This is a genomic window from Vibrio pomeroyi, assembly GCF_024347595.1.
GTDB lineage: Bacteria > Pseudomonadota > Gammaproteobacteria > Enterobacterales > Vibrionaceae > Vibrio > Vibrio pomeroyi.
In genome coordinates this window covers 3,458,633-3,635,862 of record NZ_AP025506.1, presented here as the reverse complement: position 1 = coordinate 3,635,862, position 177,230 = coordinate 3,458,633, and the positions used below count along the sequence as shown (strand labels likewise).

The window sequence follows — 177,230 nt, the reverse complement described above, 5'->3', positions numbered from 1 at the left end:
GGTGCCCCCACTCTATTTAAGTAATATGAAATGACTGCTAATTTTACCTGTTGATAAGTCAGATCACCAGCAATTGATCACAGATCCAGTGAATAAGATCCAAGTTATTCACAATAAATTTGTAATTAATCGGTGGATCCACACATCTTGCCCCTAATTTACTCACATAACGATCCACTTATGCCCGGATCCTTGCTAGTTATCCCCAAATCAGGAATGCGATCTGGTTATGGTTAATAACATCTGGTTATTTATTCTATTGTGCATTTTCCCAGTAACATCCAATCCTATAAATATAAGGAGTTACCAAATGAATAACTGGATTAAGGCTGCAATTGCGGCTATCGCACTCTCTGCTGCTACTGTTCAAGCCGCGACTGAAGTTAAAGTCGGCATGTCTGGTCGCTACTTCCCGTTTACTTTCGTTAAACAAGACCAACTACAAGGTTTTGAAGTGGATTTATGGGATGAGATCGGTAAGCGTAACGACTACAAGGTTGAGTACGTAACGGCAAACTTTTCTGGTCTGTTCGGTCTTCTTGAAACGGGTCGAATCGATACCATTTCAAACCAAATTACTATGACGGATGCACGTAAAGCGAAATACCTATTCGCAGACCCATACGTAGTAGACGGCGCACAGATTACCGTTCGTAAAGGTAATGACAGCATCAAAGGCATCGAAGACCTAGATGGCAAGACAGTTGCGGTAAACCTAGGCTCAAACTTTGAACAGCTGCTTCGCAGCTACGACAAAGACGGCAAGATCAATGTGAAGACCTACGATACAGGTATTGAACATGATGTAGCACTAGGCCGTGCAGATGCATTCGTAATGGATCGCCTATCAGCACTAGAGCTTATCAAGAAGACTGGTCTACCATTACAACTAGCAGGCCAGCCATTCGAAACAATTGAAAACGCTTGGCCTTTCGTTGACAACGACAACGGTAAAAAACTGCAAGCAGAAGTAAATGAAGCATTAGCAGCAATGCGCGCAGATGGTACGCTAGAAAGTATCTCTCAGAAATGGTTTGGTGCGGACATTACTCAGAAGTAATTACTCACTTTCCCCATTGAAGGCCCACTGCTTTACACAGCGGTGGGCTTTTTGCTTTTGTGTCACCGATTAAAAAGCCTGATATAACCGTACTTCGAAAGATAACAACACTTCCAATAAAAATACGAGATAGATTATGGGATTTGACTTTAATTACATGCTAGAGCTGTTGCCGATACTGCTGAAGTATCTGGGCACCACCATGGAGATGGCGATCTGGGGCTTGTTCTTTGCTCTGATCTTGTCTCTGATACTGGCGAACATTCGTGTATTCAAAATCCCAGTACTCGACCAGCTAAGTCAATTGTATATTAGCTTCTTCCGAGGCACGCCACTGCTGGTACAGCTATTCCTCCTTTATTACGGTTTACCACAAGTATTCCCGTGGATGGTGGGCTTAGACGCCTTCAGCGCTGCTGTGATTGGTTTAACCTTGCACTTTGCCGCGTACATGGCTGAAAGTATTCGTGCGGCGATTATTGGTATTGATCGCAGCCAGATGGAAGCCAGCCTTTCAGTAGGTATGACGACCAGCCAAGCAATGCGCCGAGTGATCTTGCCGCAAGCAACTCGCGTGGCACTGCCATCACTGATGAACTACTTCATCGATATGATTAAATCGACTTCGCTTGCATTCACCTTAGGCGTAGCCGAAATCATGGCTAAGGCCCAGATGGAAGCCTCTTCAAGTTTCCGCTTCTTCGAGGCTTTCTTAGCGGTCGCGCTGATTTACTGGGGCGTGGTGGTTATCCTCACTCGTATTCAAATTTGGGCCGAAGTGAAACTGAATAAGGCGTACGTACGATGATCAAATTACAAAATATCCACAAGCAGTTTGGTGACACCGAAGTTTTGAAAGGGATCGACCTAGAAATCAAGCAAGGTGAGATAATTGTCATCATAGGTTCAAGTGGTACTGGTAAATCTACCTTACTGCGTTGTGTGAACTTTCTAGAGCAAGCCGATCAAGGCACCATTTCGATTGATGATATTAATGTCGATGCTCAGAAACACACCAAAGCAGAGGTGCTTGCACTGCGTCGTAAGACCGGTTTTGTGTTCCAGAACTATGCCCTATTCGCTCACCAAACCGCGAGACAGAATATTGCCGAAGGTTTAATTACCGTTCGTGGCTGGAAGAAGCAGCAAGCTCATGAAAAAGCACAACAAATACTCGATGATATTGGTTTAGGTGACAAAGCCGATAGCTACCCAGCAGCACTCTCAGGTGGTCAACAGCAACGCGTTGGAATTGGCCGTGCAATGGCACTACAACCTGAACTTTTGTTGTTTGATGAGCCGACATCAGCGCTTGATCCTGAGTGGGTTGGCGAAGTGCTTAACTTAATGAAAAAGTTAGCAAATCAGCATCAAACCATGCTGGTGGTTACCCATGAAATGCAATTCGCTAGAGAAGTCGCAGACCGAGTGATCTTCATGGCTGACGGTCATATTGTCGAGCAGGGATCTCCACAGGATATTTTTGGTAATCCACAGGATCCTAAATTAAAAAAATTCTTAAATAAGGTTGGGATCGACTAAGGATCCTTGTGATTTTAGTTAATCTACGTATAATCCCCCGACCGGAATTTTAGTTAACCCAATCATTGACACTTTTTGTGACAGTGATTACAATTCCGCCTCTTTGTTGAGAGGCGTCGGTTTTCCTTTCTTATATAAAGAAGAGAAAAAATGCCCACGCCGGGTTTAACAAAAACCTAAAACTACTGATCAGTAAGGTAATTACAAATGAAACGCACTTTTCAACCTACAGTTCTAAAGCGTAAGCGTACTCACGGTTTCCGTGCTCGCATGGCTACTAAGAACGGTCGCGCAACAATCAATGCACGTCGTGCAAAAGGCCGTAAGCGTCTTTCTAAGTAATCTTTGATTATTTTGAATAAGCTAGCCTTCGGTCGGGAGTTACGCTTGTTAACTCCCGAACATTATCAAAATGTCTTCAAGCAAGCTCATCGAGCTGGCTCTCCTCATTTCACCATCATTGCTCGAAATAACTCTCTTTCAAATCCTCGCCTTGGATTAGCCGTTCCGAAAAAGCAGATTAAAACCGCAGTTGGTCGTAACCGATTCAAGCGTCTTACTCGTGAAAGCTTTCGTAACACTCAACACAAACTTCCTAACAAAGATTTTGTTGTAATCGCTAAGAAGAGCGCGCAAGATTTAAGCAATGAAGAAATGTTCAAGCTACTCGACAAATTATGGCTTCGCCTGTCTCGCCCTTCGCGTGGATAGCGCTAATACCCATCTATTTTTATAGATGGTTTATTAGTCCACTCATCGGCCCACGCTGCCGATTTACTCCAACCTGCTCTTTATATGCGATAGAAGCGTTGAAAGCTCACGGTTTTGTAAAAGGGTGTTGGTTATCAGGCAAACGTCTATTAAAATGCCATCCTTTGAACGAAGGGGGCTTTGACCCCGTTCCACCAGTCCAAAAACAAGACAGAGATAAATAACGATGGATTCTCAACGTAATATCCTGTTAATCGCATTGGCATTGGTTTCTTTCCTACTTTTCCAACAATGGAACGTAGCTAAGAACCCAGCACCACAAGCGGTTGAGCAGGCACAATCTGGCAGCACCCTACCAGCGCCATCTTATGCAGATGATCTAGACCCAGCTCCTGGTCAAGTTGCTTCTGCAAAAACTATCACAGTAACAACTGATGTACTGACTCTGTCAATTGATACGGTTGGTGGTGATGTCGTTAAAGCAAACCTAAATGATTACTCTGCTGAGTTCGATTCAGAAGATACTTTTGTTCTTCTTAAAAACGAACCAGGTCACCAATTTATCGCTCAAAGCGGTCTAGTTGGTCCTCAAGGTATCGATTTAAGCAGCACTAACCGCCCTAGCTACACGGTTTCAGCAGACAGCTTCAAGCTAGCTGAAGGTCAAGATGAACTACGCATCCCAATGACTTACCAAGCGAACGGCCTTGATTACACAAAAACATTCGTACTTAAGCGCGGCAGCTACGCGATTGACGTTGAATACGATGTAATCAACAACTCTGGTAACAACGCGACATTCGGCATGTACGCTCACCTACGTCAAAACGTTATGGATGACGGCGGTAGCCTAACAATGCCAACTTACCGTGGTGGTGCTTACTCTACGGAAGATACGCGTTACAAAAAATACAGCTTCGACGACATGCAAGATCGTAACCTGTCTCTTAACCTAGCAAACGGTCAAGGTTGGGCAGCGATGATTCAGCACTACTTTGCAAGTGCTTGGATCCCACGCGACGAAGCGGGCAGCAACCTTTACACTCGTGTAATCGGTAACCTTGGCGACATCGGTGTTCGTATGCCGAACAAAACCATCGCTAACGGTGACGAAGCGAGCTTCAAAGCAACGCTTTGGGTTGGTCCAAAACTTCAAGACCAAATGGCTGAGACTGCACCTAACCTAGATCTAGTAGTTGACTACGGTTGGTTATGGTTCATTGCTAAACCTCTTCATACTCTGCTTTCGTTCATTCAAGGCATCGTTGTGAACTGGGGTCTAGCGATCATCTGTCTAACGTTTATCGTTCGTGGCGCTATGTACCCACTAACGAAAGCTCAGTACACGTCTATGGCGAAAATGCGTATGCTTCAGCCTAAGCTGACTGCAATGCGTGAGCGTATTGGCGATGACCGTCAACGCATGAGCCAAGAAATGATGGAGCTTTACAAGAAAGAGAAAGTAAACCCACTAGGTGGTTGTTTACCTATCCTTCTGCAAATGCCTATCTTCATTTCGCTATACTGGGCACTAATGGAGTCTGTTGAACTGCGTCACTCACCGTTCTTCGGTTGGATTACTGACCTTTCAGCACAAGACCCATACTACATCTTGCCACTTCTGATGGGTGCTTCAATGTTCCTAATCCAGAAGATGAGCCCGACAACTGTAACGGATCCAATGCAGCAGAAGATCATGACCTTTATGCCGGTTATGTTCACATTCTTCTTCCTGTTCTTCCCTTCAGGTCTGGTTCTATACTGGCTAGTATCGAACATCGTAACTCTGATTCAGCAAACGCTTATCTACCGCGCGCTGGAAAAGAAAGGCTTACATTCTAAGTAAGTTCGATAATAGAAAGAGATAAAGAAAGGCGACCAAAAGGTCGCCTTTTTGTTTTTAGCTGATTACAATTCAGCTAATTGATTAATCGTGAACGCCCCTTTTTGGCTTTCACATGCTAGCAGGCACACCTATGACTACAGATACGATTGTTGCTCAAGCGACCGCGCCCGGCCGTGGTGGCGTCGGTATTATCCGCGTTTCCGGCCCATTGGCGACTCAGGTTGCCCTAGAAGTAACAGGAAAAACACTTAAGCCTCGCTACGCTGAGTACCTGCCTTTTAAATCGGCCGATGGCATCGAGCTCGACCAAGGTATCGCGCTTTACTTCCCTAACCCACATTCGTTCACTGGCGAAGACGTGTTAGAGCTGCAAGGCCACGGCGGCCCAGTGGTTATGGACATGCTCATCAAGCGCATCCTAACCATCTCAGGCGTACGTGCTGCGCGTCCAGGCGAGTTCTCAGAGCGTGCCTTCTTGAACGACAAAATGGATTTAACCCAAGCTGAAGCGATTGCTGACTTGATTGATGCAAGTTCAGAAGAAGCGGCAAAATCAGCGCTTCAGTCACTACAAGGTGAGTTCTCTAAGCGCATTAACACGTTGGTCGATTCACTGATTCACCTACGAATCTATGTTGAAGCGGCTATCGACTTCCCAGAAGAAGAAATTGATTTCCTAGCTGACGGTAAAGTAAGTGCTGACTTACAGGCTATCATCGACAACCTGGAAGCCGTGCGCCAAGAAGCCAACCAAGGTGCCATCATGCGCGAAGGTATGAAGGTGGTAATTGCTGGTCGCCCAAATGCGGGGAAATCGAGCCTATTGAATGCACTGTCTGGCAAAGAGTCAGCGATTGTGACCGACATTGCCGGTACTACACGTGATGTACTGCGTGAGCACATCCATATTGACGGTATGCCACTGCACATTATCGATACCGCAGGCCTACGTGATGCGTCTGACGAAGTCGAAAAAATCGGTATTGAACGCGCTTGGGAAGAAATTGCTCAGGCTGACCGAGTTTTATTTATGGTGGATGGCACGACAACAGACGCAACTGACCCGAAAGATATCTGGCCAGATTTCGTTGATCGTTTACCAAATAACATCGGTATGACGGTAATTCGTAATAAAGCGGATCAAACCAGTGAAGAGCTGGGCATTTGCCATGTGAACGATCCAACCCTAATCCGCCTATCTGCGAAAACAGGCCAAGGTGTTGATGCTCTGCGCAGCCACCTTAAGGATTGCATGGGCTTTGCTGGTGGTCATGAAGGTGGATTTATGGCGCGTCGTCGCCACTTAGACGCCCTAGAACGCGCCTCTGAGCACCTGGATATTGGCCAACAACAACTTGAAGGCTATATGGCTGGAGAGATCTTAGCGGAAGAGCTTCGTATCACTCAACAGCACCTTAATGAGATCACGGGTGAGTTCAGCTCAGACGATCTTTTAGGTCGTATCTTCTCTTCTTTCTGTATCGGTAAATAACCTTTAAAGGCCAGCTAATGCTGGCCTTTTTCTTTAGTAAGGACAGTTTAATGATCCACATTATTACAGGCAGCACCCTAGGCGGCGCCGAATACGTTGGCGATCACCTTAATGATCTTCTTGAAGAACAAGGTCATGAGATCACCCTACATAATCAGCCTGAGTACGATAATATTCCACAACAGGGCTTTTGGTTATTGGTGACTTCAACTCATGGTGCGGGTGAGTTTCCAGACAATATTAAGCCTTTTATCGACGCATTAACCCAACAGTCTCCAGACTTAAACCAAGTTCGCTTTGCTGTCGTGGCGCTTGGCGATTCAAGCTACGATACCTTCTGTTTGGCCGGGAAATCCGTCCACAGCCAACTGGAAAACCTCGGTGCAAAACCGATTTCAGCTTGTTTTACCATCGATGTATTAGAAACTCCGGTACCTGAAGATGCTGCAGAAGAATGGTTTAACGATCATAGCGACCAGTTTTAACCTCTCTTTTCTTCCCAGAAGCGGCTTATGCCGCTTTTTTTGGCTCCGAATATCGTGATTGTGAATAACTTTTTTTCAAAAATATCGAATATAAGCGATTTATTTTCGATTTTCGTTGTGGATAAGATCATACATATACGGTGATTAACCTATAGTTATCCAAATAACAAGTTTTAAGCCAATTTCCCCCTGTGAATAAGTAGCCATTTTGATCCCAGCTAATCCTCATCCTGATCAAAGTTAGATCACATCATTTGATCCAAAAAAGATCCATGATCTCGTTGATCATTTTCGACTTATCCACAGACCACCTCGATCCTAATAATAGATCTAATAAAAGATCTCCTTAAAGATCTTATCTATATTAATTAAAAACAGCTTTCTCGAAAAATTCCAAAAACGTTTTCTCAGGCTATGAAAACAGGTAGAATATCGCTCCTTTTTATCAGTCTAGAAAACGTTTGAATACCTGAGGTCGGTTCATGCTTTATCACGAAAAATTTGACGTCATCGTTGTTGGTGGTGGCCATGCAGGAACGGAAGCCGCACTCGCATCTGCACGTACTGGTCAAAGTACGTTATTACTTACTCATAATATCGATACATTAGGACAAATGTCTTGTAACCCAGCCATTGGCGGGATCGGTAAGGGCCACTTGGTAAAAGAGGTCGATGCAATGGGTGGATTAATGGCGCAAGCTATTGATCATGCAGGTATTCAGTTCAGAACATTGAACGCATCAAAAGGCCCTGCGGTTCGTGCAACTCGTGCACAAGCTGACCGCGCGCTTTACAAAGCGTTTGTTCGTAACGTTCTTGAAAACACACCAAACCTGACTTTATTCCAACAGTCGGTTGATGATTTGATCGTTGAACAAGATCAAGTGGTGGGTGTGGTGACACAGATGGGCCTTAAGTTCCGCGCAGATGCTGTGGTATTGACTGTAGGCACATTCCTAGGCGGAAAGATCCATATTGGTATGGAGAGCTCTTCTGGTGGTCGTGCGGGTGATCCACCATCGATCGCACTGGCTGACCGTCTTCGTGATCTTCCATTCCGAGTTGATCGCCTGAAAACAGGTACACCGCCACGTATCGATGCACGTAGCGTTGATTTTTCTGAGCTTGAAGTTCAGCACGGTGATAACCCAACCCCTGTTTTCTCGTTCATGGGTAACCGAGCGCAACAGCCTCGTCAAATCCCGTGTTACATCACGCATACCAACGAGAATACACACGACGTTATTCGTGCCAATCTTGATCGCAGCCCAATGTACGCGGGTGTGATTGAAGGTATTGGCCCTCGTTACTGTCCTTCGATTGAAGACAAAGTGATGCGTTTTGCTGACAAGAACAGCCACCAAATCTTTATTGAGCCTGAAGGTCTAACGACACATGAGCTATACCCGAACGGTATCTCAACCAGTCTGCCGTTTGATGTACAGGTTCAAATCGTTCGCTCTATGAAGGGCTTTGAAAATGCTCATATCGTTCGCCCAGGCTATGCGATTGAGTACGATTTCTTTGACCCTCGCGATCTTAAGCTGACTTACGAAACCAAGTTTATCAAGGGTCTGTTCTTTGCTGGCCAGATCAACGGTACAACGGGTTACGAAGAAGCGGCAGCACAAGGCTTAATGGCCGGTCTGAATGCGAGTTTGTTTACACAAGGCAAAGAAGGCTGGAGCCCACGTCGTGACCAAGCTTACATGGGCGTTCTTATTGATGACCTATCAACGATGGGCACTAAAGAACCTTACCGTATGTTTACGTCTCGTGCGGAATACCGTTTGTTGCTTCGCGAAGATAACGCTGATATCCGATTGACTGAGAAGTCTCGTGAACTTGGCCTTGTTGACGATGCGCGTTGGGCACGTTTCAACGAAAAAATGGACAACATGGAGAAGGAGCGTCAACGTCTGAAAGAAACTTGGATTAATCCAAAGTCTGAAGACATCGGTGCATTAAACCAGATCCTAAAAACACCAATGTCTCGCGAAGCGAGTGGTGAAGATCTTCTTCGTCGTCCTGAAATGACTTATTCACAGCTCACGGCATTGGATCGTTTTGGCCCAGCATTGGAAGATCAACAAGCGTCTGAGCAAGTTGAGATCCAAGTGAAGTACGAAGGCTACATTCAGCGCCAACAAGATGAAATCGAAAAATCACTGCGTCATGAAAACACCAAACTGCCTGCTGATATCGATTACAGCAAGGTGAAGGGGCTTTCTAACGAAGTGGTTCTAAAACTGACAACCACTAAGCCAGACTCTATTGGTATTGCTTCTCGTATTTCAGGTATCACACCTGCAGCAATCTCAATTTTGTTGGTTTACCTGAAAAAGCATGGCCTATTAAAAAAAGGTGAGGAAGCATAATGAGCGCATTACGCGAGAAACTGGATCACCTGATTGGCCAGACTGAATTAGAAGTATCTGAAAAACAACGTGGCCAATTGGTAGGCTACGTTGAGTTGCTCAATAAGTGGAACAAAGCGTACAACCTAACGTCGGTTCGTGATCCACTAGAAATGATGGTGAAACATATCTTAGATAGCATCATTGTTAGCACTCACTTACAAGGTAAGCGCTTTATTGACGTTGGCACTGGCCCTGGTCTTCCTGGGATTCCGCTCTCAATCATGAATCCTGACTGCGAGTTTTACTTGCTAGATAGCCTGGGTAAGCGTATTCGTTTTATCAAACAGGTGATTCATGAGCTGGGTATCGACAACGTTGTGCCGGTTCAAAGTCGTGTTGAAGAGTTTCAACCTGAAGAAAAGTTTGATGCAGTGCTCAGTCGTGCATTTGCATCAATGACAGACATGGTAGAGTGGTGTCACCATTTACCTAAAGAGCAATCCGGTGTATTTTTGGCTCTTAAGGGACAACATCCTAGAGACGAAATCGACCTGTTACCTGAATGGTGTTCAGTGACAGACATTAAAGCTTTGCAAGTACCAGAGCTTGATGGAGAGCGTCATCTAGTAACTTTATCGCGTCAGGGATAATCAGCGAGGCCATAGTGGGTAGAATCGTAGCAATTGCCAACCAGAAGGGCGGCGTAGGAAAAACAACAACTTGCATTAATTTAGCAGCATCAATGGCGGCGACAAAACGCAAGATATTGGTTGTTGACCTCGATCCCCAAGGTAATGCCACTATGGCGAGCGGTGTCGACAAATATCAAGTTGAAGCAACTGCTTACGATTTGTTGGTTGAAGACACCCCATTTGATGAGGTAGTTTGTCGAAGTACGTCTGGCAATTACGACCTCATCGCCGCTAACGGTGATGTTACTGCGGCAGAAATCAAGCTGATGGAAGTCTTTGCTCGCGAAGTTCGCCTTAAGAATGCACTGGCATCCATTCGCGATAATTATGATTTCATCTTTATTGATTGCCCACCTTCTCTAAATCTTCTTACAATTAACGCGATGGCTGCGGCCGACTCCGTGTTAGTTCCAATGCAATGTGAATACTTTGCTCTGGAAGGTTTGACTGCGTTGATGGATACCATCAGTAAGCTCGCTGCGGTTGTTAACGAGAACCTGAAGATCGAAGGTCTTCTGCGTACTATGTATGATCCTCGAAACCGCTTATCGAACGAAGTATCTGATCAACTCAAAAAACACTTCGGTAGCAAAGTCTACCGAACTGTGATCCCTAGAAATGTGCGTCTGGCAGAAGCGCCAAGTCATGGCAAGCCAGCAATGTACTACGACAAATATTCCGCAGGTGCTAAAGCATATCTTGCTCTGGCAGGCGAAATGTTGCGTCGTGAAGAAGTCCCAGTATAGGTCTAACCAAAGGAATTCGCTCAATGTCTAAGCGTGGTTTAGGAAAGGGGCTAGATGCATTGCTTGCAACTAGCTCGTTGGCTCGTGAAAAACAGCAAGTTGCTTCTCATAGTCAGGCGTTGTCTGCTGATGGAGAGCTAACAGAATTGGCTGTTGGTTGCTTGAAGCCAGGTGTTTATCAACCGCGTAAGGATATTGCGCCTGAAGCGCTAGAAGAACTAGCAGCGTCAATCCAGTCTCAAGGCATTATTCAGCCAATCGTAGTACGTCCTTTAGCGCACGACCAGTTTGAGATCATCGCTGGTGAACGTCGTTGGAGAGCAGCTCGTCAAGCAGGCCTAAAACAAGTGCCATGTCTGATCAAGCGAGTGGAAGACAAAGCCGCGATTGCGATGGCATTGATCGAGAATATTCAGCGTGAAGACCTGAATGTTATCGAAGAATCACAAGCACTAGAGCGTCTACAGAACGAATTTGAACTGACGCATCAACAAGTCGCTGATGTGATCGGTAAATCGAGAGCAACGGTCAGTAACTTATTACGTCTAAATCAGCTCGAAAATGAAGTAAAAGGTTTAGTTTCCAATAAACAACTGGAAATGGGGCATGCTCGAGCACTGCTTGCGCTAGAGGGTGATACCCAGGTTGAAGCAGCAAACACAGCGGCAACCAAAAAAATGACCGTGCGTCAAACAGAGCAACTTGTCAAAAAGTGCTTAAAACCAGACGTTGAACCTGAATCGAAGCCTGAAGATACAGAAGCTATCGAACTTTCACGAAGACTCACGGAAAAATTGCAAGCAAACGTTTCAGTTACTCGTTCTGTTAGCGGTAAGTCAAAAGTGACAATTACTCTTGATGAGCCTCACAAATTAGAGCAACTTATTGCTAAACTAGAGTACTAAATGAGATAATTGATTTAGGTCAATTATGTAATAAACAAGTAATTTCGTACAAAAGTTGTAGGTTTGTATACAAAAATGTAAATGATTGCTGCATTGTTATTGCAATCAATTTGGCTGAACGTATAATTTTCGCCAATTTCTCAGCACGCTTTTAAGCGAGTAGTAAAGAAGGCTTAAAAGAGGAACGAATACATGGTAGCGGCGTTAGCAAGACCAGGACGAGTGCTTGCAAAGCAAATGTTATTGATCGAGCTTAGCGCGGTTATATTAGTGGCGATAGGGTTGGGTTTAGCTGTTAATCCTGATTGGGGTTTTGCTGCATTAATCGGTGGCGGTATTTTTGTCATCGCGAATGTAGTTTTTTGTGTGTGTGCTTTCCTATTTTGTGGAGCTCGCGCAACTAAGTTAGTTGCGGCGTCGTTCTATGCAGGCGAAGCGCTAAAAATCCTTATCACAGTTCTACTATTCTCTATTGTCTACATGTATATGCAGGTGGAATTAGTTCCCCTCAAACTGACCTATTTACTGGTTCTAGGTATTAATATCTTTGCGCCAGTGCTTTTCATTAACAATAAAAAATAGGATGAGTTATGGCTGCGCCAACAGCATCCGGATACATTGAGCACCACTTACAAAACCTTTCTTTAGCTAAGTTTGGTCTTGTAGAGGAGACAAGTTTCTGGAACGTACATATAGACAGTCTGTTTTTTTCGGTGTTGACAGGGATGTTATTCCTTTGGGTTTTTCGCTCAGTCGCTAAGAAAGCAACAGTAGGTGTACCTGGTAAGCTTCAGTGTTTTGTTGAAATGGTAGTGGAATTCGTTGGCGACAACGTTAAAGAAACTTTCCATGGCCGCAACCCTCTGATTGCCCCACTAGCACTGACTATATTCTGCTGGATTATCTTAATGAACTTGATGGACTTAGTGCCTATCGATTTCTTACCATATCCCGCAGAGCATTGGCTAGGTATCCCTTACTTGAAAGTGGTTCCTACAGCTGATGTAAATATAACCATGGCAATGGCTTTGGGTGTTTTTGCTCTGATGATCTACTACAGCATCAAAGTAAAAGGCCTAGGCGGATTTGCTAAAGAATTGGCACTGCATCCATTTAATCACCCAATCATGATTCCATTTAACTTGGTACTTGAGGTAATTTCGTTATTAGCGAAGCCACTATCTCTAGGTATGCGTTTATTTGGTAATATGTTTGCGGGTGAGGTGGTGTTTATTCTTATCGCGGCAATGCTACCGTGGTACTTACAATGGGTAGGTGCACTACCTTGGGCTATCTTCCATATCTTGGTTATTTTGATTCAAGCGTTTGTTTTCATGATGTTGACAATCGTTTACTTATCAATGGCTCATGAAGATAGTGATCACTAAAAAAATTTTTAAGCTTTATTCTAACTATTAATGTTAATCGGAGAACGTAAATGGAAACTGTACTAAGTTTTTCAGCAATCGCTGTTGCTATTATTGTTGGTCTTTGTGCCGTAGGTACTGCAATTGGTTTTGCTATTCTTGGTGGTAAATTCCTAGAAGGCGCTGCGCGTCAACCTGAAATGGCTCCAATGCTACAAGTTAAGATGTTCATCATCGCTGGTCTACTGGATGCTGTTCCAATGATCGGTATCGTAATCGCACTACTATTCACGTTTGCTAACCCATTTGTTGGTCAACTAGCAGGCTAATTAACTCTCAATAGTTAATTAAATTTTTGTAGTTGATTCTTAACGAGGGGTAGCTGTTGTGAATATGAACGCAACTCTGTTAGGTCAAGCAATTGCTTTTTCACTTTTTGTTTGGTTCTGCATGAAATATGTATGGCCACCAATTATGCAAGCAATTGAAGAGCGTCAGAAGAAAATTGCTGACGGTCTAGTAGCCGCTGAACGCGCTGCTAAAGACTTGAACCTGGCACAAGCCAACGCTTCTGAGCAAATGAAAGAAGCAAAGCGCACTGCAACTGAGGTTATTGAACAGGCAAACAAACGTAAAGCTCAAATTATTGATGAAGCTCGCGAAGAGGCTCAGGCAGAACGCCAGAAGATCTTAGCGCAAGCTGAAGCAGAAATTGAAGCTGAGCGCACACGTGCCCGTGATGACCTGCGCAAACAAGTCGCAACTCTGGCTATAGCTGGTGCTGAGAAAATCCTTGAACGTACTATCGATAAAGATGTACACGATGATCTTCTTAACAACATTACTGCAAAACTTTAAAGCAAGGGGCTGTATATGTCTGATTTGACTACAATCGCACGCCCCTATGCTAAAGCAGCGTTTGACTTTGCGGTAGATAAAGGTGAGCTCGACCAATGGGGTCAGATGCTTACTTTTGCTGCCGAAGTGGCACAAAATGATGATGTTCATAATTTATTAAGCGGTTCTATGACTGCTGAAAAATTAGCTGAAGTATTCATTGTAATTTGTGGCGAACAATTTGATGAATTCGGTCAGAACTTAATTAAAGTGATGGCAGAGAATGGCCGATTAATGGCTTTTCCTGATGTTTGCAAAGAGTTCTTTATACTCAAAAAAGAGTATGAGAAAGAGATCGACGTTGAAGTGACTTCAGCGGTTGAACTTTCTGAAGAACAACGCGCAGATATCAGCAGCAAATTGGAACAGCGCCTAGCGCGCAAAGTTCAGCTGAATTGCAGTATAGATGAGACTCTACTTAGTGGAGTTATTATTCGAGCCGGAGACCTAGTCATCGATAACTCAGCGCGCAGTCGTTTAGACCGCCTGAGCGATGCATTGCAGTCTTAATGGGGATTGGAGCATGCAACTTAATTCCACTGAAATTAGCGATCTAATTAAACAACGTATTGAATCTTTCGACGTTGTTAGTGAAGCTCGCAATGAAGGTACTATCGTTTCGGTAAGCGATGGCATCCTTAGCATTCACGGCCTAGCGGACGTGATGCAAGGTGAAATGATTGAACTACCGGGTGGCCGTTACGCGCTAGCACTTAACTTGAACCGTGATTCGGTTGGTGCTGTTGTAATGGGCCCATATGCTGACCTACAGGAAGGCATGAAAGTTACAGGTACTGGTCGTATTCTAGAAGTACCAGTAGGTCCAGAAATGCTTGGTCGTGTTGTAAACACGCTAGGTGAGCCAATTGATGGTAAAGGTCCTATCGAAGCGAAACTAACTTCGCCTGTAGAAATTATCGCACCAGGTGTAATCGACCGTAAATCGGTAGATCAACCTGTTCAAACTGGTTACAAGTCAGTTGACTCAATGATCCCTATCGGTCGTGGTCAACGTGAACTAGTAATCGGTGACCGTCAGACTGGTAAAACAGCAATGGCGATCGATGCGATTATTAACCAAAAAGATTCTGGTATTTTCTCTATCTACGTAGCTATCGGCCAAAAAGCGTCGACTATTGCTAACGTAGTTCGCAAACTAGAAGAGCACGGCGCACTAGCAAACACTGTTGTTGTTGTTGCATCGGCTTCTGAATCTGCAGCGCTACAATACCTAGCGCCATACGCAGGTTGTGCGATGGGTGAATACTTCCGTGATCGCGGTGAAGATGCACTGATTGTTTATGATGATCTATCTAAGCAAGCTGTAGCTTACCGTCAAATCTCGCTACTACTTAAGCGTCCACCAGGTCGTGAAGCGTTCCCAGGTGATGTTTTCTACCTTCACTCTCGTCTACTAGAGCGTGCTGCTCGTGTAAGCGAAGTATACGTAGAGAAGTTCACTAACGGCGAAGTGAAAGGCAAGACTGGTTCTTTAACTGCTCTTCCTATCATCGAAACGCAAGCTGGTGACGTATCTGCATTCGTACCAACGAACGTAATCTCGATTACTGATGGTCAGATCTTCCTACAAACTGAGCTATTCAACGCGGGCGTACGTCCAGCTGTTGACCCAGGTATCTCAGTTTCTCGTGTAGGTGGTTCGGCGCAGACTAAAATCATCAAGAAGCTATCTGGCGGTATCCGTACTGCACTAGCTCAATACCGTGAACTTGCAGCATTTGCACAGTTCTCATCGGATCTTGATGAAGCGACTAAGAAGCAGCTAGACCACGGTCAAAAAGTTACAGAACTGATGAAGCAGAAGCAATACGCTCCTATGTCTGTATTTGACCAAGCTCTAGTAATCTTCGCTGCAGAGCGTGGATACCTTCAAGACGTTGAACTTTCTAAAGTTCTAGACTTTGAAGCTGCTTTACTGTCGTTTGCTCGTGGTCAATATGCCGATCTAGCAACACAGATCGACACAACGGGTGCTTTCAATAAAGAAATCGAAGCTGAGCTGAAGAAGCTTGTTGACGATTTCAAGGCAACCCAGACCTGGTAATTGGTGGGTGGTCTTAGGGCCACCTCATACCATTAACGGAGAGTAACGATGGCCGGCGCAAAAGAGATACGTAATAAAATCGGTAGTGTTAAAAGCACACAGAAGATTACGAAAGCAATGGAAATGGTAGCAGCTTCAAAAATGCGTCGTTCTCAAGACGCAATGGAAGCTACTCGTCCATATGCAGAAACAATGCGTAAAGTGATCGGTCATTTGGCTAATGGTAGCCTCGAGTATAAGCATCCTTATCTTGAGGAACGTGAAGCCAAACGTGTTGGTTACATCATCGTTTCTACAGACCGTGGCCTTTGTGGTGGTTTGAACATTAACTTGTTCAAGAAAGCCATGAACGACATGAAAGATTGGTCTGAGAAAGGTGCTGATGTAGAGCTTGCAATTGTAGGTTCTAAAGCAACAGCATTTTTCAACAACAGCGGCGCGAAAGTAGCAGCTCAAGTTTCTGGTCTGGGCGATCGCCCAAGCCTTGAAGATTTGATTGGCTCTGTAAGCGTTATGCTGAAGAAATATGATGAAGGCGAATTAGATCGCCTGTTCGTAGTGTTCAACAAGTTTGAAAACACTATGGTACAAGAACCAACGATCGATCAATTACTTCCTTTGCCTAAATCAGACAGCGAAGACATGAAACGCGATCATGCTTGGGACTACATTTATGAGCCTGAGCCAAAACCACTACTAGATGCACTACTGGTTCGCTACGTCGAATCTCAAGTATATCAAGGTGTGGTCGAGAACCTTGCTTGTGAGCAAGCGGCTCGAATGATTGCTATGAAATCAGCAACAGATAACGCTGGTGACATTATTGATGACTTAGAACTTGTGTACAACAAAGCGCGTCAAGCGGCGATTACACAAGAACTTTCTGAGATCGTTTCAGGCGCAGCTGCGGTTTAAGCTTAGGTAAAACTAAATAGTTAGAGGATTAACGATGGCTACAGGTAAGATCGTACAGATCATCGGTGCGGTAGTCGACGTAGAGTTCCCACAGGGTGAAGTACCTCGTGTATACGACGCTCTGAATGTTAATGAAGTACAAGAACGTCTAGTTCTTGAAGTTCAGCAACAACTTGGCGGTGGCGTAGTTCGCGCAATCGTAATGGGTAGCTCTGATGGTTTACGTCGTGGTTTGACAGTTGAAAATACTGGCGCTCCAATCTCAGTACCAGTAGGTACTAAGACATTGGGTCGTATCATGAACGTCCTAGGTGACGCGATTGATGAGTGTGGTGAAATCGGTGCTGAAGAGCATTACGCAATTCACCGTGAAGCTCCAAGCTACGAAGAGCAGTCTAACGAGACAGCTCTTCTAGAAACTGGTGTTAAAGTAATCGACTTGATTTGTCCATTCGCTAAGGGTGGTAAAATCGGTCTATTCGGTGGTGCTGGTGTAGGTAAGACCGTTAACATGATGGAACTTATCAACAACATCGCACTTCAACACTCAGGCCTATCTGTATTCGCAGGTGTAGGTGAGCGTACTCGTGAAGGTAACGATTTCTACTTTGAGATGCAGGAAGCTGGCGTTGTAAACGTTGAAAAACCTGAAGAATCAAAAGTAGCGATGGTTTACGGTCAGATGAACGAGCCACCAGGTAACCGTCTACGTGTTGCACTGACTGGTCTAACAATGGCAGAGCGTTTCCGTGACGAAGGTCGTGACGTTCTACTGTTCGTTGATAACATCTACCGTTACACACTAGCAGGTACTGAAGTATCAGCACTTCTAGGTCGTATGCCTTCTGCGGTAGGTTACCAACCTACGCTAGCTGAAGAAATGGGTGTTCTACAAGAGCGTATCACGTCAACTAAATCTGGTTCTATCACGTCTGTACAGGCGGTATACGTACCAGCGGATGACTTGACTGACCCGTCTCCAGCAACAACGTTCGCTCACTTGGATGCAACGGTTGTACTTAACCGTAACATCGCATCTATGGGTCTATACCCAGCGATCGACCCGCTAGATTCTACTTCACGTCAACTGGATCCATTGGTAGTTGGACAAGAGCACTACGACATCGCTCGTGGCGTTCAGTCTACTCTTCAGCGCTATAAAGAGCTGAAAGATATCATTGCTATCCTAGGTATGGACGAGCTATCTGAAGAAGATAAGCAAGTTGTATCTCGTGCTCGTAAGATTGAGAAGTTCCTAACTCAGCCTTACCACGTAGCGGAAGTATTTACAGGTGACCCAGGCGTTTACGTACCTCTTAAAGAGACTCTACGTGGCTTCCAAGGTCTTCTATCTGGTGAATACGATGACATTCCAGAGCAAGCGTTCATGTACTGTGGTGCAATTGACGAAGCTATTGAGAATGCTAAGAAGCTATAAGGCTAACTAGGAGGCGATATGGCAGCAATAACCTTTCACCTAGACGTTGTAAGTGCAGAGAAACAACTTTTCTCTGGTCTTGTTGAGACGTTTCAGGTGACCGGTAGTGAGGGTGAACTTGGTATTTTCCATGGTCACACTCCACTGCTGACCGCTATCAAGCCTGGTATGGTGCGTATTGTTAAGCAGCACGGCCACGAAGAAATCATTTATGTTTCTGGTGGTATGGTAGAAGTTCAACCTGGTACAGCGACTGTACTGGCTGATACAGCTATCCGTGGTGAAGAACTAGACGCAGCAAAGGCGGAAGAAGCTAAGCGCAAGGCTGTGGAGAATATCCAAAATCAGCATGGCGACATAGACTTCGCACAAGCGGCCGGTGAACTGGCTAAAGCCATTGCTCAGTTACGAGTTATCGAACTGACAAAACAGCGTCGTTAATCTTTTATAAGATGATCGATTCTGAGATAAAGGCGACCTACGGGTCGCCTTTTTGCATTTTTAATATTCTCAGAAATGTATTTTCCACATATCAATACTAGCTAAGTGGTCATTGAGATTTAATTTTTTTACTAAAAACGGTTACAATATCTACTTAACAAAAATAACGTTGGATAGGTTTACAATGAAGTTTAGCGCGGTAATTCTCGCGGCGGGCAAAGGCACTCGCATGTATTCAAACACACCAAAGGTTCTGCACACGCTAGCGGGCAAACCTATGGTGAAACATGTTATCGATACATGTAATGGTCTTGGCGCTCAAAACATCCACTTGGTTTACGGTCATGGTGGTGATCAGATGAAGGCAACCTTAGCTGAAGAATCTGTAAATTGGGCTCTGCAAGCTGAGCAGCTAGGTACTGGCCACGCGGTTGATCAGGCATCTGCGCACTTCGCTGATGATGAAAAGGTACTGGTACTGTACGGTGATGTGCCTCTTATCTCGCCAGAAACCATTGAAAACCTATTAGACGCTCAACCAAACGGTGGCATTGCGCTGCTAACGGTCGTGTTAGATAACCCAATGGGTTACGGTCGTATCATTCGTCGCAATGGCCCTGTAGTGGCTATCGTTGAGCAAAAAGATGCAACCGATGAGCAGAAGCTTATCAGAGAGATCAACACTGGCGTTATGGTAGCGACAGGTGGCGATCTTAAGCGTTGGTTATCTGGCCTAAGCAATGACAACGCACAAGGTGAATACTACCTGACTGACGTTATTGCGGCCGCTCATGACGAAGGTCGTGCAGTAGAAGCGGTACACCCAGTAAGCCCGATTGAAGTTGAAGGCGTTAACGACCGCTCTCAACTGGCTCGTTTAGAGCGTGCCTACCAAGCAGAGCAAGCAGACAAGCTATTGAAGCAGGGCGTTATGCTACGCGACCCAAGCCGCTTTGACCTACGTGGTGAGCTTCAATGTGGTATGGATGTTGAGATTGATACCAACGTTATCATCGAAGGCAGCGTAAGCATTGGTGATAACGTGGTTATCGGCACAGGCTGTGTATTGAAAGACTGTGAGATTGATGACAACACGATTGTTCGTCCATACAGCGTCATTGAAGGTGCTACAGTGGGTGAAGACTGTACTGTTGGTCCTTTCACTCGTCTACGCCCGGGTGCAGATATGCGTAATAATTCGCATGTGGGTAACTTTGTAGAAGTGAAGAATACTCGCCTTGGTGAGGGTTCTAAAGCTAACCACCTAACATATTTGGGTGATGCTGAAATTGGTCAGCGCGTAAACGTAGGTGCTGGTGCGATTACTTGTAACTACGATGGTGCAAACAAATTTAAGACCATCATTGGCGACGACGTATTTGTTGGTTCAGATAGCCAATTAATCGCTCCTGTTACCATTGGCAACGGTGCAACTGTTGGTGCAGGCTCTACGGTAACACGCGATGTTTCTGAGAATGAACTGGTTATCAGTCGTGCGAAAGAGCGCAAGATTGCAGATTGGCAACGCCCAAAGAAGAAGTAACCTTCTAACATCTAAAGTTTGATTCTTGTGAAAGCCAGCAACTTACGTTGCTGGCTTTTTTGTCATCATTTACTGACAAAAAAATAATCTATTTCCTAATTGTATTTTGTAGGAAGATTGTTACTATTCGGGCAGTGGTTCTGTAAAATGGAAGTGAACATACCGTGAGACTCGTCGATAAAAAATGGCAGACCCTGCCAATCGTTATTTTATCTTTTTCAATGCTGGTGGGCCTGTATGGCTTCTACATCACCTTGGAAAAGTTAGTGGTAGAGAACGAACGCAACCATTTAGTGTCTTTGATGTCTGATGTCGTTTATGAAATACGTGAAGACAGCAGTTTGTTTACGGCCGGAGTGGATGTTGATGATTACATTGGCAACCTGACGCAAGCCAACACACGGTTAAGAATTCAGGTCATTAACCTCGACGGTGTCGTGATTGGTGATACCGATTTGTCTGACCATGCACTAGCGGGTGTTGAAAACCACAGTGATCGCCCCGAGTTTCAGCAAGCCCTGAAAAGTGGGCTTGGCAGTGATGTACGCTTTAGTACCGTTACCTCTGTCGATCGCATCTATTACTCCCACAAAGAAACTATCAACGATAATAGCTTCGTTATTGTTATTTCCTCGCCGATGCACCAACTTAAACAGATGAACTTCCAATTGATGGGCATTCTGATCGGGATGGTCGTATTGAGTTTGAGCTTCCTAATCGGTACTTCTTATGTGAGTAACCGCCAGATCGTTCATAAAGTTGAAGAAGAGCAGAAGAAACAAGACGAACGTATTCGCCAAAGAACCCATGAAATTGAACTGATGCACCGCTTAGCGAACATGCTTGCGGCGTGTAATAACATGGTCGAGGCGCAGCAGATCGTTTCTGATATCTTGCCGCGAATCCTTGGTAACGTGAACGGCAGTGTATCTCTGATGCGCGCATCACGTAACCAGCTGATCACTCAGTTAGATTGGGGTGATACTTGGCCGGGAAGTGCGAGCTTCGCGCCGGAAGAGTGTTGGTCTCTACGCAAGGGGCGTGCCCATCAATCGAATGATGATTTCCACTCTTTAACCTGTGGTCACATGCATGAAATGGAAAACAACCAAACCCTTTGTATCCCATTGACCGCTCACGGTAATACTATAGGCATCATGCACCTGTACTTCGGTGTCGGTGATATCAAGATTGATCCTATTACCGAACAGTTGGCTTTCAGTGTTTCAGAGCATCTAGGCTTGGCATTGGCTAACTTGAGCCTACAAGAGAAGCTTCGCTCACAGGCGTTAAGCGATCCACTAACAGGGCTGTTCAACCGTCGCTTCTTCGAGCAGAAATTGGAAGAGCATTCGATGAATTCGGCCACCAGCGAACAACCATTATCGCTATTGATGCTCGATTTGGATCATTTCAAACGCTTCAATGACAACTTTGGTCATGATGCGGGTGATTTCGTATTGAAAGAGATCAGTGCGCTACTTAAACAGAGCGTGAGTGAAGATGAGATCGCATGTCGATTGGGTGGGGAAGAGCTAGCAGTACTGCTTCCGCATTACACCATGCAGCAAGCGACTGAGTTTGGACAAACCTTGTGTGATGCTGTGCGCTCTATGCACCTTGAACACAAAGGCCTATCGCTAGGTCAGCTTGGAGTTTCAATTGGTGTAGCAACTTATCCTAAGCCAGCTTCTGATACCGAATCTCTGGTTAAGATGGCTGACAACGCACTCTACATGGCCAAAGACATGGGTCGTAGCCGAGTGGTTAACTATGATGAATACAGCCGCCATAAAGCACCTGCGTTAGAAGTGGTCGATGGGGAAGTCGCTTCTAAATAAGTAGAAGTGAAATTTAGATATAAAAAAAGAGCGAGTAATCTCGCTCTTTTTTGTTTCCGTAAATTAGGTACTAGTCTTGTTTCTCGTCGGCTACTACTCGAGAGTTATCTGGTGTTGCGAAATGCTCAGACAGCTCTTTGTTTGAAATAATGTAGCCAACCCACAATGCGCCCAAACAAATCACAACCGCGATGCCTGTTGCGCTTAGTGCTTGGCTCGCCATTGCAGCTACCAATGCACTTGATAAGCCACTGATGCTGATTTGCAGGCTGTTCTGTAGACCAGCAGCTGTTGCTGGGCTTTGCTTCGCACTTGATAGGGCACGGTTTACGACGATTGGGTAAAGCGCGCCATTTGCGACTGCAATCAAGCAGAAAGGTGCAAGTAGAGGCCAGATTGATGTCAGTTCCCACTGTGATGCAATGAAGATAAGCATCGCAGCTACGCTGAACAAACCGATAAGATTTCTTAGTACAACGCTATCGCCATACTTCTTCACTGCTTGCTTACCGAAGTAACCACCAGCCATGAATGCGATCGTTTGTGGGATAAAACTTAAGCCGATGTCTTTTGCTTCATAACCTAGCTGAGCCATGATCTCTGGCATACCCGTTAGGTAAGCGAAGAATGCTGCTGAAGCTGATGCAAACATCAATACATTGCCCATGTAAGGCTTTGATTTAAGAAGTGTCTTGATATCTGTTTTGATAGATGTTTGTTTTACTTCTGGCGCTTCTTTCGGTTGAGCCATCGTTGTTGCTACCAGCAGTGCACCCATCAACGTTAACGTGATGAAGATACTGTGCCAGCCGAAGTTGTCTGCCAGTAGTACACCAAGTTGAGGTGCTAATGCTGGAGATAGCGCTACCAAAGGCATGATGGTTGCAAAAATTTGTTGGCTGCTGCTTTGAGAGTAACGCTTAATCACCATAGCTTGCCAAATTACCGCAGGTGCACATACACCGATCGCTTGAATAAAGCGCAGTGTCAGTAAGTGCCAGACTTCGGTGCTGAATGCCAAGCCGAATGAAGCTGCAGTAAAGATAACAAGACCAACGGCTAGTGTATTTCGGTGACCGTATTTGTCACTCGCCAAACCCCAAAGAAGCTGACCCATAGCCATACCACCAAGGAATACCGTTAGAGATAGGGCTATCTGCTCTGGACCGGTTGCGAAATCGATCTCCATCGCCTTAAATGCAGGAAGGTACATATCGGTCGCAATAAAACCAAGCATTGAAAGTACTGCAAGGTAGACCAATTGAAATTTAGAAATATTCATAAGATGCCATTAAGCTAAAAGTAGTGATGTATTTATCATCAAAAAAATTGTCTGATAGACAGAAGCTAAAGCCCCTGTTTATTTATGCTGACATTCTATTTTTCAGACCTGATAAAATAAAACGCTAAAATATGTGGTTATCAATCAAAAAATTTGAAGGCTTATGTTCTCAAAATCCTCTTTAGAAATGCTCGATACGGTTGCTCGCTTAGGTAGCTTTACTGCGGCTGCAGAGCAATTGCACAAAGTGCCCTCGGCGATCAGCTATGGTGTTAGGCAGGTCGAGCAAGAATTGGATGTTTTACTTTTCAGACGTTTACCGAGAAAGGTAGAGCTAACGCCCGCGGGTGAACTGTTCATTGAAGAGGCGCGTGCGCTGCTCAGGCAGATGGAAGAGGTCAGTGCCCAGACGCGACGGGCTGCTCGTGGCTGGAAGCAAACCTTGCGCCTGACGCTCGATAATGTGGTTAAGCTCGATAAGATGAAGCCGATGATTGAAGAGTTCTACCAAACCTTTGAGTTTGCAGAGCTCCAGATCAACATGGAGGTGTTCAACGGCTCATGGGAAGCGATTGCACAGGGCAGGGCGGACATTGTGATTGGTGCTACTTCTGCGATTCCGGTCGGTGGAGACTTTGAGGTGAAAGACATGGGGCGCTTAGATTGGGCGTTTGTCATGTCGCCAAGTCACCCGTGTGTGCGAGAGCAAAACCTCAATGAAGAGTTCGTGAGTCAGTTCCCGGCCATTTGTTTGGATGATACCTCTAGCGTGTTACCTAAGCGCCACACTGGGCACTATGGCAATCAAAGACGCCTATTGTTGCCTAACTGGTACAGCGCGATAGAGTGCCTCAAGAACGGCGTTGGAGTAGGCTACATGCCAAGGCATATCGCTGCGCCTATTATTGAACAAGGCTTGCTGGTGGAGAAAATCTTGCCAGAACCGAGCCCGCAGAGTCATTGCTGTTTGGTTTGGCGAAAAGATGACAATCATAAGTTGATCGAATGGATGGTGAAGTACCTAGGATCAAGTGAGCAGCTTCACCAAGATTGGTTGGATCATCGCAAGGCGATCTAATGATCCATTTGAAAGGGATCTTTTGGGTGCTTGGTTTGAATGGGCATCAATAAAAAGAGCGAGTAAAAACTCGCTCTTTTGGGTTCGATAGTTTAATTCTTAAGACAAGAAGAACTTGTAAGAAGGGTTATCGGTTTCATCTTTACACTGATAACCAAGCTCTCGTAAATGTGTTGAGAACTGAGCTAAGTCATCATCACCAAGCTCGAAGCCACACAATACTCGACCATAATCGGCACCGTGGTTACGATAGTTGAACAGGCTGATGTTCCAGTGAGTCCCTAAGGTATCAAGGAACTTAATCAAGGCTCCTGGGTATTCAGGAAACTCGAAGCTGTATAGGCGTTCTTTCAATGGTTTTGATGGTTTGCCGCCAATCATATAACGAATGTGCAGTTTTGCCATCTCATCATCAGAAAGATCGACGACTGGATAGCCGCCCTCACGCAGGTCATTGATGATGTGCTCAAGCTCTTCCTGACCACCTTGCAGACGTACACCAACGAAGATATTCGCTAGACTTTCGTCGTTGTGGCGGTAGTTAAACTCCGTCACCGCTCGGCCGCCAATAATATTGCAGAACTCTAGGAATGCACCTTGTCGCTCAGGGATAGTGACCGCAAGCAAACCTTCGCGTTTCTCACCCAACTCACAACGTTCAGACACATAGCGCAGACCGTGGAAGTTGGTGTTAGCACCAGACAGTACCGTCGCCAGTTGCTTGCCTTGCAGTTGGTTCTGCTCAGCAAACTTTTTCAAGCCAGCCAGAGCAAGTGCTCCCGAAGGTTCAGCAATCGCTCGCGTGTCTTCAAAGATGTCTTTCACCGCTGAGCAGATCTCATCGCTAGACACGGCTATGTGACCATCGATGTATTGCTGACATAGGCGGAATGTCTCTTCACCAATACGTTTAACCGCAACGCCATCAGCAAACATACTGACTTGATCAAGAACCACTGGCTCACCAGCATCCAGTGCTGCTTTCAAGCAAGACGAGTCTTCTGGCTCAACCGCGATAACTTTGATTTCTGGCATCAGCTGTTTAACCAGTACAGCAACACCGGCAGCTAAGCCACCACCACCAACAGGCACAAAGATATAATCCATGTGACCATTCTGCTGAAGCATTTCCATACCCATGGTGCCTTGTCCAGCGATCACCAATGGGTGATCGAATGGAGGCACAAAGGTGTAGCCGTGTTCAGCTGAAAGACGTTCTGCTTCAGCTTTAGCTTCATCAAAGTTGCTGCCGTGCAGAACCACGTTACCGCCAAAGCCACGTACCGCATCAACCTTGATGTCTGGTGTGGTTTTTGGCATCACAATTGTGGTTTGAATACCAAGTTTAGAACCGGACAGCGCCATACCTTGAGCATGGTTACCCGCCGATGCAGCAATCACACCGGCAGCTTTCTGTTGCTCTGAAAGGCTTGATACCATGTTGTAGGCACCACGTAGCTTGAACGAGTGGACCGGTTGGCGGTCTTCTCGCTTTAGCTGAACCTGATTACCAATACGAGCACTTAAGCGAGGCATCTCTTGCAGAGGAGTCACGATTGCCGCTTCGTAAACTGGTGCTCTCAGGATCTGGCGCAGGTAATCTGCGCCAGTTTGTTTTACGGGACTGACCGTGTCATCACTCATAGATTAGCCCTCAAGTTTAGACTTATCACGCACGGCGCCTTTGTCGGCACTGGTTGCCATGCTTGCGTAAGCTTTCAGTGCGAACGACACTTCACGCTGACGGTTTTCTGGTTTCCAGCCTAGTGCATCTTGCTTAACACGACGCGCTTCAAGTTCAGCTTCAGGCACATCAAGTGTGATAGAACGGCTAGGGATGTCGATAGTGATGATGTCGCCAGTGTTTACTAGACCAATCACACCGCCACTTGCTGCTTCTGGAGAAGCGTGACCGATAGACAGACCCGAAGTACCACCAGAGAAACGACCATCTGTTAGTAGTGCACAAGACTTGCCTAGACCCATTGATTTTAGGTAAGTGGTTGGGTAAAGCATCTCTTGCATGCCCGGACCACCTTTAGGACCTTCGTAACGAATCACAACCACTTCGCCCGCTTTTACTTGGCCGCCTAAGATGCCATCAACAGCACTATCTTGGCTTTCAAATACGATAGCTGGGCCTTGGAATTTCAGGTTCTCTTCATCAACACCAGCCGTCTTAACGATACAGCCATCAACCGCGATGTTGCCCGAAAGAACTGCTAGACCGCCTTCTTGGCTGAATGCGTTCTCTTTGGTACGGATACAACCTTCTTTGCGGTCGTCATCAAGACGATCCCAACGGCAGTCTTGCGAGAATGCTTTGGTAGTACGGATACCAGCAGGACCAGCACGGAAGAACTTAAGTACTGCTTCGTCTTCTGTCTGCATGATGTCGTATTGAGCTAGCTGCTCTTGCATGCTTAGACCAAGCACTGTGCGAGTCTGGTTGTTCAGTAGGCCAGCACGGTCTAATTCACCTAGGATAGCCATTACACCACCAGCGCGGTGAACATCTTCCATGTGGTATTTCGGCGTTGAAGGAGCAACTTTACATAGGTGTGGAACGCGGCGAGACATCTCGTCGATATCACCCATATCAAAATCAATCTCACCTTCTTGAGCTGAAGCTAATAGGTGAAGAACGGTGTTACTAGAACCACCCATCGCGATATCCAGTGCCATCGCGTTTTCAAATGCTGCGCGGTTTGCGATGTTACGAGGCAGTGCTGATTCGTCATCTTGCTCGTAGTAACGCTTGGTTAGGTCAACGATGCGCTTACCAGCATTGATGAACAGCTCTTCACGGTCAGCGTGCGTTGCTAGCATAGAGCCGTTACCAGGCTGAGACAGACCAAGTGCTTCAGTTAGACAGTTCATTGAGTTCGCTGTGAACATGCCTGAACAAGAACCACATGTTGGACATGCAGAACGTTCTACTTGCTCACTTTGCTCATCTGAAATCGTTGGATCGGCACCTTGAATCATTGCATCAACAAGGTCTAGTTTGATGATCTGATCGGAAAGCTTAGTTTTACCCGCCTCCATTGGGCCGCCAGATACAAAGATCACTGGGATGTTAAGGCGCATTGCTGCCATCATCATTCCTGGAGTGATTTTGTCACAGTTAGAGATACACACCATCGCATCCGCACAGTGCGCATTCACCATGTACTCTACTGAGTCTGCGATAAGCTCACGTGATGGCAGTGAGTACAGCATGCCGCCGTGACCCATTGCGATACCATCATCTACAGCGATGGTGTTGAATTCTTTAGCGATACCGCCCGCTTTCTCGATTTCACCCGCAACCAGTTGACCCATATCTTTAAGGTGAACGTGGCCTGGTACGAATTGAGTGAAAGAGTTTACAACCGCGATGATTGGCTTACCGAAGTCATCATCTTTAACGCCAGTTGCACGCCATAAAGCGCGCGCACCAGCCATGTTGCGTCCGTGGGTAGTTGTTGCTGAACGATAGATTGGCATTGCTTAAATCCTTATAAATACTTGGCTGTTGCTTACTTAGTTGATTGTGTTTGGTTTACTGAAGTGTGGTTTTCTGGATAAACGTAATCTAACCAGCCCCATTTATCTTCAGTGGTGCCATTGAATAAACCAAAGTAAGCCGCTTGAACTTTTTCAGTGATAGGGCCGCGTTTGCCTTCACCTACTGTAATTTTGTCTACGCTGCGAACCGGAACGATTTCCGCTGCTGTGCCTGTCATGAAGACTTCATCAGCAAGGTATAGCGCTTCACGAGCAATGTTCTCTTCACGGATCTCATAACCCATGTCTTTTGCTAGTGTCATGATCGAATCACGAGTGATGCCCGGCAGAATCGCACTGGTCGCTGGTGGTGTCGATAGCACGCCATTGCGCACGACAAAGATGTTTTCACCTGCACCTTCAGAAAGGTAGCCATCAACACTTAGTGCGATACCTTCATCGTAACCATGACGACGCGCTTCACCACCAACTAGCAGTGAAGATAGGTAGTTACCACCCGCTTTAGCAGCGGTTGGGATGGTGTTTGGTGCTGCACGGTTCCAGCTTGAGATCATTGCGTCTACGCCGTTCTCTAGTGCTTCTTCACCTAGGTAAGAGCCCCAAGGGAAAGCAGCGATGATCAGTTCCATCTCTGTGTTTTCTGGCGGACATACGCCCAAACCTACGTTACCAACAAAACCTAGAGGGCGGATGTACGCTGACTCTAGCTTATTTTGACGTAGCGTTTCGCGAGTCGCTTCCATAATTTCTTCCTCTGTGTAAGGAATCGGGAAGCGGTAGATTTTTGCTGAATCTTTTAGGCGCTTAGCGTGCTCAGGGTGACGGAAAATTACCGGACCTTTTGGTGTGTTGTAGCAACGAACACCTTCAAACACAGAAGTACCGTAGTGCATTGCGTGAGTCAGGACGTGAACGTTCGCCTCTGCCCAAGGAACCATTTCACCGTTAAACCAAATATAGTCTGCCGTTTTAGCTGTCATGTTTGCGGTTCCTTATGCGTTTATCTTTTGTTGTAAGTTGTTGTTTGGCAATTCATTACGACTGATAGAGATAACGTCAACGGTACGCACATCCCACAGCTTTTCGATTTGATTGACCAAGAAAGAGATCGGACGATCACTGTCTACAATGATCTCAACACTCGCCACTTTGCTTTCGTGGTTTTGAGTGCCCGCGACTTGCTTAACAATAAAGCCACGGTGGCGGATAACACGAAGAACACGCTCTAGTAGTACAGGCTTATCATCGGCTTTGATGTCTAATAGGTATCTTTTCATGTTATGTGTTCTCCAACATCTCACTGTTTGAAGCACCTGGCGGTACTAGTGGCCATACGTTCTCTTCTTCATCGATAAGAACATGAAGTAGGTAAGCGGTTTTGCTCTCTAGCATCTCTTTCAGTGCTGGCTCTACTTCTTCTTTGCGCGTGATGGTTTTACCCGGGATATCGAAGGCTTTCGCTAGCATCACGAAGTCTGGGTTGTCATCTAGGATAGTTTCACTATGGCGGCCATCGAAGAACAACGATTGCCATTGGCGAACCATACCCAAGCGAGAGTTGTTTAGAAGCACCATCTTCACTGGGATTTGGCGGCGTTTCAGCGTACCAAGTTCTTGCACGTTCATCATGAATGAGCCATCACCAGAGATAAGAATCGATTGGTCATCAGGACGTCCAACCGATGCACCCATAGCGGCTGGTAAGCCAAAGCCCATGGTGCCTAATCCGGCAGAGGTGATGAAGTTTTGTGGGTCGCGAGGCTGAATGTGTTGAGCTGCCCACATTTGGTGTTGGCCAACATCGGTCGAAACAATAGAGCTTGCAGGCATCATGTCTGACAGTTGCTTCAACAGTAGTGGAGCAAAGATTAGATCGCCAGGGTGGTCGTAGCGCCATTTGAATGAACTACGAAGGCCTTCAGAGTGGTGAACCCACGATGAGATGTCTTGGCTAAGTTCCAGCTGAGGCATGATCTTGTTGATGTCACCACGAATTGGCGCATTAGCAAGACGCAGTTTACTGAACTCAGCGGCATCGATATCGATATGGATAACCTTTGCGTGTGGTGCAAAGGTATCAAGCTTGCCAGTTACTCGGTCGTCGAAACGAGCGCCAACAACAATCAGCAGGTCACTCTCTTGAACCACTAGGTTAGCGGCTTTGGTGCCGTGCATACCTAGCATGCCAAGGTAATGTGGGTCGTCACGTTCGATAGTACCCAAGCCTTTCAGTGTACTTACCGCAGGCATAGGGTTAAGACGTAAGAACTCACGAACAGCATCAGTCGCTTTAGCAAGTTGAACACCACCGCCTACGTATAAAACAGGGCGGGTTGCTTGAGACAAAAAGTACTGTGCCTGTTCAATGGCATCGGTTGTCGCAACAGGAATCGCTGGTGGAGTGAATTCTGGGAGAGTTTTAACAGGAGCTTCTGCTAGTTGAACATCTTTAGCAATATCGACGATAACTGGACCTGGGCGGCCTGACTTCGCGACTACAAAGGCTTCAGCTAAGGTTGGAGCCAATTCTTCAATGTCGGTCACTAGGTAACTGTGCTTGGTACATGACAGAGACATACCAATTACATCCATCTCTTGGAATGCGTCGGTTCCAATGTGGGAACTTGCAACCTGACCTGTGATAGCAACCAATGGGATTGAATCCATAAAGGCATCGGCTAGTCCAGTAACTAGGTTAGTTGCACCTGGCCCTGAGGTTGCCATACAAACAGCGACATCTTGTGTTGCACGAGCCATACCGATCGCGGCCATTGCAGCGCCTTGCTCATGACGACATAGGATATGCTCAACCCCGCCATCATAGAGTGCATCGTAGATTGGCATGATGGCACCACCTGGGTAACCAAATACGGTCTCAATTCCTTGTTGCTTGAGTGCGGATACGACTAGTTCTGCGCCTTTCATCGGAATTCTCCCGTATTACCTGTGTTTTGGTAACTATTTCCTTTGTCTCTGCACATCGTGTGCTCCCATTCTTCCTGTAAATCGGCAAAGCCGAAAATGCTCAAAAATATAAAAATCGATTATTCAAATTAGAAAAAACCCCCGGACTTGTCAGTGCGGGGGTTTTTTCTAATTCGTGGTTACTTTTTCCCCACTCGCCCCCGCGCAGTCTCAATAATGACCACGATAATCAGGTTAATCAGTGCGTAAATGCGAGCGTTAAAGTTCATATAATTCGAGTTTTCTCGTTTATTGTGTTCAGTAAATGTCTACATCTCTAGTGTTATCACACAAATCTGTTGCCTGACAAGGAAAATGTCATTCTTTTTTCACATTAAAACACCATTCCACCAAGCTATATAACAACCTTATCGCTTTGGTGAGCAATGAATATCCAGAGCGAATACTTTTAAATCAAAGACAAAGGAAAGTTATGGGACTCGCGATAATTCATAGCCGAGCAAGTGTGGGTGTAGAGGCGCCAGAAGTGACCGTAGAGGTCCATATAAGCAACGGAATGCCCGGTTTTACGCTGGTGGGTTTGCCTGAAACGACGGTCAAGGAATCCAAAGACAGAGTAAGAAGTGCCATCATCAACTCTCGCTTTGAATTTCCCTCGAAAAGAATCACGGTCAACCTTGCACCTGCTGATTTACCCAAAGAGGGCGGCCGTTTTGACCTGCCAATCGCACTAGGGATCTTGGTGGCATCCGATCAGCTACCCACATCTAAAATAGCTCAACATGAATTCATCGGCGAATTGGCATTGTCAGGAGAGTTGCGTTCAGTGAAAGGAGTACTACCCGCAACACTCGCTGCTGATAACGTCGAACGTTGCTTGGTTGTGCCACATCACAATGGCGATCAGGCAGCCTTAGTCGGTAAGGGAGCGCATAAGTCTGCACAAACCCTGTTAGAAGTTTGCGCAGACATGTGTGGTCAGGCTCAGCTTGGTTTGTATCGGACAGAGCAACATCAAGTTGATGTGTCTGAGCATCGTGACCTACAAGATATTATTGGTCAGCAGCAAGGCAAGCGAGCGTTGGAAATAGCCGCGGCTGGCAACCATAACTTATTGTTCCTTGGTCCTCCCGGAACGGGCAAGACCATGCTCGCTTCTCGACTACGTGACTTATTACCTGAAATGAGTGATGACGAGGCGATGGAAACCGCTTCGGTGGCTTCGTTAACACAGCAAGAGATCAATCAATACAACTGGAAGCAGAGGCCATTTCGTTCGCCTCACCATTCGAGTTCAATGGCGGCACTGGTCGGTGGTGGCTCAGTTCCTCGCCCCGGCGAGATCTCTCTGGCGCATAACGGATTACTATTTCTGGATGAAATGCCTGAGTTTGAGCGCAAGGTGCTTGATTCATTGCGAGAGCCGCTAGAGTCGGGCGAGATTATTATTTCACGAGTGGCAGGTAAGACTCGTTTCCCTGCGCGCTTTCAGTTGGTCGGTGCCTTGAATCCAAGTCCGACTGGTTATTACGAAGGCAATCAAGCACGAGCCAATCCGCAGATAATTTTGCGCTATCTCAACCGATTGTCTGGGCCGTTGCTTGATAGGTTTGATATGTCATTAGAGATCCCACTACTTCCCAAAGGGATGTTGGCTGAAGGTGGCGATCGTGGTGAAACCACTCAAGTGGTAAAGCAAAGGGTCAAACAAGCGCGTCAGTTAATGTTGTCTAGGAACCATAAATCGAATGCGTTACTAGGAAGTCGAGAAATTGAAAAATATTGCCCACTTCGACGTGAAGATGCGGAGTTTCTTGAAACCGCGCTGCATCGGTTGGGTTTATCGATTCGTGCTTATCATCGAATCATCAAGGTCGCACGCACTATCGCGGATCTGGATGGTAATGAACAGATTGAGAAGAAGCATTTATCGGAAGCGCTGGGCTATCGAGCTATGGATCGCTTGCTGAAACAGCTCACGGCTCAGGCGGTGTAGTGAGCAAGCGGAAAAAAGCCTGTAATGATGCAGGCTTTCGTTATTCAGGTTGGTTGCATGAGTAAGCAGTGATTAGAACTTGTAGTTCAAGCCAACTGAAGCGATGTATTGTGATTCATCGTAGAAGGTAATGTTTGATTCGCTAGTTCCGTAACCGGCAAGAGCAACAAACGACCAGTTTTCCCATTCCATGAATTGGTCATATTCATACGCGGCGAATAGATTGATGTTGTCGTCGCTGCGCTTCTTTTGAAAAGTCATGCTGCTCGCATCGTAAGAGCGTTGGTTGTAACCCGCAGTTAGTGCGTACTGGTGACGACCCATACCGCCGAACAAGCTGACTTCACCACCGAATTGTTCGAACGATGCAGCATCGCCTTTAGCGTCTGTTGATTGATAGATCAAAGACGGAACCAGCATCATGGTGCGGCTAATCGGTTGGCGGTACTGACCTTTCAGGTAGAAGGTATCCGCATCACGCTTTAGTGCGTCCTCAACCAGATCATTTTCTACATCTCTGGTCGCGAAAGCCATATCAACAGAAAACGCCGAGCCAGCAATGCTATCTAGTTTTAGACGGAATGCATTACCGGTTTCGTCTGTTTCACTTCGAGCAACACCTTCAGCGTAAGGGTTTGCCCAAGTCTCACCAGACATAATGGTTGGCAGAATTGAAGCATCGATCACCATGCCAGATTCAAGTTGGTATTTGTAACCCACTTCAAGTACCACAGTACCCGTTGCAACGTCATCACGTGCTGTACCTGTGTAAACCTGATGGTTCAATTTCTCGCCGAAGGTGTACGCAACGCTACCTAAAGGAGCAATCAGAAATGAGCTTTCCGAAGAAGCCTTCTGATCATTAGATGAAATAGTGCTGTCAGCATCGGTATTAAAGTTTGAGGTTGAAGAAGTAAAACCGGTGTTGATAGAGATTTCACCACTGAAACCTGCTTCATCAGCAAGCTTGGCAAAAGCAGGTGCTGCGGCAACGCTCAGTGCTAATAACGTAAATTTGATTTTCATTCAGAGGCTCCTTGCCCCGGTGAGTGGTAGCAATAAATAGCTGTTAATAAAAAGTTATAGAAAACAACATAATCTAAAGGTTCACTTTATCGCGCACCTTATAAAGGTTTATTAGATAAATGGGAAGTAGAACCGTATTGCGAGCTGAAAATTATGTATTTACTGAAGATGATTAAAAAACGTCAGGCATAAAAAAGGAAGCCGAAGCTTCCTTATTATGGTTTTTTGATTGTTTTTACTTCTTCAGTAGGAAGTTAACCAACTCAAAGTACTCGTCTAGGCTGTTGATGCCTTGTGCTTCTACTAGGTAGCGGTTGTTTACTACTACAGCCGGTACGCCTGAAAGGCCGCTGTCTTTGAATGCTTTGTCGAAACGACGAACCATTGAATCTACCGCGAAGCCATTGTATGCCGCATCAAACTTCTTAGCATCAACACCTTCGTCTAGGAAGATTTGACGTAGTTCTGCTTCATCACGTGGTGGCTTGTTCATGTTGTGAATGCGGTTAAACATCACTGGCACCATCTTGTCTTCAACCTTCAGTGCAATCATGGTCGCGTAAGCCTTGCTCATTGGCAGGCCCATGTTGCCACCCATGAATGAAACGTGGTTCTTCTGTAACTTAGCGTCAGCAGGTAGCTGTTGTTTTAGCTGCTGGATGATAGGTTCAAAGCTATTACAGTGAGGGCAGTAGAAAGAGAAGAACTCTGTCACTACTGGCTTCTTTGATGCTTCTAGATTGAGAACTTTGTAGTGCTCACCTTCGTTAAATTTCGCAGCGTGAGCTGAAAGGCTCAACATGATCAATGAGAAAAATGCGAATAGCTTTTTCATTTATCCAATCTCCATTATGTTTGAATTTTTATCTAGTTGTATGTTGCGATTGCGGTTACCACTGAGGCATTAACGAAAGTGGTGGCTCTTGCAGGGTAGCAATTTGCTCTTTACAAGCAAGTACTTGTTGCTCCCAATATTTCGGATCATTAAACCACGGAAAGGCCAAAGGAAACGCCGGATCGTGCCATCGCTTCGCTAACCATGCCATGTAATGCACCATACGTAGACCGCGTAGTGGTTCGATTAGTTTCAGTTGCGAGGTATTAAAATCGCAAAACTCTTGATAACTCTCTAGCAGAATATCGAGTTGCATCAGTTTATCTTGGCGTTCACCGTTGAGCAGCATCCATAGATCTTGTATCGCAGGGCCATTACGTGCGTCATCAAGATCAACGAACATTGGCCCGTCACGCCATAGAATATTGCCTGGGTGGCAATCACCATGCAGGCGGATATTTTCAATATTACTCGGCCATTGGCTCTCTAACTCTTTAATCAGAAGGTCGACGTCATTGAAGAACGCGTTCTCTAGGTGAGTCGGGATAAACTGAGAGTTTTCTAATATCTTACGTGGTTGATACAGATACTCATCTAGGCTGATGGTTGGGCGATGTTGGAAGGTTCTTCCTGTGCTCGCTTTGTGAATTCGGCCTAGGAAGCGTCCTACACCTTCTAGTTGGTCTAGGTTATCCACTTCATATTGGCGACCGCCAACGCTTTCGAACAACGCAAACAGGTAGCCTTGATATTCATGTAGGGTTTCACCGTTGACGCGCATTGGCGGAGCGACGGGCATTTCCTGCTCGATCAACTCAAGTGCGAAGTCGTGCTCTTCTTGGATCTGCTCTTTGTTCCAACGCTGCGGGCGATAAAACTTAACGACGTAGCGTTTTCGGTCTTCATCGGTGAATTGATAGACCCGGTTTTCGTAACTGTTGAGAGCGAGAAGCCCGGATTCAGCACGAACCCCAATACTCTCCAGTGCGTACCACATGAAGTCAGGGGTTAGGTTATCAAAGTTAAAGGCTTGCATCGTCATATAATAAAAAAGGCTCATTACTGAGCCTTTTTCCATTTATTGGGTGTTGTACCAATCGTGAGTGATTAGTATCAGAGTTTCTTGATAAAGCGGCTTTCTACTTCCATCGTAAACTCTTCATTATCCGAGAGTATAAACTGAATTGTCGAAACAGGTGAGCTCAGTTTTTCAGGGTCAGCACCCAAACTGATAGGTAGGTTCAAAACCTCGCCCGGATCGACAGTGATAGTTTGCTTACCGTACCAGATAGAACCCGGTAGCCCGCTTACATCGAGTTTGTATTCTTGTTCTTGTTGCGTTTTGTTGATCACTTTGAGGGTATAGGTATTTTCAACCAGTCCTTGGTTGTTGACTCTGAACAGCTGGTTTCTGTCGCGCAGTACGCTCAGACCCGCAGGATCAACACTCGCGATTTGCACGAAGAACAGACCTAGCATAAGAACTAAAATCGCCCCATAGCCTAGCAATTTAGGACGCATCACCTTGGTTGAATGTCCTTCAAGCCTGTGTTCAGTTGTGTAGTTGATCAGGCCTTTCTCATACCCCATTCGCTCCATAGTGTTGTCACAAGCATCAATACACGCACCACAGTTGATACATTCATATTGCAGGCCGTCACGGATATCAATCCCCGTCGGACACACTTGAACACACAGGTTGCAGTCAATGCAGTCACCTAGGCCAAGCTCTTTTGGATCGGCTTTACGAGAACGAGGACCGCGGCTCTCACCACGCTCAGTGTCGTAACCGACGATGAAGGTGTCTTTATCAAACATCGCGGATTGGAAGCGAGCGTAAGGACACATGTGCAGACACACAATCGAGCGCATCCAACCTGCATTCGCGTAGGTACAGCCTGCAAAGAACAATACCCAGAACACAGGCCAGAACGATGAGTTAAAGGTAAAGAAGCCAACTACTAACTCTTTGATTGGGATGAAGTAGCCAACAAAAGTTAAGCCGGTCGCAATGGCAATCGCCCACCATGCAATGTGTTTGAGGGTTTTTCTGACCATTAGATTGGTGGTCAGTTTTCCGGAATCTTGTTTTCTTCGCTTGTTAGCCGCGCCTTCAAGTTTCTCTTCAAACCAGATATACATGAAGGTCCACACGGTTTGAGGACAAAGGTAACCACACCAGACACGACCTAAAAAGGTGGTGATAAAAAACAGGCCGAACGCTGCAATCATGAAGAGGATCGCGAGCAGGGTCAGATCTTGTGGGTATAAGGTTGTGCCAAAGAAGTTGAACTGTTGGCTGCCGATATCGAGCAAGATCGCTTGTCGCTCACCAAATGGGATCCACGGAATAAGTGCAAAAAGTAAAAGTAAGAACCAACCACCGTAACGGCGTAATTGTTGGAATTTACCTTTGCTTTCTCGAACGTAGATTCGGTTACTTGGGTTAAATCGATCTCCATTACCTTTATGTGTTTTCGGGTTAAAGGTTTTAGGAGTCACATCTTTGATATCGATTTTATCCTGACTCATGGACTATCCTTTTTGTGGCTGGTTTGCTCGGTTAAATCGAGCAAGACGACATTACTTTAAAGTGTGGTTTAGAGAACCTGTAGAAATTGAGCTTGATGCGTCAGTTGATACCGCACTTACTCTTATTATTTTAGAAGATTCTTATGGGTGGCGATTATAGCGACAATCTTGTTCTCATTTCTTTAACGCTATCAACCTTTAACAACAAAAGTCATAACAGTTGTGACGAAAAAATAGCGAACAGAAACAAAAAAGCGACCGAGTGGTCGCTTTTTAAAATTGAGCATTTTATCTATACGGCAATTACGCTGTTGAGCATTGAGGTAATTATAGGATGCCGCGCGCTTTTAGAATTGCGGTTTTGAAATCATCTTCTTGGTCTTTTTTAAGACCCGGGATCATTTCATCTTTCTCGCTGTTGCGCATTTTTAGGTGATAGATAAGAACATCGTCAGTCAGTTCTTCAAGTTTACCTTCGTAGCCGGCTTCTTTTGATAGCTTGATGATGAACTCTAGCAAGTTAAGCTCTTGATCTTTCTGCCACTCAGGCTCCATCAGTTCCAGCAGTTCTTCTATGCGGTGACACTTCATACTTTATTCTCCACAAATTTTATAATGATTTGTGGCTAAGGTATCAAATCGGGTGGGGAATACCAATGTGTAAACTCATTTCGAGCAGGGAAATAAGCAAGAAAAAAGCGCAGTAAAAACTGCGCTTTTTGTTAAGCGGCTTTAATGACTTTTGTTGTAGTCGGTGCTAATAAAGCAGTCTTCTCAACTAAAGTCATTGTTGGAGCCAATTTCTTTGCCGTTGGAGCAGCAACAAAGCCACTACGACGACGCATCGCACTACGGTTGGTGTGCGAGAACCTGACAGCTGTTGGGCGCATTCATTTACCTAACGGTCAGGCATATCCATTGCCAATCTAATGGCCTGATTTACCATGAGGTCCGCCTCAATTTCTTGAAGAGTCGCTCGTCTGGCTTTCGCCAATCCGAATAATAAATCAGGATAATGATATGCATGCATATCAAGGCTTAGATTATCACTATCTAACTTATCGATCGACGCCTGAGTGATAAATAGACGATATTAGAGCTAAAATAGTGTGAGCAGTATATTTGAGTTTGAACCTCTTTCAGGCTTAAGATGATGCTTTAAAGGAGGTGCATATGTCGTTCTTAAAGAAAACGTTAGCAAGTTTTGGTATTGGGTCTGCCAAGGTGGATTCTGTATTGCAACAGGAAGTGCTTTATCCAGGGCAAAAGGCGAGCATTATTGTGCATGTGTATGGTGGCGCTCAACCACAGGAGATCGACAACATCGATCTCAATCTGTGCTGTCGTTATGTCAAAGAAGTCACCAGGAATTCGCAGAGACAAGAGGGCGGTCAAAAGCGTCGAATGCACCAGACATATTCGTTGGCCAAATGGAGCCTGCCGTATGCTTTTGTTATTCAGCCGGGTGAAACCCGTGATTTCGAGTGTGAGTTTGATGTTCCGTTGAATACCCCGGTGACGATCGGCGATTCAAAAGTATGGCTTGAAACCGGATTAGACATTGCGATGGCGATTGACCCATCGGATAAGGATATTTTAACGGTTCGCCCTGATGCACTTCTTGATGGTATTTTTAATGAACTAGAAGCTCAAGGTCTACGCATTCGCCAAGTTGAGTGTGAAGCGGTAGAGGGCTTTGAACTGCCATTTGTTCAAGAGTTTGAGTTTGTTCCTACCACTGGCCCATATCATGGTCGCTGGCGTGAATTGGAAGTGGTGGCTCATCGTGATGAAACCGAGCTTAAGTTGTGGTTTGAGATAGACCGTAATCGCGATGGTGCAAAAGGCATGTTGGCGAGCTTATTAGGCATTGGCCAGCTGCAGCGTCAATTGAGTGTACCATTGGATACGTCACCACAAGATGCAGGCAAGATGGTGCTTGATTATCTAGACAACGCTTCTTAGTTAGCTCTTTGGTTCTTTAGCTTTAGAGAACTTAGCTTCATCACACTGTTTAGGCGTTATTAATGCCATAAAAGATGTCATAAAAATTTAAGCTTACACGTGTAAGCTTAATGTGCAATACTAGGCAAATCGAACATTTACTCTAGTAGGATAATCATGTCTGCATCATCGGCGAGCGAATACAGTGACATCGAAGAACGCGCCAATGCGATAACCCATGGCTTGGGTGTTGTGCTTGGCGTGGTTGGTTTAATCCTGCTACTGATTCGTGCGTTTGACCATCAAGCCGACATGCTGACTATTGCGAGCATGGCGGTGTATGGCAGCAGTATTATCCTACTTTTCCTTGCTTCCACGCTTTATCACTCGATCACCACAGAAAAGACTAAACGCCTACTGAAAACCCTCGATCACTGTGCGATCTACTTACTGATCGCGGGCAGTTACACGCCATTTTTATTGGTAAGTTTAAGAACACCATTAGCGATGGGCTTGATGGCGGTGATTTGGGGAATCGCGTTGGTGGGCATCATTATGAAGATTGCCTTCGTCTACCGATTTAAGCGGTTGTCACTGGTGACTTACTTGGCGATGGGTTGGTTGTCATTGATTGTGGTGTATCAACTGGCAATGAATATCGAGATGGGTGGTTTAGTGCTACTAGCACTCGGTGGTGTGATTTACTCGCTGGGTGTGATTTTCTATGTGGCAAAACGCATCCCTTACAATCATGCCATCTGGCACTTGTTTGTGTTGGCGGGCTGCGCTTGCCATTTCTTCGCTATCTATCTGTATGTGACTCCGGTTTAACGAGTCAGCACTTCAACGATTTCAGCTTTGATTTGGTACTCAGGGTACTGTTCAACTGCTAGCTTGATAGAAGTACCTTCGGCATCTGTTTTTGGTCGAAGGTAGGTATCTGCCATACGCTTAATTGATTTCCAAACGGCTACGGTTTTCTCTTCTAACAATTCACCGCTCGCTGAATACAGACCGAGTTTTACCGACACTAAGATCACGGCTTGTGTGCTTTGGTTGGTAATCGCGGTTGGGATAATCAGCTCACCATCTTCATAGTGACTCGCGCCTAGCACTACATCAACCCCTGATTGCGATAGCTGTAAGCTTGGCTTTTTGCTATCAACGACAATCGTTGTACCACGCACGTTGGTCGCAACTGGAACTGCCACAACAGGCGCTGCTGCGACAGGTACGGCGATCTCTGATGTTGTCGCTACTTCCTCCGCTTGCTTCTCTGCCACGTACTGCCAAGTAAAGTCATCTTTCAGCAGTATCTGTTTTCCATCTTGAAGAGTTACCATTTGGTCGGCGAAGGCTGAACTGCTTAGCAGTGCGCTTGCGATAAGTAGGTATGATTTCATCTCTGTTTCCTTAAATATTCGTGCAATTAGCGTCGCCAGAAGGCTGGGAAGAATAGAACGATCAGCGTCAGTATCTCAAGCCTTCCCATCAACATACCAAGGCTTAATAACCACTTAGCGGCGTCTGGTAGGGGAGCAAAGTTACCTGTCGGGCCAATCACGCTGCCCATACCCGGGCCAACATTAGCTACCGCGGTAATAGCGCCTGAGATACTGGTGATTGGGTCTAAACCCATCGCACTCAAACCACCAGCGATTAAGATGATCGTAATAAAGAACATCAAACCAAACGCTACCAACGAACGCACGATGTCGTCGCTTACAGGGCGTTGATTATAGCGTTGAACAAATACGCCTGATGGGTGAATCAGCTTCATCATCTGTTTGTGAAGCATAGTCATCGCTATCTGGAAGCGGAAGATTTTGATACCACCAGAAGTTGAACCAGAACAAGCACCAGCCATCATCAGGAAGGCAAACAAAGTGGTTGGTAGAGCGCCCCACGCTGTGAAGTCTTCCAAGCCAAAGCCTGTGGTTGTTACAACCGACACGATGTTGAACATCGAGACACGTAGTGCATCCAATACTGTGTAGCCATCTCTAACCACCAGCCACGTGGAGATCACAGCACTGGTGACTAAGAATAGGTAAGCGAAGCCTCTCACTTGGGCATCTTTGTAGAGGATAGAGAGCTTTCTACCGCGCAGTGCACTGACAAAGAGTAGGAATGGTAGGCCACCTAAGAACATGAACACGGTGCCCACCCAATGAGCGCTGTTCGAGAAGTGGTTCATTGAGCCATCTGAGGTTGAGTAACCGCCTGTAGAAAGCGTAGTGAATGAGTGGTTAATGGCGTCAAACACGCTCATTCCTGCAAACAGGTAGCTCACCAAGCACAAGCCAGTTAATACCAGATAAACCGCTACAATGTTCTTGGCGACGGTTTTTGCTCTTGGGCTGCTTTTATCTGACCAATCGGATGATTCCGTTTGGAAGAGGCGCATACCACCGACGTTGAGCATTGGCAGTACCGCTACCGCCATTACGATGAAGCCGATGCCACCTAACCATTGCAAGATTGAACGCCACAGCAGAATGCTTGGTGCCATGCTGTCTAAGCCGCTTAATACGGTCGAGCCTGTCGTGGTGATACCAGACATGGTTTCAAAGTAGGCGTCCGTGAAGCTGATATGGTTGATGAACACAAATGGCAGTGCGGCGAAGGCACTGGCTATTGTCCACACTAGGGAGGTAATCAGGAACATGTCCCGCACCCCAAGTCGGAACTTAGCTGAACGGCCTAAACTCAAGCAGATGAACGCGACGATGTGCGTGATCACTACCGATTGACCAAACTCGAGGAAGCCACCGGTGCCAGTAAAGAAGGCTACCAATGTGGGGATGTACATGAAAAGGGCGAGTTTTGATAACACTAACCCTATCACTAATAATATCGGACGAAAGTTGACCATAGCTTAATAGACCATCGCTTTGTGTCGGAGCTTCGTTCTCACATTAGAAGGTTGCGAGAAGAAGCTTACGAGAACAAGGCTATAAGAAGAACGGGCTCGGTTGGAATAGAGACTCAACATCAGGTACGTATTTCTTGTCCACTAGGAACATCACTACGTGGTCATCCTGTTCGATTACGGTTCTATCGTGCGCGATAAGTACCTCTTCCCCGCGAACAATCGCACCAATAGTGGTGCCCGGTGGTAGTTTGATGTCGCCAATTGCTCGGCCCACGACCTTCGATGTGGTTTCGTCACCGTGAGCAATGGCTTCGATAGCCTCTGCAGCGCCGCGACGTAGAGATGATACGTTAACAATATCTGCACGACGAACGTGAGTAAGCAGCGCAGAAATGGTCGCTTGCTGTGGAGAGATCGCAATATCAATCACACCACCCTGCACAAGGTCGACGTAAGCACCACGTTGAATTAGTACCATTACCTTCTTGGCGCCCATGCGCTTAGCCAGCATCGCAGACATGATGTTGGTTTCATCTTCATTGGTTAGGGCGATGAACACATCAACTTGATCGATGTTCTCTTCGGTTAGCAGCTCTTGGTCTGCCGCATCACCACAGAATACGATGGTGTTTTCTAATTCTTCCGACAGCTTCTCTGCTCGTGTGTAGCTGCGCTCGATAAGCTTGATGCTGTAGCTCTGCTCAAGGCGTTTCGCCAAGCTTGCACCAATGTTACCACCACCGACAATCATGATGCGGCGGTATGGTTTCTCTAGGCGTTGCAGTTCACTCATTACTGAGCGGATGTGGTTACTTGCCGCTACAAAGAACACTTCATCATCAGCTTCAATGATGGTGGTGCCTTGCGGGCGAATAGGGCGACCTTGACGGAAGATAGCTGCAACACGAGTATCGATGTGTGGCATGTGCTCACGCAAAGCAGACAGTGCATTACCAACCAGTGGACCACCGTAGTAGGCTTTTACTGCCACCAGGCTCACTTTCTGTTCTGCAAAGCTCACTACTTGTAGTGCACCTGGATATTGGATCAAACGTTCGATGTAGCTGGTCACCAGCTCTTCCGGTGCGATCAAGTGATCAACCGGGATAGCACCTGATTTGAACAGTGCTTCTTTCTCTTCTAAATATTGTGGAGAACGAATACGGGCAATTCGGTTTGGCGTGTTGAAAAGAGAGAAGGCAACCTGACATGCGGCCATGTTGGTTTCATCCATGTTGGTTACGGCAACCAACATGTCGGCATCTTGTGCACCCGCTTCACGTAGTGTGTTCGGGTGGCTGGCATAGCCGTTTACAACCCTAAGGTCATATTTGTCTTGAAGTTCACGCAGTCGGTCGGCATTACGGTCGACGATCGTGATGTCATTGTTTTCACCTACTAGGTTTTCAGCAAGGGTACCGCCTACTTGTCCAGCACCTAGGATAATGATCTTCATAGCCTTTCTCTTATTTTTGCCTTTGTAATTCTAGTGATTTCATTTTGCTTCGATAATGCACTAGAAAGAAACAGCGGCTAAGAAATAAATTCTTAGCCGCTGTTAGTTGTTATGCCTGTTTTACTAGAACTGCGTAGTAGAAGCCATCCATATCTTCTTCACCAGGTAGTATTTGACGACCCGGATTTTCGATATCAGACCCAACTAGCGTTGCATTTTTGGTACGTTCTAGGAAAGCTTTCACTTGCAGAACGTTCTCTTGCGGTGTGATAGAACATGTCGCGTAAACCATGGTGCCGCCTTCTTTCAACTGACGCCACATTGCATCCATGATCTCACTTTGTAGCTCAGCGAGTGCATCAATATCAGATGCACGGCGTAGCCACTTGATGTCAGGGTGACGGCGGATTACACCTGTCGCTGAACAAGGCGCATCAAGTAGGATACGGTCGAACTTATCGCCCATCCACCACTCTTCAGGGTAGCGAGCGTCGCCACAAATTACGTCGGCACGCAGTTGTAGGCGTTCAAGGTTATCGTAAACACGGTCTAGGCGTTTAATATCACAGTCAATAGCAACCACTTCAGTGTCATTGGTGTGCTCAAGAATGTGTGCGGTTTTACCGCCTGGCGCTGCACAACAATCTAGGATTAGTTCACCATCTTTTGGTGTTAGGTAATCTACAGAAAGCTGAGCCGCTGCATCTTGTACTGATACCCAACCTCTGTCGAAGCCCGGTAGTAAAGTCACATCGCAAGGTGCCGCTAATTTTATGGCATCCGCCGCTTCTGGGTGCAGTGTGTATTCAATGTTTTCGTTTTTAAGCAGTTCAACATACTCGTCACGCGTGTGGTGTTGGCGGTTTACGCGCAACCACATTGGTGCCTTGCTGTTGTTTGCTTCAACCAGTTGCTCCCATTGATCTGGGTAGCTCTCTTGAAGCATTTTTAGAATCCAGCTTGGGTGGCCATATTTGCCCGCATTGTGGCTAACCGCTTTTTCATCCAGCTCTTCTTGGTCACGTAGATAGCTACGCAATACCGCGTTGATCAAACCACTTAGGCTTGGTCCACGCAGTGTTTTGGTGCCCTCAACGGTTTCCGCAACGGCAGCGTGCGAAGGAATGCGCATGAAGCTCAGTTGGTAAATGCCTACCAAAATAAGGTGGTGGAATACACGCTTTTTACCTTTAAGCGGGTTTTCCATCAGTTCGTTAGCGATTGACTCTAAACGAGGCAGGTAACGAAGTGCGCCGTAGCAAATCTCTTGCAATAGAGCGTGGTCTCGCGGGCGGATCGTTTTTTGAGCCGCAGGGAGAGCGTGTGAAAGAGAGTGGCCTTTATCGACAACTTGGAATAGGACATTTGCAGCAGCAGCGCGAACATTCATGAGGGGTACCGAATATTTATTTGAATACATGAGGGCATCTCTGCCCTCGTAAAGGTTTTCTAAGCTGCGCTTATGGCAGCTTTAAAAGCGGTTAAGAAAGTTGAGTTCCAACTTCAAACCAGCTTGCACGAGAGTTCAAGATATCCTGAACTGACATGGCTTTTTTACCTGGTACTTGCAGCTGTTCAAGAACAAGTACACCTTGTCCTGTCGCTACATAGATACCCGTTTTATCCGCTTGCAGAATGGTACCTGCAGGCTTATTAGTGGTTTGCTCTGCCACACGGCTTTGCCATACTTTGATGCTGTTTTCCGCAGCTTCAAAGTGGCTCATTGGCCATGGGTTGAAAGCACGAACGCAGCGCTCAATATGAGCCGCGTCATCACTCCAGTTGATACGCGCTTCTTCTTTACTTAGCTTCTTCGCGTAGTTAGCAAGTTCGTCGTCTTGCTTTTCAGCCACCGCTTTACCAGAAGCGATGTCAGACAAACACTCAACAAGCGCATCAGGGCCAAGGCCAGCTAGCTTTTCATACATTGAAGCACTGGTATCTGTCGCTTCAATTGGTAGCGTTGCGATGCTTAGCATGTCACCAGTATCAAGGCCTATATCCATCTGCATGATCGTTACGCCTGTCTCTTTATCACCTGCCCAAATAGAGCGTTGGATAGGAGCAGCACCACGCCAGCGCGGCAAGATAGAACCATGCACATTGATACAACCTAAGCGAGGTGTATCTAAAACCACTTGTGGAAGCAATAAGCCGTACGCTACAACAACCATGATGTCAGCATTCAAATCCGCTAGCTCTTGCTTAGCTTCATCTGACTTGAAGTTTTCTGGTTGGTAAACCGGAATGTTGTTTTCAAGTGCGATGTTTTTTACTGGGCTCGCAGTCAGTTTTTTACCGCGGCCTGCTGGACGATCTGGCTGTGTGTAAACAGCAATAACTTCATGCTCCGAAGACAACAACGCCGCCAAGTGACGGGCGGCGAAATCCGGAGTACCTGCGAAGACAATTCTTAAAGACTGACTCAAGGTAGGCTTCCTTCTAATTTAGTAATTGCAGCGGTGATTAACCCTGTTTCTCGTTGAAACGTTTAATTTTCGCTAGCTTATCTTGGATACGTTTACGCTTTAGTGGCGATAGGTAATCAACAAACAACTTGCCTTCTAGGTGGTCAAGTTCGTGCTGAACACAGATAGCCAGAAGGTCATCAGCATCGAATGTGAATTCGTTGCCGTCACGGTCTAATGCTTTAACCGTTACTTCTGCAGCGCGAGGTACTAGAGCTCGAGCGCCTGGTACAGATAGACAGCCTTCTTCGATACCATCTTCGCCGCGCTTTTCGGTGATTTCAGGGTTGATCAGAACCATAGGCTCATCACGCGTCTCTGAAATATCGATAACAACGATGCGTTGGTGGAAATCTACTTGCGTTGCCGCAAGGCCGATACCTTCTTCGTCGTACATGGTTTCAATCATGTCATCAACGAACTTTTGAATCTCTGGGGTAACTTCTTTTACCGGTTTCGCCACGGTACGTAGACGATCATCTGGTAATGTTAATACTTGTAATACAGACATATACACTCGAAATATTGAACTGTGCCGAAACAGCTTAAACCTTGTTGGCTCAATTCTAGACATTTTAGAGGTCAAATGACAGCATCCTGAAGGTAATTCTCCAATCAGATGTCATATATTCAGACCAAGGAACCTAGGTCATGCGTCATTTATTCCCTGCTTTATCTCTTATTTTTGCCTCGATTTCGTTCGCCGCTACGGCTGAAAATAGTGAGCAACCTTTAACCATTAAAAAGGGCGCACCCGAGGCGTATGTCGTGGTTAAGGGCGATACTTTGTGGGATATCTCTGCGATGTATCTCGATAGCCCATGGCTGTGGCCAAGGTTATGGCAGGTGAATCCAGAGATAGAAAACCCTCATCTTATTTATCCCGGAGATAAACTGTCTTTGGTTTGGATTAATGGCGAGCCTGTATTAAGCCTCAAACCCGTTATCAAACTTAGCCCTAAGATTCGTGTCTCTGAGAAAAAAGCAGTACCTACCGTCAACGAGGGGCTGGTTTTACCGTATTTACAGTCTGATCGCTTGGTAGAGCAGCAAGATATCGAATCGGCACAGCGAGTACTAGGAACCAGTGATGGCAAACGTTTCTTATCGGGTGCAGACCGGTTATTCATATCAGGTACCCAACAGCATCAAAAGTGGGGCATCTACCGCGCCGTTGAAACCTACCAACGGCAGCAACCCCAAGCGAATATTACCTCGTTGCGTTTGGTTGCCACTGCGCGCTTAAAAGAGGTGGATGCTGAGTTCAGCAGCTTGCAGATAGAGACTCAGCTGCAAGAAGTACTGCTCAACGACCTTGTGCTACCTGAACTTGGTGTTGATCAGGTGAAGCTCTCTACTACGTTTTATCCTGCACCTAGTGCGGCGGGTCAATTTGCTAATATCTTGGGCTCATTAGATGGCAGCCAATACAGCGCGAAGAATCAGGTGGTAGTGATCAACAAAGGTTCACAGGATAACCTTCGCCAAGGTTCTATGTTTACCCTCAGCGAAAGCGGTGCTGTGGTGTTTGGTAAGCAGGGTGAGTACAGCTATAAAGAGTCGGCGGCAAGCGATAAAGTTCAGTTACCAAGCACCTCGCTGGGTAGCTTGATGGTTATTCGCCCTTATGAGTATTTTAGCCTCGCGTTGATTACTCAGAGCTCTAAGCCTGTTAGCAATGACATTCTGGCGGTATCGCCTTTGGATCTTGATTTGACGGAAGAGGTTAAGGGCACCGAGTGAATGAGCAACAACTGAGTGCTTGGCTAACTCTAAGTTTTGTTCCGCAATTGGGTGGCAAACGTCTCTCTCGCCTGCTGAGTATCGATTCCCCTTCGAACATAGTTGGCTACTCAAGTCAGCAGCTGCAAGCTATCGGTTTGTCAGCCAAGCAAATTTCTTATCTTAGAGAGCAAGCCCCACGAGAAGTGGAGGCTTGCTTAGCATGGCAAGCAAAACAGCCTAACCATCACATCATTACCCCGAATTGCTCACATTATCCCAAACTGCTCAATGAGATAGCTTCTGCGCCCAGTGTTCTTTTCGTTAAAGGACACGTTGAGAAGCTGATTGAACCTCAAATCGCGATGGTCGGCAGTCGCAATGCCAGTCTCGAAGGGCTGCAGACTGCGAAGTCCTTCGCCAAAGAGTTCGTCCAAAATGGCTTGATTGTCACCAGTGGTTTAGCTTTAGGCATCGATGGTTACGCTCATGATGGTGCCCTGGATAGGGGAGGAGAAACTTTTGCAGTGTTAGGTTCTGGTTTGGACTCCATTTATCCTGCGCGGCACAGAAACTTAGCCGATAGGATCTGTGAAAATGGCGCACTTATTTCAGAGTTTCGCCCATGTGCGAAACCACGACCTGAACATTTCCCTCGTCGTAACCGTATTATAAGTGGCTTGTCGTTAGGCACTTTAGTGGTGGAAGCGGCTGAGAAGAGTGGTTCTTTGATTACGGCTCGCTATGCGATGGAGCAAGGGAGAGAGGTGTTTGCGCTGCCCGGTTCAATTCATAGCCCAACCAGTCGCGGAGGTAACAGTCTCATTAAAGTTGGAGCATGTTTAGTGCAAAATGCTCAAGATGTTCTGATTGAAATAAAGAGTCTGTTAAACTGGTCTATAGATCAGCAGCCGAGCTTATTCGAACCTACGCAGAATGAGGGTGAAAATGAACAATTGCCATTTCCACAGCTGTTAGCTAACGTAGGATTAGAGGCGACACCCGTTGATATTTTGGCACAGAGAACCCATATACCTGTGCATGAAGTCATGATGCAGCTTTTAGAGCTTGAGCTCTCAGGGCATGTTGTTGCAGTTTCCGGTGGCTATATTCGAAAGGGGAGAGGCTAAGCTATGATGATGGACATACTGATGTACTTGTTTGAAACCTACATCCATAGCGATTCTGAATTGCAGGTGGATCAAGACGAACTTGAAGATGAGCTTCTTCGAGCAGGGTTTCACCAAGACGATATTTATAAGGCCCTCCATTGGTTAGAAGATCTTGCGGCACTGCAAGATACTGACAACCAAGCGGCGATTACTATGTGTTCCAACACCTCGATGCGTGTCTACACCAGTCGAGAGGTATCTCGTATTAATATGGAGTGTCGAGGTTTCTTACTTTTCCTAGAGCAGATCAACGTGCTCACGACAGAGATTCGTGAAATGGTGATTGATCGTGTGATGGGACTTGAGACAAACGAATTTGAATTGGATGATCTGAAATGGATTATCTTAATGGTGCTATTCAATGTACCGGGTAATGAAAGTGCTTACACGCAAATGGAAGAGCTGTTGTACACCAAAGAGCAAGGTATCTTGCATTAATACAGGCTTGTCATGAGTAGTAAGATTGATAATCAGCTTTTTTCAGCACATGAACATGCGCTAGAGCATGAACCATGTCCACAGTGTGGTGGGGAGCTTCAGCTTCGCCATGGTAAGCACGGCCCATTTTTAGGCTGTAAGCAGTATCCGAGCTGTGATTATATCAAACCTCTCCATCAAAATGATGGTCATGTGGTGAAAGAGCTGGGTGTACCGTGTCCTAAATGCCAAAACGAATTGGTACTAAGACAAGGTCGTTTTGGGATGTTTATTGGTTGTAGCAACTATCCAGAGTGTAATCACATCGAATCTTTGGACCAACCAAAAGAACAACCTGAAGAGCAGCCGCTGATTGCATGCCCTGAGTGTGGTAGAGGCCACTTGGTTGAGCGTAAATCTCGCTATGGCAAGACCTTCTACGCGTGTGATAACTACCCCAAGTGTAAGTTTGCCATTAATCAGCCTCCTGTTATTGGCTGCTGTGAAGAGTGCCAGTTTCCGCTGTTGATGGAGAAGAAAACAGCCAGTGGTACCAAGAAGCAATGTGCAGATCGCAAGTGTCATCACATTCAATCTCAGTAGTCATGCTAATCACAGTAAGTGAGTGACCAGAAATAAAAAACGGCGCTCAATGAGCGCCGTTTCTATATCCAATGAACTTTTTATATCCATAAACCAATGTAGGCTTACTTCATCTGCTCAGCAAACTCATGCACAGCCGGGTAGGCTTGCTTATCAAGAATATCAGCCAATGAGCACAACGCTCTTTGCAGTTCTGCGTTGTAGTCAGCGCTCACGTTAATATGGCCCATCTTACGACCTGCACGCTTCTCTTTGCCATACCAATGAACGTGACAGCCACCTTGAGCCAGAATAGCTTCAGGTAGGGTATCTTCACCAAGAATGTTGATCATTGCGGTTGGGCGAATCAGCTTAGTGCTGCCTAGTGGCATCCCACACACAGCACGCAGGTGGTTCTCAAACTGACAAGTTTCAGCGCCCTGTTGCGTCCAGTGGCCAGAGTTATGAACACGTGGTGCAATCTCGTTAACCAGCAGTGAACCTTGAACATCAAAGAACTCAAGTGCTAGCACGCCAACGTAATCTAAGCGTTCTGCAATTGCGGTGAACATGGTTTTCGCTTGCTCTTGCAGTTCAATGTCATCAATCGCTGTCGATAAGCTCAACACGCCGTCGGTGTGAACATTCTCAGCCAATGGGTACACTTGAATCTCGCCATTGGTACCGCGAGCACCAACCAGTGATACTTCACGGTCAAACGGGACAAACTCTTCAGCCACAATGGCTTGATTGTCTGTCGCTGCAATGCATTCGGCCATTTCAGCCCAAGTCGCGTCAACATTGTCTAGTGTCTTTAAGCGCCACTGGCCTTTGCCATCGTAGCCGCCAAGTGTGCTCTTCAGTACCATTGGTAAGCCAACGTGAGCGATCGCAGCGTCAAAGTCTTTGCGAGAGTTAATCACATAGTACTTAGCGTTTTTTACGTTCGCTTCGTCTAACAGCGCTTTTTCAAGACGACGGTCACCGCCAGCTTTGATTGCTTCAGTAGTCGGTAAGAACTTACCGCTGCGCTCACATACTTCAAGTACATCGTGAGGGATGTGTTCGAACTCAGCTGTAATGACGTCCGCGCGCTCTATCGCATTTTCTAAGCCGTTGCCTAGAATCGCTTGCGTTAATGGGTGAACAATATTTTTGCTGCCAACATCAAAAGCAGAAATTTCAATATTCAGCGGTGCCCCAGCTAGGGACATCATGCGAGCAAGTTGGCCCGCGCCTAACACAAGAACATGCATGGGAATTAGTCCTCTGCAGGGTTTGGATTAGCAAGTACCGTTTCTGTTTGCTCAGAGCGGAACGCTTCTACTTTTGCCATCACGTCTTCATTGTGTGTACCAATGATTTGTGCCGCTAGGATGCCAGCGTTCGCTGCACCCGCTTCACCGATAGCTAGAGTACCTACCGCGATGCCTTTTGGCATTTGCACGATAGAAAGTAGAGAGTCCATGCCTTTCAGTGCTTTAGATTGAACTGGAACACCAAGAACAGGTACGCTTGTGAAAGCAGCCGCCATGCCTGGTAGGTGAGCAGCACCGCCAGCGCCAGCGATAATCACTTTAATACCGCGCTCTTTCGCACTGGTTGCGTAGTCTGCTAGCAACTGAGGTGTGCGGTGAGCAGAAACCACTTTTGTTTCGTACGCCACGCCAAACTGATCCAACATTTCTGCAGCTAGCTTCATTGTTGGCCAATCAGATTTAGAACCCATGATAATACCGACAGTCATCTCAAACTCCTTCAGGTACGATTTAATTAGTGATTAGATATTTTGCGCGCATTATACGGGTAAAATTGCTTAAGGAAAACGTTTGCGTCAGTCTAAGTTGTTAATTGATAAATTTTATAAACAAATAGCTTTAGTCACAGTGAGTGATAATTTGTACACTTAGTGAGTTAGATAACTGAATTAATGAGGCACCCGTGGATAACTTTCAACATACATTGCAGGCATTACAACAAGGTGAAGTCATTGCTTACCCGACCGAAGGCGTTTTTGGGGTCGGTTGTGATCCAGATAATCCACAAGCCATCCAGAAATTACTCGAGTTAAAACAGCGCCCGGTTGAAAAGGGCTTGATCTTAATAGCTGCAAGCTACGAGCAACTGTTACCTTATATAGATGAAAGCCAATTGACGGAAGAGCAGCTGACGACAGTAAAAGCCACATGGCCAGGCCCGGTAACTTGGATTATGCCAACCAGTGCTAAGGTGACAGGCTGGGTGAGTGGTCAGTTTGATTCGATCGCGGTACGCGTGACTGATCACCCTTTGGTTCAAAGAATGTGTAATGAATTCGGTAAGCCGTTAACCTCTACCAGTGCTAACTTAACGGGTGAGCCGCCTTGTATGACGACCGAAGAAGTCCAACAGCAACTGGGTCAGCATTTGGTCGCGATTCTTGAAGGTCAAACGGGTGGTCGCGAGAAGCCTAGCGAAATTAGAGATGCAAAAACGTCGAAAATATTAAGACAGGGTTAAACCCTGCAAAGGAAAGTAAAATGTCAGCAATTGATAAAGAAGCAGTAAAGCAGTTTTTACTGAGCCTACAAGATTCGATTTGCCAACAGCTTGAGCAAGCTGATGGTAACGCGTTGTTTGAAGAAGACGCATGGGAGCGCGAACCTAGCGAACGCCTCGGTGGCGGTGGTCGTACTCGTGTGATGACCAACGGTGCGGTCTTTGAGCAAGGTGGTGTGAACTTTTCTCATGTTGCAGGTAAGGCAATGCCGGCTTCAGCAACCGCTCACCGCCCTGAATTAGCCGGACGTAAGTTTGAAGCTATGGGTGTATCGTTAGTTATCCACCCTAAAAACCCTTATATCCCAACCTCACACGCCAACGTACGATTCTTTATTGCCGAAAAGGAAGGGGAAGACCCTATCTGGTGGTTCGGTGGTGGTTTTGATTTAACGCCATTCTATCCAGTAGATGAAGATTGCCAGTCTTGGCATCAAACCGCTAAAGATCTGTGCGCACCATTTGGTGATAACGTGTATCAAGAACACAAAGAGTGGTGTGATAAATACTTCTACTTGCCTCACCGTGATGAAACGCGCGGTGTTGGTGGTCTGTTCTTTGATGACTTAAATGAGTGGGGTTTCGATAAGAGCTTTGCTTACATGCAGGCGGTCGGTGAAGGTTTTGCTGCGGCGTACTTACCTATTGTCGAGCGTCGCAAAGAGACACCTTATGGCGAACGTGAGCGTGACTTCCAACTATACCGTCGTGGCCGCTATGTTGAATTTAACCTAGTGTATGACCGTGGCACCCTATTTGGTCTACAAAGTGGTGGTCGTACAGAGTCTATCTTGATGTCTATGCCGCCATTGGCTCGTTGGGAATACCGTTACGAACCACAAGCCGGGTCACCAGAAGCTCTGCTTTATAGTGACTACCTAAAACCGCGAGTTTGGTAGTTCTTCCTTCCTTATAGGGATAGTGATAGGGTCATCTATATAGATGACCCTTTTTATTATTTCTGTTAGGTAAGGATATGACACAGCAAGTAGATCGTTATGCCGTTTTCGGTAACCCTATTGGGCAAAGCAAATCGCCATTCATTCACACATTATTTGCTCGCCAAACCAATCAACAACTTATCTATACAGCATTGCAGCCAGAACATGGCCAATTCGTTATCGCGGCTAAAGCTTTTTTTAGCGAAGGTGGTAGAGGGTGTAATGTCACTGCGCCATTTAAAGAAGACGCTTATCAGTTTGCTAATCGCCTAACGGAAAGGGCTCAATTAGCTGGTGCAGTTAATACATTGAAGAAGTTAGATGACGGAGAGATCATCGGTGATAACACTGATGGTGAGGGTCTCGTTCAAGATTTGCTTCAGCATCAAGTGGTATTAGAGGGTGCTCGAGTTCTCCTGCTAGGTGCTGGTGGAGCTGCAAGAGGTGTAATTCAGCCTCTTCTTGATCAAAAACCACAACAATTGGTGGTGGCGAACCGAACCAGTTCAAAGGCCGAACTTCTAGCTGAGATGTTTTCTTCACATGGCAATATCAAAGGAATGGGACTAAATGATGTTAATGAAGGCTTTGATGTCATCATTAACTCCACGTCATCAGGTCTAAGTGGCCAGCTTCCTGAAGTTTCCGATGTCATCTTTAATACAAACAGCGCCGTCTATGACATGGTCTACGGATCTGGAACGACGGTATTTAATCAGTGGGCATTAGATAATGGTGTTCATGCTGCTTATGATGGTTTAGGTATGCTGGTGGGTCAGGCTGCAGAGAGCTTCATGCTATGGCGTGGTCTTCGTCCGGGAACCAAACAGATCTTAAGAGAATTACGAAGAAATCTAGAGATGTAACAAGGTAATTATAAAAATGAATCAATCAATCTTATTTCCTGATATCCAAGATTGGGATGAAGAGAGTCAGTCTATCGTTTTTCCAGCACAGCAGTCTGGTGCACTGATCGAATGTGTTGTGTTTATTGAAGAGTTGTCTCGATTGGCTGGTAAAGATATAGAAGAAGGCAAACAAGCGTTGGCTGTATTTTCAGAGCTTCGTTTTGATATTGAAGAATTAGCAGAAGAGCTAATAGAAGAAGAGGAGTATGACTCCTCTAATCGAATTCAGATCAAAGCGCTTTAAACTGGTAGCACAAAGTCTAGGTAGTCATTTTTATTCTGAACATAGTTGTCAGCCGACTTCTGCAAGAAAGCACGTTCTTTATCATTTAATGGGCGTGCTTGCTTAACTGGGCTTCCTACATATAGGTAACCACTCTCAAGTACCTTATTAGGTGGAACTAAACTTCCCGCACCAATCATCACTTCTTGTTCGATAACCACACCATCTAGCACAATAGCTCCCATACCGACGAGTACGCGATCCTCAATAGTGCATCCATGCAGCATGACTTTATGACCGATAGTGACATCATTACCTATTAATAGAGGATAACCCTCAGGGTTTTCTGCATTCTTGTGGGTAACATGAAGAACACTGCCGTCTTGGATATTGGTTCTATCGCCTATATGTATGTGGTTCACATCCCCTCGAGCTGCAACCAAAGGCCATACACTAGAGTCATCCCCGATTTTGATATCACCAACCAGTACTGAACTTGTATCTATATAGACACCTTGCCCGATTTGAGGTGATATACCTTTATAACTGCGTATTGAACTCATAAATCCTCCTTTATATAGGCACCTTAAGCCCTTAATTAAGAGGAATACTAGTGAAAACGGCGTGTTTTGAACAAAAAACGCTCGAACAATCAAAAAAGTAAGAAAAACTTAAAAAAGGGCTTGCCAGTGTGATCGAAATCTCTATAATGCCACCTCGCTGACACGGGATGGCTTCTTAGGAAACCAAAACGAATCAGCAGGTCAAATTAGCCAAGCTAAGCGCTTGAAAAAAGTTTTGAAAATAGTGGTTGACACTAAAACTTAAATCGCTAAAATGGCCGTCCGATTTGAGCGAAGCTCAAAAAGGAAAAGCTCTTTAACAATTTAAACCTATCAATCTGTGTGGGCACTCGTTGATGAATATCAAAACGTTTTATCGTTAGATAAAACAGATTCTTCGGAATCAAAATGATTTCAATGAACTGAGTGACCAATACGAATAATTACTTTCTTTACTGAGAGGGGTTATTTGGCACAGTCAATTCATTACCATTCTGTTGGAATGGTAATAGCTTTAGAATTACATGTTTACTTCGGTAAATATTAGTTTTGAAGTCAGTATTCGTTGAGTCACAAAATCTTAAATTGAAGAGTTTGATCATGGCTCAGATTGAACGCTGGCGGCAGGCCTAACACATGCAAGTCGAGCGGAAACGACACTAACAATCCTTCGGGTGCGTTAATGGGCGTCGAGCGGCGGACGGGTGAGTAATGCCTAGGAAATTGCCTTGATGTGGGGGATAACCATTGGAAACGATGGCTAATACCGCATAATGCCTACGGGCCAAAGAGGGGGACCTTCGGGCCTCTCGCGTCAAGATATGCCTAGGTGGGATTAGCTAGTTGGTGAGGTAATGGCTCACCAAGGCGACGATCCCTAGCTGGTCTGAGAGGATGATCAGCCACACTGGAACTGAGACACGGTCCAGACTCCTACGGGAGGCAGCAGTGGGGAATATTGCACAATGGGCGAAAGCCTGATGCAGCCATGCCGCGTGTATGAAGAAGGCCTTCGGGTTGTAAAGTACTTTCAGTTGTGAGGAAGGGGGTAGCGTTAATAGCGCTATCTCTTGACGTTAGCAACAGAAGAAGCACCGGCTAACTCCGTGCCAGCAGCCGCGGTAATACGGAGGGTGCGAGCGTTAATCGGAATTACTGGGCGTAAAGCGCATGCAGGTGGTTCATTAAGTCAGATGTGAAAGCCCGGGGCTCAACCTCGGAACTGCATTTGAAACTGGTGAACTAGAGTACTGTAGAGGGGGGTAGAATTTCAGGTGTAGCGGTGAAATGCGTAGAGATCTGAAGGAATACCAGTGGCGAAGGCGGCCCCCTGGACAGATACTGACACTCAGATGCGAAAGCGTGGGGAGCAAACAGGATTAGATACCCTGGTAGTCCACGCCGTAAACGATGTCTACTTGGAGGTTGTGGCCTTGAGCCGTGGCTTTCGGAGCTAACGCGTTAAGTAGACCGCCTGGGGAGTACGGTCGCAAGATTAAAACTCAAATGAATTGACGGGGGCCCGCACAAGCGGTGGAGCATGTGGTTTAATTCGATGCAACGCGAAGAACCTTACCTACTCTTGACATCCAGAGAAGCCAGCGGAGACGCAGGTGTGCCTTCGGGAGCTCTGAGACAGGTGCTGCATGGCTGTCGTCAGCTCGTGTTGTGAAATGTTGGGTTAAGTCCCGCAACGAGCGCAACCCTTATCCTTGTTTGCCAGCGAGTAATGTCGGGAACTCCAGGGAGACTGCCGGTGATAAACCGGAGGAAGGTGGGGACGACGTCAAGTCATCATGGCCCTTACGAGTAGGGCTACACACGTGCTACAATGGCGCATACAGAGGGCAGCAAGCCAGCGATGGTAAGCGAATCCCAAAAAGTGCGTCGTAGTCCGGATTGGAGTCTGCAACTCGACTCCATGAAGTCGGAATCGCTAGTAATCGTAGATCAGAATGCTACGGTGAATACGTTCCCGGGCCTTGTACACACCGCCCGTCACACCATGGGAGTGGGCTGCAAAAGAAGTGGGTAGTTTAACCTTTCGGGGAGGACGCTCACCACTTTGTGGTTCATGACTGGGGTGAAGTCGTAACAAGGTAGCCCTAGGGGAACCTGGGGCTGGATCACCTCCTTATACGAAGATACTCACGATAAGTGTCCACACAGATTGATTAGGTTTAGAAAGTAAAAGAGACGAAGAACTCCCAAGTTCTTCAATCCAGTGTCCCGTTCGTCTAGAGGCCTAGGACACCGCCCTTTCACGGCGGTAACAGGGGTTCGACTCCCCTACGGGATACCATTGGGTCGTTAGCTCAGTTGGTAGAGCAGTTGACTTTTAATCAATTGGTCGCAGGTTCGAATCCTGCACGACCCACCATTTCCTCCCAAGGAAATAAAAATATGGGGCTATAGCTCAGCTGGGAGAGCGCCTGCCTTGCACGCAGGAGGTCTGCGGTTCGATCCCGCATAGCTCCACCATTCCTTCCATAAGGAATTAAAACTTTTATGGGCGATTAGCTCAGTTGGGAGAGCACCTGCCTTACAAGCAGGGGGTCACTGGTTCGAGCCCGGTATCGCCCACCATCTTTAAGCATTCTCCTCGGAGAGTTTTTAAAAATGGGTTAAAAGTTTAATACTTTGAAACTCTTGCTCTTTAACAATTTGGAAAGCTGACTGATTGATTTACTTACGAGTAATTCAATCAAATTTAAAAGTTCTCAATGTTTATCTTTTAGATAAACACAACAAACACATTCAAGTGTCTTGTATTCGATTCAAATTCGTTTGAATCACATTGAGTCCGGCAAACAGTCATTGAGAATTAACCCTTCTTAATGACAACCAAAAACCTTGGTTAGTTGCCATACACTAAGACCCTTTCGGGTTGTATGGTTAAGTGACTAAGCGTACACGGTGGATGCCTTGGCAGTCAGAGGCGATGAAAGGCGTAATAACTTGCGATAAGCCCAGATTAGGTAGTAATAACCTTTGAGTCTGGGATTCCTGAATGGGGAAACCCACTTACATAAGTAAGTATCCTGTTGTGAATACATAGCAACAGGAGGCAAACCGGGGGAACTGAAACATCTAAGTACCCCGAGGAAGAGAAATCAACCGAGATTCCGAAAGTAGCGGCGAGCGAAATTGGATTAGCCCTTAAGCTTTTAATGAGACAGATGAAGGCTCTGGAAAGTGCCGCAATAGAGGGTGATAGCCCCGTAATCGACATCTCATCATCAGTGAAAACGAGTAGGGCGGGACACGTGATATCCTGTCTGAATATGGGGGGACCATCCTCCAAGGCTAAATACTACTGACTGACCGATAGTGAACCAGTACCGTGAGGGAAAGGCGAAAAGAACCCCTGTGAGGGGAGTGAAATAGAACCTGAAACCGTGTACGTACAAGCAGTAGGAGCACCTTCGTGGTGTGACTGCGTACCTTTTGTATAATGGGTCAGCGACTTAATTTTAGTAGCAAGGTTAACCGTTTAGGGGAGCCGTAGGGAAACCGAGTCTTAACTGGGCGTACAGTTGCTAGGATTAGACCCGAAACCAGGTGATCTAGCCATGGGCAGGTTGAAGGTTGAGTAACATCAACTGGAGGACCGAACCGACTAATGTTGAAAAATTAGCGGATGACTTGTGGCTAGGGGTGAAAGGCCAATCAAACCTGGAGATAGCTGGTTCTCCCCGAAAGCTATTTAGGTAGCGCCTCGGACGAATACTACTGGGGGTAGAGCACTGTTAAGGCTAGGGGGTCATCCCGACTTACCAACCCTTTGCAAACTCCGAATACCAGTAAGTACTATCCGGGAGACACACGGCGGGTGCTAACGTCCGTCGTGGAGAGGGAAACAACCCAGACCGCCAGCTAAGGTCCCAAAGTATAGCTAAGTGGGAAACGATGTGGGAAGGCTCAGACAGCCAGGATGTTGGCTTAGAAGCAGCCATCATTTAAAGAAAGCGTAATAGCTCACTGGTCGAGTCGGCCTGCGCGGAAGATGTAACGGGGCTAAGCTATACACCGAAGCTGCGGCTACGTACCTTAGGGTATGTGGGGTAGGGGAGCGTTCTGTAAGCCGTTGAAGGTGGTCTGTAAGGGCTGCTGGAGGTATCAGAAGTGCGAATGCTGACATGAGTAACGATAAAGGGAGTGAAAAACTCCCTCGCCGGAAGACCAAGGGTTCCTGTCCAACGTTAATCGGGGCAGGGTAAGTCGACTCCTAAGGCGAGGCCGAAAGGCGTAGTCGATGGGAAACGGGTTAATATTCCCGTACTTCTTACAATTGCGATGGGGGGACGGAGAAGGCTAGGTGGGCCTGGCGACGGTTGTCCAGGTTCAAGTACGTAGGCGGAAAGTTTAGGTAAATCCGGACTTTCTTAACGCTGAGATACGATGTCGAGCTACTACGGTAGTGAAGTCATTGATGCCATGCTTCCAGGAAAAGCCTCTAAGCTTCAGATTGTAAGGAATCGTACCCCAAACCGACACAGGTGGTCGGGTAGAGAATACCAAGGCGCTTGAGAGAACTCGGGTGAAGGAACTAGGCAAAATGGTACCGTAACTTCGGGAGAAGGTACGCTCTTATCAGTGAAGTCCCTTGCGGATGGAGCAGACGAGAGTCGCAGATACCAGGTGGCTGCAACTGTTTATTAAAAACACAGCACTGTGCAAAATCGTAAGATGACGTATACGGTGTGACGCCTGCCCGGTGCCGGAAGGTTAATTGATGGGGTTAGACTTCGGTCGAAGCTCTTGATCGAAGCCCCGGTAAACGGCGGCCGTAACTATAACGGTCCTAAGGTAGCGAAATTCCTTGTCGGGTAAGTTCCGACCTGCACGAATGGCGTAATGATGGCCACGCTGTCTCCACCCGAGACTCAGTGAAATTGAAATCGCTGTGAAGATGCAGTGTACCCGCGGCTAGACGGAAAGACCCCGTGAACCTTTACTACAGCTTGGCACTGAACATTGAACCTACATGTGTAGGATAGGTGGGAGACTTTGAAACCGCGTCGCTAGATGTGGTGGAGTCGTCCTTGAAATACCACCCTTGTAGTTTTGATGTTCTAACGTTGGTCCCTGAATCGGGATTACGGACAGTGCCTGGTGGGTAGTTTGACTGGGGCGGTCTCCTCCCAAAGAGTAACGGAGGAGCACGAAGGTGGGCTAAACACGGTTGGACATCGTGTGGTTAGTGCAATGGCATAAGCCCGCTTGACTGCGAGAATGACAATTCGAGCAGGTGCGAAAGCAGGTCATAGTGATCCGGTGGTTCTGAATGGAAGGGCCATCGCTCAACGGATAAAAGGTACTCCGGGGATAACAGGCTGATACCGCCCAAGAGTTCATATCGACGGCGGTGTTTGGCACCTCGATGTCGGCTCATCACATCCTGGGGCTGAAGTCGGTCCCAAGGGTATGGCTGTTCGCCATTTAAAGTGGTACGCGAGCTGGGTTTAGAACGTCGTGAGACAGTTCGGTCCCTATCTGCCGTGGGCGTTGGAAAATTGAAGGGGGCTGCTCCTAGTACGAGAGGACCGGAGTGGACGAACCTCTGGTGTTCGGGTTGTCATGCCAATGGCATTGCCCGGTAGCTAAGTTCGGAATCGATAACCGCTGAAAGCATCTAAGCGGGAAGCGAGCCCTGAGATGAGTTTTCCCTGACGCTATAAGCGTCCTTAAGGGTTGTTCAAGACTAGAACGTTGATAGGCAGGGTGTGTAAGTGCTGCGAGGCATTGAGCTAACCTGTACTAATTGCCCGTGAGGCTTAACCATACAACACCCAAGGGGTTTTGTGGACTCAAAGACAGACCTTGAATGAGTTTGAAGAGTTACTTTTAAATACAGTTTTCCGAATTTTAAAATTTGCTTGGCGACCATAGCATTGTGGACCCACCTGATTCCATGCCGAACTCAGAAGTGAAACACAATAGCGCCGATGGTAGTGTGGGGCTTCCCCATGTGAGAGTAGGACATCGCCAGGCTTTAAATTATGAACGACTTGTCAGCGACGACAAGTAGTCCACTGCGGAGTGGTAGTTCAGTTGGTTAGAATACCGGCCTGTCACGCCGGGGGTCGCGGGTTCGAGTCCCGTCCACTCCGCCACTTATTCGATAACCTCGCCTAGTGCGAGGTTTTTTCGAATCTGAAGTAAGATAAAGTTTTAGGGGTGTAGCTCCAATTGGCAGAGCAGCGGATTCCAAATCCGCGTGTTGGGAGTTCGAATCTCTCCACCCCTGCCATATTTAAGGCTCTAGCAGAAATGCTAGAGCCTTTTTGCATTTTGAATCTAATACATTTTCATAGCAGCGGATTCCCCGACTTACCAAAATAGCGCGTGTTGGGAGTTCGAATCTCTCCACCCCTGCCATATTTAAGGCTCTAGCAGAAATGCTAGAGCCTTTTTGCTTTTTGAATCTAATACATTTTCAGATCAGCGGATTCCCCGACTTACCAAAACAGCGCGTGTTGGGAGTCTAAACTTCCATATCTGCCATATTTAAGGTTCTAGCAGAAATGTTAGAGCCTTTTTGCATTTTGAATCTAAAATATTGTCAGAGCAGCGGATTCCCCGACTTACCAAAATAGCGCGTGTCAGGAGTCTAAACTTCCACTCCTACCATATATAAAGCCTCGGCAGAAATACTGGTTTTTTACGTCTGTTGGTTCTACTTTTTAGTCGATAATCCCTATCTTCAACAGAACCTAGCCTTAACAGTGTAAGTACTTACTTATCCCCGCGTCTTTTATAAACAATCGACAGCACAAACTGCACTTCTTTATGAGAATTATTCTCAATATTTTGTTACATTTTGGTCGTCATTACTAAAAGGCAACAAATATGGATATTTCCCGTCGTAAGTTTATTCAATCATCTCTCGCTATATCTGCACTAACCGTCCTACCTGCTTGCTCAATGAAGCGGTCTGTTGATGAGCAAGGAAAGTTCGTTTATGACTTAACTGCTGAGCCTTCAACCGCTGAGTTGGTGAAGGGATTTAGTACTAATGTTTTAGTCTTTAATGGACAGATTCCAGCGCCGATTATTCGCTGTCGACAAGGCGAAAAGGTAACGATTCGATTTACAAACAAGCTATCAGAACCGACCACAATTCATTGGCATGGCCTGAGAATTCCGATCGAAATGGACGGGGTACCTTTCTTAAGTCAGCCTCCTATTATGCCCGGTGAAACGTTTGTCTATGAGTTTACGCCACCAGATGCGGGCACATTCTGGTATCACCCGCACATGAACAGTGTTAAGCAACTTGGTATGGGCTTGGTCGGGCTTATTATTGTCGAAGAGAGTGCGCCAGTTCAGTTCGATGAAGAGCATGCTCTGATGCTGAAACATTGGCATATCGACAAACAAGGTCAGTGGAAAGACTTGATGATCCCTCGCCTCAGCGCTCGTATGGGTACGCCAGGAGAGTGGAGTAGCGTCAATGGAGTACATGAACCTATCTATCAATTGAAGCAGCACGCAACGACTAGGCTGCGTATTGCGAATGTTGATAACACGATTACCTATCCGATAGCTATTGAAGGTGCTGAAGCATGGGTCATTGCCATTGATGGTAACCCTGTAAAGACACCTTATAAGCTGACTCAACACAAAATTGGCCCAGGTATGCGTGTCGATCTCGGGTTGATTGCTCCCAAGGCGGGGGAGCGAGTGAATGTTTTGCAAATGAAGGGACGCTTTCCTTTTTCCTTATGTGAGTTTAAGGTTGTAGATTCCACGCTAATAGAAGGCCAAACACTTCCTTCATTGCCTCTCAATCCTGTGCCTAACTTAGATCTCGTTAACGCAGAAGAAATTGATTTTGTGTTTGAGTGGGAAGGAGCGGTATCACCGGTATCTAAAGATGGGAAGTCGATGCCTAAGTTTTGGCTTACGAATAAACGCGCGTGGGAGGGAATGAGCAAAGACAATATTCCAGATCCGTTGGCGACTTTGGAGTTAGGCAAAACTTATATATTCGATCTAAAGAATGTCACTCAATACCATCATCCAATTCATATTCATGGTCATACATTCACAGTACTGGAACTTGATGGTAAAAAAATAGAAGAACCTTTCCATACCGACACTGTGTTACTTGGGAAAAATGGTCGAGCGAAAGCTGCGTTTGTTGCAGACAACCCAGGGCGTTGGATGTACCACTGTCATGTAATTGAGCACATGAAAACGGGGTTGATGGGATATATTGAAGTTAAGTGACACCTGTAACGTTTAATATTTGCGCATGCATTCTTAGTTTCTACCCTCGCTTTTATCGGTGGTAAAGCTAGAATATAGGGACTGTTATTTGGGAGGATTCATGGGTCAGCTATCTATTTTAGGTTTTATTGCCATTGGTGGTGCATTTGGTGCTTGTTCGCGCTATTTGATTTCAGAGTTATGTGTCGTGATGTTAGGGCGTGGTTTTCCTTACGGTACGCTAACTGTTAACGTGATCGGCTCCTTCATTATGGGTTTGCTCATCGCCGCATTTGAAAATGAGATGGTTGCGACTGAACCATGGAGACAGATCATCGGCCTTGGTTTCCTTGGAGCCCTGACGACGTTTTCTACATTTTCGATGGATAACGTACTTCTTATGCAGCAGGGCGCTTTCTTTAAGATGGGGCTCAATGTGCTGCTCAACGTGGTTCTCAGTATCTCGGCAGCATGGATCGGCTTCCAACTTTTGATAAAGTCTTAAAACTTTCTTACGATTTGTTAACAACTCGGCTTGGTTTATCCAAGCCGTTTTTATATACTCGATCGAACTTGTCGGAGTGCCATATGGCTGAGACCGTTAACTCGGGATCCGTTGAACCTGATCAGGCTAATACCTGCGAAGGGAACAAGAGTAGATATCTAACTAGAATCCTTCTAGAGATCTATCTCCAGATCACAACTGTATTTCTTACCGTGATCCCTCTTGTCGCATCTAATCCGTCAAGCATTTTTATCCCTATAAATAATGGCTAAAAGCCAAGGAAAAATGCTATGTCGAGTCGTAAACAAGCAAGACTGGAAGCGAAGAATTTCATCGATTCTTTATCCGTACAACCTTATCCAAATTCAAAAAAAGCTTACATCCAAGGTTCTCGAGAGGATATTCAAGTTCCTGTACGAGAAATTTCACTCGCAGATAGCCTTGTTGGTGGTACCAAAAAAGAGCCTGTATTCGAACCTAATGAGCCTATTCATGTCTACGACACCTCCGGTGTTTATACCGATCCTACGCATGAAATAGACCTTTATAGCGGCCTTCCTAAGTTGCGAGAGCAATGGATTGAAGAGCGTGGTGATACGGAATTGCTTGATGATGTAAGCTCTGTTTACACCAAAGAACGTTTAGAAGATGAAACCCTAGACGACCTTCGTTACGGAAACCTGCCTCGAATTCGTCGCGCTACTGGCGACCAATGTGTTACTCAGCTGCACTATGCTCGTCAGGGTATTATCACACCTGAAATGGAGTACATTGCCATACGTGAGAACATGGGACGTCAGAAGTTCGCTGATGAGCAGCTTAACCATCAACACCCTGGCCATAACTTTGGTGCAAACCTGCCGAAAGAAATCACTCCTGAGTTCGTGCGTAAAGAGGTTGCTGAAGGTCGAGCTATTATCCCTTCAAACATCAACCACCCAGAATCAGAACCTATGATTATTGGCCGAAACTTCTTAGTGAAAGTGAACGCCAATATCGGTAACTCTTCTGTAAGCTCTTCGATTGAAGAAGAAGTTGAGAAGCTAGTATGGTCGACTCGCTGGGGCGGCGATACCGTAATGGACCTTTCTACTGGCCGTAATATCCACGAGACTCGCGAATGGATTCTGCGCAACAGCCCAGTGCCAATTGGTACAGTTCCTATGTATCAGGCGCTTGAAAAAGTTAATGGCGTAGCCGAAGACCTTAACTGGGAAGTGATGCGCGATACCTTGATTGAACAAGCGGAGCAGGGTGTTGATTACTTCACTATCCATGCAGGTTTACTGCTTCGTTACGTTCCTATGACGGCTAAACGCGTGACTGGTATTGTCTCTCGTGGTGGCTCTATTATCGCGAAATGGTGTCTTGCTCATCACCAAGAAAGCTTTCTATACACACACTTCCGCGAGATCTGTGAGATCTGTGCGAAGTACGATGTAGCTTTGTCACTAGGTGACGGCCTACGTCCTGGCTCTATTGCTGATGCCAACGATGAGGCTCAATTTTCTGAGTTACGTACTCTAGGTGAGCTGACTAAAGTGGCTTGGGAATACGATGTTCAGGTGATCATTGAAGGTCCTGGACATGTACCTATGCATCTTATTAAAGAGAACATGGACGAGCAGTTAGAGCACTGCCATGAAGCACCTTTCTATACATTAGGCCCACTGACTACAGATATCGCACCTGGTTATGACCACATTACCTCTGGTATTGGCGCGGCAATGATTGGTTGGTACGGCTGTGCGATGCTTTGTTATGTAACACCTAAAGAGCATCTGGGCTTACCAAATAAAGAAGATGTGAAGACTGGCTTGATTACTTACAAGCTGGCAGCACATGCAGCAGACTTGGCAAAAGGGCATCCGGGCGCACAAATCCGAGATAATGCATTATCTAAAGCTCGTTTTGAATTCCGTTGGGAAGACCAATTTAATCTAGCTTTAGATCCAGAAACAGCGCGTTCTTTCCACGATGAAACTCTGCCACAAGAGTCGGGCAAGGTTGCTCACTTCTGCTCTATGTGTGGGCCTAAGTTCTGCTCGATGAAGATTTCTCAAGAAGTTCGAGAGTATGCGAAAGACACAGAGCAAGTAGCCGCTGATCAGGCTATCGAGATTAAGATGCTAGATAACCCGTTGGAGGGAATGCGTCAAAAATCACAGGAGTTCCGTGATACTGGCTCTGAACTTTATCACCCTGCTGTAGGCGTAAAAGAAGCTCAATTAGAGGAATAATGACAGTGAAGATTCTCATCCCATCTCAATACATCGAGTTAACGGGGGAGGTTCAAAACTGTCTATTGGTTGCTAAACGACAAGGTTTAGCAACTGATGCAGTTGAGTTGGGTGTAAGCCCAACTCGATACTTCTCTATCGTTGATGCTCAACAGGCACTATCTATTGGCTTTGCTCATGATATTGATTCATTGGCGGAGTGTCAGTTAGCGCAACTGAACCATGTTGTTGATTACAGTAATTCAGTTGCTTTAACCGATGTTTGTGCCGCTTTGACTCAAGCTTCGAACACCGTCTATATCGGAGTCCCCGATGATTCAGCTGTGTTAGATATCTGGTCACACCTAGATGCTAATCGTGTTATCAAGAGTGAAACTACAGCTCATAAAGACTTAGATAGTCGTGGTCACTTTGCTTGGTTACTTACTTTATTGGCGTTGGAATTTCCATTGGAAGACGCGTTGGTTTTAGCTCGCGCTGCATCGAATGTTTCACGTGGAACATGGCCAGCACACTATCAAAATTTTCCTATCCCTGTTCTAGAAGATGAACGACTGGATATCAGTGTTGGTTGGGCCAACCAAGGGACATCACTTTCCTTCCCCGAGTTAAGCAAAAATAGCCTTGGCTTATACCCGGTTGTTGATGATGTTGAGTGGATAGAAAGGTTGCTTAAACTTGGAATCAACACCGTCCAACTGCGTATTAAGAACCCTCAACAAGCCGACTTAGAGCAACAAGTCGCACGGTCGATCGAACTTGGTCGAGAATATAACGCTCAGGTTTTTATTAACGATTACTGGCAGCTTGCACTTAAGCATGGTGCTTTTGGTGTGCATCTGGGGCAAGAGGATATCGAAGAATCAAACCTTTCCCAACTGAGCCAAGCGGGTATTAAGATCGGTCTATCGACTCATGGTTATTATGAGTTGCTACGCATCGTCCAAATCAATCCAAGCTACATTGCACTAGGCCATATATTTCCGACCACAACGAAACAGATGCCATCCAAGCCTCAAGGCTTGGTGCGTTTATCTCTGTACCAACAGCTAATTGATACCATCCCATATACAGAAGAACTTACTGGTTATCCGACGGTGGCTATTGGTGGTATTGACCAATCGACAGCTGCGCAGGTTTGGGATTGTGGTGTATCGAGCTTAGCGGTTGTACGTGCGATTACATTAGCGGAAGACCCACAAAAAGTGATCGAATTCTTCGACAAGCTAATGGCTCCTAGCTCTTCAACGCTTAGTAAAGAGGTTATGCGGGAGCCTAGCTATGTTGAGTGACTTTGAGTTCATCCGTTACCAACGACAAATTGCATTACCTGAGGTGGGTGAGCAAGGGCAACGAAACCTGTTAAACAGCCATGTGTTGGTGATTGGTTGTGGTGGTTTAGGTAATGCGGCTTCTCTCTATCTCGCAGCTTCTGGTGTGGGAAGAATCGTGTTGGTCGATGACGATTGTGTTGATTCGTCGAACCTACATAGACAAGTAGCGTTCAAGGAAAACCAATTAGGTTCACCTAAGGTTGAAGCACTCAAACAACAACTGAATGAACTAAATGACCGCAGCCAAGTAAGAACCATCAATCAACGAATGAGTGAAAGCCAAATTGAATTAGAAGTCATGTTGGCTGATCTCGTGTTGGATTGTACTGACAACTTCGCGTCACGGCAGCAGGTTAACCGAGCTTGTTTTAAAGCGAATACGCCTTTGATATCGGGTTCCGCAATCGGCTGGAAAGGTCAATTTATTGTCTTTGATTATCAGAACCAGAAAGGGTGTTACCACTGCCTTTTCCCGTTTGAGCACCATCCACAAACAACGCGTTGTAGTGATAGCGGCATCATTGGTCCAGTGGTTGGCACTATAGGTAACCTCCAAGCTCTTGCTGCTATTCAGCGTATTAGTAGTGGCGAGTTTAAAGTCGCAACACATCAACTAAAGCTGTTCGATGGCCAGACCATGAACTGGCAAAACCTAATGGTCACGCAAGATAGCGAATGTCCGGTTTGCAACACAACTGCGATCCAACACCTAGAAGAAGAAGCACAATGAGCCACATAACTATTTCTATAAACGAGCAACCAGAGCAGGTCGCGCAATCGTCGTCTCTTTCAGACATCATCCAAGCACTATCGCTACCTGATTTAGGGTGTGTATTTGCTATCAATAATGCGGTTGTACCACGCAGTCAATGGCAAAAAACCATCGTCAACGAAGGCGATTCCATCTCTCTTTTCCAAGCTATTGCAGGGGGCTAACCATGTTAACCATCGCAGATAAAACATTTCAATCACGTCTGTTCACGGGAACTGGCAAGTTCGCAAACAAGCATTTGATGGCGAGTGCTATCGAAGCGTCAGGTTCTCAACTGGCAACCATGGCACTGAAGAGAGTTGATATTCGTTCTGAGCAAGATGATATTTTGCAGCCAATTATTGATGCTGGCGTTAATCTACTTCCGAATACCTCTGGTGCGAAGAACGCGAAGGATGCGATTTTTGCCGCACACTTGGCTCGCGAAGCACTCGGTACTAACTGGCTAAAGCTTGAGATTCATCCGGATCCAAAGTACTTGATGCCAGACCCAATCGAGACACTTAACGCTGCTGAGCAACTAGTGAAAGATGGCTTTGTTGTGTTGCCTTATTGCCACGCCGACCCTGTCTTGTGTAAGCGCTTAGAAGAGGTAGGTTGTGCTGCTGTGATGCCACTAGGTGCGCCGATTGGTTCGAATAAGGGAATCGCGTCAGCCGACTTCTTAGAGATTATTATCGACCAAGCCAACGTTCCTGTGATTGTTGATGCTGGCATTGGTGCTCCATCACATGCTGCACGTGCAATGGAAATGGGTGCAGATGCTGTGTTAGTGAATACTGCGATTGCTGCTTCTCAACAGCCTGTTGAAATGGCGATTGCCTTTAAGTTGGCAGTTGAAGCGGGTCGTATGGCTTACCTTGCTGGGTTAGCAGGTCAAGTGTCTCATGCGGTTGCATCCAGCCCGTTAACCTCATTCCTAGACGAGTAGTATTACCATGACGTTTGTTGATCGATTTAAACAGCTCAACTGGGATGACATTGGTATGTCTATCTTCAGTAAAACGGCGGCGGATGTTGAACGTGCTCTGAGTAAACCCAAACGTGACTTAGAGGATTTTAAGGCTTTGATCTCTCCGGCTGCAGAACCTTACTTAGAGCAGATGGCACAACAATCGTTGGCGTTAACACGTAAGCGATTTGGTAATACGATGTCGCTGTATATTCCTTTGTACTTATCGAACTTGTGTGCGAACGCGTGTACCTACTGTGGCTTCTCAATGGAGAACCGTATCAAGCGTCGCACATTAACCTTGGATGAAATTGATGCCGAGAGCGCGGCCATCAAAAAGATGAAATTCGATAGCGTATTGTTGGTGACCGGTGAGCACGAAACTAAGGTTGGGATGAAGTATTTCCGCCAGGTGCTGCCGAATATCAAAGCGCAATTTAACTACCTTGCGATGGAAGTTCAGCCGCTTGATCAAGACGACTACGCTGAACTCAAAACCCTTGGCTTAGATGCTGTGATGGTTTACCAAGAAACATATAGCCCAAGTACCTACGCTGAGCACCACTTACGTGGCAATAAAATGGATTTTGAATACCGGCTCGAAACGCCTGATCGTCTGGCAAAAGCGGGTATTGATAAGATAGGGATTGGTGCTTTGATTGGCTTGGAAGATTGGCGAACAGACTGTTTCTTCGTGGCCGCTCATTTGGATTACTTAGAGCGAACTTACTGGCAAACGCGTTACTCGATTTCGTTCCCACGTCTTCGTCCATGCGAGGGTGGTTTGCAACCCAAGTCGATTATGAGTGATAAGCAGTTAGTACAACTTATCTGTGCCTATCGATTATTAAACCCTGAGGTTGAGTTGTCTCTTTCGACTCGTGAATCTGCAACGTTCCGCGATAACGTGTTGCCGTTAGGTATCACTAGCATGTCCGCCGCGTCAAAAACTCAACCGGGCGGTTATGCTTCGGGTGAGGAAGAGCTTGAGCAGTTTGAGATAAGTGATGAGCGAAGTGCGACTGATGTTGAGGCTATGATTCGTCAACGCGGCTTCGACCCGGTGTGGCGTGATTGGCACAGTGCTTACTCAGGCTAACTAACATCTTGGTTAATGTTCCACGTGAAACATCAATGATGTGAAATCGACAAACAAAAACGGCTACCTAAGGGTAGCCGTTTTAATATCTAACTGAGGCAACTAGTTTTGGTTCAGTTACCTGCCTAGAAATGTATTAAGCGTGAGCAAGTGGTGTTGTTGACTGACGTAGCCATTCCAACGTATCACCTTCAACTAGTGGACTAACATCATTCCATACTTTCTGGTGGTAATCGTTCAGCCACGCAAGTTCAGGTCGGGTTAGTAGATCGACGTTGATGTTGCGCTTATCGATAGGGCAACGTGTTAGCGATTCAAACGTTAGTACTGAGAAGTCACCTTGAGTTGGCAGCTCAACTACCAATTCTAGGTTCTCGATGCGGATACCAAACTCATCAGCACGGTAGTAACCCGGCTCGTTTGATAACACCATACCTTCAACAAGAGGGACGTCGATCAGCTTCTTAGAGATGCTTTGCGGACCTTCATGAACACTTAGGAAGTGACCAACACCGTGACCAGTACCATGATCGTAATCGAAGCCTTCTGCCCATAAGTGCTGACGGGCTAAGATATCAAGTTGGAAACCACGAGTACCTCGTGGGAAACGCGCACGAGCAATGCCGATGTGACCTTTAAGCGCTAATGTGAACTGCTGAATCATTTCGTCGCTTGGTTGGCCAATCGCGATAGTACGAGTGATGTCGGTCGTACCATCTAAGTACTGACCGCCTGAATCGACTAGGTACAGAGTATTCAGTTCTAGCTGACCTGGTTCAGGTTGGTTCTCATGGTTGTAGTGACACATAGCTGCGTTGCCGCCTGCTGCTGAAATCGTGTCAAAACTTAAGTCCATTAGCGTTGGATCTTGTTCGCGGAACGATTGTACTTTGTCAGCCAATACCGCTTCGTTGTGTAGGTTACCTTGCGAGACTTCAGCATCAATCCAAGACAAGAACTTGGCCATCGCAACACCATCACGAATGTGACACGCTTTCATGCCCGCAATTTCAGTTGCGTTCTTAGCAGCCTTTGGCATTAAGCACGGGTCTGCTGCTTCAATGATATGAGCGCCTGCGTTTTGTAGAACAAGCGTGTACCAAGCGTTGCTTGTGCCTGAATCAACTGACACATTCTTACCTTCTAAAGATTGAAGACGTGCTTCGAGCTCTGATGGGTGAGAAACACGAATATCATTACCAACGTGCGCTTCAAAGCCTGCAGGAATACGCGCTGGATCTAAGAAGAAATCGACACTTTCATCGGCGTGAATGATGGCATTAGATAACACGACTGGTAGGCGAGACACGTCCAAACCACGAACGTTGAGTAACCAACAAATAGAGTCTAGCTCAGTAAGGATAGCGGCATCCGCACCTTTGGCTTTTAGTAGGCCTGCAATTTCAGCGCGTTTGCTTTCACTTGATTGACCAACGGCGTCTGTCGCCATTAGGCGAACATCAGATACAACAGGCTCAGGACGATCAGACCAAAGCTCATCAATCGGGTTTGCTGTTAATGTTGTGAGTTCGACTTTATCAGTCAGTTTCGCTTGTGCGCCTTTCAACCAAGCTGCTGTATGCATGCGTGGGTCGAATGCAACCTTGCTGCCTTGTGCTAGTGAATTGATGATCCAATCTAAAGCTGGCTCTTCAATAAGGTGGCGATACTCAAATAACTCTGCTGGTACCTGCTTGCGAACCTGAACGGTATAGCGACCATCAACAAAAATAGCAGCGTTTTCACGAGTGATAACCGCTGCACCTGCAGAGCCAGTGAAACCAGTTAACCAGTGAAGTCGCTCGTTATGAGCTGGAACGTATTCGCCTAGGTACTCATCTTCGTGTGGGATGATAACGGCATCTAGTTGGTTTGCTTCAAGCCAAGCTCGAACCGCAGTAACGCGTTCCGCAGTGATATTGTGCATCTGTGTTTATCCTTATTGTTAGGGTCCTTGTTAACACTCACAGTAGATATACATGTGAGGGGACTTATTAGGTCAATAAGCTAGCGCTTTTGTTCGTTGGCTGCAAACGCTGTACGCCATTTTTATCTAAGGTGCAGAGTTTTTTCTTTGATGATATCTCGCAACCAAGTTAACGCTGGGTCATTTTCTCTATCACGGTGCCAAAACAGAGTGTATGCCATCGGCGGGAATTCCATCGGCAGAGGGACAACGACTAAGTCGAGCTGCTTGGCAACAAGATAGGTGAAGTGACTTGGTGCCGTAAACACAAAGTCAGTGTAAGTGCACAGGCTAGCCGCACTGTTGAAGTCAGGAACAGAAATGGCGATATCTCGCTGATGACCAAGGTCGGCAAGTTTGTAGTCGAGTAACCAACGATCGTTACCATCACATCTTACTTGTACATGACGCTGTGCGAGGTAGGTTTCCAGATCCCATTTGCCGCTCAGAGCAGGGTGGTTACGTCTTAGCACACACATTTGTGCATCGCGATAGATCTCTTGTTCGCAAATATCATCTGGCGGCAGCATGGTTAAACGCGCGTCGTTGATGTCGATATCCTTACCCGTGAGTCCGATATCGAGTTCACCAAGCTGCAATTTCTTAAAGGTTTGCTCCGTCCAAGCGTGAGTGTTGATATTCACCTTAGGGGCTTGTCGAAATATCGCTGGTAAGAAGTGGGGAAGAATAAGCGGGTAAACACTCTCAACCGCCGCAATGTGAAAACTGTGGTCACTGTTGTTGGGAATGAAGGTCTCTGGTTGGGTGAGCACATCAAGTTGGTTGATCAGCGTTTCTAATCTAGGTTTGAGAAAAACGGCCTTTGGTGTTGGTCGCAGACCATGAGCACTTCGCGTGAAAAGGGGATCATTAAATTGCTCACGAAGTTTGGCCAATGACTTACTCACGGCTGACTGGCTAAGGCACAACCGATGCGCAGTGCGAGTAACACTCAGCTCTTCCATCAGCACCTGCAAGCAAACTAATAGATTGAGGTCGAGGCGTGATAGTTTCTCGATATTCATGTGAGTTTCCTATTTGGAATAATGCTAATGAGTATATGCCATTTTTGTTCATATCTTTAGTTGGTTATTATGCACCTAAATTAACTCATCCGGAGAATCTTGTGCCTTCTAACGCGCTTCCAACCCCTAGTAAACTGCAGGTTGCTTTATTGGCAATGCTGGTTCTATTTAGCCCTTTGGCTATTGATATCTACCTACCAGCTCTGCCACAAATTTCGACAGCGTTTCACGTGGAACATGCACTAGCACAAGATACGATTACTTGGTTTTTATTTGCCATGGGTGTCGGCCAACTGTTTGCTGGCCCTTTGGCTGATAAGTTAGGACGTCGAACCGTTGCATTGGGAGGTGTTAGTATCTATGCATTGAGTGCTTGCTTGGCGTGGGCAGCTCAATCGATTGATATGATGCTAATAGCTCGGCTGCTACAAGGCTTAGGAGCTTGTGCGACTTCTGTAGCTGCCTTTGCAACGGTTCGCGATCTATTTGGCCCAGAGAAAAGTGGCCGTATGATCAGCTACCTCAATGGTGCGATCTGTTTTATCCCTGCATTGGCACCAATTCTTGGCGCTTGGTTAACACATCAATTTGGCTGGCGTTCGAACTTCAGCTTTATGGCTGGCTTCGCGGTGGTCGTTGGCAGCATCTTATTCTTCCAAATGAAAGAATCTAACCCGGCGACAGAGAAGGTTGCTGTGTTCAAACTGGAGCGTTACTGGTCAGTACTGAAAACACCATCGTTCCTTTTCCATGCAACCTTGTGTTTGATGGCGATGGCGGTAATTCTTGCTTATGTTACTTCTGCACCGGTTGTGTTAATGGAGAACCTAGGTTTGACGATGAATGAGTTTACCTTCTGGTTTGGTATTAACGCAGCTATCAACATCACTGCTGCATTCACAGCGCCTAAGTTTATGGACCGTTTTGGTAGTTACAAGGCATTGGTTGTAGGTATCTCCACGCTGGGCTTAGCGGGCGTGATTATGTTGGTGCTTGCTGAGCACGCGACTCCAATCGCGTTCATGCTACCAATCTTCTTATCGTCGGTTGGCTTTGCTTGGATTCTTGGTGCTGCGGCAGGTAAAGCTCTAGAACCTTTCGGTGACCGTGCGGGTACAGCTGCTGCGCTGCTTGGCTTGTTCCAAATGAGCGGTTCAGGGCTTCTTGTGGGTACCATGCAACGTCTTGATTTCACATCGCAAGTGATGATCGCTCTACAAATGTTCCTGATTGTTCCTGCGTTATTAGTGCTTGCGAGTAAAGCGGGTAAGTCTTGGCACACGACGTTTGCTAAGGCATAAGTTACAAGGGTGACAAAATATACAAATGGCGGTTTTCGAAACGTTAAAACATGGTATATTTGTCACTCATTGAAACGTTAGTCCCCAACGGAAAATACTGTAATGTCATTAACAACCTACGAAATGGCGCGCGTCTTAGAACAAATGGAAGATGCACCTGAAAAGGTCATGTTTGGTAAACTGCTTAAAGAGCTAGGCAACCAAAGTGAAGAGCGTATTCGCAGTGCGGCAAAACAAGTTCCAATCGATACTTTGCGAGATATCATTTACCAATTTCAGCGTGTGGTAGAGTCTCGTAAGGGTGAGCAGGTTCAGCTATTGGCAAAAGAACTTGCAGAGCAAGGCATCTCTGCTGAAGAGCTACAAGCTTTTCTAAACAAGTAAGCTTATCCCAGTTAAAAAAGAAACCACTCAATTGAGTGGTTTTTTGCGTTTGGGCTGTAGCAATTTAGCTTTAGCAGTTCAAAAGAGGTGACAACTCATCTTAATTCCTGAATTGCGCTTTCAAAACTCTATCAAGTGAGAATGGTCCTGCGCCCCACACGACAACAATAAGAATCATTAATCCCCAAAGCTGATGGTCGTAGAAACCTTGATCCCACAATACCGGGTAAGACACGACAGCAATGATATTGAAAACGAACAACACCGCAGCCATAGGTCGTGTTAATAAACCGAGTGCTAAGAACACCGGCAGAATTAACTCAGCGGCAGTCCCCATGTAAGCCGCCAATTCCCAAGGTAGCAATGGCACTTGGTATTCCAGCTCAAACAAGTAGAGCGTGCTATCCCAAGTTGCTATCTTGGTGAGTCCAGAATTAAAGAATACCCACGCCACCCAAAGGCGACAAAATAGTAGAAGTACTGGAACAAAAAGTGCCTGTGATTTCTCAATCAAACTGTCGTATTGAGCCATCATGTTCGTGACTGTGTTGTTATCCATGTTATGTCTCCAATTCGGCATTGATTGAAAAACCTGAGATGACGTTTAGCGCCATAACAGTATTCAGATGTTGAAGTAATAAAGGGTCTATCGCTGAGAGTGTTTGACCTGATTGCAATTCAGTGAGGAGTTGGTAGCTCTCTTCACTCAAACCATGGCTCTCAACCTGTGAATTCTCAGCTCGGATTAACACCCCAAATTCAGCTTGATTGATGTCTAGCCCGTCAAGTTGTTGCTGGTAGATAGCTTGTTCAAGCGCGATAATCGTGTAACTAGAATGAATCAGTGTTATTGCATCTTTGAGATGAAAGACCAAAGCGCCTTGTTGCTCTTGTGGTATATCGGCCAGACAAGAAAGAGGTCTCTGGTCGACATGTGCTTGTGACGAAAACCTTACCAAGCTGTCTTTCTGCCATTCATATAAAGCCACTTCACCGAGATAAGGTGCAGCCTCAATAACGGCAGGAAAGGCTTGGATAGTCTGTTCAAAATGTTCACCGTAACCACTGACATCACCAGAGGTCGATGGATAACTTAAGACATGTTGACGAGCCATCTGTTGGAAGCACTCTTCACCAACCAACATTTCCGTAAGTGGGTAGGTTGCTGCCAGAACTTCGCTCAAGCTGATCACAAAGTTATTACGGTAAATCTGGATTCGCTGTTCATCGGTAAAATGGTCGCTCACTATGTCGCAGTGCTCACCATTGTTTTGGTAGCGTAGGGCGTTAGCAAACTCCAATTGAACATCTGCTAGGGAGTGGCTCATGATGCGCGACTCCTTTGGTTGAACTTGTCGTGTTGATACAAGATGTCACTGGCTTTGGTTGCTTCAGCCAATAAAACTTGTGGCTCTGGGATATCGAGATCCCACTCAATCAAGGTATGGCGCAAACCATGTTGTGCAACCCAGCGAGTGTAGAGTTTCCACACTTCGTCACAGACAGGTTTACTGTGTGTGTCTATCCAGATCTCACCTTGTTCAAGCTTCTTTTTGGTAAAACCTGCCAAGTGAATCTCTTCCACTTTGTCTGCAGGTATTCCGCTTAAGTACTCTTCACAACTGAAGCCATGATTAAAAGATGAGACGAAAATATTATTGAAATCGAGTAACAGTCGGCACTCTGTGCGCTTTTGTACCTCAGCCAAAAATTCCCATTCAGGAATAGTAGAATGTTTGAAGGCTAGGTAACTCGATGGGTTCTCAATCAGCATAGGGCGTTGCAGGCTATCTTGAACCTCGATGACATTACGACAGAACACTTCCAACGCTTCTTCTGTGTAAGGCAGCGGTAGCAAGTCATTGAAGTAATGCCCGCCAGTCTGACTCCAGCTGAGGTGGTCAGAAACCAAGAAAGGTTCGATATCATCAATCAGATCTTTTAACTGCACCAGATGGTGTTGATTGATACGCTCAACAGAACCAAGAGACAACCCAACACCGTGGCAACTTATGTTGTGTGCGTTACGAATTTCTCTGAGTTGTTGGCGTTGCGATGATTGAGCTAAAAAGTAGTTCTCGCTGTGAACCTCCAACCAACTCACTAGAGATGGATTTTGGCTAAAGAAGTCCAAGTGCGGTGTTCTAAGGCCAACCCCTGCGTTGGGGTGAAGAGTTTGATTCACAACGGTTCTCCTAATCGGAAGTGGAGGTGAGCTGAATATCAGCCCACCATACTAAGCAGCTCAATTATGATGATTGAGTGTTACCACCAGTTAATTTGCCACATAGTCCTTTAGGAACGACTACGAATGCATCGGATTGGTTGTCTTCTTTTGCTGTACCTGCACATGAGCTTGTTTTGGTTGCACAGTCATTTTGGCCAGCTTTTGCCACGCCGTAGCATTTTTCTTTCGCTGCTGCTTCCGCAGGTGCTGATGTAAGAACTGCACCGCCAAACGCTAGTACACTTGTGATTGCAGCTGTAACAGCAAGATTAGAATTTTTCATAGTCATTCCCTCTAGGACTTAATAGTATTTTTACATCGCAGGTTAATGAATTGTTAACTTGCTTACTAAAAAGGATAGGAAGAACTAGGAAATAATTTCATGGCATTATAAAAAATATCAATATTAATGATAATTCATGGTTTAAGTTACTGATTTTATGATGTTAATTTTTGATTGTTTTTTCTTCTTATTATCCTAAACGCAGCCTAGTGTTTAGGTTATAATCAACTTTTATGTATAAATACCCAGTAGTGAGCATATCCAATGATAGATCCTTCGCTTTTACTCGATGGCCTAAACGACAAACAACGTGAGGCGGTCGCGGCACCTTTAGAAAACCTACTTATTCTGGCAGGTGCTGGTAGTGGTAAAACGCGAGTGTTGGTGCATCGTATTGCTTGGCTGCAAAGCGTAGAGCAAGCATCACCGTTCTCTATTATGTCGGTTACCTTCACCAACAAAGCGGCAGCAGAGATGCGTGGTCGTATTGAAGAGTTGATGATGGGTAGCTCGTCAGGCATGTGGAACGGTACCTTCCACGGCATCTGTCACCGTATCCTTCGCGCTCACTACCTAGATGCAAAACTGCCAGAAGATTTCCAGATCATCGATTCAGATGATCAGATTCGTTTGCTGCGTCGCTTAATCAAGGCGCAAAACCTCGATGAAAAACAGTGGCCTGCCAAGCAAGCTTCTTGGTGGATCAACGGCAAGAAAGATGAAGGTCTACGCCCAAGTCACATTGATGCCTACCATGATCCAGTAACTCAAACATGGCTTAAGATCTACTCTGCTTACCAAGAGGCATGTGACCGTGCAGGCTTGGTCGATTTTGCGGAGATCTTGCTAAGAGCACACGAACTGCTGCGTGATAAGAAGCATATCCGAGAGCACTACCAAGCTCGCTTCAAGCACATTCTTGTCGACGAATTTCAAGATACCAACAACATCCAATATGCTTGGCTACGCATGATGGCGGGGCCTGATTGTCGTGTGATGATCGTGGGCGATGATGACCAATCTATCTATGGCTGGCGTGGTGCTAAGATCGAAAATATTCAGAAGTTCTTGGATGAATTCCCGGGCGCTTCAACGGTTCGACTAGAACAAAACTACCGTTCAACCAAAACCATTCTGCAGGCGTCGAACGAGCTTATCTCGAACAACACCGAGCGTATGGGTAAAGAGTTGTGGACAGACGGCAACGATGGCGAGCCAATCTCAGTGTACTCGGCATACAACGAGCTCGATGAAGCGCGTTTCACGGTTAGCAAGATCAAAGAGTGGCAGGAGAAAGGCGGCGCGTTAGAAGATACCGCAATGCTTTATCGTAATAACGCCCAGTCTCGTGTTCTTGAAGAAGCTTTGATTCAAGGTGGTTTGCCTTACCGAATCTACGGCGGCATGCGATTCTTCGAGCGTCAGGAAATCCGAGATGCCTTGAGTTACATGCGCTTAATGGGGAACCGTAACGATGATGCGGCTTTTGAACGTGTGGTAAACACACCAACGCGTGGTTTGGGTGATAAAACCCTAGAGACGATTCGTTTCGCAGCGCGTGACCGTGGTGCAACGATGTGGCAAGCAAGTCTTGCTTTGATAGAAGAACAAGTACTGCCAGGCCGTGCTGCGGGTGCACTGAGCCGTTTTATCGAACTAATTAACGCGCTAGAAGACGACACGTTAGAGCTTAGCCTGCATGAACAAACTGACCACGTGATCAAATCATCGGGTCTGTTTGCGATGTACGAGCAAGAGAAGGGTGAGAAGTCGAAAGCACGTATCGAGAACTTGGAAGAATTGGTAACGGCAACGCGCCAGTTTGAAAAACCGGAAGAAGCGGATGAGATGAGTATGCTGACGGCGTTCTTAACTCACGCAGCTTTGGAAGCGGGTGAAGGTCAGGCCGATGAGTTTGATGATGCGGTTCAGTTGATGACATTGCACAGTGCTAAAGGCCTAGAATTCCCAATGGTGTTTATGGTGGGTGTCGAAGAAGGCATGTTCCCAAGCCAGATGTCGGCCGAAGAAGCGGGGCGTTTAGAAGAAGAGCGCCGCCTATGTTACGTAGGCATGACCCGTGCGATGGAGAAGCTTTACATCACTTACGCAGAAATGCGTCGTCTGTACGGTCAGGATAAATACCACAAGCCATCGCGCTTTATTCGTGAGCTGCCAGAGACTTGTCTGGATGAAGTGCGTATGAAAGCGCAAGTCAGCCGCCCTGCAAGCAGTGGTCGCTTTAGCCAAACTGCTGTGAAAGAGAACTTCAATGAAACAGGCTTTAGCTTGGGTTCTCGCGTGAAGCACCCTAAGTTTGGTGAAGGCACTATCATTAACTTCGAGGGAAGTGGCCCTCAGAGCCGAGTTCAAGTCGCGTTTAACGGTGAAGGCATTAAGTGGTTAGTAACGGCTTACGCGCGTTTAGAGCAGCTTTAATCTAATACTTCAGCATCTAATAACCATTCATTATTGAAAACAAAAAGAGCAGCCAATGGCTGCTCTTTTTTTATGTTGTACCGCTTTAGGCGATCACAATACATGACTGACTAGAAGGGGTTTACAGTGCTGCAAGTGCCGCTTCGTAGTTTGGCTCTTCAGTGATCTCTGCAACTAACTCGCTGTGTGTTACCACACCTTTTTCATCAACAACGACAACCGCACGTGTTGTTAGGCTTGCTAGTGGGCCTTCAGCAATCGCTACGCCGTAGTCTGATGCGAATGCAGGAGAACGGAAAGTCGAAGCGTGTTGAACACCTTCAATGCCTTCTAGTTCGCAGAAGCGACCTGCAGCAAATGGTAGGTCAGCAGAAATACAAACAACAACCGTGTTCTCAAGTTCTGCCGCTTTTGCGTTGAACGTACGTACGCTCGTTGCACAAGTTGCTGTGTCGATGCTTGGGAAGATGTTTAGAACCACTTTCTTGCCAGCAAGAGAAGCAAGAGTCAGTTCAGAAAGATCGCCTGCGGTCAGTGCAAAGCTTGGTGCCTGTTCGCCAGTTTGTGGGAATATGCCAGTTAGCGGTACAGCAGCGCCTTTGAAGGTAACGTGTGACATGAATTTGTCCTTAATTTAATTATGGTTATGAAACTAGTTGAGCCTAGTAAGACTTACGTTACTCGGAAGTGGTTAAGAAGTGAATGGTTTAAATGTCAGAATTGTAATCAAAGGTCTGTGATTTATTTGTTTTAGGGGAAGAAAAGGTGGGACGACAGATAAAGAAAAACCCCGAGAGCTTGCGCTCATCGGGGTCTATAGTCTTACTCGCAGCAATCCGGCTACTAAGTGTGCTCCATGCATCAAATCCATGATAGTGTGCTGTTATCCTTCAGCGTATTCCTTTCGTCGCCTTCCTAGCGGTGTCCTTGATCTTATCCTGATCTGCCAACAATCCTCGTTAGCGCGCGTCACTTGTTCCTTGAGCGGTGTCCTTTACATCATCCTGATGTTCAGTCCTTTCCTCGTCCAGAGGTGTCCATTGTCTTTCCTTAGTAGCAACCATCCTAGTTACTATTGCGTCCATTCAATGTCCATTTCGCTATCCATGCCGATTATTCATCCTGAGTAATCGAATCTTCATCCTGAAGATAACCAAGTCCTTGGCGTTTCCTGTTCCGTGTCAGCATCCTTCCGACACCATTCATATTACCGATTCCTTATTTATCAGCAATGGTGCATAAGCGAATTTCTATATAATTATTTGAATGATAAATGTACGTATTGTTTAATTTCAATTGGTTACAATATCTAGGTGCTTAATTTCGTAGTTAAATATCGATATTTACTCACTGCCTTGTGAGAGATCTCGCACAAGACAGGGAGTAAAAAGGGAGTATTTTCTCTTATTGGCCGATAGCGGCACCTTCACGACGAGGGTCTGCAGCACCTTCTAGACCATCTTTTGTGATGCGAATAGCGTGTAAACCCGAGTTAAGATCGCGAACGTTGACCTCAAATCCCATCTTTTCTAGCTCAGGTTTAAAGTTTTCCGCCGAGGTTCCTTTTTCCAAATCTAAAGTTCCGAAACGGTTTAGGAAGTGTGGTTGGTTGATCGCTTGTTGGATATCCATGTCCCATTGGGTGTGGGCAATAATAGCTTGTGCCACATAACCTATGATACGACTGCCGCCCGGAGAACCGATCGCCATGTAAGGTTTATCGTCTTGCATGATAATGGTTGGTGCCATTGAAGAGCGTGGGCGCTTACCCGGTTCAAGTCGGTTCGCGATAGGCTTGCCATCGTTATGAGTCTTGAATGAGAAGTCGGTCAGTTCGTTGTTGAGTAGGAAGCCTCTTACCATCAGGCGTGAGCCAAATGCGTTCTCAATGGTGGTGGTCATCGATACGACATTGCCATCGCTATCGACAATATTGAAGTGGCTGGTGGAAGGAAGTTCAATAGACACATCTTGGCTGCGCAGCATGGCGTGATCCCACGGTGGGGTGCCTGATGGTGCACTCTCTAATGCCTTTCCAGCAGTAATTAGCTGAGCACGTTCCTGCAAATAGTCAGTATTCACTAACCCTTGGGTTGGCATTGGCACGTAATCTTGGTCTGCCATGTACATACCACGGTCTGCAAAGGCTAAACGAGAAGCGTCCGCTAACACTTGCCAAGATTTCGCATCGTTTGGTCCCCAGGATTTAAGATCAAACTGCTCGGTCATCGCCAAGATCTGTCCAACCGTTAATGCGCCTGAACTTGGTGGTCCCATTCCACAGATATCGTAACTCTCATAAGCGGAACAAACCGGTTCACGTTGCTTAATTGAATACGCATCGAAGTCTTTTTGCGCCAAGACGCCCGGGTTACCTTTAGCCGTTTGAACTGTGTTGATGATGTCAGCAGAAATCTCGCCTTGATAGAAAGCCTTAGCACCATCCTTTGAGATAGCGTTTAGCGTTGCCGCGTATTCTGGGTTCTTAAGTAGCGTACCTGCGGTTTTTGGGCTGCCATCGGCATTAAAGAAGTAGGCTTTAGTTGTCGCAAAGCGGCTTAGTCGCTCTTGGTCATTTTCAATCAAGGTCGCTAGACGAGGGCTGATGGTAAAACCTTTTTCAGCCAGTTGAGCGATAGGTTTGATTAGGGATGCCCACTCTAACTTGCCGTATTTTTGGTGAGTGTCCCACAGTAGTTGCACGGTGCCAGGTGTCGCTACAGAGCGACCACCAACCACAGCATCGTAAAACTTAAGCGGTTGTCCGTTTTCGTCTTGGAACAGACGTGGTGTGGCATCAAGTGGTGCAGTTTCACGACCATCGTAGGTTTTGAGTTGCTTGTCCTTGCCATCAAAATAAACAAGGAACGCACCACCACCAATACCTGATGACTGAGGCTCCACTAAGCCAAGCATAAGCTGGACGGCAACCATGGCATCAATCGCGTTACCACCACGAGCAAGTACATCGGCGCCCGCTTGGGTTGCCAGAGGGTTGGCCGCAGTGACCATCCAGTCGTTGGCTTTAACGAGTTGTTTGGTTTCTAAACCACTACTTTGTTCTGGAGCGACGGAATCGGCAGCTTGATTTGCCCAACTGACGTGAGAGGCAAAAAGTAGGGTAGAAGTGGCGAGGGTTGTTAGTTTTGTTTTCCACTGCATGATCTTCTCCTTTTAATATGCAGAGCTAGATTGGCAGTGGAAAGATAAGATAGCCAGTACGTTGTTAACGAATTGTAATCTTGATTCGAATTTAAGCGATTAAACCAGACAGCGACTGCCAAAGAATACTTAGGCCAATCAGGCTGAATAGCACGCCACACAAGCCATCAATGTAGACCGTTGCTTCACTAAGTTTCTTTTGTAGAGTTTTAGTCGAAAGCATCCACGCCAATAGCGAGAACCAGAAGAGCGAAAGGCCGAATAAGATGATCAAAGCAAGGCCTTTGCCCGACAGCGACATGTCTGCAGGAACTAAGCTCGACATCAAACTGATGAAAAAAACTAAGGCCTTTGGGTTCAAAATGTTAGTCGCAAACCCTTTCGAAAAGGCCTGACGTTTATTGGTGAGAATCAGATCCTTTGAATCGACAGGATTGGTCTCATCTTCGTGATGAGTAATGATCTGCCAAGTTGCCTTTAGCGCACCAAAACCGAGATATAATAAGTAGCTACCGCCAGCTAACTGTATGGTGGCGAAAAGAGTTGGGTGCTGATGAACCAGATAACTGATGCCCGTCAGGCTCAATAATGAATGCAGCAAGATCCCGCAAGATAATCCCAGAGCAATGTATAAGCCAGTTTGTCGTCCGTGGCGTGTTGCGTTTTGTACCACAAGGGCAAAGTCAGGGCCTGGGCTCATCAAGGCAATAAAGTGGATAGAGGCGAGGGTGACTAATATGGTGACTTCATTCATATCTGTTCCAATAACTGGGCTGTTCTGTTGAGAGTTGTTGAGCGCAGCTTACCGTGATTTCGAATCTCTCAATTGTAAATTATCAACACTTAGTTAATTTTCGACGGAGAAACACCAAATGCGGTCTTAAATGCCTTTGAGAAATGGGCTTGATCGTAAAAACCGACTTGATGAGCGACCTCGGTGCCGCCCACACCTGACTTAATCAGTCGCATGCCTTGCTCCATACGTAAACGGCTTAGCCAAGCATAAGGGGTAATGCCCATTTTGTTCTTAAAGTGGCGTTGAAATTGTGTGGTGGTGAGATCGCACAGTTCAGACAGTTGCTCTAGGCGTACCGGTTGGTCGAGGTTTGCCATCAAATAGTCTTTGAGCGTGTTAACCGACTGAGTACCAAGTTGCACCTGAGTTTTCGATCCAAACTGCGCGTAACGATCAACTATTGTCGAAAAACCTTCGAACGGTAGGCAATCTTGAGCGAGTTGACTGATGTTTGGATTGATAAGCAGCCCATGAAGGTTGCACAATTGTAAAAAAGTCGCTTGATCGGAGAGGATCAACTCAGAAAAGCTTAAAGCGTGACCATTTTCTCTGTGATCGGCAAGATCGCCCAACCATTGCGGCGAGACAGCAAACACACTCACTTGGTAGCCAGATTCTAGCTTTGAATGGCCATCGTGCAGTTCATCAGGTGGCATCATCACCACTTGTCCTGCGCCAGCGTGGTAGCTCGTCCCTTTATAGACAAACTTTTGCTGACCCTGAGTGATTAGGCCGATGTGAAAGTCCAAATGATAGTGGCGTTGAAAGGCAAACTCTTGGTATTGGGCTTGGATCAGGCTGATATCTTGGCTAGGTGTCGAGTAGTAGTGGACTTTATCCATGGCATAAAAAAGCTTGGTTAAATTATCATCAATTCAACCAAGCTTATCTCTGTATTTATAGATTGTCTTGTAAAAAACGATCAGTGCTACTGTTTCGCGCGCTTGTTCTTTTTGCTGTGGCGCAGACCATCAAAGCTAAAGATAACCAGAGCGCCCCAGATGAAGGCGAAGGTGACCGCTTTGTCACTGGTAAAGGCTTCACCATAGATAAGAACCGCCAACAAGAACATCAGGCTAGGACCGATGTACTGGAAGAAGCCGAGTGTCGATAGCTTCAGGCGGGTTGCTGCGCCAGTAAAACAAAGCAGCGGAACCGTGGTGATAACACCTGCTGCAATCAGTAATAGATTGAGTTGCATCGGGTTCATCGAAAAATCTGAGGTTGGGCTGTCTGCAATAAACAACAAGTATGTTGCGGCGATAGGTAGCATCACTAATGTTTCAATGAATAAGCCAGTCTGCGCTTCTAAGCTGACCTTCTTACGCAGTAGGCCATAGAAACCAAAGCTGAAGGCTAGGGCAATGGCAACGACTGGCACTGAGCCAAACGCGATCAATTGAATGATCACGCCAATTGCCGCAAGGGCGACTGCAAACCATTGAAGCTTACGTAAACGTTCACCAAGGAAGAACATCCCGAGCAACACGTTAATCAGTGGGTTGATGTAATACCCTAAACTGGCATCGAGCATGTGATTGGAGTTTACCGCCCAGATAAAGATCAGCCAGTTAGCCCCCACCAAGATAGAGGTCGCCACCAAATAGAGCATTTTTGGCTTTGAGGTGAGGGTGTCGCGCACTTTACGCCAACTGCGGCTTACGTGTAGTAAAAAAGCGAGTAGGAAAAAAGACCATACTACACGGTGGCTGAGAATCTCAAATGGGGAAACTTCACTTAAAGATTTGAAATATATAGGGGCGATACCCCACATCGTGTAGGCACCAACTGCAAGCAAAATTCCTTGGCGCGTACGTTGTTGTTCTTCTTGTGTCATGCATCTTTCTCTAGCACTGAGTGCTTATTAATAAGATTTATAAGAGAGTTGGTCAGTATAGGAGCGTTAACCCTTTTCACCTAACAATTTGCGGTTTAATTCGCCAGCGTTCCCCTCTACAATGTGCGACTTGCTTGCGAATGATGCTTGCTGATTTCATACCTCGATTAGGAACCATAATGACCGCCACTCTGATTGCTGAGCAAATACCGACTCCCGCGAATGATGCGCAAAACATCCTCCAAGATGTGTTTGGCTATCAAAGCTTTCGCGATGGTCAGCAAGAGGTCATTGATCTGGCCGTTGAAGGCAGAGACAGCTTGGTGATAATGCCAACCGGTGGTGGTAAGTCACTGTGTTACCAGATTCCTGCTTTGGTTCGTGAAGGGCTCACTCTGGTTATCTCACCGCTGATCTCGCTGATGAAAGACCAGGTCGATCAATTGAAGGCGAACGGTGTTGCGGCTGAGTGTATCAACTCTTCAATGCCACGTGACCAGCTGATGAGTGTGTTTAATCGCATGAACTCAGGCCAGTTAAAGATGGTTTACGTGTCGCCAGAGCGTGTGTTGATGCGCGATTTTATCGAACGTCTTCAAGGTTTACCGCTTTCGATGATTGCGGTGGATGAAGCTCACTGTATCTCTCAATGGGGGCATGACTTCCGTCCGGAATACGCATCATTAGGTCAACTTAAACAATATTTCCCGCACGTGCCTTATATGGCGCTGACGGCAACCGCCGACGATGCAACGCGCAAGGACATTATCTCGCGCCTGCAGCTAGTGGAACCGCATACCTACTTGGGCAGCTTTGACCGTCCTAACATTCGCTACAATCTCGTTGAGAAGCATAAGCCCGTTTCACAGGTGGTTCGCTACTTAGAAACACAGAAGGGTAATTGTGGCATCATCTATTGTGGTAGCCGTAAGAAAGTAGAGATGGTGACTGAGAAGCTTTGTAACAATGGTATTCGTGCTGCGGGTTATCACGCAGGTATGGACACTGATGAGCGCGCTTATGTTCAAGAAGCCTTCCAACGTGATGATATCCAGATCGTGGTCGCGACCGTGGCGTTTGGTATGGGTATCAACAAACCCAACGTTCGCTTTGTGGTGCACTTTGATATTCCACGTAACATTGAGTCTTACTATCAAGAGACTGGCCGTGCTGGTCGTGATGGCTTGCCTGCTGAAGCTATGATGCTGTTTGACCCGGCTGATATGGGTTGGCTGCGTCGTATGCTGGATGAGAAAGAAGAGGGCCCACAAAAACAAGTGGAGATGCACAAACTGAATGCGATGAGTGCCTTTGCTGAAGCGCAAACTTGTCGTCGTCAGGTTCTGCTCAACTACTTTGGCGAATATCGTGAGAAGCAATGTGGCAACTGCGATATCTGCCTCGACCCACCAAAACACTTTGATGCAACCCAAGAGGCGCAGAAGGCGTTGTCTTGTGTGTACCGTGTGAATCAGTCGTTTGGTATGGGTTATGTGGTGGAAGTGATGCGTGGCATGCAGAACATCCGTGTGCGCGATAATGGTCACGACAAGCTCTCAACTTACGGCATTGGTCGCGACCACAGTCATGATTACTGGATCAGTATCTTCCGTCAGCTGATTCACAAAGGTTTGCTGTTCCAGAACATCACCCGTAACTCGACATTACAGCTAACAGAAGAAGCACGTCCGCTACTGCGTGGTGAGATGTCTTTAGAATTGGCTGTGCCTCGTTTGGATACGGCGGTGCGTAATGCTAAGTCCGATAAACTCAGCAGCAAGAACTACGATAAGAAGCTGTTTGCCAAACTGCGTAAGCTGCGTAAGTCGATTGCAGATGAAGATGGTTTGCCACCTTATGTAGTATTCAGTGACGCTACTCTGATTGATATGGCTGAAGTGCTGCCTACCTCATACGGTGAGATGCTGGCAGTAAACGGTGTTGGTCAGCGTAAACTCGATAAGTACGCGGACCCATTCTTAGATTTGATTCAAGAACACATCACGACACACGGCTAGTTTGCAGAATCGTTTAGCTTCTAAAAACGGTTAGATCATAGAAAAAGAATAAGGTTTATAGGGACATGACAACACAAACAGAATTTGGCTTAAGAGAGTATTTGGCTGAGGAAGGGCGTTTATTGATTACGTCTCCAAGTTTTGATTTTGATTCTTACGAAGTGTTAGGTGAAAAGCTGGTGGCATTGTTGTCCGCTTCTGTAGTTGAAAAGCAATGGGACGCTGACATGCACTCTTGGTTGATCGATTTTGAAGATTGTAAGATGTTTTTAAAGTCTGAACATTACAGCGAATCAATCTGGTTTGAGTCGTTGAACGCGGAAGAGAGCCGAGAAGAGTTTGATTATCTCGCAACGCTTTTCAAGCGCGGTTTCTAACGCCATTCACCAATAAAAGTGAGAATAAACGTTTGCGTCTGTTCTCACCATTGCAGCCAATATTGATTAATGTATAATCGCCCGCCGCTCAATAGAGCAAATTATAGATACATTTTTAATTCACATTATTGGTAAGAGCTTTCTTGGTTTATTAGAAGAAATGACTCGATTTGGGTTCCCTCACCCCCAAACCAAACTAAAAAGGTACAGCATGAGTAACTTTACCCCTGCGCAACAGCGCAAAGCCCTAGCACTATTAGTTTTGTTCCATTTGGTCATTATTGCGTCAAGCAACTATCTGGTTCAGCTACCTTTTACCGTTTTCGGTATGCACACCACTTGGGGTGCTTTCACTTTCCCGTTTATCTTCCTAGCGACCGATCTGACTGTACGCATTTTTGGTGCGCAGCTTGCTCGTAAAATCATTTTCTTGGTGATGTTACCTGCACTGGCTGTTTCTTACTTTTTGTCAGTGGTGTTCTTCGAAGGCTCATTCCAAGGTTTTAGCCAATTAGGTGAGTTCAACCTGTTTGTAGCACGTATCGCAGCGGCAAGCTTCATGGCTTACTTGCTCGGTCAGATTTTGGATGTGCATGTTTTCAACCGTTTACGTCAGCTTAAACAGTGGTGGGTTGCCCCTACGTGTTCAACGTTATTCGGTAATGCCATTGATACCATCGCTTTCTTTGCGATTGCTTTCTACCAAAGCCCAGATCCATTTATGGCTGAGCACTGGACTGAGATTGCTTTAGTCGACTACGGCTTCAAACTTATCATCAGCTTAGGCTTGTTCGTTCCTATGTACGGCGTGCTTCTGAACTACATTGTTAAGAAGCTGACTGCGGTCAACCCAGACTTTAAAGCGACAGGCGTTAACGCTTAGTTGCTATCGAAATGCGCGGTTATTCCCTTACTGTTAGGGATAACCGCGTTTCAAGGCTCTTTCATCTTCTGCTTTCTTACTTGCACTTCACGCCTTCTCGCTTGTATTTCACACCTTAGCTTCAATCACACTCTCGATATCCATACCTTTGTCTTTTATCGCTCTCTTGGGCGTCGATGCCGCATATTTTAAATTCTTACCGGTCACCTTGGTCACGCTTTTCTGCAGTAGAAGAGAGTTTGGGTAAGTAATGATGTTTCCTTCTGGATGTCGAATAAGGGTATGGAACATCTTTATGTCTAATATCTTGCCTTCAATGCCGTCTCCATCCGCGACGATGATTGAATCCCCAATGCGGTAAGGAAACACAAAGAAGATAAGAAAGCTGGCGGTGATGTTGCTTAAAATTGACCACTGAGCAATAAAACCTACGCCTATAACGGTGAACACCGAAGAGATAAAAATCGAAAAATTTCCGTAACCGATGCCACTGACAATCAAATACGTCGCGAACAAGAAACCGAAGTAGATGATACTAAAACAGCGGTTAATAAAAGCGGTGCGTGTAGCGTCGACGGTTTTCTTTTGCGCGAGGGTGATGATGGCTTTCTCTGTCGAGCGTTTAAGTAGCCAGTAGATGAAGATGAACAGCATAGCGAGCAGCAAATCGTACTCTTTAAGCGTTATAAAAATGGTTTCGATGTAGCTTTGCATAGTGACCTCTGAATTGTTGAGGCTGCATTATTATGGCGTGCTACTTTCAATACATCATTAAACCATTATCGTTTTATTCTCCTGCCTATTTCTCCAGTCTCTGATTACCTAAGTAGTATCTTATCTGCCAGTTAATGATTTTAACTTGCTGATATAAATAGCTTTATATTCTTGTTATATCGTCTTTATCTATAGGTAACGCTTTGATGATGAAGCTATTTGACCAGTTCGTAGAATGGCCGGCCATTCACTACTGAGTTAGATTTCTGATGATACTGATTACTTTAAAATTGGCTGTCTTCTGCTTTATGAAGCTAAGAAAACAGGGCTATTTAGACGGCATTTTAGGTGCGCGCAATAACGTGGAGCCGTCATAACTATGATGACTCTATTTATTGTTCAATTAATGATGCTCTGGCTAATGGTTGAACCTTTAGCTTCTTTGGCTTGGTTGAAAATAACCCGAAGAAGAGGCCGTTATGTACGTTGATTATATCGCGTCATTTAGCATGCTCTTGCTGCTCGAAGTTATTCTCGGTGTCGACAACATTATCTTTATCTCCATCTTGGTCGAGAAACTGCCTGTCAGGCTCAGAAGTCGCATTCGTAATCTTGGTATTGGATTAGCCGTGCTAACCCGTATTGGCTTGGTGTTTTCTGTCACTTGGCTAATGTCGCTTACTGAACCCTTTGTCACGGTGTTTGACCGAGGATTATCGGGCAAGGACTTAATCTTAATTGTTGGTGGAGCCTTCCTTTTAGTTAAGAGCTTTAAGGAGCTGTTGGGCTGGTTGCTAGTAAAAGAGAAGAAGGAGAAAAGCGCGCTTGAGAATAGTGTCACCATGATCGTGCTGCAGATTATCGCAATTGATGCGGTGTTCTCGTTTGACTCAGTGATCACTGCGGTTGCACTGGTACACAATGTCGAAATCATTATTGCAGCCATCGTTATCTCTGCGATCATCATGTTGGCGGTGGCAGAGAAGATTCAGATAACCATTACGGCTTACCCAGGCTTGAAGCTGTTAGCGCTGTTATTCCTGATTTTGCTCGGTGGATTACTGGTTGTAGAAGGGTATGGGTTACATGTGGACAAAAGCTATTTGTACGTTGCATTAGCGTTTGGACTGACACTCGAAATTTGCCATATCCTGTTAGATAGGCAGTTAACGAAAGACAAACAGTCTTTTGAACATGAATATGAACAAGATCCAGACAGCCAATTGAAAAACAGCAACGCACTATCTGGTGATATGCTCCAATGATGAACGTTGCTGGGGCGTGAGGCTAGCCTTGCCAGGTTGTCACTCTAACTCTTTAAGCAGAGGTTCGAGATTACTGTCGAAGAAGAGAGGTGAGGCGAGTTGTATTGCTTTAAGCGAAGAGTTGCCTTGCGTCGCTTTGATATAGAGCTCTTTCGCAGCACTGGCATTGCCACGAGACTCTTCAGCCTTAGCGAGCAACAAATAGGTCAGTATCGATTGGTTTTGTGGTGGCATCGACAATAAGATCTTCATCGCTTTTTCTGGGTCATCCTCAGAAAGGGCGATGATGGCGTTGGCATCATAGGCGCGTGCCAACTTCCCTTCAGCCAATAATCGCTCTAGCCTTGGCTTCGCATCTTGGTTGAGCTGGGCAATGGCCTGCTTTTTACTGCCTGATGAGGCGTAAAAGGTATTCATTATCTTGCCGATGTAGTTCGCCACGAACACAAAATCATTACTAGGGTCTAGTTCCTGCGCTTTTTCAAAGTAATCCATCACCATTGGCAGTTCTGCACGGTTATACAAAACACCTAACCCGCTGAGTGTGTACTTGAGCGCTTCGTCTTCTGTAGGTAGCTGGCTAATACTCTCTGTGAGCTCTTCTTTGGGTACTTTGATGTACAGAGAATCTAAGACGTCATCGACCATGCGATAAAGCGTGTGATGAAGTTCTGGTAGTTCTGTTGGGTAACGACGGTTGAGGTGCGATCGATCAGAGATGTTGTTGTGATAACGCATCGTGAGTCGCGTGTGTTTACCGTCTCGACTTGGACTGGTACCAAAGGTGAGCTTGATAGCAGCAATTTTCTGTAATGGCTCACTGTGTACGATACGAATGCCACTGTAGGCACTCACGTATTCAATAAACTTGGTGACGGTGCCGTAGAGAACAGGATCGGCTCTGACATCATCACTGATATCGAGCACTACATAACGAAACTCATAATGTCTGAGCTGTGTTGTTGGTGCTGCCTCTTTGTTGTTAGTACTGCTGGTAGCTGAGTAGAGGATATAGCCGGACTCTAAAACGACAATCGCACCAAGCAACAAACCAATCATCAGGTTTCTTTTACTGGGTTTCGTGTCTTTCGTTTGTTCTTCGGGATGTGCTGTAGCCGTCGATGGTGAAGGCTGCGTGGTGTTTTCTGTCGCTACAGGCTCTGGCTCTGTCGTTTGTTCAGTTTCGATCTTGCTTTGGATAACATCGGCTTCGAACTTATAACCACGCTTGGGTACAGTAATGATGTAGCTGCTGTGTTGTTCTGAGTTTTGCTTGAGGACTTTACGCAGCTCAAAGACGGCTTGGGTTACCACTTGGTCTGTGAGGATCATACCGCTCCACACGTGGTCGATGAGCTCGTCACGAGTGTGGGTCTGCCCAGGGTTAAGGCACAGGAATTCCAAGAGCTTGGTTAAGCGCTTATCAATGGTCACTGTTTTGTTGGCAAAGAGAATCTGTCCTTCATTGGGTATGAACAGCCACTCATCCACACTAAAACACGAATTTTTCTCCAACATCCCTTTCTCCTGCATCCAAACAGAGCCCTTGTAATTCCGATCTACAATATTAACTCTATTACATAATGTAATGAATTTGTTGTAATTATCTAGTGGATTATCAGATGTGTGTGATGGACTGAGGGTTTGATGCGAAAGATACAGCGGATTGTGGTTTTCGATAGACCTAAAAAAGCTCTCAATGCAGAGAGCTTTTTGGTATTACTTTGACGACTTTAACTTAGCAACGAGTGGCTTTATCTATGTGCTATTGCTCTGCAATAACAAGAGGCCAGCCGATGTCGGTTTGTCTGTTCGACTCGATCTCTAGCTCTGCAGCGGTCAGCGGGTTGTTTGCTAGCCATTGCTTAGAAAGCGTTAAGGTCAGGTTGTTGCCATCTGTCGTTAGCTTGAACTCAGGTTCTAGCGCTGGGTTACGGCGGTGGGTTAGCAAAATAGCCAAACGCAGAATACGTAAAATACGTTTACTGCTGGTACCTGAGATAGCATGTTGCTCTGGCAATGAGGTTAACTGCTCGCGGTAACGACGTGTTAATTCACCCAAGTAGTATTTCTGTGCTCGGGTAAAACCTGGCAGATCTAAGTTCTGTAGTAGGTAAGCGCTGTGCTCGCCGCCTTTTTTGAAATCGATGGTTAAACCAATTTCGTGAAGTTTGGCTGCGGTTTGTAATAGAACGCTGGCTTGAGGTTCTGACACCCAAGCTTCTCCGCCGGCTTGATCCAACAGAGTTTGTGCCACGACAGCCACTTGTTCACCGTAGCTTACGTCCATCTGGTAGCGTGATTGTACGCTCTTGATGGTACGTGCTCGGATATCGTCTTGGCGTAGCTCATCAACCATCTCGTAGGCTAGGCCTTCACGGAGTGCGCCGCCTGCGAGTGTCATTGAATCGATTTCAAGCAGCTCAAAAATCGCAATAAGAATAGAAAGACCACTTGGGAACACTAATGCGCGCTCAAGGGTCAGCCCTTCGATTTCTAGCTCTTCCAAGCGCTCAGTGATCATCGCTTGTTTTTGTAGGCGCTTAAGTTTGGCATGAGTAATAACCTCATCCATGCCTTGCGCTAACATGATTTCTTGCAGTGCTTGAACGGTACCGCTGGCACCAACACACACATCCCATCCGATATCGGTGTAGCTATCTAGAATAGGAGCCAACGTCGACTTTGCCGCTTCAATGGCGTTGTTAAAGTTGGTTGCGGTTAATTGGCGATCTTTAAAGTGGCGTTCAAGCCAAGTCACACAGCCCATTTTTAAGCTGGTTAGTGCTTTTGCTGAGAAGCCTTCACCGATGATCATCTCGGTGCTTGCGCCACCAATATCTACTACCAGTCGGCGGCCACTGCCACCCGAAGTGTGTGCCACGCCTTTATAGATAGTCGCAGCTTCTTCTTCACCAGAGATAACATTGATGTCGTAACCAAGGATTTGGTTCGCTTTCTCTAGAAAGATATCCACATTGATAGCAGTACGTAGGGTCGCTGTACCTACAATGCGGATATTTTCTTTCGGAATATCTTGCAGTCGCTCTGCAAAGAGACTCAAACAGTCCCAACCGCGCTGCATGGCTTCAGTACTAAGCGCATTATTTTCATCTAAGCCTGCAGCTAAACGCACTTTGCGCTTAATTTTAGCCATGGTTTGTACGCTGCCATCGATATGACGCACAACGAGCATATGAAAACTGTTCGACCCGAGGTCGATTGCAGCGTAAAGCGGTGGTGACACTGTTTGACTCATAAGCGACTAAGCTTCCTTGTTATGACGCGGTTGGCGTGGGCGACGGTTCTGGTTTGGTTTACGGTTACCGTTGCGTGGGCCATTGTTGTTTGAACGACGCTGTTGCGGGTTACGTGTGCGTAAGCGCAATGGTGCTGGTAGATCTTCTAGTAGTGCAGAAGAGTCGTAGTCAGACACAGGGATAGCGTGCTCAATGTATTCTTCGATAGGCGGCAAGTTGATTGCGTAATCTTCACAAGCAAAGCTGATCGAGTGACCACTTGCGCCAGCACGACCTGTACGGCCGATACGGTGAACGTAATCTTCACAATCGTCTGGTAAGTCGAAGTTGAATACGTGTGTTACTTGAGGAATGTGTAGGCCACGTGCCGCAACGTCGGTTGCCACAAGTAGGTCAACATCACCTTTAGTGAATTGCTCAAGAATCTTTTCACGTTTCTTCTGAGGAACATCGCCAGTTAGCAGGCCAACACGGTGACCATCTGCTGCTAGGTGACCCCAAACAGACTCACACTTGTGCTTAGTGTTCGCGAAGATGATAGCGCGCTCTGGCCATTCTTCTTCAACTAGCGTCTGCAGTAGTGCCATTTTGTGTTCGTTTGAAGGGTAGAACAGCTCTTCTTTGATGCGGTGACCTGTTTTACGCTCTGGCTCAACAACAACATGCTCTGGATTGTGCATGTGTTCGAACGCTAGCTCTTGTACGCGGTAAGAAAGCGTCGCAGAGAACAGCATGTTCAGGCGATCTTTTGGCTCAGGCATACGGCGGAACAAGAAGCGGATGTCTTTGATGAAACCAAGATCGAACATGCGATCAGCTTCGTCAAGAACAACAGCTTGAATGTGGTTAAGGTTAAATACCTTCTGCTTGTAGAAGTCGATGATACGGCCAGTAGTACCAATTAAGATATCTGCGCCTTCTTCGATTTTACCTAGCTGCTTGTCGTAGCTTTCGCCACCGTAAGCTAATGCTGCTTTGATACCTGTGCTCGCAACTAGAGAATCAGCATCGTTGTAGATCTGAATCGCGAGTTCACGCGTTGGTGCCATAATAATCGCACGTGGCTGGTTAGGCTTACGCCCTTCATGCTCAGGTGTTTTTAGCAGGTGGTTGAAAGTAGCAGTAAGAAACGCAAGCGTTTTACCAGTACCCGTTTGGGCCTGGCCTGCAATGTCTTGGCCGGTGAGCAGTACCGGGAGCGCCAAGGCTTGGATCGGGGTACAATAATCGAACCCTTTTTTCTCCAATCCTTCAATGACTTGCGGAAGTAAATCCAAGTCGGCGAACTTTTGCTCTGTGATATGCGTCTTTTTCATTGCTATAGAATATCAGCTTAAGCTTGCAATACGAAAGTAAATACATTCCAATAGGGCATCTATTTACTGGTTATCATCCAACCAGTTCTAAAAAATACATTGGAGTGGAAGATGAGTGATAAGATTTTGCAGCTAACTGATGACGGTTTTGATAACGATGTAATCAATGCTGCAGGCCCGGTTCTTGTTGATTTTTGGGCTGAATGGTGTGGTCCTTGTAAGATGATTGCTCCGATTCTTGATGAAATCGCAGACGAGTACGAAGGCAAGCTCACTATCGGTAAACTTAATATCGACCAAAATGCTGGAACACCACCAAAGTTTGGTATTCGCGGCATTCCAACGCTACTTCTTTTCAAAGATGGCGGCGTAGCAGCGACTAAAGTTGGTGCATTATCTAAAACTCAACTTAAAGAGTTCTTAGACGCTAACCTTTAATCAGGTCAGCATTTGAAAAGAAACCGTGCAGTTAACAAATGCGCGGTTTTGTTTTTTCTAAGCTATGGACTAGTCTTAGTTTTAGTGCTAATTTATCGCACGTTAATTGAACGAATTTCTCTTCTTGGTCGATCCTGTGACCAACTCCTTCTTAACTTAAGAAAACAGATCCTATTTTGACTAAACAAACTTCCACCACTATGAATCTTACTGAACTGAAGAACAGACCTGTGTCTGAGCTTGTTAAACTTAGCGAAAGCTTAGGTCTTGAGAATCAAGCTCGCCTAAGAAAACAAGACATTATCTTCTCCATCCTTAAAGCACATGCAAAAAGTGGTGAAGACATCTTTGGTGATGGTGTTCTAGAAATTCTTCAAGACGGTTTTGGTTTCCTACGTAGCGCCGACAGTTCATACCTGGCTGGCCCTGATGATATCTACGTATCTCCAAGCCAAATTCGTCGTTTTAACTTACGTACTGGTGATTCAATTGGCGGTAAGATTCGTCCACCTAAAGACGGTGAACGTTACTTTGCACTGCTAAAAGTAAACACTGTTAACTACGATAAGCCAGACAACGCTCGTAACAAGATTCTTTTCGAAAACCTTACTCCTCTTCACGCCAACGAACGTATGGTAATGGAACGTGGTAACGGTGCGACTGAAGATATTACGGCTCGTATTCTTGACCTTGCGTCTCCAATTGGTAAAGGTCAGCGTGGTCTGATTGTTGCTCCGCCAAAAGCGGGTAAAACAATGCTTCTACAGAACATCGCTCAGAGCATCGCTCACAATCACCCTGAATGTGAACTGATGGTTCTTCTGATCGATGAGCGTCCAGAAGAAGTAACAGAAATGCAGCGCCTAGTTAAAGGTGAAGTAGTTGCTTCAACATTCGATGAGCCAGCATCTCGCCACGTACAAGTAGCAGAAATGGTTATCGAGAAAGCGAAACGCCTTGTGGAACACAAGAAAGACGTTGTTATCCTTCTGGATTCTATTACTCGTCTAGCTCGTGCTTACAACACTGTGATTCCTTCATCAGGTAAAGTTCTTACTGGTGGTGTAGACGCTAACGCACTTCACCGTCCTAAGCGTTTCTTCGGTGCAGCACGTAACGTAGAAGAAGGCGGTAGCTTAACTATCATCGCAACAGCACTGGTTGATACTGGTTCTAAGATGGATGAAGTTATCTACGAAGAATTCAAAGGTACAGGTAACATGGAACTGCACCTTAACCGTAAGATTGCTGAAAAACGCGTATTCCCTGCGATTGATTTCAACCGCTCTGGTACTCGTCGTGAAGAGCTTCTTACGAAGAACGATGAACTACAGAAGATGTGGATCCTGCGTAAGATTGTTCACCCAATGGGCGAAATCGACGCAATGGAATTCCTTATCGACAAGCTAGCAATGACGAAAACGAACGATGAGTTCTTTGACGCAATGCGTCGTCAGTAATATTGATTAGCTGATAGTTATTAAAAAGCGCTGCCCTCGGGTGGCGCTTTTTATTTGCATTTTGTAGCGACAGCTTGCAGAATGACCAAAAGTGTTACAAGGAAGTTAAAATGCAACATGGACTGTTGTCATCATTACTCCTGTCTACTTCACTGTTATTTTCACCGGTCGGCATTAGCTATGCCACCGAGATGTCTCCAACTACAGTAGAGTCTTGGCTTGAGAATGATCAAGTAAAACTGAAAACTGCTGAATTGCTCGAGTTTGTCGTGCGTGACGAAGTGAATTCGCTACGCTTTGCACTTGAGCGCCTGACATTTCCCCAACAAGAGGTGGCTCGTTACCAACTCTTGAAGAAGCTCGAACAGCAAAAAATCGTACTCACGCCCAAGATGTCTATCTTCATTGAGCAGCAACTTGCTATCACGCCAACTTATCAAGTATTAGAGCGTGGCGATGGTTACGAGTTTACGGTCCCTGCTTTTAATTACCCTTCGATTGCTAACCGACTCATTAAGCAGTGGCGCCAAGACCAAAAAACCTTGGTGTTTGTTCTCGATGCGGAGAAACAAGATCTCAACCTGAAAGAGTGGTTATCTGGCTCTGAACACCAAGTCCAGACTCGAGAAGCGCTATTGATCCGAGAGCTAGACAGTTTGTCGCCTGAAGCGGTTGATTACCTAACCAAACAACTGACCACGTCGTCGATTGTAAGTTGGCTACCGTCTTCCGAGGTGGTGGTTCGATTAGCACAGGTGAGTGAAGACCCTGAGGTCTACAAGATCCTATGGCGTATGAAGGCGGATTATCACAGCCAAGCCGAATTGGTTCGCCTTGCTGAAACTAAACAAGCATTCGCACTTGAGCAGGTTATGGCTGCAACTAAAAATCCACGCTTGAAAGATGAAGCGATTACCTTGCTCACCAAAGTGAATCCACTCTCGGAAGAGGTAAAGCAGTTCTTAGTCTCTAGAATGGCGATTGCCGATGAAGCCTCTTTGGTTGCCCGTGAATTAGCAAAACAAGGTCATACACGATGGTTGCAAGACCTCGTGAATGATAACCCTCAGGTGAAGAGTTCTTTGATCGAGCAAGCATTACCGTAAAGTGGATTTCGGCTCTCAATAACCACATTAAAAAGGGGGATCTCAGTGTCACCCTTTTTGATATACTGAGCGCAGAATAATCAGCATGTAGAAGTCCTATGAGTTTTAAAGATTTACGCGATTTTATCGACCATCTTGAAAGTATTGGTCAGTTGAAACGCATCTCTCACCCAGTCGACCCAGACTATGAAATGACCGAGATTAGCGACCGTACTCTACGTGCTGGTGGCCCGGCTCTATTGTTTGAAAACCCAGTAGGCTATGACATGCCTGTTTTGACCAACCTATTTGGTACACCTAATCGTGTTGCTATTGGTATGGGGCGTCAGGATGTAAAAGAGCTACGTGAAGTGGGTAAGCTGCTTGCTTATCTAAAAGAGCCTGAGCCACCAAAAGGTTTTAAAGACGCTATCGATAAACTGCCAGTGTTTAAGCAAGTATTAAACATGCCAGCTAAACGCCTTCGTAAAGCGGCTTGCCAACAAGTGGTGTGGCAAGGTGATGACGTCGACCTAGATAGAATCCCCGTGATGAGCTGTTGGGCAGACGATGTCGCACCATTGCTAACATGGGGCTTAACGGTTACTCGTGGCCCAAACAAGAAACGCCAAAACTTAGGCATCTATCGTCAGCAAAAGATCGGTAAGAATAAAATCATCATGCGTTGGTTAGCCCATCGCGGTGGAGCACTTGATCTGCGCGACTGGATGGAAACCAATCCTGGCAAACCATTCCCAGTATCTGTTGCGTTTGGCGCAGACCCTGCCACCATTCTTGGCGCGGTGACACCTGTACCAGATACCTTATCGGAATACGCATTTGCAGGATTGCTGCGCGGTAGTAAAACTGAGGTCGTTAAATCAATCAGTAATGACCTAGAAGTACCAGCAAGTGCGGAAATCGTAATGGAAGGCTACATCGACCCGAATGAGTTCGCGGACGAAGGCCCATACGGAGACCACACGGGTTACTACAACGAGAAAGAAAAGCACCACGTATTTACGATTACTCATGTAACCATGCGCGAGAACCCTATCTATCACAGCACATACACTGGCCGCCCGCCAGATGAGCCTGCGGTACTGGGTGTTGCGTTAAATGAAGTGTTTGTTCCTATCCTTCAAAAGCAGTTCCCAGAGATAGAAGACTTCTACCTGCCACCTGAGGGCTGTTCGTACCGAATGGCCGTTGTGACAATGAAGAAGCAATACCCAGGTCACGCTAAGCGTGTGATGATGGGTGTATGGTCTTTCTTGCGTCAATTCATGTACACCAAATTTGTATTGGTGTGCGATGAGGATGTGAACGCACGTGATTGGTCTCAAGTAACGGCTGCGATGTGTGAACACATGGATCCGTCTCGTGATAGCTTGATGATTGAGAACACACCTATCGATTCGTTAGATTTTGCATCACCAGTGGTTGGACTGGGCTCTAAGATGGGTTTAGACATCACCAAGAAGTGGGATGCGGAGTTAGCACTATCGCCAGACGTTGAATCTGCGCCTGTAAGTAGTGAACATATTGAAGGTAACCTGGCTGAGTTAACTAAGGCTCACCCTGAAATTATTGATATTCATCTACAAAACGACAACGCCAGCATGGTTGTCGTGTCTATTGATAAGCAAGCTGCAGGTAATGGTAAGAAAATAATGGAAGCGGTTTGGTCTCAATTTGATGAGAACAAGTTTGTTATCGTGTGTGATGGTGATGTCAACGTGAGTGACTGGAATGACATCATTTGGGCGGTAACCACCAGAATGGATCCGGCCAGAGATACATTGTTCCTACAGAACGAAACTGGACACTCCAAAATGGGACTAGATGCGACCAATAAATGGGAAGGCGAATGTCTTCGCGAGTGGGGCGTTCCTATTACAAAAGATCCTGATGTCGTTAAAAAGATTGATAGCATCTGGGAACAACTAGGAATTTCATGAGCTACCAAGTAGTCTTATATCCAGAAAACATCAGTTTCACAGTAGAAAAAGGGCAAACGGTCTTGGATGCTGCGCTCAACAGCGATATCTATTTCCCAAACCGTTGCCAAGTTGGCGCATGCGCGATGTGTATGTGCAAAAAATTAGAAGGGCAAGTGAGTTACCATCTTGAACCCATGCTCACAGAGAAAGAGCAGGAACAGGGCTGGATTTTCGCTTGCCAAGCATTTGCAGAAAGTAATTTAGTTCTAACCTTTGCCGATTAAGGGTTAGTAAGAGGAAGAACATGACTATTAAATGTAAAGTGAAGTCTATCGAGCCTTTGGCTTGTAACACTTACCAAATCCTACTTCACCCAGAAACACCTGTCGCTTTTAAAGCGGGTCAGTACCTGATGGTTGAAATGGGCGAGAAAGATAAACGTCCATTTTCTATTGCAAGCAGCCCATGCCGCCATGAAGGTGAGCTTGAGTTACACATTGGTGCAGCAGAGCACAATGCTTACGCATTAGAAGTTGTTGAGGCGATGAAGAAAGCACAAGCTGAAGATGGCGATATTGCTATTGATGCACCACACGGTGATGCGTGGGTTAAAGAAGAAAGCGAACGCTCTCTATTATTGATTGCTGGTGGTACTGGTTTTAGCTACGTGCGTTCAATCCTAGATCACTGTATCGCGCAAAACAGCAAAAAAGAGATTCACTTATACTGGGGCGCAAAAGATGAGTGCCAGCTATATGCAAAAGAAGAACTAGTAGGCATCGCAGAAAAGCACAGCAATGTGCACTTTGTACCAGTAGTAGAAGAAGCGCCTGAAGTATGGCACGGTCAAACGGGTAATGTACTTGAAGCAATTACGCAAAGTTTCGAATCACTGGCTGATTTCGATATCTATATTGCAGGTCGTTTTGAAATGGCAGGTGCTGCAAGAGACCTATTTACTCAGAATAAAGAAGCAAAGCGTGACCATATGTACGCTGATGCTTACGCCTTTATCTAATAATACTCTTAGATTTTGAGTAAAAAGAGAGCAGAAATGCTCTCTTTTTTACGTTTAGGTGAACTATTAGGCAGTTAACCTCTATTTATTCATTTTTTATGAAAAAGTAGTTGCTAACCTGAGAGGGTTCCCTATAATGCGACCCACTGAGACGGCAGACGCCACAAGGCTTCAGCAAGAATCAGTAAGACGGAAAGCGACATAAAATTAATTTTCAAAAAGTGTTTGACACTGAATGTTAATTCGCTAGAATGGCCGTCCACTTCGAGAGGCTCCTTACTTAAAAGGAACGCTCAAGAAGTAAAGCTCTTTAACAATTTAAACCTATCAATCTGTGTGGGCACTCGTTGATGAATATCAAAACGTTTTATCGTTAGATAAAACAGATTCTTCGGAATCAAATTGATTTCAATGAACTGAGTGACCAATACGAATAACTTCGGTTATTTGGCACAGTCAATTCATTACCATTCTGTTGGAATGGTAATAGCTTTAAAATTACACAGTAGTTTTGAAGTCAGTATTCGTTGAGTCACAAAATCTTAAATTGAAGAGTTTGATCATGGCTCAGATTGAACGCTGGCGGCAGGCCTAACACATGCAAGTCGAGCGGAAACGACACTAACAATCCTTCGGGTGCGTTAATGGGCGTCGAGCGGCGGACGGGTGAGTAATGCCTAGGAAATTGCCTTGATGTGGGGGATAACCATTGGAAACGATGGCTAATACCGCATAATGCCTACGGGCCAAAGAGGGGGACCTTCGGGCCTCTCGCGTCAAGATATGCCTAGGTGGGATTAGCTAGTTGGTGAGGTAATGGCTCACCAAGGCGACGATCCCTAGCTGGTCTGAGAGGATGATCAGCCACACTGGAACTGAGACACGGTCCAGACTCCTACGGGAGGCAGCAGTGGGGAATATTGCACAATGGGCGAAAGCCTGATGCAGCCATGCCGCGTGTATGAAGAAGGCCTTCGGGTTGTAAAGTACTTTCAGTTGTGAGGAAGGGGGTAGCGTTAATAGCGCTATCTCTTGACGTTAGCAACAGAAGAAGCACCGGCTAACTCCGTGCCAGCAGCCGCGGTAATACGGAGGGTGCGAGCGTTAATCGGAATTACTGGGCGTAAAGCGCATGCAGGTGGTTCATTAAGTCAGATGTGAAAGCCCGGGGCTCAACCTCGGAACTGCATTTGAAACTGGTGAACTAGAGTACTGTAGAGGGGGGTAGAATTTCAGGTGTAGCGGTGAAATGCGTAGAGATCTGAAGGAATACCAGTGGCGAAGGCGGCCCCCTGGACAGATACTGACACTCAGATGCGAAAGCGTGGGGAGCAAACAGGATTAGATACCCTGGTAGTCCACGCCGTAAACGATGTCTACTTGGAGGTTGTGGCCTTGAGCCGTGGCTTTCGGAGCTAACGCGTTAAGTAGACCGCCTGGGGAGTACGGTCGCAAGATTAAAACTCAAATGAATTGACGGGGGCCCGCACAAGCGGTGGAGCATGTGGTTTAATTCGATGCAACGCGAAGAACCTTACCTACTCTTGACATCCAGAGAAGCCAGCGGAGACGCAGGTGTGCCTTCGGGAGCTCTGAGACAGGTGCTGCATGGCTGTCGTCAGCTCGTGTTGTGAAATGTTGGGTTAAGTCCCGCAACGAGCGCAACCCTTATCCTTGTTTGCCAGCGAGTAATGTCGGGAACTCCAGGGAGACTGCCGGTGATAAACCGGAGGAAGGTGGGGACGACGTCAAGTCATCATGGCCCTTACGAGTAGGGCTACACACGTGCTACAATGGCGCATACAGAGGGCAGCAAGCCAGCGATGGTAAGCGAATCCCAAAAAGTGCGTCGTAGTCCGGATTGGAGTCTGCAACTCGACTCCATGAAGTCGGAATCGCTAGTAATCGTAGATCAGAATGCTACGGTGAATACGTTCCCGGGCCTTGTACACACCGCCCGTCACACCATGGGAGTGGGCTGCAAAAGAAGTGGGTAGTTTAACCTTTCGGGGAGGACGCTCACCACTTTGTGGTTCATGACTGGGGTGAAGTCGTAACAAGGTAGCCCTAGGGGAACCTGGGGCTGGATCACCTCCTTATACGAAGATATTCACGATAAGTGTCCACACAGATTGATGGTTTAGATTTAGTTAAAGCCAGAGCTTTAATTAATAACGCAAGTTATTGATTAAAGCTTTTTGCTTTATGCTCTTTAACAATTTGGAAAGCTGACTGATTGATTACTTACGAGTAATTCAATCAAATTTAAAAGTTCTCAATGTTTATCTGCTCTTATTTAATAAGAACGGTATAAACACAACAAACACATTCAAGTGTCTTGTATTCGATTCAAACTTGTTTGAATCACATTGAGTCCGGCAAACAGTCATTGAGAATTAACCCTTCTTAATGACAACCAAAAACCTTGGTTAGTTGCCATACACAAGACCCTTTCGGGTTGTATGGTTAAGTGACTAAGCGTACACGGTGGATGCCTTGGCAGTCAGAGGCGATGAAAGGCGTAATAACTTGCGATAAGCCCAGATTAGGTAGTAATAACCTTTAAGTCTGGGATTCCTGAATGGGGAAACCCACTTACATAAGTAAGTATCCTGTTGTGAATACATAGCAACAGGAGGCAAACCGGGGGAACTGAAACATCTAAGTACCCCGAGGAAGAGAAATCAACCGAGATTCCGAAAGTAGCGGCGAGCGAAATTGGATTAGCCCTTAAGCTTTTAATGAGACAGATGAAGGCTCTGGAAAGTGCCGCAATAAAGGGTGATAGCCCCGTAATCGACATCTCATCATCAGTGAAAACGAGTAGGGCGGGACACGTGATATCCTGTCTGAATATGGGGGGACCATCCTCCAAGGCTAAATACTACTGACTGACCGATAGTGAACCAGTACCGTGAGGGAAAGGCGAAAAGAACCCCTGTGAGGGGAGTGAAATAGAACCTGAAACCGTGTACGTACAAGCAGTAGGAGCACCTTCGTGGTGTGACTGCGTACCTTTTGTATAATGGGTCAGCGACTTAATTTTAGTAGCAAGGTTAACCGTTTAGGGGAGCCGTAGGGAAACCGAGTCTTAACTGGGCGTACAGTTGCTAGGATTAGACCCGAAACCAGGTGATCTAGCCATGGGCAGGTTGAAGGTTGAGTAACATCAACTGGAGGACCGAACCGACTAATGTTGAAAAATTAGCGGATGACTTGTGGCTAGGGGTGAAAGGCCAATCAAACCTGGAGATAGCTGGTTCTCCCCGAAAGCTATTTAGGTAGCGCCTCGGACGAATACTACTGGGGGTAGAGCACTGTTAAGGCTAGGGGGTCATCCCGACTTACCAACCCTTTGCAAACTCCGAATACCAGTAAGTACTATCCGGGAGACACACGGCGGGTGCTAACGTCCGTCGTGGAGAGGGAAACAACCCAGACCGCCAGCTAAGGTCCCAAAGTATAGCTAAGTGGGAAACGATGTGGGAAGGCTCAGACAGCCAGGATGTTGGCTTAGAAGCAGCCATCATTTAAAGAAAGCGTAATAGCTCACTGGTCGAGTCGGCCTGCGCGGAAGATGTAACGGGGCTAAGCTATACACCGAAGCTGCGGCTACGTACCTTAGGGTATGTGGGGTAGGGGAGCGTTCTGTAAGCCGTTGAAGGTGGTCTGTAAGGGCTGCTGGAGGTATCAGAAGTGCGAATGCTGACATGAGTAACGATAAAGGGAGTGAAAAACTCCCTCGCCGGAAGACCAAGGGTTCCTGTCCAACGTTAATCGGGGCAGGGTAAGTCGACTCCTAAGGCGAGGCCGAAAGGCGTAGTCGATGGGAAACGGGTTAATATTCCCGTACTTCTTACAATTGCGATGGGGGGACGGAGAAGGCTAGGTGGGCCTGGCGACGGTTGTCCAGGTTCAAGTACGTAGGCGGAAAGTTTAGGTAAATCCGGACTTTCTTAACGCTGAGATACGATGTCGAGCTACTACGGTAGTGAAGTCATTGATGCCATGCTTCCAGGAAAAGCCTCTAAGCTTCAGATTGTAAGGAATCGTACCCCAAACCGACACAGGTGGTCGGGTAGAGAATACCAAGGCGCTTGAGAGAACTCGGGTGAAGGAACTAGGCAAAATGGTACCGTAACTTCGGGAGAAGGTACGCTCTTATCAGTGAAGTCCCTTGCGGATGGAGCAGACGAGAGTCGCAGATACCAGGTGGCTGCAACTGTTTATTAAAAACACAGCACTGTGCAAAATCGTAAGATGACGTATACGGTGTGACGCCTGCCCGGTGCCGGAAGGTTAATTGATGGGGTTAGACTTCGGTCGAAGCTCTTGATCGAAGCCCCGGTAAACGGCGGCCGTAACTATAACGGTCCTAAGGTAGCGAAATTCCTTGTCGGGTAAGTTCCGACCTGCACGAATGGCGTAATGATGGCCACGCTGTCTCCACCCGAGACTCAGTGAAATTGAAATCGCTGTGAAGATGCAGTGTACCCGCGGCTAGACGGAAAGACCCCGTGAACCTTTACTACAGCTTGGCACTGAACATTGAACCTACATGTGTAGGATAGGTGGGAGACTTTGAAACCGCGTCGCTAGATGTGGTGGAGTCGTCCTTGAAATACCACCCTTGTAGTTTTGATGTTCTAACGTTGGTCCCTGAATCGGGATTACGGACAGTGCCTGGTGGGTAGTTTGACTGGGGCGGTCTCCTCCCAAAGAGTAACGGAGGAGCACGAAGGTGGGCTAAACACGGTTGGACATCGTGTGGTTAGTGCAATGGCATAAGCCCGCTTGACTGCGAGAATGACAATTCGAGCAGGTGCGAAAGCAGGTCATAGTGATCCGGTGGTTCTGAATGGAAGGGCCATCGCTCAACGGATAAAAGGTACTCCGGGGATAACAGGCTGATACCGCCCAAGAGTTCATATCGACGGCGGTGTTTGGCACCTCGATGTCGGCTCATCACATCCTGGGGCTGAAGTCGGTCCCAAGGGTATGGCTGTTCGCCATTTAAAGTGGTACGCGAGCTGGGTTTAGAACGTCGTGAGACAGTTCGGTCCCTATCTGCCGTGGGCGTTGGAAAATTGAAGGGGGCTGCTCCTAGTACGAGAGGACCGGAGTGGACGAACCTCTGGTGTTCGGGTTGTCATGCCAATGGCATTGCCCGGTAGCTAAGTTCGGAATCGATAACCGCTGAAAGCATCTAAGCGGGAAGCGAGCCCTGAGATGAGTTTTCCCTGACGCTATAAGCGTCCTTAAGGGTTGTTCAAGACTAGAACGTTGATAGGCAGGGTGTGTAAGTGCTGCGAGGCATTGAGCTAACCTGTACTAATTGCCCGTGAGGCTTAACCATACAACACCCAAGGGGTTTTGTGGACTCAAAGACAGACCTTGAATGAGTTTGAAGAGTTACTTTTAAATACAGTTTTCCGAATTTTAAAATTTGCTTGGCGACCATAGCATTGTGGACCCACCTGATTCCATGCCGAACTCAGAAGTGAAACACAATAGCGCCGATGGTAGTGTGGGGCTTCCCCATGTGAGAGTAGGACATCGCCAGGCTTTAATTTCGACTTTGTCTACAAAGTAGACAAGTCACCATAGAGTTCTAAGTTTTCTTAGTATTTTATGTTGACTTTCAAAGTAGAAAGCGTATTATACGCGTCCTGCTTAAGTGCTAAGGCACTGAAAGCAAAGCTCTTTAACAATTTAAACCTATCAATCTGTGTGGGCACTCGTTGATGAATATCAAAACGTTTTATCGTTAGATAAAACAGATTCTTCGGAATCAAAATGATTTCAATGAACTGAGTGACCAATACAAATAACTTCGGTTATTTGGCACAGTCAATTCATTATCATTCTGTTGGAATGGTAATAGCTTTAGAATTACATGTTTACTTCGGTAAATATTAGTTTTGAAGTCAGTATTCGTTGAGTCACAAAATCTTAAATTGAAGAGTTTGATCATGGCTCAGATTGAACGCTGGCGGCAGGCCTAACACATGCAAGTCGAGCGGAAACGACACTAACAATCCTTCGGGTGCGTTAATGGGCGTCGAGCGGCGGACGGGTGAGTAATGCCTAGGAAATTGCCTTGATGTGGGGGATAACCATTGGAAACGATGGCTAATACCGCATAATGCCTACGGGCCAAAGAGGGGGACCTTCGGGCCTCTCGCGTCAAGATATGCCTAGGTGGGATTAGCTAGTTGGTGAGGTAATGGCTCACCAAGGCGACGATCCCTAGCTGGTCTGAGAGGATGATCAGCCACACTGGAACTGAGACACGGTCCAGACTCCTACGGGAGGCAGCAGTGGGGAATATTGCACAATGGGCGAAAGCCTGATGCAGCCATGCCGCGTGTATGAAGAAGGCCTTCGGGTTGTAAAGTACTTTCAGTTGTGAGGAAGGGGGTAGCGTTAATAGCGCTATCTCTTGACGTTAGCAACAGAAGAAGCACCGGCTAACTCCGTGCCAGCAGCCGCGGTAATACGGAGGGTGCGAGCGTTAATCGGAATTACTGGGCGTAAAGCGCATGCAGGTGGTTCATTAAGTCAGATGTGAAAGCCCGGGGCTCAACCTCGGAACTGCATTTGAAACTGGTGAACTAGAGTACTGTAGAGGGGGGTAGAATTTCAGGTGTAGCGGTGAAATGCGTAGAGATCTGAAGGAATACCAGTGGCGAAGGCGGCCCCCTGGACAGATACTGACACTCAGATGCGAAAGCGTGGGGAGCAAACAGGATTAGATACCCTGGTAGTCCACGCCGTAAACGATGTCTACTTGGAGGTTGTGGCCTTGAGCCGTGGCTTTCGGAGCTAACGCGTTAAGTAGACCGCCTGGGGAGTACGGTCGCAAGATTAAAACTCAAATGAATTGACGGGGGCCCGCACAAGCGGTGGAGCATGTGGTTTAATTCGATGCAACGCGAAGAACCTTACCTACTCTTGACATCCAGAGAAGCCAGCGGAGACGCAGGTGTGCCTTCGGGAGCTCTGAGACAGGTGCTGCATGGCTGTCGTCAGCTCGTGTTGTGAAATGTTGGGTTAAGTCCCGCAACGAGCGCAACCCTTATCCTTGTTTGCCAGCGAGTAATGTCGGGAACTCCAGGGAGACTGCCGGTGATAAACCGGAGGAAGGTGGGGACGACGTCAAGTCATCATGGCCCTTACGAGTAGGGCTACACACGTGCTACAATGGCGCATACAGAGGGCAGCAAGCCAGCGATGGTAAGCGAATCCCAAAAAGTGCGTCGTAGTCCGGATTGGAGTCTGCAACTCGACTCCATGAAGTCGGAATCGCTAGTAATCGTAGATCAGAATGCTACGGTGAATACGTTCCCGGGCCTTGTACACACCGCCCGTCACACCATGGGAGTGGGCTGCAAAAGAAGTGGGTAGTTTAACCTTTCGGGGAGGACGCTCACCACTTTGTGGTTCATGACTGGGGTGAAGTCGTAACAAGGTAGCCCTAGGGGAACCTGGGGCTGGATCACCTCCTTATACGAAGATACTCACGATAAGTGTCCACACAGATTGATTAGGTTTAGAAAAGTTAAGAGACGATATTGGGTCTGTAGCTCAGCTGGTTAGAGCGCTCGCCTGATAAGCGGGAGGTCGGTGGTTCAAGTCCACTCAGACCCACCAATATCGACCTAGATGGGGCTATAGCTCAGCTGGGAGAGCGCCTGCCTTGCACGCAGGAGGTCTGCGGTTCGATCCCGCATAGCTCCACCATCTTTAAGTATTCTCTTAAGAGAGTCTTTAAAAATGGTTTCGAAAGAAATCAAGCTCTTTAACAATTTGGAAAGCTGACTGATTGATTACTTACGAGTAATTCAATCAAATTTAAAAGTTCTCAATGTTTATCTTTTGATAAACACAACAAACACATTCAAGTGTCTTGTATTCGATTCAAATTCGTTTGAATCACATTGAGTCCGGCAAACAGTCATTGAGAATTAACCCTTCTTAATGACAACCAAAAACCTTGGTTAGTTGCCATACACTAAGACCCTTTCGGGTTGTATGGTTAAGTGACTAAGCGTACACGGTGGATGCCTTGGCAGTCAGAGGCGATGAAAGGCGTAATAACTTGCGATAAGCCCAGATTAGGTAGTAATAACCTTTGAGTCTGGGATTCCTGAATGGGGAAACCCACTTACATAAGTAAGTATCCTGTTGTGAATACATAGCAACAGGAGGCAAACCGGGGGAACTGAAACATCTAAGTACCCCGAGGAAGAGAAATCAACCGAGATTCCGAAAGTAGCGGCGAGCGAAATTGGATTAGCCCTTAAGCTTTTAATGAGACAGATGAAGGCTCTGGAAAGTGCCGCAATAGAGGGTGATAGCCCCGTAATCGACATCTCATCATCAGTGAAAACGAGTAGGGCGGGACACGTGATATCCTGTCTGAATATGGGGGGACCATCCTCCAAGGCTAAATACTACTGACTGACCGATAGTGAACCAGTACCGTGAGGGAAAGGCGAAAAGAACCCCTGTGAGGGGAGTGAAATAGAACCTGAAACCGTGTACGTACAAGCAGTAGGAGCACCTTCGTGGTGTGACTGCGTACCTTTTGTATAATGGGTCAGCGACTTAATTTTAGTAGCAAGGTTAACCGTTTAGGGGAGCCGTAGGGAAACCGAGTCTTAACTGGGCGTACAGTTGCTAGGATTAGACCCGAAACCAGGTGATCTAGCCATGGGCAGGTTGAAGGTTGAGTAACATCAACTGGAGGACCGAACCGACTAATGTTGAAAAATTAGCGGATGACTTGTGGCTAGGGGTGAAAGGCCAATCAAACCTGGAGATAGCTGGTTCTCCCCGAAAGCTATTTAGGTAGCGCCTCGGACGAATACTACTGGGGGTAGAGCACTGTTAAGGCTAGGGGGTCATCCCGACTTACCAACCCTTTGCAAACTCCGAATACCAGTAAGTACTATCCGGGAGACACACGGCGGGTGCTAACGTCCGTCGTGGAGAGGGAAACAACCCAGACCGCCAGCTAAGGTCCCAAAGTATAGCTAAGTGGGAAACGATGTGGGAAGGCTCAGACAGCCAGGATGTTGGCTTAGAAGCAGCCATCATTTAAAGAAAGCGTAATAGCTCACTGGTCGAGTCGGCCTGCGCGGAAGATGTAACGGGGCTAAGCTATACACCGAAGCTGCGGCTACGTACCTTAGGGTATGTGGGGTAGGGGAGCGTTCTGTAAGCCGTTGAAGGTGGTCTGTAAGGGCTGCTGGAGGTATCAGAAGTGCGAATGCTGACATGAGTAACGATAAAGGGAGTGAAAAACTCCCTCGCCGGAAGACCAAGGGTTCCTGTCCAACGTTAATCGGGGCAGGGTAAGTCGACTCCTAAGGCGAGGCCGAAAGGCGTAGTCGATGGGAAACGGGTTAATATTCCCGTACTTCTTACAATTGCGATGGGGGGACGGAGAAGGCTAGGTGGGCCTGGCGACGGTTGTCCAGGTTCAAGTACGTAGGCGGAAAGTTTAGGTAAATCCGGACTTTCTTAACGCTGAGATACGATGTCGAGCTACTACGGTAGTGAAGTCATTGATGCCATGCTTCCAGGAAAAGCCTCTAAGCTTCAGATTGTAAGGAATCGTACCCCAAACCGACACAGGTGGTCGGGTAGAGAATACCAAGGCGCTTGAGAGAACTCGGGTGAAGGAACTAGGCAAAATGGTACCGTAACTTCGGGAGAAGGTACGCTCTTATCAGTGAAGTCCCTTGCGGATGGAGCAGACGAGAGTCGCAGATACCAGGTGGCTGCAACTGTTTATTAAAAACACAGCACTGTGCAAAATCGTAAGATGACGTATACGGTGTGACGCCTGCCCGGTGCCGGAAGGTTAATTGATGGGGTTAGACTTCGGTCGAAGCTCTTGATCGAAGCCCCGGTAAACGGCGGCCGTAACTATAACGGTCCTAAGGTAGCGAAATTCCTTGTCGGGTAAGTTCCGACCTGCACGAATGGCGTAATGATGGCCACGCTGTCTCCACCCGAGACTCAGTGAAATTGAAATCGCTGTGAAGATGCAGTGTACCCGCGGCTAGACGGAAAGACCCCGTGAACCTTTACTACAGCTTGGCACTGAACATTGAACCTACATGTGTAGGATAGGTGGGAGACTTTGAAACCGCGTCGCTAGATGTGGTGGAGTCGTCCTTGAAATACCACCCTTGTAGTTTTGATGTTCTAACGTTGGTCCCTGAATCGGGATTACGGACAGTGCCTGGTGGGTAGTTTGACTGGGGCGGTCTCCTCCCAAAGAGTAACGGAGGAGCACGAAGGTGGGCTAAACACGGTTGGACATCGTGTGGTTAGTGCAATGGCATAAGCCCGCTTGACTGCGAGAATGACAATTCGAGCAGGTGCGAAAGCAGGTCATAGTGATCCGGTGGTTCTGAATGGAAGGGCCATCGCTCAACGGATAAAAGGTACTCCGGGGATAACAGGCTGATACCGCCCAAGAGTTCATATCGACGGCGGTGTTTGGCACCTCGATGTCGGCTCATCACATCCTGGGGCTGAAGTCGGTCCCAAGGGTATGGCTGTTCGCCATTTAAAGTGGTACGCGAGCTGGGTTTAGAACGTCGTGAGACAGTTCGGTCCCTATCTGCCGTGGGCGTTGGAAAATTGAAGGGGGCTGCTCCTAGTACGAGAGGACCGGAGTGGACGAACCTCTGGTGTTCGGGTTGTCATGCCAATGGCATTGCCCGGTAGCTAAGTTCGGAATCGATAACCGCTGAAAGCATCTAAGCGGGAAGCGAGCCCTGAGATGAGTTTTCCCTGACGCTATAAGCGTCCTTAAGGGTTGTTCAAGACTAGAACGTTGATAGGCAGGGTGTGTAAGTGCTGCGAGGCATTGAGCTAACCTGTACTAATTGCCCGTGAGGCTTAACCATACAACACCCAAGGGGTTTTGTGGACTCAAAGACAGACCTTGAATGAGTTTGAAGAGTTACTTTTAAATACAGTTTTCCGAATTTTAAAATTTGCTTGGCGACCATAGCATTGTGGACCCACCTGATTCCATGCCGAACTCAGAAGTGAAACACAATAGCGCCGATGGTAGTGTGGGGCTTCCCCATGTGAGAGTAGGACATCGCCAGGCTTTAAATTATGAACGACTTGTCAGCGACGACAAGTAGTCCACTGCGGAGTGGTAGTTCAGTTGGTTAGAATACCGGCCTGTCACGCCGGGGGTCGCGGGTTCGAGTCCCGTCCACTCCGCCACTTATTAGAAAAGCCCTGCTAGAAATAGCAGGGCTTTTTTACATTTGAATCATTGTACATTTCCTTCGGGCGAAAGAGTTCTACTCGTGCGCGAGTCCGATGGAATACCAGCATAGCCAATTATCAGAAAGCCTAGTCTTACGACTAGGCTTTCGTCGTTTCTGGCTATAGATCGTCTGGTTTTCGCTCAAGCTCCGCTCGTTTCGGGCTGCCACAACAGCACTTACTAAGAAGTCTTGCTGTTTATTCCTAGGTCGAAAGAGTCCCACTAATGGCTTGTCCGTAGTTCGCGGCCTCGATGTTTGCCGGTTATTAGAAAGCCTAGTACTGACTTGCATGAGGTTGTTTACCTTGAATTGCCACTGTATCTATTGAGATTAGAAAGCTCGGCTTTCATAGTGATGTTTCTGTCTGTAGGTTCTGATAACGAGTGAGCTTTACTTAATGGATTAATTACGGATAAAGCCTAGGTGGTGATGTTTAAGTAATCGTAGTGTTTTAAGCACTGTGATTGAGTGCTATCTACTCGTTGTATAAAGGAAGAATTACTTGGATTGCTGGCTCTATAGTTGGAAATGGATCGTCGAATTCTGAGTTCTCAACTAATCTAAAACCTTCTGAGGTGTTTGACTTTCTTTGGTACAGCCCTAGCCAGGCTAGATGTTCGTATAGCGAATATTTGTCAGCTCTAATCGCTTCTAAAGAGTTTATTTGCTATTGAAATACTCTCGCGAGAGTTCGAGCTAAAGCCGCTCCAAGTTCCATTGGAGAGGCTCAATGAATCATTTACGATTACTCTTGTGCCTCAGTATGATGTCTAGAGTCTGTTGGGCTTGGTTTAGTTACCTTGCGGGATATCTACGCTTAAACTGTATCTGACGAAAGGTTGGATTATTGGACTGGACGTTATCTTGAGGCAAATAGCAGACACAAAAAAGCCGATGCTTGGCATCGGCTTCCTGCTAAGTGTATTTGCTTAAGCTGGCTGAACTAGAGCGAGTGCTTTACGAGATACTTCGTGAGCCGCTTTGGTTAGGTTCTGCTTCTCTAGTGCATCAGATAGGTAGCCGTAATCTGAAACATTAGAACGAAGTGCTAGTGCTTTTTCGAAGTGGCTTTGCGCTTCTGCCCATTTTTGCTCCCTTAGGTAGAATTGAGCTAATGCACTGTGTGCTTCTGCATTGTTGCTATCTTTACTGATTGCACGCTCTAGCATCACAACCACTGGGTGGTGATCGGCTAGATTAAGTTCAGGAAGCAACATGTAGAGTTCGTTTGAACCATTCTTCGCAATGTTCTCTTTAATCACTGTGAAGGCTTCTGAATCAGCTTTACGTGCGATCAGTTGTTTCACAAAGCACGATACAAGGTGTGAACTTTGCTTCTGTTTTCTTGGAAGCTTATTCCAGTGACTGATTAGCCCTTCGCTGCCTTGTTGCTGTGCGACGTCGTGAAGCAAACCACATTGTGCTTTCTGTTCTAGCTCACGCTGCTCATCTGCCGTTAGAAGCTTGTTCTTAGCGAGTTTTGGCGTTAGCTCCAACAATGGCTGCCATAACTTAAGTTGCATGTAGGTCGCTTTTAGCAATCCAAGCACTGCAGTGTTGTTAGGGTGTGAACCTTTAAGGTTTGAAAGCGTATCGAAAGCAGCTTCGTAATTTGATTCGCTGATTTGTTGCTTGGCTTTAGTTAGTTCAACGGCCAATAGAGAATCGTCTTGTTGGCTAGCAAGCTCTATATACTTATCGCGCTCAGCAGTATTACCTTGCTCATGTGCTGCTTGTGACGCCACTAAGTAACAAAGCAGAGGCATGTCGTGGTGATTCGCCCAGCGAGTTACTTTCTTCTCTGCGCCTTTCCAATCACCCTCAAGAAGCTTGATGATGCCTTCATTGGTATAACGACGAGAGCGTTTTAGTTTACGAACGCTGAACCAGTTCCAAGTTGTTGAGCTCGCGTAAATAAGCTTTTTAAATAGGTACTCTAAGCCAAACAGTGCAGCCAAAAGGGCAATCACAAAGATAGCCATTGTTGTCACACTCATCTCAATCGTCTTATTGGCAATTGAGATCAGCACATAACCTTGTTGACCCGAGAATTGAGTACCAACAAACAGGCCCGCACCGAGAATAAGGAAAAGAAAAATCAAACGAATCATTATTTCTCCTCCGAGGTCATTACCGTTACCTCACGGCGTAGACGTTCACGAATGACATCTGACAACTCATTTTGAGACTCAAGCTTTACAGGGTATTTCACGGAAATATTCTGCTCGCTTAGCTGTTTAATCGCCTTTTCGAACTCGATTACTGAGTTGTTATCTTGGTTTAGATACGACTTCGACCATTCGTTAGCTGTCTTAAGCGCAGCACTATAGACTTCGCCTTGCTCTTTGTAGACCGCGCGAATTGCTGTCTCTAGCTTGCCTTTGATGTTTTCACGCAAGTAGAAGTGCTGTTCTGGTGATAGTAGTGGGATAACTTCACCATCACGACTACGGAAAGTGATGAAGTTTTCTGAGAAGTCTTTCATCGACGTCATCAAGTTGTTTTGCCAATCATTGATGTCTTGCGACACAGCTTGTTTCTCAACGACCGCAGCTTCTGGAAGAATAGCGTTAGCTAGAGGCAGGTTATCGACTTGTTGTTGAAGGCTTGTAATACGCAGAACTAAACCATCACGGTCGATCAGAGGGATAGTGCGAAGCTTAGTAATGTCATTGGTCATAGATTGACGGAGAGACACTAAGCTTGGATCATTCAGTGCTGCGATACGCTGATCGGCGCTCTCCATCAGTTTGGTTGCGCTAACGGCATCATGCTCAAGGAACAGTTTACGGCCAGCGAGTTTTACAAGGTAATCGGCTTCGGCAAGTAACCAGTCATTCGGGCGTCGGCCTTTAACGTCAGCAACGGCCAACTGAAGGCTTTGAATGCTTTTCTGTTGTTGGGATTGAACCACCTGAGTTTTTTCCACCGCATGTGATGCTTCTTGGATGGTCTCTTGCTTGATGGTTTGTAGGTCTTTATTTACTGCAGATTGTGTATTTTGTAGTTGCGCTTGAAGCGCAGCGATTTGAGCTGAGTAATCGGCGCTCTTTTGTTGCATTTGAAAGGCAATGCCACCGCTGAAAATAATAGAAAAAGCGATCGCAATAGCGCCTAGTGTGACACCGCGCTTACCTTGCTTTTCCGCTTTCTCTATTTGCTCTTTATGTTCAGCTTGAGACTGTTCATTTTGAGCGGTATTTGACGCAGAGGCATCAAGTTTTTCTTCAGGCTGTTTTGTCTCTGTAGATTCAGCTTTTTCGTTTTCAACAACTACTGGCTGAGTATCTTGTTTCTTTTCAGGTTCAATATGCTCATTATTTTTTTTGCTTGTCATGCTTATTTCCTGTTTCTAGCTAAGGCCGGAGAGCAGCCAGTAATATTTGGTTCGTAGCACTTTGAGTATTAATCACATTGGAGAACCCGAGTTGTTGTGCTCGTTCTGCTATGCGCTGACTTGGGACAAATAGTTGTCTTGTTGAAAGCCAAGCCAAATACTCGTCAGGGGTTATTGAGCAGAGATACTCCAATTGTTCCTGACTAGTGATGACAACTTTTGATGTATTTTGGTTTATCCATGTTTGATAGGTATTGTGGTCGTTAATGGGAATATATTCTCTACGGTAGGTCTCACAATAAGAGACTTGTGCACCTCGATTGAGTAAAGAATCTCTAATGAGCTCACGCCCACCATTGCCACGTAGTATCAAAATGGATTTATTATCGACACCATTAAGTTCAGTAAGTTTAAGAAGATGTTCACTATCACTAACTTGAGGATAGTTTACTTTTTGTTTACAGACTTTGCTTAAAACGTGCGCAGTTTTTTGACCAACGCCAAGATAAAGCGGCGAAGTAGGCCAAATAGATGAGGTTTTGGAAAGGATGCTTTGGGCAGCTGTCACAGCATGGTGACTGACTGCAATAATGATATCGCTGTTATTGAGCTGAGTGCTTAAATACGCAGAGTCTGGGTTATCAACGATACGAATAAGCGGATGATGGATTGCTTGAATCCCTTCATCCGCTAGTTGTTGGCAAAGCGATTGTCCCTCTGAGCCGGGACGAGTTACCAACACTGTCATGATTATTCTTGGTCTGCGTAAAGCTTAGTTAAGATTTCTCTCGCACCGTCATCCAGCAGTTGATTAGCCAGAGTAACGCCCAGTGCTTCAGCGTCTTTACGAGGACCAGAGATCTCACCGCGAACCATCTTAGAGCCGTCAGGTTCACCAACAAGTGCACGTAGCCAGATGTTGTCGCCATCTAACAGTGAGTAGCTACCGATAGGTACCTGACAACCGCCTTCAAGAGTTAGGTTCATTGCACGTTCGCAAAGCACGCGATCGGCTGTGTCTTGGTGATTCAGTGGCTCAAGAAGCTTAATCAGACGCTCATCATCAAGACGACATTCAATGCCCACAGCACCTTGGCCTACAGCAGGTAGAGACTGTTCTGGTTCGATAAAGCTACGGATACGCTCTTCAAGTTCTAGGCGCTTAAGGCCAGCTGCCGCTAGGACGATAGCATCGTATTGGCCATCATCGAGTTTACCTAGACGAGTGCCAACGTTGCCACGCAGCTCCTTGATGATTAAATCAGGGCGGTATTCTAATAGCTGACATTGACGACGTAGGCTACATGTTCCCACGACAGCACCTTGTGGTAGCTCATCAATGTTGTTGTAAGTGTTTGATACGAAAGCATCACGTGGGTCTTCACGTTCACAGATCGTTACCAGACCTAGACCTTCAGGGAAGTCGACAGGTACATCTTTCATTGAGTGAACCGCAAGGTCAGCACGACCTTCTAGCATTGCCACTTCGAGTTCTTTAACGAACAGTCCTTTACCGCCAACTTTAGCCAGTGGGGTATCTAGGATGATGTCACCTTTGGTCACCATAGTTACCAACTCAACCTCTAAACCAGGGTGAGCAGCTTGCAGTGCATCCCTTACAAAGTATGCCTGCCAAAGGGCAAGAGGGCTTTTTCTGGTTGCGATACGGATTGGTGCTGAATTTGTCATGGTGTTTCCGATATAGGTTCTGTAATAGCCTAATCCTACCATTGTGAGGCGAAAATTCTTACTGTTTGATCATTCCATGCTTTGATAGCTGAGAGATTTTCATGAGTTCACCAAAATAGTGTGATTGGTATCTCATTTGAAACATGGGCTATTATTAGAAATAGTCAATAAAGAGGACACTACGGCGCCGTGAGTTTAACTTTCTGTCATTAAGGAATTGGCCAGTATGACGGGTTCCTTTGCTTTACCATTAGGGGTAAAAGTGTTAAATTGATCACGTTTTGTTGCTGCTTTCGTTCAGTAACTAAACAGAAGTGCATTTAATCTCAAACCAAGGACTTACCTTGCAGGCTTACACTCAGACTTTGATTCAACGATTAGACAATCTAAATCAGCAGCGCATTGATCGTGCGTTGGCGTTGATGAATGTCCAAGGCCAGCGAGTTTTTAACCTAATCCCCGCACTTCTTCATTTCAATCACCCAATGATGCCTGGTTACTATGACCAACAAGTTCCTTTTGGAATTCGTAGCTTCACGCTTAATGAATTCCAAAAACAATTTGTGTCTGATACCGAATTAACACTTGGCGGTAAACTTACCGAGGCTGCTGAACCTGCAATCCTTGGTTTGTACACCATGGGTAGTACCTCTTCTATTGGTCAAAGCACCTCAAGTGATCTGGATATCTGGGTATGTGTTTCTCCTGATATGGATGGTCCAGCGCGCGATAGCTTGACGAACAAGTGCCTGCTGATTACCGATTGGGCTGAAACCTTGGGTGTTGAAGCTAACTTTTTCTTGATGGATGAACAGCGTTTCCGCTCGAACCATTCTGAAGAGATGACCGGTGATAACTGTGGCTCTTCCCAGCACTTGTTATTGCTTGATGAGTTCTATCGTTCAGCTGTTCGTTTAGCTGGCCAACGCTTGTTGTGGCAAATCATTCCGCCAGAAATGGAAGAGTGTTATGACCAATACGTTCAAGGCCTATGTCAGGATGGTTATCTTGATTGTTCGCAGTGGATCGATTTCGGCAAGCTGAATCGCATTCCCGCGGAAGAGTACTTCGGTTCTAACTTGTGGCAACTCTACAAGAGTATCGACTCACCGTATAAGTCGGTGTTAAAGGCGATCCTGCTAGAAGCTTATTCATGGGAATACCCAAACACCCAACTATTGAGTATCGATACCAAGCGCCGCTTCTTTGCGGATGAACCTGATCTGTATGGCATGGATAGTTACTATCTGATGCTAGAAAAGGTAACTCGCTACCTAGAACGCATTAACGACCACACTCGTTTGGATTTGGTGAGACGCTGTTTCTACCTTAAGACCCACGAGAAGTTGTCGCGAGAAGCAGGTATCGGTTCAGTTGCATGGCGTCGTGAAGCCTTAACCGAGATGACTAAGTCTTGGAATTGGGGGCAGGAAACCATTGCTGAGCTCGATAACCGCCGTAACTGGAAGGTTGAGCAAGTTAAAGTGGTGCACCATGCGTTGCTTGATGCCTTGATGCTGAGCTATCGTAACCTGATTCAATTTGCACGTCGTAACGACATTACTTCGGCAATCAGCCCACAAGATATCAGTATCTTGGCACGTAAGCTTTATGCTGCGTTTGAGGTGTTGCCGGGTAAAGTGACGTTACTGAATCCGCAAATTTCTCCGGATCTGCATGAACCTGACTTGAGCTTTATTGAGGTTCGCCAAGGGCAATCCAATAAAGCGGGTTGGTACTTGTACAAACAGCCACTGATTGCGCACCGTATCCTTGGCCAGCCTTCACTTGAGCACCATGAGTACTTGAGTAAGCTGGTTGCTTGGTCATTCTTTAATGGTTTGATTACTGAATCGACACGTTTGCACTCTGTGGTTCGTGACGCTCATATTGATATCGATAAGTTCTATCAAATGGTGAGCGACCTTCGCAATACCTTCTCTTTGCGTAAACGCCGCCCAAGTATGCAAGCACTGGCGAGCCCGTGTGAGATCAGCCAGTTAGCGATGTTCATCAACTTTGAAAATGATCCGACTTCTGAGTTAAGCGGTCGTGCCTTGAAGGTTGATCTGAAGAATGCCGATATCTTCAGTTTTGGTGAAGAAGGTAAGAGCTTAGTCGGCAGTGTCGATTTGGTTTATCGTAACTCTTGGCATGAAGTACGTACGCTTCACTTCCAAGGTGATACCGCAATGCTTGATGCGCTTAAAACGGTACTTGGCAAAATGCACCAAGATGCTTTACCGCCAGAATCGGTCGATGTGTTCTGTTATAGCAAGAACCTGCGTGGTGTGATGCGTAATATGGTGTATCAACTGCTTGCTGAGTGTATCGATTTACGATTAAAACCAATCGAACCAGAAAAACGCCGTCGCTTTAAGGCTATTCGCTTAGCTAACAAGATGTTTGGTCTGTTCTTTGAACGCCGTGGTGTGTCGGTACAGATGTTGGAAAACTCGGTCGACTTTTATCGTAGTATCTCAACTAACAAGTTGAAGGGTTCACCTTTACTGATGCTCGACAAAGAGCAAGAGTATCAATTACCAGAAGTGGTGGATGGTTTTGCGAGTGAGGGCTTAATTCAGTTCTTCTTTGAAGATACCGACAAAGGTTTCAATATTTATGTATTGGACGAGTCGAACCAGGTTGAGGTGTATCACCAGTACAGCGGCGAAAAAGATGAGATGATCGCGAGCGTAAACTCTTTCTACACATCGGTAAAAGATGAGTCGAAGATGTCGTCTAAGTTGATAAACTTTAACTTACCTCAGTACTATCAAATCGTTCATCCTGAAGAGGGCAACTCTTATGTTGTGCCTTACCGTAACGATGCGACGTTAGCTTCTCGGAGTTCAAAGATAGTGAACATCTAGGCTTATTAAGACTGATTGATACTAAAAAAGGAGTGATTGATTCACTCCTTTTTAGTTTTGCTTACAAATGATTAGACCCAATCGATCTCTTCACCTGCGTGCTTCACGCATTCTTCTTTCACCATCTCAAACAGCTCCATGCCCGTCTTAGAACATGTCCACTTGTCGTCGATTAATTTAAAGTGGAAGCCACCAGATTTAGACGCCAACCAGATTTCTTTCATTGGTTCTTGGCGGTTAATGATGATTTGGCTGCGGTTCTCAAACTCCAGCGTCATCACGTTACCAGTCACTTCGTAATCAATATCTGCCTCTGATTCATCGATAGCTTCTTCGATGTTTTGCATCTGTATATCGACCAGCTGATGAAATTCAGTCTCGTTCATCCTTTCTATCCTATTGCTTTTCCTGAGTGTGGTGCGATTATAGGGGGCATTGAGTTAATAATCACGATATGCAAAATGAAAAAATTAATTACCGCTCTGTTTATGGTGTCCGTTATTGGACTTTCTGGTTGTGGTCAAACGGGTCCGTTATACGATCCTGATGAAGTTCAGCAGACTGAACAATCACAATAAGTGAAACACGCAGAAATCGTTATTTATAAGGGATAAGAACTTTGGATTACTTCAACTATCAGGAAGATGGCCAGCTTTGGGCTGAGGACGTCGCACTTTCACAACTAGCAGAGCAATATGGTACACCGCTGTATGTATATTCTCGTGCAACATTAGAACGCCACTGGAATGCGTTTGATTCATCGGTTGGTGAGCATCCACACTTGGTGTGTTATGCCGTTAAAGCTAACTCGAACCTTGGCGTATTGAACACTTTGGCTCGTTTGGGCTCAGGCTTTGACATCGTTTCTGGCGGTGAGTTAGAGCGTGTGGTTGCTGCAGGTGGCGATCCGGCGAAAGTTGTGTTCTCTGGTGTCGGCAAAACAGCCGCTGAAATGAAGCGTGCGCTTGAGTTGAACATTAAGTGTTTCAACGTAGAGTCTGAACCAGAACTAGAGCGACTGAATAAAGTGGCTGGTGAGCTTGGTGTTAAAGCGCCGATTTCACTGCGTATCAACCCAGATGTTGATGCAAACACTCACCCTTACATTTCTACAGGTCTGCGTGATAACAAATTTGGTATTGCCTTCGACCGTGCTCCAGCTGTTTATGCGTTTGCACAAACACTCGATAACTTGTCTATCCACGGTATTGATTGCCACATCGGTTCTCAGCTAACGGATATCGAACCTTTCATCGATGCAACTGATCGTCTGCTTGCTCTTATCGACCAACTGCGTGCTAACGGTATCAACATCAAACACCTTGATGTTGGTGGTGGCTTAGGTGTGGTTTATCGTGATGAATTACCACCACAGCCTTCTGACTACGCGAAAGCCCTATTGGCTCGCCTAGACAATCATTCTGATCTAGAGCTGATTTTCGAGCCTGGAAGAGCGATTGCTGCTAACGCTGGTGTATTATTAACGAAAGTCGAGTTCCTGAAGCCAACGGAGCATAAGAACTTTGCCATCATCGATGCCGCGATGAACGACCTAATGCGTCCAGCGCTTTACCAAGCTTGGCAAGATATTGTTCCAGTAAGCCCACGTCAGGGTGAAGCGGTGACTTACGATTTGGTTGGCCCTATCTGTGAGACAGGTGACTTCCTAGGTAAAGATCGTGACCTAGTTCTTGAAGAAGGCGATTTACTGGCAGTTCGTTCTGCGGGTGCTTATGGCTTTGCGATGTCATCTAACTACAACACTCGTTCGCGTGCGGCTGAAGTGATGGTGGATGGCGATAAAACTCACTTGGTTCGTCAGCGTGAAGAGCTTACGAGTCTGTGGGAACTTGAAAACATTCTTCCGGAGTAATTTTAAGCGTTATGCACTTCCACTTTTCTAAAATGCATGGTTTGGGCAATGATTTCATGGTCGTGGACTGCATTACTCAAAATATTTTCTTTTCTCCAGATTTGATCCGTCGTTTGGCGGATCGACACACTGGTGTGGGCTTTGATCAGCTACTTGTGGTTGAGGCTCCCTATGATCCAGAAACTGATTTTCATTACCGCATATTCAATGCGGATGGCAGTGAAGTGGAGCAGTGTGGCAATGGCGCTCGTTGTTTTGCACGATTCGTACGCATGAAAGGCTTAACGAATAAGTACAGCATTAACGTGAGTACCAAGAAAGGCAAAATGGTTCTCAAGATTGAAGAGAATGACCTGATCACAGTCAACATGGGCATTCCTGAGTTCGAACCAGGTAAGATTCCATTCAAGGCCAAGCAGCCAGAGAAGACCTATATTCTGAGAACGGATGTACACACCTTGTTCTGTGGTGCGGTGAGCATGGGTAACCCACATGTGGTGACTGTTGTTGATGATGTTGACACAGCGGATGTAGATACCTTAGGCCCGCTTCTTGAATCACATGAACGTTTCCCTGAGCGTGTTAATGCTGGCTTTATGCAGGTGGTTAACCGTGAAGAGGTTCGCTTACGTGTTTATGAGCGTGGTGCTGGCGAAACTAAAGCGTGTGGCAGCGGTGCATGTGGCGCGGTTGCGGTAGGTATTACCCAAGGCTTATTGGCTGAGAATGTGAAAGTTCGTCTACCTGGCGGTGACTTGCACATCAGTTGGCAAGGTCCGGGTAAACCTCTGTTTATGACCGGCCCTGCAACGCATGTGTTTGATGGTCAACTTTCTTGCTAATAACGATTTATAACCAATAGATTCATAAAACATAAAGGATAGGTTTTGTCTTACGTTGAAGCCGACGCACTCACCGCAGAAGTGGTCGCGGAATATTTACGTGATAACCCAGGTTTTTTCCAAGACAGAAAAGATTTGGTTGATCGCCTTGCTATCAATAACGTTGAGCAGGGCGCTGTTTCTCTGGTTGAGATTCAACTTAAACGCCAACGTCATCGAATCGAAGAGCTCGAAGAAGAGATCACTGGCTTGATGTCGCTGGCGGCGAATAACGATAAAACCTTTTATGAGTTTATGGATCTGCAAGCCCAAGTGCTGAAATGCAGCGACTTCATGCAGGTGATTAAGGCCGTTGAACAGAAAGCATTAGACCTTGGGCTTAAAGCGCATGTTCGAATTCTTTCTCAATCCGGTTTTTATCAACTGAGTGCCGAGGGTTATTCGAAGTTTTCGCTTAACCATTTTAATGGCAAAGATGCTTATCTAGGACGCCTGAGAAAAGCCGATAGACACGATTTGTTTGGTGATTTTCAGGTTCCAGAGCTAGGCTCTTATGTAGTACTTCCACTTGCTAAGCAGTCTCCATTGGGTTTGCTCGCTTTCTCTAGTGAAGATGGCGGACATTTCCAACCTCATATGGATACGCTCTTTTTACGCCATTTAGCGCTTGTTGTTGCTCACTTGGCGGACACCTTACCTTGGCAGATAAATAATGAGCCTAGAGCCCAAAATACCTCTTCCTAACAGTCTTCAAAAGCCACTTTCTCGCTTCTATGAATATCTCAGAAGCGAGAAGGGACTCAGCCTACACACCCAACGTAATTACCGACAACAACTTGAAACTATGGCCGCTCATTTAGTCACTCTTGGACTAAAAGACTGGGACCAAGTCGATGCTGCGTGGGTAAGACAACTTGCCAGTAAAGGCATGCGTGAGGGGATGAAAGCGAGCAGCATTGCAACGCGTTTGTCTTCACTACGCAGCTTCTTTGATTTCCTTGTTTTGCGTGGCGAAATGACCGCCAACCCAGCCAAAGGGGTCTCGGCACCTCGAAAACAACGTCCTCTGCCTAAAAACCTCGATGTCGATGAAGTGGGTCAACTGCTTGATGTGAATGAGGACGATCCACTGTCGATTCGTGACCGAGCGATGATGGAAGTGATGTACGGCGCAGGTTTGCGACTGGCAGAGCTGGTTGGCATCAACCTTAAAGATGTGTTGGGGCGTCAAGGCGAGATCCGAGTGATTGGTAAGGGCGACAAAGAACGCAAGGCGCCGTTTTCTGGTTTAGCCAAAGAATGGGTCGATAAATGGCTCAAGGTTCGTGGTGAATTGGCTTCGCCGGGAGAAACTGCACTGTTTGTTTCTAAACTAGGGACGCGTATCTCTCATCGTAGTGTGCAAAAGCGTATGGAAGAGTGGGGTAAGAAGCAGGCTGTGGCGAGCCATATTAGTCCGCACAAACTGCGTCACTCTTTTGCCACGCATGTACTCGAGTCGAGCCAAAACCTTCGTGCTGTTCAAGAGTTATTAGGGCACGAAAACATCTCGACCACGCAAGTGTATACCCACTTGGATTTCCAGCACTTAGCGCAAGCTTATGATCAGGCTCATCCAAGAGCTCGTAAGAAGAACAAAGATTAGATTAAAGGTTTTACTATGCGAATTTATCGAGGCTTAAAGCCGATCAAAGCCATGACCTTTGACTTGGATGACACCCTGTACGACAACTGGCCTGTGATCATGAAGGTTGAGAAAGAGATGGCGCAGTGGCTTTATCAAAAGCATCCAGTGTCGGCCTCTTTATCACTCGAAGAGTGGCAGGGCATAAAGCAGCAGGTCGCATCCGATAATCCAATGCTAAAGCACGATGTCACCGTGTGGCGTGAAACGCAGATAAAGGTCGGGTTACTGCAGTTGGGTTATTCACAGCAGCAAGCTGAACAGGCGGCTCGTGAAGGTATCGAACATGCCTTATGGCTGCGCAATCAAGTCGATGTTCCTCAAGAAACACATCGAGTGATGGCAGAGCTTAGCCAACGCATTCCCTTGGTAGCGATTACCAATGGCAATGTAGACCCGCATAAAATTGGCTTAGGGCAGTACTTCCAATTAGTCCTTAAAGCGGGCCCTGATGGCAGAGCCAAACCCTACCCAGATATGTTTGATAAAGCGCAGCAATACCTAGGTTTTGATGCGAATAACATTCTTCATGTGGGTGATCACCTGCGAACCGATGTCTACGGAGCCAAGAAAAACGGCTTCCAAGCATGCTGGTTTAATGACACTGGTTCCAATTTATACCTCTCTTCGAAGGCGAGTGTGCTTCCTGATGTTGAAATAGAGCAACTTAGCGATTTTATGCGACTAATTTAATGGCTACTGTTAGCTTATTGTGTCGCATTTATGATAGTGAATTGTTACATTAGTCGCCAACAAAAGCCTGTTTAGGCTAGGATAATTGGCGACTACTTTTTATCGATTCATTCAGTCATAGCAGTGGTTGCGGGTTCTCACTTCACTCGATTTTGAACAAGGGTTGGCATGCAAACATTTACATTTCTCTCAAATACTGAGGAGTTATTTAAATCTCAATTTGACCTGCGAGAGTGGTGTGACAGCAAACAGTACCTTATTCAAATTTTCTCCGCTCAATCCTCAGATATAGCTCGTCGAATCGCGAATGTTGCTCTTAATCGTTTAAACAGTGCGACGTTAATCGGCCAGAGTGCTCGTCATGTTATCTGTGATAACTGTCTTGAGAGTGCCTGTACCTTAGTCATCATCAGTGAGTTCAACGAAACCCATTTAACCTCAGCGGTTCAGCCTTTTACGGGCAACCCAAATCAAGACAGCCAAGCGCTTGCCTCTCAGCTAGGCCTTACCAAAGATACTAAAACGGTTATCAGCCTGTGTGATCAGGTAGAAGGTCGTGATTATCCTATCTATAGCGCCTTCGAAAACTTGCCTTATGCGTTACCGGTCGCTGGTGGACTGTGTCATGAGAACGAGTTTGGCCGTTGGGTTATGCATAACGAGCAAACCTATCAGCACGCCTGTGTTGCGGTGGCTTTGACCAACCCAAGGTTGAAGGTGTGGTCAGACGCGTATTCTGAGTGGAATCCAATCGGGATGAAGCTGCGCGTGACTCATGCGGTGGGGAATCACCTGTATGCGCTCAACGACAAGCCTGCGATTGAGGTGTTCAAACATTACCTCGCCGATGGCAAAGACCTTCCTTTCAGCCAGCTGATGAGCTTTCCGCTGTATCGAGAACTTGGTCGAAAGAAGGGTATCTCGACACCTCTTCGTATCAATGATGACGGCAGCATTGAATTTGATAGCCCTTGGCAAGTCGGAGAAGAGGCGCAGTTCTGCTATAACCACCCCTCTTTGACCGCTGAAAAAGTGCGTCATGGCGCTGAGATGCTTGCCATGCATCAGCCTGAATCTGTGATCATTTATAACTGTGTCTCTCGCCTTGAGTTCATCGACAGTAAGATCGAGCTGAAACCATTTGAAGGGATTGTGAACACGTGCGGTGCTTACTGCATGGGTGAGCTATACCGCAATGAAGATCGCCAAGATATCTTGCATCACAGTCTCACCTACATTGCGATGAGAGAATCGGACGAGATTAATGAATTTCGTTGTGAAGACTTTAAATGTGATTCCACGGTATCACCGCTGCTTAATCTTGTAAGAAATGCAGTAGCCGATCTCGATAGCATGAATACTCAGATGGAAAAGAAGCTCCATCAACAAGCTCGCCGTTTAACCGAGAGCTATCGTATTGACTCCCGTACTGGGCTACCGAATCGAATCGTATTGAAAGAGCGCCTTAATACGATTCTGTTCAGTGAACATCTGCTGACCTTAAAGCTAACTAACTTCCATCAGGTTAATGAGAAGTATGGTTATCAAGTAGGGGATCAGCTACTACTCGACCTGTCTAATCACTTTATCGAGCGATTACAGCTTCGTGTGGTTAAAGAGTCTAAGGTCAAGGTAGAGCTGTTCAGTATTGGGGTTGGTGAGTGGGCGATCATCTTTAACGCAAGTGTTGATAGCTCTAAGATAAAAGAGCGTTTCGCTGTGTTTGCGGATGACATCGAACACATCAACTTTGAGCCGTATGGCTTAACCGATATTGATTACCTGTCGGTTTCATTGTGCGGTGGTTTTGCCAGTCGCTGTGATTTCTTAACCGACAGCGGTGATGAGATCTTACTGAAAGCGATTGAAGCTCGACGCTATGGGGTGCGAAATAACACCCACATCACCAATGCCAAAGACATTCAGGTGAGTGAAGAAGACCGCAAAGAGCAACTCGGTTGGCTGAGTTGTGTAAGTCGCGCGATCTTAGATCAGAACATCATCACTTACTCACAACCTATCGTGGCATCGGGAACCCATGAAATGATTGGCCAAGAGTGCTTGGTCAGAATCATGGAATCTGACGGGACGATTGTGCCGCCAGGTAAGTTCCTACCTATGATTGCCGACACGCACCTCTACACTCGTCTTAGCCGACACATGATTAAGAACACCATAGGTTACATGGCAGATAAGCAGAGCTCGTTTTCCATCAACCTATCACCACAAGATTTACTGAGCGATAAGACGCTCGAAGTTCTTGAGACTGCAATTAGTGGGATGAACGATCCCACCCGACTGGGTCTAGAGGTACTCGAGTCTGAGCAGATTCGAGATTACGGCCGTATGATTGAGGTGTGTGACCACTTCCGTTCGTTAGGTGCAAGAATCATCGTTGATGACTTTGGTTCTGGCTATTCCAATATTGATGAAATTATTAAGCTCGAACCGCAGATCATTAAGCTCGATGGTAGTTTGATTCGCAACATCGACAAAGACCAAAAGCAGAGGAACATTGCTTCTCAGTTGGTTCGTTTGTGCCAAGTGTTCAACGCCAAAACGGTTGCTGAGTTTGTCCATAACCAGCAGGTTTGTGAGATAGCAGAGGAGATGGGTGTCGATTACCTGCAAGGTTATTACTTTGGTGAGCCTAAGCGACTGTTTTAGTTGTTAAAGCTATCAGTATTCTAAAACTACAGGTTACAAAAGTGCTCAGCCGCCATTAATGACTGATTTTTGGTGGAATGAATGATGTCTAACTAACCTCACATTATTCGTAAGACGATCGTAAATATTCCGTGCAAGCCTTATCTATAATAAGCACAATAACAAATCATTAACGCAACGATTAATGTGAATATGCAGTCGACCTCTCTCCTGATACAAGACATAGAACAAACCCAACGTGAATTGGAAAAGATAGATTTTCATCAACATGAAAAGCTACTGATTCAGGTGTTTTCGTCTTTCGAGAAAGGTGCGGTTTTGGCTGCCTGCCAAGTGATTCAATCGACTTTCCCTAATGCCAAACTGATTGGTTGTAGTGCTAACCACTACATCAGCCAAGGTGTCATTCTCCATCAAGGTCTGTACCTCATTGTCACTCGCTTTGAGGCGACGTCTTACACCTGTGGCGTTGTCGAATACAGCGAAGACCCACAAGCTGATAGCCAAGCGATGTGGCAGCAGCTTGAATGTGACGAGAGTACGCAAAGCGTTATTTGCTTTGCTGATCGCTTACAGATCAATGACCGAGCACTGTTTGCCACGTTTGAGCAATCGAGATATTCATTGCCTATCTGTGGCGGAGCATCGACCATTACAGATAATGGTCGGTGGGTGATGCTCGATGGTATCTGTTATGAAAATGCTTATGTGATGGTGGCGCTGCACAGCGTTGAACTGGCCATTACCAAGGGTTATTACACCGAGTGGAATCCAATTGGACGAACCTTTCGAGTCACAGGGGCTCGAGGTAACCGGTTAGCGGAATTGGACGGGATGCCTGTTCGTGATCTCTATAACCGTTATTTGGCCGATGGCCTCGAAGTGCCTTTTGAGCAATTGCATAACTTCCCCTTAATGGTGGGTGACCCCAAAGCGCAAAATATTCATTTACCACTCAAGGTCATGGAGTGCGGAGACATAGAATTCAGCGGTCAATTCCAGGTGGGTGAAGAGGTTCGATTCTGTTATGACCATCCTTCGCTGACCTTGGAACAAATTCGACTTGGCGTTCAACAGATTGCTTCTCATAAGCCAGAGCAGTTCTTCATCTATAACTGTACTTCTCGCATCGATTTTATTGATGGCAACCAAGAGGTGGAGGTTTTCCAGAAACTGGCCGACACCTATGGCGTGTACTGCATGGGAGAGCTCTTCCAAGATAGTGACCAACAACGAATTTTGCACCATAGCTTGACGTATCTCGCGCTCAGAGAAGGTGAAGGTAAGGCTGTGCAACCATTAGAGATACAGCCCGCGACCAATATCTCTCCTCTATTTTCACTAATTCGTAATGCTTTGCTCGATGTCGATGACATGAACAACAGCATGGCCAGTAAGATTCAACAACAAGCCACTGCATTAACAGCAAGCTACCGAATTGACCGCCGTACTGGTTTACCCAATCGAAGTGTATTGCGGGAGAAGCTGTCGAAGATGAGTGCGGATAGTCACTTGTTGGCTTTGAAGGTGACGACATTTGGTCAGATCAATGAGAAGTATGGCTATCGCGTCGGTGACAAACTGCTGCATGATTTGAGCGAGTACTTTCAAAAAGCACTATGGCAGTTCTTTGATAAAGGGTGTCAGCTTTATAGCATCGGTATTGGTGAGTGGGCGGTGGTGTTTGATAGCTGGGCAAGCCAAGAACATATTCATCAACGCTTCTCGGAATTTGCCGATCAAACCGAGCATGTGAACTTCGAACCTACCGGATTACCCGATATTGATTACCTGTCGGTGTCTATCTGTGCGGGTGTTGCGAGTCGTCGAGATTTCCCTGATACCTCGATAGATGACTTATTGCTAAAGGCGATTGAAGCGCGTCGCAGTGCTGTGAGTCAGAACAAACATTTAGTGAGTGCCAAGACGCTCATTCAACTAGAAAAACATCGTCAAGAACAGTTGGGTTGGTTGTCGTGTGTCAGCCGCGCAGTGCTTAATCAAAACATTGTCGCGTGTTCTCAGCCAATAGTCTCGGCACACAGTCATCAGATAGAGAGCTATGAATGCTTGGTTCGAATCGAAGAAGACGGCCAGTTGATTGCTCCGGGTAAGTTCTTACCCATCATTGAAGGCACTCATCTCTATACTCGCTTAAGCCGCCAGATGATAACGCGTACCTTTGATTTTATGAGTCAGCGAACCGATTCGTTCTCAATCAACTTGGCGCCTCAAGATTTCAACAATGAGAAAACCATCCTTCATCTTGAGCAGGCGATCAAGCAAATTAGTCACCCACAACGCATTGGTTTAGAGGTGTTGGAAACGGAGCAAATTCAAGACTACGGTCGCTTGATTGAGGTGTGTAACCATTTCCGCGACCTTGGCGTGAATATTATTGTGGATGACTTTGGTTCAGGTTATTCGAACATTGATGAGATATTGAAGTTAGAACCTCAGGTGATCAAGTTAGATGGCAGCCTGATTCGAAATATCGACCAAGATAAGAAGCAGCGAAAGATAGCCCAGCAGTTGGTGAGTCTATGTCAGATTCTGAATGCTAAGACGGTGGCGGAGTTTGTTCATAACGAGCAAATATGTCGAATCGCAGAGGATATGGGTGTTGATTATCTGCAAGGCTATTATTTTGGAGAACCCAAACGCCTATTTTGATGAGGTGGGTTGTGTGCTGATCGTTTCACGTGAAACACTAGCCTGTTCAATGGATTAAATTTAGATATAAAAAGGGTGAGCTCATAGCTCACCCTTTTTGTTTTCGCTATTTATCTTAAGCATCAGTACTTCGCTATTTGAGCGCGTGACCACTCTTGTCGGCTTGGAATACCTTGAGATAGTGCTGATAGTAATCGTTAATCAATCTCGCGGGTTCCTCTTCACCTAATGTTTTGAGTAGCTCGACACCCACCTCACACGTGCACAGGTGACCACTGTCTTGGTTACGGCGCAAGGTATACGAAGATTCGCTGGCAATATCGAGATGAACCTGTGGAATGGATTGTAACCAAGGGCTCTTGTTGAGCATCTTCTTCGCTTCTTGCCAGGTGCCATCCAAGATAATGAATAACGGTTCTCGGTCATTAGCTTTGTTCAATACTGCTTGCTGACATTCCACGCTTTCATCACTTGGGAATAATAGAAAAGGCTGTCGCGTCTCATCTTCAAGTAATGTCATCAACTCGGCTGGTGGCGTTTTTCTTTGCCACACGAACGACTCGCACTGCTCAAGCGATTGTTGCAGCAGCTTTCCAGTATTGGTGTCGCGTGACAATTCATTCTCATGAGTGAGCAACACAACATGGGTTTGGCTTTCGGTACTCGGTATTCGATGACAAATACACTGGTGAGTGAAGCCACAACCACTGCAAGCTTGTTGATTACTCATGTTTACAGCTTAACTCCGCTTTGTACTGGTGAGATACCATCAGCAAATAGAACTACGTCACTGATGTCAGCGTCATCTGCAACCGGTGCGACGCTTGGGTTGAGTGGGTAGCTCACACCAGTGTAAGACAGTACATGTTTTGCAGGTGTTGCTCCGCCGCCACTGACATTGAAGATAAGATCCTGCCAACCATGATTTTGCGACTTACCTAAGCGTATATCACCCTTAACCAATGTCACTCGACTATTGAAGCGCCAGTTGTCTTGGTGTTTTTCAAAGATAAGCAGTGTGCAGCCACCAGAGCCACACCAGTCGAGTTGAGCAAACAGCTCTTCTTTGCCATCACCGTTAAGATCGTAGGTCAGCCAGCGGTACTTGGTATCGTCTGGTGAGCTGTTGTTGATCTTAAAATATTCGCGGATCGCTTGGTCGACTTTTGGATCAAGTTGATCACTCGAATTAATCTGTTTTGCGGTTAGATCCACGGCTGTGGTCGTGTTCACTTGTGCCTGTTCACTCTTGGCCTCAAATAGCACCAGACCACCATTGGCAATTGGATAGACAACGTTGCCGACCTTTTCTTTCTCAGCGACCAGCTTACCGTTATCGAGTGTGAAGATACGCTCTGAGATCAGGTATTGCTGCTGGTGGCGAGTCATCACAACTTGAACCTGATTTTGGTTAAGTTGCTGCCAGAAGCCTTGTTCAACAATCGAAGGATCGCCATTGCTGTACGAGTAAGTCGTGATCGCGCTGTGGTCATCGTTGAGCTCTAGGTTGATAGAGAACCCAGAGTTTTGTGTTGAGCTTGCGAAGTAGAGCCCGCTCCAGTCCAGAGTAGAGTCTTGGTTAGATACTGTTGCACAGCCGCTGTACTTGCTGTCATTAAGGTTGAGTTTCGCTTCCCAGCCATAGATAGAATCGCTCATGCCGTCGCTACAGCTTTCTTTGATCAGGTTGAGTTCGCCTTTCGTTGATTGACCTTCTAGTTGGTAATCACGAGTGCTTGGAGTAGTGCGGCTGGATTCGATATTGAGGCGCTGAGGCTGTTCACCCATCTTGGTGTATTTCAGTTGGTCTTTATCAAAGGTCGCTGACCAGAAGGGTTCATTACCGAACACACGAGTAGGGCGCAAGGGTTGGTCACAACGTTCAGGGTTCTCTGCAGTGAGGATATTCACTTGGTCAACCACGAAGCGCGCGGTGAAGTCGGCATTGTATCCAGTTTGGCTTGGTACCGTAAGGTGACCGATGAGCTCACCATACAAGTCTTGATAAGGTCTGGTTGCTAAGCCTTGAGCCTCGAGCGCTAGCTCAGGAGATAAGTCTAACCAGTATTGTTGCTGGCTACCGCAAGGGGTGAAGGTTCGGCTCTCATGGCCAACCACAACCTGACCACGCATGATGAAGGTTTGCGGTTGAATGCTCAGTGGCTCGTCCAAGGTTGCTGGTGGAACTTCAGGTTGTTGTGGCGTATCTGGCGCCGTTACACAACCTTGTAGCGCGAATGCGACTAGCCATGTCACTGGGTTTTTCATTACCTTCATGTTATATCTTCCTCGGAGCAACCGTTAATTGGATTTATTATGGCATATTGGTTATTTAAAACAGAACCCGACACCTTTTCTATTCAGACTCTTAGAGTACAAAAAACCTCTTGTTGGGAGGGTGTACGCAACTATCAGGCTCGAAACATGATGCGTGATGACGTCAAGCTTGGAGACTTGGTGATGATATACCATTCATCATGTAAAAAAGTTGGCGTAGCGGGGATCGCGAAAGTAACCAGAGAAGCCTACCCAGATCATTTTCAATTCGATCCAGAGAGTGATTACTACGATCCTAAGTCTTCATCTGATAATCCTCGTTGGATTATGGTGGATGTCGAGTTTGTACGAGTGACTGAGCGTTTGATTCCTTTAGCAACATTGAAAGCCATGCCAGAGCTATCAGAAATGCCATTGGTGAAACGTGGTAATCGCTTGTCCATCATGCCTGTTACAGAGCAGGAGTGGCAGGCCATCTTAAGCAAAGAAGTACTCGGTTCTCGCTAACCTTAGAGATAGCTTTGAGCGTAAGGTTCAAAAAAGGCAGCCATTGGCTGCCTTTATGTTTTATTGGGACTGCTTAGAGTAGGTGTTTTTCTAAGTAGTGTGCAACGGCGTCGTCTGCGTTGCTGCCAATCACTTCATTGTCTGGCAGAGCTTTCATCACTTTCTCATGTGATGTGCCCATGATCAGGCCCTTACCCGCCATAGCCAGCATCTCAGCATCATTCATACCATCACCAAAGGCAATGCAGTTATCAAGAGTTAGGTTCAGTGATTTCGCAACCGCGTCTAATGCGTGGCCTTTCGATACTTCTGCTGCCATCACTTCTAGACACCAAGGTGTTGAGAAAGCGATGTTCAGTTTGTCGCCAAACGTACCTCTCAGCTTTTGTTCAAACGTCACTAGGTATTCATGGTCTTGTTCTGGGTGTGTGAAGAATACTTTCGCAATGCCATCACTCGGCGCGTTGTCAGCTTCAAAGCGCTTGTAGCTAAAGCCAGATTCACTGTGGAACTTAGCCAGCATTTCATCTTCACGATCCAGTAACCAATCTTCATTTTGGTACATGTGAATGAAGATGTTTGGATCTTGGCGAACCACATCAATAACAGGCTGAACTAAATCCTGAGGCACGTTCTGGCTATACATTAGCTGATCATTTTGGTCGTGCACGCGCGCACCGTTTGAAGTGATCATGTAGGCCGGAATCCCAGCTATCTCACGAATACCCGCAACATCGACATGGTGGCGACCCGTCGCGAAGATAAAGGTGTAACCTTGGTCGTGTAACTTCTTGAGTGTTAGCTTGGTAAAATCGCTTAACTGATGGTTGGGAGCCAGAAGCGTACCATCTAAATCAGAGGCAACGATTTTCACGGAATCTTTAAGTGCAGGAATAGTCATTTAACCCTCATTGCAAAATGCTTAACCAATATCGACACCAGCCAATGCTAGCGCTCTTTGAAATACAATATCTCTATCTAGAAATTGTATGCCAAATTCACGCAAGAAAAGAGGGCAAAGCTCACTTACTTCTCTTCCTCTTTAGCGCCTCTCTGTTTTGTCCGTTACTTTTCTTGTTACCACGCTAACGCTAAGCAAAAAACTGAGTAATGGCATCCAATGTTGGATTGCGATACTCATCCTTCTCAAACAACACCTCATGCCTAGAACCTTCGATGACCTTAAACTGGCAATCTGAGTTGGTTTTCTTCAGCTTGTTGATGAACTTCACTTGAGCATCGTTACTGACAATCTTCTCTTCCCCAGCTTGAATCAAAAGCAGTGGGATTTTGATTTGGCGAGTTTGTTGGATGGCTTGCTTGGCTGCCATTAACCCTTGCCACACCCAGCGTGTACTCGGTCCGCCTACCTGCAAAGAGGGTGACTCGTCATACAAACGGCGGAACCACTGGTAGCGAACCTTGCTGTGGCTCAGTAAGTTGTTTTCGAAAGGTTTTGAGTAATAAGCTTGTTGGCCTGGCGCATAAGTTGGTTTAGCGTGATACGCGGTAAGCACTTGTCCAACAACCATCGCGATAGGTTTTAGGTACCATTCAGTGTTGATGCCAAACATCGGCGCACACAGGGTTACCTTATCAAACGGGTGATCCGGATGAGTCTGTAGATAGCGAGTCGCGATGGTACTGCCCATTGAATGTGCAAGAAGATAACGCTCGGTATATTTACTTAAGTCAAAACTGGCAATGATGTCAGACATGTCTGATGCATAATCATCGAACTCATGAATGTGACCAATGTCAGAGTCTGTTACCATACGTTCCGACTGACCTTGACCTTGGTGGTCAAATGAATAAACGTCATAGCCTTGTTGATAGAAATCATAAAAGAGTTCTTGGTATTTTAGGCAGCACTCGATACGGCCATTTGAAATAACGATGGCTTTGGTATGAGTTGGTGAGGTTAGGCTACACCAGTACAGCTTCTTTTTACCGGATGATGTTACATACCCATCTTTTCGTTGTTGCCAAAGAGTGGGGATCGGGTGTTTAATCGCTTGCTCGAACTGAGGTTCTTGCGTGTACGAAAACGGGGCGGCGCTGTGGTTTTCCATGGGAAATTACCTGAACTGGTGCATGTGAGAGCTTTATCACTACTAATGTTGTTAGATTAAAGAACTAGTAAGGAAATGCAAATGGATACTCATGTTTGGCTTGCTTATGTCGTCACGGCGATTTTGTTTAGTTTGGCTCCGGGCTCAGGTACCGTTAACTCAATCAGTAATGGCCTAAGTTATGGCACTAAGAAGTCACTCGCGTCGATCGCAGGCTTACAGCTTGGCCTTGCATTTCATATCATGCTGGTGGGAGCGGGTATTGGAGCATTAGTGGCTCAATCTGCATTGGCGTTCACCATCATCAAATGGGTGGGCGTGGTGTATCTTCTTTGGTTGGGTATCCAAAAGTGGCGTGACAACTCTAGCTTAGTGGCTTCTGAAGAGAGCTCAACGCTATCGAGTGGCAAACTGCTGAGAAATGCTGTGCTTATCAACCTAACTAATCCAAAATCTATCGTGTTTTTGGTGGCTCTGTTTCCTCAGTTTATCGACCCGACACAACCGCAAGCACCGCAACTGTTAGTGCTAGGCGTGACAACCGTATTCATTGATAGTGTTGTTATGTTGGGTTACACCTCATTAGCTTCACAAATGGGACGCTTTATCCGATCAGATCGTATAATGGGTAAGATAAATAAGATATTTGGTGGTATGTTCATGGGCTGCGGCGCGTTGCTGGCTGCCGCCAAAGCTTAGTGAAAGCAATAGAGTTATAGTTAAACCAATTAGAGTTATCAATAAATGACCGCTACGTACGTTGCTCGACAACCTATCTTAAACCGTAACAAGAACACGCTTGGTTATGAGCTGTTGTTTCGCGACGGAGAAAGGAATGCTTATCCAGCGCATATTGAGTCTAACAGAGCAACGTATCGTCTGATTGTTGAGAACTTCTTGTCGGTTGGGCTTAACCCTTCGATCCCTTCTTCACGCTGCTTTATTAACTTCCCGTATCAAAGCCTGATTCGTCGGCTGCCTTTGAGCTTGCCGAAAGACAAGGTGGTGGTTGAGATCCTTGAAACCTGCCAACCGACCGATGAGTTATTAGAAGCCGTTAAAGAGCTCTACCAAGCGGGCTACATGATCGCCCTCGATGACTTTACTTCGACACCAGAATGGGAACGTTTCCTCAGATATACGCATATTGTTAAGCTCGATATCATGCAAATGGGCTTAGATGAAGCGTGTGACTTGGTTAGGGCGCATCAAGGGAAGAAATTTAGCTTTCTTGCTGAACGAGTCGAAACCGAACAAGAATTTCAGCAAGCCAAAGAGGCGGGCTTTAAGTTCTTCCAAGGCTACTTCTTTAGCAAGCCTGAAATCATTAAGACCAAGTACATCAGCCCTGAGCAAGTGATTGCCATGGAGCTGTTCCAAGAAGTGTGTAAGCCGGATGTCGACTTCCAACGTGTCGAGAGCATCGTCGCGAAGGATGTTGCTCTGTCTTATAAGCTGCTGCGCTTTGTAAACACCATGTCGCCTCGTCTTGAGGTAACTATCTCGTCATTTCGTCAGGCCTTGGTGTATCTGGGGCAAGAGAAGCTGAAAATGTTTGTTTCGCTGGCGGTGGCGTCTTATGTCTCTGATAAAAAGCCGAAAGAGCTATATGGCTTGTCTTTACAGCGAGCACAGTTTTGTCAGCGTATGTCTCGCTATCAAGCGTTTGAAGGGCACACTGAGCAAGCCTTTATGATCGGTTTGTTTTCGTTGTTGGACGCACTGCTTGACCTGTCACTAGAAAACCTCGTAGAGCAATTACCGCTGTGTAAAAGTATTAAGGTTGCTTTGCTGCGCAGAGAAGGGCCTTATGGCACCTTATTAGCACTTGAAGAGAGCTTTGAACACGCTGACTGGCAGCAGATTGATGAACACTGTGCCGACTTAGGTTTAAGTGTGGAGCAGGTAAGAACGGAGCTCACCGAAGCTCGACGTTGGAGCCATACCGTTACCAATCAGCTCTGATTCCCTTTCGTTAAACTTTTATGACAATTGAAACGCACGCCTTGACGTGCGTTTTTTTATAACTAACATATACGCATATCCATATATGAGTATGTAGTTATGCTTCCTCACCAATTTTTTAAATTACTGTCTGATGAAACGCGAGTGCGTTGCTTAATGTTGATTGTGCGCCAAGAGTGCCTTTCTGTTGGTGAGTTGACTCAGGCATTACAAGAAAGTCAGCCAAAGGTTTCTCGCCACCTTGCGCAGTTACGCTCAAACGGCATTTTGACTGACATTCGCCAAGGGCAGTGGGTGTTTTACCGCCTGTCACAAGATTTACCGGGTTGGATGCTAAAGTTAATTGATGACCTTATCGCATCGAACTGTTTGAAAACTGAATATCAACAAGACATTGAGCGCCTAGAAGCGATAGCTTCACGCCCTCAATGTTGCGTTTAATTGAATATTTTTAGATTCACCACTAGCTGAGAGAACATACGATGACAGTTAAAGTAGGTATTAATGGTTTTGGCCGTATCGGCCGTCTAGCACTTCGCGCAGCATTCGATTGGGCTGAGCTAGAGTTTGTACAAATTAATGATGTTGCTGGCGACACTGCAACACTGGCGCACCTTTTAGAGTTCGATTCAGTACAAGGTCGTTGGAACCACGAAGTTACGGTTGAAGGCGATGAGATGATCATCAACGGTCAACGCATCAAAACCACCAAAGAGCGCGACATCGATGCGATCGATTGGTCTGGCTGTGATGTGGTTATCGAAGCGACAGGTGTTCACCGTAAGACATCTTTCCTAAATAAATACCTAGATCAGGGCGTGAAGCGTGTTGTGGTGTCGGCGCCAGTGAAAGAAGAAGGCATCGCAAACATCGTTGTTGGTGTGAACGACAACATCTTCGACCCAGCAGTACACAAAATCGTAACCGCAGCGTCTTGTACAACAAACTGTATCGCGCCAGTGGTTAAAGTGATTAACGAGAAGCTTGGTATCGAGAATGCGTCTTTCACGACGATTCACGATCTAACCAACACGCAAACTATTCTAGATGCACCACATAAAGATCTACGTCGTGCACGTGCATGTGGCATGAGCCTTATCCCGACAACAACGGGCAGTGCTAAAGCGATTGTTGAGATCTTCCCTGAGCTTGAAAACCGTATTAACGGCCACGCGGTTCGTGTACCACTAGCGAACGCTTCTCTGACAGATATCATCTTCGAAGTGAAGAAAGATACAACAGCAGAAGAAGTTAACGCGATGCTGAAAGAAGCGTCTGAGAACGAGCTGAAAGGTATTCTTGGCTTTGAAGAGCGTCCACTGGTTTCTATCGATTACAAAGGCGACCAACGCTCAACTATCGTAGATGCACTATCAACCATGTTGGTAGGTAAGCGCATGGTTAAGATCTACGCTTGGTACGACAACGAGATGGGCTACGCGACACGTACGGCAGAGCTAGTACGTACCGTTGGTTTGGCATAATACTCTTCATACTTGAAGCTGCAGCGTTGTTAACTACGTAAGTTCACCGGAGCGCCGGCCGACCTAATCACATAGAGCCCCTATGCTCATAGGGCTGAACTTCATTCCTTTGTAGGGAAAGGTTGCCTAGCTGCAACTCCAATTATTTTGAGTATTGGTTCTATAAGAATTTAAGAGATTACATAATGACACATCCAACATGGCAACTAGATTTAGAAACTGGTGCGTTAGTGCTTACTCCGTGCCCAGGCACTAAGGAAGCTGACCTAGATGCATCTCTAGCCCAACTTAAAACGCAAGGCGTAGAAGCGATTGTGACGGCTTTAGACAGTGAAGAGCTGGCGAGCAAGAATGTTTCTGAGCTAGGTGAGAAAGCGCAAGCACTAGGCATGCAGTGGTTCCAAATCGAAATCGAAGACGATTGTGCACCAGGTGCTGATTTTGCTGCGAAATGGCAAGCCGCGAGCCCTGCGCTACACCAAGTTGTCGATAACGGCGGTAAGGTAGCGATGCACTGCATGGGCGGTTCTGGCCGCACTGGCTTACTGGCTGCACACCTACTGCTAGAGAAGAGTTGGGATCTGAGCAAGGTTGTTCAAGAGGTTCAGGCGCTTCGTCCAGGTGCTTTTACTAAACCTATTCAGGTTGAGTATATCAACGGCGTAGCTTCTGCGTAACTCTTCATACTTGAACCTGCAGCGTTGTTAACTGCGCAAGTTCACCGGAGCGCCGGCCGCCCTAATCACATAGAACACCTATGCTCATAGGGCTGAACTTGCTTGTTGCCTAGCTGCAACTCCAATTATTTTGAGTATAAGTTAAGTGGAAAGTAAGAATTAGAGCTTTTGGACACCTATGATCTAAAAGCTCTTTTTGTTTAGATTGCAGAGATAGCGTTATGTTTTCAAATCTAAGTAAGAGTGTTCGCCAATACATGTTGGTGACTTTCAACTACTGGAATTTCACCATTACTGATGGTGCACTTCGTATGCTGGTGGTCCTGTATTTCTACGACCTTGGCTACAGTTCGTTAGAGATCGCCTCACTGTTCCTTTTCTATGAATTCTTTGGTGTGGTGACTAACCTAATCGGTGGTTGGTTGGGCGCGCGTCTTGGTCTCAATAAGACCATGAATATCGGCTTAGGTATGCAAGTCTTCGCCTTGGGTATGCTCGCATTACCATCGGCCATGTTGACTATTCCTTGGGTGATGGCGGCGCAGGCACTGTCTGGTATCGCTAAAGATCTCAATAAGATGAGCGCCAAGAGCTCAATCAAAACCTTGGTACCCGATGAACAGCAAGGTGCGCTGTATAAGTGGATTGCGATTCTGACAGGCTCTAAGAATGCGCTTAAGGGTGCGGGTTTCTTTATTGGTGGTTTGTTGCTTTCGACGATTGGCTTCCAATATGCAGTACTTGCGATGGCCGCTGTACTGACCTTGGTCTTCATTGGCAGTGTGCTGAGCTTAGAAGCGGACATGGGTAAGGCGAAGACCAAGCCTAAGTTCAAACAGATCTTCTCTAAATCTGAATCCATCAACATCCTGTCTGCGGCGCGTATGTTCCTGTTTGGTGCTCGTGACGTGTGGTTTGTGATTGCTCTGCCAATCTATCTGGGCAGCGTATTTGGTTGGGACCACTCATGGGTGGGTGGCTTCCTAGCGGCTTGGACCATCGCTTACGGCTTCGTACAGGGCATTGCACCTAAGATTACGGGTAAGGCGCAAGGCAAGGTTCCAGATGGTCATGCGGCTTTATTATGGGCGGGTGCTCTGGCTATCGTGACAGGCGCTATCGCTTATGCGGTTCAAATAGGTTGGCAACCAGAGTTAGTAATCATTGGTGGTTTGATGGTGTTTGGTGCCATCTTCGCGGTGAACTCATCCCTTCACTCATACTTGATTGTGAGCTACGCGAAAGGCGATGGTGTATCGCTTGATGTTGGCTTCTATTACATGGCGAATGCAATGGGCCGCTTGATTGGCACAATCTTGTCAGGCTTAGTATTCCAAATGGGCGGCTTGTCTGCGTGTTTGTGGGTATCGTTCGCATTCTTAGCAATCACAACGGTGATCTCTTTGCGTTTACCTAAGGTGCCGCAAACATCTGCCGCATAGGCCTCATTCGTAAGGGCGGAAGTTGCAACTGCTCATTCGTATAAGATTAATTCGCGATATGCTTCTCCTTTAACAATAAGCTGACTTGGTATTTATTCCGGTCAGCTTTTTTATTGCTATAGTAGAATGATTGAATATTAATCAGGCATTTACATGAAGCAGCGAATTCTCTTTTTTGATTTAGCACGATGTGTCGCGGCCGTAGCGGTTATCGCGATTCATGTTTTGGCGCCTTATCGCAACGAACTAGGAACGATTCCTTTCGGCGAATGGTTAACAGCAATCACCGTCAATGGCTTCAGCCGCTGGGCGGTGCCTGTCTTTATATTGATAACCGGCGCCTTGATGCTAAGCGATCAGCGCCCATTTGATGCTAAGTACTACCTCAAGCGACGCCTAGGTAAGGTATTGATACCTTTCATCGTCTGGTCGCTTTTCTATACCTACCTATCGGGTTGGTCTGCGATGGGTTTTGATGCCGATGTCAGTTGGGATGTGTTGCTCAATAGCTATCATCACTACACCTACTACCACCTAGGTTTCTTCTATTACTTTATCCCGCTCTACTTTGTGATTCCTTTCTTACAGATCATGGTCAGAAAGTATGGCGACAAAGCTGTTTACGGTTTCACAGCGGTGTGGTTGTTCACGACGTTGCTGTTCTTACTAAGAATCGATGGCCCATGGAGTCATGAGTTATGGCTTTACACTGGCTACTTGCCACTGGGTTACCTGTTGTACAAGAAAGTGCCGCTTAACAAGTTCACCGTTGGTGTGAGCGCAGGACTCGGTGCGCTGGCGTTGTTAACTACCGTTTATATGGTGGTTGATGCGAGTCTAATCGCCGAGGAGTACACGGTTGGCCGTTGGTTATCATACAAGACGCTGAATACCGTATTAGCAGCTAGCATGGTGTTTATGCTGTGTCGTTACTACGGAGAAGGATTATCTGAGAAAGGTAACCAAGTGGTTGGCTTTATCAGTAAGCACAGCTTAGGTATCTACCTGCTGCATCCTATCTTCTTGTGGCCGATGAAAGAGTTTGGTTGGTACCAAGGGCACCCTGCGTGGGTTATCCCATTGTGGATTGTGATCAGTGGTGCTGGTGCGCTGTGGATGAGCTGGATGGTCTCTAAATCTGAGAAAACGCGCTGGTTATTGCCTTAGTCGTTAATACTAAGGCCATTAGTTATTATCGCTGATGGTCGGTTTTTATGAATCGTTGAAGCGGCTTACGATTAGCGCTTCAACGCAAAGTGTAAGAACTTATCGCCTTGGTAGGTTAAGGTTCCTTTATCACCAGGATTAAGTGCGTGGAAATAGTGGATTCCGACTTGGAATTCTCGTTTCGGACCAACCATACCGCGTTGAACGTAAATCCAGTATTCTTGATCTTCTTGACCGGGTTCTGCGTCAGGAAGGTCGATGGACTGTTTATCTAATACCGTCACGTTCACTTTCTTTTCTGGTGCGTTCTCGCCCTGCATATGTTTTCGATAAAAAACAAGAAAACCCCAGGCCGCTAGACCTGCGAGTGCAAAGATGGCAAAAAAGAGTGAGTTAGGCATATAACCTCCATGTAGTCGTGATGGTTATTCTAGTCTTTCGGGCAATAGGGATATGTGTTTAAAGCCGCTATTCGTGAACTGCTGTAAGCAAAGCTGATTATTTTTCGGCTGATATCACATTTAATGGCCAGTTTGGGATAAAGCATTGTTATTTATTGTCTCTTTCTCACGTAAATAGCGATGATTTTGTATAAGAATAAGGAAATGCTCGACTAGAATTATAGTGTGGAGTGGGAGGCCAAGATGACCGACATTGAAAAAGTGGTGACAAGAACTCGCAATATAGAAAAATTATTGAGACTTCAATATCACGCTGAAGGCGAAGGATTGCACGAGCTTGTGACAAGCTGTGAAGAAAGGCTACCGCACGATATGGTAAGTAAGCTGCGTTATATCGCAACGTGTCGTAACAAGGTAGTGAATGAGCATGATGCTCAGTTGGAAGACCAGCATAAATTCATCATGATGTGTAACGATTGTGAGAAGGAGCTGACTCCACGAAGCGGTCGTTTTATCTGGCGTGTTGCGATCTTATTGATGATGGCAATGACTTTAGCCGCAGCGGGTTTCTACTATGCGAACTGGGATGTGTTAACACTGCATCTGTTTTCGAAGTGAAAAATTTGAACAAAAAAAGGGACGCTCATGGCGTCCCTTTTTTTATTTGTAACTTGCTTAGTACATCATCGGTAGTGTCATTAGACCTACAACTACCGCGATCATTACAAGTCCTTGTCTTTGCGAAGATGAAATCATAACACTACTCCTAAATTTGGTTGTCTCTCGCTATGTTTTAAAGAATAGCCCACTTATAGGATTAGATCAAGAATTACTTTCGAAAGCCTTAAAAGTGGTAGAAAACTATTGGATATTGGCTTGTTTGGGGGTGTTTAACTGTGTTTTTTGGTGTGTTCTTATTTTGTTCGTTGTGATTCATGTTTGTCCTTATTTGATTTAAGTTGCTGTTTTATAATGGTTGTTATGTGTAATTTATATTGTTAAAGGTTGTTAAACTGTATTAATGGGGGCTGGTGGCTTCTGGGTTAGATTTGGTTTTGTTTGTGCATTTTTGTCTTGCTTTTGGTGGCTGATTTGACAAGGAGCTAGGAAAATTCTGACAAAAAGGAGCTGAATTAACGCAAGTTACTTACTTTACAAAGCTAGATATGTTTGAGGTTTTTAATTCCTTTTTAATTTTCATTTTTAATATTTAAGTTTATGTATTTATTGGTTTTTAATGTTGGTTTTTCTAATTTTAAAGTGTGATTTTTGGCTGTTTTTGATGGATTTTTGCGATTTGGCTAGGTTAGAAATGACCAAAATGAAAAGCTGGACGCTGTAAGGTGCTTTTCGATGGGTTTAACGAAGAATCGCTCTAGTTTTAAACGAATCATCGTTATCTCCGCGTAATTGTCATGGCTTCAACCGAAAGAGGCTCTTTTTAGTGGAAGCGTAATCAAGATCCAATTTTGAAAGGCTTAGGCTTTACATCAACACTCGTGTGCCTAGACTGGCGACGATTTAAAGCAATAGGGCAAGTGGTATGTGGAGTTGGTTAGCGGTTTCCTTATCTGGTATCGGAGCAATAGCAGGAACGAAACATGGACATATCGGTCAGGCCTTGTCGTATAAAGTATTTACCTTTGTATTATTAGCGACTATTGCTTTAACTCAGTCGGTTGTGGCTGACTTTACCTATTGGATAGTCGCGGGGTTGGCTATCTCTGCGATCGCAGATGTGCTTCATACACTCACTCAAAAACGTCCTCTGCATTTTGTCTGCTTCTTAGTAGCTCAACTCTGTTACAGCAAAGCTTTTTGGTTACAACTATCAGGAGAAATGGTTTGGTGGTTGTTCGCGCTGTTATTAGCGGCCTGCATTGTTGCTTTCTTTTTGCTGCTGCCACGCTTAGACAAACTCGTCTTTCCTGTGGTCATCATGGGCATTGTGCTTATTCAGTTAGCATGGGCTTCTGGTGAGGTTTGGCTGCTGGATCCTCAGTTATCACACGCGGTCGGTTTTGCTGGCTGTAGCGTGCTGCTCCTTTCGGCCTTAGCTTATGCGCTAAACAGTTACCGCAGCCCAATCAAGGGCGCTTACTTTTGGGTAACGGGCAGTTACTTTCTCGCACACGCACTCATCGTCGCCTCTATTACTATTTAGGGTAGAGCTCTCTCAAGCCTGAGCTACATCAAAACGACGTTGCTAAAACTCGGTACTCTACGTGTAATTCATTAAACATGAGATTGAGTTATGACGACTGAAATTCACGCACACAACGTTTTAAACCTGCTTAGTGAAAAGCCACTGACTCGCGAAGAGCTAACATTAGCGCTTGCTCAAACCTATGGCGAAGAAGCTCGCTTCCATACTTGTAAGCTCAATGGTCTGGATTTAGATAGCCTGTTGAAGTTTTTCTTGAAGATGGAAAAGGTTGTCGTTGTCGATGATAAGCTTTGCACTAACCGCGAACGTGTGTGTAATCACTAACTCTTAGTGGCTTGGTTTATTCGTGAATAGAGAGTGGGTGCATGTTTCGGCTCCACTCTTTTTATTACCTTTCAATCTGCTTTTGCCAATTTTCCGTCTTATAACATTCCCCTTTAAAAGCATCAGTTAACCTGCTTATCACTGCGTTCGAAAATCAATGTTGAGGCTGCTATACTCCGCGCACTTACGCTTTTCGAGACAAACTTATGGAAATCTTATCTGCAGCAACCATGCTGTTTCTTATCATGGACCCGCTTGGCAACCTGCCAATCGTGCTCTCTATCCTTAAGCATATTGACCCGAAGCGTCGCCGTATTGTTTTGATTCGTGAGCTGATGTTCGCACTGGTTATCTTGTTGCTGTTCTTGTTTGCAGGTCAAAGCATCATGAACTTCCTGCATGTACAGCCTGAAACCTTGAGTATCTCTGGTGGTATCATTCTGTTTATCATCGCGATTAAGATGATTTTCCCAAGCGCAGGCAGCATTACAGGCCTAGCGGCAGGTGAAGAGCCGTTTATTGTGCCGATGGCGATCCCTATGATTGCAGGTCCGTCAGTGATTGCTGCACTGATTCTGCTGTCGACACAGCATCCAGACAACATGTTAGAGCTTTCAGCCGCTGTGATGCTGGCATGGGGCGCTACCTTCTTTATCCTGATGTTTAATGGCTTCTTCTTGCGAGTACTAGGTGAGAGAGGGCTTAAAGCCATTGAGCGCTTGATGGGCTTGTTACTTGTTATGCTATCGACTCAAATGTTCTTGGATGGTGTGAAGGGCTACATGGGCTAGTGTTGCTACCATTACTCAATAAAAAAAACGCCGCTCTACTGAGCGGCGTTCTTGTATCTGTATTTTCGGTTTTTATTTCGATTACATCATGTGCTTACGACGGATATCGAGTAGGGCAAAGACTCCGAAAATCAATATTGACCATTTCTCCCAGCGTGACATCTCGATCTTATCGCCAAAGGCACCGATAAAGATCAGCATCTGTAGGCCGTGCATGAAGAACAAGAATGCGGTCATGATATAAAGCGCAATCGCCGCATTACCCGGGAACGGGTAGAAAATATTGGCGATTAAGATAAACCAAACAAAGGCGATGGCTGCTTTTGCTAGTGGAAGCAAGAACTTCATTCAATAACTCCTATTCTTCAGTGATTCGATTAAACAGTCGGTAGCTCGACTGGCCGGTGGTCTTATCGCGATGTAATTCCCAGTTTTCTGGCATCGCTTCGAGTTTCAGCTCTTTCTCTGTCTCGACGTAAATGATGGCATCATCTGCAAGCCAGCCATTGCTCTCAAGCAGTTCTACTGTCTCTGCTAATAAGCCTTTACGAAATGGAGGATCAAGGAAAACCATATCGTAAGGGGTGCCTGGCTTCTTAAGGAAAGAGATAGCATCAGTATTTACCACATTGATGTTGTCCGCTTTGAGCTCTTTAGCATTATCAGAAAGCTGTTTAGCGGCCTTTTGATTCATTTCGAGCAGCGTCACCATTTTTGCTTGGCGAGAAGCTGCTTCAAAACCTAAACCACCAGAACCTGCGAATACGTCTAAGCAGGTCGAATTTGGGATATCTTGTGCCACCCAGTTAAAGAGGGTCTCTTTTACTCGGTCAATGGTTGGGCGTAAGCCTTCTAAATCATGAACAGGTAGTTTTCTGCCTCTCCATGAGCCACTAATAATTCGAACAAAGCCACCGGATGGCTTTTTTTGTGATGTGTTTTGCTGGCGACGTCTTACCATAGATTTTTTGACCGCTAATAAAGTGATACTATACCGAGCCCAATTTAAGTTGGTTCGAGTATTAAATAAATTTGCAATGACAAAGTGTATCAAGCTAAAAGCAAACTTATCACTGCTTTGTCATTTTTCTTTACTATTCGTTTGTACAAGCTTGTATTGTATAACAATAGCAAAGAGTCGACGTGCATTAAGTCAATACAGTTAATTAGTAGATCTAGGAAACTCCTCGGATGACGGAAAAAAAGAAGCGCGGATTATTATCGTGGCTTGGTTTTGGTGAAGAAGAACAAAGCCCAAAAACTCAGAATGAAGCGAACGTAGAAAACGTTGAAGATCAAACTGAAGTTGAATCACAAGTCGAGGCTGAACAGGCCGCGTCTGAAGCTGAAGTAATTAAATCAACTGATGCTAAGTCAGTTGAATCTGAGCCTGCAGAATCAGAGCAAGCGCTTGAAGAGGCTCAACAAGAACAGCAACCTGTCCCAGCAGAAGCAGAAGCAGAAGCAGAAGCAGAAGCAGAAGCAGAACAGGAAGAAGTCGTTGCTCCTAAAGCTCAAGTTGAAGAAGTTCAAGATAAGCCGACAGAAAGCTTCTTTGCTCGCCTTAAGCGTAGTCTAAGCCGTACTAAAGCAAACATTGGTGCGGGCTTCTTTGGCTTGTTCAAAGGTAAGCAAATCGATGAAGATTTGTTTGAAGAGCTAGAAGAGCAGTTGCTGATCGCTGACGTGGGTATGAATACTACCGTTAAGATCATTGAAAACCTGACAGAAAAAGCATCTCGCAATGACCTAAAAGACGGTGAAGCGCTTTATGGTCTGCTCAAAGATGAGATGGCGGATATCCTAAGCCAAGTTGAACAACCATTAGTTGTTGATACGACTAAAACACCTTACGTTATCTTAATGGTTGGCGTGAACGGTGTAGGTAAGACAACGACTATCGGTAAGCTGGCGAAACAATTCCAAAATGAAGGCAAGAAAGTGATGTTGGCGGCGGGTGATACCTTCCGTGCAGCAGCCGTTGAGCAACTTCAGGTTTGGGGTCAGCGTAACGATGTTCCTGTTATCGCTCAGCATACAGGTGCGGACAGTGCGTCAGTTATCTACGATGCGATTGAAGCGGCGAAAGCACGTGGCGTTGATGTAGTGATTGCCGATACAGCCGGTCGTTTGCAGAACAAGAGCAACCTAATGGAAGAGTTGCGTAAGATTGTTCGCGTAATGAAGAAGATTGATGACTCTGCACCACACGAAATCATGCTAACGCTTGACGCAGGTACAGGTCAGAACGCTATCAGCCAAGCAAAACTATTCAGTGAAGTTGCACCGGTAACGGGTATTACGCTAACTAAGCTTGATGGTACGGCGAAAGGTGGTGTGATTTTCTCAATTGCAGACCAGTTCCAGATTCCAATTCGTTACATTGGTGTTGGTGAAGGCATTGACGACTTACGTCCATTCGAGTCAAAAGACTTTATTGAAGCGCTATTTAGCCGCGAAGAGTAACGCGAGTAGCAAAGTGGTTTATCCTTAACCTGCTACCGTTTTAAATTTGATATTAGTGATCGTAAGAGGAATTTTCGGTGATCAAATTTCAGCAAGTGAGTAAAGCCTACCGAGGCGGACGCCAAGCGCTCCAAAAAGTGGACTTTCACCTCAAACGTGGAGAGATGGCATTTTTAGGCGGGCACTCCGGTGCTGGTAAAAGTACCTTGCTGAAGTTGATCTGCGCGATAGAGCGTCCAACCGATGGACGTGTCTGGTTCAACGATCACGACATCACACGTATCCCAGCTAAAGACATCCCGTTTTTACGCCGTAATATCGGGATTGTCTTTCAAGACCATCGCCTGCTGATGGATCGCTCGATCTTCGATAACGTTGCTCTGCCTATGCGTATTGAATCTATTTCTGAAAACGAAATAAAGCGCCGAGTGAGTGCTGCGTTGGATAAAACTGGCTTACTCGACAAAGCCCGTTGTTTACCAAGCCAACTTTCTGGTGGTGAACAGCAACGCGTGGGTATTGCTCGCGCTGTGGTGAACCGTCCAACTCTACTTTTAGCGGATGAACCGACGGGTAACTTAGATCCTGAATTATCTAACCGCGTATTGCGACTGTTTGAAGAGTTTAACCGTGCCGGTGTGACGATCATCCTAGCGACGCACGATATCGGGTTAGTGAACACTCGCCCTCAATATCGTCATCTTGAATTAAACCAAGGCTTTTTGAGTGAGGTTGAAGACTATGGCCGCTAATAAGCGCATCAAGAAACCTCAATCTAATCGAGCAGCAAGCCGCGCTTCAAGTGATGGCTTCTTTGTTGTGCATTGGAAACAAGCCAAGTCATCGTTCTCGCAGATGTGGCAGCGCCCGCTGGGTAATTTGCTGACCCTTGCGGTGATCTCAATGGCGTTGGCGATGCCTGCGTGTTTGTACCTATTGGGTAAAAACGTGGGTGAAGTGGCGCAAGATGTCACAAGCCCGTCACAAATTAGTGCTTATGTAGAGGATGGCATTCCTGAGCCTAGGGTAATGGTGCTCAAGGATGAAATTGAAAGTTGGGAGCAAGTTGAGCTGGTGGAATACATTTCACCGCAGCAAGGACTTGCCGATCTCAGCCAGTATTCTGGTTTCGAAGATGCCCTAACTATCCTAGACGACTATTCACTGCCTGGTGTGTTGGTGATTACGCCAAGCGTACACAGTGATACTCAAATTAAAGAACTCGCTGGTACTGTTAAAAAGCAAGAGCTCGTCACTGATGTTCGCCTAGACGAAGATTGGTTGGCTAGACTAGACGCTATCAAAGCGTTAGCAGCCGTCATCGTGATTACCTTAACGGTATTGATGCTAGGCGCAGTATTTTTGATTATCGGTAATACATTGCGATTTAATGTATTGGCGCATAAAGAAGAGATTCAAACCATGAAGCTGATTGGTGCCACCGACAGCTACATTCTTCGCCCATACCTCTATGCAGGGATGTGGTTTGGTGTTTTAGGTTCGATTAGCGCTTGGGTAATGACGGCATTGATTACCGTATTACTGAATAGCGCTGTGGATGACTTGGCTCAGTTGTATGACAGCCACTTCCGCTTAATTGGCCTGAGCTGGGATGAATCTTTACTGCTTTTGATCGTCGGAACCCTGCTTGGTAGTGTGGCTGCGAAGCTTTCTGCACAGCGTCACCTAAAAGAAATTGAACCAGTTTAGGTGAATAGAGTCATATTTAGACGAAAAATAGGCACTTCTTAACCAGTTTTTGCCTTGTATAGACGAATTGATTATGCATAATTACTTCCCCCTCCTTGAAACCTGTTCATTTTAGGTTCAAGATTGTCGGGTTTTAATAGATGTATTACTCCAGATCAGAGATTGATGAGGAACCGAATGGCAAACCAAGCGTATCAAATGGCTTTAGTCACACAAGATAGTTTAGATAGCTATATCCGCTCAGCGAACAGCTACCCAATGCTGACGCCTGAAGAGGAACGTGGACTTGCAGAGCGATTACATTACAAAGGTGAGATCGACGCTGCGAAAGGCTTGATCCTTTCTCACTTACGATTCGTGGTGCACGTTGCAAGAGGCTACTCTGGCTACGGGCTGCCAATGGCTGATCTCGTCCAAGAAGGTAACATCGGCTTGATGAAGGCTGTTAAGCGCTTCAACCCAGAAGTTGGTGTTCGATTGGTTTCTTTCGCAGTTCACTGGATCAAAGCTGAAATTCATGAATACGTGCTGCGTAACTGGCGCATCGTTAAAATTGCGACAACTAAGGCACAGCGTAAACTGTTCTTTAACCTTCGTAAGTCTAAAAAGCGTTTAGGTTGGTTTAATAACGGTGAAGTTGAGACGGTTGCTCGTGAGCTAGGTGTTGAGCCTTCTGAAGTTCGTGAAATGGAATCTCGCTTAGCGGCACAAGACGCGACGTTTGAAGCGCCTATGGACGATGACGACGGCGGTTCTGCTTACACAGCTCCAGTTTACTACCTAGAAGATAAAGCATCAGACGTTGCTGAAACGGTTGAAGCGGCTAACTGGGAGTCACACACCAATAATCGCCTAGGATTAGCACTAGCAAGCTTAGACGAGCGTAGCCAACACATTGTTCGCTCACGTTGGTTAGATGACAACAAAGCAACGCTACAAGACTTAGCGGATACCTACAGCATTTCTGCAGAGCGTGTTCGCCAATTAGAAAAGAATGCGATGAAGAAACTGAAACAAGCCGTTGGTGATTTCTAATAGCATTTAGTTCCTAATAATATTTGGTTTCTAATAGTAGCTAGCAAATAACTGAATTTTGAAAAGGCCGAGATCGAGAGATCTCGGCCTTTTTGTTTTGGATCGATTTCTCAAGTTTTGCGATCGAAATTTGCAAAATGATTTTGTGGATAACTCTGTGAGAAGTTTATTCGTCAGCTGTCTAAAAGCAGGGTGTAGTAAGGCTTTGAACGGGTTTTTCGAGTGGGGATATGTTTTAGTTAACCCACAGTTAGATCAGGATCATTACTACATGTTGTGGATCTATTTTTGAAAAGGCACTTTATTCACGCAATTCACAGATTTATCCACACATGGTGTAAAAGTGATCGCTGGTGGATAACCTTATTAAGTGGATGTGATTGTTAGCCTTGGGATAGGTTACAATGGCAGCAAAGTAAATCAGTATAAAAAAGAGAAAGTCATGGACCAGTTTAAACATATCGACGTTAAAGGTGCTCAAGCCCTCATTGAACAAGGCGACGCTCGACTTGTCGATATACGTGACCCGCAGTCTTTTGCGGTTGCGCACTCAAAAACAGCCTACCATCTTACCAACGATACTATGGTGTCGTTCATGGATGAGGTTGAGTTCGAGCAACCTATCTTGGTGATGTGTTACCACGGTATTAGTAGCCAAGGTGCTGCACAATATTTAGTGAACCAAGGCTTTGAAGAGGTATATAGTGTAGATGGCGGTTTCGAAGCTTGGCACCGTGCTGAACTTCCTGTGATTGCTGGTTAATTACCTTTAAGCTTCAAGCATTTCTCATAGCATGAATAGGAAGTACCAATGATTAGATTGATGGTGTTAGACAACCCACGTCTTGCTCAAGCATTTATTGATTATATGGCGTCTCGTCAGATCCCTATTCAGATGTCTCCTGAGGGGGAAGGGCGTTTTGCGCTTTGGCTTATTGATGGTCAATTTCAGGTTGAAACCGAAGCTGAGCTCAATCGCTTCTTGTCGGAACCTAATCATAAGCGCTATCAAGCGGCGTCTTGGGACATGGCTGAGACCAGAAAGAGTAACTTTCATTATCACACACCAAGTTTCATGGGCATGATAAAAGCCAAAGCTGGCCCTGTGACACTCAGTATCATGTTGGTATGTGTGGTGATTTTTGCTCTGCAGCAGATAGGTTTCGGGCAGGCGATTTTTAATGCCTTACATTTCCCAGCGGTTGATGGACAGCAATGGCAATTGTGGCGTTGGCTCAGTCACGCTGTTTTGCATTTCTCGGTTATGCACATCGCATTCAACATCTTGTGGTGGTGGCAACTGGGCGGAGATATTGAGAAAAAGTTAGGTGGCCTTAAGTTACTGCAGATCTTTGCTGTCTCTTCTGCGCTTTCTGGCGCGGGTCAGTATTGGGTTGAAGGTGCGAACTTCGGTGGCTTATCTGGGGTTGTGTATGCCTTGGTTGGCTACCTATGGGTAGTTGGCGCCAAAGCACCGCAACTTGGTTTGGGTATCCCAAGGCAGATCGTCGGCTTTATGTTGGTGTGGTTGGTACTTGGGTATATGCAGCCGTTCATGGCTATCGCTAATACCGCTCACTTAGCAGGTTTGGTCGCAGGTGTGATTATCGGCTTTGTAGATTCAATGAAAGCGCCAAAATCGGCAACAAGCTAGCGCGTTAGTTACCGAGAATTGATAGATACAAAAAAAGCGGCCAGATGAGCCGCTTTTTTATTGGGATTTGTTTTTACATTATTACTGATAAAGGTATTTGGTAAACAGTAAGTCAGCAATCAGGGTTTTGCCCGTCTCAGGCAGCAGAATCTTGTTGAGGTGTTCAACCAAGGTCTTTCTCAAATCTTCACGGCCAGACAGAGATTTAATCGTTTCTTCGTTTTGTTTACCAAGCAATTCAATCACGGCATCGCGAATTAATGGTTGGTGGTGCTCAATGGCAGCTAGGTCATTGCTGTTCGCAACCATGATATCGAGGCGAACCTGAATGTAGCCCAGTTTTTTACCTTTAGTGTAAAAATTGGTGGTTAGGTCTGGCTCTAGCGTGAAGTAGGCTAGTTTAGGTGCCGATTCCTCTTCAGCGAAACTTGATGCTGAAAAGAGTAGGGTAATCGCAAGAATTATTTGGGCTACATAACGTTTGTGCATATTTGTGACTTTTCTTTAGTTTATTCGCGATATTCGAAACGCATTAGTCTTGTTACAATGAGCGGTCTAAATCTAAATACGTTTACAATTCGAAGAACGCTTTAATTTTGTTCGAAAGTTGAAGCTTTATTGTACGTGTAAAGTCACCTATTGAATACTAGTATGAATCAGCCAATATCGCTGTATCTTAATTCGTTAATGAATGTAGATTGGCAAAGTACAGAAACATTTGATTTTCCTAATGAAACCACCAAAGAGTGGCTTATGGAGCAAGGTTCTCTTTCCCGCAAGTTGGGCAAGAGCTGTCAGCACCTGTCTGTTGAGTTGCTTCATAATCAAGTTGTAGAACGCTCAAGGCTACAACAAGACGAGGAACATCTTTTATCATCGTTTGATTGCTTACTGCGTAAAGTGATTTTAAAGGGTGATGGCGAACCGTGGGTGTTAGGTCGAACCTTGATTCCCCGAGTTACGCTAGAAGATCAGCATTCCGACCTTTCTCAACAAGGTAATGTCCCGCTTGGATTAACCGTTTTCAGTGCTGAGAACGTGGAGCGAGATGCGCTGCAAGTCGGTTGGGTTATCGCAGGCGATGAGCGATTGCTCGCACGTCGTTCTCGATTATGGATGAACCATAAACCGATGCTTGTGGCAGAACTGTTTTTACCAACATCCCCCATTTACTCTAAGGAGAGTGTGTAAATGCTTGCCACCAAAGCGAAGGCGTATTGGCAATTAACGCGAATGAATCGCCCGATTGGTACCCTATTACTTCTTTGGCCTACGTTATGGTCGCTGATTATCGCCGCACAAGGCATGCCGGACTTGGATGTCTTGGTTGTTTTCGTACTCGGCGTGGTACTGATGCGTTCAGCTGGCTGTGTGATCAATGATTTTGCCGATCGCAAAGTTGATGGACACGTTAAACGCACCAAGCAGCGTCCATTACCTTCAGGTTTGGTTTCCAGTAAAGAAGCGATAATCTTATTTTTAGTACTAGCTGTGGTTTCATTCTTGTTGGTACTCACTATGAACCCGCTAACCATCAAGCTCTCTTTTATCGGCGTTGGCTTAGCGTTCATTTACCCTTTCATGAAGCGTTTTACACACCTTCCACAGTTGTTCCTTGGATTAGCGTTTAGCTGGGCAATTCCAATGGCATGGGCAGCACAAACCAATGAACTACCAAGTGTGGTCTGGTTTATCTTTGTTATTAATGCGCTGTGGACGATTGCTTACGATACGCAATATGCGATGGTTGACCGAGACGATGATCTTAAGATCGGTATCAAGTCGACGGCTATTTTATTCGGGCGCTTTGATAAGTTGATTGTTGGCTTCTTACAGCTTGTGACATTGGCGATGCTGATTGCGTTGGGTATGCATTACCAACTGGGTGATACCTTCTATTGGGCATTGTTAGTGGCAGGTAGCTTATTTGTATACCAACAACACCTGATGCGTCATCGTGACCGCGACTTATGTTTCCAAGCCTTTCTAAACAACAACTACGTTGGAATGGCAGTTACCGTTGGCTTGTTTATTACCTTCTGGTAAATAGCAATTAAAGCTAAAGAGAACAAAAATAAAAAGGCACCCATTGGGTGCCTTTTTTGATCGTTTCAGTCTAGCGATTAAAGCGAGCTAGCCAAGTGATTACTCTACTTGGTGGATACTCTCTTGAATCGTCAAGCGAACTTCTGGGTACAGCATTGAGTAAAGAAGCTTAGCGAATTGCTGAGTCTTTTCTAAATCGCAGTTACCATCGTTATCTAAGTACTGTTGCTGTTTAAGCGTTGCAAACATCGATGCGAACACACCTTTGTCGAAGAACTCCGGCGCATTGATACCTTGTAGGCGACCAAGACGCTGTGCAATGTCTTGGCTCTTTTGCTCAAGATCAGACTTATCCAGTTCAGGGTTTTCTGCCAATAGGTTGAGAGCAATAGAGTAGCGCTGTAGCGTTTCTGAGATCGTACGACCTAGTAGCATCAATGCTTGGCTGTTCGACTGGTTGATGGTGACTTCGTTGTCCGACACCATCAGCATGCCTTGGCTAACGAGCTCATCAATGATGTTCGCAACCACAGTCTCAAGCTGGTCTTCGTCGTAGCTTAAGAACAACTCTTTCTTCAAGAACGGGTAGATAGCTGCAACGTTCTCTTGAATTGTGTCAATTGATAAACCGCGCTGACGGATGGTCATTTGTGCAATTAACGACGGCAGAGCAAACAAGTGAATGATGTTGTTACGGTAGTAAGTCATCAGAATCGATTGGTGACGATCAAGTGAAATGATGTCGCCCATAGAATCTGATTCAATCAAGAACTTGTTCAGTGATTCCGCATGTTTTACCAATTCTTCAGCGCTGTCTTTTGGTACCGTGAACGTATCTGAGTAAGGCACATTCTTAAGTAGAGACAGGTAGCAGTTGATTTGAGAAACCAAAGAGTCACGAGACAATGCACGCTGGCGTGATGCAAGCAGAGCAGTTGCACACAGTGTCAGTGCGTTGGTCGCGGCCGCATCATTAATGTGCGTCATCATCTTGGTGGCTAGATCATTTACCACAGGAGCCATCCATTGTGGTTTGCTGGTACCCATTGGGTCGATGTCTTTGGTCCACTCTGGTGAGTGTTCGTTCAGATATTGGTTTAGCTGAATTGGCTCACCGAAGTTCACGTAGCCTTTACCAAAGTTACGCAGCTTACGGATTGTGCGAATCACTAGGCTCGCGTTTTCTTTCTCTTTACGCTTGCCACGCAACTCTTTCGCGTAAGTGGCTACTTCCATTACGTGCTCGTAACCGATGTACACAGGAACGAGTGTGACTGGGCGGTTCATGCCACGCAGCATTGCTTGGATTGTCATCGCTAGCATGCCGGTTTTAGCTTGTAGCAAACGACCAGTACGAGAACGGCCACCTTCGCTGAAGTACTCGACCGAGTAACCTTTAGCAAACAGTTCTGCTAGATACTCACGGAAAATCGTCGAGTACAGTTTGTTGCCTTTGAAGCTACGACGAATAAAGAACGCGCCACCGTGACGGAAAATAGGACCGGCAGGGAAGAAGTTCAGGTTGATACCTGCAGCGATGTGCGGAGGTACCATGCCTTCGTGGTAAAGCACGTAAGACAGCAGCAAGTAGTCCATGTGGCTACGGTGACAAGGGACATAAACGATCTCGTGACCATCTTGCGCCAGTTTACGAACCGTTGAAGCGTTACTGATGTGCAGGCCTTGGTACAGTTTGTTCCATAGCCAGCCAAGAATCTTCTCACCACGCTTGATTAGCGAGTAAGAGAAGTTCGCAGCGATCTCGTCCATGATGTCTTGAGCTTCTTTGCTCGCTTTTTCGATCGAGATGTTCTTTGATTTCGCTTCGTCTTCAATCGCCTTCTTGATCGCTTCTGATTTTAGTAGTCGATCGAACAGTGCTTGGCGGCTTGGCAGGTTAGGGCCAGAGGCTGCAAGTTTTTGACGAGAGAAGTGGATTCGAGCTACACGCGCCAGTTTGTGTGCGATGGTGCTGTCAGTACCGTGTGAGTTAGCCATGTAACGTAGAGAAACCACTGGGCTGAAGCGTACTAGACAGTCGCGACCTGCAAGTAATACCGCCTTAGACTTCTCCAAGCCGTTCATTGCTTGTAGGTAAGGTTTCTGGTTATTCTCTTTACCAGGCTTACGTCCCCACAGCACAGTGGCTGGGATAACTTGAACATCGAGTTCTGAATCTTCGGCATGCAGTGAAAGCAGCTCAGAGAAAACTTCAATAGAAGAGCTTGGTACATAATCATCGTCTTGCAGCAGTGTTTTGCGAGAAGAGATAAAAACGTAGCGTTGCAGTGATTTGCCACTTATTTCAAGCTTGCTTAATGGATCAGGTAAGCCTAATTCCAGCGCATGCTTTTGTAGCGTCAGCAGATCGACACTTGAGCGAAACGGTAAGGCGTATACAATCGGTTTGCCTAAATCAATGTTCAAATCCTCAACTGGGTTTGAAGGGATTGATGTGCCTTTTACCAAAACGGATAAAGGTAGCTTCATTAATGAACGTGAAAAAGATTGTCCAGAAGACATATAGGTTCACTGCCTCAATAGTTATTTCAATGTGCTTAAGCGTATCTCTATTTCTATGATGAAAAGGATAAAACCTATGAGTGAAATAGGGATAGGCCTAGGCGTAAATTTAATCGATGCAAGAATACCAGAAACTGGTCTAACCTTTTAATGGAAATAGTCATATTGCCGTTAAGTTTGTGGAAAATCATTCATCGACTGATTGAGTATAGGGTTAAAAATGGCGAAAAAATCAAACACCGGATTCAAACGCATCGTGAAAGCGGCGGGCTTTTCATGGCAAGGCATCACGAGTTCGTTTAAAAACGAAGCCGCATTTCGACAAGAAGTGTTTATGGCAGCGGTGCTTATTCCGTTGGCGTTTTACCTAGACGTGAGCCAAGTAGAGCGAATCTTGATGATCTCGTCGGTTGTGTTGGTGATGGTTGTTGAATTGATTAATACCGCGATAGAAGCGGTCGTTGATCGAATTGGCAGCGAACATCATGAGTTATCTGGGATGGCGAAAGATGTCGGTTCAGCGGCTGTTTTCATCTGTTTGGCGCTCGCGGGTTATGTGTGGTTAGAGATCTTGTTTTTGTAATTCGTTAAAAATGAACTAAAAACAACCAATTGCTTTGCTTTTGTGCAGTTACTGGATATACTCACAGTCAACTGTATAAAAAGACAGGTGAATCATGAAGCCGTTAACGCCCCGCCAGCAACAAGTCTTTGACCTTATCAAAGGTAAGATCGAAGATTCCGGTATGCCACCGACACGTGCAGAAATCGCGCGTGAACTAGGCTTCCGTTCTGCTAATGCTGCAGAAGAACATTTGAAAGCTCTTGCTCGTAAAGAAGCGATTGAGATTATCCCGGGTGCGTCTCGCGGTATTCGTATTTTGCTTGAAGATGCAGCAAACGAAGAGCAAGGTTTACCATTAATCGGTCAGGTTGCCGCTGGTGAGCCTATTCTGGCTCAAGAGCATGTAGAAATGCATTACCAAGTTGACCCTGGCATGTTTAAACCACAGGCTGACTTCCTACTTCGCGTAAATGGCGAAAGTATGAAAGACATCGGTATTATGGATGGTGATTTACTGGCTGTTCATAAAACTCAAGATGTTCGCGATGGTCAGGTTGTCGTAGCGCGTGTCGATGATGATGTAACGGTAAAACGCCTAGAACGTAAAGGTTCAACAGTGCTGTTACATGCTGAAAATGAAGAGTTTTCTCCAATCCATGTCGATCTTGAATCTCAACACTTGTCTATTGAAGGCCTTGCTGTTGGTATCATTCGTAACACCGACTGGATGTAGTCATTACAAATAGCTTATTGATATTTATTCTCAATAACTTGTTATTGCAATTGATATTCATTATCATCTTCTTTGTCGAGATACAAGGAAGATGATGATGCCAAACCCAACAAAACCTCAAATAAAGCCGCTTACTCGTAAGCCGCGCGCCTCTGATCAAAGGGCTTCTTCTGATCAAGGGTCTGCTCATCAAGAATTTCAAGTTCCGACGAATCTCGTTCAACATCTTTGGTTTCGCAGCCGCGAAAGCCTCGCCGACGATGGCTTAGTTTATGACCCTATTGCAGCTCAAGCCTGCAAGCGTTGCCAACTCGCACCTGAATGCCTTACTGGTGAACTCGACCAACAACAACTCCTTTACGCGACACTGACTCAACTTTGTGATTCTCAAGTTCAACAGTTTTTATCTCATAACCCAGATGCTTGGATTATTAACGTGGGAGCAGGGCTCGATACCCGTTTCTACCGTTTAGATAATGGTCGCTGTCATTGGGTTGAGCTAGATGTAACCGAGAACCTGCTTTGGCGACAACGCTTGTTCCACAAAAATGAACGCTATCGTTTGGAGTGTGGCTCTGTTGACGACTTAACTTGGTTAGATGAACTTAATATCCCAGAGCAAGCATCGGTGATGGTGGTGTGTGAACATGCTCTGCTTGATTGCAATGAACAGCAGACCGCGCACTTTATTCAGTCTCTGAGCCGTTACTTTACTCATGCGCATGCGTGCTTAGTATTAGCGGGTGATAAAAGCTCAAGCACTTTAGGCAAAAAGCTTGGTTCTGGTGACTATGCTCATGGCTTATCTTCCCCAGTTGATAGTATTCTAAATTGGTTACCTTGGACGCAATGGGTAAAAGCCTTTTCTCCACTAGATCAGCAATGTAATCGTTGGAAATTATGGCAGCGATTATTGTGCAAGATCTCTCAGGTCAAAAAGCGTTTAACGCCACAATTGGTGTTGGTTAAATGGTAGTGCCAGCAATTTAGCTTGTACATCACCAAAGCCCACCTTGCCATAAGCAAAAACCTCGCAACATAGTGAAAGCCCACTCACTAGGTTAAACTATCGCCTCTAACCGAAGAGGTGATCGTGAAGCTATTTAATCCCCAAACTATTTTTCAAACGCTATCCAATCAGGCGATGCACAAGCAAGTGCTGTTGCTCGCGATCCCGATGGTACTTTCCAATATTACCGTTCCACTTCTTGGTTTAGTTGATGCCGCAGTTATCGGTCACCTAGAACATTCTTGGTATCTCGGTGGTGTGGCATTAGGTGGCACCATGATCAGCGTAACCTTTTGGCTGCTCGGTTTTTTGCGTATGTCGACAACTGGGCTCGCAGCACAATCTTATGGTGCAGACGATGGCAAGCAGCTTGGCTTAGTCTTCGTGCAGGGTGTGACCATGGCCTTAGGGTTTGCTGGTGTCTTCTTACTCTTGCATAGCTTGGTTGCGGATCTGGTTTTCTCTTTGAGTAGTGCCAGTGATCAAGTGAAACACTTTGGTCAGCAGTATTTCTCAATCCGAGCATGGAGTGCACCTGCTGCACTGACTAATTTCGTGATTTTGGGTTGGCTACTTGGAACTCAGAATGCCAAAGCGCCAATGTGGATGGTGATTATTACCAATATCACCAACATCGTTTTGGATATCGTATTTGTTATTGGTCTTGGGTGGCAGGTTGAAGGTGCCGCGTTGGCATCAGTAATGGCCGATTATGCAGGCTTAACGTTTGGCTTAATCTGCGTTTATCGAATCTGGATTAAGAGACAACTTCCTTCACCGTGGGATTTGCTTAAGAAAACAAGTCAAGGTTTGAGCCGCTTCGTAAAATTGAATCGCGATATCTTTCTCCGTTCATTATGTCTACAAGCTACTTTTACTTTTATGACTTTCCAAGGTGCAAGCTTTGGTGATGATGTCGTGGCCGCAAATGCAGTGTTGATGAGCTTCTTGATGATTATCTCTTATGGGATGGATGGCTTCGCCTACGCGATGGAAGCCATGGTGGGTAAAGCGATTGGTGCGAAAGATAAAGACGAATTAAACCAATCATTGATTGGCACCTTTTTCTGGAGCTTCAATATTTGCTTGGTGCTCACTATCGTGTTCGCGATTGCAGGGTCTAGTTTGATTAATATGATCACCACAATCCCTGACGTTAAGAGCCAAGCGGAAGTGTATCTGCCATGGCTGATAGCGATGCCGCTGGTTTCTATGTGGTGCTTCTTATTGGATGGTATTTTTGTTGGAGCCACTAAAGGCAAAGATATGCGCAATAGCATGTTCGTGGCGACCTGCAGTTTCTTCGCTATTTCCTACTTAGCATCAGGTTTAGATAACCATGCACTGTGGCTAGCGATGCTGAGCTTTATGGCAATGCGCGGAATTGGTCTTGGTGTGTTGTTTGTTTCTCAGTGGAAGAAGGGTGAGTTCCTCGCTTAGCTTACTTAATTAGCTCAGTTCAGGGAGCAACAAATAGAGGCTGTACAGCTAAAGGGGTATTTAGAACATCATGATCTAATTACTATCATTATCATGTTATTCAGTATCTTAAATAAAAACAGCAAGCTCATGGCTTGCTGTTTATGTATTTGGCCTATGGGTGGTCAAATACTCCTGTTGGTTACTTATTTAGAACAAACGGTTAAGTCCGTTAAGTGCTGCAACACGATAAGCTTCAGCCATCGTTGGATAGTTAAAGGTGGTATTTACAAAGTACTCGATGGTATTTGCTTCACCTTTTTGTTCCATAATTGCTTGGCCGATATGGATGATTTCAGCAGCACGTTCACCAAACACGTGGATACCCAAAATCTCTTTGGTTTCACGGTGGAATAGGATCTTCAAGCTACCAATATCTTTACCTGCGATTTGAGCACGAGCTAAGTGTTTGAATGAAGAACGTCCCACTTCATAAGGTACTTTCGCAGCCGTTAGTTCTTGCTCGGTTTTACCAACAGAACTGATCTCAGGGATGGTGTAAATACCGGTTGGTATGTCTTCAATAAGGTGGCGTTCAGCTTCACCTTTGACAATCGCTTGTGCAACGAATCGACCTTGGTCATAAGCCGCACTCGCTAGGCTAGGGTAGCCAATCACATCACCTACCGCATAAACATGGTCAACATTGGTTTGGTAATTGGTGTTTACAGATACTTGTCCACGAGAATCCGCTTCTAAGCCAACCGCACCAAGGTTCAGCTTATCGGTATTACCGGTTCGGCCATTAGCATACAGTAGGCAATCAGCACGCATTTTTTTGCCTGATTCTAGGTGAATAATCACACCATCGTCCGTGCCTTCGATTTTCTCAAAGGTTTCGTCGTTACGAATCACTACACCGCTGTTCCAGAAGTGGTAAGAAAGCGCATCAGAGGTTTCATTGTCTAGGAATGACAGTAGGCGGTCTCGAGTATTGATGAGATCGGTTTTGACACCTAAACCGCGGAAGATAGACGCGTACTCACAACCGATAACGCCAGCACCATAAATGATGATGTGTTGAGGGTCGTGTTTAAGAGAAAGAATTGAGTCACTGTCGTAAACACGCTCGTGTAAGAAGTCCACGTTGTCTGGTTGGTAAGGGCGAGAGCCTGTCGCAATAACAAACTTGTCTGCACTGTAATGTTCTTCAGTGCCATCGCTTTGCATTACCGAGACTGTGTTGGTATCGATAAAACGTGCAGTACCAAATACCAGCGTGCACTGGTTGCGGTCGTAGAAGCCTTGACGTAATCGAGTTTGCTTATCGATGACTGATTTCGCATGACCCAAAATATTAGAGAACGTCGAGTGAATGCTTTTATTGTTCTGACAAAACAGTGGGTTGTTATTGAATTCAATAATACGGCTTACGGCATGACGCAGTGCTTTGGAAGGAATGGTTCCCCAGTGGGTACAACCACCACCAACGCTGCTCTCTTTTTCAATGATTGCAACGTTCAACCCGGCTTTGGTTAATCCCATCGCTGCCCCTTCGCCTCCGGGGCCACTACCAATTACGATTACATCAAAGTGGTTGGAGTGTGGCATAGATATCTTCCTTGTTATATTTGATTAACATTGCTTTAGCGAGATTTTAACTGATTCTGTTCTTGGGTACATGAAAAGGGCATCAGAGAGTCGGTGAGATCACGCAGTGTTACCGAAAAAATAATATTTGGTATGTCGTATGTCTCCAAATGACAGTGTGGATATTGAAATTTTTTCTTCGAACGTATTTACTTCGGTACGTGAACAAAGAGGCGTGTTGAGTGTCTTATATAACCAGAGTGCCTTATATAAATAAGTGATTCGCGTTATATTGAAGAGAGTATTAGACATGCCTGTTTAGGCTGTAAAAGAAGAAATTGATAAAGTATGAAACCAATGGGCATTCGCGCACAGCAAAAAGAAAAAACTCGTCGCAGCTTAATCGATGCAGCATTTAGCCAACTCAGTGCCGATCGTAGTTTTTCCAACCTAAGCTTGAGAGAAGTCGCTCGTGAGGCTGGAATAGCACCGACTTCCTTTTATCGTCACTTCAAAGACATGGATGAGCTTGGCTTAACCATGGTTGATGAAGGTGGCTTACTACTGCGCCAACTCATGCGACAAGCTAGGCAACGCATAGTAAAAGAAGGCAGTGTGATTCGCACATCGGTTGAAACCTTTATGGAATTCATTGAAAGCAGTCCAAACGTATTCAGACTGTTATTGCGAGAGCGCTCAGGAACCTCGTTTGAGTTTCGTGCGGCGGTAGCTCGTGAGATACAGCACTTCTCTGCTGAGTTAACCGAATATTTGATAACGACTGGCATGACACGAGACGAAGCTTTTACTCAAGCTGAAGCCTCCGTTATCTTGGTTTTCAACTCAGGGGCAGAAGCATTAGATTTAGATCGACGTCAGCGAGATGAACTGGCTGAACGCTTGATCATGCAATTGCGAATGATGGCCAAAGGGGCTTTTTGGTATCGTAAAGAACGTGAACGTAACCGATTAAAAGGCGGGATTGAATAATGTCGAATGAAAATAATGCTGTAAACCGTGGTTCAGAAAGAAAGACACTCGTACTTGCTGTTATTGCCGGTGTGTGTGGTGATGCTCTGTTATCTTGGGTAACAATGAGCGAAGTGGGCTTCTCTATTTTCCCACTGATTGCTTTAGTCTTGGCGGTACAAGCACTTTACCAAGAGTACCTAACTAATCCAGTATCTGAAGATATTCCACTAGTAGGTTTGGCTTGTTTCTTTGTAGGTGCGTTTGGCCACTCGGCTTTTGTGAAGGCACAACACCCTGATGCTGGCTCAAACTTCTTTGCGATTATTGTCGCGATGTTGCTTCTTGCATGGGTAGGTAAGAAACTAGGCTTTATTGGTAAAACCGCTTAAGCTAATTTAGAAATATAAAAAAACGAGCCAATGGGCTCGTTTTTTTATATCTGCTGTTTGGCTTAGACTTAGAAAGCGAGACTTACGCTTTACGTTCTAGGAACACACCCGCTTCCATGTGATGTGTGTAAGGGAATTGGTCAAACAGAGCAAAACGAGTGATGTCGTGCGTTTCGCTTAGGATCTCTAGGTTCTCTTTCAACGTTTCAGGGTTACAAGAGATGTACATGATGCGCTCGTAGCCTTGCACCATCTTACAAGTATCAACATCCATTCCTGAGCGTGGTGGATCAACAAAGATAGTGTTGCAGTTGTAGCTCTTCAGATCGATGTTTGCTTGTTGCAGACGGCGGAATTCACGCTTGCCTTCCATTGCTACGGTAAAATCTTCCGCAGACATACGGATGATCTGAACATTTTCAATCTTGTTAGCTGCAATGTTGTATTGCGCTGATTCAACTGATGGCTTCGCTAGTTCTGTTGCCAGTACACGCTCGAAGTTCTGTGCCAATGCTAATGAGAAGTTACCGTTACCACAGTAAAGCTCAAGCAAGTCGCCTTTGCTGTCTTGAGTACAGTCGACAGCCCATTCCAACATTTTCTCTGCTACTTTGCCGTTTGGCTGAGTAAAGCTGTTTTCTACTTGTTGGTAGATGTAGCTGTCACCATTCACGTCTAGCTTCTCAATGACGTAGTCGCGGTCTAGTACGATTTTCATCTTACGCGCACGGCCAATCAGGTTGAGATTGAAACCTTCATCGTTCAGTTGCTGTTTAAGTGCTTTCGCATCTTGAATCCATTGCTCACCCAATTGACGGTGGTAAAGCAGTGACACCAAAATTTCGCCGCTTAGTGTAGATAGGAAGTCTACTTGGAATAACTTGTGGCGTAGAGAGTGGTTGTCCTTCATTGCATCGACTAACAAAGGCATTAAGTCGTTGATAAGACGACTAGCAGCAGGGAACTGGTCTACGCGGTATTTTTCTTTGGTTTCTTGATTGAACATGACGTAATACATATCGTCACCTTCATGCCACACGCGGAACTCAGCACGCATGCGGTAGTGTTGTTCTGGAGATTCATACACTTCCAGCTCAGGCACATTATATTCTGAGAACATTTCAGTAAGACGCTCAGTCTTTTCTGCCAGTTGTTCTTGGTAGCGTTGCGGGTTTACATCTAAATTCGCCATTGTTATGCCTTTTGCTGTCGTGCTTTTAAATCAAGAGCGCAGATTTTATTCAATCACAGGCGCTTGTCCAGTGTTGAGAGCCAATCAGTGTAAATAGGCCATGAAAACTATAGCTTATAACTATCTTAGACTAGACAAATGATTCAGAGGTCAATACTATCTTCGGCAAGCTGGTGCCATTTAGATGTATAGATGGCTGAAGAGGGAATCTGGTGTGAATCCAGAACTGACGCGCAGCGGTAAAAGAGAACAAGTATTCATAAGACACTGCAAATAGCTTTTTGTGGGAAGTCGAATATAAGGTAACCATTAGGTTGTGCTCTTGAGTCCGAATACCTGCCAGTAGCTAAACCATAAGATGTGGTTTGGTAGGAATTTACGCGATTTAGGATAACAACATGAACAAATCCCTTTTAGCGATAGCTGTAGCATCGCTGCTTTCACCTATCTCCAATTTACACGCCCAAGAAGCCTCTGCCGACGAAGCCATGGTGGTTACGGCTAACCGTTTTGAGCAGCCTTTAAGTGATGTGATTGCGTCAACAACGGTTGTTTCTAAACAAGAAATAGAAGAAACCCAAGCTAAATCTCTAGTCGATGTTTTAAAACGAGTGCCTGGTGTCGAAGTATCGCAAAGTGGCGGACGTGGTCACAGCGCATCTGTTTTCATGCGTGGCTACAATAGCGATCAAGTATTGTTTCTTGTCGATGGTGTTCGTATTGATTCTGCGGCCGGCGGTATTAACTTCAACCATATTCCAGTAGGTATTATTGAGAGAGTTGAAGTGATTCGTGGCTCTGGCGGTGCTCTCTACGGTTCTGATGCTGTAGCGGGTGTAATTAATGTTATTACCGCTTCTGGTAGCTCGACGGAATCAACAATGATTTCTGTTGGAGCTGGTAGTGACGCTCAAAAGGAAGCAAACTTTTCAACGACCCGTAAGTTATCTAATGGCGGAACAGTAAAGCTTGCTGGTGGCTTTGATGAGACTGAAGGGTACGATATCAAAGACCCTGCGACAGGCCTTAACTATGGATATGAAAGCCAGAATCTTTTCGCGTCCTATTCTCAGCCTATTAATGAAGCCTTTACTGGTAGTGCTTCCGTTCGTTGGTTCGATAGTTTAACTGAGTATGACTCTGGTGGTAAAAACTATGGTTACTCAGAAAACCTGAGTGTTACAGCTGCACTTGATTATAAAGGTGATAACTTAAGCTCTACTTTTAGGGCTAATCAGCAGGCAATTGAGAACCTAGACTACTCACAGGCTCAAGGTAAAGACAATGCTGGTACCAAAAAGAAAATAGACCTGACGAATCTGCAGTTCTTAAATCAGTATTACATCAACGAGAACGTATCTGTGGGTGCTGGTGCGGATTGGCGCAGAGAAAAACTTGATGACGATGCTCTGTCATATGGCTCTCCAGATGCACTAGCAGGAGAATCTCGCGATACGACGGGCGTCTACGCTTCTTCTGAACTTCGTTTCGGTGATGTTCAAATCGTAGGTAGCGTGCGTAACGATAAACATGATACATACGACAATCACACTACATGGTCTTTAGGTACTCGTTATTACCTAACAGAAAAGCACTCACTTAGAGCGGCTGCCGGCACATCATTTAAAGCTCCGAGCTATTCTGATCTAACAACAAATCCAGACCTAGAGCCTGAAGAAGCCGAAAACCGCGAAATTGGATACACCGGTGAATTCGATTTATTCAAGCTGGATGTGACCGCATACGATAATGAAGTCGATAACTTGATCATTTGGTACGAAGGTAGCCCATTTTGGTATCCTCAAAACGTAGATGCAAAATTGAAAGGGCTAGAAATTACAGGTAATTTCAACACGTGGTTCATCCATCACACGGTTGTTGCTGAATTTAAAGACCATAAAGATTCAGCAGGCAACAAGTTAGCGAAGCGTGCAGACGAAAACTATAAGTGGTTGATGGATGCTTCATATGAAGATTTCGATGTAAACCTTACTTATACATATACAGGTGATAGAGCGGGTAATCCAAAAGAAACCACCGATCCAGATAATATCTTGCCATCAGTAAGCTTGTGGGATGTTTCTGTAGGGTATTGGATTTCACCTGAGTTGGTTGTTCGTGGTCGAGTTGATAACCTGACGAATGAAAAATACCAAACAACGCTAGGATATAATGCGCCTGAGCGTAGGTACTTTGCGAATCTAGCTTACCAATTCTAATTAACACCTAAACCGCCTTCGGGCGGTTTTTTCTTATTGGGTATATCAATGAAAAAGAAAGTCGTCATAAGTTGGTCATCAGGTAAAGACTCCACCTTAACCCTAGAGCGTTTGCTTGAGAGTGCCGAGTATGAAGTTGTTGCTCTCTATACTACGTATGTTGGAGATGAAGTCCCGTTTCAGGTAACTCCGATTGATGTGGTCGCCATGCAGGCACGATTAATCGGTTTGCCACTCATCACCATAGAGCTTCCTGAAGTGTTCCCAAGCAATGAGAGTTACCAAAGTACGATTGTCTCAGCATTGAAAGGGTCTGGCTTATCAATTGATGCGGTCGCATTTGGCGATATGTTTTGTAACGGTATAGCCGACTACCGCAAAAGCTATATAGAACCGGTTGGTTGGGAGTGTGTGTTTCCTCTCATGGGAGAGAGCAGTCACGCTCTAGCTAGTGAGATAATAAATAGGGGAATTGAAACCTTTCTCGTCACGGTTGATAGCGACGCATTGGGTAAGAGCTACTGTGGTCAGAAATACACGTCAGAACTAATAGAAAGTTTACCGAGTCATGTCGATCCATGTGGTGAAGATGGTGAGTTTCATACTCTAGTGACGTCAGCACCGTGTTTTAAAGGAAAGCTTAAGATAGAGTTAGAAAATGTAGAACAAGGTGAACGTTTTGTTCATCAACGCTATCAAGCTTGCATTATATAGAGTGAGGATTGGCGAAAACTAAGCGAAGGAGTATCATTGCAGCGAAACTTATTATAGGTAATCGCTGTGTCGGATAGTCTACAAAAAAATATATTGGTCTTTGATTCTGGAGTGGGTGGTCTATCTGTATATAAAGAGATAAGTCAGTTACTACCGAATCATAATTATATCTATGTATTCGACAACGAGGCTTATCCTTATGGTGAGCTTGACCAGCAAGTACTCATTCGCAGAGTTCAAAGCATCGTGGCTAGTTTTGTAGCCAGTCACGCGATTGATATCGTAGTGATAGCTTGCAATACAGCGAGCACGATTGTCTTACCGACACTCAGAGCTAATAACCTTATTCCTATAGTTGGTGTTGTACCGGCAATTAAGCCGGCATCCTTGCTTGCCAATAAAGCGGTCGGCCTTATTGCTACTCCCGCAACGATTACTCGTCAATACACGCACGACTTAATCAAAAACTTCTCGAGTAATAAAAGAGTCGAGCTTTTAGGTTCTACTCGGCTGGTGGATATGGCCGAAGAGAAACTTAGAGGTGAGGTGATTAATCTTGAAGAGTTGCAGCAAATCCTTCAACCGATGCTCAATACTATAGATGTGGCCGTTTTAGGGTGTACACATTTCCCACTGATAAAGTCCGAGATTCAACAGGTCTTAGGTAGTAATGTTTTATTGGTTGATTCTGGTAAAGCGATCGCTAAACGAGTGCAAGATTTATTGGATTTGGAAAGTGGTAATAAAGAGGGGGGGGGACGTGAGGTTTTTTGTAGTGCACTTCCTAAAAAAGAAAGTGCACTAAATAGCATGTTAAAGCAGTTAGGGTTTAGCTCAGTTCAGATTCGTCCGCTTCAGGATGTTTAGGATCATTTGCAACACGTACTTTTAAAGTTCGTTGCATGTAATCTTTATCATTAAGTGCAGAGATTGCATGATTCACATCATTACTTGCCATAACAACAAATCCAAAGCCTCTTCTTTTACCAGTGCGTTTGTCTTTCATTAAACGTACTGCAAAGACTTCACCATGCTCTGAGAATAATTCACGCACATGTGATTCGTTTGCTTTGTATGGAAGGTTACCCACATAAAGTGTTTTTGTTGAAGCCTTAGGTTCTGAATCTGATTTTGAGTCGGTGCTTGAAAAGTTAACAACAAAAGCGGAAGCCAAGACACCAAGGATAAAGGTAATTGCAGGCGATATATCTACCTGAGAGAAAACAATGCCGCCTAATACAGCCAGTGCGACAATTAACAACATCGATTTTTTTGAGTTCATATCGGAATACTACATATTAATAAACGAAATAGACGCATCTACCATTAACAAAATAGACACATGAATCTTACGTTCATGGCTTCCATTTTTCCAATGTATTGCTGTGATACGTCTCAAATGTTTAGTTTTTATTCGAAAAATGCGGATCTGGTGGCTTTTTAGGCGAACAAAACTTTTATTTCAAAAAGCCCTTGTGCTCCCCTTCAATCTCTCTATAATGCCGCCTCACCGACACGGAGTGAGACGAAAGTCACACAGCGAAATCGGTAGAGAAAAAGAGTTTGAAAATAACCCTTGACTCTCAAAGTGGTGCAGGTATAGTACGCACCCCTAGCGACTGAGATGTGAATCACAAAACGCTAGAGCTCTTTAACAATTTAAACCTATCAATCTGTGTGGGCACTCGTTGATGAATATCAAAACGTTTTATCGTTAGATAAAACAGATTCTTCGGAATCAAACTTGATTTCAATGAACTGAGTGACCAATACAAATAACCTCGGTTATTTGGCACAGTCAATTCATTATCATTCTGTTGGAATGGTAATAGCTTTAGAATTACATGTTTACTTCGGTAAATATTAGTTTTGAAGTCAGTATTCGTTGAGTCACAAAATCTTAAATTGAAGAGTTTGATCATGGCTCAGATTGAACGCTGGCGGCAGGCCTAACACATGCAAGTCGAGCGGAAACGACACTAACAATCCTTCGGGTGCGTTAATGGGCGTCGAGCGGCGGACGGGTGAGTAATGCCTAGGAAATTGCCTTGATGTGGGGGATAACCATTGGAAACGATGGCTAATACCGCATAATGCCTACGGGCCAAAGAGGGGGACCTTCGGGCCTCTCGCGTCAAGATATGCCTAGGTGGGATTAGCTAGTTGGTGAGGTAATGGCTCACCAAGGCGACGATCCCTAGCTGGTCTGAGAGGATGATCAGCCACACTGGAACTGAGACACGGTCCAGACTCCTACGGGAGGCAGCAGTGGGGAATATTGCACAATGGGCGAAAGCCTGATGCAGCCATGCCGCGTGTATGAAGAAGGCCTTCGGGTTGTAAAGTACTTTCAGTTGTGAGGAAGGGGGTAGCGTTAATAGCGCTATCTCTTGACGTTAGCAACAGAAGAAGCACCGGCTAACTCCGTGCCAGCAGCCGCGGTAATACGGAGGGTGCGAGCGTTAATCGGAATTACTGGGCGTAAAGCGCATGCAGGTGGTTCATTAAGTCAGATGTGAAAGCCCGGGGCTCAACCTCGGAACTGCATTTGAAACTGGTGAACTAGAGTACTGTAGAGGGGGGTAGAATTTCAGGTGTAGCGGTGAAATGCGTAGAGATCTGAAGGAATACCAGTGGCGAAGGCGGCCCCCTGGACAGATACTGACACTCAGATGCGAAAGCGTGGGGAGCAAACAGGATTAGATACCCTGGTAGTCCACGCCGTAAACGATGTCTACTTGGAGGTTGTGGCCTTGAGCCGTGGCTTTCGGAGCTAACGCGTTAAGTAGACCGCCTGGGGAGTACGGTCGCAAGATTAAAACTCAAATGAATTGACGGGGGCCCGCACAAGCGGTGGAGCATGTGGTTTAATTCGATGCAACGCGAAGAACCTTACCTACTCTTGACATCCAGAGAAGCCAGCGGAGACGCAGGTGTGCCTTCGGGAGCTCTGAGACAGGTGCTGCATGGCTGTCGTCAGCTCGTGTTGTGAAATGTTGGGTTAAGTCCCGCAACGAGCGCAACCCTTATCCTTGTTTGCCAGCGAGTAATGTCGGGAACTCCAGGGAGACTGCCGGTGATAAACCGGAGGAAGGTGGGGACGACGTCAAGTCATCATGGCCCTTACGAGTAGGGCTACACACGTGCTACAATGGCGCATACAGAGGGCAGCAAGCCAGCGATGGTAAGCGAATCCCAAAAAGTGCGTCGTAGTCCGGATTGGAGTCTGCAACTCGACTCCATGAAGTCGGAATCGCTAGTAATCGTAGATCAGAATGCTACGGTGAATACGTTCCCGGGCCTTGTACACACCGCCCGTCACACCATGGGAGTGGGCTGCAAAAGAAGTGGGTAGTTTAACCTTTCGGGGAGGACGCTCACCACTTTGTGGTTCATGACTGGGGTGAAGTCGTAACAAGGTAGCCCTAGGGGAACCTGGGGCTGGATCACCTCCTTATACGAAGATATTCACGATAAGTGTCCACACAGATTGATGGTTTAGATTTAGTTAAAGCCAGAGCTTTAATTAATAACGCAAGTTATTGATTAAAGCTTTTTGCTTTATGCTCTTTAACAATTTGGAAAGCTGACTGATTGATTACTTACGAGTAATTCAATCAAATTTAAAAGTTCTCAATGTTTATTTTTTGATAAACACAACAAACACATTCAAGTGTCTTGTATTCGATTCAAATTCGTTTGAATCACATTGAGTCCGGCAAACAGTCATTGAGAATTAACCCTTCTTAATGACAACCAAAAACCTTGGTTAGTTGCCATACACTAAGACCCTTTCGGGTTGTATGGTTAAGTGACTAAGCGTACACGGTGGATGCCTTGGCAGTCAGAGGCGATGAAAGGCGTAATAACTTGCGATAAGCCCAGATTAGGTAGTAATAACCTTTAAGTCTGGGATTCCTGAATGGGGAAACCCACTTACATAAGTAAGTATCCTGTTGTGAATACATAGCAACAGGAGGCAAACCGGGGGAACTGAAACATCTAAGTACCCCGAGGAAGAGAAATCAACCGAGATTCCGAAAGTAGCGGCGAGCGAAATTGGATTAGCCCTTAAGCTTTTAATGAGACAGATGAAGGCTCTGGAAAGTGCCGCAATAGAGGGTGATAGCCCCGTAATCGACATCTCATCATCAGTGAAAACGAGTAGGGCGGGACACGTGATATCCTGTCTGAATATGGGGGGACCATCCTCCAAGGCTAAATACTACTGACTGACCGATAGTGAACCAGTACCGTGAGGGAAAGGCGAAAAGAACCCCTGTGAGGGGAGTGAAATAGAACCTGAAACCGTGTACGTACAAGCAGTAGGAGCACCTTCGTGGTGTGACTGCGTACCTTTTGTATAATGGGTCAGCGACTTAATTTTAGTAGCAAGGTTAACCGTTTAGGGGAGCCGTAGGGAAACCGAGTCTTAACTGGGCGTACAGTTGCTAGGATTAGACCCGAAACCAGGTGATCTAGCCATGGGCAGGTTGAAGGTTGAGTAACATCAACTGGAGGACCGAACCGACTAATGTTGAAAAATTAGCGGATGACTTGTGGCTAGGGGTGAAAGGCCAATCAAACCTGGAGATAGCTGGTTCTCCCCGAAAGCTATTTAGGTAGCGCCTCGGACGAATACTACTGGGGGTAGAGCACTGTTAAGGCTAGGGGGTCATCCCGACTTACCAACCCTTTGCAAACTCCGAATACCAGTAAGTACTATCCGGGAGACACACGGCGGGTGCTAACGTCCGTCGTGGAGAGGGAAACAACCCAGACCGCCAGCTAAGGTCCCAAAGTATAGCTAAGTGGGAAACGATGTGGGAAGGCTCAGACAGCCAGGATGTTGGCTTAGAAGCAGCCATCATTTAAAGAAAGCGTAATAGCTCACTGGTCGAGTCGGCCTGCGCGGAAGATGTAACGGGGCTAAGCTATACACCGAAGCTGCGGCTACGTACCTTAGGGTATGTGGGGTAGGGGAGCGTTCTGTAAGCCGTTGAAGGTGGTCTGTAAGGGCTGCTGGAGGTATCAGAAGTGCGAATGCTGACATGAGTAACGATAAAGGGAGTGAAAAACTCCCTCGCCGGAAGACCAAGGGTTCCTGTCCAACGTTAATCGGGGCAGGGTAAGTCGACTCCTAAGGCGAGGCCGAAAGGCGTAGTCGATGGGAAACGGGTTAATATTCCCGTACTTCTTACAATTGCGATGGGGGGACGGAGAAGGCTAGGTGGGCCTGGCGACGGTTGTCCAGGTTCAAGTACGTAGGCGGAAAGTTTAGGTAAATCCGGACTTTCTTAACGCTGAGATACGATGTCGAGCTACTACGGTAGTGAAGTCATTGATGCCATGCTTCCAGGAAAAGCCTCTAAGCTTCAGATTGTAAGGAATCGTACCCCAAACCGACACAGGTGGTCGGGTAGAGAATACCAAGGCGCTTGAGAGAACTCGGGTGAAGGAACTAGGCAAAATGGTACCGTAACTTCGGGAGAAGGTACGCTCTTATCAGTGAAGTCCCTTGCGGATGGAGCAGACGAGAGTCGCAGATACCAGGTGGCTGCAACTGTTTATTAAAAACACAGCACTGTGCAAAATCGTAAGATGACGTATACGGTGTGACGCCTGCCCGGTGCCGGAAGGTTAATTGATGGGGTTAGACTTCGGTCGAAGCTCTTGATCGAAGCCCCGGTAAACGGCGGCCGTAACTATAACGGTCCTAAGGTAGCGAAATTCCTTGTCGGGTAAGTTCCGACCTGCACGAATGGCGTAATGATGGCCACGCTGTCTCCACCCGAGACTCAGTGAAATTGAAATCGCTGTGAAGATGCAGTGTACCCGCGGCTAGACGGAAAGACCCCGTGAACCTTTACTACAGCTTGGCACTGAACATTGAACCTACATGTGTAGGATAGGTGGGAGACTTTGAAACCGCGTCGCTAGATGTGGTGGAGTCGTCCTTGAAATACCACCCTTGTAGTTTTGATGTTCTAACGTTGGTCCCTGAATCGGGATTACGGACAGTGCCTGGTGGGTAGTTTGACTGGGGCGGTCTCCTCCCAAAGAGTAACGGAGGAGCACGAAGGTGGGCTAAACACGGTTGGACATCGTGTGGTTAGTGCAATGGCATAAGCCCGCTTGACTGCGAGAATGACAATTCGAGCAGGTGCGAAAGCAGGTCATAGTGATCCGGTGGTTCTGAATGGAAGGGCCATCGCTCAACGGATAAAAGGTACTCCGGGGATAACAGGCTGATACCGCCCAAGAGTTCATATCGACGGCGGTGTTTGGCACCTCGATGTCGGCTCATCACATCCTGGGGCTGAAGTCGGTCCCAAGGGTATGGCTGTTCGCCATTTAAAGTGGTACGCGAGCTGGGTTTAGAACGTCGTGAGACAGTTCGGTCCCTATCTGCCGTGGGCGTTGGAAAATTGAAGGGGGCTGCTCCTAGTACGAGAGGACCGGAGTGGACGAACCTCTGGTGTTCGGGTTGTCATGCCAATGGCATTGCCCGGTAGCTAAGTTCGGAATCGATAACCGCTGAAAGCATCTAAGCGGGAAGCGAGCCCTGAGATGAGTTTTCCCTGACGCTATAAGCGTCCTTAAGGGTTGTTCAAGACTAGAACGTTGATAGGCAGGGTGTGTAAGTGCTGCGAGGCATTGAGCTAACCTGTACTAATTGCCCGTGAGGCTTAACCATACAACACCCAAGGGGTTTTGTGGACTCAAAGACAGACCTTGAATGAGTTTGAAGAGTTACTTTTAAATACAGTTTTCCGAATTTTAAAATTTGCTTGGCGACCATAGCATTGTGGACCCACCTGATTCCATGCCGAACTCAGAAGTGAAACACAATAGCGCCGATGGTAGTGTGGGGCTTCCCCATGTGAGAGTAGGACATCGCCAGGCTTTAATTTCGACTTTGTCTACAAAGTAGACAAGTCACCATAGAGTTCTAAGTTTTCTTAGTATTTTATGTTGACTTTCAAAGTAGAAAGCGTATTATACGCGTCCTGCTTAAGTGCTAAGGCACTGAAAGCAAAGCTCTTTAACAATTTAAACCTATCAATCTGTGTGGGCACTCGTTGATGAATATCAAAACGTTTTATCGTTAGATAAAACAGATTCTTCGGAATCAAAATGATTTCAATGAACTGAGTGACCAATACAAATAACTTCGGTTATTTGGCACAGTCAATTCATTATCATTCTGTTGGAATGGTAATAGCTTTAGAATTACATGTTTACTTCGGTAAATATTAGTTTTGAAGTCAGTATTCGTTGAGTCACAAAATCTTAAATTGAAGAGTTTGATCATGGCTCAGATTGAACGCTGGCGGCAGGCCTAACACATGCAAGTCGAGCGGAAACGACACTAACAATCCTTCGGGTGCGTTAATGGGCGTCGAGCGGCGGACGGGTGAGTAATGCCTAGGAAATTGCCTTGATGTGGGGGATAACCATTGGAAACGATGGCTAATACCGCATAATGCCTACGGGCCAAAGAGGGGGACCTTCGGGCCTCTCGCGTCAAGATATGCCTAGGTGGGATTAGCTAGTTGGTGAGGTAATGGCTCACCAAGGCGACGATCCCTAGCTGGTCTGAGAGGATGATCAGCCACACTGGAACTGAGACACGGTCCAGACTCCTACGGGAGGCAGCAGTGGGGAATATTGCACAATGGGCGAAAGCCTGATGCAGCCATGCCGCGTGTATGAAGAAGGCCTTCGGGTTGTAAAGTACTTTCAGTTGTGAGGAAGGGGGTAGCGTTAATAGCGCTATCTCTTGACGTTAGCAACAGAAGAAGCACCGGCTAACTCCGTGCCAGCAGCCGCGGTAATACGGAGGGTGCGAGCGTTAATCGGAATTACTGGGCGTAAAGCGCATGCAGGTGGTTCATTAAGTCAGATGTGAAAGCCCGGGGCTCAACCTCGGAACTGCATTTGAAACTGGTGAACTAGAGTACTGTAGAGGGGGGTAGAATTTCAGGTGTAGCGGTGAAATGCGTAGAGATCTGAAGGAATACCAGTGGCGAAGGCGGCCCCCTGGACAGATACTGACACTCAGATGCGAAAGCGTGGGGAGCAAACAGGATTAGATACCCTGGTAGTCCACGCCGTAAACGATGTCTACTTGGAGGTTGTGGCCTTGAGCCGTGGCTTTCGGAGCTAACGCGTTAAGTAGACCGCCTGGGGAGTACGGTCGCAAGATTAAAACTCAAATGAATTGACGGGGGCCCGCACAAGCGGTGGAGCATGTGGTTTAATTCGATGCAACGCGAAGAACCTTACCTACTCTTGACATCCAGAGAAGCCAGCGGAGACGCAGGTGTGCCTTCGGGAGCTCTGAGACAGGTGCTGCATGGCTGTCGTCAGCTCGTGTTGTGAAATGTTGGGTTAAGTCCCGCAACGAGCGCAACCCTTATCCTTGTTT

148 protein-coding genes, 9 tRNA genes, 13 rRNA genes and 2 riboswitches (1 of these 172 cut by a window edge) are annotated in these 177,230 nt (G+C 46.0%); of the genes, 117 read left to right on the top strand and 53 right to left on the bottom strand.

Annotated features, from left to right (window positions below):
• Positions 1–310 precede the first annotated feature (310 nt).
• The 24 genes from OCV12_RS16215 to OCV12_RS16100 all read left to right on the top strand — a co-directional run bounded on the left by OCV12_RS16215 (position 311) and on the right by OCV12_RS16100 (position 22,346).
• Positions 311–1,060 carry an amino acid ABC transporter substrate-binding protein gene (locus OCV12_RS16215; protein WP_009848135.1) on the top strand — a complete coding sequence of 250 codons (750 nt, stop codon included), beginning with the start codon at positions 311–313 and terminating at the stop codon, positions 1,058–1,060.
• 136 nt (positions 1,061–1,196) lie between these two features.
• Entirely contained in the window at positions 1,197–1,868 is a 672-nt protein-coding gene (locus OCV12_RS16210; protein ID WP_017632660.1) for an amino acid ABC transporter permease, read from the top strand.
• Entirely contained in the window at positions 1,865–2,602 is a 738-nt protein-coding gene (locus OCV12_RS16205; RefSeq protein ID WP_176680654.1) for an amino acid ABC transporter ATP-binding protein, read from the top strand. The genes OCV12_RS16210 and OCV12_RS16205 overlap by 4 nt, the downstream gene beginning before the upstream one ends.
• A 207-nt stretch (positions 2,603–2,809) precedes the next feature.
• Positions 2,810–2,944 (top strand): 50S ribosomal protein L34, encoded by a 135-nt coding sequence (rpmH, locus tag OCV12_RS16200; RefSeq protein ID WP_004735800.1) that lies wholly within the window; start codon positions 2,810–2,812, stop codon positions 2,942–2,944.
• Positions 2,945–2,989: 45 nt separating this feature from the next.
• Positions 2,990–3,313, top strand: coding sequence for a ribonuclease P protein component (gene rnpA, locus OCV12_RS16195; RefSeq protein WP_017055478.1), 324 nt, complete (start codon positions 2,990–2,992; stop codon positions 3,311–3,313).
• Entirely contained in the window at positions 3,280–3,537 is a 258-nt protein-coding gene (gene yidD / locus OCV12_RS16190) for a membrane protein insertion efficiency factor YidD (RefSeq protein ID WP_004735802.1), read from the top strand. Before rnpA ends, yidD begins: the two co-directional genes overlap by 34 nt.
• 2 nt (positions 3,538–3,539) lie before the next feature.
• A complete protein-coding gene (gene yidC / locus OCV12_RS16185) occupies positions 3,540–5,159 on the top strand; it encodes a membrane protein insertase YidC (RefSeq protein ID WP_261885056.1) in 1,620 nt (539 codons plus the stop codon).
• Between the two features lie 130 nt (positions 5,160–5,289).
• The gene (gene mnmE / locus OCV12_RS16180; protein ID WP_176680652.1) at positions 5,290–6,651 is read left to right on the top strand and encodes a tRNA uridine-5-carboxymethylaminomethyl(34) synthesis GTPase MnmE; all 1,362 of its coding nucleotides are present in this window, start codon (positions 5,290–5,292) and stop codon (positions 6,649–6,651) included.
• 50 nt (positions 6,652–6,701) lie between these two features.
• Positions 6,702–7,136, top strand: coding sequence for an FMN-binding protein MioC (gene mioC / locus OCV12_RS16175; RefSeq protein WP_261885055.1), 435 nt, complete (start codon positions 6,702–6,704; stop codon positions 7,134–7,136).
• A gap of 482 nt (positions 7,137–7,618) precedes the next feature.
• Complete coding sequence (mnmG, locus tag OCV12_RS16170; RefSeq protein ID WP_261885054.1) at positions 7,619–9,514, top strand: tRNA uridine-5-carboxymethylaminomethyl(34) synthesis enzyme MnmG; 1,896 nt, start codon at positions 7,619–7,621, stop codon at positions 9,512–9,514.
• Positions 9,514–10,146 carry a 16S rRNA (guanine(527)-N(7))-methyltransferase RsmG gene (rsmG, locus tag OCV12_RS16165; RefSeq protein WP_076654327.1) on the top strand — a complete coding sequence of 211 codons (633 nt, stop codon included), beginning with the start codon at positions 9,514–9,516 and terminating at the stop codon, positions 10,144–10,146. The genes mnmG and rsmG overlap by 1 nt, the downstream gene beginning before the upstream one ends.
• Before the next feature lie 14 nt (positions 10,147–10,160).
• Positions 10,161–10,934: a ParA family protein gene (locus OCV12_RS16160; RefSeq protein ID WP_026084427.1), complete on the top strand. Its 774-nt coding sequence runs from the start codon at positions 10,161–10,163 to the stop codon at positions 10,932–10,934.
• Between the two features lie 23 nt (positions 10,935–10,957).
• Positions 10,958–11,839, top strand: coding sequence for a ParB/RepB/Spo0J family partition protein (locus OCV12_RS16155; RefSeq protein WP_017632652.1), 882 nt, complete (start codon positions 10,958–10,960; stop codon positions 11,837–11,839).
• 192 nt (positions 11,840–12,031) lie between these two features.
• Positions 12,032–12,421, top strand: coding sequence for a F0F1 ATP synthase subunit I (locus tag OCV12_RS16150; protein ID WP_017632651.1), 390 nt, complete (start codon positions 12,032–12,034; stop codon positions 12,419–12,421).
• Positions 12,422–12,429: 8 nt separating this feature from the next.
• Positions 12,430–13,227: a F0F1 ATP synthase subunit A gene (atpB, locus tag OCV12_RS16145; protein ID WP_017632650.1), complete on the top strand. Its 798-nt coding sequence runs from the start codon at positions 12,430–12,432 to the stop codon at positions 13,225–13,227.
• A gap of 50 nt (positions 13,228–13,277) precedes the next feature.
• Complete coding sequence (gene atpE / locus OCV12_RS16140; protein WP_004411110.1) at positions 13,278–13,535, top strand: F0F1 ATP synthase subunit C; 258 nt, start codon at positions 13,278–13,280, stop codon at positions 13,533–13,535.
• Between the two features lie 58 nt (positions 13,536–13,593).
• Positions 13,594–14,064: a F0F1 ATP synthase subunit B gene (gene atpF, locus OCV12_RS16135; RefSeq protein ID WP_128644429.1), complete on the top strand. Its 471-nt coding sequence runs from the start codon at positions 13,594–13,596 to the stop codon at positions 14,062–14,064.
• 15 nt (positions 14,065–14,079) lie between these two features.
• A complete protein-coding gene (atpH, locus tag OCV12_RS16130; RefSeq protein WP_017632648.1) occupies positions 14,080–14,613 on the top strand; it encodes a F0F1 ATP synthase subunit delta in 534 nt (177 codons plus the stop codon).
• A gap of 13 nt (positions 14,614–14,626) precedes the next feature.
• Positions 14,627–16,168, top strand: coding sequence for a F0F1 ATP synthase subunit alpha (gene atpA / locus OCV12_RS16125; RefSeq protein ID WP_017632647.1), 1,542 nt, complete (start codon positions 14,627–14,629; stop codon positions 16,166–16,168).
• Between the two features lie 48 nt (positions 16,169–16,216).
• The gene (gene atpG, locus OCV12_RS16120) at positions 16,217–17,083 is read left to right on the top strand and encodes a F0F1 ATP synthase subunit gamma (protein WP_017058793.1); all 867 of its coding nucleotides are present in this window, start codon (positions 16,217–16,219) and stop codon (positions 17,081–17,083) included.
• Positions 17,084–17,117: 34 nt separating this feature from the next.
• On the top strand, positions 17,118–18,521 hold the full coding sequence (gene atpD / locus OCV12_RS16115; protein ID WP_019825544.1) for a F0F1 ATP synthase subunit beta: 1,404 nt from the start codon (positions 17,118–17,120) through the stop codon (positions 18,519–18,521).
• 18 nt (positions 18,522–18,539) lie between these two features.
• Positions 18,540–18,962 (top strand): F0F1 ATP synthase subunit epsilon, encoded by a 423-nt coding sequence (locus OCV12_RS16110; RefSeq protein ID WP_017107532.1) that lies wholly within the window; start codon positions 18,540–18,542, stop codon positions 18,960–18,962.
• Between the two features lie 184 nt (positions 18,963–19,146).
• Positions 19,147–20,505 (top strand): bifunctional UDP-N-acetylglucosamine diphosphorylase/glucosamine-1-phosphate N-acetyltransferase GlmU, encoded by a 1,359-nt coding sequence (glmU, locus tag OCV12_RS16105; RefSeq protein WP_261885053.1) that lies wholly within the window; start codon positions 19,147–19,149, stop codon positions 20,503–20,505.
• Between the two features lie 221 nt (positions 20,506–20,726).
• Positions 20,727–22,346: a diguanylate cyclase gene (locus OCV12_RS16100; protein WP_261885968.1), complete on the top strand. Its 1,620-nt coding sequence runs from the start codon at positions 20,727–20,729 to the stop codon at positions 22,344–22,346.
• A 70-nt stretch (positions 22,347–22,416) separates the two neighbouring features.
• Here the strand turns inward: OCV12_RS16100 and punC are convergent, their stop codons facing one another.
• Positions 22,417–23,628: a purine nucleoside transporter PunC gene (gene punC, locus OCV12_RS16095; protein WP_261885052.1), complete on the bottom strand. Its 1,212-nt coding sequence runs from the start codon at positions 23,626–23,628 to the stop codon at positions 22,417–22,419.
• A 163-nt stretch (positions 23,629–23,791) separates the two neighbouring features.
• On the opposite strand from punC, the gene punR reads away from it, so the two are divergent.
• The gene (gene punR, locus OCV12_RS16090) at positions 23,792–24,706 is read left to right on the top strand and encodes a DNA-binding transcriptional activator PunR (RefSeq protein WP_261885051.1); all 915 of its coding nucleotides are present in this window, start codon (positions 23,792–23,794) and stop codon (positions 24,704–24,706) included.
• A 99-nt stretch (positions 24,707–24,805) separates the two neighbouring features.
• On the opposite strand, the gene ilvA is transcribed toward punR, so the two are convergent.
• The 5 genes from ilvA to ilvG are packed head-to-tail and all read right to left on the bottom strand — an operon-like array spanning position 24,806 to position 31,141.
• A complete protein-coding gene (gene ilvA / locus OCV12_RS16085; protein ID WP_261885050.1) occupies positions 24,806–26,350 on the bottom strand; it encodes a threonine ammonia-lyase, biosynthetic in 1,545 nt (514 codons plus the stop codon).
• Positions 26,351–26,353: 3 nt separating this feature from the next.
• Positions 26,354–28,195, bottom strand: a complete 1,842-nt coding sequence (ilvD, locus tag OCV12_RS16080; RefSeq protein ID WP_176680646.1) for a dihydroxy-acid dehydratase — start codon at positions 28,193–28,195, stop codon at positions 26,354–26,356.
• 32 nt (positions 28,196–28,227) lie between these two features.
• Positions 28,228–29,196 carry a branched-chain amino acid transaminase gene (locus OCV12_RS16075; RefSeq protein ID WP_261885049.1) on the bottom strand — a complete coding sequence of 323 codons (969 nt, stop codon included), beginning with the start codon at positions 29,194–29,196 and terminating at the stop codon, positions 28,228–28,230.
• Between the two features lie 12 nt (positions 29,197–29,208).
• Complete coding sequence (gene ilvM, locus OCV12_RS16070; RefSeq protein WP_017055442.1) at positions 29,209–29,493, bottom strand: acetolactate synthase 2 small subunit; 285 nt, start codon at positions 29,491–29,493, stop codon at positions 29,209–29,211.
• A gap of 1 nt (position 29,494) precedes the next feature.
• Entirely contained in the window at positions 29,495–31,141 is a 1,647-nt protein-coding gene (gene ilvG, locus OCV12_RS16065) for an acetolactate synthase 2 catalytic subunit (protein ID WP_146492788.1), read from the bottom strand.
• 472 nt (positions 31,142–31,613) lie between these two features.
• Here ilvG and OCV12_RS16060 point away from each other — a divergent pair, with 472 nt between their 5' ends.
• The gene (locus tag OCV12_RS16060) at positions 31,614–33,137 is read left to right on the top strand and encodes a YifB family Mg chelatase-like AAA ATPase (RefSeq protein WP_176680643.1); all 1,524 of its coding nucleotides are present in this window, start codon (positions 31,614–31,616) and stop codon (positions 33,135–33,137) included.
• A gap of 72 nt (positions 33,138–33,209) precedes the next feature.
• Here the strand turns inward: OCV12_RS16060 and OCV12_RS16055 are convergent, their stop codons facing one another.
• The 6 genes from OCV12_RS16055 to OCV12_RS16030 all read right to left on the bottom strand — a co-directional run bounded on the left by OCV12_RS16055 (position 33,210) and on the right by OCV12_RS16030 (position 38,420).
• Positions 33,210–34,163, bottom strand: coding sequence for a DUF2860 domain-containing protein (locus OCV12_RS16055; RefSeq protein WP_261885048.1), 954 nt, complete (start codon positions 34,161–34,163; stop codon positions 33,210–33,212).
• Between the two features lie 235 nt (positions 34,164–34,398).
• Positions 34,399–34,998 carry a thiol:disulfide interchange protein DsbA/DsbL gene (locus tag OCV12_RS16050; RefSeq protein ID WP_261885047.1) on the bottom strand — a complete coding sequence of 200 codons (600 nt, stop codon included), beginning with the start codon at positions 34,996–34,998 and terminating at the stop codon, positions 34,399–34,401.
• Positions 34,999–35,053: 55 nt separating this feature from the next.
• Positions 35,054–36,040 carry a serine/threonine protein kinase gene (locus OCV12_RS16045; RefSeq protein WP_261885967.1) on the bottom strand — a complete coding sequence of 329 codons (987 nt, stop codon included), beginning with the start codon at positions 36,038–36,040 and terminating at the stop codon, positions 35,054–35,056.
• A 71-nt stretch (positions 36,041–36,111) separates the two neighbouring features.
• A complete protein-coding gene (gene ccoG / locus OCV12_RS16040; protein ID WP_261885046.1) occupies positions 36,112–37,530 on the bottom strand; it encodes a cytochrome c oxidase accessory protein CcoG in 1,419 nt (472 codons plus the stop codon).
• 327 nt (positions 37,531–37,857) lie between these two features.
• Positions 37,858–38,121 (bottom strand): YihD family protein, encoded by a 264-nt coding sequence (locus OCV12_RS16035; RefSeq protein ID WP_010433308.1) that lies wholly within the window; start codon positions 38,119–38,121, stop codon positions 37,858–37,860.
• Between the two features lie 131 nt (positions 38,122–38,252).
• On the bottom strand, positions 38,253–38,420 hold the full coding sequence (locus tag OCV12_RS16030; RefSeq protein WP_004739323.1) for a hypothetical protein: 168 nt from the start codon (positions 38,418–38,420) through the stop codon (positions 38,253–38,255).
• A gap of 283 nt (positions 38,421–38,703) precedes the next feature.
• Between OCV12_RS16030 and OCV12_RS16025 the strand changes: the two genes are divergently transcribed.
• Complete coding sequence (locus OCV12_RS16025) at positions 38,704–39,495, top strand: sporulation protein (protein WP_261885045.1); 792 nt, start codon at positions 38,704–38,706, stop codon at positions 39,493–39,495.
• 156 nt (positions 39,496–39,651) lie between these two features.
• Entirely contained in the window at positions 39,652–40,305 is a 654-nt protein-coding gene (trhA, locus tag OCV12_RS16020; RefSeq protein ID WP_019820279.1) for a PAQR family membrane homeostasis protein TrhA, read from the top strand.
• On the opposite strand, the gene OCV12_RS16015 is transcribed toward trhA, so the two are convergent.
• From OCV12_RS16015 to def, 6 genes are all read right to left on the bottom strand, one after another.
• Positions 40,302–40,877 carry a DUF3157 family protein gene (locus OCV12_RS16015; protein WP_261885044.1) on the bottom strand — a complete coding sequence of 192 codons (576 nt, stop codon included), beginning with the start codon at positions 40,875–40,877 and terminating at the stop codon, positions 40,302–40,304. The genes trhA and OCV12_RS16015 overlap by 4 nt on opposite strands.
• A 26-nt stretch (positions 40,878–40,903) precedes the next feature.
• Positions 40,904–42,349: a TrkH family potassium uptake protein gene (locus OCV12_RS16010; protein ID WP_026084319.1), complete on the bottom strand. Its 1,446-nt coding sequence runs from the start codon at positions 42,347–42,349 to the stop codon at positions 40,904–40,906.
• Positions 42,350–42,428: 79 nt separating this feature from the next.
• Complete coding sequence (trkA, locus tag OCV12_RS16005) at positions 42,429–43,805, bottom strand: Trk system potassium transporter TrkA (RefSeq protein WP_004735766.1); 1,377 nt, start codon at positions 43,803–43,805, stop codon at positions 42,429–42,431.
• 109 nt (positions 43,806–43,914) lie between these two features.
• Positions 43,915–45,195, bottom strand: a complete 1,281-nt coding sequence (rsmB, locus tag OCV12_RS16000; RefSeq protein ID WP_261885043.1) for a 16S rRNA (cytosine(967)-C(5))-methyltransferase RsmB — start codon at positions 45,193–45,195, stop codon at positions 43,915–43,917.
• A gap of 91 nt (positions 45,196–45,286) precedes the next feature.
• Positions 45,287–46,234 (bottom strand): methionyl-tRNA formyltransferase, encoded by a 948-nt coding sequence (gene fmt / locus OCV12_RS15995; RefSeq protein ID WP_261885042.1) that lies wholly within the window; start codon positions 46,232–46,234, stop codon positions 45,287–45,289.
• A gap of 37 nt (positions 46,235–46,271) precedes the next feature.
• Entirely contained in the window at positions 46,272–46,784 is a 513-nt protein-coding gene (gene def, locus OCV12_RS15990; protein ID WP_017058772.1) for a peptide deformylase, read from the bottom strand.
• 140 nt (positions 46,785–46,924) lie between these two features.
• Here def and OCV12_RS15985 point away from each other — a divergent pair, with 140 nt between their 5' ends.
• The 4 genes from OCV12_RS15985 to OCV12_RS15970 are packed head-to-tail and all read left to right on the top strand — an operon-like array spanning position 46,925 to position 50,187.
• A complete protein-coding gene (locus OCV12_RS15985; protein ID WP_261885041.1) occupies positions 46,925–48,016 on the top strand; it encodes a LysM peptidoglycan-binding domain-containing protein in 1,092 nt (363 codons plus the stop codon).
• Positions 48,013–49,125, top strand: a complete 1,113-nt coding sequence (gene dprA / locus OCV12_RS15980; protein ID WP_261885040.1) for a DNA-processing protein DprA — start codon at positions 48,013–48,015, stop codon at positions 49,123–49,125. The genes OCV12_RS15985 and dprA overlap by 4 nt, the downstream gene beginning before the upstream one ends.
• 3 nt (positions 49,126–49,128) lie before the next feature.
• On the top strand, positions 49,129–49,605 hold the full coding sequence (locus tag OCV12_RS15975) for a DUF494 family protein (protein ID WP_048657837.1): 477 nt from the start codon (positions 49,129–49,131) through the stop codon (positions 49,603–49,605).
• A 12-nt stretch (positions 49,606–49,617) separates the two neighbouring features.
• Positions 49,618–50,187: a DNA topoisomerase family protein gene (locus OCV12_RS15970; protein ID WP_261885039.1), complete on the top strand. Its 570-nt coding sequence runs from the start codon at positions 49,618–49,620 to the stop codon at positions 50,185–50,187.
• Between the two features lie 104 nt (positions 50,188–50,291).
• Here OCV12_RS15970 and OCV12_RS15965 read toward each other — a convergent pair whose 3' ends face one another.
• Both OCV12_RS15965 and purE read right to left on the bottom strand, forming a co-directional pair.
• Complete coding sequence (locus tag OCV12_RS15965) at positions 50,292–51,422, bottom strand: 5-(carboxyamino)imidazole ribonucleotide synthase (protein WP_261885038.1); 1,131 nt, start codon at positions 51,420–51,422, stop codon at positions 50,292–50,294.
• 5 nt (positions 51,423–51,427) lie between these two features.
• Positions 51,428–51,913 carry a 5-(carboxyamino)imidazole ribonucleotide mutase gene (gene purE, locus OCV12_RS15960; RefSeq protein WP_017073863.1) on the bottom strand — a complete coding sequence of 162 codons (486 nt, stop codon included), beginning with the start codon at positions 51,911–51,913 and terminating at the stop codon, positions 51,428–51,430.
• A gap of 194 nt (positions 51,914–52,107) precedes the next feature.
• Here purE and OCV12_RS15955 point away from each other — a divergent pair, with 194 nt between their 5' ends.
• From OCV12_RS15955 to OCV12_RS15940, 4 genes are all read left to right on the top strand, one after another.
• Complete coding sequence (locus OCV12_RS15955) at positions 52,108–52,665, top strand: L-threonylcarbamoyladenylate synthase (RefSeq protein ID WP_261885037.1); 558 nt, start codon at positions 52,108–52,110, stop codon at positions 52,663–52,665.
• Positions 52,666–52,685: 20 nt separating this feature from the next.
• Positions 52,686–53,603, top strand: coding sequence for an oxygen-dependent coproporphyrinogen oxidase (gene hemF, locus OCV12_RS15950; RefSeq protein WP_261885036.1), 918 nt, complete (start codon positions 52,686–52,688; stop codon positions 53,601–53,603).
• 77 nt (positions 53,604–53,680) lie between these two features.
• Positions 53,681–54,511, top strand: coding sequence for a shikimate dehydrogenase (gene aroE, locus OCV12_RS15945; RefSeq protein WP_261885035.1), 831 nt, complete (start codon positions 53,681–53,683; stop codon positions 54,509–54,511).
• Positions 54,512–54,527: 16 nt separating this feature from the next.
• Positions 54,528–54,797, top strand: a complete 270-nt coding sequence (locus OCV12_RS15940; protein ID WP_261885034.1) for a DUF1488 family protein — start codon at positions 54,528–54,530, stop codon at positions 54,795–54,797.
• Here the strand turns inward: OCV12_RS15940 and OCV12_RS15935 are convergent.
• On the bottom strand, positions 54,794–55,339 hold the full coding sequence (locus tag OCV12_RS15935; protein ID WP_261885033.1) for a gamma carbonic anhydrase family protein: 546 nt from the start codon (positions 55,337–55,339) through the stop codon (positions 54,794–54,796). The genes OCV12_RS15940 and OCV12_RS15935 overlap by 4 nt on opposite strands.
• Before the next feature lie 582 nt (positions 55,340–55,921).
• Here OCV12_RS15935 and OCV12_RS15930 point away from each other — a divergent pair.
• From OCV12_RS15930 to thiH, 17 genes are all read left to right on the top strand, one after another.
• Positions 55,922–57,476, top strand: a 16S ribosomal RNA gene (locus OCV12_RS15930).
• Positions 57,477–57,565: 89 nt separating this feature from the next.
• Positions 57,566–57,641, top strand: a tRNA-Glu gene (locus OCV12_RS15925).
• A 2-nt stretch (positions 57,642–57,643) separates the two neighbouring features.
• A tRNA-Lys gene (locus OCV12_RS15920) sits at positions 57,644–57,719 on the top strand.
• 25 nt (positions 57,720–57,744) lie between these two features.
• Positions 57,745–57,820: transfer RNA gene (locus OCV12_RS15915), tRNA-Ala, on the top strand.
• 29 nt (positions 57,821–57,849) lie between these two features.
• Positions 57,850–57,925, top strand: a tRNA-Val gene (locus OCV12_RS15910).
• 307 nt (positions 57,926–58,232) lie between these two features.
• Positions 58,233–61,124: ribosomal RNA gene (locus tag OCV12_RS15905) — 23S ribosomal RNA — on the top strand.
• A 93-nt stretch (positions 61,125–61,217) separates the two neighbouring features.
• A 5S ribosomal RNA gene (gene rrf / locus OCV12_RS15900) occupies positions 61,218–61,333 on the top strand.
• Together the 16S, 23S and 5S rRNA genes with 6 tRNA genes alongside form the textbook arrangement of a ribosomal RNA operon.
• Before the next feature lie 45 nt (positions 61,334–61,378).
• Positions 61,379–61,455 (top strand) — tRNA-Asp (locus OCV12_RS15895).
• 60 nt (positions 61,456–61,515) lie between these two features.
• Positions 61,516–61,592: transfer RNA gene (locus OCV12_RS15890), tRNA-Trp, on the top strand.
• 599 nt (positions 61,593–62,191) lie between these two features.
• Positions 62,192–63,574, top strand: coding sequence for a multicopper oxidase family protein (locus tag OCV12_RS15885; protein WP_261885032.1), 1,383 nt, complete (start codon positions 62,192–62,194; stop codon positions 63,572–63,574).
• 100 nt (positions 63,575–63,674) lie between these two features.
• The gene (crcB, locus tag OCV12_RS15880) at positions 63,675–64,058 is read left to right on the top strand and encodes a fluoride efflux transporter CrcB (RefSeq protein ID WP_029405270.1); all 384 of its coding nucleotides are present in this window, start codon (positions 63,675–63,677) and stop codon (positions 64,056–64,058) included.
• Between the two features lie 62 nt (positions 64,059–64,120).
• A riboswitch (TPP riboswitch) is annotated at positions 64,121–64,219 on the top strand.
• Between the two features lie 129 nt (positions 64,220–64,348).
• Complete coding sequence (gene thiC, locus OCV12_RS15875) at positions 64,349–66,298, top strand: phosphomethylpyrimidine synthase ThiC (protein WP_261885031.1); 1,950 nt, start codon at positions 64,349–64,351, stop codon at positions 66,296–66,298.
• The gene (locus OCV12_RS15870) at positions 66,298–67,590 is read left to right on the top strand and encodes a thiamine phosphate synthase (protein WP_261885030.1); all 1,293 of its coding nucleotides are present in this window, start codon (positions 66,298–66,300) and stop codon (positions 67,588–67,590) included. The genes thiC and OCV12_RS15870 overlap by 1 nt, the downstream gene beginning before the upstream one ends.
• Positions 67,580–68,362 (top strand): HesA/MoeB/ThiF family protein, encoded by a 783-nt coding sequence (locus tag OCV12_RS15865; RefSeq protein ID WP_261885029.1) that lies wholly within the window; start codon positions 67,580–67,582, stop codon positions 68,360–68,362. The genes OCV12_RS15870 and OCV12_RS15865 overlap by 11 nt, the downstream gene beginning before the upstream one ends.
• Complete coding sequence (thiS, locus tag OCV12_RS15860; RefSeq protein ID WP_016795174.1) at positions 68,359–68,568, top strand: sulfur carrier protein ThiS; 210 nt, start codon at positions 68,359–68,361, stop codon at positions 68,566–68,568. Before OCV12_RS15865 ends, thiS begins: the two co-directional genes overlap by 4 nt.
• A gap of 2 nt (positions 68,569–68,570) precedes the next feature.
• Positions 68,571–69,335 (top strand): thiazole synthase, encoded by a 765-nt coding sequence (locus OCV12_RS15855; protein ID WP_048662847.1) that lies wholly within the window; start codon positions 68,571–68,573, stop codon positions 69,333–69,335.
• Between the two features lie 7 nt (positions 69,336–69,342).
• A complete protein-coding gene (thiH, locus tag OCV12_RS15850; RefSeq protein WP_261885028.1) occupies positions 69,343–70,455 on the top strand; it encodes a 2-iminoacetate synthase ThiH in 1,113 nt (370 codons plus the stop codon).
• 136 nt (positions 70,456–70,591) lie between these two features.
• Here thiH and OCV12_RS15845 read toward each other — a convergent pair whose 3' ends face one another.
• Both OCV12_RS15845 and OCV12_RS15840 read right to left on the bottom strand, forming a co-directional pair.
• The gene (locus tag OCV12_RS15845) at positions 70,592–72,382 is read right to left on the bottom strand and encodes an aminopeptidase P family protein (protein WP_261885027.1); all 1,791 of its coding nucleotides are present in this window, start codon (positions 72,380–72,382) and stop codon (positions 70,592–70,594) included.
• 122 nt (positions 72,383–72,504) lie between these two features.
• The gene (locus tag OCV12_RS15840; RefSeq protein ID WP_012605070.1) at positions 72,505–73,446 is read right to left on the bottom strand and encodes a LysR family transcriptional regulator; all 942 of its coding nucleotides are present in this window, start codon (positions 73,444–73,446) and stop codon (positions 72,505–72,507) included.
• Positions 73,447–73,547: 101 nt separating this feature from the next.
• On the opposite strand from OCV12_RS15840, the gene OCV12_RS15835 reads away from it, so the two are divergent.
• Positions 73,548–74,747 (top strand): multidrug effflux MFS transporter, encoded by a 1,200-nt coding sequence (locus tag OCV12_RS15835; protein ID WP_261885026.1) that lies wholly within the window; start codon positions 73,548–73,550, stop codon positions 74,745–74,747.
• 102 nt (positions 74,748–74,849) lie between these two features.
• The gene (tsrA, locus tag OCV12_RS15830; protein WP_009848181.1) at positions 74,850–75,131 is read left to right on the top strand and encodes an H-NS-like global regulator TsrA; all 282 of its coding nucleotides are present in this window, start codon (positions 74,850–74,852) and stop codon (positions 75,129–75,131) included.
• Positions 75,132–75,231: 100 nt separating this feature from the next.
• Here the strand turns inward: tsrA and OCV12_RS15825 are convergent, their stop codons facing one another.
• The 4 genes from OCV12_RS15825 to OCV12_RS15810 form a co-directional block, all read right to left on the bottom strand.
• Positions 75,232–75,690, bottom strand: coding sequence for a DoxX family protein (locus OCV12_RS15825; RefSeq protein WP_086715425.1), 459 nt, complete (start codon positions 75,688–75,690; stop codon positions 75,232–75,234).
• Between the two features lies 1 nt (position 75,691).
• Complete coding sequence (locus OCV12_RS15820; RefSeq protein WP_261885025.1) at positions 75,692–76,459, bottom strand: HvfC/BufC N-terminal domain-containing protein; 768 nt, start codon at positions 76,457–76,459, stop codon at positions 75,692–75,694.
• The gene (gene bufB, locus OCV12_RS15815) at positions 76,456–77,316 is read right to left on the bottom strand and encodes an MNIO family bufferin maturase (RefSeq protein ID WP_261885024.1); all 861 of its coding nucleotides are present in this window, start codon (positions 77,314–77,316) and stop codon (positions 76,456–76,458) included. The genes OCV12_RS15820 and bufB overlap by 4 nt, the downstream gene beginning before the upstream one ends.
• A 64-nt stretch (positions 77,317–77,380) precedes the next feature.
• Positions 77,381–77,641 (bottom strand): BufA1 family periplasmic bufferin-type metallophore, encoded by a 261-nt coding sequence (locus OCV12_RS15810; protein WP_076654523.1) that lies wholly within the window; start codon positions 77,639–77,641, stop codon positions 77,381–77,383.
• 264 nt (positions 77,642–77,905) lie between these two features.
• Here OCV12_RS15810 and uvrD point away from each other — a divergent pair, with 264 nt between their 5' ends.
• Positions 77,906–80,080: a DNA helicase II gene (gene uvrD, locus OCV12_RS15805; RefSeq protein ID WP_132936176.1), complete on the top strand. Its 2,175-nt coding sequence runs from the start codon at positions 77,906–77,908 to the stop codon at positions 80,078–80,080.
• A gap of 121 nt (positions 80,081–80,201) precedes the next feature.
• Here uvrD and tpx read toward each other — a convergent pair whose 3' ends face one another.
• From tpx to rarD, 5 genes are all read right to left on the bottom strand, one after another.
• Complete coding sequence (gene tpx / locus OCV12_RS15800; RefSeq protein WP_261885023.1) at positions 80,202–80,699, bottom strand: thiol peroxidase; 498 nt, start codon at positions 80,697–80,699, stop codon at positions 80,202–80,204.
• A gap of 785 nt (positions 80,700–81,484) precedes the next feature.
• Positions 81,485–83,242: a gamma-glutamyltransferase gene (gene ggt / locus OCV12_RS15795; protein ID WP_261885022.1), complete on the bottom strand. Its 1,758-nt coding sequence runs from the start codon at positions 83,240–83,242 to the stop codon at positions 81,485–81,487.
• Between the two features lie 91 nt (positions 83,243–83,333).
• The gene (locus tag OCV12_RS15790; protein WP_132970069.1) at positions 83,334–83,996 is read right to left on the bottom strand and encodes a LysE family translocator; all 663 of its coding nucleotides are present in this window, start codon (positions 83,994–83,996) and stop codon (positions 83,334–83,336) included.
• A gap of 89 nt (positions 83,997–84,085) precedes the next feature.
• Entirely contained in the window at positions 84,086–84,880 is a 795-nt protein-coding gene (locus tag OCV12_RS15785; RefSeq protein WP_239831106.1) for a helix-turn-helix transcriptional regulator, read from the bottom strand.
• An 86-nt stretch (positions 84,881–84,966) separates the two neighbouring features.
• A complete protein-coding gene (gene rarD / locus OCV12_RS15780; protein ID WP_261885021.1) occupies positions 84,967–85,875 on the bottom strand; it encodes an EamA family transporter RarD in 909 nt (302 codons plus the stop codon).
• 179 nt (positions 85,876–86,054) lie between these two features.
• Here rarD and recQ point away from each other — a divergent pair, with 179 nt between their 5' ends.
• From recQ to OCV12_RS15765, 3 genes are all read left to right on the top strand, one after another.
• A complete protein-coding gene (gene recQ, locus OCV12_RS15775; RefSeq protein WP_261885020.1) occupies positions 86,055–87,893 on the top strand; it encodes an ATP-dependent DNA helicase RecQ in 1,839 nt (612 codons plus the stop codon).
• 65 nt (positions 87,894–87,958) lie between these two features.
• Positions 87,959–88,270 carry a DUF3630 family protein gene (locus tag OCV12_RS15770; RefSeq protein WP_261885019.1) on the top strand — a complete coding sequence of 104 codons (312 nt, stop codon included), beginning with the start codon at positions 87,959–87,961 and terminating at the stop codon, positions 88,268–88,270.
• Positions 88,271–88,481: 211 nt separating this feature from the next.
• Positions 88,482–89,153, top strand: coding sequence for a 7-cyano-7-deazaguanine/7-aminomethyl-7-deazaguanine transporter (locus OCV12_RS15765; RefSeq protein WP_017631682.1), 672 nt, complete (start codon positions 88,482–88,484; stop codon positions 89,151–89,153).
• A gap of 108 nt (positions 89,154–89,261) precedes the next feature.
• Here OCV12_RS15765 and OCV12_RS15760 read toward each other — a convergent pair whose 3' ends face one another.
• A complete protein-coding gene (locus OCV12_RS15760; protein WP_261885018.1) occupies positions 89,262–89,867 on the bottom strand; it encodes a mechanosensitive ion channel family protein in 606 nt (201 codons plus the stop codon).
• Between the two features lie 479 nt (positions 89,868–90,346).
• Between OCV12_RS15760 and OCV12_RS15755 the strand changes: the two genes are divergently transcribed.
• Positions 90,347–91,132 carry a TerC family protein gene (locus OCV12_RS15755; protein ID WP_261885017.1) on the top strand — a complete coding sequence of 262 codons (786 nt, stop codon included), beginning with the start codon at positions 90,347–90,349 and terminating at the stop codon, positions 91,130–91,132.
• 39 nt (positions 91,133–91,171) lie between these two features.
• Here OCV12_RS15755 and OCV12_RS15750 read toward each other — a convergent pair whose 3' ends face one another.
• The 3 genes from OCV12_RS15750 to rhlB all read right to left on the bottom strand — a co-directional run bounded on the left by OCV12_RS15750 (position 91,172) and on the right by rhlB (position 95,708).
• Positions 91,172–92,650, bottom strand: a complete 1,479-nt coding sequence (locus OCV12_RS15750; protein ID WP_261885016.1) for a winged helix-turn-helix domain-containing protein — start codon at positions 92,648–92,650, stop codon at positions 91,172–91,174.
• A 247-nt stretch (positions 92,651–92,897) separates the two neighbouring features.
• Positions 92,898–94,391 carry a guanosine-5'-triphosphate,3'-diphosphate diphosphatase gene (gene gppA, locus OCV12_RS15745; RefSeq protein ID WP_261885015.1) on the bottom strand — a complete coding sequence of 498 codons (1,494 nt, stop codon included), beginning with the start codon at positions 94,389–94,391 and terminating at the stop codon, positions 92,898–92,900.
• A gap of 6 nt (positions 94,392–94,397) precedes the next feature.
• Positions 94,398–95,708, bottom strand: coding sequence for an ATP-dependent RNA helicase RhlB (gene rhlB / locus OCV12_RS15740; RefSeq protein WP_017631297.1), 1,311 nt, complete (start codon positions 95,706–95,708; stop codon positions 94,398–94,400).
• A 111-nt stretch (positions 95,709–95,819) separates the two neighbouring features.
• Between rhlB and trxA the strand changes: the two genes are divergently transcribed.
• The 15 genes from trxA to OCV12_RS15665 all read left to right on the top strand — a co-directional run bounded on the left by trxA (position 95,820) and on the right by OCV12_RS15665 (position 112,911).
• Positions 95,820–96,146 carry a thioredoxin TrxA gene (trxA, locus tag OCV12_RS15735; protein WP_010440700.1) on the top strand — a complete coding sequence of 109 codons (327 nt, stop codon included), beginning with the start codon at positions 95,820–95,822 and terminating at the stop codon, positions 96,144–96,146.
• Between the two features lie 200 nt (positions 96,147–96,346).
• Positions 96,347–97,606 carry a transcription termination factor Rho gene (gene rho / locus OCV12_RS15730; RefSeq protein ID WP_017631298.1) on the top strand — a complete coding sequence of 420 codons (1,260 nt, stop codon included), beginning with the start codon at positions 96,347–96,349 and terminating at the stop codon, positions 97,604–97,606.
• Positions 97,607–97,716: 110 nt separating this feature from the next.
• Complete coding sequence (locus OCV12_RS15725) at positions 97,717–98,712, top strand: hypothetical protein (protein ID WP_261885014.1); 996 nt, start codon at positions 97,717–97,719, stop codon at positions 98,710–98,712.
• 98 nt (positions 98,713–98,810) lie between these two features.
• Positions 98,811–100,652, top strand: coding sequence for a 4-hydroxy-3-polyprenylbenzoate decarboxylase (ubiD, locus tag OCV12_RS15720; protein ID WP_261885013.1), 1,842 nt, complete (start codon positions 98,811–98,813; stop codon positions 100,650–100,652).
• Positions 100,649–100,918 carry a 2Fe-2S iron-sulfur cluster-binding protein gene (locus tag OCV12_RS15715; RefSeq protein ID WP_060468860.1) on the top strand — a complete coding sequence of 90 codons (270 nt, stop codon included), beginning with the start codon at positions 100,649–100,651 and terminating at the stop codon, positions 100,916–100,918. Before ubiD ends, OCV12_RS15715 begins: the two co-directional genes overlap by 4 nt.
• A gap of 20 nt (positions 100,919–100,938) precedes the next feature.
• Positions 100,939–101,652, top strand: coding sequence for an NAD(P)H-flavin reductase (gene fre, locus OCV12_RS15710; protein ID WP_261885012.1), 714 nt, complete (start codon positions 100,939–100,941; stop codon positions 101,650–101,652).
• A gap of 544 nt (positions 101,653–102,196) precedes the next feature.
• Positions 102,197–103,751 (top strand): 16S ribosomal RNA (locus tag OCV12_RS15705).
• Positions 103,752–104,116: 365 nt separating this feature from the next.
• A 23S ribosomal RNA gene (locus OCV12_RS15700) occupies positions 104,117–107,008 on the top strand.
• Between the two features lie 93 nt (positions 107,009–107,101).
• Positions 107,102–107,217 (top strand): 5S ribosomal RNA (gene rrf / locus OCV12_RS15695).
• Between the two features lie 389 nt (positions 107,218–107,606).
• Positions 107,607–109,161 (top strand): 16S ribosomal RNA (locus tag OCV12_RS15690).
• A gap of 67 nt (positions 109,162–109,228) precedes the next feature.
• A tRNA-Ile gene (locus OCV12_RS15685) sits at positions 109,229–109,305 on the top strand.
• Between the two features lie 14 nt (positions 109,306–109,319).
• A tRNA-Ala gene (locus OCV12_RS15680) sits at positions 109,320–109,395 on the top strand.
• Between the two features lie 293 nt (positions 109,396–109,688).
• Positions 109,689–112,580: ribosomal RNA gene (locus tag OCV12_RS15675) — 23S ribosomal RNA — on the top strand.
• Between the two features lie 93 nt (positions 112,581–112,673).
• Positions 112,674–112,789 (top strand): 5S ribosomal RNA (gene rrf / locus OCV12_RS15670).
• A gap of 45 nt (positions 112,790–112,834) precedes the next feature.
• Positions 112,835–112,911: transfer RNA gene (locus OCV12_RS15665), tRNA-Asp, on the top strand.
• Positions 112,912–113,887: 976 nt separating this feature from the next.
• On the opposite strand, the gene OCV12_RS15660 is transcribed toward OCV12_RS15665, so the two are convergent.
• The 4 genes from OCV12_RS15660 to hemC are packed head-to-tail and all read right to left on the bottom strand — an operon-like array spanning position 113,888 to position 117,984.
• The gene (locus OCV12_RS15660) at positions 113,888–115,069 is read right to left on the bottom strand and encodes a heme biosynthesis protein HemY (RefSeq protein ID WP_261885011.1); all 1,182 of its coding nucleotides are present in this window, start codon (positions 115,067–115,069) and stop codon (positions 113,888–113,890) included.
• Positions 115,069–116,295 carry a uroporphyrinogen-III C-methyltransferase gene (locus OCV12_RS15655; protein WP_261885010.1) on the bottom strand — a complete coding sequence of 409 codons (1,227 nt, stop codon included), beginning with the start codon at positions 116,293–116,295 and terminating at the stop codon, positions 115,069–115,071. The genes OCV12_RS15660 and OCV12_RS15655 overlap by 1 nt, the downstream gene beginning before the upstream one ends.
• Positions 116,296–116,314: 19 nt before the next feature.
• Positions 116,315–117,043, bottom strand: coding sequence for a uroporphyrinogen-III synthase (locus OCV12_RS15650; RefSeq protein WP_261885009.1), 729 nt, complete (start codon positions 117,041–117,043; stop codon positions 116,315–116,317).
• A 2-nt stretch (positions 117,044–117,045) separates the two neighbouring features.
• Positions 117,046–117,984: a hydroxymethylbilane synthase gene (gene hemC, locus OCV12_RS15645; RefSeq protein WP_017633312.1), complete on the bottom strand. Its 939-nt coding sequence runs from the start codon at positions 117,982–117,984 to the stop codon at positions 117,046–117,048.
• 344 nt (positions 117,985–118,328) lie between these two features.
• Here hemC and OCV12_RS15640 point away from each other — a divergent pair, with 344 nt between their 5' ends.
• Entirely contained in the window at positions 118,329–120,857 is a 2,529-nt protein-coding gene (locus OCV12_RS15640; protein ID WP_176680602.1) for a class I adenylate cyclase, read from the top strand.
• 71 nt (positions 120,858–120,928) lie between these two features.
• Here the strand turns inward: OCV12_RS15640 and cyaY are convergent, their stop codons facing one another.
• Positions 120,929–121,243, bottom strand: coding sequence for an iron donor protein CyaY (gene cyaY, locus OCV12_RS15635; protein ID WP_017633314.1), 315 nt, complete (start codon positions 121,241–121,243; stop codon positions 120,929–120,931).
• Positions 121,244–121,318: 75 nt separating this feature from the next.
• Between cyaY and lptM the strand changes: the two genes are divergently transcribed.
• The 8 genes from lptM (at position 121,319) to OCV12_RS15595 (ending at position 131,289) form a co-directional block, all read left to right on the top strand.
• Entirely contained in the window at positions 121,319–121,435 is a 117-nt protein-coding gene (gene lptM, locus OCV12_RS25000) for an LPS translocon maturation chaperone LptM (protein ID WP_407829960.1), read from the top strand.
• Positions 121,436–121,476: 41 nt separating this feature from the next.
• Positions 121,477–122,730 carry a diaminopimelate decarboxylase gene (lysA, locus tag OCV12_RS15625; protein WP_017633315.1) on the top strand — a complete coding sequence of 418 codons (1,254 nt, stop codon included), beginning with the start codon at positions 121,477–121,479 and terminating at the stop codon, positions 122,728–122,730.
• 11 nt (positions 122,731–122,741) lie between these two features.
• Entirely contained in the window at positions 122,742–123,572 is an 831-nt protein-coding gene (dapF, locus tag OCV12_RS15620) for a diaminopimelate epimerase (RefSeq protein WP_261885008.1), read from the top strand.
• Positions 123,573–123,617: 45 nt separating this feature from the next.
• A complete protein-coding gene (locus OCV12_RS15615) occupies positions 123,618–124,316 on the top strand; it encodes a DUF484 family protein (RefSeq protein ID WP_261885007.1) in 699 nt (232 codons plus the stop codon).
• The gene (xerC, locus tag OCV12_RS15610; RefSeq protein ID WP_261885006.1) at positions 124,285–125,217 is read left to right on the top strand and encodes a tyrosine recombinase XerC; all 933 of its coding nucleotides are present in this window, start codon (positions 124,285–124,287) and stop codon (positions 125,215–125,217) included. The genes OCV12_RS15615 and xerC overlap by 32 nt, the downstream gene beginning before the upstream one ends.
• Positions 125,218–125,232: 15 nt before the next feature.
• Complete coding sequence (gene yigB / locus OCV12_RS15605) at positions 125,233–125,949, top strand: 5-amino-6-(5-phospho-D-ribitylamino)uracil phosphatase YigB (RefSeq protein ID WP_261885005.1); 717 nt, start codon at positions 125,233–125,235, stop codon at positions 125,947–125,949.
• Between the two features lie 168 nt (positions 125,950–126,117).
• Entirely contained in the window at positions 126,118–128,616 is a 2,499-nt protein-coding gene (locus tag OCV12_RS15600; RefSeq protein ID WP_261885004.1) for a bifunctional diguanylate cyclase/phosphodiesterase, read from the top strand.
• A 192-nt stretch (positions 128,617–128,808) separates the two neighbouring features.
• A complete protein-coding gene (locus OCV12_RS15595; protein ID WP_261885003.1) occupies positions 128,809–131,289 on the top strand; it encodes a bifunctional diguanylate cyclase/phosphodiesterase in 2,481 nt (826 codons plus the stop codon).
• A 133-nt stretch (positions 131,290–131,422) separates the two neighbouring features.
• Here the strand turns inward: OCV12_RS15595 and OCV12_RS15590 are convergent, their stop codons facing one another.
• Both OCV12_RS15590 and OCV12_RS15585 read right to left on the bottom strand, forming a co-directional pair.
• The gene (locus OCV12_RS15590; RefSeq protein WP_261885002.1) at positions 131,423–132,019 is read right to left on the bottom strand and encodes a tRNA-uridine aminocarboxypropyltransferase; all 597 of its coding nucleotides are present in this window, start codon (positions 132,017–132,019) and stop codon (positions 131,423–131,425) included.
• A gap of 2 nt (positions 132,020–132,021) precedes the next feature.
• The gene (locus OCV12_RS15585) at positions 132,022–133,566 is read right to left on the bottom strand and encodes a COG3650 family protein (RefSeq protein WP_261885001.1); all 1,545 of its coding nucleotides are present in this window, start codon (positions 133,564–133,566) and stop codon (positions 132,022–132,024) included.
• 39 nt (positions 133,567–133,605) lie between these two features.
• Between OCV12_RS15585 and OCV12_RS15580 the strand changes: the two genes are divergently transcribed.
• Positions 133,606–134,073, top strand: a complete 468-nt coding sequence (locus OCV12_RS15580) for an EVE domain-containing protein (RefSeq protein WP_261885000.1) — start codon at positions 133,606–133,608, stop codon at positions 134,071–134,073.
• A gap of 73 nt (positions 134,074–134,146) precedes the next feature.
• Here the strand turns inward: OCV12_RS15580 and OCV12_RS15575 are convergent, their stop codons facing one another.
• Complete coding sequence (locus tag OCV12_RS15575; protein WP_261884999.1) at positions 134,147–134,974, bottom strand: Cof-type HAD-IIB family hydrolase; 828 nt, start codon at positions 134,972–134,974, stop codon at positions 134,147–134,149.
• A 190-nt stretch (positions 134,975–135,164) separates the two neighbouring features.
• The gene (locus OCV12_RS15570; protein WP_261884998.1) at positions 135,165–136,145 is read right to left on the bottom strand and encodes an alpha/beta fold hydrolase; all 981 of its coding nucleotides are present in this window, start codon (positions 136,143–136,145) and stop codon (positions 135,165–135,167) included.
• Positions 136,146–136,226: 81 nt separating this feature from the next.
• On the opposite strand from OCV12_RS15570, the gene rhtB reads away from it, so the two are divergent.
• The 7 genes from rhtB (at position 136,227) to OCV12_RS15535 (ending at position 142,880) form a co-directional block, all read left to right on the top strand.
• Positions 136,227–136,844: a homoserine/homoserine lactone efflux protein gene (gene rhtB / locus OCV12_RS15565; RefSeq protein WP_123312060.1), complete on the top strand. Its 618-nt coding sequence runs from the start codon at positions 136,227–136,229 to the stop codon at positions 136,842–136,844.
• Between the two features lie 45 nt (positions 136,845–136,889).
• Positions 136,890–138,110 carry an EAL and HDOD domain-containing protein gene (locus OCV12_RS15560; RefSeq protein ID WP_132764891.1) on the top strand — a complete coding sequence of 407 codons (1,221 nt, stop codon included), beginning with the start codon at positions 136,890–136,892 and terminating at the stop codon, positions 138,108–138,110.
• 99 nt (positions 138,111–138,209) lie between these two features.
• Positions 138,210–138,551 carry a metalloregulator ArsR/SmtB family transcription factor gene (locus OCV12_RS15555; protein WP_261884997.1) on the top strand — a complete coding sequence of 114 codons (342 nt, stop codon included), beginning with the start codon at positions 138,210–138,212 and terminating at the stop codon, positions 138,549–138,551.
• A gap of 41 nt (positions 138,552–138,592) precedes the next feature.
• Entirely contained in the window at positions 138,593–139,594 is a 1,002-nt protein-coding gene (locus tag OCV12_RS15550; RefSeq protein WP_261884996.1) for an ArsJ-associated glyceraldehyde-3-phosphate dehydrogenase, read from the top strand.
• A 185-nt stretch (positions 139,595–139,779) separates the two neighbouring features.
• Positions 139,780–140,271, top strand: a complete 492-nt coding sequence (locus tag OCV12_RS15545) for a cyclin-dependent kinase inhibitor 3 family protein (protein ID WP_261884995.1) — start codon at positions 139,780–139,782, stop codon at positions 140,269–140,271.
• 221 nt (positions 140,272–140,492) lie between these two features.
• Entirely contained in the window at positions 140,493–141,713 is a 1,221-nt protein-coding gene (arsJ, locus tag OCV12_RS15540) for an organoarsenical effux MFS transporter ArsJ (protein WP_137002211.1), read from the top strand.
• 153 nt (positions 141,714–141,866) lie between these two features.
• Positions 141,867–142,880, top strand: a complete 1,014-nt coding sequence (locus OCV12_RS15535) for an acyltransferase (protein WP_137002210.1) — start codon at positions 141,867–141,869, stop codon at positions 142,878–142,880.
• 71 nt (positions 142,881–142,951) lie between these two features.
• Here OCV12_RS15535 and OCV12_RS15530 read toward each other — a convergent pair whose 3' ends face one another.
• Complete coding sequence (locus OCV12_RS15530; RefSeq protein ID WP_132764908.1) at positions 142,952–143,281, bottom strand: DUF2500 domain-containing protein; 330 nt, start codon at positions 143,279–143,281, stop codon at positions 142,952–142,954.
• A gap of 243 nt (positions 143,282–143,524) precedes the next feature.
• On the opposite strand from OCV12_RS15530, the gene OCV12_RS15525 reads away from it, so the two are divergent.
• The 4 genes from OCV12_RS15525 (at position 143,525) to OCV12_RS15510 (ending at position 146,563) form a co-directional block, all read left to right on the top strand.
• Positions 143,525–143,899, top strand: coding sequence for a hypothetical protein (locus tag OCV12_RS15525; RefSeq protein ID WP_017633159.1), 375 nt, complete (start codon positions 143,525–143,527; stop codon positions 143,897–143,899).
• A 925-nt stretch (positions 143,900–144,824) separates the two neighbouring features.
• On the top strand, positions 144,825–145,445 hold the full coding sequence (locus OCV12_RS15520; RefSeq protein ID WP_137002209.1) for a lysoplasmalogenase: 621 nt from the start codon (positions 144,825–144,827) through the stop codon (positions 145,443–145,445).
• Between the two features lie 90 nt (positions 145,446–145,535).
• Positions 145,536–145,772, top strand: coding sequence for a YecH family metal-binding protein (locus OCV12_RS15515; protein ID WP_017066763.1), 237 nt, complete (start codon positions 145,536–145,538; stop codon positions 145,770–145,772).
• 206 nt (positions 145,773–145,978) lie between these two features.
• A complete protein-coding gene (locus tag OCV12_RS15510) occupies positions 145,979–146,563 on the top strand; it encodes a YhgN family NAAT transporter (RefSeq protein WP_017061035.1) in 585 nt (194 codons plus the stop codon).
• Between the two features lie 81 nt (positions 146,564–146,644).
• On the opposite strand, the gene OCV12_RS15505 is transcribed toward OCV12_RS15510, so the two are convergent.
• Together OCV12_RS15505 and rsmD are read right to left on the bottom strand one after the other, a co-directional pair.
• Complete coding sequence (locus tag OCV12_RS15505; RefSeq protein WP_009848233.1) at positions 146,645–146,911, bottom strand: DUF1145 domain-containing protein; 267 nt, start codon at positions 146,909–146,911, stop codon at positions 146,645–146,647.
• A gap of 10 nt (positions 146,912–146,921) precedes the next feature.
• Positions 146,922–147,524, bottom strand: a complete 603-nt coding sequence (gene rsmD, locus OCV12_RS15500) for a 16S rRNA (guanine(966)-N(2))-methyltransferase RsmD (RefSeq protein WP_137002208.1) — start codon at positions 147,522–147,524, stop codon at positions 146,922–146,924.
• 230 nt (positions 147,525–147,754) lie between these two features.
• On the opposite strand from rsmD, the gene ftsY reads away from it, so the two are divergent.
• The 6 genes from ftsY to glpG all read left to right on the top strand — a co-directional run bounded on the left by ftsY (position 147,755) and on the right by glpG (position 153,428).
• On the top strand, positions 147,755–149,029 hold the full coding sequence (gene ftsY, locus OCV12_RS15495; protein WP_261884994.1) for a signal recognition particle-docking protein FtsY: 1,275 nt from the start codon (positions 147,755–147,757) through the stop codon (positions 149,027–149,029).
• Between the two features lie 77 nt (positions 149,030–149,106).
• Positions 149,107–149,781 carry a cell division ATP-binding protein FtsE gene (gene ftsE, locus OCV12_RS15490; protein ID WP_004740528.1) on the top strand — a complete coding sequence of 225 codons (675 nt, stop codon included), beginning with the start codon at positions 149,107–149,109 and terminating at the stop codon, positions 149,779–149,781.
• Positions 149,771–150,739 carry a permease-like cell division protein FtsX gene (gene ftsX, locus OCV12_RS15485; RefSeq protein WP_137002207.1) on the top strand — a complete coding sequence of 323 codons (969 nt, stop codon included), beginning with the start codon at positions 149,771–149,773 and terminating at the stop codon, positions 150,737–150,739. Before ftsE ends, ftsX begins: the two co-directional genes overlap by 11 nt.
• A gap of 177 nt (positions 150,740–150,916) precedes the next feature.
• Positions 150,917–151,774 (top strand): RNA polymerase sigma factor RpoH, encoded by an 858-nt coding sequence (rpoH, locus tag OCV12_RS15480; RefSeq protein ID WP_017055518.1) that lies wholly within the window; start codon positions 150,917–150,919, stop codon positions 151,772–151,774.
• Positions 151,775–152,216: 442 nt separating this feature from the next.
• Positions 152,217–152,537 (top strand): thiosulfate sulfurtransferase GlpE, encoded by a 321-nt coding sequence (gene glpE / locus OCV12_RS15475; protein WP_076651411.1) that lies wholly within the window; start codon positions 152,217–152,219, stop codon positions 152,535–152,537.
• 48 nt (positions 152,538–152,585) lie between these two features.
• Positions 152,586–153,428, top strand: a complete 843-nt coding sequence (gene glpG, locus OCV12_RS15470; protein ID WP_261884993.1) for a rhomboid family intramembrane serine protease GlpG — start codon at positions 152,586–152,588, stop codon at positions 153,426–153,428.
• An 81-nt stretch (positions 153,429–153,509) separates the two neighbouring features.
• Here the strand turns inward: glpG and OCV12_RS15465 are convergent, their stop codons facing one another.
• Positions 153,510–153,917 (bottom strand): flagellar basal body-associated protein FliL, encoded by a 408-nt coding sequence (locus OCV12_RS15465; protein ID WP_017061041.1) that lies wholly within the window; start codon positions 153,915–153,917, stop codon positions 153,510–153,512.
• 162 nt (positions 153,918–154,079) lie between these two features.
• Here OCV12_RS15465 and OCV12_RS15460 point away from each other — a divergent pair, with 162 nt between their 5' ends.
• Positions 154,080–154,619, top strand: coding sequence for a chorismate lyase (locus tag OCV12_RS15460; protein ID WP_164913326.1), 540 nt, complete (start codon positions 154,080–154,082; stop codon positions 154,617–154,619).
• Positions 154,620–155,474 (top strand): 4-hydroxybenzoate octaprenyltransferase, encoded by an 855-nt coding sequence (gene ubiA / locus OCV12_RS15455; RefSeq protein ID WP_132764926.1) that lies wholly within the window; start codon positions 154,620–154,622, stop codon positions 155,472–155,474.
• Between the two features lie 99 nt (positions 155,475–155,573).
• Here ubiA and plsB read toward each other — a convergent pair whose 3' ends face one another.
• A complete protein-coding gene (gene plsB, locus OCV12_RS15450; RefSeq protein ID WP_176680581.1) occupies positions 155,574–157,997 on the bottom strand; it encodes a glycerol-3-phosphate 1-O-acyltransferase PlsB in 2,424 nt (807 codons plus the stop codon).
• A gap of 220 nt (positions 157,998–158,217) precedes the next feature.
• Between plsB and OCV12_RS15445 the strand changes: the two genes are divergently transcribed.
• The 4 genes from OCV12_RS15445 to dinF all read left to right on the top strand — a co-directional run bounded on the left by OCV12_RS15445 (position 158,218) and on the right by dinF (position 161,744).
• Positions 158,218–158,580, top strand: a complete 363-nt coding sequence (locus tag OCV12_RS15445) for a diacylglycerol kinase (RefSeq protein WP_132788353.1) — start codon at positions 158,218–158,220, stop codon at positions 158,578–158,580.
• Between the two features lie 94 nt (positions 158,581–158,674).
• Positions 158,675–159,295 (top strand): transcriptional repressor LexA, encoded by a 621-nt coding sequence (lexA, locus tag OCV12_RS15440; protein WP_019820514.1) that lies wholly within the window; start codon positions 158,675–158,677, stop codon positions 159,293–159,295.
• 97 nt (positions 159,296–159,392) lie between these two features.
• Positions 159,393–160,271 (top strand): class I SAM-dependent methyltransferase, encoded by an 879-nt coding sequence (locus OCV12_RS15435; protein WP_017633171.1) that lies wholly within the window; start codon positions 159,393–159,395, stop codon positions 160,269–160,271.
• A 117-nt stretch (positions 160,272–160,388) separates the two neighbouring features.
• Positions 160,389–161,744, top strand: a complete 1,356-nt coding sequence (dinF, locus tag OCV12_RS15430; protein WP_261884992.1) for an MATE family efflux transporter DinF — start codon at positions 160,389–160,391, stop codon at positions 161,742–161,744.
• Positions 161,745–161,933: 189 nt separating this feature from the next.
• Here dinF and sthA read toward each other — a convergent pair whose 3' ends face one another.
• Positions 161,934–163,334, bottom strand: coding sequence for a Si-specific NAD(P)(+) transhydrogenase (gene sthA / locus OCV12_RS15425; RefSeq protein WP_102478815.1), 1,401 nt, complete (start codon positions 163,332–163,334; stop codon positions 161,934–161,936).
• Positions 163,335–163,661: 327 nt separating this feature from the next.
• On the opposite strand from sthA, the gene fabR reads away from it, so the two are divergent.
• Positions 163,662–164,303 (top strand): HTH-type transcriptional repressor FabR, encoded by a 642-nt coding sequence (fabR, locus tag OCV12_RS15420; RefSeq protein ID WP_010438693.1) that lies wholly within the window; start codon positions 163,662–163,664, stop codon positions 164,301–164,303.
• Positions 164,303–164,674, top strand: coding sequence for a YijD family membrane protein (locus tag OCV12_RS15415; RefSeq protein ID WP_261884991.1), 372 nt, complete (start codon positions 164,303–164,305; stop codon positions 164,672–164,674). The genes fabR and OCV12_RS15415 overlap by 1 nt, the downstream gene beginning before the upstream one ends.
• Positions 164,675–164,756: 82 nt before the next feature.
• Here the strand turns inward: OCV12_RS15415 and trmA are convergent, their stop codons facing one another.
• Complete coding sequence (gene trmA, locus OCV12_RS15410) at positions 164,757–165,866, bottom strand: tRNA (uridine(54)-C5)-methyltransferase TrmA (RefSeq protein ID WP_171733426.1); 1,110 nt, start codon at positions 165,864–165,866, stop codon at positions 164,757–164,759.
• 154 nt (positions 165,867–166,020) lie between these two features.
• Positions 166,021–166,224, top strand: a riboswitch (cobalamin riboswitch).
• Between the two features lie 40 nt (positions 166,225–166,264).
• Between trmA and OCV12_RS15405 the strand changes: the two genes are divergently transcribed.
• The 3 genes from OCV12_RS15405 to murI all read left to right on the top strand — a co-directional run bounded on the left by OCV12_RS15405 (position 166,265) and on the right by murI (position 169,666).
• Positions 166,265–168,085 (top strand): TonB-dependent receptor domain-containing protein, encoded by a 1,821-nt coding sequence (locus tag OCV12_RS15405; RefSeq protein ID WP_261884990.1) that lies wholly within the window; start codon positions 166,265–166,267, stop codon positions 168,083–168,085.
• Between the two features lie 48 nt (positions 168,086–168,133).
• Entirely contained in the window at positions 168,134–168,799 is a 666-nt protein-coding gene (locus OCV12_RS15400; RefSeq protein WP_261884989.1) for an adenine nucleotide alpha hydrolase, read from the top strand.
• Between the two features lie 66 nt (positions 168,800–168,865).
• Positions 168,866–169,666, top strand: coding sequence for a glutamate racemase (gene murI / locus OCV12_RS15395; protein ID WP_390904526.1), 801 nt, complete (start codon positions 168,866–168,868; stop codon positions 169,664–169,666).
• Here murI and OCV12_RS15390 read toward each other — a convergent pair.
• Positions 169,629–170,081: an RNA recognition motif domain-containing protein gene (locus tag OCV12_RS15390; protein WP_017061054.1), complete on the bottom strand. Its 453-nt coding sequence runs from the start codon at positions 170,079–170,081 to the stop codon at positions 169,629–169,631. The two genes, murI and OCV12_RS15390, sit on opposite strands and share 38 nt — an antisense overlap.
• Before the next feature lie 620 nt (positions 170,082–170,701).
• On the opposite strand from OCV12_RS15390, the gene OCV12_RS15385 reads away from it, so the two are divergent.
• The 4 genes from OCV12_RS15385 to OCV12_RS15370 form a co-directional block, all read left to right on the top strand.
• A 16S ribosomal RNA gene (locus OCV12_RS15385) occupies positions 170,702–172,256 on the top strand.
• A gap of 348 nt (positions 172,257–172,604) precedes the next feature.
• Positions 172,605–175,496 (top strand): 23S ribosomal RNA (locus OCV12_RS15380).
• Between the two features lie 93 nt (positions 175,497–175,589).
• Positions 175,590–175,705, top strand: a 5S ribosomal RNA gene (gene rrf, locus OCV12_RS15375).
• A gap of 389 nt (positions 175,706–176,094) precedes the next feature.
• Positions 176,095–177,230 (top strand): 16S ribosomal RNA (locus tag OCV12_RS15370) (it continues 419 nt past the right edge of the window).

What these genes read in the sequence shown, in the direction of transcription:
- tsrA (WP_009848181.1), top strand. Translation starts at nt 74,850, where the DNA reads ATGTCATTAACAACCTACGAAATGGCGCGCGTCTTAGAACAAATGGAA.
- OCV12_RS15885 (WP_261885032.1), top strand. Translation starts at nt 62,192, where the DNA reads ATGGATATTTCCCGTCGTAAGTTTATTCAATCATCTCTCGCTATATCT.
- OCV12_RS15510 (WP_017061035.1), top strand. Translation starts at nt 145,979, where the DNA reads ATGGAAATCTTATCTGCAGCAACCATGCTGTTTCTTATCATGGACCCG.
- aroE (WP_261885035.1), top strand. Translation starts at nt 53,681, where the DNA reads ATGACACAGCAAGTAGATCGTTATGCCGTTTTCGGTAACCCTATTGGG.
- glmU (WP_261885053.1), top strand. Translation starts at nt 19,147, where the DNA reads ATGAAGTTTAGCGCGGTAATTCTCGCGGCGGGCAAAGGCACTCGCATG.
- yidD (WP_004735802.1), top strand. Translation starts at nt 3,280, where the DNA reads ATGGCTTCGCCTGTCTCGCCCTTCGCGTGGATAGCGCTAATACCCATC.
- rhtB (WP_123312060.1), top strand. Translation starts at nt 136,227, where the DNA reads ATGGATACTCATGTTTGGCTTGCTTATGTCGTCACGGCGATTTTGTTT.
- OCV12_RS15935 (WP_261885033.1), bottom strand. Translation starts at nt 55,339, where the DNA reads ATGAGTTCAATACGCAGTTATAAAGGTATATCACCTCAAATCGGGCAA.
- OCV12_RS16030 (WP_004739323.1), bottom strand. Translation starts at nt 38,420, where the DNA reads ATGCGCCCAACAGCTGTCAGGTTCTCGCACACCAACCGTAGTGCGATG.
- fabR (WP_010438693.1), top strand. Translation starts at nt 163,662, where the DNA reads ATGAAACCAATGGGCATTCGCGCACAGCAAAAAGAAAAAACTCGTCGC.
- OCV12_RS16035 (WP_010433308.1), bottom strand. Translation starts at nt 38,121, where the DNA reads ATGAAGTGTCACCGCATAGAAGAACTGCTGGAACTGATGGAGCCTGAG.
- OCV12_RS15435 (WP_017633171.1), top strand. Translation starts at nt 159,393, where the DNA reads ATGCCAAACCCAACAAAACCTCAAATAAAGCCGCTTACTCGTAAGCCG.
- rsmG (WP_076654327.1), top strand. Translation starts at nt 9,514, where the DNA reads ATGAGCGCATTACGCGAGAAACTGGATCACCTGATTGGCCAGACTGAA.
- glpE (WP_076651411.1), top strand. Translation starts at nt 152,217, where the DNA reads ATGGACCAGTTTAAACATATCGACGTTAAAGGTGCTCAAGCCCTCATT.
- OCV12_RS15750 (WP_261885016.1), bottom strand. Translation starts at nt 92,650, where the DNA reads ATGTTGGAGAAAAATTCGTGTTTTAGTGTGGATGAGTGGCTGTTCATA.
- trhA (WP_019820279.1), top strand. Translation starts at nt 39,652, where the DNA reads ATGTCTGCATCATCGGCGAGCGAATACAGTGACATCGAAGAACGCGCC.
- rho (WP_017631298.1), top strand. Translation starts at nt 96,347, where the DNA reads ATGAATCTTACTGAACTGAAGAACAGACCTGTGTCTGAGCTTGTTAAA.
- OCV12_RS16205 (WP_176680654.1), top strand. Translation starts at nt 1,865, where the DNA reads ATGATCAAATTACAAAATATCCACAAGCAGTTTGGTGACACCGAAGTT.
- xerC (WP_261885006.1), top strand. Translation starts at nt 124,285, where the DNA reads ATGAGCCTAGAGCCCAAAATACCTCTTCCTAACAGTCTTCAAAAGCCA.
- OCV12_RS15575 (WP_261884999.1), bottom strand. Translation starts at nt 134,974, where the DNA reads ATGACTATTCCTGCACTTAAAGATTCCGTGAAAATCGTTGCCTCTGAT.
- OCV12_RS15590 (WP_261885002.1), bottom strand. Translation starts at nt 132,019, where the DNA reads ATGAGTAATCAACAAGCTTGCAGTGGTTGTGGCTTCACTCACCAGTGT.
- OCV12_RS15580 (WP_261885000.1), top strand. Translation starts at nt 133,606, where the DNA reads ATGGCATATTGGTTATTTAAAACAGAACCCGACACCTTTTCTATTCAG.
- ggt (WP_261885022.1), bottom strand. Translation starts at nt 83,242, where the DNA reads ATGCAGTGGAAAACAAAACTAACAACCCTCGCCACTTCTACCCTACTT.
- OCV12_RS15715 (WP_060468860.1), top strand. Translation starts at nt 100,649, where the DNA reads ATGAGCTACCAAGTAGTCTTATATCCAGAAAACATCAGTTTCACAGTA.
- OCV12_RS16010 (WP_026084319.1), bottom strand. Translation starts at nt 42,349, where the DNA reads ATGGTCAACTTTCGTCCGATATTATTAGTGATAGGGTTAGTGTTATCA.
- OCV12_RS15400 (WP_261884989.1), top strand. Translation starts at nt 168,134, where the DNA reads ATGAAAAAGAAAGTCGTCATAAGTTGGTCATCAGGTAAAGACTCCACC.
- ubiD (WP_261885013.1), top strand. Translation starts at nt 98,811, where the DNA reads ATGAGTTTTAAAGATTTACGCGATTTTATCGACCATCTTGAAAGTATT.
- ubiA (WP_132764926.1), top strand. Translation starts at nt 154,620, where the DNA reads ATGCTTGCCACCAAAGCGAAGGCGTATTGGCAATTAACGCGAATGAAT.
- OCV12_RS16210 (WP_017632660.1), top strand. Translation starts at nt 1,197, where the DNA reads ATGGGATTTGACTTTAATTACATGCTAGAGCTGTTGCCGATACTGCTG.
- OCV12_RS15755 (WP_261885017.1), top strand. Translation starts at nt 90,347, where the DNA reads ATGTACGTTGATTATATCGCGTCATTTAGCATGCTCTTGCTGCTCGAA.
- OCV12_RS15655 (WP_261885010.1), bottom strand. Translation starts at nt 116,295, where the DNA reads ATGACAAGCAAAAAAAATAATGAGCATATTGAACCTGAAAAGAAACAA.
- OCV12_RS15770 (WP_261885019.1), top strand. Translation starts at nt 87,959, where the DNA reads ATGACAACACAAACAGAATTTGGCTTAAGAGAGTATTTGGCTGAGGAA.
- OCV12_RS15825 (WP_086715425.1), bottom strand. Translation starts at nt 75,690, where the DNA reads ATGGATAACAACACAGTCACGAACATGATGGCTCAATACGACAGTTTG.
- OCV12_RS16215 (WP_009848135.1), top strand. Translation starts at nt 311, where the DNA reads ATGAATAACTGGATTAAGGCTGCAATTGCGGCTATCGCACTCTCTGCT.
- recQ (WP_261885020.1), top strand. Translation starts at nt 86,055, where the DNA reads ATGACCGCCACTCTGATTGCTGAGCAAATACCGACTCCCGCGAATGAT.
- OCV12_RS15855 (WP_048662847.1), top strand. Translation starts at nt 68,571, where the DNA reads ATGTTAACCATCGCAGATAAAACATTTCAATCACGTCTGTTCACGGGA.
- OCV12_RS15765 (WP_017631682.1), top strand. Translation starts at nt 88,482, where the DNA reads ATGAGTAACTTTACCCCTGCGCAACAGCGCAAAGCCCTAGCACTATTA.
- OCV12_RS15985 (WP_261885041.1), top strand. Translation starts at nt 46,925, where the DNA reads ATGCGTCATTTATTCCCTGCTTTATCTCTTATTTTTGCCTCGATTTCG.
- OCV12_RS15595 (WP_261885003.1), top strand. Translation starts at nt 128,809, where the DNA reads ATGCAGTCGACCTCTCTCCTGATACAAGACATAGAACAAACCCAACGT.
- OCV12_RS15970 (WP_261885039.1), top strand. Translation starts at nt 49,618, where the DNA reads ATGAGTAGTAAGATTGATAATCAGCTTTTTTCAGCACATGAACATGCG.
- OCV12_RS15550 (WP_261884996.1), top strand. Translation starts at nt 138,593, where the DNA reads ATGACAGTTAAAGTAGGTATTAATGGTTTTGGCCGTATCGGCCGTCTA.
- OCV12_RS15840 (WP_012605070.1), bottom strand. Translation starts at nt 73,446, where the DNA reads ATGAATATCGAGAAACTATCACGCCTCGACCTCAATCTATTAGTTTGC.
- trmA (WP_171733426.1), bottom strand. Translation starts at nt 165,866, where the DNA reads ATGGCGAATTTAGATGTAAACCCGCAACGCTACCAAGAACAACTGGCA.
- rsmB (WP_261885043.1), bottom strand. Translation starts at nt 45,195, where the DNA reads ATGAATGTTCGCGCTGCTGCTGCAAATGTCCTATTCCAAGTTGTCGAT.
- OCV12_RS15870 (WP_261885030.1), top strand. Translation starts at nt 66,298, where the DNA reads ATGACAGTGAAGATTCTCATCCCATCTCAATACATCGAGTTAACGGGG.
- OCV12_RS16055 (WP_261885048.1), bottom strand. Translation starts at nt 34,163, where the DNA reads ATGAAAATCAAATTTACGTTATTAGCACTGAGCGTTGCCGCAGCACCT.
- yigB (WP_261885005.1), top strand. Translation starts at nt 125,233, where the DNA reads ATGCGAATTTATCGAGGCTTAAAGCCGATCAAAGCCATGACCTTTGAC.
- yidC (WP_261885056.1), top strand. Translation starts at nt 3,540, where the DNA reads ATGGATTCTCAACGTAATATCCTGTTAATCGCATTGGCATTGGTTTCT.
- mioC (WP_261885055.1), top strand. Translation starts at nt 6,702, where the DNA reads ATGATCCACATTATTACAGGCAGCACCCTAGGCGGCGCCGAATACGTT.
- atpD (WP_019825544.1), top strand. Translation starts at nt 17,118, where the DNA reads ATGGCTACAGGTAAGATCGTACAGATCATCGGTGCGGTAGTCGACGTA.
- thiC (WP_261885031.1), top strand. Translation starts at nt 64,349, where the DNA reads ATGTCGAGTCGTAAACAAGCAAGACTGGAAGCGAAGAATTTCATCGAT.
- mnmE (WP_176680652.1), top strand. Translation starts at nt 5,290, where the DNA reads ATGACTACAGATACGATTGTTGCTCAAGCGACCGCGCCCGGCCGTGGT.
- fre (WP_261885012.1), top strand. Translation starts at nt 100,939, where the DNA reads ATGACTATTAAATGTAAAGTGAAGTCTATCGAGCCTTTGGCTTGTAAC.
- trxA (WP_010440700.1), top strand. Translation starts at nt 95,820, where the DNA reads ATGAGTGATAAGATTTTGCAGCTAACTGATGACGGTTTTGATAACGAT.
- mnmG (WP_261885054.1), top strand. Translation starts at nt 7,619, where the DNA reads ATGCTTTATCACGAAAAATTTGACGTCATCGTTGTTGGTGGTGGCCAT.
- OCV12_RS15560 (WP_132764891.1), top strand. Translation starts at nt 136,890, where the DNA reads ATGACCGCTACGTACGTTGCTCGACAACCTATCTTAAACCGTAACAAG.
- OCV12_RS15405 (WP_261884990.1), top strand. Translation starts at nt 166,265, where the DNA reads ATGAACAAATCCCTTTTAGCGATAGCTGTAGCATCGCTGCTTTCACCT.
- ilvM (WP_017055442.1), bottom strand. Translation starts at nt 29,493, where the DNA reads ATGAAAAGATACCTATTAGACATCAAAGCCGATGATAAGCCTGTACTA.
- OCV12_RS15585 (WP_261885001.1), bottom strand. Translation starts at nt 133,566, where the DNA reads ATGAAGGTAATGAAAAACCCAGTGACATGGCTAGTCGCATTCGCGCTA.
- OCV12_RS15545 (WP_261884995.1), top strand. Translation starts at nt 139,780, where the DNA reads ATGACACATCCAACATGGCAACTAGATTTAGAAACTGGTGCGTTAGTG.
- atpA (WP_017632647.1), top strand. Translation starts at nt 14,627, where the DNA reads ATGCAACTTAATTCCACTGAAATTAGCGATCTAATTAAACAACGTATT.
- OCV12_RS15445 (WP_132788353.1), top strand. Translation starts at nt 158,218, where the DNA reads ATGGCGAAAAAATCAAACACCGGATTCAAACGCATCGTGAAAGCGGCG.
- hemF (WP_261885036.1), top strand. Translation starts at nt 52,686, where the DNA reads ATGTCAGCAATTGATAAAGAAGCAGTAAAGCAGTTTTTACTGAGCCTA.
- OCV12_RS16045 (WP_261885967.1), bottom strand. Translation starts at nt 36,040, where the DNA reads ATGACGATGCAAGCCTTTAACTTTGATAACCTAACCCCTGACTTCATG.
- rhlB (WP_017631297.1), bottom strand. Translation starts at nt 95,708, where the DNA reads ATGAAAAAGACGCATATCACAGAGCAAAAGTTCGCCGACTTGGATTTA.
- glpG (WP_261884993.1), top strand. Translation starts at nt 152,586, where the DNA reads ATGATTAGATTGATGGTGTTAGACAACCCACGTCTTGCTCAAGCATTT.
- OCV12_RS15865 (WP_261885029.1), top strand. Translation starts at nt 67,580, where the DNA reads ATGTTGAGTGACTTTGAGTTCATCCGTTACCAACGACAAATTGCATTA.
- OCV12_RS15760 (WP_261885018.1), bottom strand. Translation starts at nt 89,867, where the DNA reads ATGCAAAGCTACATCGAAACCATTTTTATAACGCTTAAAGAGTACGAT.
- OCV12_RS15965 (WP_261885038.1), bottom strand. Translation starts at nt 51,422, where the DNA reads ATGCATGTTCTTGTGTTAGGCGCGGGCCAACTTGCTCGCATGATGTCC.
- gppA (WP_261885015.1), bottom strand. Translation starts at nt 94,391, where the DNA reads ATGAGTCAAACAGTGTCACCACCGCTTTACGCTGCAATCGACCTCGGG.
- def (WP_017058772.1), bottom strand. Translation starts at nt 46,784, where the DNA reads ATGTCTGTATTACAAGTATTAACATTACCAGATGATCGTCTACGTACC.
- OCV12_RS16110 (WP_017107532.1), top strand. Translation starts at nt 18,540, where the DNA reads ATGGCAGCAATAACCTTTCACCTAGACGTTGTAAGTGCAGAGAAACAA.
- lexA (WP_019820514.1), top strand. Translation starts at nt 158,675, where the DNA reads ATGAAGCCGTTAACGCCCCGCCAGCAACAAGTCTTTGACCTTATCAAA.
- ilvD (WP_176680646.1), bottom strand. Translation starts at nt 28,195, where the DNA reads ATGCCAATCTATCGTTCAGCAACAACTACCCACGGACGCAACATGGCT.
- rarD (WP_261885021.1), bottom strand. Translation starts at nt 85,875, where the DNA reads ATGACACAAGAAGAACAACAACGTACGCGCCAAGGAATTTTGCTTGCA.
- thiH (WP_261885028.1), top strand. Translation starts at nt 69,343, where the DNA reads ATGACGTTTGTTGATCGATTTAAACAGCTCAACTGGGATGACATTGGT.
- OCV12_RS15820 (WP_261885025.1), bottom strand. Translation starts at nt 76,459, where the DNA reads ATGAGCCACTCCCTAGCAGATGTTCAATTGGAGTTTGCTAACGCCCTA.
- thiS (WP_016795174.1), top strand. Translation starts at nt 68,359, where the DNA reads ATGAGCCACATAACTATTTCTATAAACGAGCAACCAGAGCAGGTCGCG.
- OCV12_RS15785 (WP_239831106.1), bottom strand. Translation starts at nt 84,880, where the DNA reads ATGGATAAAGTCCACTACTACTCGACACCTAGCCAAGATATCAGCCTG.
- rpmH (WP_004735800.1), top strand. Translation starts at nt 2,810, where the DNA reads ATGAAACGCACTTTTCAACCTACAGTTCTAAAGCGTAAGCGTACTCAC.
- arsJ (WP_137002211.1), top strand. Translation starts at nt 140,493, where the DNA reads ATGTTTTCAAATCTAAGTAAGAGTGTTCGCCAATACATGTTGGTGACT.
- ccoG (WP_261885046.1), bottom strand. Translation starts at nt 37,530, where the DNA reads ATGAGTCAGGATAAAATCGATATCAAAGATGTGACTCCTAAAACCTTT.
- OCV12_RS15810 (WP_076654523.1), bottom strand. Translation starts at nt 77,641, where the DNA reads ATGAAAAATTCTAATCTTGCTGTTACAGCTGCAATCACAAGTGTACTA.
- OCV12_RS16015 (WP_261885044.1), bottom strand. Translation starts at nt 40,877, where the DNA reads ATGAAATCATACCTACTTATCGCAAGCGCACTGCTAAGCAGTTCAGCC.
- tpx (WP_261885023.1), bottom strand. Translation starts at nt 80,699, where the DNA reads ATGTCACACGTTACCTTCAAAGGCGCTGCTGTACCGCTAACTGGCATA.
- OCV12_RS15535 (WP_137002210.1), top strand. Translation starts at nt 141,867, where the DNA reads ATGAAGCAGCGAATTCTCTTTTTTGATTTAGCACGATGTGTCGCGGCC.
- punR (WP_261885051.1), top strand. Translation starts at nt 23,792, where the DNA reads ATGTTCTCAAAATCCTCTTTAGAAATGCTCGATACGGTTGCTCGCTTA.
- OCV12_RS16155 (WP_017632652.1), top strand. Translation starts at nt 10,958, where the DNA reads ATGTCTAAGCGTGGTTTAGGAAAGGGGCTAGATGCATTGCTTGCAACT.
- atpE (WP_004411110.1), top strand. Translation starts at nt 13,278, where the DNA reads ATGGAAACTGTACTAAGTTTTTCAGCAATCGCTGTTGCTATTATTGTT.
- OCV12_RS15460 (WP_164913326.1), top strand. Translation starts at nt 154,080, where the DNA reads ATGAATCAGCCAATATCGCTGTATCTTAATTCGTTAATGAATGTAGAT.
- OCV12_RS16050 (WP_261885047.1), bottom strand. Translation starts at nt 34,998, where the DNA reads ATGAAAAAGCTATTCGCATTTTTCTCATTGATCATGTTGAGCCTTTCA.
- dapF (WP_261885008.1), top strand. Translation starts at nt 122,742, where the DNA reads ATGCACTTCCACTTTTCTAAAATGCATGGTTTGGGCAATGATTTCATG.
- OCV12_RS15520 (WP_137002209.1), top strand. Translation starts at nt 144,825, where the DNA reads ATGTGGAGTTGGTTAGCGGTTTCCTTATCTGGTATCGGAGCAATAGCA.
- OCV12_RS15555 (WP_261884997.1), top strand. Translation starts at nt 138,210, where the DNA reads ATGCTTCCTCACCAATTTTTTAAATTACTGTCTGATGAAACGCGAGTG.
- OCV12_RS15940 (WP_261885034.1), top strand. Translation starts at nt 54,528, where the DNA reads ATGAATCAATCAATCTTATTTCCTGATATCCAAGATTGGGATGAAGAG.
- crcB (WP_029405270.1), top strand. Translation starts at nt 63,675, where the DNA reads ATGGGTCAGCTATCTATTTTAGGTTTTATTGCCATTGGTGGTGCATTT.
- ftsX (WP_137002207.1), top strand. Translation starts at nt 149,771, where the DNA reads ATGGCCGCTAATAAGCGCATCAAGAAACCTCAATCTAATCGAGCAGCA.
- OCV12_RS15525 (WP_017633159.1), top strand. Translation starts at nt 143,525, where the DNA reads ATGACCGACATTGAAAAAGTGGTGACAAGAACTCGCAATATAGAAAAA.
- OCV12_RS15845 (WP_261885027.1), bottom strand. Translation starts at nt 72,382, where the DNA reads ATGCACAATATCACTGCGGAACGCGTTACTGCGGTTCGAGCTTGGCTT.
- atpG (WP_017058793.1), top strand. Translation starts at nt 16,217, where the DNA reads ATGGCCGGCGCAAAAGAGATACGTAATAAAATCGGTAGTGTTAAAAGC.
- OCV12_RS15725 (WP_261885014.1), top strand. Translation starts at nt 97,717, where the DNA reads ATGCAACATGGACTGTTGTCATCATTACTCCTGTCTACTTCACTGTTA.
- atpB (WP_017632650.1), top strand. Translation starts at nt 12,430, where the DNA reads ATGGCTGCGCCAACAGCATCCGGATACATTGAGCACCACTTACAAAAC.
- OCV12_RS15660 (WP_261885011.1), bottom strand. Translation starts at nt 115,069, where the DNA reads ATGATTCGTTTGATTTTTCTTTTCCTTATTCTCGGTGCGGGCCTGTTT.
- OCV12_RS15570 (WP_261884998.1), bottom strand. Translation starts at nt 136,145, where the DNA reads ATGGAAAACCACAGCGCCGCCCCGTTTTCGTACACGCAAGAACCTCAG.
- OCV12_RS15515 (WP_017066763.1), top strand. Translation starts at nt 145,536, where the DNA reads ATGACGACTGAAATTCACGCACACAACGTTTTAAACCTGCTTAGTGAA.
- plsB (WP_176680581.1), bottom strand. Translation starts at nt 157,997, where the DNA reads ATGTCTTCTGGACAATCTTTTTCACGTTCATTAATGAAGCTACCTTTA.
- rpoH (WP_017055518.1), top strand. Translation starts at nt 150,917, where the DNA reads ATGGCAAACCAAGCGTATCAAATGGCTTTAGTCACACAAGATAGTTTA.
- ilvA (WP_261885050.1), bottom strand. Translation starts at nt 26,350, where the DNA reads ATGAGTGATGACACGGTCAGTCCCGTAAAACAAACTGGCGCAGATTAC.
- ilvG (WP_146492788.1), bottom strand. Translation starts at nt 31,141, where the DNA reads ATGAAAGGCGCAGAACTAGTCGTATCCGCACTCAAGCAACAAGGAATT.
- atpH (WP_017632648.1), top strand. Translation starts at nt 14,080, where the DNA reads ATGTCTGATTTGACTACAATCGCACGCCCCTATGCTAAAGCAGCGTTT.
- lptM (WP_407829960.1), top strand. Translation starts at nt 121,319, where the DNA reads ATGAAAAAATTAATTACCGCTCTGTTTATGGTGTCCGTTATTGGACTT.
- OCV12_RS16025 (WP_261885045.1), top strand. Translation starts at nt 38,704, where the DNA reads ATGTCGTTCTTAAAGAAAACGTTAGCAAGTTTTGGTATTGGGTCTGCC.
- OCV12_RS15975 (WP_048657837.1), top strand. Translation starts at nt 49,129, where the DNA reads ATGATGATGGACATACTGATGTACTTGTTTGAAACCTACATCCATAGC.
- purE (WP_017073863.1), bottom strand. Translation starts at nt 51,913, where the DNA reads ATGACTGTCGGTATTATCATGGGTTCTAAATCTGATTGGCCAACAATG.
- OCV12_RS15530 (WP_132764908.1), bottom strand. Translation starts at nt 143,281, where the DNA reads ATGCCTAACTCACTCTTTTTTGCCATCTTTGCACTCGCAGGTCTAGCG.
- cyaY (WP_017633314.1), bottom strand. Translation starts at nt 121,243, where the DNA reads ATGAACGAGACTGAATTTCATCAGCTGGTCGATATACAGATGCAAAAC.
- sthA (WP_102478815.1), bottom strand. Translation starts at nt 163,334, where the DNA reads ATGCCACACTCCAACCACTTTGATGTAATCGTAATTGGTAGTGGCCCC.
- OCV12_RS15465 (WP_017061041.1), bottom strand. Translation starts at nt 153,917, where the DNA reads ATGCACAAACGTTATGTAGCCCAAATAATTCTTGCGATTACCCTACTC.
- punC (WP_261885052.1), bottom strand. Translation starts at nt 23,628, where the DNA reads ATGAATATTTCTAAATTTCAATTGGTCTACCTTGCAGTACTTTCAATG.
- OCV12_RS16075 (WP_261885049.1), bottom strand. Translation starts at nt 29,196, where the DNA reads ATGACAGCTAAAACGGCAGACTATATTTGGTTTAACGGTGAAATGGTT.
- OCV12_RS16100 (WP_261885968.1), top strand. Translation starts at nt 20,727, where the DNA reads ATGCTGGTGGGCCTGTATGGCTTCTACATCACCTTGGAAAAGTTAGTG.
- ftsY (WP_261884994.1), top strand. Translation starts at nt 147,755, where the DNA reads ATGACGGAAAAAAAGAAGCGCGGATTATTATCGTGGCTTGGTTTTGGT.
- rsmD (WP_137002208.1), bottom strand. Translation starts at nt 147,524, where the DNA reads ATGGTAAGACGTCGCCAGCAAAACACATCACAAAAAAAGCCATCCGGT.
- OCV12_RS16060 (WP_176680643.1), top strand. Translation starts at nt 31,614, where the DNA reads ATGGGACTCGCGATAATTCATAGCCGAGCAAGTGTGGGTGTAGAGGCG.
- OCV12_RS15390 (WP_017061054.1), bottom strand. Translation starts at nt 170,081, where the DNA reads ATGAACTCAAAAAAATCGATGTTGTTAATTGTCGCACTGGCTGTATTA.
- OCV12_RS15505 (WP_009848233.1), bottom strand. Translation starts at nt 146,911, where the DNA reads ATGAAGTTCTTGCTTCCACTAGCAAAAGCAGCCATCGCCTTTGTTTGG.
- trkA (WP_004735766.1), bottom strand. Translation starts at nt 43,805, where the DNA reads ATGAAGATCATTATCCTAGGTGCTGGACAAGTAGGCGGTACCCTTGCT.
- OCV12_RS15650 (WP_261885009.1), bottom strand. Translation starts at nt 117,043, where the DNA reads ATGACAGTGTTGGTAACTCGTCCCGGCTCAGAGGGACAATCGCTTTGC.
- OCV12_RS15415 (WP_261884991.1), top strand. Translation starts at nt 164,303, where the DNA reads ATGTCGAATGAAAATAATGCTGTAAACCGTGGTTCAGAAAGAAAGACA.
- hemC (WP_017633312.1), bottom strand. Translation starts at nt 117,984, where the DNA reads ATGACAAATTCAGCACCAATCCGTATCGCAACCAGAAAAAGCCCTCTT.
- OCV12_RS15600 (WP_261885004.1), top strand. Translation starts at nt 126,118, where the DNA reads ATGCAAACATTTACATTTCTCTCAAATACTGAGGAGTTATTTAAATCT.
- OCV12_RS16150 (WP_017632651.1), top strand. Translation starts at nt 12,032, where the DNA reads ATGGTAGCGGCGTTAGCAAGACCAGGACGAGTGCTTGCAAAGCAAATG.
- uvrD (WP_132936176.1), top strand. Translation starts at nt 77,906, where the DNA reads ATGATAGATCCTTCGCTTTTACTCGATGGCCTAAACGACAAACAACGT.
- OCV12_RS15790 (WP_132970069.1), bottom strand. Translation starts at nt 83,996, where the DNA reads ATGAATGAAGTCACCATATTAGTCACCCTCGCCTCTATCCACTTTATT.